Consider the following 228,853-nt stretch of genomic DNA (forward strand, 5'->3'; position numbering starts at 1 on the left):
CGGGTCCGAGCCGGTGAGCGTGAAGCGTTCGCCGAGATCTTCGATCAACATGCGCGTGTGGTGTACGCCCACGCCGTCCGGACCACGGGCGATTGGGCCGCGGCTGAAGACGTGATGTCACTCACCTTCCTCGAAGCCTGGCGGCTACGCCACAAGCTCCGCGGTGAGGTCGTCAGCGTACGGCCCTGGTTGCTGGGCATCGCCACCAACGTGCTGCGCAACTCCGCACGAGCGGCACGCCGGCACAGCAAGGCGATGTCGCGTCTGTCGCCCGCGGACATCCACCCCGATTTCGCGGACGAAGTGGTCGGACAACTCACGGATACGCAACGCCTGGCGGCGGCAGCCAAAGCGCTGAGCCGGCTCAAGCGAAGTGAGCGCGAAGTGTTCGCGCTGGTCGTGTGGTCAGGGCTGAGTTATTCGGCGGCGGCCGATGCGCTCGGAGTACCGACAGGAACGATCCGCTCCAGGCTCTCGCGTGCCCGGAACAAGCTGCGCCAGATGGTCGAAGCGGAGTTGCGTTCCGGCATGGACACGGCGGAACCGGAACCCGTCAGCGGACAGCCCCTGAAGGGCACAGCACCTGAAGCCCCTTCATACCGGAGGAAGACGCGATGAATTCTGAACAATCCGAAATGGTCGAGCGAGCCGACGCGGAAGCCGTATTGCCGCCCGCTCCGTACCCGGTTCCGACGCCTGCCGCCTTTCACTTGCACAAGCAGAACCTGCTCCTGGAGATCGACCGCCGGAGCAGCCCGAGTGCTCCCCGGCCAACCCGCACCCGGCGGCGTGTCGTGATTGCCCTTGCCTCCGCGGCAGTCGCATGCGCCGCCTTCGCCGCGGTCGTACTGCCCAACATCGGTACTGCCCCGGCGCCGGAAGCGCTGCCTGCATCAACGGCATCGGTTCAGCTCCTGGAGCGGGCGGCTCTTGTCGCTGTAGCGAATCCCGCTGCGCCGCCACGAGCCACGCAATTCACGTACGTGAAAGTGACCGGGCACACCACCGCTCTGTCCGAGAACGAAGACGGAACGATGGAACGGTTGCCACAGGACGAAAGCTACGAACAGTGGACATCCGTGGACGGTAGTGCTCGCACCATGCAGCGCAAGGACGGCAGCGGCGAAAATCTCCTGGACGCCCCGGGGCGAGGCAACCTCAATTTGCCCACCTACCAGTTTTTGGCGCGGCTTCCCACCGAACCGGGCGCCCTGCTCAAACTCATCTACCAGGACGCGAACCTGAATCACGGACCGAGCTCGGACTCCACCACCGGGCCGGACCAGGAGGCTTTCGTCATCATCGGCGATCTGCTCCGGGCTTCGATTGCCCCGCCGGAGGTCAGCGCGGCCCTTTACCGTGCAGCCGCTCGCATTCCCGGTGTCATCACGGTCCCGAATTCGGTGGACGCCGTCGGCCGTCACGGTGTCGCAGTCGCTCGCGTGCACAACGGTGAACGAATTGAGTGGATCTTCGACAAGAAGACCATGCGCCTGCTTGGTGAACGCACGGTGCTGCTCGAAGACAACGCCTGGGGCAAGGCCGGTACGGCGGTGACTTCGACGGCCATCACGGGCAGCGGTATCGCTGACGAGGCGGGTCAGTTGCCCACCGGCTCCATCCAGGACAGCAGCTCGGACACGTGATCCGTGCGCGTCACGCAGGCAGAGTTCCGACGAAATGAAATACCCCATATGAACGTCATGTCCCTTGGGGGCGCAAGACCTCCTTACTTGCCAATTGTTGGCTGATTCACGGATGAGTGATGACGCCGAATGTGACCCTCCCGTTGACTGACGACTGATCGCAGTCATCTCGTCACACTGGAGAGTCGTCATGGGTATCGCACGTGTCGCAGTCACCCTCACGGCGGCGGCCTGCGCCGTCGTCGTAGGTATGACAACAGCGGTCGCCTCTCCCGCTTCGGCACCGGAGCCTGAGGTCGGCATCCTCACTCCCGAGGCCGAGGCGGAAGTGAACGCGCGGCTCGAACAGAGCAAGCCCGTCATCGCCCTTTACAAGGGCAGACAGATCAACCTGGCCGACGGCTGGCAAGGCGCCCAGGCCTGCACCGAAGTCCCCAGTGGCAAGGTCTACTGCTACGACAGCACCGAGGAAGCGGATGCGGCGCTTCCCACAATCGACCCGTCAGCGGCCGCCCGGAAGCTCCCCGGCGCCGCATTTGGTCCTACGGCTTTCAGTGACTGCTCCTCGCCCTACTTCTGCCTGTTCGAAAGCGGGAACGGAGCCGGCCGCAGACTTCAGTGGTCTGCCGACGGCACGAAGCAGTTGGCTGACTGGGACTTCAGGGACAAGGCCAGTTCCGCATGCGTCGTCCGTCCCCTCGGTGGCGCGCTGGTCTACGACGCCCGGACCGGCCTGCCCGACCCGTACATGGCTCTGGGGAACCTTGCCTGTTACAACTTCATCGATGTCGGCTATCCGACCGGTGGGAGCTGGAACGACAAGGCCGACTACGTAGAACTGTAACCAGCTCGGCTGCAAGGGCCCTGCCCGAAGCCGGGCAGGGCCCTTGCGCGCCGTGACTGCCGGATTCAACGGCATAAACGTCCGGATTCCCGATCCACACGCGAGGAGGCAAAAAAATTGAGACGGATCAACAGACTCAGATCTGCCCGCGTCGCGCTCAGTTGCGCAATCGCCGCCGCCTTATCCATCGGCGCGGCAACACAGTCATATTCCGTTTCGCAGCAACCGACGCCATCACCTGGCGCTGCCGAGGGGTGGTCCGATACCCCCGCATCCCCGGTGGTGGCGGACGAGGCCGGCCACAAGGACCGTGTTCCGGTCGAGCGGCGCGGCAAGGTTCTCGGCGCCGGTTACGCCCGGTCGTCCGATACCGCGTGGACCACCATCGGTGACGCCACCGGCTTCCATCTGCTGATCGCCGACGAGGCGGACGGCTACCGCTGGAAGACCGCCGCGTCCCTTGCCGAACCCGCGTTCTCCGACACCGATACCTGGATCGGCAACGCGTGCGTCACCGCCTCCGGTGACCGCGCACTCGTCGCCTACGCGCCGCGCACGTTCACCAACAAGCCCGACCTGATGGCCCGGGGCGCGTTCACGGCCACGGTCGATCTGACCACGGGTACCGTGACCAAGCTGCCGTACCAGGCGAGCCTCGCCTACTTCTCACCCGGCTGCGGCGACGGCGAGCAGGCTGTTCTGTCGCAGTTCACCGACGAAAGGACGTCGGACAGGAACGAGACGCGGCTGATCGGTATCGATACCCGTACCGGCGACACGTCCATGTCGGTCACGGTGAAGGGGCAGATCACCTCCGCGGTCCCGACCCGCGACGGCATCGTCGCCGCACAGGGCAACGCGATCGTGCGGATCGGCGAAGGCGGGACATCCAGGCTGATCACGCGTACGGAGAACACCCCCTTCAACCTGTCCGTGACGAAGGACGGCGGGCTCGCCTTCCTGGACCGCCGGAACGACGGCAAGGCAGCCAAGGGCGAGAGCACCGCTGCCGAGGCCGCGTCCGCCGGTCAGACATCCAGGGTCAAGTATCTGAGTGGCGGGCAGGCCAGGGGACAGGCCACGAAGGCCCGGACGGTCGCCGAGGGCAGTTTGACCGGCATGGACCTCGCCCGCGCCGCCGACGGGACGGCGATCATCACCGGCTCGGCGAAGAACCTCGGAGATCTGCCCGAGGACGTACGGAACCCGGGCGGGATCACCAAGGACTCCACCGCGTCCACCACGGGCCGTGCCTTCGTGAATGCCGCGTGGGCCGACGGCAAGGACACCCGGATACGTGAGTCCGAGTACGACACCGCGCGTACGGTCCGCGTCGAGCTGCACCACCTGCCCACCGGTAGTGACCCGGTGTTCGAGGCCAGTCCGGCGGCGTCCCCGGTCAGCCCCGACCCGGCCGATGGGCTGGACCGCTCCCCGGCCCTCGGCGCCACCCCCGCCGGAGGCGGTAGCGGTACGGGCAGTGGCAGGGCGACGCGGCTGGACATCTCCGAGCCGGAGTCGCAGCGCACCTGCGCGGTGGAGCGGGGCAACCCGCAGAAGCAGGCGTTCCAGCCGAAGCCGCGGCAGATCGAGTGGGCCGTCAACAGGGCCATCGAAGGCACGCTGGACGGCCATGTCTCCCGGCCCGCCAACTGGAAGAACATGGGTATGGGCGCCTACCGGCCCCAGTCCCTGGTCGGCGGCCTCACACCTCTCGCCGGAGGCGGGCGTATCCCGGCACAGATATTCCTCGGCATCACCGCCCAGGAGTCCAACATGTGGCAGGCCACCCGCTTCGCCGCACCAGGCACCACCGCCAACAGCCTCATCGGCAACTACTACGGGCTGAAGCACGATGAGCACGGTCAGGTGGACGATCCGTGGGCCATCAACTGGCAGGCCGCAGACTGCGGTTACGGTATTACGCAGGTCACCGACGGAATGCGGCTGCCCGGCAAACCGTACGAGGACGGGGAGGTCCGGCCGTCCAAGCCGCGCGCTTACCAGGAAGCCGTCGCGTTGGACTACACCGCGAACGTCGCCGCCGGCGTGAACATCCTCGCCGAGAAGTGGAACACGACTCGCGCCGAGGGTCTCACCGTCAACAACGGTGACCCGAAGGGCCTTGAGAACTGGTTCTTCGCCCTGTGGGCCTACAACTCCGGCTACTACCCCCAGGCCGACGCCGGGCAGAACGACGGCAAGTGGGGCGTGGGCTGGGCCAACAACCCCGCCAACCCGACGTACAGGCCCAACCGCACCCCGTTCCTGGAGAACGCCGTGGGCGGTGACGACTACTCCCATGCCGCCACGCCGCAGTACTGGCCGTACCCGGAGAAGGTCATCGGCTGGGCCGCGCGCCCGCTGGAGGCCCTTGAGGCACCGGGCACGCTCGTCCACGGTTACCGGCCCGCGTGGTGGACCCAACCCGTCTACCGCACCACCGCCAAGCCGCCGGTCGGCCTGTTCTGCGACAACTCCAACGAGTGCGATCCGTCGAAGATCAAGGAAGGCTCGTCGAACGACTCCCCTCAGCAGGGGCCGTGCCAGCGTACGGACTGGAAGTGCTGGTGGAACGGCAAGGTCGAGTGGAAGCAGTGCCAGTTCGATCAGTGCGGATTCGAGCTGTTCCGCTTCAACAACACCTATCCGGAAGAGGCGGACGGCACTTCTCACCCGCCGCGATGCAACTCGGGGCTCCCGATCGGCACGCCGATCGTCGACAACGTGAACACGGGTCAGCCGCTCGCGGGCACCGACTTCCGGCGGTGCACGGACACCGCGCAGTCATCCGGTTCGTTCAGGTTCGACTTCGCTTCGGCTTCGGCGAAGATGGACACCCATCAGCTCGGCGTGGGATACGGAAACCACGTCTGGTTCTCCACCACACGCAAGGCAGCCTCCGCCGAAGCGGCCAGACTGAAGGTCACCGGTACATGGACCGCGCCCAGTTCCGTGCAGGGCTGGACCCGGGTCCTGGTCCATATGCCGAACGTCGCCGCACGGTCCCAGCAGGCGAAGTACACGGTCTCGGGCACCAACTCCTCTTCTCCGCACCGTGTCGCCCCTCAGCGCATCCGCAGCAACGAGTGGCGGTCGCTCGGCGTCTTCAACTTCACCGGAACCCCGTCGGTGGCCCTGTCCAACATCACCGAAGAGGGTGTGGGGGTGGATATCGCCTGGGATGCCGTCGCCTTCCAGAGGCTCGCGTCCAAGCCGACTCAGGTGGTTGCCATGGGGGACTCCTTCGCCTCCGGTGAAGGAGCTGACACCGCGGACGGCAAGGACTACTTCCGCGAGACGGACTACACCGAAGACATCGGTTCGGACGAGGTGACCAACAAGTGCCACCGTTCCAAGCAGGCCTGGATCCGGCAGGCGACCCTGCCCGGGAAATCTCTGTCGATCGGTGAGATCTCCGACGGCTACGGCGACGTCGATCTGAGCTTCATCGCCTGCTCGGGTGCTCGCACCTACAACATCTGGTCGGGCGGACTGAACCAGCAGAACTCACTGCCACAGATCGACCTCGGTTACCTCGACACGAACACGGATCTCGTCACCATCGCCATCGGCGGTAATGATTCCCTGTTCACCGACGTCATTCAGGAATGTATCTTCAAAGCAGGACTGAAACTGTGCCAGGACGCCGAGTTCGAGAAGTCGGATCCGGACACGGGAGCCAAGACCGGTGAAATGAGCGGACCGCTCAAGGACTTCATGCCGGGATGGATCACCGAGCAGACCAAGCCCCGGATCACGAAGGTCCTCAATCAGATCAAGAACCGTGCGCCGAACGCCAGGATTGTTCTTGTCGGCTACCCCAAACTCCTCACCGGGCTCGGCAGTTGCATTCCGGGTATCGGAAGTGAAGAAGCACCCTGGCTGAACGACGAGATCGCCCCGCACCTGACCAGGGAGATGGCCGCCGCTGCCGCTGCGGCCGGCGCCGAGTTCGTTGACCCCGGACCGGACTTCATGGGCAAGGCGATCTGTGGTGACCCCGAGTCGATCCATGGCATCGTCAGCACCGGTCGCTCCGAGGCGGACAACTCGCCCCCGCAGCCGTCGATGAAGTCATTCCACCCGAAGATCAGCGGTGCCCGGCTCTACGCCAATGCGCTCGAACGTACTCTGAACTGACTTCGTGCGCACCAACGAGTGATCACCGTCTGGAGGAGGCCGGTGAGCCCCATCGGAACGTATTGGGGCACACCGGCCTTTAGAGGCAAAGGTTCTGTCTGTGAATTATGTGAGACACGCCAAAGGCGGCCTCAGTGTTGTCGTCGCCACTGCCGTCTGCCACTCCCTTATGAGCAACGGCTACGGGTGGGCACGCGAGGCCGAAACCGACAGCGGGGGCACCATGTTCTCCGGGGCCTTCGAATTCCTTCTTGTCACGGCCGCTTCCTGGGTTCTCATGCCGCTCCTGCTGTGGGCCGGTATGCGTCTGCTGCGGGAAACCGGCAACCTTGTCCTCATCCTTGTCGGCGGGGCCGCCTGGCTCATGGTCTCCGGGTACTTCATCGACGACATCGACCGCGCGGGCGGCCACATGCCGATCCCCGCGCTCGTCGCATACGTTCTCCTGGGCACGGCATTGGCCGGTGCCGGAACGACACCGACCGAGGGTGCGGGGCGGTCCACCTGAGACCGTGTCCTACGTGGTGAGGCGGACGTTGACCGGGCGGCGGTCTCCAGGGCCGTAGCGGTTCGAGGGGGCTCAGATGCGCTGGACGTAGGGGGCTCGCCATGTGGGGGAGGGGTCTGTGCCGGGTTCTGTCCAGTATTCACGGCCGCTGGTGATCCGCTCGTTGTGAACGGTCCAGAAGGAGGCGACTCGGTGGATGCCCATCGTGTCGTGAGGGACCTCGACCTCCGAGACGACTTCGTTTCCGGACGACACGATGCGCAGGACGTTGATCGACCAACCCTCCGGGTACTCCGCGTTGATGCGCAGGTAGTTCTCGCGGCCCAGGATGCGTTCACCGCTGACCGGCCACTCCACGACCACGTCGTCCGCCAGCAGCTCGCCGACCCCTGCCCAGTCACGGTCCTGCATGCGGTCCCAGAGCAGCCGAACAGTTTTCGAAGGTTCCATGACCACATCCTGCACCGCACCACTGACAGTGATTCGTCCTCGGCTGCGGTCGCGACGAGCCTGACGGTCCGAGCGGCCGGGTCTCCGAAGCCGTCAGCCCGCGGGTGTCGCTGGGCGTGGGGTGCCTGTGACGTGGGTCGTGGGCTCCGGGGGCAGAGTGCCGTGCAGTAGGTAGTCGGTTACCCACGCGTCCACCGACGCGTTGCCGCCCAGCGCGTAGATTTCGTGGGCGCCGGAGTCGACCACCCGGATCAGGCGGTGGCCCAGCCGTTCGGCCATGACTCGGGCGCCCTCGTGGTGGTCCAGGGGGTCGCCGTCCGCCTGGACGATGATGCCTGTCGGGTATCCGCCCGGCTGTACGCGGGTGGTCGGCTCGGGCGGGGTGAACGTACGGAACGTACCCACCCACGGCTGCGCCCGCATCACCCCGAGGCCGTACGGGCAGCGCTCCCGGAAGTCGCGCATCGCCGCGTAGTACTGGCGGGGGTCGGACGGCCAGTCCGTCTCGCTGGTGACCGCTTCGAGCACCGCCTCGCGCCGGGTGCCGGCCGGGGTGCCGGGGCGCCACTCCGCCTGGCCGGCGAGCAGTTCGCCCGCCTTCGCCGTGTCGCCGGCCCGCGCGGCGCGCAGCAGTTCGCCGACCAGGCCGCCGAGCGTGGCCCAGCGCGAACGGTCGGCGGCGAGCGAGCCCATGAGCATGTCGAACGAGGTACGCAGGGCCCGGCCGCCGTCCAGCGCGGCGAGTGCCGACGCGGTCGCCTCGACCGTGGCGACGACCGCGCCGGGGCCCGTACCGAGACCGAAGGCCGAGGGCCGTTCGCCGGCCCATCCCGCCCACGCGTCCACGTTCTCCCGGCTCGCCTCCGCCTGCGACATGAACTGCTCGCGCCAGTCCCAGTCCGGGTGGACGCACGAGTCCAGGACACTGCGGTCCAGCCGGTCGGCGAACATCGTGCCGTACACCGCGCCCAGCAGCGTCCCGTACGCCCAGCCGACGAAGCTCAGCCGCTCCTCGCCGAGCACGGCCCTGATCAGATCCATGTCGCGCGCGTTGTTCCTGGTGGAGATGTACGGGCGCAGCTCGCCGCCCGCGCGCCGGCAGCCCTCCTCGCGCTCCCGCATGTCCGCGGCGAGCGCGTCGAACACCGAGTCCGGCGGACGCGAGTCGAACGGTACGGTCACCGGGCTGTCCTCGCCCTCCAGCCGGGTGGAGGCGCCCGTTCCGCGCGGGTCGAAGCCGATGAGGTCGTACGACTCGCCCAGCGGAGTCGCGGCGGCGAGCCGGGCGGGCAGTCCGCGGCCGATGCCGTGGTCGCCGCCGGGGCCGCCGTTCAGCGACAGCAGAATGCCCCGGCGGGCCGGACCGGGACCGGTGGCCCGGATACGGCTCAGGGCCAGGGTGATGCGGGGTCCTTCGGGCCGGGCGTAGTCGAGCGGCGCCTCGATCTCGGCGTACTCCAGCCGTCCGTGCAACCGTGCGTCCAGCGGACTGTCCAGCCGTCCGTCCAGCGGTCCGTGCGGGACCTCCGGGGACTGTGCCGGGGTCCACCGGGGGCGCTGTGCGAGGTACGCGGGCGCCGGGTTCGCGGTATCCATCCCACTCGTCATGGCCGTACCTTGCCGACGGCACCTTGAGGGGGGCTGGAGCGGTGTGCCTGTACGCGCCGTGCGCGGGGTGAAGCCGACCGTCGCCCGGGGCCTGGTGAGACCTGGCAGCGCGGCGAACAAAAATCGGTTGCCTGTTGGTGATGGTCGTGATTCCAATGACCGCATCGTTCCAGGGGAGACGCCACCGATGAACACGCCAACGCCAACGTCGCCGCCGCTGGCACCGTCGTCCGTCCGCCTGGGCGTTCTCGTTCCGCTGACGCGGCCCGGCTGGGTCGAGGCGGGCCGGCACCTGCTCGCGGGACTCGACCTGGCCGTTCGCGAGGTCAATGACGCCGGCGGGATCGGCGGCAGACCACTGGAGCTGGTGGTACGGGACACCGCGGCCGATCCGGCGCGGGCCGCGGCGGCCGTGGAGGAACTGGCCGGCCTGGGCGTGGCCGCCGTGGCGGGCGAGTACCACAGTGTCGTCGCCCGCGCCGCCGCCGCCCGCGCCGCCGCCCTTGGGGTGCCGTTGCTGTGCTCGTCGGCGGTGCTCGACGGGCTCACCGAGGAGCCGACGGAGTGGGTCGCGCGCCTGGCCCCGGCTCAGTCCCACGGCTGGCGGATCTACGCGGACTTCCTCCTCGGCGCGGGTCGGCGTCGGATCGCCGTCGTGACTCAGCCGAGTGTCTACTGGGCGTCCGGGACCCGCGTTCTGCGGGACCATCTCGTTCCCCGCGGCGGGACCGTCGTCGAACTCGACTCGAACGCGTTCACGCCGGAGGCGCTGTGCGACGCGCTGGTCGAACGCGGCGCGACGGCGCTCCTCCTGCTGGTCGGCTCTCCGGAGCCGGCGGTGCCGATCGTCAGGGCCGTCCGGGGCGACCGGCGGCTCGCGGAGATCCTGATCGGCGCGCCGGCCGGACAACCGGAGTTCGCCGGATGGGCCGCGGCGCTGGGCGACGACGGCGCCGGGATCCCGTTCCTCCGCTACTTGCCCGAGCGCCTCGGTCCGCTCGGCGAACGCGTCGGGAAGCAGCTTCGCGAGCGGCTGGGCGAGGCGCCCTCCTTCGTCGCCTACGAGGGCTGGGACACCGTCGCCGTCCTCGCCGAGGTGCTGCGTTCGCGTGGTACGGACCGGGCGGCCATCGCCGCGTCATGGCCGCGCGTGGCGGTCGAGGGCACCCGCGGGCCGATCCGGTTCTCCCGCACGCCGGGCATCAGCGTCTGGCAATGGGCCTGGCCACCGATCCACGTCGCCGACCGGGACCCGACGGAACCCGACCGCTTCCGGATCCTGCACGCGGGCTGAGAGAGCGGGGCATCCGGTGGATGCGGCGGCCGCGGTCGTACGGGTCAAGGGCGGGCTCGACGACAGTGTCAGGCTTCAGACGCCGACCTCATACGTTCAAACGCGGTCGGGGTCGTCCGCCGGCCAAGGAACTCCTTGATCTTCCGGGCGCACTCGGCCGGGCTCGAACTGGCCGTATCGCACTCGATGTCATAGACGCCATGGGCGTGGACGCGGTCGAACTGGCGGGCGGCCAAGCCCGTCGGACGATCACCGCGCGCCTGCTCCCGGCGTTCCAACTCCGGCAAGGGGCAATGTACTCCGACGAGGACGACATCCTGAGGGGCGAACAGAGCCAGGCAGTCCTGGAGGCGCCACGGCTCGCTCAGGACATGGTCCACGACGACGGTGTTGCCTGCCGCGGCCATGCCCGCGATCGCACGGTGAAATCCCATCCAGGTGCGCTTGAGCATGGCATTGAGCTGTTCCGGGGGCATCTCGGGTCCCGAGCGCATGGCGTGGAACGCGTCCACGGGCATGTGAAAGCACGGTTCGTCGAGGACTCCGACCAGTTCCCTGGCGATGCTCGACTTGCCCGAACTCGACGTGCCGTTCAGAAAGATGACCAGTCCGCCGGTTTCCTGCTCGGCTGCCGGTGAACCCGGTCGTTCGGGCTTGACGGGTTTCCACAGGGCCTCCCGGCCCGGGGGTGGTTCCCAGGCCAGGGCGCGGAGATCCAGCAGGCCCGGTCCCACGCCGTCCGTCAACGCCGGGGTCTCCAGGCAGTCCGCCATTTCTTCCAGATACGTCGTCAGTGACTCGTACCGCGGTGTGCGGTCCCTGTACCGGTCCCAGTGGCCGATCCGGCCGGTCTCGGCGTCCAGGAAGAGGCCCGAGCTGTGATCGGTGGCGCCGAAGGAGCAGATGGGGATCCAGGCGGGCCGCCAGAACGGGTATTCCGTGTCGCCGTCGGCGCGTTGGATATCCGTCATCATCTCGTACACGGAGACCAGCGACTCGAAGTTCATCAGCGCCCAGTCGCCGAGCATGAACGAGGCCCACGGCACGTCGTGCACGCCGGCGTGCCGCCCCCACAAAGCCCTCAGTCCCGGCGGTATCCGTACACCGATCCTGTCCTGTACCGCGGCGATCTCCGTCACGAGAGCGCCCGGGCGCAGCGCGGCCGACGTCCCGGGCGCGTACCGGTCGAGCCATGTCTCTATTCGCTGCCACGCGTCGGTGACCTGCCGTGCTTCAATCGCCGCCTGCTGCGCCTCCATCAGGCGATGCACCGTCGTGTCATCCATGACGGTCAACCTACCGATCCGCTCGGACAGCTCCGACGGGTCCGACGGGTCCGACGGGTCCGACGGGTCCGACGGGTCCGACGCGTGTTCGTCGCGGGTGTTCGTCGCGGGTGTCCAGGTGCGCTGCACCCGTGCTCAAGGTGCGTCGGGCAGTGTGGCCGCCCGACCGCGAAAACCCTTGTTCCGGGGGGACGTTCATGACCGACGACCGGGTACTCGTGCTCGGAGGCACCGGGTTTGTGGGGCGGGAGGTGTGCGCTGCCTTCGCGGCGGCGGGGCGTCGGGTGATCGCCGCGTCGAGGAATCCCGTACCGTCGCCCGCGCCGGGCAACCACCCCGGTGTCCGGGCCCTGCGGCTCGACCTCGGCGCCGTACCGGCCGCCCGCCTCGCCGGACTCCTGGACAGCGAGAAGCCCGGCACCGTCGTCAACTGCGTGGGCAGCATCTGGGGGCGTACCGCGCAGGACATGGTGCCGTCGATCGTCGCGCCCACCGAGCGGCTCCTCGAAGCGCTGGCGCTCGCCGCCGTACGCCCGAGGCTGGTCCATCTCGGGTCCGTACTCGAATACGGGCCGGTCGCGCCCGGGACGACCGCGCGCGGTCCGGCCAGGCCCGACACCCCGTACGGCCAGGCGAAACTCGCCGCCACCGAGGCGGTGCTCGCGGCGCACGCGGCGGGCACCGTCGACGCGCTCGTCCTGCGGATCGCCAATGTGGCGGGGCCCGGGACACCGGACATCAGCCTGCTCGGACAGGTGGCCGCGCGCCTCGCCACCTGGGACGGCGGGCCCGAGCCGGTCGTGGTCGAGCTGTCGCCGCTGCGCGCGCACCGCGACTACGTGGACGTACGGGACGTGGCCGACGCGGTCGTCGCGGCGGCCGGTACGTCACTGACGGGGCGGTGCGTCGACATCGGCCGGGGCGAGGCCGTGCCGGTGCGCGAGTTGGTCGGTCTTCTCGTGGCGGTCAGCGGGGTGCCGGTCCGGCTGGTCGAGACCGTACGGGACGAGCCGCGCGGCGGGGGCCCGGCGTCGGCGGACTGGATGCGGGTGGACAACGGACCGGCTGGGGAACTGCTCGGCTGGCGGCCCCGCAGATCGCTGGAGGACGCGGTACGGGCGTACTGGGAGCAGTACCCACGCGCCCGCGCCACAGCGATCTGAGCCCGACGACCGGCGCACGGTGGACTGGCGGTCCGCTGCGGACGGGCGGTCCGCTGTCGGCGGCCGGCCGTCGGTGGCTGGTCGTCCGCGCGTGCCCCCACCCGTACCGCCCGCACCCCCGCCGCTCACACCCCCCTCAGCACCCCACGCAGCACCTCGATCACCCGGTCCTGCACCGTGCGCGGGAGTGCCGGGTACATCGGGAGTGAGAAGATCTCGCCGGCCAGTCGCTCGGTGACCGGCAGCGAGCCCGTCGGTACGCCGAGGTGGCGGAAGCCGCTCATGGTGTGGACGGGCCACGGGTAGCTGATGTTGAAGTGGAAGCCGTGCGGCCGCAGCGCTTCCAGTACGGCGTCGCGGCGCGGATGGCGCACCACGTACACGTAGTGGACATGCTCGTTGCCCGGATTCGTGCGCGGCAGCGTCAGCTCCGCCAGATCGCCGAGGCCTTCCTCGTAACGCGCGGCCACGGCACGGCGGCCCTCGATGTACGTGTCGAGACGCGTGAGCTTGCGCCGCAGGATCTCGGCCTGCACTTCGTCGAGCCGGCTGTTGTGGCCGGGTGTCTCCACGACGTAGTAGCGCTCCTCCATGCCGTAGTACCGCAGGCGCCGCAGCCGACGCTCCACCTGGGCGTCGTCCGTGACGACCGCGCCTCCGTCGCCGTACGCGCCGAGGACCTTCGTCGGGTAGAAGGAGAAGGCGGCGGCGTCCGACATCGTGCCCGCCGTCCGCCCGCCCTGCCGGGCGCCGTGCGCCTGGGCGCAGTCCTCCAGTACGGCGAGGCCGTGGCGCTCGGCGAGGGCCGTCAGCGGGGCCATGTCGACGCACTGCCCGTACAGGTGGACGGGGAGCAGGGCCTTCGTACGGGGGGTGATGGCGGCCTCGACCTGGCTGACGTCCATGAGGTAGTCGTCCTCGTGGACATCGACGAACACCGGCTTCGCACCGGTCCCGTCGATGGCCACGACCGTGGGCGCCGCGGTGTTCGACACCGTGATGACCTCGTCGCCGGGCCCGATCCCCAGGGCCTGGAGACCGAGCTTGACCGCGTTGGTCCCGTTGTCGACGCCGACGCAGTGCGCCAGGCCGTGGTACGCGGCGAACTCCTCCTCGAACCCCCGGACGCTCTTGCCGAGCACGAGCTGCCCGGAGCCGAAGACCGTCTCGACCGCGTCCAGGAGATCGGCGCGCTCGTTCTCGTACTCCGGAAGGTAGTCCCACACGTAAGTGGTCATAGGGCGGTCGGCCTCCGCGGTAGTCGTCGTCGGGCGCACCACTGTCGGACACACCGTTGGACCGCCGCTCGACCCTCGCTGGAACGCCCCGTTTCGGTCCTCGGCCCAGAAGTGCTTGCCGGGGCCCAGAAGTGCTTGCCGGGACTCAAAGGTGCTTGCCGGGGGGCTCAGAGGTGCTTGCCGGTCTCGACGGCGCCGAGGGTCAGGGTCGGGGCGGCCTCCAGGATCTCGCCGACGCGCTCCGACTGGGCTTCCAGGTCGACCAGTTGACGCTTCGTCAGTTCCTGGAACGCCTCGACCGTGATGGCGACCCTGCGTCCGGAGCGCTTCTGGTGCCACACCCCGGACACCACCCCGCCGATGGTGACCACCTGCACGGTGCCGGCCTGCCCGCGGGTCAGGGCCCGTTCGGCGGCCTGCCCGGGGTAGACCCGCGCCCGCGGGTGGCTGCCCACCGCGTAGGCGTCGAAGTACGGCAGGAGCCGCAGCGCGTCCGGGTCGGCGCCGTCCGCACCGGCCTCCTCGTCCGCCAGCTCGAAGAGGGTCGTAGCCGCGCTCTCCCCGCTCTCCCCCTGCCCCACCGGCCGCAACTCGTCGCGCAGCGAGGCGAACAGCGCGCTCGCCCAGGGGCGCGGCGCGCTCAGCCACTGCGCGAAGTGCTGCGCGTTCGCCGGGCCGTAGGCGCGCAGATAGCGGCGCAGGACCTCGGCCTGGGCCGCTTCCGCGGCCATGGGGGTGAAACCGGGCAGCCACCGGTCCGGACTGGTGTACGTGACCTTCCGCCCCCGGTTCGGGCCGAAGCACAGCGCCCCCCGGTGCCCCGCGGTGTGCAGCGCCTGCCGCCAGCGCGGCCACATCCCGTCGAAGCCCGGGACGACCGGGTCGGCCGCCCAGTCCCCGAGCCGTGCGATCACCGCGTCGCTCAGCTCATCGACCGTGGGCGGCTCGCCCTCGCGCAGTACGTTCGCGACGGCGTCCACCACGGCATCGGTCTGCGCCTCGTCCATGCGGGCCGCCACGGGCATCCCGCCCGGAGGCATCGGCACGGCGGCCAGCGCGCCGGTCCACAGCGGGAGTTCGTGGGACGGCAGCAGATGCACCGTGCCGCGCGGCCCGAACGTCTTCACCAGGGTGCGGTCCTCCCACAGCGCCCGCCGTACGTCGGCACGGGTCGTCCCGGCCGTCCGTAACCCGATCGACAGCTCGGCCGCCGACATCACCTGCGCGTGCGCCCCGCACATCGCGCCCGCGACCGCCGGAATCCCCCCGGCGGCGGCCGGAACGTCCAGGCTGTGCCTGGCCAGACGCCGGGCGCGGACGCGCTGCCACGCCTCGTCCGGGACATCGGGCTGCTGCTCGGTGACGGCCATGTGCGGGGGTCCTCCTGGAAGGGCGTACGAGTGCCGCGACCGGCGCGACGTCGCCGGGAGGGCACGGGGTCGCCGGGGGCACGGGGTCGTGGGGCCAGCCTGCCATGCCCCGGGCGAGCCGCTCTCGACCCCGGGTCGACCGGCCCGTACGACCGTGTCCCGTACGGCAAGTCGCCGTGCCCCGCTCACCGTTCGAGGTGGTCCCATGTACGGCGCAGAAGCGGCCGCGATCTACGACCAGACGCACCGGGCCAGGGGAAAGGACTTCCTGGCGGAGGCGGAGACCGTACTCGACCGTGTCAGGACCAGGTCGAAGGCCTCCGGCTCGCTGCTCGACGTGGCCTGTGGCACCGGAGCCCATCTGGAGGTCTTCGGGCGGCACTTCGCCCGGGTGGAGGGCATCGACGTGTCCGAGCCGATGCTGGCCGTGGCCCGCGAGCGGCTGCCCGGGGTGCCCGTGTCCGTCGCCGACATGCGGAAGTTCGACCTCGGCAGGACCTATGACGTGATCACGTGCCTGTTCGCCTCGGTCGGCTATCTCGGCTCGGAGGCCGAACTGACGGCCGCCCTGCGGTGCTTCCACCGCCATCTCGCCCCCGGCGGTGCCGTGGCCGTCGAACCCTGGTGGTTCCCGGAGACGTTCCTGCCCGGCCATGTCGCCGCGGATGTGGTGGAGGTGCGGGGACGTACGGTCGCGCGGGTGTCGCACACCGTGCGGGACGGCGACGCGTCGCGGATGGAGGTGCACTATGTCGTGGCGGAACGGGCGGAAGGCGTCAGGTACTTCACCGAGACCCACCGCGCCACGCTGTTCTCGCGGGAGCAGTACGAGGGCGCGTTCCGCGAGGCGGGCTTCGCCGTCGAGTACGTGCCCGGCATCCAGAACGGCCGGGGACTGTTCCTCGCCGTCGCCGCCTGACACCGTCGGCCTGACACCCCCGCCCGACATCGCCCGCCCGGCTCGACGCGGGCCCGGCGGAAGTACACGACAGAAGCGCACGACAGAAGCGCACGGCGGAGGCGCACGGCTGCGGCATACGGCAGAGGCACACGTCAGAGGCCGGCCGCCCGCGGAATCCCGCGTGGCGGCCGGCCTCCGCGCACGTCCCGTACGCCGGACTCAGCCATCGAGCCCAGCCATCGGACTCAGCCGCTGGGCTCAGCCGTCGGCCTCAGCTACCCGGCCCTGCCATGGCGCTCCAGATGCGCGAGCATCTCGTCGGCGGCCCGGGCCGCTCCCCCCGCGTCCCGCACATGCTTGCGCATCCGCCCGACACCGTCCCGTACCTCCTGGTCCCCGTCCACCGCCGTCACGGTGTCCCGGATCAGCGAGGCCGTCACCTCGTCCCGGGACAGCACGGCCCCGAGATTCAGCGAGGTGATCTGATGGGCGAGCTGGTCGGTCTCACCCACCTGCGGGACGACCACCATCGGCACTCCCGCGTACAACGACTGCATGACCGTGCCCCAGCCGCCGTGGCAGACGAACACCTTGGTGTGCGCCAGCACCCCTTGTAGCGGCAGCCAGTCGTGCACCTCGACATGGCCGGGCAGCGGGCCGAGCGCCGCCCGGTCCACCCCCGGTCCCGTGATCAGCACGGTGTGCCAGGGCATTCCGGCGAACGCCTCGACACAGGTCCGGAAGAACTCCGGCTGCGCGTTGAAGCTCGTACCGAGCGAGATCAGCACAACCGGACGGCCGCTCGCCGGCGGCTCCCAGCGGGCCCGGAGGTCCCGCTCCCGCAGACACGGCCCGACGAACGCGAACCGCTCGTCGAACGTCTCCTGCTGGTACTGGAACTCCCGGGGTACGGACACCACACCGAGCGTCGCGGGATCGTCCACCAGCTCGTCGAACGACACATCGCCCACTCCGTGCAGCGCCCCGAACTCCCGCAGCTCCCGCTCGATCCGGTCGTACGCCTCCGCGCCGACCGCCTCCCGGGGAATGCTCCGGTTCGTCGGGGACACCGAGTAGAACTTCACGCCCGGCCGTCCCCACTTGCGGGTCAGGATCCCGCCGAGGAACTGTACGGAGATGTCGTACGCGAGGAGATCGGGCAGGTCGTCGCCGAAGTACGACTCGACGACCGGTGCCGTCGCGACGCCCTCACGGACATTGCCCAGCAGCACCCGCGCCAGCCAGTCCTCGGCGCCCGCCGGCACGATCTTCTGCGGGTCGATCGAGGAGGTGTACGGCAGGACCGTCGCCCCGGTGGAGGCGATCAGCTCCGCGTACTCGGCGGTCGCCGCGTAGGTGACCCGGTGCCCCCTGCGGACCAGTTCCTCCACCACACCGAGGGTGGGCGTGAGGTGACCGGTCGCCGGGATGTTGAAGAAGGCGATGTGCCGGCTCACGAGAACTTCACGACGAGGTTGCCGGTGTACTTGCCCGCGAGGAGATCGATGAGCGCCTGCGGAGCGGCTTCGAGACCGCCTTCCACCACGGACTGGGGCAGCACGAACCGCTCCTCCTTCAGCCACGTCGCGAAGTTCGAGTTCCACGCCCAGATCTGCTCGGGCGTGTGGTACGTCGCGAAGGGGCGGATGGAGATCTGCTTGACGATCGACGTCATGATGTCCAGCCGCGGGAACGCGCCGATGGAATCGCCGACCTGACCCGACAGCGCGCCGCACAGCGCGAACCGCGCGCCCGCCGAGGCGGCCTGGACCGCGGCCTCGAACTGCTCGCCGCCCACCGTGTCGAAGAAGACGTCGATGCCGTCCGGGGCCAGCTCGCGCAGCCGGTCGAGCACCGGTCCGTCGTGGTAGTCGAACGCCGCGTCGTAACCCAGCTCGTTCACCAGGTACTCCACCTTGGCCTTGCTGCCCGCCGCGCCGATGACCCGCTTGGCGCCACGGCACTTGGCGATCTGCCCGGCCAGCGAACCGACACCGCCGGCCGCGCCCGAGACGAACACCGTGTCGCCCTCGCCGACCTCCACGATGTCGACCATGCCGTGATAGGCGGTCGGCCCCTGGGTCAGGTAGTAGAGGGGGCTGGGGAAGGCGTCCGGGTCCAGCTTGAAGTAGTCACCGGCCGGGCCGGTGGAGTACTCCTTGAAGCCGTCCATGCCTTCGACGATGTCGCCGGGAGCCAGATCGGGGCTGTTGGACGCGACCACGACGCCGACGGCCGCACCCCACATCGGGGCGCCGATCTGGTAGCCCGGCATCGGCAGGCTCGGTTCCGGCTTCATCAGGTCCTGCATCACCGCGGCCAGTTGCAGGTACTGGTAGCGGACAAGGACCTCGCCCTCTCCGGGCTCGGCCACCGCGGCCTCGGCCAGCTCGAAGTTCGCGAGAGTCAGCGCGCCGTCCGGGTGAGCGGCCAGACGCACTTCCTTGGCCTTCGCGGGAATCTCTTCGGTGGTCATGGTGCCTTCCTGGTCGCGAACAACTATCCGAAGGACATCGTTCCGGGGTGTGCTCGAATCCCGCTTGAATCCGCGCGGCATGTCGCACACCGCGCGCCGGCCCCGCACCGGCCCCGTGTCGCCCCCCCCAGCGCCGGCCTCTCCAGCGCCTCTCAAGACGCGCTCATGCCACCCGCAGAACTCTCGGCACCACAGAGGGTGACAGCGGAAGAGAGCGGGACGATGAGCGAACGGGGTTTCCAGCTCTACGACACGACCCTGCGCGACGGAAGCCAGCAGGAAGGCATGGTGCTGACGGTCGACGACAAACTCGCCGTCGCCCGCCACCTGGACTCCCTCGGGGTCGGTTTCATCGAGGGCGGCTGGCCCGGAGCCATACCGAGGGACACCGAGTTCTTCCGGCGCGCCCGGACCGAACTCGACCTCAGGCACGCCGTGCTGACGGCTTTCGGCGCCACCCGCAGACCCGGTGCGCTGGTCTCGGCCGACCCGCAGGTGCGGGCGCTGACGGAGGCCGGTACGGCGGTGGTGACCCTGGTCGCCAAGAGCCACACCGGGCAGGTGACCCGGGCCCTGCGCACCACGCTCGCCGAGAATCTCGCGATGATCGGCAGCACCGTACGCCACCTCGTGCACGGCGGCCGCCGGGTGTTCGTCGACGCCGAGCACTATTTCGACGGCTTCCGTCTCAATCGCGCGTACGCCCTGGAAGTGGTGCTGACCGCGGCCGAGGCAGGTGCCGAGACGGTCGTACTGTGCGACACCAACGGCGGGTGCCTGCCCGACGAGATCGCGGCCGTCGTCGCCGACACCGTCGCCGCCACCGGAGCCGCGATCGGCATCCACTGCCACGACGACACCGGCTGCGCCGTCGCGAGCACCCTGGCCGCGGTCGACGCGGGCGCCACCCATGTGCAGGGGACCGCGCACGGTTACGGCGAACGGTGCGGCAATGCCGACCTGTTCACCGTCCTCGCGAACCTCGTTCTCAAACGGGGCCGTGACGTGATCGACCCCGCCCTGCTCGGCGGGCTCGCCGGGACCGGCCGCGCCATCACCGAGCTGACCGGCGTACCGCCCGACCCCGCCGCCCCCTACGTGGGCGCGGCCGCGTTCTCCCACAAGGCCGGTCTGCACGCCTCCGCGCTCCGGGTCGACCCCGGGCTGTACCAGCACATCGCGCCGGAACGGGTGGGCAACGGCATGCGCACCCTCGTCTCCGACATGGGCGGGCGCTCCTCCATCGAGCTGAAGGCCCGCGAACTGGGCTACACCGTCACCGCGGGTTCCGAGGAAGCGGCGCGCGCCGCGGCCCGGGTCAAGGACCTGGAGAGCCGCGGCTACAGCTTCGAGAGCGCCGACGCCTCGTTCGAGCTGCTGCTGCGCGAGGAACTGGCGGGCGCGCCGGCCGGGCCGCCGTTCGACGTCACCACCTGGCAGGTGTCCGTGGCCCGGGGACGCGACGGCGAGATGCGTACCGAAGCCGCCGTGGAACTGAGTGTCGACGGAACCGCCGTCACCGCGACCGGGCACGGCGACGGCCCCGTCGACGCCCTGGACCGGGCCCTGCACACGGCCCTCGACCCAGCCTTCCCGCAGCTCGCGAAGGCGGAGCTGACCGAACAGCGGGTACGGGTCCTCAGCGGCGGGACCGGCGGCGACGCCGCCCGGGTCCTGATCCGGTTCAGCGACGGCGCCCGCCACTGGAGCACCGTCGGAGTGGGCGAGAACACGGTCGCCGCCGGCTGGCGGGCCCTGGTCGACGCCGTCCACTACGCCCTGCTCGACGGCGCGCGGCCGGACCGCGCCGCCGTTCCCCTGGCAACGGCCCGCACGAGCTAGAACACCGGGAGTGGCTGTGCGTGTGGAAGACATCTGGATACGGGGCACGTCCGTACGGCTGCCCGCCCTGACACCGGTCGCCGACGCGGTCGCGTCCGGGGCCTGCCCGCCCCGGGTGGCCGCCGCGACCGGGCTGGAGTCCGTGGCGTACTCGCCCGGCGAGTCCGCGGCGGAGATGGCGGCCGGCGCCGCGCGGGCCGTTCTGGAGCGGGCCGGTTCCGGGCCCGAGGACATCGATCTGCTCCTGCACGCCGACACCTACCACCAGGGCCAGGACCTGTGGCCCGTCGCCTCGTACATCCAGCGGGAGGCGGTCGGCAACGGCTGCCCGGCGATCGAGATCCGGCAGATGTCCAACGGCGGTCTCGCCGCCATGGATCTCGCCACCGCCTATCTCACCGCGGGCCACGGCCGCGCCGACGCCCTGCTCACCACCGCCGACCGGTTCTGCGAGCCCGGCATCGACCGGTGGCGTACCGACCCCGGCACCCCCTACGCGGACGGGGCGACCGCCCTGGTGCTGTCCCGGCGCGGCGGCTTCGCCCGGCTCAGGTCCCTCGCCCTGTACGCCGATCCGGAGCTCGAACCGCTGCACCGGGGCGACGACCCCTTCACCCCCGCACCCTTCACCCACCGCATCCCCGTCGACTTCGAGGAGGCCAAGCGCGCCTTCATCGGGCGCGCGGGCATCTCGTACGCGATCACCCGGGCCCACAACGGCCAGCGGACCGCGGTCAAGGAAGCGCTGGCCGACGCCGGGATGGAGCTGGCGGACGCGCGCTGGGTGATCCTGCCGCACTTCGGACGCCGGCGGCTGGAGTCGATCTACTACAAGCCGTTCGACATCGATCCGGCCCGCACCACCTGGGAGTGGAGCCGCACCGTGGGTCACCTGGGCGCGGGCGACCAGTTCGCGAGCCTCGACCATCTCGTGGTGTCCGGCCGGGCCCGCCCCGGCGACCGGATCGTGCTCGTCAGCGTGGGGGCCGGTTATAGCTGGGGATGCGCCGTCGTGGAGATCACCGGGCGCCCCGGCTGGGCCGCCTGATCATGTTCCACCCGCGCTCAAGTGGCCTTCAGGCACGTCCGTGCAAGCTGGGTCAGCCGTTCACCCAGGTCCAGACCGGCCGGACAGGGCCCAGCCGCAATGAAAGGGAAGGTACGCCGTGGCGCACGTAACAGCGGACATGCCGGCGACCCATGCGACGGAGCACTCGATCACCGTCGCGGCGCCTCCGGCGGTCGTGTACGGCCTGATCGCGGATGTCGCCGGCTGGCCCGCGGTCTTCGGACCGACCGTCCATGTGGATGTCCTGGAGGAGGCGGACCCGGAGCGCGGCGGCGAGCAACTGCTCCGTATCTGGGCCACGGCCAACGGGCGGGTACGCGCCTGGACCTCGCGCCGCGTCCTCGACCCCGCCGCCCGCACCGTCCTCTTCCGGCAGACCGTGCCCGCCGCGCCCGTCGCCTCGATGGGCGGCGAGTGGCGTGTCGAGTCCACCGGGGACGGTACGAGCCGGGTGGTCCTGCTGCACGACTACCGCGCGGTCGACGACGACCCGGCCGCGGAGGAGCTGATCGCGCGCGCCGTCGACCGCAACAGCCACGCCGAGCTGGCCGCCCTGAAGGAAGCCGCGGAACAGGGGGAGCTGCGGGACGAGCTCCACTTCGTGTTCAGCGACTCCGAGACCGTCGCGGGCGACGCGGGCGACGTGTACGCGTTCCTGGACCGCGCCGACCTGTGGCCGCAGCGGCTGCCGCACGTGTCCCGGCTCGATCTCACCGAGGACGAACCCGGCGTCCAGCACATGGACATGGACACCCGGAGCCCCGACGGCTCGGTGCACAACACCACGTCGATACGGGTGTGCTTCGCGGACCGCGGGCTGATCGTCTACAAGCAGCTCAAGGTGCCGGTCGCGATGAGCGGTCACACCGGGCGCTGGGAGATCGAACCGCTCGGCGACGGCACCGTCCGGGTGACGTCCTGGCACACCGTCACACTCGACCCCGAAGGGGTGCGTACGGCCCTCGGCGCGGAGGCCACCCCGGCCGAAGCGCGTGCGCTGGTGCGCAAGGCCCTGGGCACCAACAGCTCTACCACTTTGCGCCATGCCAGGCGCTTCGCGGAGGAAGCGCGTGCGCGAGCGTGATCCCGACCAACCTGTGACCGTTGTGAACCGGTTCCAGGTCAAGGGTGACATCGCGGAATTCGAGGGGGAATTCCGCGATCACTTTCAGTTTCTGCGCAGACAGGAGGACTTCGACTTCTCGGTGACCGTAGGGCTCGTCGACGACCCCCGGGTGTATGTGCGTCTGGGGTACTGGCGGACCCTGCGGGGCTTTCTCGACGTCGTACGGCACGACTCCTTCGTGGAGCATGTCCGCCGGATCGGCCCGAAGGTGGTCACCGAGGCGGACCAGGCGGTCAGCGTACGGCGCGATCTGCGCGAGGCGGCCGCGGCCGGTTCGTCCAGTGTCGTCCTCCTCAACGCCGAGGCGTACGGCGACGGCGCCGAGCTGGAGAGGCGGTTCGCGGAGCTGAGCGCCCGGTGCGACGAGGCGGACGGCTTCGGTGGCAGCGAGCTGCTCCGCTCGGCGGTACGGCCCTTCGCCTATACCGGCCTGCTGTGGTGGCGCGACGCGGGCGACTGCGACCGCGCCGAGGCCACGGACGGCTACCGCGCGGCGCTGGACGCCCACCGGGAAGTCGCGTGGGTGACGACGGAACGAAGCCGCCATGTGTCGTTCGAGCGCGCTATCTGCTGAACGGGCCCGGAGTACCGGTGACACGCCCCGGGCGCCGGTGAAAGAGCGCACGGTCCACCGGATCGGCGGCGCGTTCGGCCCCACCACCGTCTTCGTGGTCCGGGCGAACGCGCGCGTGAACGCGTCGGCCCCGAGGCGGCGGGGCCGCTGACGGCCGGGGCCGCGGTGTGACGGCCGTACGGACCACGGACCACAGATCGGCGGACCACGGCTTACGGACTACGGACTCGCCGGACCACGGCTTACGGACTACGGACTCGCCGGACTGCGGCTTACGGACCACGGACTCGCCGGACCGCGGACTCGCGGCCCCCGACCGGGCCCCGCCCGTCCCCCCCGACGGCGGTTCAGGGAATCCAGCCGGCCTCCTCGGCGATCCGCACCGCGTCGATACGGTTGCGCGCGCCGAGCTTGCTGACGATCGCCGTGAGGTAGTTGCGTACGGTCCCCTTGGACAGATAGAGGAGTCCGGCTATCTCGGCGGTGTCGGCGCCCCGCGCGGCGAGCCGCAGGACCTCCAGCTCCCTGGGGGCGAGCGGATTGTCCGCCGAGTCCCAGGCGGCGAGGGCGAGATGAGGGTCGACGACCCGCTGGCCCGCCGCCACCGCCCGTACGGCCTGGGCGAGTTGGTCGGGCGGTGAGTCCTTCAGCAGAAAGCCGGCGACATGCGCGCTCAGCGCCCGGCGCAGGGTGCCGGGGCGGCCCAGATTGGTGAGGATGAGCGTGTGGCAGCCGGGCAGTTGCCCGTGCAGATCGGCGGCGGCCGTCAGCCCGTCGATGCCCGGGAGGTCGATGTCGATGATCGCCACATCGGGCCTGGTCTCCAGCGCGGTCTTCACGATCACATCGCCCCGGTCGACGGAGGCGACGACTTTCAGATCCGGTTCCAGTTCCAGCAGGGCGACCAGAGCTCCGCGGATCATATGCAGGTCTTCGGCAAGCAGAATCCTCACGGACAGCATCGTTCCCCCGTCGGTCGATGTCGTCATGAACGGCGGCAAGGCCGTTGGCACGGTCACATCAGGCGGCACGGTTCCGGCTGCGGCGCGCATTGGGTCCGGTCCGTGGTGTCAAGCGCGCTCGGCGGCTGAGCCGGTGTGCTGGCCTCGAGGTGGAAGAGGCCGTCCTCCCGCAGTCCGGCGGTGAGTTGGCCGCCGATCGCGGAGATTCGCTCACGAAGATTGCTCAGCCCACTGCCCGCAGGGACCCCCGGACCCCTGTCGTTCTGCTGCGCACCGTCATTCACCAGAACCAACAGGACCGATTCAGCATTGCTCGTCGCGCTAATCGTACAAGTCTGGACCTTGCTGTGGCGCAAGATGTTGGTGACACCTTCTCTGAGAGCTGTGGCCAGCACCGTCTCGGTGACCGGGTGCAGCCGGCCGCAGTCGATGTCCACCTCGGCGTGGATGTCGGCGGCGGCCAGGATCGACGCCGCCGACGCGGCCTCGTCCCGCAGTGACATCTCGCGGTAGCCGCTGGACACCAGGCGTACGTCCGCCAGCGCCTGGCGCGCGACCTGGAGCAGTTCGCGTGTCTCGCGCTGGGCCTGCTCGGGGCGTACGGGAATGAGCCGGTGGACCAGCTCCCCCTTGAGCGTGACGGCCGACAGGCTGTAGCCGAGCAGGTCGTGCAGATCCCTGGCGAACCGCAGCCGCTCCTGGCCGACCGCCATCCTGGCCAGTTCCTCGCGGGTGTCGTGCACTTCGTGGACGAGGTCGGTCAGCCTGCTCAGCCCGTAGATGACCAGTCCCGACAGCATGCCGGCGATGAAGAAGTAGCCCACCTCCACCCCCGGTACGCCGATGGCATAGGCGTAGACGGGGATGCTCGTCACCACGGCCCCGTACAGCGGCCAGGCGATCCGGCCCGGCAGGCTCAGCAGGACGGTCGCGGCCAGCGGGCCCTCCATGCTGCCCCAGGAGATGCCGAACCAGAACAGCGGCAGATAGGTGAGAACCACCTGTAAGCCGAGTGTGGACAGCTTGCGGACCATGCTCCAGGAACGCGCCCGGGGAGCGGACACGACGAACTGCACACCGAACACCAGGAGAACGAGACCGATGCAGATGACCAGCCGGGTGGTGCTGGAGCCGCCCGCTCTCAGGACGTTGAGGATGGTGACGCTGGCGTAGCAGCCGAGGGCGACTCCGGTGATGGTCCGGGCCAGCCGGGGGGCGGGCACTTCCGTCGCGTGTCGCGGCAGGCTCCTCGGGACACTCGCGCCCCGTTCTTCGCTCATCAGTGCATCCACCCGGGCCTTCGGAACGGTTGGCTATGGCCACTCCTCAACCGGACTGTGGCAGAACCGCATACTAATGGCCAACGGACCGTAAGGGGAACAGACTATACGAACAGGGGCAATGGGTTGATCTCGTCATATTTCATGGGATGACTGCGCCAGCCGAGGCTGACGGGTACGTCGAAGAGCCGCCCCGGCGCGTACCGGGCCCAGAAGTGCCGCAGCCCCGGGACAAGCACCTTCACCACGGGGAGTTCCAGGTCGGGCCGTGTCTGGTTGAGGACCATCAGCTCCATGCCATGGTGTCGTACCGCCGCCTCCGCTGCCACCACGTCCGCGCCCATGTCGGACCGCGATACGTAGCTGTAACGGCCGGGCCCGCGGGGCGACTCGGCCGGATCGGGCGTGAGATACGTCAATTGGTCCACCGTCGCCTCATGCCACCAGAGGTCCACCTCCGAGGCGAAGGAGGGCCGTTGAGGTGCGGAGGACCCGAAGTACCCCTCGGGCGGCAGCAGTTGACTCATTTCCGTTACGGCCCGGCGCAGCGCCAGCCTCGGGTCGAAGTGCGCCCCGAAACCGAACGAGATGCCCTGCGCGGGGCCGCTCGTACGGCGGGACACGGCGGCCATGACCGGGATGCCGAAGTCGGCGGTGAGGTCGAGCACCCACAGCTCGCGGCCCGCCCGCGCGTACGCCGTCCGGGCCCGGGCCAGCCACGGTTCGTCGAACGAGTCGAGGTCGACGGCCGGTCTGCGCAGCCGGTTGTACCACCACAGGGCCACCGCGTCGCGCTCCACCAGCTCCAGGAACCCGTGGACCACCGCGTCCTCGACGCTGCCGCCGGCCGCGTTGCCGTTGGAGTCGGCCCACGGCGCGCTCTCGGTGCCGTCCGGTGCCGGGCCGAAGTACAGCAAGGAGGTGGGCAGCAGGCGGTGCCGGCCCGCGGTCAGCGACCACACCGGGGTCCACTCCGTCGGGACGTCCGGCCGGAATCGCGGCGGCACGAGCTGCGTCCCCTGGCGCGACGCGTTCCACCCCTCGCGCTCCTGGAACTGTCTCTCCGCGTAGAGCTGACAGGCGTTGGGGTGCAGCGCCGTGTCACCGAGCCCGGTCAGGGAGTCCCGTACGACCGGCTCGTCCCCCTGCCGCGTGCCGCAGTAGCGCTCCACCGCCTCGCACAGCGCCCCGGCCTCGGCCTCCTCGGCCGTGATCCCCTTGCCTCCGCTGTAGTTGCGCAGTCCGTTGAGCGAGGTGCTGCGCAGCGCCAGATTCCGGCCGGACACATAGTGGTTGAGGCCTTCGGGCGTGCCCGGGGCCGGACGCACCTCCGCCACGACCCCGGAGACCGGATCGATCAGCCGGCCGTAACGGGCGAGTACGGCGCCGGGGGACAGGGCCCGGTGCGTACCGCCGTTCTCGCTCCCCGCGGGCCTGGACTCCGGTACGTACGGTTCGCGCACCAGCGCTCCGACGAGCCCGGGATCCCCGCAGGCCGGACACTGCGGTCTGCGGGCCACCGGGTGGTGACGGGCCGACAGCGTACGGGTGTCCAGCGCGCACACCGCCTCCTGGCCCGGGTAGCGCACCCCGGCCAGCCACTTCTGGGTTTCCAGTACGGCGGTGTGCACGCCCAGCAGCCGCCCGGCCGCCAGTGACGCCTCGGGCAGCGGCACCGGACCCGTCAGCCCCAGCGCGTGCCGGACCGGCGACTGCGACGAGCGGTGCCCGCGCAGCCGGTGCGCCAGACAGTGCCAGCAGGGCCCGTCGGCCGCGCCGAACACCGGCCCCACCCACACCGCCGTGCCACTGGTGCGGGCGGGCAGCCAGCGCAGGCCGGCCGCCCGGTGACGCGCGTCGACACCGGCCAGCGCGGGGTCGAGATAGTCGTCGCAGAACACCACCGTGAACACCGCCGGCCGGCCCGGTCCCGCGAGGGTCAGCCCGTCGGCCAGGCACTGCGACCGGACCGCCTCACCGTCCGTCCTGCCGAGCGCGACCACCTCCACCGGGGCCGAACCCAGCGCGGTCTGGACCCCGGGGCCGCCCACGCCGGCCAGCTCCCAGTACGCGTCCGCGGCCGTGTCGGACCCGGGACCGTGATACCCGACCAGATCGGCCCTGGCCAGTTCCGCGATCATCCGGCCCGCCTCGCCGGCGGGCAGCGCGGCGGGCACCTCCGCCAGCACCGCGGGCAGCGTACGGGTGCCGTCCAGGAGCGGCGCGAGCGCCTCGACCCGGGGGCCGCGCAGCACGGTGGTGCCGCGCTCCGACAGGAGATAGACGGCCTCGCCGGCCACCGTCTCCACCCTGAGATGCCGCTTGAACCCCACCGGCAGTCCGGTCGGGGCCGGTTCGGGCACCGTCACCGAGCGGGGGCCGAGTGATGGGTGAAGTTGGAGAAGCAGCCCCAGGTGACGGAGGAGCCCGCGCGGTCCAGGTCCTCCCTGGCGATCGCGTCGGGCCGCCCGGCCCGGCCTTCGGTGCGGTGGTCCGGGCGCTCGTCGGTGCGGCCGCCCGGGAAATGTACGGGCCAGGTGGCCGGGAGGCCGAACTCGGCGAGCACGGAGAGCGGGTGCTTCGAGTAGCGCTGCGCCAGTTCGGGCTCCAGTCCCGCCCGTGCGGTGAGCAGGGCGAAGCGCTGCTCCGCAGTGCTCGCGCCCGGCCCGGCGGTGTTGTTCCCGGCGGTGTTCTCGGTGATGTCCCTGACAGTCGATCCGTTCATTGATTCCCCCTGGAGACACTCGTACGTACTCGCGTCCGACGTCCGTGGTCTGGATTCTGCGGGGCGACTCTCCTGACGGCACAGTGCACACTTCATCAACGGGGTGTGACATTTTCACGCCCGCCCTCATGACCGGTTCACTGGGGCGGGAACGCGTCGGATGCGAGGCTCGACGGACGCGCTGGACCGACCAGCTCAAGCCGGATCGACGGAGAACGTGTGAAAGGTAGAGCGAATGATGGAGATCACGGTGCTCGGCCCCCTCACCGCCCGGGAACGCGGCATCTCGGTGGTGCCCACGGCGGCCAAGCCGCGTCAGATCCTCGCTCTCCTCGCCCTTCAGGCCGACCGGGTGGTGACCGTGCCGACGCTGATGGAGGAGATCTGGGGAGAGCGGATCCCCCGCAGCGCGGCCACCACGTTACAGACGTACATCCTCCAGTTGCGCCGCAAGATCGCCGCGACGCTCGGTGACGAACCGCTCCAGCAGGCCAAGGACGTCCTCGTCACCCGGCACGGCGGCTATATGCTCCAGGTCCAGCCGGGCCGGGTCGATGTCCAGGAGTTCGACAGGCTCACCGCCTCCGGACGCGCGGCGGACGCGGCGGGCAACCACAGCGCGGCCTCCGAACTCCTCGGCGAGGCGCTGCGCATCTGGCGTGGCCCCGCGCTGGTGGACGTCCCCGTCGGCAGCGTGCTCGAGCTGGAAGTCCTGCGGGCCGAGGAGAACAGGATGGCGGCGCTGGAGCGGCGCATCGGCGCCGATCTCCAGCTCGGCCGGCACACCGAGATCGTGCCTGAACTGCAGGTGCTGGCCGCCAAGCACCCCATGCACGAGAACTTCTGCGCGCAGTTGATGACGGCCCTGCACCGCTCGGGCAGCGCCTGGCGCGCGCTGGAGGCGTACCAGCGTCTGCGCACCACCCTGATCGGCGAGCTGGGGCTCGAACCGTCTCCCCGACTGCGGCGGCTGCACCACCGGATACTGACCGCCGACCCGGAGCTGGATCTCGAAGCGACCGCGATCGGCTGAGGCCGTCGGCCGGCACATACCTCGGTCGGCCGGAACAGCGGCCGGCCGATACCGCGGTCGGCCGGGACAGCGGTTGGTTGGGACAGCGGTCGGCTGGGATCCGTACGCGCACAGTCCGCCGCCCATGCGCAACAGAGGACCGGCCGGCGCCCGTGACACAGGGGCGCCGGCCGGTCCTCTTCGTGTGCGCGGCCGGTGCCGGTACGGGCCGCCCCGCCCGGCGCGGCGCCCGTCACCACAGGTCCACGCTCGCGCGAGTGGCGGTCAAGGGCACGGACGTTCCATGACGTGACCGGGAACGGCGGCTCGTCACGAGCAGCCGGCCGGCCGGTCACGTCGGCCGGGACGGGGAGGAACGACCCTGATCCGCCCCGGCCGCCGGACCCGTTCAGCAGCGGCACCGACGTCCAGCAGCGACACGGACGAGTTCAGCAGCGACACGGACGAAGGGATCGACAGTGACCCCCGCAGTTCCATCCGGCCGACGCGTATCACCGTGCCCGGCCCCGTCGAAGGTCAGGTAGGCCATGCGCAGAGTCGTCATCACGGGACTGGGAGCCGTGGCCCCCGGCGGGGTCGGGGTCAAGGAGTACTGGGACCTGCTCACGGCGGGCCGTACCGCCACCCGCACGATCACCTTCTACGACGCTTCGCCCTTCCGCTCCCGTGTCGCGGCCGAATGCGACTTCGACCCGGTCGCCGCGGGCCTGACACAGCAGGAGATCCGCCGGCTCGACCGGGCCGCCCAGTTCGCGGTCGTCTCCACCCGTGAGGCGATGGCCGACAGCGGACTCGACTTCGCCGCCCTCGACCCCGGCCGCACCGGCACCTCGCTGGGCAGCGCGGTCGGCTGCACCACCAGCCTGGAACGCGAGTACGCGGTCGTCAGCGACGGCGGCGCCAAGTGGAACGTCGACCACGAGTACGCCATCCCCGAGCTGTACCGGCACTTCGTGCCCAGCTCCATGGCGGCCGAGGTCGGCCGGGCCGCGGGCGCGGAAGGCCCGGCCGCCGTCGTCTCCACCGGCTGCACCTCCGGACTCGACTCGCTCGGCCACGCCGTGGACCTGATCCGCGAGGGCACCGCCGATGTCATGATCGCGGGCGCCACCGAAGCCCCGATCTCGCCCATCACCTCGGCCTGCTTCGACGCCATCCACGCCACCACCCCGCGCAACGACACCCCGGAGAGCGCCTGCCGGCCCTTCGACCGGACCCGTAACGGACTGGTCCTCGGCGAGGGCGCGGCCGTGCTCGTACTGGAGGAGTTGGAGAGCGCCCGACGCCGCGGGGCGCACATCTACGCGGAGATCGCGGGCTTCGCGTCCCGCTGCAACGCATACCACATGACCGGGCTCAAGCCCGAGGGCGTGGAGATGGCCGCGGCCATCGACGCCGCTCTCGACGAGGCCCGGCTCGCCCCCGACACCATCGGCTACATCAACGCCCATGGCTCGGGCACCAAGATGAACGACCGCCATGAGACGGGCGCCTTCAAGCGCAGCCTCGGCGACCACGCGTACCGCACGCCGATCAGCTCCATCAAGTCCATGGTCGGCCACTCGCTCGGCGCGATCGGCTCCCTGGAGATCGCGGCCTGTGCCCTGGCGATGGAGCACGGGGTGCTGCCGCCCACCGCCAATCTGCGTGATCCCGACCCCGAACTCGACCTCGACTACATCCCGTTGACCGCCCGTGAGAAGCGGGCCGACGTGGTCCTCAGCGTGGGCAGCGGTTTCGGGGGTTTCCAGAGCGCCATGGTCCTGGCCCGACCCGAGAGGAACACCGTATGAGCACGGCCGCCGTGGTGACCGGACTGGGTGTCACCGCGCCCAACGGTCTGGGGACCGAGGACTTCTGGAAGGCCACCCTGGCCGGTGAGTCCGGGATCGGCCCCGTCACCCGCTTCGACGCCACGCAGTACCCGTCGCGGATCGCCGGGGAGGTGCCGGGCTTTGTCGCCGAGGACCATATCTCCAGCCGGCTGATGCCCCAGACCGACCATATGACCAGGCTGGCGCTGACCGCCGCGGGCTGGGCGCTCCAGGACGCCGGGATCGACCCCGCCGAGCACGCCGAGTACGGCATCGGCGTGGTCACCTCCGCGTCCGGCGGCGCCGTCGAGTTCGGGCAGCGGGAGCTGGAGAACCTCTGGAGCAAGGGGAAGGAGTACGTCAGCGCGTACCAGTCCTTCGCCTGGTTCTACGCGGTCAACACCGGCCAGATCTCGATCCGGCACAAGCTGCGCGGCCCCAGCAACGTCCTGCTCACCGAGCAGGCGGGCGGCATCGACGCGCTCGGCCAGGCCCGCCGTTGCGTCCGCAAGGGCACGCCCGTCATGGTCTCCGGCGGCGTCGACGCGGCCATCTGCCCCTGGGGCTGGGTCCCGCAGATCGCCTCCGGTCTCATGAGCACCGTCAACGATCCCGAGCGCGCCTATCTGCCGTTCGCCGCGGACGCGAGCGGCTACGTACCGGGCGAGGGCGGTGCCATCCTCGTCGTGGAGGACGCGGCAGCGGCCCGTGGCCGGGGCGCCGCCCGGATCTACGGCGAGATCGCCGGATACGCGGCGACCCTCGACCCGGCCCCCGGCGGTGCCCGCCCGCCCGCGCTGGGCAGGGCGGTTGCGAACGCCGTCGCCGACGCCGGGCTGGTCCCGGCCGACATCGACGTCGTCTTCGCCGACGCGTCCGGGGTGCCCGCGCTGGACCGCGCCGAGGCAGCGGCACTGGCCGAGGTCTTCGGCCCGGGCGCCGTGCCGGTCACCGCGCCCAAGGCCGGTACGGGACGCCTGCTGGCGGGCGGCGCGGCCCTGGACACGGCGACGGCCCTGCTGTCGCTGCGCGACGGAGTCATCCCGCCCACCGCGCATGTCACCGCGGCCGACCCGGAGCACGGGATCGACCTGGTCACCGGCGACGCCCGGGAGGCGCCGCTGCGGAACGCGCTGGTCGTGGCACGCGGCCACGGCGGGTTCAACGCGGCACTGGTCGTACGGCGCGCGGCCTGACGGCGCGCGGCCTGACGGCGCGCGGCCTGACGGCGCGCGGCCTGACGGCGCGCGGCCGTAAGAGCCCGGCGTCCGTCGTCGGGCGGGGCGCCGGGGCGTTCGCCTTACCGGCCGGGCGTCCGTCGTACGGCACGGCTCGGCATCCGCGTCCGCGTCCGTACCGGCCGGCTCCGCACTCGTACCACCGGCCCGCGCATCCGCACCCGTACCGCCGGCCCGCGCATCCGCACTCGTACTCGCACCACCGGCACACCATCCGGTCCCACCGACGCTCCACCGAGAGGACAGCACCGATCATGACCACGCAGACCACCGTCACGCTGGCCGACCTGACCCGCATGCTCCGTGAGAGCGCGGGCGAGGAGGAGGGGGTCGATCTGGACGGCGACGTCCTCGACACCTCCTTCATAGACCTCGGTTACGACTCCCTCGCACTGCTCCAGGTCATAGGCCTGATACAGCGCGAGTACGGCATCACCATCCCGGACGACGCCGTGGCCGACGCCGAGACCCCCGGCGCGCTCCTCGCCCTCGTCAACGCCTCCGGCGCCACGACGGACTGAGCCAGGCCGCCCGCGGCCGTCCCGTCTTCCGCCCCGTCCCGCCGGGCGGGGCGGCCGTGACCCCAACCCCTGACCGGGCCATGCCGCATGGAGAGCGGCCCACGAGGAGGGAACCATGTCGCTCACAGGACACAGCGCGGTGGTCCACCGGCTGGTCGTCGCCGCTCCGGACCCCGGCACGCCCGACTCCCCGCCGGCCGCGCTGTCCACCGCCGTCTCGGCCGTGCTGGACGCCTTCGGCCGTACCGGGCGGCTGCCCGTACGAACTGTGGTCTACGTCGGCGCCCCGGCCGACGCCCACGCACTCCCCGCCGGGCACGAGTCGCTCCCGGTCCGCACCACGCCCACCGAAGGACGCGCCCTGCGCCTCGCCCACCGCGAACTCCTCGACGGCACCGCCGATCTCGCGCTCGTCGCGGGCTTCGGCAGCCCGGGCCCCGGCAAGGTCACGGTGTACGCCGTCAAACGCGCGGCCGAGGCGGTCGCCGACGGCGACGCGGTACACGGCGTACTGCACCTCACCGACAGCGCCACCGGCACCGGCAGCGACTACACCGCCACCAGCGAAACCGGCACCGGCGACCGTGGTACCCACGGCCGCACCCCCCGCGATCACGACACGCCCCCGGCGATCCACCCCCTGTGCCACGGCCGCGACACCGCCGACCCCGCCCGGCACCGCCTGCTGCTCTGGTCGGGCCGTGACGAGGACGACGAGGCCCGGGTCCGCGCCGAGCTGCTCCCGCTGCTCGGCGACGAACACGCCGAGGCGTTCCCGTACCTCCCCACCCCACGCCCCGGCACCGGCCCCGGTCCCGTACGCGCGGCAGCCGTCACCGACGCCCGGCAGGCGGCGGCCGACGTCGCGTCGGCGAAGGCGGTGACCGCCCGTGCCCCGCGCCCGGTGGCGCTGCTCTTCCCCGGCCAGGGCTCCCAGCACGCCGCCATGGCAGCCGGTCTCTACCGGCGCGAACCGGTGTTCACCGCGGCCGTCGACGCGGCCCTGTCCCACATGGGCCCGGACGCGCCGCGGATCCGGGAGGACTGGCTCGCCACCGGCACACCGCGCGTCGGGATCGACGACGTACGCCGGGCGCAGCCGCTGCTGTTCGCGGTGGACTACGCGCTCGGCCGTATGGTCCTCGGCTGGGGCGTACGTCCGGTGGCGCTGCTCGGCCACAGCGCGGGCGAACTCGTCGCCGCGACCCTCGCCGGCGTCATGTCGCTGGCCGACGCGGCCGGGATGGTGATGGCCCGCGTACGGGAAGCGGTCAGGATCCCGCCGGGCGGCATGCTCGCGGTGGGGGCGAGCGCGGCCCGCGTACGCCCGTACCTCGACCACGAGGTCGCGCTCGCCGCTGTGAACGCCAACCAGCAGGTGATGCTGGCCGGTTCGGCGCCCGCGCTGGCCGAGGCCGAGGCGAGGCTCCGGGCGGACGGCATCACCGTGGTGACCGTGCCCGCCACCAGCCCGTTCCACTCACCGGCCATGGCACCCGCCTCCGACGCCCTGGAGAAGGAGTACGGCGCGGTCCCGTTCCGCGAGCCGGCGCTGCCCCTCTACTCCGGCTACACCGGCACCCTGATGAGCCCCGAGGACGCGCGGAGCCCCCGCTTCTGGGCCCGGCAGGTCACGGACACCGTCCACTTCCTGCCCGCCCTGGACGAACTGCTCGCCGCCGAGGACGTGGTGCTGGTCGAGGCAGGCCCGCGCCAGACCCTGACCGCCTTCGCCCGTCGCCACCGCGCGGTCCGCCTCCGCGCGAGCGCTGCTCTGCCCCTGCTCCCGGCCAAGCCCGGCTCGGAGGAGACGGACCGCCGCTCGGTACTGAACGCGGCGGCCGGCCTCTGGACGGAGGGCCACGACCTGAACGCGCGGGCGCTGTCCCGTCTGTGGACCTGGACCGACACCACCGGCGAACACATAGAGTAAAAATATTTCGGGACAGTCACAGAATTAAGTACGTGAATAGCCGTATATGTGTTGAGTATGTCGCGACCCTTCTGCTACTGAGAGTCAGCTACGGTGGCGTCTGCCGCGTCGGCCGGGGCCGACGCATTCCGGCCTTTCAGCTATCCAGAAGGAGTGAGGGTGAAGGCTCGCTTTGGCGTGAGTCGGGCAAAGGCGCTTGCGGTCGCAGCGCTGGCCGCGATCGTCGCCTCGACCGTCCCAGGATCGGCGTCCGCGGTCCCGGACGGAAACCTGTCGCGCTCAGAACACTGGGGCGTGATCACTCGCAACACGATCGGCTCTCCCGTCGCCGCTTTGAGATACGGCCCGTACGGCTCGTTCGGCGTGACGGGCCCCTCCTCCAGACCGCCCTACGGACAGGGCAGCCTGGGGATCGAGGTGGCGGACGACTCCACCTCGCTGAACCCGCCGAGTGAGAAGGCCGACTTCGGCAACGAGGTCGACTTCTTCGGCGATTCCGTGCTGGCCCTGAAGCAGGTCGGGTTCCGGGTCTTCCAGACCAACGAGAACGTCGGCTACGGCGGAGCCGAGAACATGCCGAACATCAGGTTCGAGATCGACCCGAACCTGAGCGCGCTCCCGGCCGACAACTACTCCACGATGGTGTGGGTGCCGGACGCTGCCCCGGTGACGAACCGCTGGAGCCCGTTCATCGACGCCACCACGACCGGCTACTGGTACCTCACGGGCAACGAGACCTCGTGCACCCAGGCCGCCGAGTGCAGCTTCCAGGAGCTCAAGGCCTCGCTCGACGACGGCGGCGCGAAGCCGACCATCTACACCGCCTCGATCGGCAAGGGCCGCGACTACATGTGGATCGGCGCCGTCGACGGTCTCCGCATCAACCGCGAGATCTACGACTTCGAGCCCAACGGCGTCAGAACGCGCAGAGCCTGACGCGGCCACGGGCCGACGTAGAAGCTGGTCAGTAGGGGTGTCGCACCGGGTGCGACACCCCTACCGCGTTTCCGGCGCCGCCGCCCCGAGACCGGCCCCGAGCTTGTCCCCGGGCGAGTTGTCACGGCGTGGGAGCAGCAGCGGGGTGGCCAGAAGGAGGACTCCGGCGATCGCGATCGCGGTGCGCGGGCCGGTGACGGCGGCCAGCAGCCCCCACAGTGCGGTCAGGGCGGCGATCGCGGCGCTGCTGCTGATCGACCAGGCGGACAGGGTACGGGCGACCCGGCCGGGGTCGGTGTGGTCGAGCCGGTAGGTGGCCAGCACCGGGTTGAACAGGCCGCAGCAGGTCACCAGCCCGAGTTGGACGGCGATGACGAGGACGATCCCGGGGAGGCCGGGCTGCACGAATGCCAGTCCGAGAGGCCAGCACGCACGCAGCGCCCCGGCGGTGCGCATCACCTTGTGGCGTCCGAATCGCGCCGCGAGCGGGTGCGCGAGGCGTGAGCCGACGAGACCGCCGACGCATGGGGCCGCGAACACCAGACCGTACTGCCAGGGTGCGAACCCGAGGCCGTCCAGCAGGAGTACGGCGAGCAGCGGCTCGGAGGCCATGATCAGGCCGTTGACCGTGATCGCGTTGAAGAACAGCGGTCGCAGCGTCGGGTCGGCGAGGATGTGGCGCCAGCCTTCGAGCAGATCGGCTGCCCGCAGCCGTGGCGCACCGGCGGTCCGGGCCGGGGGCGGTTCCGTACCGCCGATGGCGCGGATGCCCAGCGCCGAGAGCAGATGGCTGGCCGCGTTGGCCACCACGGTCGTCACCGGGCCGAACAGCCCGATCGCGGCCCCGCCGAGCGGTGGTCCGACCATGGTCGAGGTCCATGTCGTGGCCTCGAACCGGCCGTTCGCGACGAGCAGGTCCCGCGGCGGGACGAGCGCTTTCAGATACGCGCCGCCGGCCGCCTTGAAGGCGATGTCGGCCGAGGCCACCACAACGGAGACGACCAGGAGTTGGGCGAAGCCGAGCAGGCCGAGCGCGAACGCGGCGGGGACGCTCATCAGCGCCGCGAACCGGATCAGGTCCGTCGCGATCATGACCGGCCGCTTACGGCGGAACTCCACCCAGGGACCGAGCGGCACCGCGACCAGGGCTCCCACGGCCCGCCCGGTGGCGGCCAGCGCCGCGACCTGGGCCGGTCCGCAGTGCAGCACGAGCACCGCGATCAGCGGAAACGCGCCGAACCCGAGCGAGGTGCCGTACGCGCTGACCGCGAACGCCGCCCACAGCCATCCGAACGGCCGCCCCAGTGCCCGCCTGCCCGTCGTCCCCAAGACGCCCCTCCCCGATCCGCACAGCCACCGCACGCTGACCACCGGCATCAAAGCGAGTCCGGGACGGCGGGATCAAACGGCCGGGTCGGGGAGGGGGCCGGGGCTGTTCCGGGGATACGGTGCGTTTGTGGAGCTTGGTTCCGGGGAAGCCCGAGCGCGGTTCGGGGCGGGGGCGGTGGCTCGGCTGGGGACCGCTGATGCCCGTGGGGTGCCGCATGTGGTGCCGGTGACGTTCGCGGTGAGCGGGGACATGGTGTTCTTCGCGGTCGATCACAAGCCCAAGAGGACCTGGGATCTCCGGCGGCTGAGGAATGTACGGGAGAACCCGCGGGTGTCCGTGCTGGTGGATCACTACGCCGACGACTGGTCGGAGCTGTGGTGGGCCCGGGCCGACGGGCGGGCGGAGGTGTGGGAGGCGGGGGCCGGGCGGGGCGCGGCCGTCGAGCTGCTGCGCGGGAAGTACGAGCAGTACCGGGACCGGCCGCCCGAGGGGCCCGTTGTCGCCATTCAGGTGGAGCGCTGGAGCGGGTGGGCGTTCACCGGGTGACCCGGGGACTTCCGAACACGCCCTGGTGCGCCGGGGGTTACGGCCGGGACCGGAGGTGTTACGGCCGGGATGTGAGGCGGGCGGCCGAGGCGATGGTGGCGCGGGCCTCCTGTTCGGTGAGACCGGTGCGTACGGCTGCGTCGACGAGGGCCTCGACGAGCGCCTCGCCGAAGCCGTGTTCGTACGCACGGCAGGCGGCCCAGAACAGCCGGGTGTTGCGCTGGCCCGCGTGTGCCGCCCGTACGAATTGCACCAGGCCGTCGCCTCGCGCGGGCCGGTCCTGGTGGGGGTGGGGGCGTGCCGGGGGAGGTGTGAGCAGGCGCAGGAGTGCCCGGGGGCAGGGCGCGGGTGCGAGGCGCTCCGTACCGGGGGCGAGCCGGTACGCGCCGCGGGCCGTGACCGAACCGGGGCCGACCAGATAGCCGCCCGCGCCGCGGACGTCGATACCGGGGGCGAGCCGGCCCGCGGAGTTGGGCACGACGACGTGCGCGGGGCCGGTCAGCCAGATGTGCCGGCCACCGCTGGGCGTCAGGACGATCACGGTCTCCGGCAGGGTGAACAGATGCTGGAGGGCGAGCTGCTGGAGCGCGGCGAGCGAATCCGGCGGGGACGCCTGAACCGGCCCCGGCCCGGCCCCGGACGCCGGTCCGCCCCCTCCTGTCGGCGTGACGTCCAGGTCGATCCCGATGAGCTGGTGCGGTGGCCGGCCGCAGGCGATGCCGTAGCCGGTCGCCCATGGCGCGGCGGCGAAGAGGGCGCGTACGCCGGCGGGGTCGGTGGTGGCGTCGTACACCCCGTGGCCCGGAAGCCCGCATTCGCCGCGGCAGTGGGCCCGCCGGGGCTCGTCCCGGTGGGGTGAGCGCAGCGCCGGGAGCTTGGTGGGGGACAGGGGGATGACAGGGAGCCCGCGTTCGGCGGCGGACAGCGCGTGAGCGAGGGCCAGCGTGGTGGTGTGCCGGGCGGTGATGGCCATGCTTCTATGTTCGTACAGACGTTCGAAGAAAGAAAGGGGAAACCGCCCCCGGGTGGGCGGGCAGGGCTGTGGAGAAACGATTCCTCCCGTGCCTGCCAGCGGCTTCGCCCACCATCGGCTCCCCGTGAGGACAGGGATTTGTCGACACCTTGAGGGGTGAATCATCGATTTCGGGGTGCATAGGGGTTTATCGACTTGTCATCACGCTTGCGAGGGAATCGGCACCTCCGGTCTGGTTCGCGGGGGATTCGGTGGGCAATCTGAGGTCGCGACGTCGACACAACGACCGGGGCGGTCGGCCAACTGCCTTGGACACACCCGTACTTCTCGTTCCTGGAGGAATGACATGGCAAGCTTCCGTACCGCTCGTGCCTTCGCCGCTCTTGCCGCGCTGCCCCTCGCCGCAGCGCTGTTCACCGGCGTGGCCCAGGCCGACGACGACGCGTTCTCCGACTGGAACGCGAGCGTCGCCACACTGGTCGGCGGTGTGGGCGGTCACAACTTCGGCAACTCGACGACCACGCAGCAGGTGGCGACCGGTGCCGGCGCGTCCAACCAGAACAACACGGCAAACGTGATCGGTGCGGGCCTCACGACCATCGACCAGTCCAACGAGAACATCGCGGTGAACTTCGGCCACCGTTGGTGACACACGGCCCGACGGGGGGCGTGACCGAGGGGTGAACGACGGTCTGCGCGGCGGCACTTCGGTGCCGTCGCGCAGACCGCTTTCCGGCGGGGCGCCGTGCCGCGCCGCGCCGTCGCCGCCGCGCGCCGCGCTGTCGCCGCCGGTCGTACGCCGGGCCCGGCCCGCCGCCGTACGCGCGCCGCGTGTCCGGGGCGACCCTGACGGGAGCCCGGCCCTCCTCCACCTTCAGGAGGTGGGGCCGGCACCACCCCTACACCCTGAGGGGGACATCTCTTCGGGACCTTGGGCCGATCCCCCGAGGTGGGGCTCACTCCTAGCGTGGAGCCATGACCACGCCTGTCTGCACGAGCGCCTCCATCGCCGCCAAGCCGGCCGTGCACGCGCCGTACACACATCTCGCGCCGTCCGCCCAGCGCACCGCGCCGTCGGCACCGCATGCCGCGCCGTCCGTGTCTCATTCGTCTTCATCGCACTCCGTCTGCACGACATACGCGTCGTTCTCGTCGTACGTACGGGCGCGGGGGCCCGTACTGCTGCGCACGGCCCGTTCCCTCACCTCCAATCCGTCCGACGCGGAGGACCTGCTCCAGACGGCCCTCACCAAGACCTATGTCGCCTGGGACCGGATCGAGGACCACCGCGCGCTGGACGGCTATGTCCGCCGCGCCCTGCTCAACACCCGTACCTCGCAGTGGCGCAAGCGCAAGGTCGACGAGTTCGCCTGCGACGAACTGCCCGAGCCCGTGGACCTGCCGGAGCCGGACCCCGCCGAGCGGCAGGTGCTGCACGACGCGATGTGGCGCGCGGTGATGAAGCTGCCCGACCGCCAGCGGGCGATGGTGGTCCTGCGGTACTACGAGGATCTCAGCGAGGCCCAGACCGCCGAGGTGCTCGGGGTCTCCGTCGGCACGGTCAAGAGCGCGGTGTCCCGGGCGCTCGGCAAACTCCGCGAGGACCCGGACCTGTCCCCGGTCCGCTGACGGCTGCTCACGACCGTACGGCCACGGCCACGACTACGGCTTTCGGGCCTCGGACACGGTCGGTTCTACTCCCGGGTAGTGACATACCGCACGGTACGTGCGCAGAATCTGCGCAACCCATCCGCCGCGTAGCGCAAGCGCCCACCGGGAGGACGCAGTGCTGAGCACCATGCAGGACGTACCACTGACAGTGACCCGCATCCTGCACCACGGGATGACCATCCACGGATCGTCACAGGTCACGACCTGGACCGGCGGAAGCGAGCCGGAGCGCCGCAGCTTCGCCGAGGTCGGCGCCCGCGCGACACGGCTCGCCGGTGCGCTGCGCGATGAACTCGGCGTCGGCGCCGACGAACGCGTCGCGACCCTCATGTGGAACAACGCCGACCATCTGGAGGCGTATCTCGCCGTCCCCTCCATGGGCGCGATCCTCCACACCCTCAATCTCCGGCTCCCGGCCGAACAGCTCATCTGGATCGTCAACCACGCCGCCGACCGCGTGGTCATCGCGAATGGCTCCCTCCTGCCGCTGCTCGCCCCGCTCCTCCCGCATCTCCCGACCGTCGAGCACGTCGTCGTCTCCGGTCCCGGGGACCGTGCGCCGCTCGACGCGGTGACCGGTCAGGGCCGGGTGCGGGTGCATGAGTACGAGGAACTCATCGCCGGACGTCCCGCCACGTTCGACTGGCCCGAGCTGGACGAACGCGCCGGCGCGGCCATGTGCTACACCTCCGGCACCACCGGCGACCCCAAGGGTGTCGTCTACTCCCACCGCTCCATCTATCTGCACTCCATGCAGGCCAACATGGGCGAGTCGATGGGGCTGACGGACAGGGACACGACGCTGATCGTCGTACCCCAGTTCCATGTGAACGCCTGGGGGCTGCCCCACGCCACCTTTATGGTCGGCGTGAACATGCTGATGCCCGACCGCTTCCTCCAGCCCGCCCCGCTCGCCGAGATGATCGAGACCGAGCGGCCCACCCACGCCGCCGCCGTGCCCACCCTCTGGCAGGGGCTGCTCGCCGAGGTCACCGAGCGCCCGCGCGATCTGACCTCGATGGCCCGTGTCACCATCGGCGGCTCCGCCTGTCCGCCGGCGCTGATGGCGGCGTACGACAAGCTCGGCGTACGGCTCTGTCATGCCTGGGGCATGACGGAGACCTCGCCGCTCGGTACGACGTCCAACCCGCCGTCCGGGCTCACGGCCGACGAGGAGTGGCCGTACCGCATCACCCAGGGCCGGTTCCCGGCCGGTGTCGAGGCGCGGCTCGCCGGGCCCGGTGGCGACTTCCTGCCATGGGACGGTGAGTCGGCCGGTGAGCTGGAGGTACGCGGGCCATGGATCGCGGGTGCCTACTACGGCGGCGCGGGGGCCGAACCCTTCAGGCCCGAGGACAGGTTCAGCCCCGACGGCTGGCTGCGGACGGGCGATGTCGGGGTCATCAGCCCCGACGGCTATCTCACCCTCACCGACCGCGCCAAGGACGTCATCAAGTCCGGCGGGGAGTGGATCTCCAGCGTGGCGCTGGAGAACGCGCTGATGGCACACCCGGAGGTGGCCGAGGCGGCCGTCGTGGCCGTACCGGACGAGAAATGGGGTGAACGGCCGCTCGCGACGGTCGTGCTGAAGGACGGTGCCGCGCCGGACTACGCGGCGCTGAAGGAGTTCCTCGCCGGGAGCATCGCGAAGTGGCAGCTTCCGGAGCGGTGGGCGGTGGTGCGGGCCGTGCCCAAGACGAGTGTCGGGAAGTTCGACAAGAAGGTCATCCGCAAGCAGTACGCGGAGGGGGAGCTGGAGGTCACCTTGGTGTGACGGCGTGGGCGTGACGGCGTCGGCGTGACGAGGGGCCGGAGCGATGGGCCGGGGCGATGGGCCGGGGCGCCTGCGAAGGCGCGCCCGGCCTCCCTGCCCGTACGAGTGGGTCCTGTCCGCCGGGGGCCTGATTCGTCCCGGTCTTCAGTCCGTCCCCGGTTCTCAGTTCGTCCCGGTCTTCAGTCCGTCCCGGTCGTCAGTTTGTCCCGATCTTCGCGAGCAGCTCGACGATCCGGGACTGGACCTCGGTGCTGGTCGACCGCTCCGCGAGGAACAGTACGGTCTCCCCCGACACGAGCCGCGGCAGCTCCGCGCGGTCGATGCCCGCCGAGGTGTAGATGACCAGGGGCGTCCGGTTCAACTGGCCGTTCGCGCGCAGCCAGTCGAGGATTCCCGCGCGCCGCCGCCGTACCTGCATGAGATCCATGACGACCAGGTTCGGCCGCATCTGGGACGCGAGGGCGACGGCCTCGTCGTCGGTGGCCGCGCGGCCGACCTGCATGCCGCGGCGCTCCAGCGTGGCCGTCAGGGCGAACGCGATCTCCTCGTGCTCCTCGATCAGCAGGACGCGGGACGGGTGCTGTTCGCTGTCGCGCGGCGCCAGCGCCTTGAGGAGTACGGCGGGGTCGGCACCGTACGCCGCCTCGCGGGTGGCCTGGCCCAGACCCGCCGTCACCAGTACGGGGACCTCGGCGGCGACCGCGGCCTGGCGGAGCGACTGGAGGGCGGTACGGGTGATGGGGCCGGTCAGCGGGTCGACGAACAGGGCCGCGGGGAACGCGGCGATCTGGGCGTCGACCTCCTCGCGGGAGTGCACGACCACCGGACGGTAGCCGCGGTCGCTGAGCGCCTGCTGGGTGGCGACGTCCGGCGCGGGCCAGACGAGCAGACGGCGGGGGTTGTCGAGCGGCTCCGGCGGGAGTTCGTCGTCGACGGGGCGGGGCTGCGGGCGGTTGGCCACCTCGACGGCGCCGCCGGGGCCGTCCAGCGGTTCGGGGCCCTCGGCGCCCTCGTCGGGCGCGCCGATCGCGTACGAACGGCCCTCGGGGTGGACGGAGTGCATCCGCGAACCGCCCTGCGAGCCGCCGGGCTGGGCGGGACCGGGCTGGGCCGGGCGGCCGCCCTGGGGCGCCGGCTGCGCGGGGCCCTGAGGGTGCTGCGGCTGATGGGCCTGCGGGGGCGGCGGGGACTGGGGGTGCGGCCCGGTGCCCGCCTCGGCCCTGGCGGTCGCCTCGGCGCGCTCGTCGCTGTCGGTCGGCGGGGTGCCGAGCTTGCGGCGGCGGCCGGGGGCCGTCGCGGGGAGCTGGCCGGGGTTCTGCCCCTGGGGCTGCGGGGGTTGGTGCGCCTGCTGGGGCTGGAGGGGCTGCTGCGGCTGGGACGCCTGGGGGGCCTGCGGCTGCTGAGGCTGCTGGGCCTGGGGCTGCGGTGGGATGAGCTGCTGTGCGAAGGGGACGCCCTGGCCGAGGGTGCGCACGCTGAAGGCGCGCCCCTGGGTGGAGTCCGGCGAGAGCGGTGCCTCTTCGGGGAGCGGCTGGGCGGGCGGCAGTGGCTGATGCGCGCCACGCCGGGGGTCGGTGACGGCGGACTCGCCCGGAGCGACGGGCACGGGCGGGACAGGTGGGACTCCGGGGACGCCAGGTGCGCCTGGGGCGGGCGGTGCCGCGGGGGTGCTGCCCGTATCACCGCTGGTACGTCCGTCCGCGCCCGCGCCGCCGGTGCGTGGGTCGTCCGGCCAGCCGGGAGGGCCGGACATCATGCCGAAGCCCGAAGTGGTGGGCATGCCCTGGCCGTTGGACATCGGGCTGTCGGGGGCCGGGGCACCGGGCACCGGGCCCGCGCCCGATGTGGGTCCTCCCCAGCCGCTCGGGTCGACGGGCATGGCGCCGGTGCCGCTGCTCGTACGGCCGTCCGCGCTCCCGGCGGCCCCGGGCCACTCGGGCGGTGCGGCCGGCATGTCACCCGTACCGCCCGTACCACCCGTACCGGCACGGCGGCGCCCCGAGGGCAGCGGGTGGGCCTGCGGCGGGGTGTGGTCGGCGTCCGGTTCGGTACGTACGGCGTCGTGGCGGCCCGGAAGCGAGGCGTCCGGGGCGGTCGGCCGGCTCGGCGCGGCGGCCGGTGCCTGGGCCTGAGCCGGGGCGCGGTCGGCGGCGGCGGGCGGGAGGGCGAACGCGCTGCGCGCTCCGTCCGCTTCGGCCGTCGGCGCGGACCCGGCATGCCGTTCCTGCGCGGGAGCCAGCGCCCGCCGGGCACGGCGCCCGGGGGCCTGCGCCCCGGCGGGAACCGGCTGTCCGGGCAATGACTGACCTGGTGGCTGCTGCCCCGGTAGCTGCTGTCCGGGGACCGGCTGCGCGGGCGGCAGCGGCGTGGGAGCCGGAACGGACGCGGGTGGAGGCGTCGGCGTCGGCGCGGAAGGCTGGTTCGGCACGGGGCCGGGCACCGGGGCCGGCATCGGCGCCGGGATCTGCGGTGCGACCGGCGCAGGCGACGGCGGTACGACCGGTGCCGCGGCCGCCCCGGGCCCGGCCGCCAGAGGCGCGGGCACCACGGAAGGCTGCTGGGGTACGGGTGCTGCTGATGCCGGTGCTGGTACTGGTGCGGCGGGCAGCGCCGGAAGCGCCCGCTGTCCGCCGTGCCGCGCCCGGCGTCCCGTACCGGCCGCCGCGTCCACCGGCACACCCTGCGGCGGTACGGCCTGACCGAGCGCCGCCCGCCCGGTCGGACGCGCGCCCTCGGCGGCCGTCACGACCGACCCTTCGGACGGCGCGGCGGCGGGCAGAGCGACGGCGGAACCGGTCCCCGGCGCCCCGCCCCCGGTCTCCTCCGCGGGACTCGGCCGCCCGCGCCGGCGCCCCGTACCACCGCCGGTACCGCCACCGCCCCCGGTCGTGTCCTGCGCCGCGGCCGGCTCGCGCGACCCCTCGGTACCGGGAACGCCCGACGCGCCGGATCCGCCCGACGTACCGGATTCCGCCAAGGCCGCGCCCGTCTCGGCCGACCGTGCCCGGCGCCGTCCCGTGGGCTCCCCGGCGACCTCCTCGCCCGGCCCGTCCAGGAACGCGTCCGTCGACGCCCGCCGCGCGCGCCGCCTGCCGCCGCCCGACGTGCCGGGACCCTGCTGCGCGGGCAGCGCGGGCTGGGCCTCCGCCGGTGCCGGGGCGGGCGGCGGCACCGTACCCGCGCCCTCGCCCAGCGGCAGCTCCAGCACATAGGCGCTGCCGCCCAGTCCCGGCATCTCGTGCGTCTGCAACACGCCACCGTGTGCTCGTACGATTCCTCGCACGATCGGCTCATGCACCGGATCGCCGCCCGCGAAAGGCCCGCGTACCTCGATCCGTACGACATCGCCGCGCTGCGCCGCGGCCACCACGATCGTCGAGTCGACATATCCGCCGCCCGGCACCAGCCGCGCCCGGCCGGTCGAGTCGACCCCGGCCACATCCGCGACCAGGTGCGCCAGCGCCGTCGCCAGCCGCGCCCCGTCCACCTCGGCCTCGATCGGCGGGGCGTGCACCGCGAACTGCGCCCGCCCCGGCCCGATCAGCTCGATCGCGCCCTCCACCCCGGCCGCGACCACCGCGTCGAGCAGGGCGTTCGTCTTGGTGAGCTGTTCCGTGCCGGCGTCCAGCCGCTGATAGCCGAGGACGTTGTCGACAAGCGTCGTCATCCGGGCATATCCGGCGGCGAGATGGTGCAGGATCTGGTTCGCCTCGGGCCAGAGCTGCCCGGCGGGGTCCGCGGCGAGCGTGCCCAGCTCGCCGCGCAGCTCCTCCAGCGGGCCGCGCAGGGATTCGCCGAGGACGGCGGTGAGCTGGGAGTGCCGGCCGGCCAGCTCCCCGTACCGCTCCGTCAGCTCCTCGATCTCGGCCGCGTACCGGTCGCTGCGGTCCGCCAGCTCGGCCGCGTGGCGTTCGGCCGCCTCCGCCAGCTCGGCGGTGAGCCGGTCGCGCGTACCGGTCAGCTCGCCGGTGAGGCGTTCGGTCGTCGCGGTCAGCTCGGCGGTGTGGCGCTCGGCGGCCTCCGCCAGCTCCGCGGTGTGCCGGTCGGTGAGGTCGTTGTACGGGCGGCGGTCGGTGAAGGTCATCACGGCGCCGACGAGCTGGTCGCCGTCCCGTACCGGCGCGGTCGTCAGATCGACCGGCACCTGCTTGCCGTTCTTCGCCCACAGCACCTGCCCGCGCACCCGGTGCTTGCGGCCCGACCTGAGCGTGTCGGCGAGCGGCGAGTCCTCGTACGGGAACGGCTCGCCGTCCGCACGCGAGTGCAGGATCAGCGGGTGGAGCTGATGCCCGCCGAGGTCGCTGGCGCGGAAGCCCAGGATCTGCGCGGCGGCGGGGTTGACGAGGACGACCCGGCCCTCGGTGTCCGTACCGACCACGCCCTCGGACGCGGCCCGCAGGATCATCTCGGTCTGGCGCTGCGAGCGTGCCAGCTCGGCCTCGGTGTCGACGGTGCCGGACAGATCCCGTACGACCAGCATCAGCAGCTCGTCGCCGGTGTAGCTGTGGGAGTCGTTGTACGCGTCCCTGCCGTCCTCCAGGCTCGCGCTGGTGACCTCGGCCGGGAACTCGCCGCCGTCCGTGCGCCGCGCGATCATGCGCGTCGGTTTCGTACGGCCGCGCGCGTCGGCGGTGTCGGGGCGGCGCATCGAGCCGGGGATCAGCTTGGAGTCGAACTGGGGCAGCAGATCGAGCAGCCCGCGGCCGACGAGCGCGGTGCCGGGGGTCTCGAACATCTCCAGCGCGATGGTGTTGGCGTTGACGACCGTGCCATTGGCGTTGACGAGCACCAAGCCGTCGGGGAGTGCGTCGAGTATCGCCGCGAGGCGAGCAGCGCCTCGGGATGGCCTGCTGCTCACGACGACGCTTCCTCCCTGGCCCACAGCACCTTGCGGACGGCCGCACCCATCTTGCCTCCCGGGTCCCGGCATGTCACTGGAGGGAGTCTAAGGGCTGGGGAGGTGACCGCGGCGGCGGATGAGCCGGAGCCCTCATGAGGGTTCTGTGCGAATGACCCCGGAATGGGCTCGGGACTCTCGGGATCTCTCGGGATTTTCCTTACGGGGCGTGTCCGGGACGGGGTCCGGGGCGGCTGTACGGCGCGTGACAGGGCGGCTGTACGGGGCATGTCGCGGGGCGGCGTGTCGGGGCCGCCCGGCTGTTCGACGGCGTGCCCTACAGCCCGGCCTTGGGGAGGACGGGCTCCAGGGTGCGCCAGCGGGCGATCTCGCAGCCGTTCTTCCGGCTGAAGGCCGCGTCGACGCGGTGGCCGCGCCAGGTGCCGGTGATACGAGCGGTCGCGTCGCCGCCGTGCTGCATGGTGCACATGGCGCCGGCGGCCACCGGCGCGAACGGGTCCTGCCCGGCACCGGCCAGCTCGGCGAGCCGGTCACAGGCGGCCCGCGCCCGCGGATGAGTCCCGCCGGCCGGCCCGCAGGTGAGCTTGTACGTACCGTCCTCACCCGCGACCCCGGTGTGCGCGACGCCGACGGTCAACTCGGCGGGCCCGTCCAGCTTGGCCGGCCCGTCGGTGGCGGCCACATCGGTGGCGGCCTCCAGGGGCGGCAGCGGAACGGGGGCGTCCGTCGACGGTACGGAGGCCGGTACGGGGGCGTTCGCCGACAGGGCGCGGGCCGGGATGGAGACGTTTGCCGACAGGGCGGAGGCCGGGGCGGAGGCGTTCGTCGGCAGGGCGCGGGCCGGGGCGGAGGAGGGCCCGGCGAGAGCGGCGGGCGCGAGGGCACCGAGCATGGCGGCGGCCGCGGCGAGGGAGACGGCGGCGGTGAGGACGGGGCGACGGGACATGGAGGCTCCTGGCGGGGTACGGGCGCGGGCCGCACGGGACACGGGCCGCGGGCCCGGACTACGGATGACGGCCGACGGCCGAGTGCCGAACGGCCGACGGATCCGGGGAACGGCTCCCCGGCATCCCTGACATCTCTAACGCGCGCCGAGCCCCGGCGTTGCGCACCCGGAAGGGCTTTGCTCTCCGCCCCACCTGCCTAGTACCGTGAGGAGCGATTGGTGACACCGCACCTGGCTGTGTCATCATCTGCACACCACTCGCGCACGCGCGGGTGATGCTGGAGGCGTCGCCTAGTCCGGTCTATGGCGCCGCACTGCTAATGCGGTTTGGGCCTTAAAGCCCATCGAGGGTTCAAATCCCTCCGCCTCCGCGCAGAGATCACCGAAGCCCCGCCACCCCGGCCGGGGCTTCGGCCGTTTCCGGCCCGATTCCATTGGTTTCCGCAGGTCAGGGCGGGTGCGGGGAATGGATTTCACCTGACGCCGCAGGTCATGTACTGTTGTTCTCGCAGCGCGGCCCGGCCCCAAAAGCCCGGAACGCCAAGCACTCGTAGCTTAACGGATAGAGCATCTGACTACGGATCAGAAGGTTGCAGGTTCGAATCCTGCCGAGTGCACAGCAGACCAGAGGCCCTGTGGAGAGATCCACAGGGCCTCTGGCTTTTCGCTTTGAACCCATGCGCTGCGCGCAGAGCGCACCCAGCCTGGGGGACAGGGCCGCTCCACGCGCAGCGCGTACCTACCAGGGCTTACGTTTCGGCGGCGTCAGTCGGAGTCGTCGAAGTCGTCGTCATCGTCCGACGCCGTGACGGCGGCGATGGTCGCGGTGCGGGCTTCGGGCAGTGTCATGCCCACGGTGAGGGCTCCGGCGATCTTGGCCCACCGTGCCCCGACGACGGCTTTCTCGTCGGGAGCCTGCTGAGGTGGCGCAGTCTTCTTTCCGGGGAATCCGAATTTCGCCTTTCTGGGCGGAGATTGCGCCCGGATGGCATAGATGAGGTTCTCCCGTGCGGTCGTCTCGTCTGCGGCGGAGATGTTCGCGTACGTGATGGCGGAAAGCACCGCAGGAACGGTACAGGGCTCGACCATGACCGGCAGAAGCTCCGCGCGGGCCATTGCCGATGTCCATTCCGTCGTGCACCACTTCGATGTGAAGTAGGCGGGGGAGTAGACAGGCATGACCCAACGCGCGCGGGACAACTGCTCGTTGATCCAGACGACGAAGTTTCCACCCGGAAGCGAGTCCCATTCCTGGAGAGCGCAGGTCCGGCCGGCGGCCTCTATGACCTCACCGATCCAGGTGGCCCAGGCGACGTCCTTCTCCGTGTAGGAGACGAAAATGTCATCCACTCTACGGCTCCTGGAAGACGCCGCGGAAGACGAGTTCCTGGCTGGCCATGTCGTAGTAGCCGTGGTCGTCGTGGTGGAAAAACTTCCGGGCCCAACTGGCGAGTACGTCCACGACCGCGGTATTGACTTCGTGCTTCACGACGTACTGCGCGAAATGCTCGGGCCTCGTCAGCCCCTTCTTGGCCAGATACCTGCCCTCCGCCAGAGTGAGTCCGTACCTGAGGCAGATCTTGGCGATCCTTTCCGCCCGGTCGTAGGCGTCCGCCCCGTGTTCATCGAGGATGTAGTTCCCCGCGGCGGAGCCGTCGGCGTGGGCCAGGCTGAACTGCATGATCGTGCCGTCCTGACGCACGAGGGCGTCCCCGGCCGCGATGCCTAAGCGGACGCCCCTGCCGTCAGCAAGGTAGGCGTCGACGAACAGATTGTTCGAGTTGTGATGCATGATTCCTCCCCCTGTCGCCCTCGTTCTTGCCAGGAGCCTTGATCCATAATCCCGGCACTCGGTCGTATTCCGGACGTACGCGGGAGGGACGAATAGCGATCTTGGGATACCGAGGACAGGCGCCGTCGGTCACAACTACCATCCGCCGCAAGCACCTCTACCGGGGGAGGAAGTGCCATGACGCAGTGGGTGTTCGCCGACTTGGGGGCAAACGCCGACCGGTGGACATGGGTTGGTGGCCTTGACACTCCTGTAGGAGGCGGGCGATGACTCCGGATTCTGATCCGGACCGCCGGGCGGAGGTCCTTGAGCTCTACAAGCTCGCCGTGGAAATGGCCGACCGGGTCTCCGCGCGTCGCGGAACCGCCAACGGCTTTTTCCTTTCCGTCCAGACCGCATTCGTTGCCCTGGTCGCCATAGGATTCCCAGAACTCGCGGACTCCCCCTGGTGGGCACCGCTCGCCATGGCTCTGGCCGGCATCACGCTGTCAGCCACGTGGTGGTTGCAGCTCCGCAGCTACCGGGATGTCAACGCCGCCAAGTTCAGAAGCATCAACAAAATGGAAGAGCACCTCCCCGTCAAGATCTTCGCCGATGAGTGGGAGGCCCTGACGACCGATCCGGTCACCGGGCGGCGCAATCACTACGCCCAGCTCGGTGCGTCCGAACGGATTGTGCCTCTGGTGTTCGCGGCCGTGCACGTACTTCTCTTCGCGGGCACGCTGAGCGTGTGATCCGCCGGGACCCTGTCGGCCTGGCTCAGCCTCGATCCCAGGTCCAGGACCGGTGGCGGGCGGCACAACTGTCGGGGCGGTCCAGTGGTCACACAGACGTCCGCTGCCCCTTCACGTGAGGTCCGACTCATGAGGTCCCGGCACACGCTCGTCGCCGTCGCCGCAATCCCGGCGGCCCTGCTGATCGGCACCACCGGCTGCACCACCGACTCACCGACGCCGGTAACGCCCGTGACGCCCTCTCCTTCGCGCGACTGCGCCCCGGACACGAAGTTGGGCGTGGACTTCGTGGACTACAAACGGTTCATCCGCGCGGACAACCGCTGGCACGACTTCTCGTTCAAGGTCTGGAACCCCTCGGAGACGGTCGCTCTGGAAGGCGTCACCGTTCGCCTCCACAAGGAGGCGTCGTCGTATCCGCGCTTCATCCACGTCCAGCGGCAGGATCCGGCATCCGGGGAATGGAGGGATCTCGCCTTCAGCAACGACAAAGACGCCGACTTGAGTTCGTACAGTCCCCACGGCTCGTTCGACCTGGATCCCGGCGAGACCCTGACCTTTCATGTCCGGCTGGCCGTCGACAAGTCCTTCCCCGACCTGAGCACATCGGAGTCGGACGGACACGGCAGTTATGGCGTCGACACCGAACGCCCCGGCGACGCGGGCGCGTGCTTCAGGAAGGGCATCGGTGAGGCTTTCGACATCGAGGAAGACGATGGATCCAACCGTGAAGTCGCCGGCGACCTGAGCGGCAAACTGCCGCCGTGGGAAAAGGGCAGTTCTTACACCCCACCTCCCACCGGTTCTTCCTCCGACCTCCCTCTGATCGTCCTGGCGGGCGGTGCGGTCGTCGCCGTCGGAGCGGGCTCGGCGTATCTCGTACGGCGCCGACGACGGCCAAATTGACCACCCCCGCGCTTACCTTGACAACTTCTGACCGGAGCGGCGGGCGCGGTCAGTTCGCTGGTAGGTGGTAGTTCAGGACGTACGCGTCGGCAGCCATGACCGTGTCACAGACCTCCACTGGCCGCGCCTCTGTGTCGTATGCGGTGCGGATCAGATGGATCACGGGCACGCCAGAGGCGAGCTGGAGCATCTTGATCTCCTGTGGCGAGGGCATTCGGGCACGGATCTCCTCGTCGAAGTGGTCCAGTTGGTGGCCGAGTTCTTCGAGCCGGGCATAGATACCGCCGGGGCCCGGGTTGGGCTGGGCGATCGGGGTGTCACGGGCCAGGTCGAGCGGTAGGTACGACACGGCGAATTCGACGGGGCGACCGTCCAGCAGATAACGGCGACGCCGGGCCAGTACCCGTCGCGGGGCACCCAGCCGGGCGGAGATGTCCGGGCTCGGGCGCTCCTCCCTGACCTCCAGGTTGTCCACCTCTGGGCGACTGTCGGCGGCGTCGGCCTCGACGATGAAGGCGGACTTGCCCTTTTCTCGATGGCGCCGGGCGAACCTGTCTTGCGTACCCCTTACGACCACCACTTCGCGCACTGTGCGAAAGCCCAGCGGGGCAGTTTGGCGATGAGGTGGTTCTGGTGGCTCCAGGGGAGACCGGCGAAGGCCGAGCCCATCGACACAGCGGCCATCACGCTGGTGAGCGTGACTGCCAGCGCCGCGCTGTCCCCGCTCTCTTCCACGTAGCCGCCGAGCACCACTGACCTGACCGCGATCCGGTCCCCGGCGTTTGCTCCCGGCCAGGTCATTCTTGCCTTCGTGTTGACCAGTCGGCCGTCGCGCGAGACGAAGGTGCCGGAACAGACCCTGCTTTCGCTGCCCTTGTTGCTCTTTTCCATGTGGCATTCATGTGCTGTCAGCACGCCGGGTTCCCCCGCCCACTCCAGCGCAGAGGCGCTCAACATGCCCAGCACCACGGTTGCCGTCGAGAAGAACAACGCCGCGCACCACCACCAGAGTCGGCGCATGGGCCCTCTGGGGGTACTGCCTGCCGCGAGACGCAACCGCCGTATGACCTGCTCCCTCCCTGCGGGAGAGACGTCCTCGGCTCCCTGGGATTCGGCCGGCGCGCGGTACGCGTTCCCGCGGGTGGCCGCTGCCTTGCGGCGCTGCGCTCTGCGCGCCCGTACGGCTTTGCTCCTGAACTTCGCCATGTCCGCCCCCCCCCCGAAGCGGATGATGGCAGGCGACGCGCCGGTGGGCATTGCTGGATTCCGGCAGAGTTCCGACCGGGTAGGCCGTCGGGGAGGGGGGTCGTCTGTGCAGCGGAAGGGGAATCCCTGGGTGGACAGGCATGAGAGCGCTCGCGTGCGGGGGTTTTTGGGGCGGGTTGGGGTGTCTGGGCTGGTTGATGTGCATACGCACTTCATGCCCGAGCGGGTGCTGGCGAAGGTGTGGGCCTATTTCGATGCTGTCGGGCCGCTCACCGGGATGGAGTGGCCCATCAGTTATCGGCACGAGGAGGACGAACGCGTTGCGCTGCTGCGGGAGTTCGGGGTGCGGGCGTTCACCTCGATGCTTTATCCGCACAAGCCGGGCATGGCGCGGTGGCTGAATGGGTGGGCCGCCGAGTTCGCGGCTCGCACGCCCGACTGTCTGTCGACCGCGACGTTCTTTCCCGAGGACGGCGTCGAGGCGTACGTACGGGAGGCCGTCGAAGGCGGGGCGCGGGTGTTCAAAGCGCATCTGCAGGTGGGGGCGTACGACCCGAACGACGAGCGGCTCGACCGGGTCTGGGGGCTGCTCGCCGAGGCCCGGGTGCCGGTGGTCGTGCACTGCGGCTCCGGGCCCGTGCCCGGCAAGCACACCGGGCCCGGACCGGTCGGCCGGCTGCTTGCGCGCCACCCGCGGCTGCCGCTGGTCGTGGCGCATCTCGGGATGCCGGAGTACACCGACTTCCTGGATCTGGCCGAGCGGTACGAGGAGGTCAGGCTGGACACGACCATGGCGTTCACCGACTTCAGCGAGCGCTTCGCGCCCTTTCCCCGGGTGGCGCGGGGGCGGCTCGCCGACCTGGGGGACCGGATCCTGCTGGGAAGCGACTTCCCGAACATTCCGTACCCGTACCTCCACCAACTTGAGGCCCTGGAACGGCTGGAGCTGGGCAACGACTGGCTGCGCGCGGTCTGTTACGAGAACGGAGCCCGGCTCTTCGCGCTGGAGGTTGGGTGAGGGGCCCGCTGGGTGACGCGGGTTGCCGGGTGAGGGCGGGCTGAGGGGCCAGGACCCAGGACGCGGTTCGGGCCCGGCCCGCGGTGGTGGTTCTGGTCTGGGCCCCGAGCCCGGCCCCGGGTGCCTTCGGAACGTTTCTCAGGGAATTCACAGGGTCCGGCAAGAGCGCTCTCAGAGGCCCTCCGCAGGGTTGAGCAGCATGACCATCACCTCGCCCCGTGGGCGCACCGAAATGCTCAGGCCGGACGGCGCTCCCGTCCGCGTTCTGGTTGTCGACGACGAGACCTCGCTCACCGAGCTGCTGTCCATGGCGCTGCGTTACGAAGGGTGGGAGGTGCGCAGCGCGGGTGACGGATCCGGCGCGGTGCGGTCCGCCCGGGAGTTCCGGCCCGACGCGGTGGTGCTCGATGTGATGCTGCCCGATATGGACGGGCTGGCCGTGCTGGGGCGGCTACGGCGCGAACTGCCGCAGGTGCCTGTGCTCTTCCTCACCGCGAAGGACGCCGTGGAGGACCGGATCGCCGGGCTGACCGCGGGCGGCGACGACTATGTCACCAAGCCGTTCAGCCTGGAGGAGGTCGTGGCCCGGCTGCGCGGACTGATACGGCGGTCCGGCGCGGCGGCCGTCCGCAGTGAGTCGCTGCTGGTCGTCGGCGATCTGACCCTGGACGAGGACAGCCACGACGTCAGCCGTGGCGGGGAGTCCATCCATCTCACCGCGACCGAGTTCGAGCTGCTGCGCTATCTGATGCGCAATCCGCGCCGGGTGCTGAGCAAGGCGCAGATCCTGGACCGGGTCTGGTCGTACGACTTCGGTGGCCAGGCCAATGTCGTCGAGCTGTACATCTCCTATCTGCGCCGGAAGATCGACGCCGGACGCCCGCCGATGATCCACACCCGGCGGGGGGCGGGTTATCTGATCAAGCCCGGCGAGCCGGGTGACGCACCACGATGACGACGAGGAAAGGGGCAAGAGAGAAGGGGACGGGGAAGCAGGGGCTGCGGAGAGGGAGCAGAAGGGGGGCGCCCCGGCGACGGTGGTCCCTGCGCACCCGGCTCGTGGTCTCGGCGGTTGCACTGATCGCGGTGGTGGCGGCGGTCATCGGGGCGGTGACGACCATCGCGTTCCGCTCGTACCTGTACGACCAACTGGACGGGCAGGTACGAGCGATCGCCACCCGGGCCGCCGGGCCCCCGAAAGCGGCGCCGCTCGACGAGCGGCCGGCCAGTGAGGACCCGGCCGGCGAGGACCCGGTCGACAAGGGGGCGCTGAACGAAAAGCCGGGTGCCCCGGACGTGCCGGACCTGCCCGGCGTCGAACCCCCCGGCGGCAAGGACCCGCTGCGGATCGTGACCGGCGGCGGCGCGCCGATCGGGACCGTCGGCGCGGAGGTGACCGGCAGCGGTGCCATCGGCCGGGCCGTCGTCAGCATTCAGCAGGACTCCGAGGAATCCTGGCGTCCGATCGCCGATCAGCCGCTCACCCGCGCCGAGACCGCTGTCCTCGCCACCGTCCCGCGCGACGGTGGCCCGCACACCGTCACCCTGTCCGGCCGTGGCGACTACCGGATCGAGTACATCACCGGCAGCAACGGCCGCTTCCTGGTCGGCGTCCCGCTCACCGAGGTGCAGAACACCCTTAACACCCTGGTGCTGGTGGAGATCTGTGTCACCGTGGCGGGACTGTTCGCCGCGGGGATCGCGGGCGGCGCCCTGGCCGGGGTCGCGCTGCGGCCGCTGCGGCGGGTCGCCACGACCGCCACCCGCGTCTCCGAACTGCCGCTGCACAGCGGGGAGGTGGCGCCGCTCGAACGCGTTCCGGACGCCGAGGCCGACCCTCGTACCGAGGTCGGACAGGTCGGCGCCGCGCTCAACCGGATGCTGGGGCATGTCGGTTCGGCGCTCGCCGCCCGGCAGGAGAGCGAGATGCGCGTACGGCAGTTCGTCGCCGACGCGGGCCATGAGCTGCGGACACCGCTGGCCTCGATCCGCGGGTACGCCGAACTCACCCGGCGCGGTCGCGAGGAGACCGGCCCCGACACCCGGCACGCTCTCGGCCGGATCGAGTCCGAGGCGGAACGGATGACCGGCCTGGTGGAGGACCTCCTTCTGCTGGCACGGCTCGACGCCGGACGCCCGCTCTCGTATGAGAGCACCGATCTCGCCGGACTTGTGGTGGACGCGGTGAGCGATGCCCGGGCCGCGGGCCAGGACCATCACTGGCACCTTGAACTGCCGGAACCGGACGGGCTTCCCGCCACCGTGCACGGCGACGGCGCCCGGCTTCAGCAGGTGCTCGTCAATCTGCTCGCCAACGCCCGTACGCACACACCTCCCGGTACGACGGTCACCGCACGCGTCCGCAGATGCGACCAGGCACCCGGAGGGGACCGCGTGCCCGCAGGCGTCCCCACGGGCGTTCGCGCGCCCAAGAACGACGCTCAGTTCCCGGCCCCCCTACCCCCCACCCCCTTCCCCCGCTCCTCCGTCGTTCTCGAAGTCCAGGACGACGGGCCTGGAATTCCGCCCGCGCTCCTTCCGCATGTCTTCGAACGCTTTGCCCGCGGCGATGCCTCGCGCTCCCGCGCGGCTGGCTCCACGGGGCTCGGCCTCGCGATCGTCCAGGCGGTGGTCACCGCGCACGGCGGCACCGTGGGCGTACGGAGCGTCCCCGGCCGGACCGTCTTCGCCGTACACCTTCCGGCCCTCTCCACCTCGTGCCCGACCCAGTGCCCGATCCCGTGCCTGACCTCATGTTCCGCCTCGTGCTCCACTCCGTGCCGACCTTCCGCGCAGGGCGGGCCCCGGCGATCCCGTACTGACTCACAGGCAGGTCACAGCCTCACCACACTGGCGTGACAGCCCGCCCGTCGAGTGTCGACGGCATGCGAACCGACCCCCCATGGAGCACGCTCCCCGCCCGGGAACATGTCCCGGTCGAGGTGACCGATGCTCCGGTGCTCGATGTGACGATTCCGGTCTACAACGAGGAGCAGGACCTCGAACCCTGTGTGAGACGCCTGCACGCCCATCTCGTCCGCACTTTCCCCTACAGCTTCCGCATCACCGTGGCCGACAACGCCAGCACCGACCGCACCCCGGAAGTGGCGGGGCGGCTCGACGAGACGATCCCCGAGGTACGGGCATACCGCCTGGAGCAGAAGGGCCGCGGCCGGGCGCTCCGTACCGTCTGGTCGCACTCCGACGCGCCCGTCCTGGCCTATATGGACGTGGACCTGTCGACCGACCTCAACGCGCTGCTCCCGCTGGTCGCGCCGCTGATCTCCGGGCACTCCGATCTGGCGATCGGGTCGCGGCTGGCCCGCTCCTCCCGCGTCGTGCGCGGTCCCAAGCGCGAGTTTGTCTCGCGGGCGTACAACCTCATCCTCAAGTCCTCTCTCTCCGCGCGTTTCAGCGACGCGCAGTGTGGTTTCAAGGCCATACGGCGTGAGGTCGCCGAACGGCTGCTGCCGATGGTCGAGGACACCGGATGGTTCTTCGACACGGAGATGCTGGTGCTCGCCGAACGCGCAGGACTGCGGATCCACGAGGTGCCCGTGGATTGGGTGGACGACCCCGACAGCCGTGTGCACATCGTCAGCACGGCGATCGAGGATCTCAAAGGGGTCTGGCGTGTGGGGCGGGCATTGGCGGTGGGGGCGCTGCCTTTGGACCGGCTGGCTCGGCCCTTCGGGGATGACCCGAGGGATCGCCGGATCAGGGGAGTTCCTGGCGGTCTCGCCAGGCAACTTGTCGGCTTCTGTTTCGTGGGCGCCCTGTCCACGCTCTTCTATCTTCTGCTCTACTCGCTCTTCCGCACCATGGCCTGTCCACAACTCGCCAATGGGGCTGCGCTGCTGGTCTCCGCGATCGCCAACACGGCGGCCAACCGGAGGCTCACCTTCGGGGTACGGGGCCGGGAGCGCGCCCTGCGCCATCAGGCCCAGGGCCTGGTCGTCTTCGTGATCGGACTCACGCTGACCAGCGGCTCGCTGGCGGCTCTGGACGCGGCCTCCGGTACCCCCGCGCACTCCACGGAGCTGGCCGTGCTGGTCGCCGCGAACCTTGCCGCGACGGTGCTCCGCTTCCTCCTGCTGCGTGCCTGGGTCTTCCCGGACCGCCGCACGGACCAGCCCTGCGGCACGGACCAGACCTGTGCCCCGGACCGGCCTTTCGGCCCGGACCACGCCGACTCCGCAGACCGGCCCTCCGGCACGGACCAGCCCGCCTCCCCGAACCCGCCGACCGCCCCGCACCGGCCGACCGCCCCGCACCAGCCCTCCCCTACCGACGACCAGGAAGCGGACGCCCGATGACCGTGATCCTTCAGCCCGACGGGCTTCCGACGGCCGGCGTGGACGGGCGTCATCATCGCCGCACCGGGCGTGCCGCCCGGTTCTGGCGGGGCAGGCTCGAAGACGCCCCGTGGGTGCGCCCCGCCCTGTTCGCCCTCCTCCTGGTGACCGTACTGCTCCAGCTCTGGAACCTGAGCGCCTCCGGTTACGCCAACTCCTTCTACTCCGCCGCCGTCCAGGCCGGCAGCGAGAGCTGGAAGGCCTTCTTCTTCGGCTCCTCCGACGCCGCGAACTCCATCACCGTCGACAAGCCCCCGGCCGCGCTCTGGCCGATGGCCCTGTCCGTACGGCTCTTCGGGCTGGGGTCCTGGCAGATCCTGGTCCCCGAGGTGCTGATGGGCGCCGGGACGGTGGCGGTGCTGTACGCGGCGGTACGCCGCCGTTTCGGCGCCACCGCCGGGCTGACCGCGGGCGTGGTGCTGGCTCTGACGCCCGTCGCCGCGCTGATGTTCCGCTTCAACAACCCGGACGCCCTGCTCGCCCTCCTGATGACCGTCACCGTGTACTGCGTGCTGCGGGCGCTGGAGGCCGGGCGTACGAAGTGGCTGGTGTGGGCCGGGATCGCGGTCGGCTTCGCCTTCCTGACGAAGACCCTCCAGGCTTTTCTGATCCTGCCGTCGCTCGCCCTGGTGTACGGGGTGTGCGCGCCCGTGTCCGTACGGCGCAGACTCGGCCAGCTCGCGCTCGCCGGGCTCGCCGTGGTGGTCTCCGGGGGCTGGTGGGTCGCGATCGTGGAGCTGTGGCCGGCGGCCTCACGGCCGTACATCGGCGGGTCGCAGACCAACTCCTTCCTTGAGCTGACCTTCGGCTACAACGGCCTCGGCCGGCTCAACGGCGACGAGGCCGGAAGCGTCGGCGGCGGTCCAGGCGGCGGTTCAGGTGGGGGTCCGGGCGGCGGTCTTGGCGGTGTTCCTGGTGGCATGGGCGGGGGCCGGTGGGGCGAGTCCGGGATCGGCCGGATGTTCAACGAGAGTGTCGGCGGCCAGATCTCCTGGCTGCTGCCAGCCGCGCTGTTCCTGCTGGCCGTGGGTCTGGTGGTGACCCGGCGGAGCACGCGTACGGACACGGCGCGCTCGGCGTTCCTGGTGTGGGGCGGGTCGCTGCTGATGACCGTCGGGGTCTTCAGCTTCATGGCGGGGATCTTCCACGAGTACTACACGGTCGCGCTGGCTCCGTACATCGCGGCCCTGGTGGGGATGGGGGCCACGGTCCTGTGGGAGGAACGTTCCCGGCTCCCGGCCTCCGCGGCGCTCGGGCTGACGACGGCGGGGACGGCGCTCTGGTCGTACGTGCTGCTCGGCCGGACCCCGGACTATCTGCCGTGGCTGCGCTGGGCCGTGCTGATCGGCGGTCTGGCGGCGGCGGTGGGGCTGGTCTGTACGGTACGGCTCGGGCGGCGCGTCGCGCTGGCGGCGGCCGGGGCCGGGGCGGCGGCCGCACTGGCAGGGCCGCTGGCGTACACCCTGTCCACGGTGAACACGCCGCACGTGGGCTCGATCGTCACGGCGGGGCCCGCGTCGGCGCGCGGCGGATTCGGTGGCGGAGGGCCCGGCGGTGGCGGCGGAACGCGCCCACCGGGCCAGGGCGGAGGCACAGGCCAGGCACCCGGTCAGGGGCAGGCACCGGGCCAGGGGCAGGTACCGGGCCAGGGGCAGGTACCCGGTCAGGGCCAGCCCCCGGCCGTCGGTGGCGGACAGGCCTGGCCCACCCAGCAGAACGGTCAGCCCCCGACCGGCCAGGGGAACGGCCGCTGGAACGCCATGCCCGAAGGGTTCCCGGGTGCCGGCGGCGGTCGCGGTGGCATGGGTGGTCTCCTCAACGGCCCGAGCGTCAGCTCCGAGGTCGGGTCGGCCCTGACGCGGAACGCCTCCGACTACACCTGGATCGCCGCCGCCATCGGTTCCCAGAACGCCGCCGGCTATCAACTCGCCACCGAGAAGCCGGTCATGGCGATCGGCGGCTTCAACGGCAGCGACCCGTCCCCGACCCTCGCCCAGTTCAAGCAGTACGTCACCGACGGAAGGATCCACTACTTCCTCTCGGGCGGCGGACCGGGCGGCGAAGGCGCAGGCGGCGGTGGAGGCTTCGGCGGCGGGGGCCCCGGCGGCGGCAACTCCGCCATCACCACCTGGGTCGAGGCCACCTTCAAGAAGGTCACCGTGGATGGTACGACGCTCTACGACCTGACCCAGAGGGCCTCCTGACGCGTCGGGGCGCGCCTGACCCATCGGGCCTCGACTCACCAGGTCAAGAGGGTTCTTGTGCGGTGTACGGCGACCTGCGACCAGTCCCGTACACCGCACCAGGACGTCCGCTCCTCCGCGACCGGCGCTTCGTGCCGCATGAGCGGGTCACTCGTTCTGCTGACGCGGCGCCATCCGTCAGTTCGTGCCGGGGTACGTCCTGTTGGACGCGCGTTCTGCGTACGGGCAGGCGGAACGGGCGCGGATTTCCGAGGCGTTCGCCTCCGGTCGGGGAACGAGTCGGCTCGCCGGCGGGGTGGCCGTACCGGCGGGCGGACTGCCGGCCGCGTTGCTGCTGCGCGGGGCCGAGCGGGCAGACTCTCACCCGGGGGCGGCATAGCATCGGTTGAGGCCGGACCTCCGGACCCCGACCGCGGACCCCGACTCCGGACCCCGGCTTCCGGTTCCCGGCGGCGGGCCGCCCGTCGCCCGGCCACCGGAGCCGGTGACGGCCGGCGCCGGGCAGGCGACGCGGGTGGGTAAAACGCGGGCAGGCAACAGGAGTCCGGTCACCGTCCGGCCGGAGGGAACCGAGGAGGCTCACCCATGGCGCCGGAAGCCGATCGGGCCAAGCGGCCGACCCGTACCAGCGTGTGGCTGGAGGGCAAGCCGGCCGGCCGGGGCCGCAAAGGGGACCGCACGGACCGGTCCGCCGACCGGTCCGCCGACCGGTCCGCCGAGCGTTCAGCCGACCGGTCCGTCGAGCGGTCCGCGCACCGGTCCGCCGGGGGGAAGGCCGAAGGGACAACCGAGGGGACAGCCGAGCGGGCAGCCGACGAGGACTTCCGTCGGCCCGTCGGCCAGTCCGCCCGGTCCGTCCGGTCCGCCGGGTCCTCCGATCAGCACGGCGGGCTTGACCGCGACCGCATCACCACCGTCTCCGTACGGCTGCTCGACGCGGAGGGCGCGGCCAAGTTCTCCATGCGCCGTCTGGCCGCCGAGCTGGGTGTGACCGCCATGTCCCTGTACTGGTACGTGGACACCAAGGACGATCTGCTCGAACTCGCCCTGGACCGCGTCTTCGGCGAGGTCCGCGTACCGGATCTCACGGACGAGGCCGCCGACTGGCGCGACCAGCTCCGCGAACTGACCGCCAGCTACCGGACCGTACTCGTCCACCACCCCTGGGTCTCACCGCTCATCGGCAAGTACCTGAACATCGGCCCGCATTCGATGGCCTTCTCCGCCGCCGTCCGGGCGGTCGTCCGTCGTACGGGGCTGGCGACGCACGGGCAGATGGGCGCGATCTCCGCGGTCTTCCAGTTCGTGTACGGATTCGGCACGATCGAGGGCCATTTCGTACAGCGCTGCGCCGACGCGGGTGTGAGCCAGGACGAGTACTACCAGCAGGCGATCGGGGCTGTCGGCGAACAGCCGCGGTTCAAGGCGTCGTTCGGGAACGCGGACGAGATCATGGCGGCGCGCGGCGGCGAGACGGTGGTGGAGATGCGCCAGCGGGACTTCACGTTCGCGGTCGAACTGCTCATCGCGGGCATCGAGGCGATGCGCGCCCGCGGCTGAGCGGTACGTCGACGAAGGCCGGCCGCCCCAGGCCCGCTGCCGCGCAGGCCCGCCGTCGGGCTACTGCGGTGCCAGTCGCGCCGGGAAGCCGCCCGTCGCGAGCGGACCCCAGCGTTCCGGCGTGACGCGGATGATGGACTTCCCCTGCTTCACCATCGCCTCGCGGTACTCGGCCCAGTCGGGGTGCTCGCCCGCGATGTTCCGGTAGTACTCCACCAGCGGCTCGACCGACTCGGGCGAGTCGAGCACCTCGGCGGTGCCGTCGATCTGCACCCAGGGCCCGTCCCACTCGTCCGACAGGATGATCAGGCTCACCCGCTCGTCCCGCTTGGCGTTGCGCGTCTTGGCGCGCTCGGGGTACGTGGAGACGACGATACGGCCGGAGTCGTCGACCCCGCAGGTGAGCGGGGAGCCCTGGGGACGGCCGTCGGAGCGGGTGGTGAGCAGGATCGCGCGGTGCCGGGGGCGGACGAATTCCAGCAGCTCGTCGCGGTTCACGGGGGTGTTCGTTGCGATGTTGGGTGCCATGGTCCGCAGCCTACGACGTACCGCCGCCCGCCCCGGAGCGCACACCCCGGCCCGGAGCGCGCACACCCCCGGCCCGGCCCACAGCCCAGTCCCCGCCCCCGGCCCACACCCCGCGCCCCTGCCGCTCACACGGCCGGCAGGCTCTCCCCCCGTACCGCCTGGATGTCCAGCTCCACCCGTAGCGTCGTCCCGATCGCCGCGACGCCCGCCCGTACCACCTGGTTGTAGTTCATGGCGAAGTCCTCGCGGCTCAGTTCGGTGGTCGCGTGGAAGGCCGCCCGCTCGCCGCCCCACGGGTCGGGGCCCGTGCCCAGATAGCTGAGGTGCAGATCCACCTCGCGGACGACACCGTGCAGCGAGAGCCGCCCGTGCACCGTCCAGCGGTCGGGGCCGGCCGGGGTCAGTCCCGTACTGCTGTAGGTGATCTCGGGGAAGCGCTCGACGTCCAGGAAGTCGGGCGACTTGAGGTGCTTGTCGCGCAACGCGTTCCCGGTGTCGATGCTCGCCGCGGCGATGACCGCCTCCACCCGCGACTCCTCGTACCCGCCCGCCGCGTCGCCGGCGATCTCGATCCGGCCGCCGAACTCCTTGAACCGCCCGTGCACGCTGGAGATCCCGAGGTGCTGTGCCACCGCGCCGACCGACGAGTGCGCCGGGTCCAGGCTCCAGGCACCCGGCGGCGGCAGCTCGGCGCCGCCCTGCCGGGCCAGTACGACCGTACCGACCTCGGCACGCCCGCTCCGTGTCACCAGCGCGGTGGAGGCGACGGGCGCGTAACCGACGGCCGTCACGATGACGGTGTACGGACCCGGCGCCAGCGCCACGTCGGACCGGACGCTGCCGTCCTCCTCGGCGCCGGTACGCAGCACCTGGGCGCCGGTCATATCGGTCATGGTCACGACCGCGTGCTGGACGGCCCAGCCGTCCCGCGTCCGTACCTGTCCGCGAAGCCCCATCGCGCTTACCTCTCTGCTGTTGCCGCTGTCTGTGCTGACTCTGCTGAGCGGGCTTCCGCCCGGTCTGTTCCGCCCGGTGTTTCTGCTCGCTGGCACTGTCAACGAGCCGTGCTCGTACTGTCAACGGCCAACCGGGCCCCGGTGGTTGCGGGCATACGGACCGTCCCCGCCCGCCGCCCCCCACCGGGGCCCTCCGCACTGGGCCGGCCCGGCGCCTCCGCTGGGCCCTGTCCGCCCGGACAGGGCCCGGAACGCCGCGCCGCCCAGGGGTCCCGCGCGCCGCCCGCCGTATCCCGTACGACGGACGGCGCCCGTGCGCCCGGCCTGCTCGCCCAGCCCGCGAACTCTGCCCGCGAACTCTGCCCGCGCGCCCGGCCTACTCGCCGGGGTGGGCGAGTTCGATGTCGTAGCCGTCGAACCCGCGCCCGGTCACGGTCAGCGCGCCGGCCACCGGCGGGTAGCCGGTCGCGATGACCGTGTACTCGCCCGCGTCCAGGTCGGCGAAGGCGTACGCCCCGTCGTCCCCGGTCGTCGCGGTGGCGACGACATTCCCCGCCGCGTCGACCAGCGTCACCCGGGCGTCGGGCGCGGGCCGCCGGTCGGCACCGGCCCTGACCGTGCCCTGGACGGTGGCGCCGGACTGGAGGAGCGCCTCGATACGGGTCACACCCTGGCCGCCGATCTCCACGGGCAGGGCCAGCGGCCGGAAGCCGGTGGCGTTCACCGCGAGGGTCACCGAGCCGGGCACCAGCTCGCCGAACACGAACTCGCCCTGCTCCGTGGACTTTCCGGTGGCCAGCACATCGCCGCGCACATCGGTGACGATCACCATCGCGCCCTCGACCGGCAGCCCGCCGTCCGCGGCCCGTACGGACCCGGCGAGGCCGCTCGTACCGGAGAGCAGGATGTCGTACGCCAGCGGCTCGTCGCGGACGACGACCGTGGACGCCTGCGGCTGGAAGCCGTCGGCGGAGGCGATCAGGACGTACGAGCCGGGGCCCGGGGCGTCCAGGGCATAGCCGCCGTCGGGCTGGGCGACCGAGCGGGCGAGCTGGCGTCCGCCCAGGGAGATCAGGGTGACGGCCGCGCCGGGCACCGCGGCGGCCTCGGCACCGCGCACCACGCCCCGTACGGCGGTCCCGTACACCGACGCGGACACGGCCTCCGCGGGCGCGCCGGCCTGCGCGGGTATCACGGCGGTCGCGGCGGCTGCGGGCGCACCCACGGCCACCGGAGCCTCAGCAGCCACCGGAGCCTCGACCGCCACGGGAGCACCGGCAGTCACCGCAGCCTCGACCGCCCCCGGCGTCCCCGGCGCCTCAGCCGCCGCGGAAGCCGCGGCCGCCTCGCCGCCCGACCGTGTCTTCAGCGCGACCTCCTTGATGAACAGCGTCAGCAGCAGGGCGACCAGCGCCGCTGGTGCCGAGTACAGGAAGACATCGCCGACACCGTGTCCGTACGCCGCCTCCATGACGCTCCGCAGCGGGCCGGGCAGCGTGTCCAGATTCGGGATGGAGCCGCCGCCCGTACCGCCGTGGCCGAGCGCCGCGCCCTGCGGGCCGAGGTCGGCCAGACCGTCCTTGACGTAGTGGGTGACCCGGTTGCCGAGCACCGCGCCCAGCGCCGAGACACCGACCGCGCCGCCCAGTGAGCGGAAGAAGGTGACGACGGAACTGGCGGCGCCGAGGTCCTGCGGGTCGACCTGGTTCTGCGTGCAGAGGACCAGGTTCTGCATCATCATGCCGACGCCGAGGCCCATCAGCGCCATGTAGACGGCCATGTGCCAGTACGGGGTGTCGACCCGGATCGTGCCCAGCAGGCCGAGCCCCGCGGTCACCAGCACGCCACCGCTGACCAGCCAGGCCTTCCAGCGGCCCGTCTTGGTGATGATCTGGCCCGAGACGGTGGACGAGATGAACAGACCGCCGATCATCGGGATGGTCATCACCCCGGACATCGTCGGTGACTTGTCGCGCGCGAGCTGGAAGTACTGGCTGAAGAAGACCGTGCCCGCGAACATCGCGATACCGACGAAGAGCGAGGCCAGCGAGGCCAGCGTGATCGTACGGTTGCGGAAGAGGCGCAGCGGGACGATCGGCTCGCTCGCCTTCGTCTCGATGAGGACGAAGAGCAGGCCGAGCGCGACCGAGCCGCCGACCATGGCGTAGGTCTGCCAGGAGATCCAGTCGTACTTGTTGCCTGCGAAGGTGACCCAGACCAGCAGCAGCGAGACGGCCGCGCTGATGAAGAAGGCACCGGCCCAGTCGACCTTGACCTGGCGCTTGACGACCGGGAGCTTCAGGGTCTTCTGGAGCACGATCAGCGCGATGACGGCGAAGGGCACGCCGACGTAGAAGCACCAGCGCCAGCCCATCCACGGGGTGTCGGTGATGACACCGCCGAGGAGCGGGCCGCCGACGGTGGCGACGGCGAAGGTGGCGCCGAGGTAGCCGCTGTAGCGGCCCCGCTCGCGAGGCGCGATCATCGCGGCCATCACGATCTGGGCGAGGGCGGAGAGTCCGCCGACCCCGACGCCCTGGACCACCCGGCAGGCGATCAGGGTCGCGGTGTTCTGCGAGAGACCGGCCACGACCGAGCCCGCGACATAGATGACCAGGGCTATCTGGACCAGGAGCTTCTTGCTGAAGAGGTCGGAGAGCTTGCCCCAGAGCGGGGTGGTCGCCGTCATCGCCAGCAGCGACGCGGTCACCACCCAGGTGTAGGCGCTCTGTCCGCCGCCGAGGTCGGAGATGATCTCGGGGAGGGCGTTGGAGACGATCGTCGACGAGAGGATCGCGACGAACATGCCCAGAAGCAGCCCGGAGAGGGCTTCCATGATCTGACGGTGTGTCATCGGGGCGCCGGGTGCGACGGGCGCGGCGGCGGGGCCGCCTCCATGCTTGGCGTGGCCGCCCCGCACACCCGCTGGTGTGGTCGTAGCCATTGGATTCCTTGCCTTACGTCGTTACGTCTCTTGCCGTACGGCCGTGTCGTGCCGTACGGGCGCTTCCTGCCGCATGCCCGCGTGCTGCCGGGCCGGGGGTGGGGGTGTCAGGGCGTACGAGCCTTCGAGACGCCGGTCCCTGCGGTCGTCGAAGCAGCGGCGCAGCCGGTCCAGCAGCGCGCTGAGCTGCCCGACCTCCTCGTCGGTCCAGTCGTCGAGCGTGCGGGCGAACATCTCGGTCGTCCGCCGGGCCAGCTCGTCGAGCAGGTCCTGTCCCGCGGGGGTCAGCCGCAGGATGCGCGAGCGCTTGTCGTCGGGGTCCGGGGACCGTTCGATCCAGCCGCGCTCCGCGGCGTGGGCGACATGTCTGCTGGTCACCGACATGTCGACGGAGAGCAGCTCCGAGAGGCGGCTCATCCGCATCTCGCCATGCCGGTCGAGCATGGTCAGTACGGTGGCGGAGCCGCCCGGGCAGTCGGCCGGCAGGATGCGTTCCAGGCCACGCTTGACGGCGCCGACGGCGCTGAGCTGCCGGGCCAGTTCCGCGTACTGACTCTGAGCGGCCATGGGACCCTCCCGATACCTTGTTGCTTGGGGCAACCATGAAACCATAGAAGTCATTGGTTGCTACAGGCAAGCGAAATCGGGTGGAGTGGGGGTAAAGGAACCGGAAAGGCTTCGCATGGTCCGGGTCAACGTCCTGCGTGGCGGCAGGTCGGGCGGGTGGCGGCGGACCTGGGGACGGGCCCGGGGTTGGGCGGGGACCCGGCGTTCGCTAGGGTCCTGGCGTATGGCACACAACCCCCATGCCCCACAGGGCCCCGAGGGCACTCCCGACCCCGCGGGCAGCACTCAGATGTTCCGTGCGTTCGTCGACGACGGCGAGCCGCAGCGCAGGCAGGCGCCGCAGCAGCAGGGCGGGCCGAAGACCGGAGTGATCGTCGGCGTTGTCGCGGTGGTCGTGGTCCTGGCCGTCGTGGCCTGGCTGGCCTTCGGCTGACCGTACCGGCCGGCCGTACGCGCTGACGCCGGACCCCGGCCGTACGTGCTCACGCCGGTCGTACCGGCTGTTCTCGACCCTACGTACTTACGTACGGTACGGCCGCGGCCGTACCGTCCACCGGACCGGAACCCCGCCCGCGAGCTTCACCCGGAGCCTTCTCCGGAGCGTCGTCCGGCATGCCGGACGAAGGGCGGGGTCCCCGAATCTCAATCCGAGATGAGCCCTTCGCGCAACTGCGCGAGTGTGCGGGTCAGCAGACGCGAGACATGCATCTGCGAGATGCCGACCTCTTCGCCGATCTGCGACTGCGTCATGTTCGCGAAGAACCGGAGCATGATGATCTGCCGCTCGCGGGGCGGGAGTTTGGCGAGCAGCGGCTTGAGCGACTCGCGGTACTCCACGCCTTCCAGCGCCATGTCCTCGTACCCGAGCCGGTCCGCGAGCGAGCCCTCGCCGCCGTCGTCCTCGGGCGAGGGCGAGTCCAGCGAGGACGCCGTGTACGCGTTGCCGACGGCGAGGCCGTCGACGACATCCTCCTCCGACACCCCCAGCACGGCGGCGAGTTCGGGCACGGTCGGCGAGCGGTCCAGCTTCTGCGCCAGCTCGTCACTGGCCTTGGTCAGCGCGAGCCGCAGCTCCTGGAGCCGGCGCGGCACCCGCACCGACCAGGAGGTGTCCCTGAAGAAGCGTTTGATCTCACCGACGACCGTCGGCATCGCGAACGTCGGGAATTCCACGCCCCGTTCGCAGTCGAACCGGTCGATCGCCTTGATCAGGCCGATCGTGCCGACCTGGACGATGTCCTCCATCGGCTCGTTGCGGCTGCGGAACCGCGCCGCCGCGTACCGCACCAGCGGCAGGTTCAGCTCGATGAGGGTGTCGCGTACATAGGTGCGCTCCGGGCTGTCCTGGTCGAGTACGGCGAGCCGCAGGAACAGGGAGCGGGACAGAGTGCGGGTGTCGATGGCTTCCGGCTGGGACACACGCGGCTGTGCCACCTGATCGAGAGCATCGGGCACGGGAGCGCTCTTCGTGAGCGTGAGCACCTTCGAGCTGCCCTGTTCTACGGACATGCCACCCCCTTGAGGTCGCGGACGGTCGCGTCGGCCGCTCCCGTCGGAGGAACGCAGCCTCCACCTGAATACCGGCGGTGCGACTGCGGCAAACGCGGTTCCAGCAGAATGTCACATGTCGGCAACACGCTGTAGTGACTTGTCGACAAGTATGGGGCGGATCCGCCCGGGAAAGAGGGGGTTTGCAGCTTTTGGTGCGAGGAGAAGAAGCTGAGCGGGTCTACCCGCGCGGGTTATGCCTCGATCCGATTTGCGGACCGCAGCCGGGCAAAGCTCCTGGCCAGCAGCCGAGACACATGCATCTGGGAGACGCCCAGCTCCTGGCTGATCTGGGACTGCGTCAGATTGTTGTAGTAGCGCAGCATCAGGATTCGCTGTTCGCGCTCGGGAAGCTGGACGAGGAGATGGCGGACCAGGTCGCGGTGTTCGACCCCGGCGAGCGCGGGGTCCTCGTACCCGAGCCGGTCCAGCAGTCCCGGCAGTCCGTCGCCCTCCTGGGCGGCCTCCAGCGAGGTCGCGTGGTACGAACGCCCGGCCTCGATACAGGCCAGCACCTCGTCCTCGGAGATCTTCAGCCGCTCGGCGATCTCGGCGGTGGTCGGGGAGCGGCCATGAGCCGTCGTCAGGTCCTCGGTCGCGCCGGTCACCTGGACCCACAGCTCATGGAGCCGGCGCGGCACGTGCACGGTCCGTACGTTGTCGCGGAAGTACCGTTTGATCTCGCCGACGACGGTCGGCATCGCGAAGGTCGGGAACTGCACCCCGCGGTCCGGGTCGAACCGGTCGATCGCGTTGATCAGCCCGATCGTGCCGACCTGGACGACATCCTCCATCGGCTCGTTGCGGCTGCGGAAGCGGGCGGCGGCATAGCGGACGAGGGGCAGATTGGCCTCGATGAGCGCCCCGCGCACCCGGGTGTGTTCCTCGCTGCCCGGCTCCAGTTCCTTGAGCTGGGCGAAGAGCACCTGTGTCAGGGCCCTGGTGTCGGCTCCCCGGCTCTGCGCCGCGGGGCGTGGCTCGGTCTCGGTCTGGGGCGGCACTTGAGGCGCAGTACTGGCCGTCACGGTCACGCCACCCCTTTGCGGTCGACTGCGTCAACTCATCCGGCAAAAGCGGTCATAGCATCACAAGACATGTCCACTGTGTGCAAGCACCGGATAAAACCGTGTTGACGGTAAGTTGGGGCAATAAACCCAAAAACCCCACACCTCAAGGGTGCGGGGTACGGGGCCGTCAGGGGCGGCCGACTCGGGGCCGGCTCAGAACTCGTAGTCGGCGATCACCCAGGTGGCGAATTCCCGCCACTGACTGGCAGCCGCCTGATGGGCCGGGTGGTCCACGTAGCGCCGGAGCGCATCCCGGTCGGAGACCGCCGAGTTGATGGCGAAGTCATGGGCGATCGGCCGGTCGCTGATGTTCCAGCCGCACTCCCAGAACTCCAGCTCGGGGATCTGCGTACCGAGCTGCTCGAAGGCCTGCGCACCGGCGATCACCCGCGGCTCGTCGCGCGAGACACCCTCGTTGAGCTTGAAGAGGACCAGGTGGCGGATCAAGATCACTCCTTGGGGGACGGCTAATTGATGAGTTCGGTCATGAACTGGCCAACACCCTGGGCAGCGCTCGAAATGCCTTCGAACCCCACCTGGACGAGATCGGCGGCCCGGGCCGGGGATGTGATGATCGTGTACAGCACGAATACGGCCAGCGCGTAGAGCACGATCCTTCTCGCTTGCCCCATGGGCCGCTTCCTCCCCTGCAGTGCCCAGTGCGATCGCGCGAGAGTCTAACCGTATGAACGCCCGCCCCCACCGGCCGGACCCGTACCTACACGGAAAGGGCCCCGGCGCACTCGCACCGGGGCCCTTTCGGAAGAGCGGTAGCGGAGGGATTTGAACCCTCGGTGAGTTTCCCCACACTCGCTTTCGAGGCGAGCTCCTTCGGCCGCTCGGACACGCTACCGAGAGAGAGCTTAGCCCACAGAGGGCCAAGGTTCGAAATCGGTATCGCGGTACGGGGATCGGAGCCGCCGGAGACGGGGCGGGGCGGCCGACGCGGGGGTCTGGCGGTGGGGTCAGCGGTTGCGGAAGAAGGCGGTCAGCAGGGCGGAGCACTCGTCGGCGAGCACTCCCTGGATCACTTCGGGGCGGTGATTGAGGCGTCTGTCCCGTACGACGTCCCAGAGCGAGCCGGCCGCGCCGGCCTTCTCGTCGCGCGCGCCGAACACCACCCGGTCCACCCGGGCCAGCACGAGCGCGCCCGCGCACATCGTGCAGGGCTCCAGGGTCACCACCAGCGTGCAGCCGGTCAGCCGCCAGGAACCGACCTTCCCGGCCGCCCTGCGGATCGCCAGGATCTCCGCATGGCCGGTCGGGTCGCCGGTCGCCTCGCGTTCGTTGTGGCCGGCGCCGAGCACCGTACCGTTCGGGGACAGCACCACAGCGCCGACCGGCACATCACCGGAGCGGGCCGCCCGTGCCGCCTCGTCCAGGGCGAGGCGCATGGACGCCCGCCACGGATCGCGTACGGGATCGCTCACCGGGTCCGGGGAGCCGGACACCGGTCCTGACACCGGGCCGTACCCGGTCACTAGCGGACGGTCTCCAGCACTTCGGCGGCTCCCAGAGCCTCCGCGATCTCGGCCATCGCGTCCGAATCCAGCGCCAGCAGATCCGCCTCGGACAGGCCGAGGTCGCTCAGAATCTCACGGTCGCCGACGGCACCCGCCGGCACGGTCTCCCCGTCGGTCACGGGGCTGTCGTCGTTGTCGTCGTACTCGTCGTCCTTGTCGTTGGCGTTGTCGTCATCCTGCGCTTCCGGCTCGCCGTCCTCCGTACCGTCGAGGTCCAGCGCGTCCAGGTCGTCGGCGGGGTCGTCGTCATCCCTGCCGAGCAGTTCATCAATGAGGATCTCCCCGTACGAGGAGCGTGCGGCCGCGGCCGCGTCGGAGACATAGATACGAGGGTCTTCCTCGCCCTCCACACGGACGATGCCGAACCACGCATCCTCCTGTTCGATGAAGACGAGCACCGTGTCCTCGTCCACCGAGGCTTCGCGGGCCAAGTCGGTGAGATCCGACAGGGTCTCCACATCGTCGAGCTCTGTATCGCTCGCTTCCCACCCGTCTTCGGTGCGCGCGAGCAGTGCGGCGAAGTACACCGTGACTCTCCCACTGGTCAGAGGTGTGACGATCCGGCGGTGCGCTGCTCTGCCCCGCCTACTCGGAATCGTGGCAGAAACGAGAGCTTAGCGAGAGGTCTTCCACCGTTGCGTCGTCAGCCCATTTTATTAGGACCCTGTTGGGCCCCCTGCACGCGGCCCGCACATCGGCGCGCACGCCACCCGCCCGGACCGGCGTGGCTCCTCCCTGCCTACCAGCGAAAGGTGCGCATCCGCATCTGCTGGCGCATCCGCGCGGCGCGGGCCGTGCGGGGCTTGACGCGCTCACGCAGGGCCTTGGCCTCGTTCAGCTCGCGCAGGAACTGGGCGCGGCGCCGCCGCCGCTCGCTCTCGTACGTTTCGGGGCCGGAGGGGTCCGGCTCCCCGGGCTGGTCCGGCCCTCCGCGCTGCTCCGGCTCTTCGGCCGGCTCCGTGTCCGTCGGCTGCTTCTGTTCCCGCTGTTCCTGCCTCTGCTGTTCCCCGTCCGGCATCGACGCCTCCCCGCCCCAGACCGTGGTTCCACCCGTTGCCTCTTCCCTCGTGAGCGGGGGTTGATGCCCGAGCCTTGGTGGCAGCGCGTAGGGCCTTGGCCCCCGGTTACTGTGTCGCCATGCGGATTCATGTCGTCGACCACCCGCTGGTGGCGCACAAACTCACCACGCTGCGCGACCGGCGCACCGATTCCCCGACCTTCCGGCGGCTCGCCGACGAGCTGGTGACCCTGCTCGCGTACGAGGCCACCCGGGACGTACGGACCGAGCAGGTCGACATCGAGACCCCGGTGACGGGCACCACGGGGGTACGGCTCTCCCACCCGCGTCCGCTGGTCGTCCCGATCCTGCGGGCCGGGCTCGGCATGCTGGACGGGATGGTACGGCTGCTGCCGACCGCCGAGGTGGGCTTCCTCGGGATGATCCGCGACGAGGAGACCCTCCAGGCGTCCACCTACGCGAGCCGGATGCCCGAGGATCTCTCGGGCCGCCAGGTGTATGTCCTGGACCCCATGCTGGCGACCGGCGGCACGCTGGTGGCGGCGATCCGTGAGCTGATCAAGCGGGGCGCGGACGATGTGACGGCCGTGGTGCTGCTCGCGGCGCCGGAGGGCGTCGAGGTGATGGAGCGGGAGCTGGCGGGCACGCCGGTGACGGTCGTGGCCGCGGCGGTCGACCAGCGGCTGAACGACCAGGGCTACATCGTGCCGGGGCTGGGCGACGCGGGCGACCGGATGTACGGGACGGCCGGCCTGTAGGGCGTGTCCGCAAAGTATCGCCGTTCGCCCACAGGGCGGCGCGGGCGGGCGAGACTTCGCGGACAGGGCCTGGTGCCGTGACGGGAGGCGTGCCGGCACGGGCGGGGGATCAGGTCACTCCTCCTGCGGTTCCGCCGCGGACTCGTCCTGTGGTTCGGCCGCTGGCTCTCCTTGCGGTTCCGCGGCAGGCTCGCCCTGTGGTTCCGCGGCCTGCTGGCCCTGTGGTTCGGCGGCGGGTTCGCCGGCCGGCTTCGGGGGCGTCTTGGGAGCGGTGTCCTCGCAGCCCGGCTCGGTCTTCGCGCTGGCCAGGACCGCCAGTTCCTGGTCGGCGGCCTTCACGTCGTTCAGCGCGGTGAAGCCCGTACCGATGAACAGATCGACGTCCGGGGTCTTCCGGGCGTCGGCCTGCGGCGTGGCGCCCTTCAGATGGGTGGCCAGTACGGTGAGCGCGTCGTTCGAGACGGTCGGGGAGCCCAGCAGTATCCCGGCGCCCGTGATCTTCTTGTCGTACTTGGCCGGGGCGTTGCCCACCTTGCCGATGCGGAATCCGCGCTTCTTCAGTTCGTCGGCGGTCGTCTTGGCCAGACCGCCGCGCGGTGTCGCGTTGTACACGTTGACCGTGATCTGACCGGGCTTGGGAAGCGCGAGGGCCGACGCGGAGGTGTCGGGTTCGCAGCCCGCCTTCCGGCCGGCGGCGTGTTTCTTGGCGTTGCCCGAGAAGACATCGATGAGCTGCGTGGTCCCCCAGCCTGCCAGGCCGAGGGCGACGAGGGCGGAGGTACCCGCGAGCAGCAGCCTGCGACGGCGCCGGGGGCGGCGCATCCGGGGGTACTTGTCACCCGTGATGCGGTACTTACCGCCCAGGCCAGGGGGAGTGAGCATGCTCATGAGCGCAGCGTAGTGCGCGCCCATGGCCAGGTCCTATTAAACGATCAATGGGTTGGGCTGTCCGGAGCCGGAAAGGCCCCGAAAGGCCCAGTCCACACCCGATCGGACCCGCGTCAGCCGAGGTCCAGCTCCAGCACACGCGCGTGCAGCACCTGGCGCTGCTGGAGCGCGGCGCGGACGGCGCGGTGCAGCCCGTCCTCCAGATAGAGATCGCCCTGCCACTTCACGACATGCGCGAACAGGTCTCCGTAAAAGGTGGAGTCCTCGGCGAGCAGCGTCTCCAGGTCCAGTTGGCCCTTGGTGGTCACGAGCTGATCGAGGCGGACCGGGCGCGGCGCGACATCCGCCCACTGCCGGGTGCTTTCCCGGCCGTGGTCGGGATACGGCCGCCCGTTACCGATGCGCTTGAAGATCACACGGAAAGCCTACCGGGCGACCGGCTCCGGGCGCAGCCATGGCGCAGGGTGACAAAGGTGGCATTCCGTATCGGAGCGGGAGCGAAATGTGGGCGGAGGGCCGCTGCCGGGCCGTGGACCGGGTGCGGCGGCCGGTTGTGGCGTGCTGTGGACACCGGTGCTCCGGTGTCCACAGCACGCGCTTCAATGGCCGATCAGTCGCCGGTCAGCGGCCGGTCACGCGATGGGGGTGTGGCCGCGGGCCGGCAGCGGGCCGCCGACCGTGAAGCGGGCCGGGGCGGGCTGCTTCTGGGCGGGGGCGGAGACGGAGCGCAGGTCGTGGGCGTAGGTGCCGACGGCGTTGGCGATGACTCCGATGTTGGTGGCGAAGGCCTTCATATTGATGTTGGAGAGGTTGTCGCACGCCGAGTGGTAGCACTTGTCGAACGCGACGCCGGCCTCACCGCCGTACTTCCTGGCCTGGGCCTCGGTCTTGACGCCCTCGGCGCCGGTGAAGGTGCCGCCCGACGGGATGCCCGCCTCGATGAAGGGGCCGTAGTCCGAGCGGCCGTCGAAGTCGGTGCCCTCGTGGGGCACGCCCCGGCGGTCGAGGAAGTCGGTGATGCCCTTCTCGATCTGCGCGGAGCCCTCGGGGCCGGCGCCCGCGCCGGTGCCGTCCGAGTTGTCGCCGTCGTAGACGAACTGGGCGGCGTTCGGCGAGCCGATCATGTCGAAGTTGAGGTAGAGCGCGATGTCCGCGCGCTGCTCCGGGGTGCGGCGGGTGACATACGACTCGGCGCCCAGCAGTCCGAGTTCCTCGGCCGACCACCAGGCGAAGCGGACCTTGTTCGCGGGCTTGTCGTGCGTCTCGGCGAGTTCGAGGGCCACTTCGAGCAGTCCCGCGGAGCCCGAGCCGTTGTCGTTGATGCCGGGGCCCTCGGCGACCGAGTCGAGGTGGGCGCCGAGCATGACCGTACGGTCCGGGTCGCCGCCCTTGGTCTCGGCGATCACATTGCGGGTGGTGCGCTGCTCCTGGAACTGGCGCAGCTCCAGGGAGACCGTGACGGTGCCGTTCGCGGCCTCCGCGGCGAGCGCCCTGCCCTCGGCCTGGGTGATGCCGCCGGTGGGGATCACCGCCGCTTCGGGGCCGCCGAGCGTGCCGTTGAGCGAGCCCTCGGTGTTGTTGTAGATGACGGCGGCGACCGCGCCCGCGGCGCCGGCCTCGCGCTGCTTGGTCGCGAAGTCGCAGCCGCCGCGCTGGATCAGCGCGATCCTGCCGGTGAAGGCCCCGGCGGCGTAGTCGGCGGGCTCGCAGCCGGTGGTGGCGTCGACCGGGACGGCGGCGACGGCCGCCGTGGTGCCGCCCTCCGGGGTGGACTTGGTGAACGACATCGCCACTATCCCGATGTCACGGGGCGCGGGAGAGGTGACCGAGAGCTTCTCGGCGAGTGTCTCGATGTAGGGGAAGTCGAAGGTGTCGTACGAGACGCGGTACCCGGCCTTCTTGAGCTTGTCGTACACATAGGCGGCCGAGGCGTCGTGGCCGGGGGTGCCGGCGGCTCTGTTGCCGTCGGACGCGTCCGCGATCTCCTGGAACGCTCTGAGGTGCTTGAAGGCGTCCTTGGCGGATGCCTCGCGCACCAGCTTCCGGGAGAGTTTCGCCGCTTCCCTGGCCGGGTCGTGCCCCCGCGCGGCGGCGGGGGAGGCGGAGAGCAGCAGGGGCGCGGCGAGTGCGGTGGCGGCTGCGAGCGCCAGGATTCCGCGGGGAGTTGCGTTCACAAGGGTCCTTCCGGCACGAACGGATGTGAGCAGGTGTCAGAAAATTAGCGACCGGCGTGACGGCTGTGAACTGTTATGTCGCAGTTCACATCAACTTTCGGCGGGCGGGCGGGTCGGCGGGCCCGCGTCCGGGCCCGGGTGCACCGCTCAGGGCTTTCCCGGGGGCCTGGCGCTCTTCGCCGCCTTCGCCGCGCGCTTCGCCTCCTGCTTGAACGCCCTGACCTTGGCGAGCGACTCGGGCCCTGTGATGTCCGCGACCGAGCGGTACGACCCCTCGTCCCCGTACGCGCCCGCCGCCTCGCGCCAGCCCTCCGGCCGTACGCCGAACCGCTTGCCCAGCAGGGCCAGGAAGATCTGGGCCTTCTGCGCGCCGAAGCCGGGCAGCGCGTTCAGCCGGGCGAGTACCTCGCGGCCGGTGGCGACATCCCGCCAGATCGCCTCGGCGTCACCGTCGTAGTGCTCGACCAGGTACTGGCAGAGCTGCTGGACGCGCCGGGCCATGGAGCCCGGGTAGCGGTGCACCGCGGGCTTCTCCGAGAGCAGTGCCACAAAGGCCTCGGGGTCGTACGAGGCGATCTCGCCCGCGTCGAGATCGTCGCGGCCCATCCGTACGGCGATGGTGTACGGGCCGCTGAACGCCCATTCCATCGGGACCTGCTGGTCCAGCAGCATGCCGGTCAGCGCGGCCAGCGGGCTGCGGCCGAGGAGTTCGTCGGCCTCGGGCTGTTGTGCGAGCCGGATCCTGGTGCTCATTCCCCGATGATCACCCGGGCCCCGCCATGACGCACGCACACCACGCACCTCCCGTCTGCTCATATGACTAATTACTGGTGCGGATGGCGCAACCGGCGCCGGGGTACGTCTGAGCCGACCGGGTGAGACGGACAGGGGGGCGGTAGACGTGGTGTCGGCATTCCCTGACTGGTTCATTCCGGTCGGGGACATATTCCGGAACCTTCGGGAAAGGCCGCTCATCCGTGACACAGCCCTTTGAACTGCCGGATTTCTATATGGCCTATCCGGCCCGGCTCAATCCCCACCTGGAGGAGGCCAGGGAGCACTCCAGGAAATGGGCCGGGGACATGGGAATGCTGGAGGGGTCGGGGATCTGGGACGAGCACGACCTCGATTCCCACGACTACGCCCTGCTCTGCTCGTACACCCACCCGGACTGCGACGGTCCCGCGCTTTCTCTGGTGACCGACTGGTATGTGTGGGTGTTCTTCTTCGACGACCATTTCCTGGAGGTCTACAAACGCCCCCAGGACCGCGAGGGCGGCAAGGCGTATCTGGAGCGGCTGGCCGCCTTCATGCCGATGGATCTCGCCACCGGATTCCCGGAGCCCACGAATCCGGTCGAGGCGGGGCTGGCGGATCTCTGGGCCCGTACGGTCCCGGCCATGTCGATGGGCTGGCGCGCGCGGTTCGCGGAGAGCACCGAGAATCTGCTCAACGAGTCCGACTGGGAGCTCGCGAACATCAACGCCGAGCGGATCGCGAACCCCGTCGAGTACATCGAGATGCGCCGCAAGGTCGGCGGAGCGCCCTGGTCGGCGGGGCTCATCGAGTACGCGGCGGGTGCCGAGATCCCTGCGGAGATCGCCGGGTCCCGGCCGCTGCGGGTCCTCAAGGACACGTTCTCGGACGCTGTGCATCTGCGCAACGACCTCTTCTCGTACCAGCGGGAGATCGAGGAGGAGGGCGAGCTGAGCAACGGGGTGCTCGTGCTGGAGACCTTCCTCGGCTGTACGACCCAGGAGGCGGCCGATGCCGTCAACGAACTGCTGACGTCGCGGATCCAGCAGTTCGAGCACACCGCGCTGACCGAACTGGGGCCGCTCTTCGCGGAGAAGGGGCTCGCGCCGCGGCTCTGCGCGGACACGCTGGCCTATGTGAAGGGGCTTCAGGACTGGCAGTCGGGCGGCCATGAGTGGCACATGCGGTCCAGCCGCTACATGAACGGCGCGGGTGCGGACGGGGGCCCGGGTGCGGGCGCCGGCGCGGGGCCGCAGGCGACGCCGGCCGGTGGTGTTCCGGGGTTCTCCATGACTCCGGTCGGTCTCGGGACGGTCGCGGCGGACATCGCGAAGGCGACCGGCAGGGGCGCCGCGGTCCGGGCGCGCAAGCACAGCCATGTCCCGTTCCAGCGGGTCGGGCCTTCCGTGCTGCCCGAGTTCCGGATGCCGTTCGAGGCCGCTCTGAGCCCGCATCTCAACCGCTCGCGGGAGCACACCGTCGAGTGGGCGCACCGGATGGGCATCCTGGCGCCGCAGCCGGGGGTGCCGGGCTCCGGTGTCTGGAACGAGGAGCGGCTCCGGCGTATCGATCTGCCGCTCTGCGCCGCGGGTATCCATCCCGACGCCACCCCCGAGGGGCTCGATCTGACCTCGGACTGGCTGACCTGGGGGACGTACGGCGACGACTACTACCCGGTGGTGTACGGCAGCCGGCGCGATCTGGCGGGCGCGAAGGCCTGCAACGAACGGCTGTTGACGTTCATGCCGGTCGATACGGACGGGACGCCGGTGCCGGCCACCGGGCTGGAACGCGGGCTGGCCGATCTGTGGGCCCGTACGGCGGGATCGCTGGACCGGGACGGGCGGCGCGTCTTCCGGCAGGCCGTCGAGGACATGATCGCGAGCTGGCTCTGGGAGCTGGCCAACCAGGCGCAGAACCGTATCCCCGACCCCGTCGACTATCTGGAGATGCGGCGGCACACCTTCGGCTCGCACATGACGATGAGTCTGTCCCGGCTGAGCCGCGGGCGGGTGGTGCCGCCGGAGATCTACCGGAGCGGCCCGGTGAGGGCCATGGAGAACGCGGCGCAGGACTACGCGTGTCTGATGAACGATGTGTTCTCGTACCAGAAGGAGATCGAGTTCGAGGGCGAGATCCACAATGGCGTTCTGGTTGTGCAGAACTTCTTCGGCTGCGACTATCCGGCGGCTCTTGCCGTCGTCGGTGATTTGATGAACTCGCGCATGAGCCAGTTCCAGCATGTCGTCGCCCATGAACTGCCGGTGCTGTGCGACGACTTCGGACTCGGCGACGAAGCGCGGCGGGCGCTCGGCGGATATGTGAGGGAGCTGGAGAACTGGCTCTCGGGCATTCTGGTGTGGCACCGGGGATGCCGGCGGTACAAGGAGTCCGAACTGCTCCAGGACCGTGCGGAAATCGCCCGCTGGACCCTGCCCGTACCGAATGGAATCGGCACCTCGGCCGCGCGGATTTCGCCGCCGGGCTGGCAATCTGTGCGACCCGTCCCCCATATGGTGCAGTAACTCGCTTGTGCGCCAGGGCGTTTGGCATCCGGTCAATGTGAGTTTTCACCGGATGGGGGCCGTGGGTGGCGAGCGGATACGCACTGTACGGGCGCGCGGGAAAGCGGGCGCCGCGTGCCCCGGGGGCCCGGGGCGCCCGCGAGGTGCGGACGGCGGTGCTGGAGGGCGTCGCCGGGTGGGTGCCCGGGGAACCGGTGCCCAATGAGGCGCTGCCCGCGGCCTGGGGGGTGGACGACGCGTGGGTGCGCTCGCGCACCGGCATCGCGAGCCGCCACCGCGCGGGCCGGGGGGTGTCGACGGGGGACCTGGCGTACGAGGCGGCGCGGCGGCTGATCGACGGGGCCGGGCCGGGGGCGTCGGCCGGGGCCGGGTCCCGGGGCGCTGCGGGCGGTGGGGCGTCGGCCGACGCCGGGTCCGGGGCCGGCGCCCGGTCCGGCGCGGGTGACGGGCCGGGGGCGGATCACGGTTCCGGTGCCCGGGGCGCTGCGGCGGCCCAGGGCGCTGTGGGCGGCGGGCCGTCGGCCGGGGTCGGCTCCCGGGGCGCCGCGGGCGGTGGGCCATCGGCCGGGTCCGACGCCGGGTCCGACGCCGGGTCCCGGGCTCGTGGTGGGGCCGGGGCGCGGTCGGGGGCCGGGTCCGGGGGTGGCGCCTGGGGCGGGGGTGCGGTGGATGCCGTGGTGCTGGCCACGGCCACCCCGGATCACCCCTGCCCCGCCACCGCCCCCGCGCTCGCCGCCCGGCTCGGCCTGGGCCCGGTGCCCGCCTTCGACATCGGCGCGGTGTGCAGCGGCTTCGTCTACGGTCTCGCGGTCTGCCAGGGCCTGGTGGTGTCCGGACTGTACGACCGCGTGCTGCTGGTCGGCGCCGATGTGTACTCGACATGGCTGGACCCGCGCGACCGCTCGTCGGGCGTGGTGTTCGGCGACGGCGCGGGAGCCGCGCTCATCGGCGCGGGCACGGCCGGGTCCCCGGGCGAACTGCTTGCCTTCGACCTGGGCAGCGACGGCACCGGATACGACCTGATCAGCGTGGCCGCGGGCGGGTCGCGGTCCCGGGCCGCCGGGCGCCCGCCGGGCGAGGGCGACCCGTACTTCCGGATGCGCGGCCGGGCGGTCTACCAGCACGCGGTCGAGCGGATGACCGCCTCGTGCCGCTCCCTGCTCGGCGAGGTGGGCTGGGACCCGGCCGAGGTCGACCACTTCGTACCCCACCAGGCCAACGCCCGGATCCTGCGTGCCGTCGCCGAGCGGGTCGGCATCGGCGCGGACCGCTGCGTCACCCATCTCGACCGGGTCGGGAACACGGGCGCGGCCTCCATCCCGCTGGCCCTGGCGGACGCACAGGACCGGGGGCGGTTCCGGATGGGCGACCGCGTCCTGCTCACGGCCTTCGGCGGCGGTCTGACCTGGGGTACGGCGGCGCTCCGCTGGCCGGGCGCACGACGCCAGGACGCGCCGCGGCCGGGCACTTCACGGGCCGCGGCCCACGACGGAAGGAACGGATCATGACAGTGCGAGCGGTGCGGGAGTCCGGCCCGGGGCCGGGCCGGGGCGGTGGCGCGGTCGCGGTGACCGGGCTGGGCGTGGTGACCCCGGCCGGCGGTGACGAGCGGGCGTTCTGGGCGGGGCTGTGCGCCGGGCGGTCGGTCGCCGGGCGGCGGGAGGAACTGGCCGGAATGCCGGTCGACTTCGCCTGCGCGGTCGACGGCCTCGACGTGGACGCGGCGGTGGGCGGGCGCTCGGTCTGGCGGATGGCCCGGTTTGTGAAGCTGGCGCTGATCGCCGCCCGGCAGGCGGTGGCGGACGCCGGGCTCGACCCGGCGGCCTGGGACGGCGGCCGGGTGGGCGTGGTGCTCGGGGTGGGCGTCGGCGGAGTCTCCGTACTGGCCGACGGGGCGCTGAAGCTGCGGGAGCACGGCCCCGGTTCGGTCTCCCCGCTGCTCGTACCGATGATGATCCCGAACGCGGCGGCCGGCGAGGTCGCGATCGCGCTCAAGGCCCAGGGGCCCAGTCTGGCGCCGGTGACCGCCTGTGCCTCGGGCGCCACCGCGATCGCGCTCGGGCGCGATCTGCTGGCCGGCGGGCAGTGCGACGTGGTGGTGGCCGGGGGCGCCGAGTCCGTACTGACACCGCTGGTGGTGACGGCCTTCGCGCGGATGGGCGCGCTGTCGACGCGTACGGACGATCCGGGCGGGGCGTCACGCCCGTTCGCCGCGGACCGGGACGGGTTCGTCCTCGGTGAGGGCGCCGCCATGGTCGTACTGGAGCGGGAGGACGGGGCGCGGGCCCGGGGCCGGAAGGCGCGCGCGCTGCTGGTGGGCGCCGGTTCCAGTACGGACGCGTACCACCCCACGGCGCCGGAGCCGCACGGCCGGGGCGCGCAGGCGGCGGTGGAGGCGGCGCTGCGGGACGCGGGCTGGAGCCCGTACGACGTGCAGCACGTCAACGCGCACGGCACCTCCACACCGCTCAACGACGCCATGGAGGCGACCCTGATCGAGCGGGTCTACGCCCACCGGCCACCGGTCACCGCGCCGAAGGGGGTGGTGGGGCACACGCTGGGCGCGGCCGGGGCGATCGAGGCGGTGGCGACCGTACTGACCCTGGAACACGGCGTGATTCCGCCGGTCGCCAATCTGGACGCGCCCGCCGTTGAGTTCGACCTCGACTGTGTGACGAAGGAGCCACGGCGGCAGCGGGCCGAGACCGCGGTCAGCCACTCCTTCGGGTTCGGCGGGCACAACGTGGCGCTGGCGTTCCGTCGCGCGTGAGGGCGGGGACCGCGCGCCAGGGGGGCCTTTCGAATGAATGTTTTGAGGTCCGCGGTGGGGAAGAGTCGTTTCTTCGCCACTCCTTGATCGTTCTTTTCGCGTGAGCGTACTGATCGACCATGACGGTGTGGAATCCACGGGATCCGTGGACCTCGCGGACCCGGCGGACCGGGCGGACTCGATGGATTCGATGAACTCGACGGACTCACCGGACACCACGGCGGCGCTGCTGACGCGGGTGCTGTTCGGTGCGGAATTCGCGCGCGTGCACGCGCCATGGCGACGGCTCGTCGCGGCGGAACCGTTCCGCCGCCCGGTGGATGCCACCGCCGGGGAGCGGGTCGCACTGGCGTACGCGCGGCTGCGTACGGTCAATCACTCGCTCGACAGCCCGCTGGCGCTGGCGGCGGATCCGCGCCGGCTGGTGGCGCTGTACGAATGGCTGGGCCCGGTCGACTCGTGTCTCACGACAGTGGCGGGCGTTCACTACAACCTGTTCCTGGGGAGCCTGCTCGACCACGGTTTCGCGGGCGGTACGTTCACGGGCGGTACGTTCACGGGCGATACGGAGGGGCAGTCGGGGCAGGCGGACGAACCGGCGCGGGACCCGCGGGAACTGGCGGACTTCCTGGGGCTCCGCAGAGTGGGCACCTTCCTCTGTACGGAGGTGGCGCACGGCAATGACGCGGCGGCCCTGGAGACGACGGCGACGTACGACCGCGCCAGGGACGGCTTCGTCCTGCACACCCCGCACGCCGGGGCGCAGAAGTTCATGCCCAACACCAGCCCGGTCGGCGGCCCCAAGTCGGGCGTGGTGGCGGCGCGGCTGCTGGTGGACGGCACGGACCACGGGGTCTTTCTGTTCCTGGTCCCGCTGACCGACGGCGAGCGGGCGCTGCCGGGGGTACGGGTGCGCAGGCTGCCCGCGGTGTTCGGCAGCCCGGTCGACCACTCGCTGACCTCGTTCGACCGGGTCTTCGTGGCGCGGAACGCGCTGCTGGGCGGGGCTCAGGGGCGGCTCGGCGCGGACGGCGCGTTCAGCAGCGAGCAGAGCAACCGCCGCCGTCGCTTTCTGACGTCGATCGGCCGGGTCACCACGGGCAAGCTCTCGATGAGCGCGGGCGCGCTGGGCGGGGCGCGGGTCGCGCTGGCACTGGCCGTACGGTACGGCGGGCACCGGCTGATCTCGGGCGCCAGGGCGGTCGACCGGGTGCCGGTCTTCGCTCACCGTACGCATCACGGCCCGCTGGTCGGGGCCCTGGCCACGGTGTTCGCGATGAGCCTGCTGCACCGCGCGGCCCTCGACGCGTGGCTCACGCACACCGAGGAGACCAAGGGCGAGGCGGAGCGGACGGTGGCCGTCGCCAAGGGCTGGATCACCTGGCAGGCGCGCGGGGTGATCCTGGAGGCCCGCGAACGGTGCGGGGCACAGGGGCTGTTGGAGAGCAACGGGCTCGCGGAGCTGATGGCCGGCGCGGAGGGCGCGATCACGGCGGAGGGCGACAATCTCGCGATCTACGCGAAGGCGGCGGCGGAGATGCTGTTCTCGGCCGGGGCACCGGAGAGGGAGAGCTTCCGGCGGGAGGCTTGCCAGGACGGCTGGACGCGGGGCGGCTGCGGGCGCGGCGGCTTCGGCGATGGGGGTACGGGCGGCTTCGGGCGCGGCGGTTGCGGCGACGACGGGGGTACGGGCGGCTCGGCGCGGGACGGTGCCGTGCGGGCGGGCTCCGCGTCCGGCGCCGGGCAGGAAGGTTTGGCTTGGGCCGGCGCCGGCTCGGGCTCCAACTCGGAAGCCGGCTCCGGCTCCGGCTCGGGGGCTGGCTCCGGCTCCGGCTGCTGCGACGACGGTGGCGCGGGCGACGGGGCCCCGGCCGTACAGGGCGACGAGTCGCTGGCCGTACGGGAGTTGTCCGACACGCGCTTCCTCGGCTCGCTCCTCGCCGATGTCGAGGACCTCTGGCTGGCTCGTGCCCGGCGCCGGATGAGCCGGGCCGCTCCGCACGCCGACTCGCTCGCGCGCTGGAACGCCGCCTCCGGTGCCGCGCTGCGGGCCGTCGAGGCCCATGCGTACCGCCGCGCGGCCGAGGCGTTCACGGCGGCGGTGGACGGTCTCGAATCCGGTACCGAGGCCCGTGAACTGCTGTGTTCCCTGCACCAGTTGTTCGCCCTGCGCTGGATCGACCGGAACAGCGGCGATCTGCTGGCCGCCGGCCGGCTGGCCGCCCGCCACACCGAAGGGCTCGTGGAGGCCGTCGAGCGGCTCGTGGCCGAACTGGCCGGCCACGCCCCCACCCTCGTCGACGCCTTCGCCCTGCCCGAGGAGATGCTCGCGGACTGGCCCATCTCCGGCGCCGGTTACGTGGACGCCTACGACGACACGAAGGCCGCCTGGCACTCCGTACCCGCTTGAAACCACCGGCCCCACCGGTCCCTCGAACCGACCACCCCATCCACCACCGACACAAGGACATGCCATGAGCGAGATCCACCCGCGGATCACCGAGGTACTGACCGGGACCTTCAAGGTGCCCGCAGCCGAGATCCTTCCCGAGGCCACCATGGACAGCCTGGAGATGGACTCTCTCGCCGTCGCCGAGTTCGCCGTGATCATCAAGGAGACGCTGGGCATCGACACCGACTCCGACGCCCTCCTCAAGGGCGCCACCCTGGCCGAGATCACCGCGTTCCTCGACGACGCGGCAACGGCCGTGGGCGTCGGCCGATGAGCGGATCCGCCGTCCGGCCGGTGCGCGCACCCGCCGTCGCCGTCACCGGACTTGGCATGATCACCCCGGCCGGGAACGACACCGGGTCCACCTGGGACGGGGTGTGCGCGGGCGTCTCGTACGCCCGTACCCTCCCCGAACTGCACGGCTGCGCCGTCGACTTCGCGTGTACGGTCGACGGCATCGACCTGTCCGCGGCGGTCGGCGGGCGTACGGCGTTCCGGATGGGCCGATACGTCAAACTCGCCCTGATCGCGGCGCGCGAGGCGGTCGCCGACGCCGGGCTCGACCCGGCGGCCTGGGACGGGACCCGGGTCGCGGTCGTGGTCGGGACCAGCAGCGGGGGCTCCGCGAGCGTGGCGGAGCAGGCCGTGGCGCTCGACCGGCGCGGCCCCGAGGCCACTTCGCCGTCCGGGGTCCTGCTGACGATCCCCAATATGCCCGCGGCCGAGATCGCCGTGTCGATGGGCGCCACCGGGCCCAGCATGGCGCCGTGCACGGCCTGCTCCTCGGGGGTCACGGCGCTCTCCGTGGCGCGTGACCTGCTGGCGGCGGGGCAGTGCGACATCGCGGTGGCGGGCGCCACCGAGGCGATGATCTGCCCGCTCGCCATGACCGGGTTCGCGCGCTCCGGGGTGGCCGCCACGGCGGGGCCCGGTGTCGATCCCGCCGTACTGTGCCGGCCCTTCGCCGCGGACCGGGCCGGGCTGGTCATGGGCGAGGGCGCGGCGATCATGGTGCTGGAGCGGGAGAAGGACGCGCGGGCGCGCGGCGCGGTGCCCCGCGCGCTGGTCGCGGGCGCCGGTGCCACCACCGACGCCCATCACCCCACGAGCCCGCACCCCTCGGGCGCGGTCGCCCAGCGCGCGGTCGAGGCGGCGCTGCGGGACGCGGGATGGCAGGCCGGTGACGTCGGGCATGTGAACGCGCACGGCACCTCGACCCCGCTCAATGACGCGACCGAGGCCGCGCTGATCAGCCGGGTGTTCCCGCACCGGCCCTCGGTCACGGCTCCCAAGGGCGTGCTGGGGCACTGTATGGGCGCGGCCGGCGCGATCGAGGCGGGGCTGACCGTACTGACCCTTCAGCACGGGGTGGTACCGCCGATCGCGAATCTGGACGCGCCGGCCGCCGAGTTCGACATCGACTGTGTGACCAAGCAGCCGCTGCGGCGGCGGATCGACCGGGCCGTGAGCCACTCCTTCGGCTTCGGCGGGCACAACGCGGTCCTGGCGCTGGAACGCGCCTGACCGCGGGCGCGGGGCCCGGGAGGCGCGGGAGTCACGCGGCCCGGCCGACCGCCCCGGGATGCGCCCGGGTGTGTTTCCGGCCCCCCTGCCCCCGCTGCTGTTGCAGTCTCCGTCTTCGTACGGACTTCTCGCCGGACCCCTTGCCGTACGGACCGCCGTACGGAATCGCCGTGCGGCCGTACCGCCGTACGGAACGCCGTCCCCCGACACCGGTTCCGACCCGGGACCTGACCAACCGGGGGACGGTCCCCCGACCCCTTCTGGAGGCCCGCCCATGCGCGGAAACCTGCCGTTCCATGGACAGACCGCCGTTGTCACCGGCGCCGCGCGCGGTGTGGGCGAGCATCTCGCCCACGCGCTGTCCGAACGTGGCGCGAGACTGGCGCTCGTCGGTCTGGAGGAGGCCGAACTCGCCCGTGTCGCCGCGTCGTTGACCGGCACGGCGGAGGCGGCGTACTGGCATACGGACGTCACCGACGCCAAGGCCATGATCCGTACGGCACGGCACGTGGAGGAGCGTTTCGGCACCGTCGATGTCGTTGTCGCCAACGCCGGGGTCGCGGCGGCGGGCCTCTTCCGGCACTGCTCGCCCGATGTGTGGCGGCGGGTGATCGAGGTCAATCTCATCGGCGGCGCAAACACCGCGCACGCCTTTCTCCCCGCGCTGCTGAACTCCCGCGGCTACTACCTTCAGATCGCTTCGCTGGCGGCCCTCGCCCCCGCGCCGATGATGACCGCCTACTGCGCGTCAAAGGCCGGGGTCGAGGCCTTCGCGCACACCCTCAGGGCCGAGGTCGCGCACCATGGCGTACGGATCGGTGTGGGCTATCTGAGCTGGACCGACACCGATATGGTCCGGGGCGGCGAGCAGGTGGCCGCGCTGCGTGAGCTGCGCGCCCGGCTGCCCTGGCCGGCCGGACGTACGTACCCCCTGGGCCCGGCGGTGGACCGGCTCGCGGCCGGGGTCGAGCGGCGGGCGCGCCAGGTGTACGGGCAGCCGTGGCTGCGGGCGGCGCAGTTCGTACGGGGAGCGCTCCCGGCGTTCGTGGCCCGGCACGGGCGGCAGCACATGCCGGAGCTGGAGCCGCAGGCCGCGGGGACGCCGGTGACGCTGCTGGGCGCGGGAGGCGCGGCGGACCGGGCCGGGCGGCCGCTTGCGTCGTGAGCCGGGTGCCGTCGGTGTCGTCGGTGCTGTCGGTGTCGTCGGTCCCGTGCGGCTCGTGAGGCGTGGCCCGGCTTCTGAGGTGCGCTCCGGTGCGCCTGCTCCTGCTCCTGAGGTGCGCTCCCGCTTCTGTGAGGTGCGCTCCGGCTCCTGAGGCGTGCTCCGGCTTCTACGAGCCTTGAGGCTTCGGCCCCGGCTCTCGTTCGGCAGATGTCACACTCCGGAAATATGATGATTTGTGGTTTGTGCAGGAGCGCGGACCACAGGCCCCTGATCCGTAGCGAGGCGGTGCATGACCCGGCGTCGTCCCCCGCGCTCGACGAGCGCCGACGACCTGCTGACCACACTTGGGCGGCTGACCGCCCAGGCGAGGGAAGGGGCAGAGCTCCAGCATGCCCGGGTGGAGCTGGCCGAGGCGCTTCAGCGCGACATGCTGCCCGCGCGGCTCCCCGCCGTACCGGGCCTGCGGACCGCGGCGAGATACGCGCCGTCGCAGGACGGCCTCGACATCGGGGGCGACTGGTACGACGGTTTCGCGCTCTCCGACGGTTCGCTCGGGTTCTCCGTGGGCGATGTGCAGGGCCATGATGTCGAAGCCGCCGCGTTCATGGGGCAGGTACGGATAGGGCTGCGGGCGGTCGCCGCCACCGCGCACGACCCGGGCGAGGTGCTGAGCCTGGCCAATGACCTGCTGCTGTCGGTGGACTCCGGACTCTTCGCGACCTGTACGTTCCTGCGCTTCGACCCGGTCCGGTGGGAGATCCAGAGCGCCCGCGCCGGGCATGTCGCCTCCGTATGGGGGACCGTCGACGGCTGGTCCGGGTGCGCCGAGGACGAGGGCGGGCTGCCGCTGGGGATCTCGCCGGGCGAGAAGTACCCGGTGACCCGCCGTCCGCTGCTGAGTGCGGGAGCGTTCGTCCTGCTCACGGATGGTGTGGTCGAAGGGCCTTCCTTCCCGATCGAGGAGGGGATGGCGCGGGTGGCCAGGGCGGTCGAGGCGGGGGTCTCGGCCGATCCGGGGGATCTGGCGGCGGAGGTGATGAAGGTCGCCGAGCTGACCGGCCACACGGACGACGCCGCCGTACTCGTACTGCGGCACGACGGGCCGCCGGGGGCGCAGTCGGACGGGGCCGCCGCGTCGCCCGCAGCCCGGCCGGGGGGCCGGCCGTCGGGGTCACCGCGCGTGAGCAGGCCGCATGTGGTGGCGTCGGGGGTGCACGAGGACGGGGCGGGGTGAGGGGGCCGGGTGAGGGGGGCAGCGGGAGAGGGGCGGGGGTGTGGGCGGCGGGGTGACCCAGGGTGACGAGTCTGCTCGTCAGTGCGTGTCACGGCCGGGTGGTGCCGGGGGCGTTGTCTCATGGCCGGGTGGCGCGTAGCGAGGAGAACCGACGACTGCCCCCGGCCGTTATGGCCGTACTCCGGATTCTCGGCGTGGCCGTCGCCTATTACGCGGCCGGGCAGCTTGGCCTTCTCAAGCAGCTCCGGATCGAGGGCGCGACCGTCACTCCCCTGTGGCCCTCCACCGGTGTCGCCCTGACCGCCCTGCTTCTCCTCGGCCCCGGCGTCTGGCCGGGGATCACCCTGGGCACCCTGGGCAGCATCCTGACCCTCGCCCCGTTCGTGCCCGCCGACCTCGGGATCCTGGTGGGGAACACCCTTGCTCCGGTCTGCGCCTATCTGCTGCTCCGGCGGGTCGGTTTCCGTATCGAACTGGACCGGCTGCGGGACGGGATCGCCCTTGTCTTCCTGGGCGCGCTCGCCGGGATGCTGATCAGCGCGACGGTGGGTACGGCGTCCTTCATCCTGAGCGGCAGGCTGGCGCCGGGGGGATTCTGGGCCATCTGGTCGGCGTGGTGGGCGGGCGACGCGATGGGGGTGCTGGTGGTCACGCCGTTCCTGCTGATCCTCCGCAGATTCCGGCTGCGTGTGGACACCCGGCGCTGGCCCGAGGCGACGGCCCTGGTGATCACCGCGGCCGTGATCACGCCGGTGGCCACCATGAGTTCGCTGACCCTGCTCTTCCTGGTCTTCCCGGTGCTGATCTGGGCCGCGCTGCGATTCGAACTGCCGGGGAGCGCACCGTACGTCCTGTTCGTCTCCGTCCTGGCGATCTCGGAGGCGACCGACCGTGTCGGCGGGTTCGCGCACCACAATCTCATCCAGCGGATGGTCAGCCTCCAGGCGCTCAACGGATCCGCGGCGCTGACCTCGCTGCTGCTGGCGGCGATCGTCACCGAGCAGAAGAACGTACGGCTGCGGATCGAGAAGGCCTGCGACGAACTGGCCCAGGTGGTGGAGCGCCTGGCGCCGGGGGAGACGCTGACGCGGTGGCGACGGGAGGAAGGACGGAAGAAGGGGCCGCGGAGGTCGAAGGGCGGCTGACCGCGGTGGGCGCGGGTGGGCGCGGTCGTATCGGCGCGGGGCGGGTGCCGGCCGAGTGGGCGGGGCCAGGTATCGGCCGGGCCGGGCGGGTGTCGGCCGGGTGGCAGCGGGTGTCGGCCGGCTGGGCGGGGTCGTTGCCAGCGGGTGCCGGCCGGGCGGGGGCTCAGATCTGGGCGAGGCCGCCGTCGACGAAGAGTTCGGCCCCGGTGGTGAAGGAGCTTCGGTCGGAGGCCAGGAAGAGTGCCATGTCGGCGACCTCTTCGGGCCGGCCCATCCGGCCGAGCGGGATCCTGGCCGCGTACCCGTCCTTGAGGCGTTGGCGGAGCCGGGGGCTGGGTCCTGCCAGGCCGTCGATGCCGGGGGTGTCGACCGGGCCGGGGCTGATGGCGTTGACGCGGATGTTCCGCCCGGCCAATTCGGCCGCCCATGAGCGGGCGAGACTGCGGATCGCGGCCTTGGTGGCGCTGTAGACGCTCATCGCCTCGATGCCGAGGGAGGCGTTGGTGGAGGACAGGACGATGACGGAGGCGCCGTCGGGGAGGAGCGGGAGCGCTTTCTGGGCGGTGAAGACGAGGCCTTTGACATTGATGCCGAAGGTACGGTCGTACTGCTCCTCGGTGATGTCGCCGAGCCGGGCGAAGGTGCCGCCGCCGGCGTTGGCGACGAGGATGTCCAGCCGTCCGCTCTGCGCTTCGACCGTCGCGAAGAGGCGGTCGAGATCGTCGAGGTCCGAGACATCGCCCTGTATGCCGATGGCCTGCCCGCCGCCGGTCTGTTCAGCGGCAGCCTGTCGGCTGTCCGGTCGGCTGTCCACCTGTTGGCTGTCCGGTCGGCCGTCTGCCTGTCGGCCGTCCGCCTGTCTGGCGATGGCTTCCACCGCCTCGTCCAGCTCGGCCTTGCGGCGGCCGGTGACGTACACCGTCGCACCCTCGGCGGCGAACCGGCGGGCGACGGCGAGACCGATACCGGCCGACCCGCCGGTCACGAGGGCGACCTTGCCCGCCAGCTCTCCGCCGCGCTCTCCGTGTGCCATGTGATCCCCATTCCATGGACGAAACGACTCCGCTGGACGAAACGGCTCCGCGCGAATTCGTTCCCGGGCAGCGCCGGACTATCCGCGGTCGGCGGTCGCCCTGGCCGGACGGGGCTCAGGACGGCGATCGGCGGCCCGAAGATGCCTGATGGACGAGGGAGAAGGGCGCCGGTACGGTGACGACGTCTGTGACGTCCGTTCGGAGACGTCAGAAGCGGAAGGAGGTGGCGTGTTGCAGTCGCGGCAGGATGATCTCACCCGGCGTCGGCACGTCGATCTCGTACGCGTTTCCAGTGCCCTCTGTCGGCCGGGCGTCCGCGTCTGACCAGTGCCGCCACCGGCACCGGATCCCGAGGCGAATCTCTCTTCCCCGAAATGCCGGGTACCTCTGTGCGCCGCCCGCTGGGCCGCCGGGTCCCGGTTCCGTACGTACATCAGCCGAGCCGTTCATCTCTTGAGCCGTTCATCATGTGAGCCGTTCTTCCGGTGTGCCCGGGTCGTGAAAGGGCCGGGCGGCCGGGTCCCTTCCCCCTCTGGAGGCCGTACCGTGACCGCCGCACCCGCTCGTAACGCCTCCTCCTCCCCAGGCTCCGCCCCCGGCCCCGCCGCCGTCCGTACGGTCGCCGACGACGCGGAGGCGCTCGCCCTGGCCCGGGAACTGGCCGACGAGTTCCGGGCGGGCGCCGCCGAGCGGGACCGCGAGCGGCGGCTGCCGCGCGCCGAACTCGAACGCCTCTCGGCCAGCGGTCTCCTCGGCGTCACCGTGCCGCGCGAACACGGCGGCGCGGATGTCTCCGCCCGCACCCTCGCCGAGATCTTCCGGCTGCTGGCGGGCGCGGACGCGAGCCTGGCCCAGATCCCGCAGAGCCATTTCGTCTACATCAATGTGCTGCGGCGGCAGGGCACTCCGGAGCAGCGGGAGTTCTTCTTCGGGGAGGTGCTGGCGGGGCGGCGGTTCGGCAACGCGCAGTCGGAGGCGGGCACCAAGCATGTCCAGGACATCCGTACGCGGCTGACGCCCGTACGCGAGGCACCACTCCCCGACGACGCGGTTCCCGACGGCGCGGCTCCTGCCGACCCGGTTCCCGATGGCGCGGTCCCTGCTGACACGGTTCCGGACGACGCGGTCCCTGCCGGCGCCGTCGCTTCGTACCTGCTCAACGGCCAGAAGCACTACTCCACCGGCGCCCTGTTCGCCGACTGGATCCCGGTCCTGGCGCGCGCCGAGGACGACGCCCTGCATGTCGCGTACATACCGCGCGACGCCCCGGGGGTGACCGTCCTCGACGACTGGGACGGCATGGGGCAGCGCACCACCGCGAGCGGAACGGTCCGGCTGGTGGATGTGGCGGTCCCGGCGGACCGGGTCGTACCGCACCATCTGACCTTCCAGGGGCCGCAGTTGCACGGAGCCGTCGCGCAGCTTCTGCATGCCGCGATCGACGCGGGCATCGCGGCGGCGGCGCTGGCGGAGGCGGCCGAATTCGTGCGTACGAAGAGCCGGCCGTGGTTCGAGAGCGGTTACGAGACGGCCGCCGAGGACCCGTTGCTGATCCAGCGGTTCGGTGAACTCGCCCTCCAGGTACGGGCGGGCGAGGCGCTGCTCGCCGCCGCCGCGGACGCGGTGGACGCGGCGTCCGCCGATCTCACGGACGACAGCGCGGCCGAGGCGTCGATCGCGGTCGCCGCGGCGAAGGTACGGGCGGCGGAGGCGGCGGTCGAGACGAGCAGCGCGCTGTTCGAGGTGGCGGGTACGCGCTCGGCGCTCGACAGCCTGAATCTGAACCGGTATTGGCGCGACGCCCGGACGCATACGCTGCACGATCCGGTCCGCTGGAAGGTGCAGCACATCGGGCGGTACGTGCTGAGCGGTACGCGGCCGCCCCGGCACGGCCTGCTCTGACGCGGCGCGCGGGGACGTCGTCCCGTACGGTCCCGGCCGGCCCGGGCTCCCCGCCTCCCGCCTCGTTCCGCACCCCCGTCCCCGTACCCCCGTACCCCCGTATCCCTTCCCGTCCCCGTACCCGTAGCCCTCCCCCGTCCCGCTCCCCTCGTCCGGTCACCCACCATCGGAGACACCCGTGAACCTCACCTTCCACTGGTTCCTGCCCACCTACGGGGACAGCCGTCATGTCGTCGGCGGCGGCCACGGTCTCCCGGCCGGTGCGGCCGGCGGACAGCGGCCCGCGACCCTCGGCTATCTCACCCAAATCGCCCGCGCGGCCGAGCAGTTGGGGTTCGAGGGCGCGCTCACCCCCACCGGCGCGTGGTGCGAGGACGCCTGGCTCACCACCGCGATGCTGGCGCGCGAGACCGAACGCCTGAAGTTCCTGGTCGCGTTCCGGCCGGGCATCCTCTCGCCGACCCTGGCGGCGCAGATGGCCGCCACCTTCCAGCGCCACGCGCCGGGGCGGCTGCTGCTCAATGTGGTGACCGGCGGCGAGAGCCATGAGCAGCGCGCGTACGGCGACTTCCTGGACAAGGACGCGCGGTACGCCCGTACCGGCGAGTTCCTGGAGGTCGTCCGAGCCCTGTGGCGCGGCGAGTCGGTGACGCTGAAGGGCGAGCACATCCAGATCGAGGACGCCAAGCTGGCGCGGGTGCCCGATCCGGTGCCGCCCGTCTACTTCGGCGGCTCGTCGCCGGCGGCCGGCGAAGTCGCGGCCCGGCACAGTGATGTCTATCTGACCTGGGGCGAACCGCCCGCGCAGGTCGCCGAGAAGATCGCCTGGATCCGTGAACTGGCGGCGCGGGCGGGCCGTTCCGTACGGTTCGGCATCCGTCTGCATGTCATCACACGTGACACGTCCGCGCAGGCGTGGGCGGAGGCGCAGCGGCTGCTGGACGGTTTCTCCGAGGAGGCGGTACGGGCCGTCCAGGCCGGATTGGCGCGGAGCGAGTCCGAGGGGCAGCGCCGGATGCTCGGTCTGCACGGCGGCAGCACCGCGAATCTGGAGGTCTCGCCGAATCTGTGGGCGGGCATCGGGCTGGTGCGCGGCGGGGCGGGGACGGCTCTGGTCGGCAGCCATGCGGAGGTGGCGGAGCGGATCGCCGAGTATCACCGGCTGGGGATCGACGAGTTCATCATGTCCGGGCATCCGCATGTCGAGGAGGCGTACTGGTTCGGCGAGGGCGTCCTTCCCCTGCTGGCGGACCAGGGGCTGTGGCGGCACCCGACGGCGGAGGCGGGGGAGCGGTCGGCGACGGCGGAGGTGCCGTTCGTGGGGCGGTGAGGTTCGTGGGGCGGTAACGGCGGTAAGGGGAACGGGGGGTTGCGCCCGGCTGCTCCGGCCCAGGTCATTCAGCCGTGCGCCCACCCCCCCGTATTGGTTGACCTTTCATTGACCTGACATCTGTCGACGCTCGGCGTGTCAACGAGGGCCGGAGAGGCTGAGCGGTGCATGTCAATCGGACCGTGAGCCCCACGCCACGGTCGATCAGGAGGACGCACGCAGTGAAGAAGAACTCGCGCATCCGTAAGATCTCAGTCATCCTCGGCAGTGCCATGGCGATGGTTGTCGCCTTCCCCGGCCTGGCGCTCGCCGATCCCCCCAAGGCCCTGCCCGCCAACGCGGATGGTCTGGAGCAGACGTTCCAGCCGGCCTATGACTACGACACCGACGGCTGCTACCCGACCCCGGCGATCGGCCCCGACGGGACCGTCAATCCCGGCCTCAACCCCTCGGGCGCCCTCAACGGCTCATGCCGTGACTCCTCGGACCTCGACAACACCAACGGGTACGCGCGGTACAAGTGCAACAACGGCTGGTGCGCGATCATTTACGGCCTCTACTTCGAGAAGGACCAGGCCGTCGCCGGCAGCGGGCTCGGCGGCCACCGCCACGACTGGGAGCACGTCGTGGTGTGGGTCCAGAACAACGAGGCCAAGTACGTCTCCACCTCCGCCCACGGCAACTTCAACATCTACAACCGTGACCAGATCCGCTGGGACGGTACGCACCCCAAGATCGTCTACCACAAGGACGGTGTGAGCACGCACGCCTTCCGTCCCGCGAACAACAACGACGAGCCGCCGGAGAACCACTACCGCGGGTGGCAGTTCCCGCGGCTGGTCGGCTGGAACGGTTACCCGGCGGGTCTCCGCGACAAGCTGAGCCAGGCCAACTTCGGCAGCGCCGTCTTCGGCCTGAAGGACGGGAACTTCAACTACCACCTGGAGCGGGCCAAGCCGGCCGGCATCCCGTTCGACCCGAACGCCTGAGCCTGACGATCGGCGCGGCCGGCGCGCCGGGGCCGGGGGTGGAGCAGCCATGGGGCCGCTCCATCTCCTGGCCCGTGGGCGGCTGTTGTGGTGGTGCGCGCGGGGGTACGGCGGAGGGTGCTTTACGGGTGGGCCATACGGGTACGGCGCGGCGCGGACCATACGGTATGGCGCGGGCCTTACGCCGTACGGCGCGGGCTTATGGCGAGGGCGGTGTCGCGATCAGGTGCCGGATGTCCTGTGCGGTCCAGTGGCCGGCCGCGCCGGGGCATTCCGCCAGATACGCGGCGACGGTGGCCGCGTCCCAGGCGCCCGCTTCGAGGAGACCCCGGGCGAGGAGGGCGAGGTACGCGGCGGACGGGCTGTTCAGCCCGGCGTCCGCGACCGGCCGGGGCGCGGTGAAGGTGAGCACGGGCACCCCGTCGAGCGTGCCGGGGCAGACCAGCGTTTCGTACCGTCCCTCGCCCAGCGCCGCCCGGCCGCTGCTCAGCACCTCGGTGAGGTCCAGCTCGTTCCCCGGCCGCCGGTACATCTCCTGTGCCGCGATGTCCGAGAACTGCTGAGCCGTTACGAGATGCGCCCTGGCGAGTACGTTCCCGTCGGCGTCCGGATCGTAGAACGCGCGCCCGCCGGTCCAGACGGCCGACTCGGTGGCGAAGTACAGGACACCGCGCAGCTCCACCGGTACGGACCGCTCCGGAGGCCGCCGGTCCCGGCACCCGGGGTAGACACGGGCACCGCCGGGATGGCGCCCGCCGGTGATGTAGTACGCGAGGCGGCCGAGGTTCGTGTTCGAACCGTACGAGGCGTACCAGACCTGCCGCGGCGACGGGCCTTCCGTATGTCTGGCCGTACGGGTCTTCTCCATCGTGCGAGGACTGATCACGGGTCCCTCTTCGCGTCGAATCATCACATCGAGTGAACTCCCTGCCAAACATATGTCTTTTCGGCCCGCGACTGCGATTGTGACGCCATGAATGTGGGGGAACGCTGGGAGTGGACGCAGGCGCGCTACCGGGACGGAATGTTCAGTCATGGGATAGCCAGCGAGCGGCAGCGGCTCGGCTTGCTGGAATCCCTCCTGGACCCGCATACCCGTGCGCGTTTCGAGGCACTTGGGCTGAAGCCGGGCCATCAGGTTCTCGAAGTCGGCGGTGGCGGGGGCTCGGTGGCCCGCTGGCTGGCCGAACAGGGCGCAGAAGTGACCGTAACGGACCTGGACACCACATTCCTCGACGAGCTGGCGGATCAGGGCATACGGGTGCTGCGGCACGATATGTACACCGAGGAATTTCCGCCCGGATCATTCGACTTCATTCATGCCCGCTATGTGCTGATCCATCTGCCCGATCCGGACAAAGCGGTTGCCCGGCTGGCCGAATGGCTCAAGCCGGGCGGTGTGCTATTGGTCGAGGAACCGGCGTCCTTCCCGGTGATGGACTCCCCGCACCCGGCCTATCGCACCATCATGCGCGCTTTCCGTACTCACCTTGAGCAATCGGTGGGTTCGGACACCTCTTGGGCCCGCACACTCCCCGTACCCCTGGAGAAAGCGGGCCTCACCGATATCGGTTTGGACGCCCGGCTCCATGTCGTCAGGGGCGGCGACGAAGAGGCGCAGTGGTGGCGCCTGAACCTGGAGCAGTCCCGCGAGGCGATGGTGGCCGCGGGCCTCGCGACCGGCCCCGATTTCGACGCCGCATACCGTGAACTGGCATCCCCCGATTTCTACGACCTGTCCCTGGCGGTCTGTACGGCATGGGGCCGCGGGGCGGTGTGACGCGGTACGGCCCGGGCGCACCGGGCGCGGCGCCCGGTGCGGCAGCGCAGTTCGGCACCGGCACCGGCACCGGTCGGGCGGCTCGGACCGCGGTGCTCAGGCCGCCGCCTCACCGACCAGATGGTCACCGGGAATGCCCGCCTTGTCCGGCCCGTAGTACTCCCTGATCCCGAGGTCCCAGGTCTCCCTGGCGATGCGGTCCGAATCCGTAGGCTCGAACGCGTCGAAGAGCGCATGGATATTCGGCAGCCGGAACCCGATGGCGGTCATCAGCGCGACAAAAACGGGCCGCCGGACAAACCCGTCCCCCTCCAGATCCCCCAGCCGGGAAAGCGCCTCGGCGAATTCCCCGATGGCCCCGTCGAACCGCTCCGGAGAAAGAACGCAGGCGGTGTACTCCTCAAAGCTGACCCGGCCGTCCCGATCGGCGTCCAGCTCCTCGACCAGGGTCCCCCAATACCTCCGGAACGCGTCCAGCATCGCCCGCTTCGCCCCATCACCGGCACTGGGCACCGACCGGATGACCCGCTCGGCCATCAGCTCGAAGTCATCGGCCTCCAGATATCCATTGCCGTCGACATCGAACAGCCCGAACACAACCCGAACCCGCTCAACCGCTTCCGCACGCACAATGAACCCCCTTCTCGCAGCAGTGCTTTCCACTATGCGAAGGCCCCACCCGCCACGTCCCCCAAACCAATGCGAGTCAACCGAACGAGTGAACGGGTCGTCTTGAAACCCGCCAGCGCCGTCTTCGACGGCGGGGCGGGTCCCGCCGTGCCCTCGGCTCTTCGCTAGCCCGGCGGCGGCGCGGTCAGCTCACTGGCCCGGCGGAAGACGGTGTCGAGCATGGGCTCGGTCAGACGGCCGGTGGCGGTGTTCTGGCGGCTGGGGTGGTAGCAGCCGAGCTGGATCCGTCCGTCGGGGCGGCGGAATTCGGCGCCGTGCCGGAAGGCGGGGCGCGGCCTGATGCCGGCCTGGAGGCAGGCGGCGTTCCAGGCGAAGGCGCCGAGGGCGAGGATGACGGTGACGTCCTTGAGGGCGTCGAGTTCCGCGGTCACGTACGGGAGGCAGTTGTCCCGTTCGGCCGAGGTGGGCCGGTTCTCCGGCGGCGCGCAGCGCACCGCGGACGCGATCCAGACACCGGTCAGGCGCAGGCCGTCGCCGCGGTGGAGGGAGACGGGGCGGTTGGCGTAGCCGGTCCGGTACATCGCGCGGATGAGCCAGTCGCCGGACGCGTCGCCGGTGAAGCTGCGCCCCGTACGGTTTCCGCCGTGCGCGGCCGGGGCCAGCCCCAGCACATAGAGCCGGGCGGCCGGGTCCCCGAACCCCGGCAGGGGCCGGGCCCAGTACTCCTCGCCCGCGAACCGGGCCGGTGCCTGCCGCGCCGCCTCCTGCCGCCACGCCACCAGCCGGGGACACCGCACACAGGCCACCACCTGCCGCTCCGTACGCCCCAGCGCTGCCTCCGACCCCACCACGCGCCCGCCTTCTTCCCGTCTCGTACCCCCACCCTCCTACCGCCCCCGGCACACCGCGAGCCGGACCGGTGCCGGGACCGGTCTCCGGCCCGGACTCCATGTACCGGTCACGTGCCGAGCAGGTGTGCGGCCGCAGCGGCAGTTCGGGGCGGAAGCCCGACGGCAAGGGCCCCGGCCGGTGAACCGGTCGGGGCCCTCATGAGCCGTACGTACGTCCGGCCCGTACGTTCGTCGTGATCAGACGAGGTCGAACCGGTCGAGGTTCGCGACCTTGGTCCATGCCGCGACGAAGTCGCTCACGAACTTCTCCTTCGCGTCATCGCTCGCGTAGACCTCCGCGAGCGCGCGCAGCTCCGAGTTCGAGCCGAAGACGAGGTCGGCGCGGGTCGCCGTCCACTTGGCCTCGCCGGTGGCGGCGTCGCTGCCCTCGAACGTGTTCGCGTCCTCGGACGTCGCCTTCCACGTCGTGCCCAGGTCGAGCAGGTTGACGAAGAAGTCGTTGGTCAGCGTGCCGGGGGTGTCGGTGAGGACGCCCAGCTTCGAGCCGTCGTGGTTCGCACCCAGTACGCGCAGGCCGCCGACCAGGACGGTCAGCTCGGGGGCGCTCAGGGTCAGCAGATTCGCCCGGTCGATCAGCAGGTACTCGGCCGGCAGCCGGTTGCCCTTGCCGGTGTAGTTGCGGAAGCCGTCGGCGGACGGTTCGAGCGCGGCGAACGACTCCGCGTCGGTGTGCTCGTCCGTGGCGTCGACGCGGCCCGCGGCGAAGGGTACCTCGATGTCGTGGCCCGCGTCCTTGGCGGCCTTCTCGACCGCGGCGGCACCGCCGAGCACGATCAGGTCGGCCAGCGAGACCTGCTTGGCGCCCGCGCCGGAGTTGAACTCCTGCTGGATGCCCTCAAGGGCGCGCAGCACGGTCGCCAGCTCGCTGGGGTTGTTGACCTCCCAGCCGAGCTGCGGCTCCAGGCGGATACGGGCGCCGTTCGCGCCACCGCGCTTGTCGCTGGCGCGGAACGTCGAGGCCGACGCCCACGCGGTGCTGACCAACTGGCTGACGCTCAGGCCGGATTCGAGGATCTTCGCCTTGAGGGCGGTGATGTCCTCGGCGCCGACCGTCTCGTACTCCGCCTCGGGCAGCGGGTCCTGCCACAGCAGGGTCTCCGCCGGCACCTCGGGGCCGAGCAGCAGCGACTTGGGGCCCATGTCGCGGTGCGTCAGCTTGTACCAGGCCCGGGCGAACGCGTCCGCGAACTCCTCGGGGTTCTGGTGGAAGCGGCGGGAGATCTGCTCGTACACCGGGTCGAAGCGCAGCGCCAGGTCGGTGGTGAGCATGGACGGCGCGATCTTCTTCGAGTCGTCGTGCGCGTGCGGGACGGTGCCCTCACCGGCGCCGTCCTTCGGCTTCCACTGGTTGGCGCCGGCCGGGCTCTTGGTCAGCTCCCACTCGTAGCCGAAGAGGTTGTTGAAGAAGCCGTTGCCCCACTGGGTGGGCGTGCTGGTCCAGGTCACCTCAAGGCCGGAGGTGATGGCGTCCGCGCCCTTGCCCGTACCGAAGCTGTTCTGCCAGCCGAAGCCCTGCGCCTCGATCGGGGCGGCCTCGGGGTCGGGGCCGACGTTGTCCGCCGGGCCCGCGCCGTGCGTCTTGCCGAAGGTGTGGCCGCCCGCGATGAGGGCCACCGTCTCCTCGTCGTTCATCGCCATCCGGCGGAACGTCTCGCGGATGTCGCGGGCCGCGGCGAGCGGGTCGGGGGTGCCGTTCGGGCCTTCCGGGTTGACGTAGATGAGGCCCATCTGGACCGCGCCGAGGGGGTTCTCCAGCTCGCGGTCACCGGTGTAGCGCTCGTCGCCCAGCCAGGTGGACTCGGGACCCCAGTAGACGTCCTCCTCGGGCTCCCAGACGTCCTCGCGGCCGCCGGCGAAGCCGAAGGTGTCGAAGCCCATCGACTCCAGAGCGACGTTGCCGGCGAGGATCATGAGGTCGGCCCACGAGAGGCTCTGGCCGTACTTCTTCTTGACCGGCCAGAGCAGACGGCGGGCCTTGTCGAGGTTCCCGTTGTCCGGCCAGCTGTTGAGGGGTGCGAAGCGCTGCTGGCCGGCTCCGGCGCCGCCGCGGCCGTCGCTGATCCGGTAGGTGCCCGCGCTGTGCCACGCCATCCGGATGATGAACGGGCCGTAGTGGCCGAAGTCGGCCGGCCACCAGTCCTGCGAGGTCGTCAGCACCTCCGCGATGTCCTGCTTCACGGCCGGCAGGTCGAGGGAGCCGAACGCCGCGGCGTAGTCGAACTCCTCGCCGAGGGGGTTGGCCACGGCCGGGTTCTTGGCGAGGATTTTGAGGTTGAGCCGCTCCGGCCACCACTGGCGGTTTCCGCCGCCCTGAGTCGGGTGCGGGGCGCGCCCGTGCGCGACCGGGCAGCCACCCTCGCTCTCCGTCTTCGCGTCTACGACTATCGCGTCGTGGTTCTCAGAATCGTGGTTCTCAGACATGGGAATCCTTCCGGACCAGGCGGATCTCGGTGCTCAGGAACTGCGGGCGCTGGAACAGCCGGGGCACGTCCGTCGAACCGGGCCGGGCCGGCCGTACTGCCGTACTGGCCGCACGGGTGCCGTACTGGCGCCGTACCGGCCGTACAGGAGTCTTCCTGTCCGAGTCTTCCCTGTCCCTTGGCTGTCGCCGGAACCGATCCTACGATGGACGGAGTCCAAGTCAAGAAGCGCACTAAAAGTATATTCGCTTAGAATTCGGACGTACGCTGATAACTCCGGGTATCCCGCAAACCTCAATAGGTGAACCGATATGAGTGACCTGCTGGAGCGACTGCGCGAGCGTGGCTGGCGGATGACCGCCCAGCGGCGTGTCGTCGCGCAGGTCCTCGACGGCGACCACGTACATCTCACGGCCGACGAGGTGCACGCCCTCGCGGCGGAGCGGCTGCCCGAGATCTCCCGGGCGACCGTCTACAACACCCTGGGTGAACTGGTCTCGCTCGGCGAGGTCCTGGAGGTCTCCACCGAGGGCCGTGCCAAGCGCTACGACCCCAACGCGCACCACCCGCATCAGCACTTGGTGTGCTCCGACTGCGGCACCATCCGCGATGTCCACCCGACCGGGAACCCGCTGGCCGACCTTCCGGCGGAGGAACGGTTCGGCTTTACGGTGTCCGAGGTCGAGGTCACGTACCGCGGGCTGTGTCCGTCCTGCGGCTGAGTTCCGCGGACCCCCCGAAGGCCGGTCGCATGGTCAGGCTGGTCGCATGGTCAGGACGATCGCGTGGGCAGGCCGGTCGCGTGGTCGCATATTCGTACTGACGTACTACGGGTGAATGTGCGGAGATCCCGGTGTGCCCGCGACGCGGCACAGGCACCCTGCTGAGGGGCGATCCGAGAGGCGCCCGCGGTGGGGACTGTGTGGTGGGGACTGCGTTGTGACGGCCGGGGGCACATGTGACGGTTGAACGAGCCATGGGCGCTTCCGCCTCGTTTCCGGCCTGGTCGCCGGCCGAGGACGGTACGGATACGCGTCGCCCGGCCGCCGAGGACCGTCCAGCGGGCGTGCCGCGCCATGTCGCGTGCGTGATGGACGGGAACGGCCGGTGGGCCGCACGGCGGTCGTTGCCGCGTACGTCGGGCCACCGGGCCGCCGAGGCCACGGTGATCGACGTCATCGAGGCGGCGCGGACGGCCGGGGTCGAGTGGCTGAGCCTGTACGCGTTCTCCACCGAGAACTGGCAACGCCCGGGCAACGAGGTCGAGTTCCTGATGCGGCTGGTGCGCCGTGTCGTACGGAAACACGCCCCGCTGCTGTACGCGCGGGGCATCCGCTGCCGGTTCCTCGGCGTGGCGGACCCGAGGATCCCCCCGGCGCTGGCCCGGGACTTCGCCGACCTGATGACGCTGACCAGCACGAACCGGGGCATGACGCTGACCGTGGCGTTCGATCACGGCGGACGCAGGGACATCGTCGAGGCGGCACGGTCCCTGATCCGCAGCGGGGTGCCGGCCGATGCCGTCGACGAGCGGCACTTCGCCGCTCATCTGCCCTTTCCGGACACACCCGATGTGGATCTCGTCATCCGGACCTCCGGCGAACAGCGCATCTCCAACTTCATGCTCTGGCAGGTCGCCTACGCCGAGTGGATCTTCCCGCCGGTGCTGTGGCCCGACTTCCGCGCGCCGCACTTCCTGGAGTGCCTGCACACCTATCAGCAACGGAGCCGCCGCTTCGGCGGCGTGACGCCGAAGGCGAACGGAGAACCTCACCAGTGACCGACACGGGCAGCAGCCACTCCAGCCACTCCAGTCACTTCAGCCCCACCGCCTCCGGCCCCACCGGCTCCAGTGCCGCCGGCTCCAGTGCCGCCGATGGCGCCGCCACCGTACAGCCGGCGCTCCTGTTCGGCCCGGGCTCGCAGTTCCACCGGTTGTTCAACGACCCGCGCTGGGCCCTGGGCATCGTCCGGGCCACGGTGCTGGAAGCCGCCCACCCCCAGGTCGGCGCGGCCCTCACCGACAACTCGACATTTGTGGCACACCCCTGGCGACGGCTGCGCAATACGCTCGTGAGCCTCCAGCGCATGTTCGGCGCCGACGACCACGTACGGCAACGGGAGGCGGCGCGGCTCAACCGCCTGCACGAGCGCCTGAGCGGCACCGACGCACAGAACCGGCCCTACGACGCGATGGACCCCCAGGTCCGCGCCTGGGTGGTCGCGACGCTGTTCGAGAGCGCCGTCACCATGTACCGACTGAGCGGACAGCCGCTCAAGCAGAGCGCCATGGAGCAGTTGTACGCCGAATTCCAGGCCTTCCTGGCGGCGTTGGGGGTGGCGGACGGCCATCTGCCGCCCACCCTCAAGGAGTTCTGGCAGTACTACGACCACACGGTCGAGACGGAGCTGGAGAACACGGAGGCGCTGCGCATCATCCTCTACAAGCTCTTCGACCATCTCCCGGCGCCGCCCCTGCTGAGCGGGCTGCCCACCGTGTGGGCGGCCGGCCGCGCGCTGGCCGGCCCGGTCATCGGCACGGTCACCGTCGCGTCCCTCCCGGAACCCTTCCGCCGCCGGGCGGGTCTGCCCGAAGTCCCCGGCGCCCAGACGCTGATGCAGAGCGCGTACGTGGCCGCGGGGCTGGCGCGCCACCTGCCCGAAGGCTGGATCGAGACAGAGGCGCTCACCGACCTGCTGTACCTGTCGCCCGACAGCGACGACCCCCGGGCCGCGACGCTCGCGGCACTGCACGGCCGGATGAAGCGGGCCGGCGCCCTGTTCAGGCTGGTCACGCCCTTTCCCGTACAGCCTGAACCCGCCGCTGAACCCGCCGCGGCACCCGAACGGCAGCGGAGCGCCGAGGAGTTCTTCGACGCGGTACTGGACCAGACCGGGGACGGCCACCTGGACTGGCCCGATCTCGCGGCCATGGCACGGGAGTTGTCCACCCGCCTGGATCTGGACGAACCGGAGGAGACCCGGCTCTACAACGCGTACGCCGAGTGGTGGAAGGAACTTCAGTCCGCCCTCGACACCGACGGCGACGGCCGCGTGAGCAAAGAGGAGTACGCCGCCGCGGTCCCCTCCCTCGCCGGGCCCGCGCTGATCCGGGTCGCCGAAGTCCTTTTCGACGCCACCGACAAGAACGGCGACCGGCACATCGACGCGGACGAATACCGGACCCTGTTCCGCACCGCCTTCCACCGCACCCTGACCGGCACGGACGAGACGTACTCCCGCAGCGCGTTCGTGAAGGACTTCCTGTCCTTCATGTCGGGCCGCCGGCACTCGACCGCGTACGACCCCCTGCTCGCCCAGGCGTAAGCACAAGAACCCCTACGGACTCGGCGCGGTGGTTCCGCCGGGATCTGACGGGAAATAATCCGACAGATGCGTGACCACAGTGATTCCGAATCCATATCCATCGAATTCGAAACGACGCCGCGCAGGTCCGGGAAGCAGTGGACGAGCACCATGCTGCGCGACTTGGCGGACTGGTCGGCCCGCAGACCGGTGACATTGCCCGAGGGGACGCGTCCGGTCCCGCATTCGTCCGACGTACGGATGGTTGTCTGGGCGTTCGCCGGGACCGACCTGGTCACCGGGCTCGTCGTCGACGCGATGCTTCCGGCGGCCGGTCGCGCGGTCCATCTCGTCTGGGTGGTGCTGAGCCTCGTGCTCTCGCTGGGCTTCTGCGCGATGACGGCACGCGCGCCTCATCTGCTCGACAGCGCGGTTCTGCGGCTGCGGACAGGACCGTTCCGTGAGGTCACGATTCCGGTCGGGGCGCTCGGATCCGTACGCGTGGCGCACGGTTCCACGCGCGGGTACGGATTACGCGGCGTCCCGGATGAGGACGGCGCGGTGGCGTGCACGGTCGGCGGCGCGACCAACCTCGTCATCGAACTCGGAGAGCCATTGCCGATACGACTGCGGAACGGCGAATCGGTGCCGGCCGGGCGGGTCTATGCGGCCGCCGACAACCCGGCCGAAGCGGCCCGTCTGATCAACCGCGCGATCGCCGGAGGCGCGCGACCGTGACCGTGACCGCGAGCACGAGCACGAGCACGACCTGACCGTGACCGGCACGACCGCGGGCGCCCCCGTGCGTACTCCGGGGTGCGGGTCGCGCCGACCGGCGCGGTTGCGGCGGTCGCGTGCGGGCCGAAGCATGGGGAGCGGGGAAACGGCGTCCGCGGAGGGGATATGAGATCTCGTGTGCCACCGGCTCGCAGCCGCCGGACCGGTTCCGTGCGGCCGTCATGACCGGCGACGGCCGGCCGCCCCGCTGTCTGGTCACCGGTGCCACCGGATACATCGGCGGCAGGCTGGTGCCGGAGCTGCTGGCGGCCGGGTACGCGGTGCGCTGCCTGGCCCGCTCCCCGGACAAGCTGCGTGATCACCCGTGGGCCGGGCAGGCGGAGGTCGTGCGCGGGGACGCGACGGACGAGGTGTCCGTGCGCGCGGCGATGGAGGGCGTGGATGTCGCGTACTACCTGGTGCACGCGCTGGGTACCGGGCGCGGGTTCGAGGAGACGGACCGGCGTGCGGCCACGGTCTTCGGCGAGCAGGCGCGGGCCGCGGGCGTGCGCCGGATCGTCTATCTCGGCGGTCTGACACCTTCGGGGGTGCCCGAGCGCGCGCTGTCGCCCCATCTCCGCTCGCGCGCCGAAGTGGGACGGATCCTGCTCGGCTCGGGGGTGCCGACCGCGGTGCTGCGCGCGGCCGTGATCATCGGGTCGGGTTCGGCCTCGTTCGAGATGCTGCGCTACCTCACCGAACGGCTGCCCGTGATGGTGACCCCGAGCTGGGTCCGTACCCGTACGCAGCCGATCGCCGTCCGCGACGTACTCCGTCTGCTCGTGGGGTGCGCCCGGCTCCCGTACGGCGTGAGCCGCGCCTTCGACATCGGCGGACCGGACGTCGTCACCTACGAGGACATGATGCGGAGGTACGCCGCGGCGGCTCATCTCTCGCGGCGGGTGATTCTCCCCGTTCCGCTGCTCACTCCCCGGTTGTCCAGCCTGTGGGTCGGTCTGGTCACTCCGGTGCCGGGGGCGATCGCACGGCCGCTGGTCGAGTCGCTGAGGCACACGGTGGTCTGTACGGAACGGGACATCGCGCGCTACCTGCCGGAGCCGCCGGAGGGACCCGTGGATCTGGACCGCGCGATCCGGCTGGCCCTCCAGCGCGTCCGGGGCGCGGACGTGGCCACCCGCTGGTCCTCGGCGTCCACGCCGCGTGCCCCGAGCGATCCGCTGCCGACGGATCCCGACTGGGCGGGCGGCAGCCTCTACACGGATCACCGCGAGCGTACGGTCGGGGCGTCGCCGGAGGCCCTCTGGCGGGTTGTCGAGGGCATCGGCGGTGAGAACGGCTGGTACTCCTCGCCGCTGGCCTGGTCCCTGAGGGGATGGCTGGACACGCTGGCGGGCGGAGTCGGCCTGCGCAGGGGCCGCCGGGACGCGACCCGGCTGAGGACCGGCGACAGCCTGGACTTCTGGCGTGTGGAGGAGATCGAGCCCGGGCGGCTGCTCCGGCTCAGAGCCGAGATGCGGCTGCCGGGCCTGGCCTGGCTGGAGATGACCGTGCGGCGGGACGGGCAGGGGCGGACGGTGTACGGGCAGCGTGCCCTGTTCCATCCGCACGGCCTTGTGGGACACGCGTACTGGTGGGGTGTCGCTCCGTTCCACGCGGCGGTATTCGGAGGTATGGCCCGTAATATCGCCGCCGCTGCCGAATCCGCTGGTGGCGAGTCGGGCGGTGGCGAGTCGGCCGCCGGGACGGATTCCGCGGCTGCCGGGTCTACCAGGGCCGGTGGGCGCTGATGGACGTCGGTTGATGGGCGCCGGTTGACGGACGCTGATGGACGTCGGCTGATGGGCGCCGGTTGACGGATGCTGTGGTCGTCGGCTGATGGACGCTGAAGGAGGCCAGCCGTGCGTGTCTCGGTCGCCTTGTTCACCCAGGACCTGCGGGTGCACGACAACCCGGTCCTGCGGGCCGCCCTGCGCGAAGCGGAACGCGTGGTGCCGCTCTTCGTCGTCGACGCCGGCATCCGCCGGACGGGTTTCGCCGTGCCCAACCGGGCGGCCTTCCTCGCCGACAGCCTGGCCGACCTCGACGCGGCGCTGCGCGCCCGGGGCGGCCGTCTGGTGGTGCGTACCGGTGACGTGGTCGAGGAGACGTGCCGGGTGGTGACGGAGACCGGGGCCGGAACGGTCCATGTCGCGGGCGGGGCGAGCCGTTACGCGACACGGCGCGAGGACCGGCTGCGCGCGGCGCTGACGGGTGACCGGTGCGGCCTGCGGATCCATGACGCCTCGGTGACGACCGTACCGCCGGGGGCACTGGTGCCCGGGGGCAAGGACCACTTCGCGGTTTTCACACCGTACTTCCGCAGATGGGAGGGCTTCTCGGTACGCGGCGTCCTTCCGGCTCCGGCCAGGGTGCCGGTGGCCGACGTGCGCTCGGCCGCGCTGCCGGACGCGGAGTCCCTCGCGCCGGGTTCCGTGTCGCCGGGGCTCCCCGCCGGCGGGGAGCCCGAGGGCCGCCGAAGACTGCGGTCGTGGCTGGCCGGTCCGCTGGAGCGGTACGCGGACCTGCACGACGACCTCGCCGCCGACGCGACCTCCAGGCTCTCCCCCTATCTGCACTTCGGCTGTCTGTCCCCGGTCGAACTGCTGGAGCGGGCCCGTGAGCACGGCGGTCCCGGGGCGCACGCCTTCGTCCGCCAGCTCGCATGGCGGGACTTCCACCACCAGGTCCTGGCCGCCCGCCCCGACGCGGCCCACCACGACTACCGCCCCCGGCACGACCGCTGGCGCCGGAACGCCGAGGAGACCGGGGCCTGGCGGGAGGGGCGTACGGGTTATCCGGTCGTCGACGCGGCCATGCGGCAGCTACGGCACGAGGGGTGGATGCCGGGGCGGGCCCGTCTGCTGGCGGCGAGCTTTCTCACCAAGACGCTGTACGTGGACTGGCGGGTGGGGGCGGAGCACTTCCTGGGGCTGCTGGTGGACGGCGATGTCGCGAACAACCAGCTCAACTGGCAATGGGCCGCCGGCACGGGCACCGACACCCGGCCGAACCGGATCCTCAACCCCCTCGTCCAGGCTCGGCGGTTCGACCCCGGCGGCGAGTACGTACGCCACTGGCTTCCCGAACTCCGGGATCTCGACGCCGCGTCGATCCACCGCCTGGCCCGCCCCGGCGAGGCCGCCCGTACCGGCCGCCGCACGGGCACGGACTACCCGGCCCCGATCGTGGACTTGGCGGAGGCCGCGGACCGCTTCAAGCGGCTGCGGAACGGCGACTGACCCCTTCAGGGGCACCCTCGCGGCTCAGCGGCTGGGTTGGCGGGGTTCGTCGATGACCGGGTTCTCCAGGGTGCCGATCTTTTCGATCTCGATGCGAACGGTGTCGCCGGCCTTGAGGTACATGCCGGGCCGGTGCCACGCGATGCCGCTCGGGGTGCCTGTGGCCAGTACGTCGCCGACCTCAAGAGTGAACGCGCTGGAGAGGTAGGCGACCTGCTCGTACAGGTTGAAGAGCATGTCCGCCGTATGTCCGTCCTGGCGCAGGTCGCCGCTGACGTACGTACGCAACCGCAGATCGAGCGGGTCACCGATCTCATCAGGGGTGACGATCCACGGACCGATCGGGCCGTGTGTGTCGAACGACTTGCTGACCACCATGCCTGGCTCAAGGGTCTGCCAGTCGCGCACGCTGACGTCGTCGATGATGGTGAATCCCGCGACGACGTCCAGCACCGCCTTCTTCTCGTTCGGGACGTCCTTGCAGCGCTTGCCGATCACCAGACCGAGTTCGCCCTCGTAGTCGACCTCGTCCGGGGCGATCGCCGGGATCCAGATCGGATCGCCGGGGCCGATGACGCAGGTCTGCTGTTTGTTGAACCATGCCTGGCGGGTCGGCCGGTCCATATGGGTCTCTTCAAGGTGCGCGGCATAGTTGTAGCCGATGGCGAGGAACTTGGGCGGCCTGGGGACCGGAGCGCACAGCTTCACCTGCGAAAGGGGCAGCCTCGGGGCCGAGTTGGCGGCGGCCGACACCTGTCTCGGGTCGCGCGTCAGCAGTTCGATCATCGTGTCCAACGTCGGATCGGCCGCGGTCAGGTCCACCACCGCGTCGCCGTCGACAAAACCGACATGCTGTCCGGCGCCGGCGCCGGCGCCGACGTCGAATGTCGCGAGTTTCATCGCTGCACCTCCTCAGCGTTGCCATGCGACCGGCTTCCGCCGATCGAGGGCATACCACTTTCAAGTACGCCTTGGATGCTGATCTCCGGCAACTCGGAAAACCGGGTCTGGGACGAGCCGCTGTTCTCCCGCACCTTCGCGGGGTCCGGTCGCACGCCCACAAAGGGGGACGTGCGTGACACGGTGGCCGACGCCGTGCAGCGGGAGCCGCAGTCCGGAACCGCTGCGTGATCATCGGACATGAAGGCGATTTAGTCCCGCGACGTTCACACCCCGGACATGAGCGACGGCCTGCGCGGATGCCGTCCGGTGCGATCGTGTGCCGTGGGTCGCCGAGCGCGCTCGAAAGCGCGCGGACGCGCGTGATCCGGGTGGGTCCGGTACCCCGTCCGACGATGCTCGAGCAACGGCGAGGAACCGATGAACCCGAGCGACACCGGCCGGCCCGAACAGGCCGCCGCCGAAGGCGACACCGACACCGCGGCCGAGGTCAAGCCGCTGCTCGACGCTCCGCAGACGCCCGCGGCTGCGGTGGCGATGTGGATCTTCGTCGTCGGCCCGGTGATCTGCCTGCTCGTCGTGGTGCCGCTGGTGTGGGGATGGGGCTTGTCGGCGCTGGACGTCGGCATGGCCGTGGTCGCCTACCTCGTGTCCATAGCCGGCCTCACGGTCGGCTATCACCGCCTCTTCACGCACCGTTCGTTCAAGGCGAAGCGAGGCCTGCGCATCGCCCTGGCCGTCGCGGGCTCGCTGGGGGTCGAGGGCTCGCCGGTCCAATGGGTGGCGAACCACCGCCGCCACCACGCCTTCGCCGACCGCGAGGGTGACCCGCACTCGCCGTGGCGCTTCGGAACGGACACGCGCGCGCTGCTCAAGGGGCTTCTCCACGCGCACGTCGGGTGGATGCTGAAGCGTGAACTGAGCAACCGGGCCAGGTTCGCGCCCGACATCGCCGCCGATCCCGATCTGCGGCTGATCGGTCGGCTCTTCGGGCCGCTGACCGCCGTCTCGCTCCTGGCCCCGGCGCTGGTCGGCGGGCTCGTCACCGGCACCTGGACCGGCGCGCTGACCGGGTTCTTCTGGGCCGGCGTGATGCGGATGGCGCTGCTGCACCATGTCACCTGGTCGGTGAATTCGGTCTGCCACGTCGCGGGTCGGCGTCCGTTCGCCAGCCGGGACAAGGCCACCAACTTCTGGCCGCTCGCGCTGATCTCCTTCGGCGAGAGCTGGCACAACTCGCATCACGCCGACCCCACGGGCGCGCGCCACGGCGTGCTGCCGGGCCAGATCGACCCGGCGGCCCGTCTGATCTGGATATTTGAGAAGCTGGGCTGGGTCCACGACGTCCGCTGGCCGAGCGCGGACCGCCTCAACGCCCGACTGCTCCCCGAACCGTCCGGCCCGCATAAGTCCGCAGCCTTGTGAACCAGTCGCCCCAGTTGAGAGCAAACGTGTACTGCTGATGTGATTGGCCGTGCACACTTGGTGCGGGGCGTGAAGTCCGCCCGTATGGCGGTCTCAACCATAGGAGTCGGCTTGGTACCCCGTACGGGAACAGGCCGTTGTGCCGCGCTGCTGCTGACTGTTGCACTAGGGGCGGGAGTGCTCATCGGACGCGACTCCCTTCTTCTGGACGCCGCGCTCAACCGCGGCTGTGAGAACACCGAGAACCGGGTCAAAGAGTTGGAGTCGCACGACATCCTCGACTCCCGGCCCGAAGGAACCGTCGTACCTCAGGGCTTCGAGGATCTTGAGTCCGGCTGCTGGGCGGACAGCGGCGACGCCTGGGTATACGCCGACCGGACCTACGTATTCCCTGGTGACAAGGCCGAAGTGACCCAGTACTACCGGGCGGCGGCGGAGCGCGACGGCTGGGAGCTGTCTCAGACCTCCGCGAAGGCGTCCAAAGCAGAGAGCCCCGCGGATCTGTGCTTCACGCTCGGCAAGGGGGACAGCACGACGACGCTGGACGTCTACTTCCTGACCGAGGAAACCCTCGACGCGGAAGAGCGCAAGGCCGGGCCCGAATTCAACTCTGGATCCGGCTACCGTGTGGCCATCAACTCCCCGGCAGACGGTTCCACGACCGGATGCTCGGACTGAAGCCGGCCCGCTGTGCGGAAGGCGCCAGGGTCGGGGATCTGGCTTGCGTGCCTGCCCGAACTGCTGCCGCAGCCGCTCAGGTACGGGCCGTAGCCACCGTTCGGCAGGTACGGCCCGCTGAACTTCCGCTCCGTGTCCGTCAGTTGCCCAGTTGCGCTCGCGTTACGCCCCGACACGGATGTCGGCGTAGTCCAGCGTGATGAAGGGGTCGGCGCGCAGGCCCCGTCCCTCGGGGGCGGGGACGAAGACGCGGCGGCGGGTGGGGAAGACCAGTCCCGAGAACTCCTGGTGGCCGTCGATCATGTGCACCGCCGGAATGCCGCCCGTCACGCGCGGCGCGTAGTCCATGCGGCGCTGAAGGCCCTGCTCGTCGTAGTAGAAGGTCTGGTTCCTGGTGTGGACCGTGATGTCGTCCGGGAAGGTGACACCGAGGCGTCGCCACCCGCCGCTGAGGCCGGGCCGGAGGTCCAGGGCCGGCTGCTCCGGTGGCAGGTCCCGGACCTGCACGCCCGGCAGGGTCAGCAGGTAGGGCGCGGTGAGGTAGTTCCAGGTGGCGTAGCCGATGAAATACAGGGCGTGCAGCGTGTCCCACGGGGTGTCCGTCCTGAACCCGTCGAATGAGGCGAGGGGATCGCGGCGCTCCCGTACCGTACGTCCGTCCTCGTCGACGACCGACACCTGCTCAGGGGTGAAGATGCCCCGCAGTCCGGGCTCGGTGTAGTCGCGGAGGACGGTACGTTGCGTGCCGAAGTCGACCGTGACCTCATGGCTGCCGAGGACGCCGGGCACCTGGTGCAACGACCACATGGGTCCGCCGATGAGCATCCCCGCCGTTACTGATGTGACCTTGCGCCAGCGTTCCTCGCCACCGTGTGCTTCCAGTACGAGATCCAGAAGATGTGTCATTGTCGCGTCCTTCCCTTGGTCCCCTGCCTTGGTCCCCTGCCTTGGTCCCCTGCCTTGGTCCCCTGCCTTGCGCCTCATGCCTCATACCTGTGTGAACTGCGGGTAGAGGGCTTCGACACCGAGCGAGAGTCCTGCCTTGATCTGCCGGGTGAGGGCGTCGGCGACCACTTCCAGTCGGCCCTTCTCGACACCTTCGAGGGCGATCCTGGCGATGTCGGCCGGGTCGGCCTTCTCGACGCCGTCGAGGCCGGCGATCATGTCGGTGTCCATGTAGCCGACGTGCAGCGCGGTCACCTGGGTCTTCTGGTCGGCCAGCTCCACGCGCAGGGAGTTGGTGACGGACCACTCGGCGGCCTTGGCCGCGCAGTATGCCGCCTGGTGCGGAACCGAAGCCCAGGACAGTACGGACAGGACGTTGAGGATCGCCCCGCCCCCGTTGCGGGCCAGGGCCGGCACGAAGGCGCGGGTCACGTCGAGGGTGCCGAGCACGTGGGTGTCGTACTCAAGGCGGTAGGTGTCGAGGTCGCCCTCCAGGACGCTGGTGGGCGTGAGGATTCCGGCGTTGTTGATCAGCAGGGTGACGTCCTGCGCCCGCTCGGCGGCGGCGCGGACCGAGGCGTGGTCGGTGATGTCGAGCTGGACAGGGACGGCGCCTTCGGCGGTGACGGTACGGGGATCGCGGGCCGCCGCGTACACCTTGCTCGCACCGGCTTCGAGAAGGGCGCGGACGAACTCGGCGCCAAGGCCGCGGTTGCCGCCGGTCACGAAAGCGACGGAGCCGTTGAGAGTCATGAGCTGGGCTTCTTCCTGTCCGGGGGACGGAGGGGGAATGCCGCGGGACGCAGCCGGGCCGTGCCGGGCGAACGCCCCGAGCACAGCGAGAAACCGATCGGTTTCCTTCTTTCGTCCCACTGTAAACCGATCGGTTTCCGTTGTCGAACGCGGGGTAACCTCGATGCCATGACCATCGACAAGGCCGCATCCGACGTGGTGCCCGAGACCTCGGAGGCAACCGCAACCGCAACCGCCGTCGCCTCAAGCGCCTCACAGCGGGAACGGCTCCTGAACGCCGCGGTCGACCTCTTCTACCGCCACGGCGTCGGCGTGGGCGCCAACGCGCTGTGCAAGAGCGCCGGGATCTCCAAGAAGTCGATGTACCAGCTCTTCGACAGCAAGGACGCCCTGCTCGTGGCCGCACTGGAGCGCCGCGTACTCGCCGACGCGGCCTTCCTGCTGCCCCCGCCCGATTTCGGCCCGAGCCCTCGCGCCCGACTGCTCCATGTCTTCCGGCAACTGGAGAAGTTCGCCCAGTCACCGGACTACATGGGGTGCGCGTTCCTCGCGCCGCAGGTGGAACTGAAGGACTCCGCCCACCCCGCCAGCCTCGTGGCGGCCCGCGTCAAGCGGCAGCACCTGGAGGGCTTCTTCCGTACCGAGGCGGAGCGCGGAAACGCCACCGACCCCGACTTCCTCACCCGCCAACTCGCCGTCCTCTACGACGGAGCGAGCACCCGCGCCGGCATCGGCGCGGACGACCTCCGGGGCCTGGCGGTCACCACCGCCGAGACCCTCATCGAAGCCGCGGGCGTCACGGACTGACCTTGCTCCGGTGGCTCATGGACAACTGCTAGGATCCGGTCGCTTGTTCGGGGGTGGGGGCCCTCCGTGGGGAGGGGAATCAAATGACTCGTCATATTTTCGTGCGTGGCTCCCTTGCCACCATCACCGGGCTGGCGCTCTCCATGTCCGCCGTGCCACTGGTGGCGCCCGCGCACGCGGAGACCGCAACCGAGATCATCGTTCCGGCCACCGTGCGCACGACCCCGCGCACCGCGTATCCGCAGAGCGCGGGGGCCTCTGGCTTCCTGGAGTACCGTTCCACCGACGAGGGCCATGGCCTCTGGTGGACCGGTTACGACGGCAGCCGGAAGCCGGTGCCGGGAGGCGATCGCCTCGGGCCGCGCACCCGGGGTGAATACGGCACCGGTTCGGACGTCGTCGCCCTTCCGTCCCAGAACGGTGGCGGGCAGGTCCTGCTCCGGGACATGGGAACCGGTATGACCGAGACCGTGGCGATTCCGGCGGGCCAGAGCTATCTGCAGACGTACGGACGCACGGTCCTGACCGGCACTTCGACGGGTGGGGAGCGGACTGGGCTGTTCCTGCTGCGCGACGAGAACGGCAGCACGGTGCAGAAGCCCGTCACCGGATTCCCGGACGGGACGGTCTTTCCCTCTCACCCCACGGGTTCCGCCTCCGGCATTCTCGTCAACTTCTACGGCCCGGAGCGGGTCCTCCGGTACGCCTGGGTGGATACGGAGACCGGCGCCGCCACGCTCCTGTCTCCGCAGGTGGCGAACACGGACGTCGTGGTGGGCCCCGATTATCTGGTCAGCCGGTACACCACGTCCCGGGTGCGGGTGTACGCCGAGGGTGCCTACGACGCCCCCACGCACGAGGTCCTGTTCCCCTACAACTCCGCGAACAAGATCCTCGGCGTCGTCGGTGACGCTGTCGTCGTGGCGCGGCGCGGCGGCTCCTCCGTCTGGAGTGTGTCCGCGCTCCCCTTCGACGGCTCCGCCGAACTGCCCCTGGCCGAGCGGGCGGACCCCGAAGCCGTCGTCACGCCCGACGGCGGCCTGGTCCTCGCCGGCGGAAAGTCCTCGCTGGACTACGGCATCGCCAAGGTCGAGGCGGGGCCCGACGGTCTGCCCCGGACGCACCGGATCGCGGACCTCCCGGCCGTGCCGATGGGGATCGAGTCGCTCGATCTCAGCGGCGGTGAACTGATGACGTACGAGTCCGGCGACGGGGCGACGCACCTGTACAGCCGCTCGCTGACCGTGAACGGGACCCTGACGGCGGGTACGCGCACGGACCGGGGGCCGACCCCGAGGTGCGGGACCATGAACGGGGATTACGGGTCCTGCCCCTGGCTCGTGGGTACCGGTGACGGGCGGGCGGTCTCCCACAACGCGGCCGGAGAGATCCACGTCCTGGACCGGGGCCGACAGACCCCCGGCACCAGGCTCGCCTCCGGCCTCCGCGACACCCATGGTCTCGTGGACGTCCAGGGCCGGTACGCGGCCTGGTGGGGACCCCTGTCCGCGGGAGACGGCCTGACAGTGGCGGATCTGGACACGCGGAAAACCGTGCTCACCCGCGCGGGCGCGGCCGGTGCGGCCCCCACCGCCCTGTGGGGGGAAACGCTCTGGACGTGGTCCGCCGGCGGCGGTGTGACGGCCACGGAGGTGCGTTCGGGCACCACGATCACGTCGTTTCGGCTGGCCGCCGGCTGCGGTGCGGGGGGATCTCCAGGCGGTGGGGCGCTGGGTGTACTGGTCCGGCTGGTGCGCCAGTTCCCAGGGGAGCGAGCCGAGAGCCTACGTGTACGACACCCGCAGGAAGACGCTCATCGCCGCTCCGGCCGGCGGAGACCAGCGCCTGGGTGACGGTTTCCTGGTCACCCGTGACGCCAAGGCCGGGGCGCTGACCCTCACGGATGTCAGAAGCGGCTCCGCGGTGAGCCGGTCCCTGGCCGCCCGGACCGGAAAGTGGGACGTCGATCCGTACACCGGCCTGGTCGGTTACGTCGACCCCGCCTCCCAGGACATCCACGTCGTACGGAGCGGCATCCCCGCCACGGACATCGCGGTCCTCGGAGCGAAGACGGAACCTTCGGTCAGCGCGCTGAGCTCGACCTCCCTGTGGGACGGCACATGGTGGCTGTCAAAACCGGCCGCGTCGTGGACGTTGGCGCTCAAGAACAAGGCGACCGGTGCCACCGTGCGCACCCTGTCCGGCGGTGCCGCGCACGACGCGGTCCACGCGTCCTGGAACGGCAGGACGTCGACGGGCGCGTATGTGCCGAACGGCACGTACACCTGGACACTGACGGCGGCCCCGGCGGACAGGCAGGGCACGTCGGCAACGGCGTCCGGCTCGCTGAAGCTGACCGGTGGCGCCTCCGTGAGGCGCGACCACGTCGGGTCCGACGGTATCGGCGACCTGCTCACGCTCACCCCTTCGGGCGCGCTCACCTTCCACCAGGGCGACGGCGCCGGGAAGTTCCCGGCGAGGACGACGGCCTCGGGCTGGTCGGCCTCGATCAGCGCGGTGCCGTTCGGGGACCTGAACGGTGACCGCTGCAACGACGTGCTCGTACGGCTGAGCAGCGGTGCGCTGCGGGCGTACCGGCCGGGGTGCGGGAAGGCCCTGACGACATCAACGCCGTACACCACGCTGGCACCGTCCGGCTGGAACCAGTACAACGTGCTGACCTCACCGGGCGACCTCACCGGTGACGGCCGGGCGGATCTGATCGTCCGTCAGACGTCCACCAGCGACATCTATCTGTACAAGGCCACGAGCAGCGGAAAGTTCGCGCCACGGGTGAAGATCTTCTCCAAGTGGTCCGGCTACAAGAAGATCATTGGTGTCGGCGACCTCAACGGTGACGGGTACGGGGACCTGCTGGCGCAGGACACGTCGAACGAGCTGTGGCGGTACGCGGGCACGGCGACCGGCGGCTTCAGGGCGCGGGCGAAGGTGGCCGACAACTGGGGTGCCCCCTACAACGTCGTGGTGGGCGCCGGCGACCTCACCGGGGACGGGAAGGCGGACATCGTCTCCCGCGACACCGCCGGAAAGCTGTGGCGCAACAACGGCGACGGCAAGGGCTCGATCGGCCCCCGAGTTGAGATCGCCACTGGCTGGCAGGTCTACAAGGCTCTGTACTGACTGACGGGCCGACACCGGGGGGTGCACAACACCGAGGGCGCCCGGAACTGGGGGGTGCCGGGGACCTTGCGGTTCCGGGCGCCCCCTCCGGCGTACGTACCGGAACCGCAACCACCCTCCGGAAACCCGCCGTTGCTCATCCCCTGCGCCAGGCGCCGAGCAGTTCCTCGGGGCCGTACGCCGCTTGGAGCCCGGAACAGCTCGTCCCGTTGCGGGAGACCGCCACGAGCGGTACCGGCTCGTCGGTGATGGCCGCCCGGTGCTTCTGCAGCGCCGCCAGGTCGTGGCTGTCGAATGTGGAACGCTCCAGCCACTTGATCGAGCCGAGGAACAGCAACCGCTTGGCCACCGGCTGCCGGTCGGCGCCCACGAGGTCGATCTCGACGTCGTTGCTGCGGGTCCAGTACCCGCCGATCGCGGGGGCGGCGGGCAGCGGGCCGTCCGGCAGGAGACGGGCGAGGGATTCCCGGACCAGGGGCTCGATCGCGCGGCCCCGCCAACTCGTCCACCGCTCCTTGATCCGGTTCAAGGTGAGATCTCCCCGCCTGCGCTCGATCTCCGCCATGTGCGGATTCAGAAACGCCAGCCAGAACCGCAGGTAGGGGTCGGCCACCCGGTAGCGGCGTTCTTTCGACGGCCGGAGTGAGAGTGGCAGTTCGGCGGCCACCACCCGTTTCTCGGTCAGGACATCCGTGGCCCGGGTGAGAGTGGTGTGGGCGATACCGCCGGCGGCGCGCGCGATATTGGTGAATGTCCGCTCCCCGCTTCCGATCGCCCGCAGAACCTCCCTGCTCATCGCCTGAGGTGGAAACTCCGCGGCGAGTGAGCGTTCGGCGGAGACCAGCAGCGCCGAGATCGGGTTCTCCAGCGCCTCGTGGAGGAACCCCCAGACGTCCGCCCCGGGCCGCCACTCCTCGCAGATCAGCGGGAGACCGCCGGTGATCAGGGCGGCGTCGAACGCGGCCGCCGGAGAGAGTCCGAGCATCTCGCCGATGTCGGCCGGGGTCAGCGGCCCCACGACCATTTCCCGGCCGCGCTGGTGGAAGGGGCGGTCGTAGCTGTTCAGCGCTTCCATCATCGACAGGTCGGATCCGACGAGGAGGAGGAGTACGGGCTTGCGGCTGAGCAGGCGGTCCCATGCGCGCTGAAGCATGCCCTCGAAGGCGTCGATGCGGTCCATGAGGTACGGCACCTCATCGATGACGACCACGCTCGGACTGTCGTCGGGCAGGATCTCCGCCAGCAGTCTGAAGGCGGCGTTCCACTGCGCGGGGGTCTCCTCCGAGAAGAGTCCCCGCTCCGGAAGCGTGGATCTGGCGACGGCGTCGAGCAGCTCCGCCAGTTCGTCCTCCGCCGTGCCGCCCGCCGCGGTGAAGAAGAGATACGGCGTCCCGGTGCGCCGGAGGAACTCCTCGACCAGGCTGGACTTGCCGACCCGCCGCCGTCCCCGCATGAGGATGCACTGGCCTGGTTTCGCGGATCCGGCGGCATCGCCCACCGCTCGGAAGGCGTTGCGGAGCACGTCCAGCTCGTGGCCTCGCCCGATGAAACGACGCATGGGACACCCCCGTAAATGATAGTAGCGATAGAGATAGTATCCTCATCGCTACTATCACAGGACGCTAGGCGCTCTCCGGGTGCCGAACGGCGAAACTGTCCAGGACGCGCGCCAGCGCCCGGTCGAAGACGGCGTCCAGATCGATCGGCCCCGAGTCCTCCGCGAACGCCGCCGCCAGTCGTGGATAGCGGCCGGAGGTGATCTCGCGCCCCATGTAGGCGATGCGTACGGCGTGCTCCTGCTCCGCGGACCAGGGCAGGGACCTGGTGCGCTCGGCGGTCTGCAGCTCATTGGCGACATAGGTGGTCACGACGCCGTTGACCATCGCCACCAGCTCCATCTTCTCGCCGTAGGGCGCGTCGAGAGGATCCAGGCAGGTCAGGCTGTATTCGAGGTACCGCATCGCGTTCGGGCTGAATCCGTAGACCGCCGACATCAGCCGCGCCATCCAGGGGTGCGCGCGCATGATCGCGCGGGCCCGGTGCGCGAGGGCGGTCAGGTCGGCCCGCCAGTCCCCGGACGGCTTCTCGGGCAGGTCGTACTCACCGGCGACCCGGTCGGCCATCAGCTCGTACAGATCCTCCTTGCGCGGCACGTAGTTGTAGAGCGACATCGTGCCGCATCCCAGTTCGGCGGCGACATGACGCATGGTCACGGCGTCGATGCCGCCCGCGTCGGCGACGCGGACGGCCGCCGCCGCGATGTCGGCGCGGCTGAACGCCGGCTTGGGGCCGCGTCCTGACCGCTCCGGGCGTGCCCAGATCACTTGGGGTTCAGCAGGTCGCCCCGCCATTGATCATCACCTCGTCCACCATCTTAGTTACGTACAACGTACGCAGTGAGGTACCGTGGGCTGCATGACAACTACGTACGACGTACTTAGTGAAGGTCTGGAGAAGCGGTTCGGCTCCGGCCGTGTGCATGCCCTGCGCGGGCTGGATCTCGCAGTCGCCCAGGGCACCGTCTGCGGAGTGCTCGGACCGAACGGCGCGGGCAAGACCACCGCCGTACGGATCCTGACCACCCTCACCACGCCCGACGCCGGCACCGCCCTGGTGGCCGGACACGATGTGACCCGCGATCCGGGCGCGGTGCGCCGGTCGATCGGTGTCACGGGTCAGGACGCCTCGGTGGACGGCGAGTTGACCGGCCGTGAGAACCTCCGGCTCTTCGCCCGACTGCTCCGTATCAGAGGCGCCGCGGGGCGGGCCCGCGCCGATGAGCTGCTGGAGCGCTTCGAGCTGACGGACGCCGCCGACCGCGCGGTACGGACCTACTCGGGCGGGATGCGGCGGCGCCTGGATCTGGCCGCCGGTCTGCTGACCCGTCCCCGGGTGCTCTTTCTCGACGAGCCGACCACCGGACTCGATCCGCACAGCAGGAACCAGATCTGGGACGCCGTACGGGAACTCGCCGGCCGGGGCACGACCGTTCTGCTGACCACGCAGTATCTGGAGGAGGCCGACCGGCTGGCCGACGACATCGTGCTGATCGACCGGGGCCGTGCCGCCCACCGGGGCAGTCCGGCCGGGCTGAAGTCGCTGATCGGCTCGTACGCGGAGGTGGTGCTCGCCGGGGAGACGACGGGGCGGGCCGCCGAGGAGGCGCTCGCCATGGCCGCGGGCGTGCTCGACCGGCTGACCGGCTCGGAGCCGGTGCTCGACCGGGAACGCCGTACGGCGGGAGCCGCGACGACGGACCCCGCGCTGACCCTGCCCCGGCTCGTGAGGGAACTGGACGCGGCGGGTGTGCCGGTGGCCGACGCGAGCCTGCGCGCGCCGACGCTCGACGAGGTCTTCCTACGACTGACCGGCCGCGCCACGGACCGCGGCGCGGACACCCGCCGCCACCACGGAGAGGAGCACGCGGCATGAGCGCCGTCGGGTACGGGACGGGGACTGTCCTCTACGAGACGGGGACCGTCCTCGGACGTCATCTCCAGCGGATCAGGCACGCGCCGGGCGTGGTGATCCTCACCCAGACCATGCCGATCAACATGCTGCTCTTCTTCGGCTATGTCTTCGGCAGCGCGCTGGCGACGCCCGGCGAGCAGTACCGCGCCTTTCTGGTGCCGGGACTGCTCGCCTCGACGGCCGCGGGCGGCATCATGACCGGGATGTTCCAGGCCGCACAGGACGTACAGCGCGGAGTCATGGACCGGTTCAGGACGATGCCGATGAGCAGGGTCGCCGTACCGCTCGGACAGACCGCCGCGGATGTGCTCACCACGGCCGTCGGGATGGTGCCCCTGATTCTGGTGGGGCTCGCGGTGGGCTGGCGGATCGACGGCTCGGTGCCCGGCGCGTGCGGCGCCTTCGGGCTGCTGCTGCTTTTCCGCTTCGCGGCCAACTGGCTCGGCACCTGTCTCGGACTGCTCATCCGGAACGAGGAGGCGGCCGGTCAACTGGGCGCCGCGACCTTCGTCCTGCCGCTGCTCTCCAACGCGTACATCCCCACAGCCGGGTTGCCGGACTGGCTGCGCACGGTCGCCGAGTGGAACCCGATCAGCGCGCTCGCCACGGCCGTCCGCGTTCTCTGCGACGACACGGCACGGCCGACGAACGCCGCCTGGCCGGTAACGCACCCGGTGCCTGGCACGCTGCTCTGGTCGCTGCTGCTACTCCTCCTGTTCGCCCCACTCGCCGTGCGCCGGTACGCCAACAGCCGGGAGTGAGCGACGGGCGCGCGTACCAATAGGCGAGCAGGCGCGGGCAAGGGTGAACGGGCGCCGAGGGTTCCACACGGGTTCGATGTCGGCGCGTGCGACAAGATGGAGCCTCCGATCGGTGGAGGGGGCGTTGGGGTGAGCTATGAACTGCAGGCAGTCATCGCCAAAGACGAGGTGCTCCGTTGCGCCTCAAGGGACTTTCCTGCCGCTCGGGTTGTCTCTCTCGGCCACGGCATGTCGCTGATGCCGATGACGGACCAGCTCTTCGATGCCTCAACGGATGGCACACAGAGCCCTTTGGGCTTCTGGCGACTTCCGGGAGGGTTCGACAGGCGGCTCGCGGACTGGTCAGCCGCGGGACCGGTGGCCTACGTGGAAGCCGAGTACTTCGGCGGTGTAGGCGACCAACGCGCTGCCGTCTGGGCCGACGGGGCTGTCGTACTGGGACCGGTCCATGTGCCGGAGGGTCAGCCCTTCGGATCTGCCGGCAGCCCGATCTCGCAGGCCCTGCGGATGCTGGGTGTGGTGGCAGACGCGGCCACGGACGAGTTCGCAGCCGTAGGGCTGGACCGCCACCGACACGGCGAGGACTGGATTGAACAATCTCGGCATGCCTGAGAGTTCATCTCAATTGGCAGACTTGCTCATTGGTGCAGGTGGGACAGGAGCCCTTCATTCACGGGGTAGGGACGTTCACGGGGCAGGAGTTGCCGTGCGGCGTCCAAATCTCCGTTCCGTACATGCGTGTGGATCATGTGGGCGAGCGGCGTGACGTCAGTGATGGAGACGGTCCACTCATCGGCGTACAGACGTGCGGCTTCGCCGGAGAGTCCTAGCTGGAGTGACCGGTGGGCAAGCGGCTCAAGGTGCAGGTCACGTTCGGGGTCCCATTGCACCCGGGCCGGAGCCCGCTTCAATCGGCGCTTCCATGCGGCGCGGTCGGCGTGGAGTCCACGCTCGTAGTGGGACAGGCAGGCGTGTGACAGCGCCCACTCGAAGCCTTGGCGGGAGATTTCGACGGCGAGGACGGTCTCCTGGCCTTCTTTGGTGGCCCATCCGCAGCGGTACATCATCCACAGGAACGACGGCTTGATCCACGTCATCCGGTCCCGCTGCCACACTGCCGGGAAGCGCCCCTCACGGGCGGCCGGTACGGCAATCTCCGGGGCGTACGCCTGGTAGACAGTGACCGTGGAGTCCGAGTGCAGGGCTCGAATCTGGTGTTTGGGTTCTGCCACGGGGACCAGGGTGGGCGCACTGTTGTGCGCGCGCCATCGAATTACCGCAGCGCGAGGCCGCCGAGCCTCCGACCACCGGATGTTCCCACCGATGCGAAGGCTGTGGTCAAACGGTCCGTAGCCATGCGGGCGAAGGTCCGTGCGCCGTTGCTGTGGGCGTTCATGCCGATGGGCCGGTGCGGATCGCACCGGCCCATCGGGGGTTTCGGGTGTCAGTGGTGCCTGGCGCGGCGCTTACGGCTGGCGAGGACGACTGTCGCACCCGCGCCGAGCAGCAGGGCGACGAGGGCGAGGATCTCTCCCAGGTCGGACATGCCGGTGTTGGCGAGTGAACCCGGTGGCCGGCCGGCCGGTGCCGGGGTGTTGGGCGCCGGGCCCGTCGGCGGCACCGATGTCGGTGTCGGCGTCGGAGTCGGTGTCGGAGACGCGGATTCGGTCGGCGTGGGTGTCGGCGATGGCTCCTGCGGGACGTACACACCGGCGTCGATCGTGTGATCGACCCCTCCCGACGTGGCCGGTGCGGTGACCGGGGCGTATCCATTGCACAGTTGGCCGGTGGTCGGCGGGGTCACATTGGAGTCGTGCACCCGGTCGTCACCGACCTGTGGCAGGGTGAACCGCAGGTCGGTGGCGGCCGGTTGGCCCGGCACCTCGCTGGTGTCCGCGGTGCACACATCGAACTGCACGGTGTACTTGGCGCCCGGTGTCAGCTCGTAGTCCGCGCCGACACCACCGAAGTAGTACTCACCGGCGGCATCGGTCGTGGTCGTGGCGACCTTCTTGCCATCGGCGTCCAGCAGGTTGATCGTCGCGCCCGGCAGCAGCACATGCCCGGCGTCCTGGATGCCGTTGTGGTCGCCGTCGAACCACACCACGTTGCCGATCTGGATCGGCGCGTTCGCCGCGGCGTACGCGATGTCGCCGAGGCCGCCGGCCTTGCCGAACCCGTTCTCGTTCGGACCGATGAACTGGTAGGCGTTGGCGGCCGGGTCGTTGCCGGGGCCGAGGCCGGTGGCGATGTCGTAGTAGCCGGTGCCGTTGGTGATGACCTGGCCGGTCGGGTCCATCTGCGTGCTGACGACCCACTGCTGCTGCGGGATGTAGGCGACCGATCCCAGCGCGGACTCCTGGTGCGGCCCGGGCTGGGTCGAGGAGCCCCCGTTCGGGAAGAAGTCACCCGGGAAGTACTCGACGACGCTGCTGGGCTGGACCCCGTCGATCGCCGGGTCCGTGGCGTGGTCGGGGCAGTTCCCGGTGCCCTCCCACTCGTACCCGCCGGTGGGCGTGGCGCAGGCCATGCTGATGTCGCCGCCGGACATGCCGTTCTGCGGGGTGTCGTTGCCCGGCCGCGGGTCCAGCCCGCCCCAGCTCACGACGTCCATGAACCTGTCGCGGAAGCCGAGGACCATCGAGCCGTCGCGGGCGAAGGCCATACTGGCCAGTGCCGGCTGCGGATCGATCATCGGGCCGTTCACGTTGAAGGTGTCCCAGTCCTCCAGGTCGGTGTTCCACGGGTTCCAGTGGTTGACCTGGTCTCGGCCGGAGTTGCTGGTGAGCACGCTCCCGCGCTCGGCGGTCAGCGGCTGGGACAGCACAGTGGTGAACCGCTCGCCGTCATAGGTGGTGACGACGGCCTTCAGGTCCGCGCGCTGCTGTGTGCTCTCCGCGCTGCACACACCGCCCACGTACAGGGTGTTGTTGTGGGTGGCCAGGCTGAACGGACGCCAGTCCTCGGCCGACGCGCAGCCCGGGTCGGGGATCGGGACCGTCGTCTCGGGCGCCGATGCCGTGGACCCGGTCGCGTCGAAACCGACCAGGCTGCGGGTGCGCAGGTTCACCGCGTACAGCGTCGAGCCGTCTTCCGACAGGGCCAGGCCGCCGATGCTCTCCTTGCCCGGTACGTCGACGAACCCGGCGTCCTTGATCAGGTTGCCGGTGTCGTGCGGCGTCTCCGTGGCGTCCGGCACCTTCGCGAACAGCTTCGGGGCGCCCCCGCCGTCGGCCGGCACGGTGTAGATCGCGTCACCGCCGTCCGGCCCGTACGCGGTGTACCGCCGGGCGAACGCCGACTGGAACAGTTGCTCGCGGTACTTGTCGTAGGCCAGCCCGAAGGTCGTGCCCACCTGGTCCTGGGTGTTGAGCACCTCCGGGCACGCCTGCTGGTCGGGACAGTTGCCGCGGGCGTCCGTCCCGAACGCCACCAGTGCCCGGGTGTCCGTCCCGCCGGCACCGCTCTGGATCGGTACGAAGTGGCGGGAATCGGGCAGTGCGTAGTCGGCCGGGTTCCAGACCCCGGTGATCACCGAGTCGTCCTTGCCGTCCGAGACGTCCACGAACGTGGTGAAGCTGTCGAAGTGGTTCGGCGCGGTCGAGGCGGGCGCCGCCCGCAGATAGTCGCTGTACGGTGCCGGGACACTGACATCGACGCGGTACCGGCCGCCCGTCAGCTCGCCCGACGGCGGCACGACGACCTTTCCGGTGGCATCCGTGACACCGGTGACGTGATGGCCGGAGGGGTCGGCGACATCGACCTTCATCCCCCGCTGCGGCACGTCCATGGTCGAGTTGATCACGCCGGTACCGAAGAAGTCCCGCAGCACCTCGACGGTCAGGGTGCCGTCAGAGGCCGAAGCGCCGGCCTGCCCGGCGCTGGTCAAGACGGCGCCGGTGCCGCCCCCCACCAGTAACAGGCCGGACAGCCCGATCCGTACCAGTCCACGTAATGGCATGGCACTCCTTTACGTCGTCCTACGCTATCGCCAACGCGGCAAAAGCAAAGGTGAGCCTACAAGTTGACGGAACGTCATGTCTCGTGAACGGAGAGTTTGAGGGTGCCTCCGCGCAGACCTGTTACGCTCGCGCCGCGTGCGGAGTATCAGAACGCGGAGCGTCGACATCAAGCGGCAGGGCCTCCTGGGGCGCGAGGCAGACCGGCGCCGCCGGTGGCCAAGGTTACGCTGGGTGGCAGCCGCCGCCCTCGGCATCACGGCTGCCGCGACCACCGCCTTCGTCCTTCTCGGCAACGGCGACGGCCCCACCGCCCCGCGGACGTTGACCTCGGACGAGGCGAACCGGCTGGCGGTCACCCGGTTCCTCAACTACCAGGCGGGTGGCCGGGCGGTGACGATCAACGTACCGAACGCCACCGGCGGGCTGGTCATCACCGGATCCATCGACTACCGCACGCATACCGGTTACGGGGTGGTGCGCGGGACCGGGCGGGACACGTCCAGCGACGGGCTGATCCAGTGGACGGACACCACCGTCCTGGTCCATCCCATGACAGACCCTCCGGCAGCCGCACCGGCGTTGCCGCCCGCGTCGGGTTGGTACAGCCGTCCGCTGCGGACAACCGGCATGACCCTGGACAGCTCGCTGGCCATCGCGCTCGGCCTCGGCAGCGACCGGCCGGACAACGCCACACTGCTGCCGCAGAGCGGCGCCGCATGGGTCGGGCAGGACCGTGTGCGCGGCCATCAGACGGACATCATGAACGGGCCGGACGCGAGTAGCAGGGCTGGTGCCGAGGCCGGTGCAACGGCTGGTGCCGGGGTCGACGCCAAGGCGGATGCCAAGGCCGGTACGTCACAGAGCGTGCGCTACTGGATCGGCTCGGACGGCACCATGTACCGGGTTCAGGCCGATATCGCCTCCGAGCCGCAGCCGGTGGTCTTTGACTTCGACACCCAGAAGTACGTCCCCGTCCAGCCGGTCCCCGGCGTCAAATCGGCGCCGGACACGGCCTAAGAGGGTGTCTTGCCGCCGCTCACGAGGTTTGCACCCGCGCACCGGCGGCGAGCAGCGACAGCGACGGCAGCGCGATGCCCGCGATGGTTGGTAGTGCCGGAACGTCCGGTACGACGGTGGCGCCGGTGGTGGTGGCACGAGGGAACTCCGGCTGCCGGCCGGGCGCGGCCACGTCGGTGAACGGGATGCCCGCAGGCGCCGTCGGATTCGCCCAACTGCCTGATGGTGTGGGGGACTTGGCGGGAACCGGGCAGGACGCGGTGTTCGCGAGCCCTGCCGGTACGGTCGTCCGAAGCGCGTTCCCCCGCAGGCAGTTGCCCCGGCCTTGGGTGGCGGTGGGGAACGTCCAGCCGACGTCGACGCCGTTGGCGGTGAAGGTGTTGTCCGTGATCCGGTTGCGGTCCGCCGTCAGGTCGGCGGTCGCGGTGATCACGAGCCCGGCGTTGGTGTTGCCGCTGATCCGGTTGCGGATGAACTGGTTGTCGCTGCCGCCGTCGACGCCGATGCCGATGCCCCAGCCGCCGTCGGCCTGTTCGGGCGTCTGCGTCTGCTGGTTGTCCGCGATCAGGTTGCCGGCGACGACGGCGTCGCGCTGCGGGAGCAGTTTCTCCTGGTGGTCGGAGTTGGTGGTCAGTCCGACGCGGTTGCCGACCAGACGGTTGCCGACCACGTACATGTCGCCGCCGGCGTTGGTGCCTTCGTAACCGACCGCGTTGAGTTCGGAGACGTTGTTCCGCACCACGATCCGACACGGCTTGCACTGGCCGACATAGATCCCCGAGTCCGCCGCGCCCGATGTGTAGGAGTGCTCGATGACACCGTTCTGCGCGGAGAACGCGTAGATGCCGTACAGGCCGTTGCGGGTCGCGGTCACATGCGAGACCAGGAACGACTTCAGAAAGCTGACGGGTTCGTTGCCGGTGTCGTAGCCGCCGCTCCCCGGCAGCCCGGCGACCGCCGCCGCCGAACCGGTGACCAGTACCCCGTTCTGCGTGTTCTTCTGCACGGTCAGGTTCTGCACGGCCACCCCGGGCGCTGCGACGACCACCCCGTTCGGCTGCCGTAACTGCCCGTCGATGACCACTCCGGCCCGGGACTCGCCCCGCAGTGTGATGCGGGGCGTGTCGATCTTCACCGACTCGTGGTACACACCCGGAGCCACCAGTACCAGGTCACCGGGCCGGGCCAGGGACACCGCATCCGAGATCGTCGGGGCGTCGCCGGGCACACGGATCGTCACCCGAGCACCCTCCGGCCGCCGGCCCTTGTCCGATCCGTCCTCGTCGCCACCACCGCCACCGCTGCCGCAGCCGGCCACCAGTGTCAGTGCGCCCAATACCGCCGCCATCACGCGAAGAGCTGGAAGAGCTGATCGAGACATGATCCCAGTCTGGCATGGCGGTGAATTCCCCGCCGGGACAAGGAGATTGAGCGGCCGGAACGAGGAGGTTGAATGAGCGGCTGGTACGAGGAGGTTGGCTGAGCGGCCGGAAGGAGGAGGTTGGCTGAGCGGCTGGTACGAGGAGGTTGGCTGAGCGACCGGGACGAGGAGCTTGGTTGAGCGGCTGGAACAAGGAGGTTGAGCGGCGGACGCGAGGCGGGTGTGGCACTCTGCACACCATGCCCCGCGCCGATCGCCACCCGTCACGCCGCGCGTTCCTCGATGTCACCGGCGCCACGGTGGCCGCCGGTCTCATCGCCGGGTGCTCATGGGACTCCGCCGAGCCGGGTCGGCCCGGCTCCGCCGAGCCAGGTCGGCCCGCCCCTTCCGCGGCGACCGCGGAAGGGCCGGTTCCGGCGACGGGCCGGCATCAGGCGGGAATTACGCTTCCCCAGTCGGCCCAGCGCAACCTGCTGGCCGTGGTGGCCGACCTCGGCACCGCGGTGGCGCCCGGCCCGTTACTGGCCGAACTCGGCGAGACCATCCGTACCCTCACCGCCGGGTCCGACCCGCGGCTGCTGGGCCTGTCCCCGGGGGACCTGACCGTGACCGTCGGCGTGGGTCCGCGGCTGGTACGGACGGCCGGTGCCTCACTGCCCGGCGCGGACGACCTGCCGCGGTTCTCCCGCGAGCGGATCGCGTCGCGGGCACGCGGCGGTGATCTGCTGATACAGATCTGCGCCGGCGACGCGCTGCTCGTACCGGTCGTCGCCGCCGCGCTCCTGGACCAGGTCGGCGACCGCGTCCGCGAACGGTGGCGGCAGTCCGGACGCCGCGGTACGAACGTGCCGGTCGCCGAGGGCCGTACCGCACCGCGCAACCTGCTCGGTTTCATCGACGGCATCGTGGGCCCGCACACGACCGCCGAGCAGGAACGTGACCTGTGGCTGGCCGGGCCCCCCGCGGTCGCCGGCGGCACCCTGGCCGTACTGCGGCGCATGGAACTCGACCTGACGCGGTTCGCCGCCCTGTCCGTCGCCGAGCAGGAGGCGGTCTTCGGGCGGCGCCGGTCCAGCGGCGTACCCCTCTCCGGCGGCACCGTCGCCTCGGGCCCGGAACTGGGCGCCAAGACGCCCGACGGCCGCTATCTCGTCCCCGTGGACGCCCACGTACGGAGGGCGAACCCCACCGTGGTCGGCGTCGGCCACATGCTCCGCCGTTCGTACAGCACCGACGAGCCCGCCCCCGGCCTGCTCTTCATCAGCTTCCAGAACGACCTGCGGACCTTCACGGCCACGCTCACCCGCATGGACACCTCCGACGCGCTGCTGCCCTTCACCACCACGACCGCCAGCGCGACCTTCCTGATCCTCCCGGGCTTCGACCGACAACACCCGCTCGGTTCGACTCTGTTCGGCTGATTGGGGCCGAGTCTGCCTGCCCGGGGCGCTTTGCGCGTTACAGCCCGGCCACTTGGACCAGTGACGCCCGGTCGCTCTCGTCCAGATGCAGACCGGCCAGCAACTCGTCGTCGGCCAGCAGGCGTTGGACCCAAGCCGCGTCGGCGACGAATGCCGCTCGGCACAGGGCCCGTTCAGGGTGGTCGTCCTCAGGGCCGCCGACCGCCAGGTCCCATGCGTTGGCGGGGTTGGTCGGTGCGGACAGGGCGGCGGCCACGAGTACGAGCCCGAACAACTCGTCCCGGCGTGGGACCGAAGGATCGGCGGTCAGTCGCAGCAGGTACGGGACGACCGCCGGCATCGTGGCACTGATGGACATTGGTCCCGACATGACAAGCCAGTCCAGTGCTCGCTCGGCCATCTCGGCCGCGTCGGGATCGAGCAACCCGCGCAGGATGACCGGGACATCGACCGGGCAGTCAGAAATGGACAACCACTCCACGTCCTCGCACCCTTCCAGTGCCGGATGCGGCGAAGCCTCTCGGCTCAGGTGCGGGTAGGCCGCCGTCAGAGCTGCTGCCGCGGCCACTGCTGCGGCCACACGATCCACCTTGCACACCAGCGTCCACCCCATCCGTCCGCCGGCGCCGTACTGGCGAACGTCGACCGCATCGACGCCACGAGTCTATCCGCGCTTCACCTTCACGCCCTTGAGTACCCGGCTGGCCCGTGCCCACCAGCGCATTTGCGTTCCTGGCAGAGGAGTTGAGCCGGGGCCCGAGGGTGGACAGCAGATGTTCGCTGGAACGGCGTCAGCCCGGACGCGGAAGCGCCCGGGCCACCGTTTGCCCTGGTGAGTGAGCGTCACCGCGACGCGCCGGTGGGGCGGCCCGGCTATGGCGCCACAACGGGGGTCAGTGCGCGTCGTAGCCCCTCACCTGTTCGTACTGGCCACCTCTTTGTACTGGTCACCTCTTCGTGCCGGCCACCTCTTCGTGCTGGAGCCGGACACGACCGACCGTCACCGGCGCGGACTCGACCGTGCTCGACGTCCCGTTGGCCCATGTGCCGGTCACACGAACGCTCACCCTGTCGCCGAGGTACTTCCCCGTGAGGTGGAACCGCGACTTGGTCGCGCCCGCCACCGGCTTGCCGTTCACGAGCCACTGGTAGCTGAACTTCGCATCCGGGACCCACTTGCCCGGGTCGGCGGTCACGTACCCGCCGACCTTCGGCGAGCCCTTGATGACCGGTGTGCCCGTCACCTTCAACCGGTAGTGGTAGAAGGTGACGTTGCTGGGACCGTTCGGGTCCGGCTGCTCCCGGTTGAGGATGTTGAGGGTCAGACCGTCCCGTGTCTCCAGGAACGACAGGCCTTCGACCTCCTGGTCGTAAGGAACCTTGAGGTTGAAGAGGACCTGGACCTCGCCGGTCGTCAGATTGGCGCGGGAGATGTTCTTCCCCGCGTCGTTCGAGGCGAAGTACATCCAGCCGTCATGGATCTTGCCGCCCTGGGCCTGGTCGATCGTCTGCGACAGCGGGATGTACTTCTTGAACGTCCAGTCGCGCAGGTTGTAGACGGCGATCTCCGCTGCGTTGTCATAGGCCATGCCGTAGGCGAGGCCTTTGCGCGCGTCGACGGCCACCCAGCTTGCGATGTCCTGCACGCCGTGCGGCGGGTTGAGGGCGGCGGCGTGGCCGGTGAAGCTCAGACGGGCGGCGTCGTAGACGGCGAACACAGGCGTGTCGTACCTGCTGCCGGTAACCGAATCGCGCGTGCTGGTGTCGAGCGAGATGTAGAGCTTGCCGTTGGCGTAGTCGATGTCGCCGATGTGGTTCAGGCCTTTGTAGGCGAGCGGCGAGGGGTTGGCCAATTCGGCCGGGATGGCCGGCGAGCTCTTGAAGATCGTGTTGTACCGCATGTCGGTGATCTCCAGCCCGTTGCTGCTGGAGAAGTACCAGTGGGTGCCGTCAGTGGTGACGCCCTGGCCGCGCGAGCTCTCGGCCGCGCCGGTGAACACGTCCTTGCCGATGAACTCCCACGTCTCGACCTCGCGCGCGGGCGCCGCCGCCAGGGGTGCTGCCGCCACCGGTCCGGCCGCCACCGGTACCGCCACCGCGGCCGCGCCGACCAGGGCGAGTCCGCCGATGAAATTCCTTCTGGTGAAACTTCCCATGATGACTCCATCTGATCTACCGACGGACGAGCTGCCCGCTGTGCCGGACTAAGTCGTACGAGGGCGAGTTTGCGCCACCACGGCGGCAGTGTGACCGCGTGCTTAACCTCGATTCATCAACGGCCATAGGCGCACGGTCGGGTCGGTGGTCCGGCCTGTTTGTCCCAGGCCGGTTCATCGGACCGTGGCCTCCGCCAAGCTGCGGAGGCCACGGCCCGAGGTCGCTCACTCCGCCAGAGTCAGGTGTTCGCCCGGCTCGATCCCTACTGTGCGGGCCACCGCACGGCAGAACTCCTCAGGCGGGCAGTACCGGTGCTCCGTGATGTAGTGGATCACCAGGTTGGGGGCCGCGTAGAACATGCCGTCCGCGCCCCGCACCCGGATTTCCGCTGATCCGAGCCACACCTCGGTGTCGAGGGCGGGGCCGCCGAGGATGACAGGCCGGTCGGTGCCACAGAACTCGCACTCGTGGATGCCGCGCATTTGATAGTCGTAGCCGACGCTGAGGGCCCTCAAGGCATCCACCACGCGCTCGTCCACGAGTCCCTTGCGGTAGTCGTGCTCCGGCGCCAACCAGCCGACGTTGAGCATCTCCTGGTCCGACTCGTCGTAGGAGTACCGCGACAGGTCGGGGTAGTGAGTCATTTCCTTGCTCCTCAACGCCGTGCCATGGTGCTGCTGAACAGGTTGCCGTCCGCGTCGTGTATCCGGTGGTGCGGGTCAGCCTGTCGGGACGGGGTCGGGAAGGGAACGCCCCGAGACCCGGGGTCGATCAGCAGCCGGTCAACGGCGGAACTGAGACCACGAACGTCGTAGGGCCCCACCGCACTTGGTGGGGCCCTACGACGTATTGCCCGGTGAGGCAATGGCGGAGGATACGAGATTCGAACTCGGGACCCCCCAACACGCTTTCCAACTGCTCACGAGGCTTTAAAAGAGGAAGCGGAGACGTTCTGACCTGGAATGCAGTAATTGTTGAGGGCTGGTTCGGACGGGGTGAATGAGACCCAAACTGAGGCCACCGCGACCCCGCCGCCGAGTCTGCCTAGTCGCCACTGCCGCTTCTGACCAGCACCGCTTCAGCTTTGCGCGCCTCCGAGTAGGCGCCACCAAGACCGATCAGCAGCTGCCGCTGCCCTCCCCCGGGTCACTCGTCCCGGAGACGGATCGCCATCACGGTCCCGTCGGCGCGGATGGACACTGCGTTCCACTGCTCCGATGTGCTGCGGTCCGGCCACTGCCCGCGTAGGGCGTGTACCTCGCGTCGGTATTCGTTGACGCGCCCATGGTGGAGGTGCATGTACAGATTCCCCTGGAGCCCGGAGAACGCCTCTACCCGGGTGCCATTGAGGCGGTAGATGTGGTCGGTGCCGACGAAGTCGATGCCGTGGACGCGGTGCTCTGCATCGCGCAGTCTGGCCGTGTTGGTGTGGGCGTCGTGCTGGAAGTGGCGTCGCCCTTGTTCCTTGGTCAGGTACTGGGCGGTGGGCTTGCCACCTCCGGTGAAGGCCATGAGCGTGGCTGCTTCCGTCCGTGCCAGCACGACGCTGAACCAGGCGAAGGAGTCGGGCAGCACCTGGAACCCGGGGACGGTCGTCTCCCCGCGGTCCGTGGGCCGCGCGACGTCGGCCATACGGTTTTCCTGCTTCAGTACGAGGTCCAGGTCGGCTCCCGATGTCTCTCCGGGTGGGCGGAGAAGGGTCGTGCCTGGCGCCTCCAGAATGTGCACGGCAAGGCTTTCCGCAGTGGGGATCTCGGTGCCGATGAGCAGGTACGGGACTGTGCCGTAGGGCCCGATGTGCACGGACTCCACGTGGGCGCTGGCCGTACCGAGCTGCTTCTGTACCTGATGAACGCTGCTGTGGGTGCCTTTCGAGGAGAGGAGCAGGACCTTGGACGGCTGCCCTGGTTGCCAGGCTTCGACGAAAAAGTGGGGCCGTCGCTGTAGCGGCTCCGGGCGAGCGCCGGTACCGGAGCCGCGTAGGGTCCAGCCGGCCTTCAGAGCGACGTCCGCCGGGATCACGGAGACCGAGTGGTCGGGGTACCGGGACCTGACGATGTGCTCGGCCAGCAGCGAGGCGAAGCCGGTGCCGATTTCTCCGGACTGGGTGGCCTTGTAGAAGCGCAGGAGATCGCGTCCCTCGGAAGACAGTTGCAGATAACGGCCCCGGTTGGCTTCCAATGCCTGGCTGTAGCGCAGGCTGCCCCAGTGCTCGGCGAGTCCTCGCCCCGCACCCTGGCGGGTGGAAGCGGCTCCAAGGCCGATGGAGTGGATGACCTGCCAGGGTGTGAGTGTCAGTGATTGCGGCGCCGTCCGGAGGGCTCGGTAATCGGTGCGTCGGCGCAGTGGACCCCGCCCGTCCTCCATCTCCATCCGTTTCTTGTCCTCCTCCGCCGCAGCCTTGGTGACCTGAGCGGCGAGTTCGGTGGACGAGCGGACCTGAACGTGGGAGGTGGTGCTCAGCTCTTGGAGGATTTCGGCGATGGCTTTGGATGCGTCCTCATTCACCAGGAACCCTTCCGTCGATGTGGTGTGGCGTGAGCCGGAGGACGGTAGGACGGGGCGGGGGAGCGCAAACAAGTACGCACGAGAGGGCGCAGGCCGGGATTCGGCCAGACCCGACGGCCCTGTCGGCGACGATTGGGGGAGGACCGCTACCTGCCGCGCAACCACGTCTCAAGAGCGCCGAAGTCCGCGGCGGTGAGGCCGTGACGATGGTCAATGCGGTGCAGGAAGGTTCGGGCGGGGTAGTGAACCTCGGCCCAGGTGCGGTCGGCGTTGGTGATCTCGTCGTCGAGCCAGGCAAAGGGGCGCCCGGCAGCCCAGCCGAGAAGAGTACGAGTCTTCCAGTGCAGGCCGGACGGGTCGGGCTCCTCGGAGGGCTCCGGCCACGTGACCACGGGGAGCTGCGGCAGACCCAGGAGCGGCGCGAGGCACTCGTTGGCCTCGGACTCCCACGTGGTGGCCCACACCAGATCGCACGGAAGAGCCAGCAACTTGGACCCGAGGGCGGGATCGACCCTGGCCAGCAGCGGATTCGCGCCGGCCTCCTGCGGCACGTACGTCGGATAACCGTCCGGGTACTGCTCTCGTGTCGCTCCGAAGGGGATCAGCGGTCCGTCCACGTCAAGGAAGAGGATGGGCCGCGGCAGGGAAACGATCACATCTGTACCGTACGGGCAGAAAGGCCGCCCCGGAAGCGGACCGACGGCGGCCCGCCCGGACATGGTCCCGCGGGTGCAACCCAACGTACTGCCCGGTGAGAGCAATGGCGGAGGATACGAGATTCGAACCCGTGAGGGGTTGCCCCCAAGACGCTTTCCAACTGTTCGTCTGGGGAGCCAGCCGGGTTCGTTACTGTCCTGACCCGGTCAGAAGCGGTTCCAAGGCGTGCCTCCGGACTCTGCGAAAGCGGTGACCGTGGACCTTAAGTCGTCCACCACCAAGTACCGAGACCCGATCTTCACCAAGACCTGAACGTCCAGCACCAAGTACACGACAAAGATCGTCGTGGTCGGCACCAGTGGCCGTTCGGCCTTCACGACAGACGGCATCGTCTACCTCAAGTGACGTGTACCAAGTAGCGAGCAAGAAGTACTGAGTGACACATGGCATCCCGGTCGGCGCCGTTCGCCGGCCGGGATGCTTGCTTTCTCCGCGTCCGGTGAAACATTTCCGCCGGGCCACCGCGTCAGTGGAGTGAAGGCGGGTCGGCAGCCGGGTGCCAAGGGGAATCGGGGGATTTGGGGGACCATGAGGCTCACGGGGTGGATAGGGCGTACGGGCGGTCAGTGGGCACGGACCTCCCGGGCCGATGACTTCAGGGAGTTCGCGGTCGGCCGTACCAACCAGCTCTTCCGATCCGCCTCCCTGCTGACCGGCGGCGACATCCACCTCGCCGAGGACCTGGTCCAGGAGACGCTCAGCCGGATGTACGCGTTGTGGGGGCGCGTCGACCGGATCGACAACCCTGCCGGGTACGCGCAGACCGTCCTCGTCCGCACCTTCCTCACGTATCGGCGGCGCCGCTCGGCGACCGAACGGCCTCTCGGGGAATTCCCCGAGCCGGCCCCGGTCCCCGGCGACGACCCCGACCTGCGGATCGCGCTGCTCGACGCGCTCGGGCGGCTGTCGGCCAAGGACCGCGCGGTGGTGGTGCTGCGGTACTGGGAGGACCGCAGCGTCGAGGAGACCGCCGACGCCATGCATGTCAGCTCCGCTGCCGTACGCACCAGATCGGTGCGGGCGCTCGCGAAGCTACGGGAGCAACTGGGCGGCAGATTCACCGAGTTCGCCGACCGCTGAGCGCCCGCCCACGGGGCCCAGCTCTGATTCTGTCCGGTACACAAGCAAGGAGTGGGGTCAACCATGCCCTCGGAAAAGACATACGAAGAGCCCATCGATGACGAATTCGGTGAGGCGCTGCGCCGCACCGGCGAGACGTTCACACCCCGGGACCGGGCCGCCCTGGTGGACGCCGGGCTGAGCCGGGGCCGTCGCCGGGTGGCCCGGCGACGCCTCGTGGCGGTGACGGGCAGTACGTTCGCGCTGGCCGCCATGGGGATCGGCGGCGCGTACGGCGGCTGGCTGCTGGGCGGGGGACAGGGAGGCGTACAGGGCGGCGAGATGTCCGTGGCCGCGTCGGCCTCCACGCCCACCGGCCCGGCGCCGAGCACCGAAGCGGACCTCATCGCGATTCTCACCGGGCTGCTTCCCGACGGAGAGCTGAAGAATCCGACGACGAACAAGTCCGACACCGTGGCCTTCAGCAGCGTGCGCGCGGTGTTCGACGACGGAAAGGGCGACGCCGCGATCTCGATCGGCCTCAGCCGCGCCGACGGCGCCGAGGCCGAACAGCAGGTGAACTGCCCCGACAAGGTCCTCATCGGGTTCGACTCCTGCGCCGAGACCGAACTGGCCGACGGCTCCCGGCTCATGGTCTTCCAGGGGTACGAGTACCCGGACCGCCGTGTGGACACCAAGCTCTGGCGAGCCGTCCTGGCCACCGCCGACGGGTTCATGGTCGACGCGAGTGAGTACAACGCTCCGGCCGAGAAGGACGCCGAGCTCTCTCGTATCGATCCGCCGCTGAACCCCGCGCAGTTGAAGGCACTGGTCACCTCGCACGAGTGGCGCCCGGCACTGAACGAACTGCCCACGCGCCCGCCCGCTCCGCCGGCCACCGGAGGCGGTTCCGAGACCTCGGCCGAAGCGGAACTGAACGTCCGTGACACGCTGGTCTCGCTGCTCCCCGCCGGAGTGGAGGTGGCCGGCGAGGGTGGCCAGGAGGGGTTCGTGTATCTGGTGCTGGACGACGGCAAGGGCCTGAGCTACGTCCAGGTCAATGTGCAGTCCGGTATGTCGGACGACGCGGACGTTCTGTTCCCCGATGCGACCACCCTGCCCGACGGCACGCTGCTCCAGACCTCGAAGAAGGCGGGAGAGAAGGGGATCGACGGCATCAAGATGTGGACCGCCGACACCCTGAGGCCCGACGGGCTGCGCGTCGTCATCTCCGCCTTCAACGCGGCCGACCAGGTCACCCCGGCCACCCGCGAGAACCCCGCGCTCACCATGAAGCAGCTCACGGCGATCGCGACCAGCCCGAAGTGGCTGACCCACCCGTAGTCCGTAACTCCGTGGCCCGCTACTCCGTGGCCTGCGGCGCCGTGTCCCGGGCCGCCGCGGGCCACGCGGTGGTCACTTCGCGCCGGAGTACCGCTTCACCGTCGCCGTCGTGACCGGTAACCCCGCACCGACGTTTTCCCGTGGCGATCCGCCCGGCCGGTTCCCCGGCCGCGCGGATCGCCACGGCCACTTCCTCGGCCTTCTTCTCCGGGCAGTGCACGATCACCTCGTCGCGCCGGAAGAAGACAGCTCCGCCCGCATCCCGGCGGCGCCGCGACCGTCCTCATGCTGCTCGGTGCCCCGGACCGCGTCATGACCAGATCACGGGCTGGGAGCCGGGCACCTCCGCACGGATGCGCGCGCGGTACCTGCACGTACCCGACGCCATGCTGAGCGATCTGGGGACCGCAGGAGAACGGCCCTGTGGACAAAGATCAGGGCAACGGCACCTGATGGATAAAACTGAGGGGCCCGACCGGCAACCGGTCGGGCCCCTCATGTCGCCTGTTGAGACGGGTGCGGAGGATACGAGATTCGAACTCGTGAGGAGTTGCCCCCAACACGCTTTCCTACTCTGCATGGCCGAATTTATCCCGGCTCGTGCGCGTCCACTCGCCAGGTCACAGACGGGCCTGCCGGGAAGATGAACGACTGCGTGTGGCTGTGAACGAGACTACGGATGAGACTGACCCCACGGCCCCCGCAAGTCTCGTAGCAGCGCCTACCGCTTCTTGCGGATCTTGCGCTTCTTCGTCTTGGCTTCCTTCTCCTTGCGTTGCGCGACCCGTAGGCCGACCAGGGGCCTTGGTGTTTCGCGCAACGAGACGTGCCAATCACTGCGAGGTTCCGACAAGCTGTGCCAGCTTTGGTGCGCGCACCACACCTGGATTGAGATGCCACTCCATACCCCCTACCGAGAGGCCAGTAACTGCATACCCATGGAGGCTTCTAACACAGCGCTTGCGTGAGGGAGGCGTCTACGCAACGCACGGAAGCACGCTCCGGGCAGCTACCGGAGACGAGTTGGCAGCTTCAAGCGCCACGCTCAAAGCGGGAAGCTGCCGGGGCTCGCCTCGGACTGCTTTCGAGGCCGCGCTGCGGGAGCCTGCCACGCGGTGCGGACCTGAACTTACGCTTGGAACACCCTCCATCTGTTCCCTCCGGCCAACACGTGGCGCACCTCGTGCCTTATGGGGTGCGACTCACCGGCTACGGATCTGCTCAGCAGAGAGTGACTCCACTATTGCCAGTAGCTCTTGCCCCCACGCACCATCCCTTATGTGTGGGGAGCCACCCAATCGGAGCGATGCCTCCAAGATCTCAGGCTCTACACTTTGAGCCCTCCGGGTTCCGCAGTACCCGCATAGGGCCACACTGAGGAAGGCCAGGAAATCACGCCCCCGAAAATACGGTGTGGAGCCACGCGGGCAAGTTGGCACCTTTTCTAAAGCTAGCTGCCCTGAGGCATATTGCAATAACGTTTTCTGGCCCGGCGAACCTTCTGACGTATCACTGAGAGCCGCACAATACCCTTGCAGTTTGAACTCTAGCGTCCGTTTGTCGATCTTGGTTCGCAGGTCCACCCCATCAAAGGCGAGTCCCCAGGAGTTCTCGACATTTGCCCGACGGAGGCGCGTCATAGGTTCCACCAGGCGGTACAGGTGATCAACGATGTTGACGATACCTCCTTTTATCTCAATTTTGTCAGTGCTTCCAAGTTCAGCGATTAGTGAAGCGGCTACGCCAGACACCGAAAGCATGGATTCGAGATCGGCATTCCCGTAGGCGTGTATCGCTATCCCTTCCCCTTCGAACTCGTGCACTTTATCGTCAAAATCGCGGTCAACTACACATGTGAAATAATCCTGTTGCCAGTTGTGGAGTATTCGGGCTTCCTCAAGTGCCGTGTCGCGGCTACCCGCTGAAAAGTAGCTAGCCTTCGCGCCGAAGGATCTTGCGAGAAGTCGTTCGTCTGAGGGGCCTTCGACAATAACGACAGGACGCTTGTCTACCTGACGGTTCAAACGAATGCGGTCGGCGAGTCTATCGAATTCCTTGAGCGATCCACCTTTCATGCCTCCACCTCTGAATCGATGCCGTCGAATGCGGGCTCGTCCTCTTCGGCTTCACTTTCCGTTTCCGATACTTCGGGCACTGCGATTTCTTTCACGATGTCCCACCTGCCCCGAATGATGGAGGTGGAGTGAGTCGCCAAGATGATCTGGAGGTCGGAAATATGGGCCACTTCTTCAATGTCATCCAAAAATGCATGCTTCCACGCTGCGTGCATTGAGATTTCTGGTTCGTCGATCAGTACAAGTGCGCCGGCGTGGGTGGAGAACAGTAGAAGCGTGAATACTGCAAGCAAGTGTTGTTCGCCTGACGAAAGCGCCCTCATCGGGAGAGGTTTATTATCATAAGTGGACCTAAAGCGCAGATTCCCGCGCGCGGTCAGGTCCAGCGACTTGCCGGTAAACTTTGATTCTACAATCGAACGAAGTAGCTTAAGCTTCGCGTGAATTGGCAAGAATGGCTGAAGCTTCCGTTCCCAATCATCCAAGAAGACGTCAAGGATTCTTCTCGTAGTTGGCGTAGTTCGTTGGTCAGGAAATGTCACGTCTACAGCGATGACGCTGATCCCGCTTGCGTGCAGTTCAGCGTGCTGATCTGCGATTCTCTGGTATCGCTCTTTTAGTTCCTTCTCTTTGACGCTAGTGTGGGCAGCTTGGAGCATCCTCGCGGCAAAGCTCTGATCCGCATCTAGGGACTCATTCAGGGACCTTCGCCGCGCCTCAGTAACTTGCGCTGCTACCTGGGCGCTGTATTGTTGAACTCTCGTTTGAGAGTGGCGGGTCACGCCTCTGGCGTAATTACTGGACTGCACACCTGCGTTATCCAGACGTTTGGTGTCAATGAAGATCGAGCTAGCTTCTTCATAGTATGACTCTAGCCAAGTGCCACGAATTTTCTTGATCCCCGCTTGGCGATCTGGTGTGTTATACCGGTGCTTCGCCATATCTGCCGGAATAACGCGACCGCTTCGCGTGTCGTACCACTCGCCACTAGGGATTTGCACAACCCAATTTGGGACCTCGGGGCCGTCTCCTTCGTCAGGCTCATGTTCCAAAAGCAAAGATTTATAAGCGCGGTTTGGCGGGACTCTGCCAAGGAACTTAAAAGCGTGATAGCCCTCCGCTGACTCCTGTCGAACTACACGCAATACCCTTTTATCTTCGAATGAGATCTTTACTTCTTCGAACTTGACGGAAGACAGTTCCTCCAGGTCCAAAACAGCAAGAGCGTGTAGTATTTTGAGTAGATGGGTCTTGCCGCTTCCATTTGGCCCCGTAATAATCGTAATTGGTGACTCGCCGGAAAAATCAACAGAGTGGTCCAGATAGCCGAATAGGCCCTTGACTTCAAAGCGCACCAACTTTTGCATTCGAACTCCCGGTTTCCATGACGTCTGGACTGGCGATTCTACTGTTGGCGAGGTCTCGTAGGAGAGAGAATGAAAAAATGGTCTCGCCGTAGGTCCCGCCCTGCTGATTTTGCCCGCCGACAGCACAGTGCTGGCATTTAGTGTGATGCGTCAGAAATGACGAGTCGAAGTCTGTAGGCTGTTTTCGTGGTGTCTCGGGGTCCTCGTGCTGTTGAAGTCGTACTGTCTGCCGAGGAGTGGTCGGAGTTGGCGCGCTGGGCGGGTGGCGCAGTGTCGGCCCGTGTGGCGGAGAGGGCCCGGATCATTCTGGCCTGTGCGGGGGGAGCGTCAAATTCCGGTGTAGCGGCCGACTTCGGGGTGTCCACGGAAACGGTGCGCAAGTGGCGCTCGCGGTTCGTGGCCCGGCGGATGGCGGGCCTGGTGGACGAGCCGCGGCCGGGCCGGCGCAAGCCGGAGCTGGTGCTTTCCGAGGCCGAGTGTGCGGAGCTGACGCGCTGGGCGCGGCGGGCGAAGACCGCGCAGTTTCTGGCCCTGCGGGCGAGGATCGTGCTTCGGCGCGCGGAAGGCGGGACGAATAAGGAGATCGCCGCCGAACTCGGTGTGTCGCAGGGAACGGTGAATCGCTGGCGGTCGAGGTTCATCCGGCTGCGGCTGGACGGGCTGACCGACGAGCCGCGTCCCGGCAGACCGTCCTCGATCCTGCTGGACCAGGTCGAGGACGTGCACACGGCCACGCTGGAGTCTGCCCCGGGCAAGGACACCCACTGGTCGCGGGCCTCGATGGCGAAGCACTCCGGGCTGTCGAGGTCCACTATCGGGCGGATCTGGAAGAAGTTCGACCTCAAGCCCCATCTCCAGGACGCCTTCAAGCTTTCCACCGACCCACGGTTCATCGTGAAGGTCGTCGACGTCGTCGGCCTGTACCATCACCCGCCCGAGAAAGCAGTGGTGCTGTGCGTGGACGAGAAGAGCCAGATCCAGGCGCTGGACCGGTCCCAGCCGGTGCTGCCGATGATGCCGGGCATGCCCGAGCGGCGCAACCACGACTACTACCGGCACGGCATCACCACCCTGTTCGCCGCCTTCAACATCGCCGACGGCACCGTCATATCGGAACTGCACCGCCGTCACCGGGCCATCGAGTTCAAGAAGTTCCTGGTCACGATCGACAAGGCCGTGCCCGCCGGCCTCGACGTCCACCTGGTCTGTGACAATTACGCCACCCACAACACCGCCGAGATCAAGACGTGGCTCGGAAAACACCCACGCCTCCACGTCCACTTCACCCCCACCGGCTCCTCCTGGATGAACCAGGTCGAGCGGTGGTTCGGCCTGCTGACGGACAAGCTCATCCGCCGCGGGGTGCACACATCCGTCAAGGCCCTGGAGCAAGACATCAGGGCCTGGATCGAGGGATGGAACAAGAACCCCAGGCCTTTCACCTGGACCAAGACCGCCGACGAGATCCTCAACTCCCTCGCCGACTACCTCACCAATATCAACCCGCCGACCACCAAAACCTGAAAAAGGCTTAGTCTCGTCATTTCTGGCGCATCACACTACTGAACTTGATTGCGTGATGTCGGCCTGTGCATGGTCAGGCCGGTGCCAGTGAGGCAGCCGTCGATGAGGTGTGATCGGTATTGGGTCTGCTTGAGGCTGCGCTTCACGGCGGTGGCGAGCTGGTCGAGGTTCGCGGCGGCGAGGTTGCCAATGGTCCGTTTCACCAGTGACCAGATGCCTTCTTGGAGGTTGAGGTCCGGTGCGTAGGAGGGGAAGTGGAAGACGGTCAGCCAGTCCTCGTTCGACGCGATGAACTCCTGCATCTGCGGCATGAGATGCGCTCTCGCGGCCTGAGGGGTAGTCACGGCGAAGTCCCGGCAGCCCAACGGCGCATCATCGATCCACTTCGGCAAGGACGGCTACTGGCACGGCTACGTCACCGTTGGAGTCAAGGACAACGGCAAGCCCGACCGCCGCCACGTCATGCGCAAGACCCGCGCCGACGCCACCAAGGCTGTCCGCGAGCTGGAGCGGAAGCGTGACTCCGGCAGCGTGCCGAAGGCAGGCCAGACCTGGACAGTCGAGTCCTGGCTGACCCACTGGGTCGAGAACATCGCGGCGCTGCACGTCTCCGAGAACACCATCGACGGCTACCGCGTCGCCGTCTACCACCACCTCATACCCGGCCTCGGCGCGCACCGCCTGGCGAAGCTTGAGCCCGAGCACCTGGAACGCTTCTACAAGAAGATGCAGGACAACGGCAGTTCGGCCGGCACCGCGCACCAGGTCCACCGCACCGTTCGCGCCGCCCTCAACGAGGCCAAGCGCCGTCACCACCTCACCGACAACCCGGCCACGATCGCCAAAGCGCCTCGCTTGGAGGAGGAAGAGGTGGTGCCGTACACGGTCGAGGAGGTTCAGATTCTCCTCGAAGTGGCCAACCGGCAGCGGAACTCGGCACGCTGGGTCATCGCTCTGGCCCTCGGACTGCGTCAGGGTGAGGTGCTCGGGCTCAAGTGGACGGATGTCGACTTCGACCTTGGGGTCCTGGTCGTCCACCGGGGGCGGTTGCGACCCCGGTACCAGCACGGCTGCGGGGACCGCTGCGGGCGCAAGCCCGGCTACTGCCCGCAGAAGATCAACATCCGCCGCGAGACCAAGGACACCAAGTCCCGCGCCGGACGGCGGCCCATCGGCGTCCCCGACGAGCTGATGAAGCTCCTCTCGAAGCACCGGGAGGAACAGGACCGTGAACGCCGCCTCGCCCGCGACCTGTGGGTGGAGAAGGGCTACGTCTTCACTTCGCCGGCCGGTGAACCGCTCAACCCGAACACGGACCACCACAAGTGGAAGGAACTCCTGGGGGCTGCCGGTCTGCGGGACGGGCGCCTGCATGATGCCCGCCACACCGCCGGCACCATCCTGCTGATCCTGGGGGTTCCCGACACCGTCGTGGACGCGATCATGGGCTGGGAGCCCGGCCAGTCGGCCCGGATGCGCCGCCGGTACCAGCACCTGACCGACCGCGTCCTCAAGGACACGGCCGACAAAGTCGGCGGCCTGTTGTGGTCCTCTGACGCTGAATAACTTGGCGCTTCAGAGCCGGGCTCGCTGAATATTTTATTCGGTGAGCCCGGCTTATTCCTGAAGTGAAATCCTGGAGGGCGAGTGCCCGTCGGCAGCCCGAAGGGCATGCTTGAGCCGTTTGGTAGCCGGCCGACAATCGTTGCGTCGGCAAATTCGCTTGCATGTCAATACCCCCTCGAGTCGGAGACCGTGTTCCTTGCTTCACTTTCCTGCCCCGAGTTCGACGGGTGTTCGTATCGCCGGTGACCGGTACCAGTGGCTGGTCGCGTGGCAGGGTTGTGTCATGGCGCTGCGTGACGCGGCGCTGCGCGTGCCGAACCCCGTGGTGGCGGTCGGTGTTGAGGCGGACGGCGTGGGGAACGTGGATGACGTCGTCTTGTACCGCAGAGAGCCACCGCACACCTATATGCAGGTCAAGTACGCCGTGGACAGTTCCTCGCCCGTCAACGAGGAGTATTTGCTCAGGCCAAGCGGCCAGGGGGGCCCGTCGATCCTGCGCAAAGTGGCGCAGGCATGGCAGCAACTCACCGGGGACGGCACTCCCGTCGATCTTGCGCTGTTGAGCAACCGGTCCCCGGACACCGGGGATCCGCTGATCTCGCAGCGGGATTCCCGCACCCAGTTGCTCGTGCCGAAGGGGGCGCAGCAGGGACCGCGATCCAAGAGGGGACAGGCACGCAACCGTTGGGCCGCCGGTATCGGGCTGAGCGAGGAGAGGCTGCTGGATCTGTTGAAGGTGTTGCGTTTCGACCTGGCACGGGATGTGGTGCATCTTCATGAGCACCTTCAGATGATGATGTTCGCGGCCGGGCTGCGGTTCAACGAGGAGGCCATGCACGCTGGTGCGGACTGGGTTGCGCGCCAAGTCGCTGATGGGCAGCGCAGGCTGTCTCTGGCAGATGTCAGGGAGGCGATTCGGTCTCTGCGTCTGGAGGTTGGCTCGTCCCGAGCAGTGCTTTCCGTCGCCACTTTGAAACAAGACCCGATGGCAGAGGACGCTGATTACGCGGTGGATTGGGCGGACCGTTTCGAGGGCGCCTCGCCCTACGTCAAGCGGCGTCCGCTGGCCCCGGCGACGTGGGCGCAGTTGCAGGCGGACATCGATGCGGCACCGTTTCGGATGCCGCCGGGCGCAACCTCCATAGCCGTCACCGGCAGTCTGCGTCTCGCGGCCGCGTTTGCGGTCGGCGCGACCTTCCGCATGGTGACCGGAGTCGACCTGGCCGTGGCTCAGCGCGGACAGGTTTGGTCCTCCACTGCCCAGTACAGCGCTGTGCTGACCCCGGACGTCGAAGAGCACGCTCTCGGACTCGGATCCGACCTCGCCGTGGCCATCGCGGTCGCCATCGACCCTACCGAGGACGTACTCGACTTCCTGCGGGAGCAGCGGGCGCCCGTCTCCCGGCTGCTGGTGCTGCGCCCGCCCGGCGGCGCGAAGGACAACTCCATCCCGGATACGGCCGCGGCCAGCGCTCTGGCAGTCGGCATCCGGGATCTGCTGCGTCGTGCCTGCCGCGCGCACCCCGCGATCCACCTTTTCCAGGCCGGCCCGATGGGCTTGGCTCTGCTGCTGGGCAACCGGTGGAACCGCCTGCGACCCACCACGGTGTACGAGGACGTCAACGGGCAGCAGGTGTATGAAAAGGCATTCGTCGTAGACGCGTAGAAACCCCGGCCGCCAGTCCCGCGGTTTCGCTGCCCGGGGGTGAAGCGTCCCCCAGCGCGCCCGATGCGGTCGTGGGGGACGGGCGTGACGGCGTCACGAACCGACAGGCACCCCCCCGCAGCGACGGCCAGACGAGTTCCAGTCCGAAGGGCATTGTCAGTGGGTGCCCGTAGCGTGAGAACGAGCAGCCATCGAAGGTCCGTTTCTGGCCGCGCGCCCCGCAGGGGCTCGCACCTGGGGCGTGCACCGGGCTGAACGGCGAGTCAGGGGAGGCACACTGCATGGGGATCAACGAGGGGTTCGACGCGCTACAGAAGGCCGTCGACGAGGATATTGAGAAGACGCGCCTGGCCCGCGGGCGCCGGGACCTGTTCAAGGAGGCGCTGCTGACAGAGCCCGACGTTCTCGAGACGTTCGGATCGGGCTCCTTGAGCCGCAGCACTCAGCTCAAGCCCATCCACGACGTCGACATCGTGGTCGTCTACGACCCGGACGAGCACCCCGATTGGGGGAGCAGCGGGCCGAGCGCGGAGGAGGCCCTCGAGCACATCCGCTCTCAGGTCAACCGGCTGCTGAGCCAGAGCAAAGGCACCCACGCCACCGTGGTCAGACACACCCTGCTGCGTAACCACGCCGTCAAGTGCTTCCTTGACGACCGCGACGACCCGGAGGCTTTCACTGTCGACGTCATGGCCGCGTTGCGGCAGCCCGACGACTCACTGCTCATCCCCGAGCAGCTCAGTGCCCGGTGGGTTCCCGCCAACCCCGAGTACCTGATCAACATAGTGGCCGAACGCCAGCGGGCCTGGTCGTACTTCCGGCCCCTGGTCAGGCTGCTCAAGCAGTGGCGGCTCGACGCACCGGTCGAGGGACGCGTCAAGTCCCTCGTCATGGAGGTCCTCGCCCTGCAGTGCCTGCCCACGTCCGGCAACCGCTCCCAGGGGCTGAAGACGTTCTTCACTGCTGCCGCGGTCCGAGTCAACGAGGGTGTGTGGGACCCGGCCGGTCTGTGCGGCGAGATCCAGCCCGACCTGGACCGCCAGGGCCTGTCGGATGCGTTCGCCGAGGCTGCGGACCTGGCGGACCAGGCTTGCGCGGCGGCGGCCGAAGGCGACACCGACGAGGCGCTGCGCCTGTGGCAGAAGATCTTCGGCGAGGACTTCCCGGCCCCGGCTGCGGCACCGAAGAAGACCAACTCGCTGATCGGCGCGCCCGCGCTCATCACTGCCCGCCCCATCAAGGACGCGCCCCAGGGATGACGACCGCACCTGCTGGCGGCACCCGCACTCCCATCAGCTGGTGGGAGTGCGAACCACGCCGACTGCGCCGAGACCACGAGGAGATCCCTACCCGCTTTCCCCACCTCGTGTTCAGCGCCGAGGGAGCGGGAGGGTGGCAGGGAACGCTGCCCCGCTGGCCGTTCGACCGGCCCGAGCCCGCCTGCCTCACCGGCTGGATCGGCGAGAGCGGTCTCCAACTGCGCCTGGAATACAGCCAGGCATACCCCATGCTGGCTCCCCGGATCTTCCCCCTCGACCCGCTGCCTGAACCGTTGGAGTGGACCCAGCACCGCTGGCACGTCAACGGCGACGCCAGCTTGTGCCTCCTGCGCGACGACATATGGACGGGCCGTGAGTCCGCGGTCGACCTGTTGCTTAAGGCTGCTGGCTGGCGAATCGAGTACGCGTTGATGAAGCACCAGGTGATCGAGCACATGACCGGCAGCGGAATCGTCACTGACCACAGCCTCGACCACCTTCTGGCCCAGCTCCCAGAACCCGAGGCCACCGACGGGCACGGTGAGCCGGACACCGCCGGGCAGGACGGTCCCGCGTGCTGATCCTCATCCCGCACGCCGCCGCGGCCAGACTCCGCACCGCAGGCTCATCAGGGCGACTGTCGTTGCGCATCAGCCCGCCTGACGACCTTGCCGTCGTGAGCGGCATCTCCGAAGGAGCATCAGGAGCCATCATCTCGGTGGATCCTCCCGCACCCCGGAGCCGACTGCTTGCGAGCTGCGACTCCCGTCCCACCGGCTACTGGTACCGGGCCACCGATGAACTCCACGCGCTCTGGTACCACCTGCGCGTACGGCGCGGCACCTCTTTGACGCTTGACGCGTTTAAGGACGCCGTGCCCAGCGGTTTCAAGGCGCCGGGCGCCGGCGCCTATGTGGCCATCACCCACGCCCCTGGCGTGAAGGACGCGTTTCCCGAGAGCGGTCTGCCCGACCTCCTCGCCTGGCACGTCACCCGCGCAGGCATCCAACCGCTCGAGGCGTCAGTCGAGCCCGAAGCGACCGGCATCCCGCAGCTGGAAGGGCACTGGCCCGTCGAAGAACTCCGCAGCGCACGCGTCATGTTGATCGGGGCGGGGAGTATCGGCTCGGCCACCGCACATGCGCTGGCCGGATACGGCGTCGGTCACCTCACCCTCGTCGATCCCGATCGCCTCCAATGGCACAACCTCGTCCGGCACACCAGCTCCCGCAAACACATCGGCCGTGCCAAGGTCACCGCCCTGGCCGAGGAACTCGCCTCACTGCGCCCCGACACCTCGGTCACACCTCTTGCCCTGGACGCCATCGAGCACGCTGATCAGATCCGTGCCCGCCTCATGGACACCGACCTCGCCATCTGCGCGGCTGACGGAGTGGCCGCTCGCCGCGTCACCGGTCACCTGGCCCGCCGAGCGGGCCTCACCGCCGTCCTTGCTTGCGTCCTGGAGGACGGAGCCCTCGGCGAGATTCTCCGGCTGCGCCCGTGGCCCCAGCATGGCTGCCTGACCTGCCGTCGCCACAGCCTCACCGAAGCCGGCAGCCTTAACCCCGAGCCAGCCCTAGACGCCGGATATGGCACCGGCACCCGGCACCGGCCGATGACCGCCGTCGGCCCCGATCTCCACCTCGTCGCCCACCTCGCAGCGAAGACCGCCATTGCCACCCTGCTCGAACATGCCGGCCACCCCGCTCAGCGCCTGCCCGGAGAACACGCCCTGCTCGGACTGCGCCGCCAACCCGCCTGGGCACCGCCCTTCGACCTCGATCGCACCGCCGAGCTTCGCTGGCTTCCCGCCACCCCGCCCAGATCCGGCTGCCCCACCTGCGAACTGCCATGACCCCGCAGCCCGTGACCGTCGTACACCTCACTGTCCCGGCCGCCCGCGTGATCACCACCGAACTGCGAATGGCCGACCACACCAACGAGACCGGGGGCATTCTGCTTGGACATCACACCCACGACGCCGTCACGGTCCACCACGCCGGAACGCCCGGCCCCGCCGCTGTCCGCACCCCCACGTACTTCCTGCGCGATCTCGCGCACGCCCAGACGCTCGCCGACAAGGCTTTCGCGACCGACCGCAGCGTCTGGGTCGGCGAATGGCACACCCATCCCACCAGCCGCCCGGCCCCCAGCGCACGTGACACGGCCACCTACCGTCAGCTCCTGGGCGATACCGAGCTTGGCTTCCACAGCATTGTCGCGCTGATCTTCGCGTATCAGGAAGGGCGTTGGACGGGGACTGCCTGGACCTTCCATAGCCAGCGCGTCACCCCCGTGGAACTCACCGTCAGCCGCACGGGCAGGCCGATGTGACCGCCGCCACAATTCTTCCTAGCCCGACGCGCTGGTACGAGCAAGCAGCTGTACGACGAAGGCTATTGGTGCGGTTTCGGCACGACCCGGCACCGGCCAGCCGATGACCACCCGCGAATGGCTCAACCGCCCGCGCCGAAAGCCACCGCGATCGTCGCGGTCCGCACCTGCGCGATCCGTCCCATTTTCTCCTGGGGCGGTTCCGGCTCCTGGGCCAGAGCCGCGACGAATCTACCGAGTCCTGTAGCCAGCGAGGCCAGGGCGGAACTGCAACTAAAACTGCAACTACGAACGTCGATGGCCCCCGCTGCGGGCAGCGGGGGCCATCGACGTATTGCCCGGTGAGAGCAATGGCGGAGGATACGAGATTCGAACTCGTGAGGGGTTGCCCCCAACACGCTTTCCAAGCGTGCGCCCTAGGCCACTAGGCGAATCCTCCGCCGCAAACAATACAAGACGCTGGGGCGTGCTCGCGAACTCGTTGTGGGGGGTGGGGATCGGGTAGGGTGGGCGCAGCCCCTCACGTGGCGCTATCTGACTGAACTCCCCCAGGGCCGGAAGGCAGCAAGGGTAGGTCGGCTCTGGCGGGTGCGTGGGGGGCGCTTGCGTTGGGGTGGTGGTACGGGCGCGTTGTCGGAGGGGGCCGATATCGTCGTAGGTGTGTCGTCCCTTGCGCTGTACCGCCGCTATCGACCCGAGTCCTTCGCCGAGGTCATCGGGCAGGAGCATGTCACCGACCCGCTGCAGCAGGCGCTGCGGAACAACCGGGTCAACCATGCGTACCTGTTCAGCGGGCCTCGTGGCTGTGGGAAGACGACCAGTGCGCGCATCCTCGCCCGTTGTCTGAACTGCGCGGAGGGGCCCACGCCGACGCCGTGCGGGGAGTGCCAGTCCTGCCGGGACCTCGCGAGGAACGGGCCGGGGTCGATCGATGTCATCGAGATCGACGCCGCGTCGCACGGTGGCGTGGACGATGCCCGTGATCTGCGCGAGAAGGCGTTCTTCGGTCCGGCGAGCAGTCGTTACAAGATCTACATCATCGACGAGGCGCACATGGTCACCTCAGCGGGGTTCAACGCCCTGCTGAAGGTGGTCGAGGAGCCGCCGGAGCATCTCAAGTTCATCTTCGCGACCACCGAGCCCGAGAAGGTCATCGGGACGATCCGGTCGCGTACGCACCACTATCCGTTCCGGCTCGTGCCGCCCGGGACGCTGCGCGACTATCTCGGCGAGGTGTGCGGCAAGGAGCGGATCCCCGTCGAGGACGGGGTGCTGCCCCTGGTCGTACGGGCCGGTGCCGGGTCCGTCCGTGACTCGATGTCCGTCATGGACCAGTTGCTCGCGGGCGCCGCCGAGGACGGGGTTACGTACGCGATGGCGACGGCCCTGCTCGGTTATACGGACGGGTCGCTGCTCGATTCGGTGGTGGACGCGTTCGCGGCGGGCGACGGGGCCGCGGCGTTCGAGGTCGTGGACCGGGTGATCGAGGGTGGCAACGACCCGCGGCGCTTTGTCGCCGACCTGCTGGAGCGGCTGCGTGACCTGGTCATCCTGGCCGCCGTGCCGGACGCCGGGGAGAAGGGGCTGATCGACGCGCCCGCCGATGTCGTCGAGCGGATGACCGCACAGGCGTCGGTGTTCGGGGCGGCGGAGCTGAGCCGGGCGGCCGATTTGGTCAATACCGGGTTGACGGAGATGCGTGGAGCGACCTCGCCCCGGCTTCAGTTGGAGCTGATCTGCGCGCGGGTGCTGCTGCCCGCGGCCTTCGACGACGAGCGTTCGGTGCAGGCACGGCTCGACCGGCTGGAGCGGGGTGCGGCGGCGGCCGCCACGGTGCAGGGCGCGGCGTTCTCGGGGGGCGGGCCGGGGCCGGCGATGGGGTACGTACCGGGGCCCGAGGCGCACACTCCCGTACTGCCGCCGCACGCTCCCGTACCGCCTGCGACGCCTGCCGGACCGGCCGTACCGCCCAGCGCCCCCGCGGCTCCGCCGCCTGCCGCCGCGCCCCCGGCCGCGCCGCCGTCGTCCGTACCGGAAGCCGCGGAGCCGCAGCGGCCCGGCGCGTGGCCGTCCGCCGCAGCGCCCGATGCCGGGCGTCGTCCGGGTGGCTGGCCCACCGCGTCGGCGCCTGGCCAGGGCGCCCCACCTGCCCGTACGCCCCAGGCCCCCGCCCCGGCCGCCGCGTCCGCACCCCAGCCGCCCGCCGCCGGGGGCCCCGGCCCGGGGATGGCCCAGGGTGCCGGCCAGGTGCGCAGCATGTGGCCGGACATCCTGGAGGCCGTCAAGAACCGCCGGCGCTTCACCTGGATCCTGCTCAGTCAGAACGCGCAGGTGGCGGGGTTCGACGGTACGACGCTCCAGCTCGGCTTCATCAACGCGGGCGCGCGCGACAACTTCACGAGCAGCGGCAGCGAGGACGTGCTCAGGCAGGCGCTCGCCGAGCAGTTCAATGTGCAGTGGAAGATCGAAGCGATCATCGACCCGTCGGGCGGTGCCCAGCCGCCGTCCGGAGGGGCCGGTGGAGGCGGCGGCGGTTACGGCGGCCCCGGCAGCAGCGGCGGTTACGGCGGTAACCCCGGCAACAGCGGGGGTTACGGAGGCGGCGGCCCCGGCGGCGGCGGAAACCCGGCAAGCAGTGGTGGGTACGGAGGCCGTCCCCCGGCAGCGAACTCCGCACCGGCAGCCCCGACCGCGTCGGCGGCCCACCGCCCGGCCCCGCCCGCCGCGCCCTCGTCATCGGCCGCGTCGGCGAACCGTACGTCCGCGGCACCGTCCACCGGTCCCGGGCAAGCACAGGCCCAGCCGCAGGGTGCCGCTCCGGACCGGTCCCAGCGGCCGGGTTCCGGCGGCCCCGGCAGCAGACCGGCCTCCGGGCCACCTCCCGTAGCCCCGGAGGACGACATTCCGGAGGAGGACGATCCGGATCTCGTCGACTCGGCGCTCTCCGGCCATGACCTGATCGTGCGCGAGCTGGGAGCGACCGTCGTGGAGGAGTACACGAATGAGTAGCGAGGCGGAGACAGCGGCGGGCGGCGACCGCGGCGAGACGGACACACCCGCGAGGCGGCAGCAGCAACGCGAAAACAAGCAGCAACGCGAAGAGAGCGCCGGGCGGAGATGGGACACGGTGGCGAGGCGGACAGTGGCGGGCGGAGACGGCCCGCAAGCGGAATCGACCGTTCCCCCGGCTAGGCTGCCTCCCGTGAAGGTCCTTGTCATCGGCGGCGGCGCCCGCGAACACGCCCTGTGCCGCTCTCTCTCCCTCGACCCCCAGGTCACCGCTCTGCACTGCGCGCCCGGCAACGCCGGTATCGCCGAGGTCGCCGAACTGCACCCGGTGGACATGCTGGACGGCGCGGCGGTGGCCCGCCTCGCCGCCGAGGTCGGGGCCGGTCTGGTCGTCGTCGGACCCGAGGCGCCGCTGGTGGCGGGGGTCGCCGATGCCGTACGGGCAGCGGGCATCCCCTGCTTCGGACCGTCGAAGGAGGCGGCCGAGCTGGAGGGTTCCAAGGCCTTCGCCAAGGATGTGATGGCCGCGGCGAACGTACCCACGGCCCGCAGCTACGTCTGCACCACGCCCGGGCAGATCGACGACGCGCTCGACGCCTTCGGCACGCCGTATGTCGTCAAGGACGACGGGCTCGCCGCCGGCAAGGGCGTCGTCGTGACCTCGGACCTCGCGGTGGCACGCGCGCACGCGCTCGCCTGCGAGCGGGTCGTGATCGAGGAGTTCCTCGACGGGCCCGAGGTCTCGCTCTTCGCGATCACCGACGGCCGTACGGTCCTTCCGCTCCAGCCGGCCCAGGACTTCAAGCGCGCGCTCGACAACGACGAAGGCCCCAACACGGGCGGCATGGGCGCGTACTCCCCGCTTCCCTGGGCCGACCCCAAGCTGGTGGACGAGGTCCTGGAGACCGTCCTCCAGCCCACCGTCGACGAACTGCGGCGGCGCGGCACGCCCTTCTCCGGGCTGCTGTACGCGGGTCTCGCGATCACCGGCCGGGGGGTGCGGGTGATCGAGTTCAACGCGCGCTTCGGCGACCCGGAGACACAGGTCGTGCTGGCCAGGCTGCGGACCCCGCTGGCCGCGGTGCTGCTGGCGGCGGCCGAGGGGACGCTCGCCGATCTGCCGCCGCTGACCTGGCGGGACGACGCGGCGGTCACGGTGGTCGTGGCCTCGCACAACTACCCGGACACGCCGCGCACCGGCGACCCGATCGACGGCCTCGACGAGATCGCGGCCCACGACGCGCCCCACGCGTACGTCCTGCACGCCGGAACCCGGCGGGACGACGGCGGTACGGTCGTGAGCGCGGGCGGCCGTGTGCTGTCGGTGACGGCGACGGGCGAGGATCTGACGCAGGCCCGCGAACGGGCGTACGCCGCGCTGCACCGCATCACGCTGCCCGGTTCCCAGCACCGTACGGACATCGCGCGCGACGCCGCGAAGGCGTAAACGAACGAACACGACCGGCGCGGCGCCGCGAAGGCGTAGGCCCGCGCGGCGCCGCGAGCCCGAAGGGGCAAGCGAGCCCCCGGAACCGCAAGCGAGCACGAAGGCCTGAGCGAGCACTCCGATCCGCAAGCAAGCATCCAGAACCGCAAGCCCCCGCAGGCCCCGGCACCCGGCCCCGCACCTCCAGCCCGGTCGCTCGGCCCCCCGGCCATCGACCGCCGTCAACCCCGCCGGGCATCCTGCCGGCAACCCGCGCCGGCAACCCCGTCCGCCACTTCCCCTCCACCAGGCGCCCGCCGCCCGGTGGAGCGGGACTGTCGTCCGTACGGGTGGACAAGGCGCGCTCGGCCCCTGAAATAAGGGCCCGTGGGCCGCTCGTCAGCAGCTTTGACCAGAGCCATTCCATCGAGTGACGAATGGGCCATCCGGATGACGGGTCGCCGGGGTCCAACTATGGTGCGGCGCAGGCGTTCCGGCACTTGGCCCATCGACATTGCGTTGTCAGTGGCGGGTGCCACAGTGGGGGAGTGAGCAAAGCCGTCACAGGGGCAGAGGGGGTGAAGTCCGACCATGTCCGGTTCCCGATCCGGTTCGCATACCGGTCTCAGTACCAGTTCCGGCATCGGCGACGAGCTTGGTGCTCAGGGCGCCCGCGTCCGGGCTCTCGCCGTGCTGCGGGTGCGCAGCAGGGCGCTGGCCGTCGCGCTGCTGCCCGCCGCCGTCGCCGTTGTGCTGCTGGCGGGCGGGGCCACGGGCCATCTGCGCGGGGGGAGCTGGGACGCGGCCCGCTGGGCCGTGACGGCCTTCGCGGCGGTCGTGCTCCTGCTCGGCGCCGGAGTCGCGGCCGTGATCGCCTGGGCCAGACCCGCCCTCAGCCCCACCGTCGCGGTCACCGAAGCGGCTGCCCCCGATCTCTACCGGCTGGTGCGTGATCTCGCGGAGCGGCTCGAAGTGCCCGCCCCCTCCGCCATAGCGCTCACCCCGGACTGCGACAGTTGGCTGGAGGACCGTACGCATCCGGCGCATCTGCCGGCCCTCCCCGGAGCGGGCCGTCGTCGTCGTACGCCCGCCGCGCCCGTACTGGTGATCGGGTCGCCCTTCCTGTGGTGGATGCGGGTCGCCGAGCTGCGCGCCGTGCTCGCGCCGGTCGTCGCGGGTACGGGTCCATCGGCGCATCCGGACATAGCCGCCGCGCGCAGGTTCGTGCGGGGACTCGACGCGGCGGTCGCGGTGGCGGCGCGCCCCCGGGGACCGCGCCCGGGGCGGAAGGCGATCCCAGGGCTGCCGGGGCGGGGAGTGATACGGAGAGCGACGTTCGGCCTGGTCGGGCGGATCGCCAAGCTGCTGCTGCGCGGCTGCGCCGAGCATGCCGCCCAGATGGAGCGGGGGGTCGCGGCGGCTGCCTCGGAGCGCGCGCAGGGGGTGGACTACGGGCTGCGGATCGTCGCGCAGGAGCAGGTGGGACTCGCGTACGCGGGGTGGGACCGGCTGCTGACCAGGGTCGCCCTGCCCGCCTGGCGCATGGGCCGGTGGCCCTCCCGGCTGGACGCGGGCGTGGTGTCCGCCCTCACGGAGCTGTCCCGCCGCGACCGGCTGGCGGAGGGGTTCGCCTCCCGGCTCGGCGAGCGCCCCGCCTGCGACCTGCTCGAAGAACCGGGCGCGGTCGACGAGGCGGCGTCCCTCCTCGCCGCCCGCCTCTTCCACGGCGGCCCGGCCGAGGCGGGGCCCGACTGGTCGCCGGTGGACTGGCAGCAGTATCCGGAAGAGGTCGTGGACCGTAAATGGCGTACGGAAGCGGCCCGGCTGCACCGCGTGCTGGACGGTATGGGAGTAAGGCGCTCGGCGGACCCCGACTCCTCCGCGATGGCGCCGGGCCCCACCCTCGCCCGGGTCATGGACCACCTGTCCGCCCCGAGCGGTGAAGGCGCCCATGGCATGGAGAGCGCCATGGGCAGAGGCGGCGAGGAGGGTGCCGAGGCGGTCGAGGCGGTCGAAGCGGTTGAGGAGGGCGTGGAGTACGAACGCGCCCGGTCCGCCGACGCACGTGCCGCCCGAGCCGCCCACGACCGCGCAGCCCAGGCAGCCCAGGCCGGCGACGCCCTGGCCGCCGGAATCAGCGCGGAGCTGGCCCGCGAGGAGGCGGCGGCCCCGCCCGTCCCGATCGAGACCGGAGGCGATGCCCTGACCTCCTGGGGCACCGATCCGCTCCCGCTCTTCCCGCTCCAGCCGCCCCGTACGAGCAGGGAGCTGCTGGCCGACCATGTGACGGCGATGGTCTGCTGCTCGGCCGTCGACACGGCGGGCGCCTCCCCCGGCCTGGACTGGCTGGACGGCCCGGCCCTTCTGGTCGACGGGAAACGGCGCGCGGATCTGGTCGGGCGCGTTCTCAGCCTGGTCGAGGGAGGCGACGCGGAGCCGCTCCGTTCCTGGCTGGCCTCGCTCGGCGTACGGCCGGAGAAGCCCGTACGCCTCGTCTGACGCCAGACTTCATCCGATGGCACCGGCCCCCGACGCACCGGCCCCACGGGCACGACCCACCGGCCGGGAGCGCAAGGCGGCCTGATGCACGACCCACCGGACCGGGGCCCAGGGCGGGCGCCCGCAGACATCACCGCCCCGACCACCCAATTTCGCCCCGTAATTCGAACTCGGCTCACCGATTCATCCGGACGCGAAAGAATCCCCCATATCACACCCCACATCCGGATTAGGCCGTTCCGTTAACGTCAATTAGCGACGAACGGTGACGGGCCGCGTGCGTTATGTGATGTGCTGGAGCCTGGCGCTTGTATCAAAAACGGCCGTACCACCCGATGTGGCTCGGCGGCTCGGAGGAGGGGGCGCGATGGGGGCGGACCAGATCCGACGATGGGAATCGGGCGCTCTCGCCCATGCGGTGAGCGACCCGTTCGGCCAGGGCCCGCTGCCCTGGCTGCGCGGCAGTGAGAACTATTTCGACGACACCGGCCAGCTCGTCCCCTGGTACGCGGACCCGACCCTGGGCCGTGGCCGCAGCGGAGGCCCCCGTACCGCCGACGACGTACGCCGCCAGATCAAGGGCTTCGCCTCCACCGGCGCGGTCGCCCCCGGCGAGGCGATCGACTTCCATGTCACGGTCGACCCGCCCCAGCAGTTCTCCGTCGACATCTACCGGATCGGGCACTACGGCGGCGACGGCGCCCGCAAGATCATCACCAGCCCCCGGCTCTCCGGCATCGTCCAGCCGCCGCCGCTGACCGCCGACCGTACGGTCTCCTGCCACCACTGGTGGCTGTCCTGGCGGCTCCAGATCCCGTCGTACTGGGCCCTCGGCGCCTATGTCGCCGTCCTCACGACGGCCGACGGCTACCGCTCCCACATCCCCTTCACCGTCCGCGACAGCCACCCGGCCGATCTGCTCCTCCTGCTCCCCGACATCACCTGGCAGGCGTACAACCTCTACCCCGAGGACGGCCACACCGGTGCCAGCCTCTACCACGCCTGGGACGAACAGGGCCTGCTCCTCGGCGAGCAGGACGCCGCCACGACGGTCTCCTTCGACCGCCCCTACGCGGGCGCGGGCCTGCCCCTCCATGTGGGCCACGCGTACGACTTCATCCGCTGGGCCGAGCGGTACGGATACGACCTCGCCTACGCCGACACCCGCGATCTGCACGCCGGCCGGGTCGACCCCACCCGGTACCGCGGCCTGGTGTTCCCCGGCCATGACGAGTACTGGTCGATCCCCATGCGCCGCACCGTCGAGCTGGCACGCGAGCAGGGCACCTCGCTGGTCTTCCTCTCCGCCAACACCCTGTACTGGCAGGTGGAGCTGGGCCCGTCCGCCTCCGGCGTCCCGGACCGGCTGCTCACCTGCCGCAAGCGCCGGGGCCCGGGCCGCCCCGCGCTCTGGCGCGAGGTGGACCGGCCGGAGCAGCAGCTTCTCGGTATCCAGTACGCGGGCCGGATCCCCGAGCCGCACCCCATGGTCGTACGGAACGCCGATCACTGGCTCTGGGAGGCCACCGGCGCGGGCGAGGGCGACGAGATCGACGGGCTGGTCGCGGGCGAGGCGGATCGGTACTTCCCGCGCACCGCACTCCCCGACCACCAGGACCGCATCCTGCTCGCGCACTCCCCGTACCGCGACAGCGAGAACGCCCGGCGCCACCAGGAGACCTCGCTCTACCGCGCCCCGTCCGGCGCGCTGGTCTTCGCCTCGGGGACCTTCGCCTGGTCCCCGGCGCTGGACCGGCCTGGCCATGTCGACACCCGTATCCAGCGCGCGACCGCCAACCTCCTGGACCGCATCTGCAAACGCGACTGACCCTCCTGGGACATGAGCTGGGGCACGACCCGGAACACGAGCCCCCTCAAGCCCGAGACGAATCCCGACCGGCGCCCGGTACCAATCCCGACCGGGCCCTTCGACCAGCGCCCGGTACCCCCCGCGAGCTGGGCCTTCCGGCATACGGGAGAATCAAGGCGATCTCCCGAACCGGCCTGGACCGGAGAGTCGGACAGAACCACGGGGAGGAACCGTGTCCGGATTCGTCGAAAAGCCCGAGCCCCTTCAGGTGCCGGGTCTGGTGCACATCCACACCGGCAAGGTGCGCGATCTGTACCGGAGCGAGGCGGGCGACCTCGTGATGGTCGCCAGCGACCGCATCTCCGCCTACGACTGGGTGCTGCCCACCGAGATCCCCGACAAGGGCCGGGTCCTCACCCAGCTCTCGCTCTGGTGGTTCGACCGGCTCAGCGATCTCGTACCCAACCATGTGATCTCCGCCGATGTCCCCGCCGGCGCCCCCGCCGACTGGGCCGGCCGCACCCTCATCTGCACGCCCCTGCGCATGGTCCCGGTGGAGTGCGTCGCCCGTGGCTATCTCACCGGCTCGGGTCTCGTGGAGTACAACGAGTCCCGTACGGTCTGCGGAGTCGCCCTCCCCGAGGGCCTGTCCGACGGCTCCGAGCTGCCCGGCCCGATCTTCACGCCCGCCACCAAGGCGGCCGTCGGCGACCACGACGAAAACGTCACGTACGAGGAGGTCGCCCGCCAGGTCGGCGCGGAGACCGCCGCGCTACTGCGCCGGACGACCCTCGACGTGTACAGCCGGGCCCGCGATCTCGCCCGCCTGCGCGGGATCATTCTCGCGGACACCAAGTTCGAATTCGGCTTCGACGGTGACCGGCTGGTGCTCGCGGACGAGGTGCTGACCCCTGACTCCTCACGTTTCTGGTCGGTGGACTCCTGGGAGCCGGGGCACCCGCAGCCCGCGTACGACAAGCAGTTCGTACGCGACTGGCTGACCTCGCCGGCCTCCGGCTGGGACCGCAGGAGCGAGCAGCCGCCGCCCGCGCTGCCGCAGGAAATCGTCGAGGCGACCCGGGCGAAGTACCTGGAGGTGTACGAACTCCTCACCGGCACTCCGTGGCGGTAGGCGCCGCGTACCGGTAGCGATACCGGTACGCACCGGCACGCACCGGTATGAGCCGACACCAGCCGATGCGGGCACGCCGACACCAGCCGACACGAAAAGGCCCCCGGTCACCTGGACCGGGGGCCTCTTCGTATCTCTCCTGAGCGGACGACCAGGTTCGAACTGGCGACCTCAACCTTGGCAAGGTTGCGCTCTACCAACTGAGCTACGTCCGCGTGCGCCGTAACGCGAGTGCCACTATACCCCAGCGAACCGCTCAGTCCTTCCGGTGTGGCCGGTCAGTCCTTCCGGGCCGCGCCGTCCGAGATCAACAGGGTGGACATCATGCCCTTGTCCTCGTGATTGAGAATGTGGCAGTGCAGCACCGTCTTTCCGGTGTAGTCCAGGAAGGCGGCCCGCACCACGATGTTCCCGCGAGCCGGCACGTCCACGGTTTCCTGGTATCCGTAGAACGGCACGGGCTTCCCGTTCGTACTCATCAACTGGAAGTCGTTCGTGTGCAGATGGAACGAGTGGACCTCGTCGCTGTTGTTCTGAACCGTCCACTCCTGCACGGTGTTCAGCTTCGCCTGGAAATCAATGCGATCCGGGTCGAACTGCTTGCCGTTGATGTAGAACTCCGTACCCGCCTCGTTCTCCGTGTACGTGATGGTCTTGCGGGCCGCGATCTTGGCATCGGCCAGATCGATCGCCGGAGCGAAGGTCGCCGGCAGTTTCTCCCGGGGCACCGGCTCGCCGCGCGAGACGACCGTGGCGAGCGTCGCCTCCGGGAACTGGTTGCCCGCCGGGCCGGTGTTGTACGGGAGCGTCTTCAGCTCGGTCGTACTGCCGGCCGGGCCGCCCTCCACCAGTACGTCGAAGCGCGCGGCGGCCGGGATGATGATCGAGTCGACTGAGTAGATCTTGGTGACCGGGTTCCCGTCCCGCGCGATCACCCGGAACTTATGGCCGGGCAGCGCCACCTTGTAGAAGATGTTGGCGCCGATATTGGCGAGCCGCCAGAGCTGGGTCTCACCGGGCCGGATCCGGATGACGGGATTGAGCTGGCCGTTGACCACCCGGGTCGTGGGCGCGCCGATGCTGAGATCCTCGGTCTTGATCTGGTCGCCCTGGAGCTGGAAGTCCTTGAGCGCGATGGTGCGTTCGGTGATGTTCCGCAGCGGCTTCGGCAGATACTGCTTCAGCCCTTCGACGACGATGATGCCGGACATGCCGCCGGCGGTCTGCGGGGCGGTGATCGGGTGCGCGTGCGGGTGGTACCAGTACGTTCCTGTCGCCAGGTTGGGCGGGAACTGGTAGGCGTACTGGTATGTCTCGCCCGGTTTGATCATGACGAAGACATTGTCGGAGTGGCCGCTCGGTGAGACATGCAGGCCGTGGACATGCACATTCGTCATCTGGTCGATCTTGTTCACCAGTGACACGTCCATGCGGTCGCCGGGCCTGATGCGCAGGGTCGGCGGCATGTACTGCCCGTTGTACGTCAGGGCCCAGAGTTGGCGGCCGGCGAGTTCGACCTTCTTGCGCTCGACCACGATGCGGGTGCGCAGGAATCCGTTCTTGCTCACCACCTGTGCCGGTTCCCGCAGCGGATCGCCCGGCGGGACCGGGGGTGGCGCCGAGGCGGCGGGCGAGGGTCCCGGCGACTGCGCCTGGGGTCCGCCCGATCCTCCCGGATCACTTCCGCAGCCCGCCAGCAGGGCGAGGAGGGCGAGAAGTGCCCCGGCCAGGATCCTGGTTCGCATCACGTTCTCCGGTCTGAGGTCGCGGTCTGCCGGGGCCCGGGGATTACGTGATTTCGCGGATGCCCGCATTGTGTGTGTTCATCCAGGCTCGCCCTGGCCCATCCCGGCCCGTGGTGGTATTCGCCGATCATTCTGGCGTGAGACATTCACCACTGAGGTCACCGACCCGCTGGTCAATCGAATCCGCGATACGGCGTCCACGACGGCGCATACAGAAACGCCCGGCTGGTAAACCCAGCCGGGCGTCTATCTGGATCAAGTGACCCAGATCAATCAATTTCACTGGAGCGGACGACGAGATTCGAACTCGCGACCCTCACCTTGGCAAGGTGATGCTCTACCAACTGAGCCACGTCCGCACGCCCACCACCCTACCTGATCCACTGAGGTGAACCGGAGAGCGATGCAGAGCGGGTGACAGGAATTGCACACTGCGCCTCCCCCTTGGAAAGGGGGCGTTCTGCTACTGAACTACACCCGCACGCTCTGCGAGGCGCTTGCCTTTCGGCCTTGCCCCTCGGCGTGGTCCAAACTCTAGCCGATCAAAGGGGGTGCTGTGCAACTCGGTGCGCCACCGCGTCGCCCGGCCGGCACCGCGGGCCCGCCCCCGGAGCCCGGCCGCCTTCCGCCCGGTCGCTGCTTCTCAACTCGCTTCGCGGAACGCCTCGTACACCCGCTTGGGGATACGGCCGCGCGCCGGCACCTCCATCCTGTGCGACTGGGCCCAGGCGCGGACGGCCGCCGGATCGGGTGCGAGGGCGGTGTGCCGATAGGTCGTCAGGGATTTGCCGTTCTTGCTGGCGTTTGTCTGCTTTCGACCCGCCGCCATGAACGGCGCCAGGGCCTTGCGCAGTTTCTTTGCATTGGCGGGATTGAGGTCGATCTCGTACATCTTCCCGTCCAGGCCGAACGTGACCGTTTCCGACGCTTCTCCGCCGTCGATGTCGTCGGAGAGTGTGACCACTACGCGCTGAGCCACGGATATCGGTCCTTTCCTGCGGTACCGCCCTGCCCGGGCCGTCTGGGAAACACGGCTGACGTGCGGCGATGCCGGCCTTCCGGCTGTTAACTGGGGACTTCGGGGCCAATGCTGCTTTCCGCTGTATTCCTTTGTACAGCGGTGGGCGGCGCATTGTGAAGCCCAGCCAATTGCATCAGCGTGTCCCATGCAATAGGGGGCCGCGATTTGGCCTGGATTTTCCCCGGCGTTGCCCGGTGTCCGAAGTCGGGCCATGATCTGCGAACGGGTCTGTCTACCCGCGTAGATTTTCCGGCCCGGTACGCTGAGGGAAGCGCGGGGGGTCTGGGGGATTCCCCGGGATCCGGGGCATTCGCCCGGAGAACACAGCAGCAGAACCAGCCGCACCACACCACCGGGAGTGCCAGTGGCACGCGTCGTAGTCGACGTCATGCTCAAGCCGGAGATCCTCGACCCGCAGGGACAGGCAGTGCAGCGCGCACTGCCGCGTCTGGGTTTCGACGGGATCGCCGATGTCCGCCAGGGAAAGCGCTTCGAGCTGGAGGTGGCGGAGCCGGTCGACGCCGCCGCTCTCGCCCGTATCCATGAGATGGCCGAGACTTTCCTCGCCAACACCGTCATCGAGGACTTCATCGTCAAGGTGGAGGAGGCGTGACGTCCCGTATCGGAGTCGTCACCTTCCCCGGCACCCTGGACGACCGGGACAGTCTGCGCGCCGCCCGGATCGCCGGGGCCGAGCCCGTACCGCTCTGGCACCGTGACAAGGACCTCAAGCAGGTCGACGCGGTGGTCCTGGCCGGCGGTTTCAGTTACGGCGACTATCTGCGGGCCGGAGCCATCTCCCGGTTCTCGCCGGTGATGGAAACGATCATCGAGCAGGCGAAGGCCGGGCTGCCGGTCCTCGGGATCTGCAACGGCTTCCAGATCCTCACCGAGTCCCATCTGCTTCCCGGGGCGATGCTGCGCAACAACCATCTGCACTTCATCTGCCGCGACCAGAAACTGCGGGTGGAGAACGCGGAGACCGCCTGGACCGCGGACTATTCGGCGGGCCAGGAAATCTCCGTACCCCTCAAGAACATCGACGGCCGGTACGTCGCCGACGAGCGCACGCTCGACGAGCTGGAGGCCGAGGGCCGGGTCGCCTTCCGCTATCTGGACGGCAACCCCAACGGCTCGCTCCGGGACATCGCGGGCATCACCAACGCCGCGGGCAATGTCGTCGGGCTGATGCCGCACCCCGAGCACGCCGTGGAGCCGCTGATCGGTACGGGCCGTACCGACGGCCTGGGATTCTTCACCTCGATCCTGAAGAAGCTGGTAAGCGCCTGATGACGATCAAGATCCTCGATACCGGAACAGCCGAGGGAGCGAGTGAGCGCCCCGGCCGGCCGTATCCGAAGCACAGCGCGCGAAGGAGCGACCGAGCGTGACCCTCGACACCGTCAAGCACGCAGGCGGCACGCCCGAGGCCGAGCAGCCCTGGAAGGACCTCGGCCTCAAGGAGGACGAGTACGCGCGGATCCGCGAGATCCTGGGGCGCCGGCCCACCGGCGCCGAGCTGGCCATGTACTCCGTCATGTGGTCCGAGCACTGCTCGTACAAGAGCAGCAAGGTCCATCTGCGGCAGTTCGGCGAGAAGGCCCCGGCCAGCGACGCGATGCTCGTCGGCATCGGCGAGAACGCGGGCGTCGTGGACGTCGGCCAGGGGTACGCGGTCACCTTCAAGGTCGAGTCGCACAACCACCCCTCGTACATCGAGCCCTACCAGGGCGCGGCCACCGGCGTCGGCGGCATCGTGCGCGACATCCTCGCCATGGGCGCCCGGCCGGTCGCGGTCGTGGACCCGCTGCGCTTCGGCGCCGCGGACCACCCCGACACCAAGCGGGTACTGCCCGGGGTGGTCGCGGGCATCGGCGGGTACGGCAACTGCCTGGGCCTGCCGAACATCGGCGGCGAGGTCGTCTTCGACGCCTGCTACCAGGGCAACCCGCTGGTCAACGCCGGCTGCATCGGTGTGATGAGGCACGAGGACATCCACCTCGCGAAGGCCTCGGGCCCCGGCAACAAGGTGATCCTGTACGGCGCGCGCACCGGCGGCGACGGCATCGGCGGGGTGTCCGTCCTGGCCAGCGAGACCTTCGAGAGCACCGGTCCGGCCAAGCGCCCGGCCGTGCAGGTCGGCGACCCCTTCCAGGAGAAGCTCCTCATCGAGTGCACCCTGGAGATCTTCAGCGAGAAGCTCGTCGCCGGGATCCAGGACCTCGGCGGCGCCGGTCTCTCGTGCGCGACGAGCGAGCTGGCGTCGGCCGGCTCCGACGGTATGCGGGTCGAGCTGGACACCGTACCGCTGCGGGACGCGACCCTCTCGCCCGAGGAGATCCTCATGAGCGAGTCGCAGGAACGCATGTGCGCGGTGGTCGAGCCGGACAAGGTCGCCCGGTTCATGGAGATCTGCGAGAAGTGGAATGTCATCGCCACCGTCATCGGCGAGGTGACCGAGGGCGACCGGCTGGAGATCTTTTGGCACGGCGAGCAGATCGTGGACGTACCCCCGCGGTCCGTCGCCCACGACGGGCCCGTCTACCACCGGCCGTACGCCAGGCCCGAGTGGCAGGACGCGCTCCAGGCCGACGACGCGGGCAAGCTGCCGCGCCCGGCCACCGCGGCCGAGCTGCGGGAACAGGTGCTGAGGCTGGTCGCGTCGCCGAACCAGGCGTCGAAGGCGTGGATCACCGACCAGTACGACCGTTTCGTCCAGGGCAACACCGTGCTCGCGCAGCCCGAGGACGCCGGGATGGTCCGGATCGACGAGGAGTCGAATCTGGGCGTGGCCATGGCGACCGACGGCAACGGGCGGTACGCGAAGCTCGACCCGTACGCGGGCGCGCAGCTCGCGCTGGCGGAGGCGTACCGCAATGTCGCGGCCTCCGGCGCCAAGCCGCTGGCGGTCTCCGACTGTCTGAACTTCGGTTCGCCCGAGGACCCGGGCGTGATGTGGCAGTTCGCGGAGGCGACCCGTGGGCTGGCGGACGGCTGTCTGCGGCTGGGCACGCCGGTGACCGGCGGCAATGTCTCGCTCTACAACCAGACCGGTGAGACGGCCATCCACCCGACGCCGGTCGTGGCGGTGCTCGGGGTGATCGACGATGTCAGCCGGCGGACGCCGATCGCGTTCAAGGAGGAGGGGCAGCTTCTGTACCTTCTCGGTGACACGCGCGAGGAGTTCGGCGGTTCTGCCTGGTCGCAGGTGGTGCACAACCATCTCGGCGGACTGCCGCCGGCGGTGGACCTGGACCGGGAGAAGCTGCTCGGCGAGATCCTGATCTCGGCGTCGCGCGACGGCATGATCGACGCGGCGCACGATCTGAGCGACGGCGGTCTGATCCAGGCGGTCACGGAGTCGTGCCTGCGCGGCGGCAACGGCGCCCGGCTGGTCGTACCGGACGGGCTCGACGCGTTCACCTTCCTGTTCAGCGAGTCGGCGGGCCGCGCGGTGGTGGCCGTACCGCGCAGCGAGGAGCTGCGCTTCACGGACATGTGCGGTGCGCGGGGGCTGCCGGTGACGCGGATCGGTGTGGTGGACGGGCAGGAGATCGAGGTCCAGGGGGAGTTCGGGATCCCACTGGCGGAGCTTCGGACGGCGCATGAGGCGACGATCCCGGGGCTGCTGGCCTGAGGTTTTCCTCTTCCCGGCTGATTTTCGGCCGATTCCGGATTGCGGCCGACTCCGACTGAGCCCCCGTCCGGTGACCATCTGGTCATCGGACGGGGGCTTCGGCGTGGCCGGCCGCACGCGGAACTCCGTCGGCGTGCGGAGGGGCACACGGCCCGGCGGCAGCGGGCTGCTCCGGGGCGTCTTACCGGTCCTGCTGGCGGCAGCCGAATTCTCTGACTAAGGTCAGGGAATGGATGCGGCGCAGATCGAGCAGGTGCGGCGGTTCAACCGGACCGTCACCGAACGCGTGGGCGTGCTGCACGACCACTACCTGGGCCGCGACCGGCCCGTCGGTGAAGCGCGGCTGCTCTGGGAGATCGGTGAACAGGGGCAGGACGTACGGCGGTTGCGCGAGCGCCTCGGGCTCGACTCCGGATATCTCAGCCGTTTGCTGCGCGCTCTGGAGACCAGCGGTCTGGTGACGGTCGAACCGCACCCCGGGGACAGACGGGTGCGTACGGTACGGCTCACCGACGCGGGCCGAGCGGAACGCGCTGTGCTCGACCGGCGCAGCGACGAGTTGGCCGGCTCACTGCTGGAGCCGCTCAACACGGCCCAGCGCACCCGGCTGGTCGCGGCCATGGCCGAGGTCGACCGCTTGCTGACCGCGGCGACGGTCACACTCGACACCGTCGCGCCGGACCACCCCGATGCCGAACACTGCCTGCGGTCCTACTTCACCGAACTCCAGGGGCGTTTCAGCACAGGCTTCGACCCGGCCCGCAGCCTGCTGCCCGACGCGTCCGAACTCCGCCCACCCCACGGCCTGTTCCTGGTGGCCCGGCTGCATGGCGACCCCATCGGCTGCGCGGGCCTGAAGCTCCCGCCCGGGGCCCCGGCCGAAATCAAACGCATGTGGGTGGCCCCCCGAGCCCGCAGGCTGGGCCTGGGCCGCCGATTCCTGGCCGAGTTGGAGAGAGAAGCCGCCCGGCACGGCCACGAAGTGCTGCGCCTCGACACCAACAAAGTGCTCAACGCGGCGATCAGCCTGTACCACTCAGCGGGCTTCCAAGAGGTCCCGGCCTTCAACAACGAGCCCTACGCCCACCACTGGTTCGAAAAACACATCCGCGAGGGGCACTAGCCTCAGCCCCATGCCACCGGCCAAGAAGCGCGCCCGTACCTATGACCCCAACAAGATCCGGGCTGCCGTGCTCACGCAGTTCGAGCAGGTCCACGCGGCCGTCAGTGGCCTCACACCCGGACAACTCGCCCTGCCCACCTCCCTCGGCGACTGGACCGTGCGGGAGCTGGCCGTCCATCTCGCGCTTGCCATCGAGGCTGTGAGCCGGTCCATCGAGCAGTCCAGCACTTCAGGCCCCCCGCCCACCCCCCTGGTCACCCTGCAAGCCTGGCCTTTCGCCACGGCCGCTTTCGCCGGAGACGTCGACCAGGGCGTCAAGGCGCTCGCCGCCTCCGCTCCCCCTCGACGAACTGTTCGAGCGCACCGCGCAGCGCGTCTCCGCTCTTCTCCCCGACGCCCCGGACGATCTGCTGCTCGCGACCCGGCTCGGCACCATGCGGCTCGGCGACTTCCTGGTCACCCGGACCATCGAACTCGTCGTCCACACCGACGACCTCAACCGGGCCGTCGCCGGGCTCGGCATCCCGTACGACCGGCAGGCGCTCGCCGCCTGCACCCGGATGCTTGCCGACGCCCTCGCCGTGAAGGCGCCCGGCGCGTCGACGGAGGTGCGGATCCCGCCGTACGCCGTGGTCCAGTGCGTGGAGGGTCCCCGGCACACCCGTGGCACCCCGCCCAATGTCGTGGAGACCGACCCCCTGACCTGGGTACGGCTGGCCACCGGCCGTACGACCTGGTGCGAGGCGATCGAGGGGGCGCTCGTCAGCGCGAGCGGCGAGCGCGCGGATCTGGGTGATCTGCTGCCGCTCATGGGGTGACGCCGGCGTAGACCCGTGGGGGCGACGGAACCGTACGAGACGGCTCCCCGTCCCACGGGTATGCAGAAGCAGAGGATCACCAACGTCACTGCGGTCACCGCATTCACTACCGTCGCTCTGTTCACTCTGGCCGCCTGCGGCACCGAATCCGGCAGCGGCTCCTCAAGCGGCTCCGGCTCCGGTTCCAGTTCCGGCGCCGGATCCGGTTCCGTACAGACCGACCTCCCGCTCACCGGCGTCCACTGGAGCGTCGACAGCCTCACCGTCGGCGGCAAGAAGACCGCGGCGCCCGCCGGGGCCAGCGTGGAGATCGACACCAAGGGCCGGGCCAGCGCCCGTACCGGCTGCAACACCATCGGCGCGGATGTCACCATCGACGGCGACACGATCACCGTGGGGAAGCAGCAGTCGACCCTCATCGGGTGTTCCGAAGAACTCAATGCCTTCGAGAAGGCATTGAGCGGCGCCTTCTCAGGCACCCTGAAAGCCCAGGTCAAGGAGGAGCGCCTCACTCTCACCACCCCCGAGGGCGACGCGATCACCCTCACCTCCGAGCCGCCCGCGCCCCTCGCGGGTACGCGGTGGACCGTCAACGCGCTCACTCAAGGTGCCGTGGCGAGCTCGCTCCCGCAGGGCACCGAAGGCAAGGCGCACTTCACGTTCGGTAAGGACGGCACCGTCGAGGGCAGCTTCGGCTGCAACACCTTCCGCGGCACAGCGAAGATCACCGGAACGGGATCCGGCACCACCGCCGAAACCATCACCTTCGGCCGGCTCTCCTCCACCCGCAAGCTCTGCCCCGGGCCCGAAATGACCCTGGAACGCCAGATTCAGAAGGTGCTGGAGGGCGAGGTCACATATGAGCTGCGCCACCGTGCCCTGACCGTCAAGAAGCCCGATGCCCCGGCCAATGGCACAGGCCTGGCCGCCGTGGCAGCCGCTACTGGCAAGTAGTCGGGCGTTTTCGGACGTTTTCCGACGGGCGATCGCGGAGCCGGCCCGCATCCCCCAGCCATCCCCAATTCGGACCAGTGGTCGATCTCGCCTACACTCGGTGGCGTGCCTCGTGGTGATGGACGACTCAGCCACGACCTGCTCCCCGGAGAGAAGGGCCCCCAGGACGCTTGTGGCGTCTTCGGAGTCTGGGCCCCGGGCGAAGAGGTCGCCAAGCTCACCTATTTCGGACTGTATGCCCTGCAGCACCGCGGACAGGAGTCCGCGGGCATCGCAGTGAGCAATGGTTCCCAGATCCTCGTTTTCAAGGACATGGGCCTGGTCTCCCAGGTCTTCGACGAGACCTCGCTCAGCTCCCTCCAGGGGCATATCGCGGTGGGCCACGCCCGTTACTCCACCACCGGAGCCTCGGTGTGGGAGAACGCCCAGCCAACTTTCCGGGCCACCGCCCATGGCTCGATCGCGCTCGGTCACAACGGCAATCTGGTCAATACCGCCCAGCTCGCCGAGATGGTCGCCGATCTGCCCAAGGAGAACGGGCGGTCGACGCGTGTCGCCGCCACCAACGACACCGACCTGGTCACGGCCCTGCTGGCGACCCAGACGGATGACGACGGCAAGCCCCTCACGGTCGAGGACGCAGCCGCCCGGGTCCTTCCGGATGTCCGCGGCGCCTTCTCGTTCGTCTTCATGGACGAGCACACCCTCTACGCGGCCCGTGACCCGCAGGGCATCCGCCCGCTGGTCCTCGGCCGTCTTGAGCGCGGCTGGGTGGTCGCCTCCGAGGGTGCCGCCCTCGACATCTGCGGCGCGGCGTTCGTCCGTGAGATCGAGCCGGGCGAGCTGATCGCCATCGACGAGAACGGTCTCCGTACCCAGCGATTCGCGGAAGCGAAGCCCAAGGGCTGTGTTTTCGAGTACGTCTATCTGGCCCGTCCCGATACGGACATCGCCGGGCGGAACGTCTATCTGTCCCGGGTGGAAATGGGCCGGAAACTGGCCAAGGAAGCACCCGTCGAGGCCGATCTCGTCATAGCGACTCCCGAGTCGGGCACCCCCGCGGCCATCGGCTACGCGGAGGCGAGCGGCATTCCGTACGGCTCGGGTCTCGTCAAGAACGCCTATGTCGGCCGGACCTTCATCCAGCCGTCCCAGACCATCCGGCAGCTCGGTATCCGGCTCAAGCTGAATCCGCTGCGGGAGGTCATCCGCGGCAAGCGGCTGGTCGTCGTCGACGACTCGATCGTCCGCGGCAACACCCAGCGCGCCCTGGTCAAGATGCTCCGCGAGGCGGGCGCCGCCGAGGTCCACATCCGGATCTCTTCCCCGCCGGTGAAGTGGCCCTGCTTCTTCGGCATCGACTTCCCGACCCGCGCGGAACTGATAGCGAACGGGATGAAGGTCGAGGAGATCGGCGTCTCCATCGGTGCCGACTCGCTCGCGTACATCTCGCTCGACGGGATGATCGAGGCGACCACGATCGCCAAGCCGAATCTCTGCCGCGCCTGCTTCGACGGCGAGTACCCGATGGACCTTCCCGATCCCGAGCTGCTCGGCAAGCGGCTCCTGGAGAGCGAGCTGTCGGCGGGACCGGCCACCACCGCGGCCACGGACGCGCTGCGCCGCCCGTAACCCCGCCGCACCGCCATCACGCCGACGATCCGGCGGCGATCCCCGTACCCACCTGAGCCCGTACGCCCGCCCGTAAACCTTTGCCGACCGAACGACGATCAAGCCGACCGACCGCCGACAGGACGACAGGAAAGTACCCAGCCATGTCCGAGACGTCCGAGACGACCACCGGTGCCAGTTATGCCGCCGCGGGCGTCGACATCGAAGCCGGTGACCGCGCGGTCGAGCTGATGAAGGAGTGGGTCAGGAAGACCCGGCGCCCCGAGGTCCTCGGCGGCCTCGGCGGCTTCGCCGGCCTCTTCGACGCCTCCGCCCTCAAGCGCTACGAACGTCCTCTCCTCGCCTCCGCCACCGACGGTGTCGGTACGAAGGTCGACCTCGCGCGCCGGATGGGCGTGTACGACACGATCGGCCACGACCTGGTCGGCATGGTTGTCGACGACCTGGTCGTCTGCGGCGCCGAGCCGCTCTTCATGACCGACTACATCTGTGTCGGCAAGGTCCACCCCGAGCGGGTCGCCGCCATCGTCAAGGGCATCGCCGAAGGCTGTGTGCTGGCCGGCTGCGCGCTGGTCGGCGGCGAGACCGCCGAGCACCCCGGACTGCTCGGCGAGGACGACTTCGATGTCGCCGGAGCCGGTACGGGCGTGGTCGAGGCGGACCGGTTGCTCGGCGCGGATCGTATCCGTACGGGTGACACGGTGATCGCCATGGCATCCTCCGGTCTTCACTCGAACGGGTACTCACTGGTCCGTCATGTGCTCTTCGACCGGGCCGGCTGGGCGCTGGACCGGCAGATCGAGGAGTTTGGCAGGACCCTGGGCGAGGAACTGCTGGAGCCCACCAAGATCTACTCGCTGGACTGTCTGGCGCTCACCAGGACGACCGACGTGCACGCGTTCAGTCACATCACCGGTGGCGGTCTGGCCGCCAATCTCGCCCGGGTGATCCCGGACGGGCTGCACGCCGCGGTGGACCGTTCGACCTGGACGCCGGGACCGGTCTTCGACCTGGTCGGGAACGCCGGCCGGGTGGAGCGCCTGGAACTGGAGAAGACGCTGAACATGGGGGTCGGCATGATCGCCGTCGTCCCGGCGGAGTCGGCCGACGCCGCGCTCACCACGCTGGCCGACCGCGGGGTGGACGCCTGGATCGCCGGCGAGATCACGGAGCGCGGCGAGCACACCACGGGCGCGGCACTGACCGGCGACTACCGGAGCTGACCTGGACAGTTACCGACCGACTCGGCGACGGGTGACCGAACCGTGCTCAGCGGTGGCGGACAGCCGCGACGTGATGGCGAAGGGCCACGGCACGCTTACGGACAGCCACGGTCATGGGCAGCACAGAACCCGGTCCAGGACCAAGGCCCCGGACCGGGCCACTGAGGTACTGCTCTGGGTATACGGACGTCAAGCGCCGCGGCGCTGCGCCGAGGGCCCGGACTCGTCGTCCTCGTCCTCGTCGTCGTTGTACAGATCCGCGTACTGTGCGTACGGGTCGTCTTCCTCGTCGTCGTCCTCGAACGGCTCGCCGTTCGGCGGCTGACTCGAGGTCGACGCGCCCAGCTCGTTGGCCAGACGCGACAGGTCAGTCCCGCCGCTGTTGTACTTCAGCTGGCGGGCGACCTTCGTCTGCTTGGCCTTGGCCCGGCCGCGCCCCATGGCTCGACCCCCTCGGTGACGGGGCTCGACGGCCCCAGAGTCTTGACACGCGTTCATGAATCAGAACGAGCTCTCCGCGGAGAGACCCGTCCGTAGGGCTTCAACGGTACCTGCTTCCGCGGCCATACGGTACGCCGCCCGCATGACGCGCCTCGGCGCGGGACCAGCGAGGCGCCCCGTCCTCCCTGGTCAGCCCCGATTTTAACCTCTTCTGGAGGGGCGACCCGCCGACCGGCGTGAGTCTCGTCTCCCGGGCTGCCCGCCGCCCCTCCCGAGAGGTCAGCGGCGGCGTGCCTCCGCCATCCGGTGCTCGGCGATCCGGTCGGCCGCGGCAGCCGGCGGAATACCATCTTCCTTTGCACGTGCGAAGATCGAAAGCGTCGTGTCGAAGATCTTCGCGGCCTTGGCCCGGCACCGCTCGAAGTCAAAGCCGTGCAGCTCGTCGGCGACCTGGATCACGCCGCCGGCGTTCACCACATAGTCCGGCGCGTACAGGATCCCGCGGTCGGCGAGGTCCTTCTCGACACCCGGGTGGGCGAGCTGGTTGTTGGCGGCCCCGCACACCACGGACGCGGTGAGCACGGGGACCGAGCCGTCGTTCAGGGCGCCGCCGAGCGCGCAGGGGGCGTAGATGTCCAGCCCCTCGGTACGGATCAGCGCCTCGGTGTCGGCGACCGCGGCGACCTGCGGATGCCGGTCGATGATCCGCCGTACGGACTCCTCCCGTACATCCGTGATCACGACCTGCGCGCCCTCCTCCATGAGGTGCTCGACCAGGTGGTGCCCGACCTTTCCGACCCCCGCGATCCCGACCGTACGGTCGCGCAGCGACGGGTCGCCCCAGCGGTGCTGGGCGCTGGCCCGCATGCCCTGGAAGACGCCGAACGCGGTCAGCACCGACGAGTCGCCCGCACCGCCGTGCTCGGGGGAGCGGCCCGTCGTCCACTCACAGGTCCGCGCCACGACATCCATGTCCTCGACGTAGGTGCCGACATCGCAGGCCGTGACGTACCGGCCGCCCAGCGACGCAACGAACCGGCCATATGCGAGCAGCAGTTCCTCGCTCTTGATCTGCTCCGGATCGCCGATGATCACGGCCTTGCCGCCGCCGTGGTCGAGACCGGCCAGCGCGTTCTTGTACGACATGCCGCGGGAGAGGTTCAGCGCGTCGGCGACGGCCTCGTCCTCGGACGCGTACGGATAGAAGCGGGTGCCGCCGAGGGCCGGGCCCAGGGCGGTGGAGTGGATGGCGATGACGGCCTTGAGGCCGCTGGCACGGTCCTGGCAGAGCACGACTTGCTCATGGCCCCCCTGCTCCGAGCGGAAGAGGGTGTGCAGGACGCCGTCGGTCAGATCGGTCACGGTGGTGACTCCCAAGTACGAAGCGGCGGTGGGAAGTCCCTCCTGTGGGTGGGGAGGGACCGGCTGGGCACCAAGAGGGTAAGTCCTGCGGGGGCGCAGTTCAGCCGCAGTGCCCAGGATCACCCCCTGGAGGAGTACAGGCGTGGGACGATGCGCGGCATGCCTGCGGTGTCTTCCGTCCTCGTTCCGTACGCGTCCTACCTGCGGGTCTATGAGCCGCTGGCGGCCTTTCCCGAGCCCGAGAGGGACCATTGGACGCGCTACGCCAGACGGGACCGTACACCCACCGCTCAGGACGAACTCCGGCGCTCCCTGGCCGACTTGCTGCCCACCCCGCCGGTCGCCGTGCCGGTGCACGAGAGCGGGGACGCGTTCGTGGCCGTGGTGGACGGGGTGGTGTGCGTCTGCCCGTGGCGCACCCGGCTGCGCGGCTGGCTGGCGCTGGAGGAGCTGACGGAGTCGCTGCCGACGCCGCTGCTGGACGCGGTGCTGCCGCCGGTGGTGCGCGGGCAGGCCGTTGCGGACTACGAGCGGTGGCGGGACCGGAATCCGGACGCGCGGCCGTGGATCAGGACGGCGGTCTGGCAGGTGCCGGTGGGCTGGTTCGCGCTTTTCTCGGACGACGAGCGGGAGTACGAGGCAGGGGGCCCGAGCGGTCTGGGAGCGCCGGTGCTGCGGTACCGGACGCCCATGGTGCAGGCGCGCCGGCGTGTGGCCCGGGCGCTGAAGACCCTGCGGGACACGGTGGACGACGGGCCGCTGATCAGCGGGCTGGTGGATGTGGGGCGATGGCTGGAAGAGTTCCATCCGCGGTCGCTGGTCGAACTGGACTACGGCGGACTGGTGCACGCCCTGCCCGGGGAGCAGCTCGCCGGGGACCGCTCGGCCGCCGATGTGGCGGCGGGGATCGCCGCGCTGCGGAACGGGGACGGCGAGGGCGCGGGGGTGGCGTACGGTCGGCTCACGGAGCGCTGGAGAGCGGTACGGGAGCGGTTGTTCGCGAACTGACCGGGCGCTCTGCCCGTTTCGGGCACGCGTGGCAGGAACGGGCAGCCGAACGGGCGGGGATCGGACTCGGATCGGGCTTGAGCGGCGCTTGGGTCCAGGCCCTGGGCACAGGTTCCGATCCGGAACATTGCCATTAAGCGTGACGGACCGCACTAACGGGGCTCTTGCGCCCATCACCCCCCCTCGTGTCAAAATAGGACAAGGAGTCCGGGGAGGGCTCCTTCCGCCCAAGTGTGGGCGGATTGCTCAGCATTGCATGTTCTACGGGGGGTCCGGTGACTCCTGATCGCTCTGTGACTGATCGTATCTGTGACGTGACTGTCCGCTATGGCATGGTCCATCGGCTTCCGCCGCTGATGAACACCTCAGAGGGCAATTCCATCGGTTTGGCCGACGTGGCTGGACGGATGGTGTAGTTGTAGTGCCGAGGACAAGCCGTTCGTCCTATAACCGACTCGGCCCGCGTCCGCCATTTCGGGCAACGCGGGTCAAGGTGCAGAATTTAGAGGAAAGAACCGAGATGGTTCGGTTCTCCCGAGGAGGCCGCTCATGACCGCTCGCACCCCTGATGCCGAGCCGCTGCTGACCCCGGCTGAGGTTGCCACGATGTTCCGCGTGGACCCGAAGACGGTCACTCGCTGGGCAAAAGCCGGCAAGCTCACGTCCATCCGCACGCTCGGTGGGCATCGCCGGTATCGCGAGGCAGAGGTCCGCGCACTGCTTGCGGGTATTCCGCAGCAGCGCAGCGAGGCCTGACGCCCTTTTTTTGAAGGCTCAGCAAGGCAAAGCTAGGCGCAACACAGCGAAACCAGGCACAACAGGGCACAAATTGCAGGGTACTGCCGGGTCCCCCATATCCGGTCGTCCCGACCCATAGCTCCATACGACGGGCACCTGCCCCAACAGGTCCCATGCCCTCGCAACACGGGTAAGTCGTCGATCGCGCTGGACTCCGCCGGGTCCAGCGCGATCTTTTTTGTGTGCCGGAAGGGGCCCCGGAGGCGGGGGTTCCGCCCCGTTCGGGCGCTGTGTGAACGGTGGGGCGGGAGTTTCCGGAGGGATTCCACGGTAAGTGCAATTGCACATATTAAATTGGTGGATTGTAGGCAGGGTGTAAGCACTGCCCTTCGTGAAAATTGTTCCGTGATGCCCGTCACACCGCATACCCCTTGCTCGGGGCGCTCGTCTCACCTGGCGGATCGGCGCGCGCTCCCGTGTCAGGGCGTCGACGGGGCCAGATCGTCAGGTAACTCGTCGTCGAGAAAACCGCCGACGAACCCGTCGAACCCGTCGTCGCCCGCCAGGGACTCCATGGCGAGCCGCTGGAGACGATGGCAGATCGGGCAGTAGCCCGTACGGTGCGGACGGCCTGAGGCGGCCGCCAGATGGGCGCGCAGCAGCGCGCTGGTCCTGTGTCTTGCTGTCGATGACATCCCGCACACCACCCCCGGTGCGGGCCCCGGGCTGGGACGAACAAGGGGCCCTGATGACTGGGTACCCCCGGCTGATGACCCCGTCAAGACACGGAGGGCGGGGCCCCGTGGATTTGGGTGCGCCATTACCGCGCCCATACCGCCGCGTCGCCGGCGCTTGCCCCAACCGATGAAGTCGGCAGAGCGCCGGATGCGGGGCAATGGCGGGTGGCGTTCGCGCGGCACGCGAGAAGGCCCGCACCGGATCGGTACGGGCCTTTCACTACTGCGGTCCTGACGGGATTTGAACCCGCGGCCTCCACCTTGACAGGGTGGCGAGCACTCCAAACTGCTCCACAGGACCAGGTTGCGCGGCCTTGTTTCCTCGGCTGCGGAACGAGACTCTACAGCAGCTCGGAGGGTGCGGTCGAACTGACGGATCGCGACAACCCCGTCACCGGCGCCGTCACGGCGCCACCGCGTCGATCGCCTTCATGATGCGCTTGTCCGAGACCGGCTGCGCCGTACCCAGCGCGTGCGCGAAATAGCTCACCCGCAGCTCCTCGATCAGCCAGCGGATGTCCAGGACCTGCTGCGGCACCGGCCGCCCCTTGGGGAGCTGTTCGAGCAGCCAGGCGTACTCGTCCTGCATCTCATGGACCTTCTCCATGCGTGTGGTGTCCCGCTGGACGGCCGTCGGCATCTGCTGGAGCCTGCGGTCCGCCGCGACGAGATACCGCATCAGGTCCGGCAGTCTGCGCAGTCCGGTACGGGTCACGAAACCGGCCGGTACGAGCGCCGTGAGCTGGTCCCTGACGTCCTGGACGTTGTTGATCAGGGTCGGGCTGGTCGTGCCCTTCAGACGGCGCTCACAGGCCTGCCAGGCGGCGAGTATCTGCTGGACCTGGCCGATGGTCCGTACGGTCGCGTCGACCAGATCGGCGCGCACCTTGTCGTACAGCTTCCGGAACGATTCCTCGTCCCACACGGGTCCGCCGTGGTCCGCGATCAGCTTGTCCGCCGCGGCCATGGCGCAGTCGTCGAACAGCGCCTGGACCGAGCCGTGCGGATTGCGGGACAGCGCGAGCTTCTGCTGGTTGGTGAGCCGGTCCGAGGCGAACTTCGCCGGGTTCACCGGGATGTTGAGCAGGATCAGCCGGCGCGTGCCCGCCCACATCGCCTGCCGCTGCTCCGCCTCCGTGTCGAAGAGCCGTACGGCCACCGTCGCGCCCTGGTCGACCAGCGCCGGGTACGCCTTGACGGGCTGGCCGGCCCGACGGGTCTCGAAGATCCGGGTGAGCGTGCCGATCGTCCAGTCCGTCAGTCCCGTACGTTCGATCGCCTCCCCGCCCGAGCGCACCGCGGTGGCCGCGGCGGCCTGGGAGAGGGCCTGGCGGGCCTTGGGCCGCAGCCGGAGCCGCAGCGCCTCCAGATCCTTGTCCTCGGCGATCTTGCGGCGCCGCTCGTCGACGATCCGGAAGGTGATCTTCAGATGGTCGGGCACCCGCGACAGATCGAAGTCGTCGCCGGAGACCGGCACCCCCACCATCCGCTGGAGTTCCCGGGCGAGCGTCACCGGAAGCGGCTCCTGGAGCGGTACGGCGCGCTCCAGGAACGCCTTCGCGTAGTTCGGCGCGGGCACGTAGTGGCGGCGGACCGGCTTGGGCAGGGAGCGGATCAGCTCCATGACCACCTCCTCGCGCAGGCCCGGGATCTGCCAGTCGAAGCCCTCCGAGGTGACCTGGTTGAGCACCTGGAGCGGTACGTGGACGGTCACCCCGTCCGCGTCGGCACCCGGCTCGAACTGGTACGTCACCCGGAATGTGAGCGGACCCTGCCGCCAGGTGTCCGGATAGTCGTCCTTGGTGACCGAGCCCGCCTTCTCGTTGATCAGCATCGATCGTTCGAAGTCGAGCAGCTCGGGCTCGTCGCGGCGCTTCTTCTTCCACCAGGAGTCGAAGTGCGCGCCGGAGACCACGTCCTCGGGCACCCGCCGGTCGTAGAAGTCGTAGAGCGTCTCGTCGTCCACGAGGATGTCGCGGCGGCGCGCGCGGTGCTCCAGCTCCTCGACCTCGCCGAGAAGTTTGCGATTGTCATGGAAGAACTGGTGATGGGTGCGCCAGTCGCCCTCGACCAGGGCATGGCGGATGAACAGCTCCCGCGAGGCCTCCGCGTCGATTCGGCCGAAATTCACCTTGCGCTGGGCCACGATCGGTACGCCGTACAGCGTCACCTTCTCGTACGCCATCACCGCCGCCGCGTCCTTCTCCCAGTGCGGCTCGCTGTATGTGCGCTTGAGCAAATGGCCGGCGAGGGGTTCGATCCACTCCGGCTCGATCTTCGCGTTGACGCGCGCCCAGAGCCGGGAGGTCTCCACCAGTTCGGCGGACATGATGAAGCGCGGCGGCTTCTTGAAGAGCGAGGAGCCGGGGAAGACCGCGAACTTGGCGCTGCGGGCGCCGAGATACTCGTTCTTCGCTGTGTTTCTCCCGCCCTCCCCCCAGCGTCTTTCACGTCCTTCATCCCGATGTGGGACAGCAGCCCCGCCAGCAGCGAGACATGGACGGCCTGGTCGGCGGCGTCCTCCTCATTGAGATGGATGCCCATCTGCCGGGCGACCGTACGGAGCTGGGAGTAGATGTCCTGCCACTCCCGGATCCGCAGGAAGTTCAGATACTCCGACTTGCACATCCGGCGGAAGGCGGACGAGGAGAGCGTCTTCTGCTGCTCCCTGATGTACCGCCAGAGATTGAGGTACGCCAGGAAGTCCGACGTCTCGTCCTTGAAGCGGGCGTGCTGCTGGTCGGCCTGCGTCTGCTTCTCGGCGGGGCGCTCGCGCGGGTCCTGGATGGAGAGCGCGGCCGCGATGACCATGACTTCCCGTACACAGCCGTTGCGGTCGGCCTCGATGACCATCCGGGCGAGACGCGGGTCGACGGGGAGCTGGGAGAGCTTGCGGCCGAGCGGGGTGAGCCTCTTCTTCGGGTCCTTCTGCGCGCTCTGAGCGGCGTCGAACGCACCCAGTTCCTGGAGAAGCTGCACGCCGTCGCGGATGTTGCGGTGGTCCGGCGGATCGATGAACGGGAACTTCTCGATGTCGCCGAGGCCGGCCGCGGTCATCTGGAGGATGACGGAGGCCAGATTCGTACGGAGGATCTCGGCGTCGGTGAACTCCGGGCGGGACTCGAAGTCGTCCTCGGAGTAGAGCCGTACGCAGATGCCGTCGGACGTACGGCCGCAGCGGCCCTTCCGCTGGTTGGCGCTGGCCTGCGAGACCCGCTCGATCGGCAGGCGCTGGACCTTGGTGCGGTGGCTGTAGCGGGAGATACGGGCGGTGCCCGGGTCGATCACGTACTTGATGCCGGGCACGGTCAGCGAGGTCTCGGCCACGTTCGTCGCCAGCACGATCCGGTGGGTCACCCCGGCGGAGGGGCGCTGGAAGACCCGGTGCTGCTCGGCGTGGGAGAGCCGCGCGTACAGGGGGAGGACCTCCGTACCGCGCAGCTTGCGTTTCTCCAGGGCGTCGGCCGTGTCGCGGATCTCGCGCTCGCCGGAGAGGAAGACCAGGATGTCGCCGGGGCCCGCCGACCGGAGTTCGTCGACGGCCTCGGAGATCGCGGTGATCTGGTCGCGGTCGCCCTCCTCGCCGTCCTCCTCCAGCAGCGGGCGGTAGCGGACCTCGACCGGGTACGTACGGCCGGAGACCTCCACGATCGGCGCGTCGCCGAAGTGGCGGGAGAAGCGCTCGGGGTCGATGGTCGCCGAGGTGATGACGACCTTGAGGTCGGGGCGTCTGGGCAGGAGCTGCGCGAGATAGCCCAGCAGGAAGTCGATGTTGAGGCTGCGCTCATGGGCCTCGTCGATGATGATCGTGTCGTACGCGCGCAGCTCGCGGTCCGTCTGGATCTCGGCGAGCAGGATGCCGTCGGTCATCAGCTTGACGAAGGTGGCGTCCTGGTCGACCTGGTCCGTGAACCGGACCTTCCAGCCGACCGCCTCGCCCAGCGGAGTGCGCAGCTCCTCGGCGACCCGCTCGGCGACCGTGCGGGCGGCGATCCTGCGCGGCTGGGTGTGTCCGATCATGCCCCGGACGCCCCGGCCCAGCTCCAGACAGATCTTGGGGATCTGGGTCGTCTTGCCCGACCCGGTCTCGCCCGCGACGATCACGACCTGGTGGTCGCGTATCGCTTCCAGGATCGTGTCCTTCTTCTGGCTGACGGGGAGCTGCTCGGGGTACGCGACCGCGGGCACGCGCGCCGCGCGCAGCCGCATCCGCTCGGCGGCCTTCCCGGCCTCGCCGGCGATTTCGTCCAGCACGGCCTGCCGTGCCTCGGGCTTACGGATGCGCCGGGTGCCTTCGAGACGGCGGCCGAGCCGCTGCGCGTCGCGCAGCGAGACGTCGGCCAGCAGGGTCTGGAGGTCGGCGAAGGAAGTAGACATACCTGGCCAAGGATCTCACCCGCGGCTCGGGAGTGGCGAACCCATTTCGCCGGGGATGCGGGGCGGGAGCGGGCGGGGGTGCGGGTTCGCGGTGGGCGGGGGTGCGCGGTGCTGCGTCGGGGGTACGGGGGCGGCGGGTCGGGCGGTCATATCGCCGGATTTGCTGCGGTCTGCATCTACGGTACGAAGGACATACCGCCATACCGCACCGGTCGAGCTTTCCGTACCGCGGGTATAGGGATGGACTCAGTGCCGGTCCGTACCTTTCATCCCTTCTGCCCCCTGTGTTACGGAGAGTCGCCCGCTCATGTCTGACACCCCGTCCCCCGCGCCGAAGCCTTCGCCCTCCGCGTCTCCGTCGCCTTCCTCGCCGCATGCGCCGTCGCCTTCCCCCGCCCCGTCGCCTGAGCCGGAGTCCTCCGGGGCGGAGTCCTCCGAGCCCGGGTCCTCCGGACCGTCCAAGCCGTCGACTTCGCCCGAGCCCGGGCCGCCGCTGGCTTCGGCTTCGGCCAAGCCTGCCGTGTCTGCCGGGCCCAAGCCTTACCCGTCGTCTACGGCGAAGCCGCCCTCGCCCGCGCCTGCGCCGAAGCCGTCCGCGCCGAAGCCGTCCGCGTCGGCGTCGCCGGCCTCGCCGAAGGCCTCCCCGGCTGCTTCGCCGAAGCCGCCGCCTGCGCCCGCGTCCGCGCCCCCGTCCGCGCCCGCGCCGAAGCCCGGGCCGTCGCTTACGAAGTCCCCGCCGTCGCTCATCAAACCGGGGCCGGGGCCGTCGCTCATCAAGTCGGGGCCGTCCCTCTCGAAGTCTCCGTCGCCCGCCCCTCCGGCCCCCGCGGCCCTCCCCCTCCGGCTCCCGCCGTTCCCGCTCCGGCCCCACCAGCCCCTCCTGCCCCTCCAGCCCCTCCCGCCCCCGTCCCCGCCTCTCCGCCCGCGCCCTCCGGGTGGCCGCGGCCCTCCCGGCAGGCCGTCGCCGTCGGCGGGGGAGTGGTGGCCGCCGCCTTGCTGCTCGGGGTCGTCTCGTACACCGCCACCAAGCCCGAATCCCCCTCCCACACCTCGTCCGAGCCCAGAACGGTCGCCGAGGTCTCCTCCGATCCGCGCCCCGGCGTCTATCCCGAACTGGTGAAACTCGCCCGCCGCGACGCCGCGGACCGGCTCGCCGTGGGCCGCCCGGACGCGCCCGTCGTCATGGTCGAGTACGCCGACTTCAAGTGCGGCTATTGCGGGAAGTTCGCCCGCGACAGCGAACCCGCGCTCGTCAAGAAGTACGTCGGCGACGGCACCCTCCGTATCGAATGGCGCAACTTCCCCATCTTCGGCAACGAGTCCGAGGCCGCCGCCCGCGCCTCCTGGGCCGCCGGACGGCAGGGCCGCTTCTGGCAGTTCCACGCCGCCGCGTACGCACAGGGGTCGAAGGAGAAGGGTTTCAGCGCCGACCGGCTCGACGATCTCGCCCGTACGGCAGGGGTGAAGGACCTCAACCGGTTCCGGGACGACCGCGAGAGCGACGCCGCCGAGGCCGCCGTACGGAAGGACCAGGCGGAGGCGTACGGTCTCGGCGCCACCTCCACCCCGTCGTTCCTCGTCAACGGCCGCCCCATCGCGGGCGCGCAGCCGACGGAGACCTTCACCCGCGTGATCGAGGCGGCGAAGAAGGACGCGGAGAAGAACGGCCCGGTGCGGCCCGTGACGAGCGACCCCGCCAAGTCCGGGCCGCCGGAGACCGGGGCCGCCACCGCCGGGCCCACGACCTCCGCGTCCGCGAATACGTCCGCGAATACGTCCTCGAACGAGTCCACGGGCGCCGAGCCATCCGGGAGCGCCACCGAGAAGAAGGACAGTGAGGGCAGCGAAGACGGCAAGGGCGACAACAGCAACAACAGCAACAACAGCAACAGCGGCGACAACGGCGCCGAGGGCGACCGGTGACAACGGGCATCGGCTATCCGGTCGCGCTGCTCGGCGGCCTGCTCGCCCTGCTCAGCCCGTGCAGCGCCCTGCTCCTGCCCGCCTTCTTCGCGTACTCCATCGACTCCGCGGGCCGCCTGCTCGCCCGTACCGGCATCTTCTACGCGGGGCTCGCCACCACCCTCGTCCCGCTGGGCGCCGCGGGCTCCTTCGCCGGGCGGCTCTTCTACGGCCACCGTGATCTGCTGGTCGCCCTCGGCGGCTGGCTGATCATCGCGCTCGGACTGGCCCAGATCCTCGGCCACGGCTTCGTCTGGCGCCGTATCACCGAGCTGTCGGGCCGGATCCGGCCCACGACCGTGCTGTCCGTGTACGCGCTGGGCCTGGTCTACGGGCTCGCGGGCTTCTGCGCGGGCCCGATCCTCGGCAGTGTGCTGACGGTGGCGGCGCTGGGCGGCAGTCCGCTGTACGGGGGGCTGCTGCTGGCGGTGTACGCGCTGGGCATGGCCGTACCGCTGTTCGTGCTCGCGCTGCTCTGGGAACGGTTCGGCCTCGGCGGGCGCTCCTGGCTGCGCGGCCGTGCCTTCCGCGCCGGCCGCTTCGAACTGCACACGACTACGCTGCTCTCGGGGCTCTTCTTCATCACCCTCGGCACGGTCTTCCTGGTCTTCGACGGGACGACCGCGCTGCCCGGGCTGCTCTCGGTCGACCAGTCCTTCGAGGCCGAGCGCTGGGCACGCGGGGTCGGCGCGGCCGTACCGGACTGGGCGCTGCTGGCCGCGGTGGTACTGGTGGCGGCGGCGGTCCCGCTGGTACGCCGTGTCCGCGCCCGGGGCGAGAGCGAGCCGGCCGGTACCCGTATCCGTGGCGGTACACGTACTCGTACCCGTAGTGCGCGTGCTCGTACGGAAGAGCCCGAGGCGGGCGTACCGGCCGGGCAGGCCGCGTCGGCCGGCACAGGCACCGCCGAAACGGGCACATGAGAAAGCCCCCTGCCGAGAACCTCGGGAGGGGGCTTTCTGCCCTTACGGGCCTGGTGGCTGGGGCCGGGATCGAACCGGCGACCTATCGCTTTTCAGGCGATCGCTCGTACCAACTGAGCTACCCAGCCACGCAACCTGACGGCTGCAAGCGGTCCTGACGGGATTTGAACCCGCGGCCTCCACCTTGACAGGGTGGCGAGCACTCCAAACTGCTCCACAGGACCAAGCTCTGTCGCGTGCACAAGTCTCGCACACGGAATCGCATGCCCCCAACGGGATTCCGGCACACTCTCCGTGACATCCGATCCGCGGTGAGCCCTGTCGGCCTGGTGATTCCCAGTGACCGTCCGGACACATTCCGCTCGGCTGATGTCGCTGAATCAGCGTAGCAGACCCCACGTCATACCCCGCACGCGTGACCTGCAACCTCGCCTCCGGGTGCCCTTCTTCACGGTTGTGCGGCGCCGGGGGGGCCTTTTCGTCCAGCGCGTCGCCCGCCCCGAAGGAAAGTGTATACAGTTGGATAAGGGGTAAAACCGGCAAATGACCTTTCCGTACAAGCCGACGGATCACCCTCTCGCACGGCTGCGCCTACCCGGCCGCGGGCTGCTGGCGATTCCGCTCGCGCTGATCGTCGTGATCACCGCCGCGTGTCTCTACACGCCCGCGCACACTCATCTCGTACCGCTGCTGATTGTCGCGCCCGCCCTCGCCGCCTCCTTCGCCCGGCCGCGGGTGACCGCCCTGGTCGGGGCGCTGGCGGTGGCGGCCATGGGGCTGGTCATCGCGGTCCATGGCTGGCAGGCCACGAACAACCCCATGATCCAGTTCCTCTCGGTGAGCATCCTCTCGGCGCTGGTGGTCCTGTACTGCCACGTATGGCGGCGGCGCGACCGGGAGCTGAACCGGGTGCGGTCGGTGGCCGAGGTGGCGCAGCGGGTTCTGCTCCGGCCGCCGCCCCGCCGGATCGGACCACTGCGTATCGCCTGGATGTACATGACGGCCGAGGACGAGACCCAGATCGGGGGTGATCTGTTCGCGGTCGCCCGCGGTGCCCATGCGGGCAGCCGGGTGATCATCGGCGATGTACGGGGCAAGGGGCTGGCCTCCATCGGTGAGGCGTCGGTGGTGCTGGGCGCGTTCCGCGAGGGCGCTCACCGGTGCGCGACCCTGCCCGAGCTGGTGGCGGCTCTCGAAGAGAGCGTCAGCCGGAACATGGAGCAGGTCGCGGACACCGTGCACGACGCCGGCGAGCACTTCACCACCGCGCTCGTGCTCGACATACCGGACCGCGGCCCGGATGCCGAGATGATCAACTGCGGCCATCCGCCACCCCTGTTGGTGCACGGCCACGAGGTCACGGTCCTGCACGCCGACAGCCCGGCGCCGCCGCTGGGGGTGAGCGAACCGTCCGCTCTGAGCCATCGCACCGACCCGTTCAGCTTTGAGACCGGCGACGCGCTGCTGCTCTACACGGACGGTGTCATCGAGGCGCGCTCGCCGGGCGGGGCCTTCTACCCGCTCGCCGAACGGCTCGCCTCCTTCACCGACTCCGGCCCGGAGGCCCTGCTGCGCCATATCCAGCGCGATCTGCTGGCGCATACGGGCAGGCCGCCCGCGGACGACACGGCGCTGCTGATCATCGAACGCGCACCGGCCCCGCGCTATCTGCACGCGCCCCGGATCACGGCGTGTCCGCGCAAGAACCACCGGCGGCTGAACGCGGGGGGTCCGACGACGTCGGCGGCGGCGCCTGCCGGGAGTCCGACGACGCCGACTGGGCCGCCGACGGCTTCGGGCGCTGAGGCGAGGCCGCGCCGCTGAGGGCTTCGAGCCGAGGGCTTCGTGGCTTCGTGGCGACGGCTTCGTGGTGACGGCTTCGTGTTGAGGCTTCGCGCTGAGGTGAGGCTCGCGCACCGGCCTCGTACTTCCGGCCGGCTCTGTAACGTCCCCTCGGGAATTCCGCGGAATTCGCTCGGGAGTCCGGTGACAGCGCCAGGAACATTGTCACGGTGGCGTCTCGGAACAGTACGGGTCGAACAGGGCCCGGACCAGGTCCGTAGCTCCTGATGAGAACGCTCCGGAGTCGCCGGAGCGGCAGCACCATCACCTTCGGGGGTTACTCCATGTTCCGTACACGGTTCCGTACACGCGCCACCGCGGTCGCCTCGCTCGCGGTCGCGGGAGTCCTGCTGCTCTCCGCCTGCAACGGGGATGACACCGCGGCCGGTTCGGCTGCGCCCGCCGGCGGATCCGCGGCGCCCGCCGACGCGAACGGCCCGGCCTTCAAGTCCGGTACCGCGCAGCAGAACAACGCGGACCTGAACGCGGGCGACCTGGCCGCCGACGCCGCGCCCGCGAAGGCGGCCGCCGAGAGGAAGCCGGTGGTCCGCAAGTGGGTGCAGTTGTCCGCGGGCAAGGCCGGGGAACTGGACCCCGTGGTGATCAACGGTGCGGGCTTCACCCTCTACCGGTTCGACAAGGACACCGCGGACCCCTCGGTGTCCAACTGCTCCGGTGAGTGCGCCACGACCTGGCCGCCGTACCTCGTCGCCCCGGGCGGCCGGGTCTTCATCGACGGGGTGGACAAGTCGGCGATCGGCTTCATCAAGCGCGACGGCGCGTTCCAGGTGACGATCGGCGGCTGGCCGGTCTACCTCTTCAGCAAGGACACCAATCCCGGGGACACCAACGGCCAGGGCGTGGGCGGCACGTGGTTCGGCGTCACACCGGACGGCCAGAAGGCGGGCCGGAACGGTGGCGGTACGGACGGGAGCGAATCGGGTACGTACAGCGGCGCGGGCGTGTACGGCGGTACGAGCAGCCGGGACGCGAGCCCTGTTGTCTTCTTCGGGCGTCCGGCCACCGGCGGGCCCGCTGACGGCGAGGAGGACCGGGCCACCGGAATGGCCGAATCTCCGGATTTCTCCGGATGACCGGCTCCGCCGGGATCTGGGACGGCCCGGGCCGCACCGGCAAGTCGATGACGGTTGAGGGCGGCTTCCCCGACCTGGCAGCCATCGGCTTCCCCGCGGTGAAGTCCATCCGCTGCTCCAACTGACCCGGATCCCGGGGCGGACGGCCTTTTCGAGGGCCGCCCGCCCCGGGCGGGGCTGTGCCTGCCAGGCCCTGTCCGCCGGACAAGGTCACCGCGGAGGCCCGTGTCGGCGACCGGCGCCCGGCCCACCGACCCGCCGCCTACCGACTCGAGGCCTACTGACCGGCGCCCACTGAAACGCCTCCGGCCCCCGCTGATCTCAGCAGGGGCCGGAAAAGTATGCGTACCCATAACGTGCGGTGTTCGTACGTGCCCCCAACGGGATTCGAACCCGTGCTACCGCCTTGAAAGGGCGGCGTCCTGGGCCACTAGACGATGAGGGCTAAGGGCTCGCCTGGCGCTTTCCAGCGCGTCGGGGACGCGTCAGCAGCATATGGGATGGCGGAGCGATCGCCAAAACGGGTTTACCTGGCCGGTACGGGGAGGCTCCTCGGGGTCGGGGAGGGGACGGGCGAGACGGCGGCGGGCGAGGCGCCGGGCCCCGGTCGCGCGGCGAATCCCGGGCCGCCCGGGGAACCCGTACTGGTGCCCGTACCTCTGCTCGTACTCGTACCCATGCCCGTACTCGTACCCGTACCCGTACCCGTACCGTCGGGCCGGCTTCCGGACGTACCCGTACCGCCGCCCATGTGGCTCTCCGACGGGCGCGGGCCATGCGACGAGCCCGAAGGACCCGACAAGCCCGAGTCGTCCGAGGAGTCCGGCGCGCCCGCGACCTCGCCCGGTGTCAGCGACGGGTTCGGTGACGGGCTCGCCCCCGGGGTGCCCGCCTCCTGCGGCAGATGGCGGCTGACCTCGGCCGTCGTCAGCCCCAGACCGCCCAGCGTGATCTCGTCCCACGCCTGGAGCCGCTTGGTCGTCCGGTCCAGATAGAGGACGGACGCGCGTACCTTCTCGGGCTCCTCGTTCTGTACGGCCCGCAGCCCGCCGCCGCCCGTCGAGCCCTCGACCTTCAGCCGCGTACCGTGCGCCATCACCTCGGTTTCGCGGTGGTGGACATGACCGGACAGGGCGAGCGGCACCAGGCCGTCGGTCTCCCGGGCCGCCACCGGATTGTGCGCGACCGCGATATGTACGGGGGTGCCGGCCGCCTGCTGGTCGCGCAGGGCCGAGGCGAACTGGATGCCCGCCATCCGCTCCGCCGGATCACCGCCCGCCTCCGTCGAACGGTCGGGCGTGAACTGGGGATCGCCCATCCCCGCCACCCGCAGCCCGGCGACGGTCACGGCCCGCCCCTTGTCCAGGACCCGTACGTTCTTCATGCGCCGGAGGTAATCCTGAGTGACGTCCGAATCGTGATTGCCGCGCACCCAGACATAGGGGGCGCCGAGGTCGCTGATCGGGTCGAGGAAGGTGTTCTCGGCGGAGGCGCCGTGATCCATGGTGTCGCCCGAGTCGATGATCACGTCGATTCCGTACTGCTCCACGAGCGAGCCGATGATGTGCCAGGACGCCGGGTTCAGATGGATGTCGGAGACATGCAGGACGCGCAGGGTCGCCGGGTCGGGCTGGTACGTGGGCAGGGTCGAGGTCGCGTCGTACAGCTTGGTCACATTGGTGACCAGCCGCGCCAGCTCCTTCTGGTACACGTCGAAATCGGTCACGATCGAGCGGGCGTTGCCGACGACCTGGGGCGCGGAGGAGAGCAGTCCGGAGAATTTGGGCTCCAGCACCGACTTGGGGTTCCAGGTGGCGTACGCGCCGACGCCCGAGGCGGCCAGCAGCGCGAGCGCGAGCCCGCCGGCGGCGAGGGCGCGGCGGGGGCGGCGGTAGACGGCGAGGCCGAGGGCGGTCGCGCCGGAGACGACGGCGACACAGGACCGTACGGCCAGTTCGGAGGTGCCGTCGGCGACATCGTGGGTGACCTCGGCCTGGAGCCCCGAGAGGCGTTCCGGGTGCTCGACGAGGGCGGTGGAGCGTACGGGGTCGAGCTGGTCAACGTCCACATCGAGACGGATGGGCGCGGTGTGTGTCTTCAGCTCCAGCGCGCCCAGCGGCGAGACGTTGATCTTGGTCCCGCCGGTCAGGGACGGCCGGAGGGTCATCCGGGTGTCCATGGGGCCGACGGGCGTCCGTACGCTCCCGACGACCAGCAGACCGAGCCAGGCGCCGAGCATGACGACGGCGATCAGGCCGAGGGCCCGGGAGTACGGGTGCGGGGAGTGGACCAGCGCGCTGGTCGGGCCCTCTCGGCGGGAATGGAGATGGCCCAGAATACGGGTGCGTGTGGCACGGAACGGGATACGCGGTACATCACGGGCCATTGGGTCCGTATGCCCGGAGGGGCGGGCGGCCATGCCTTGGCTACGCCATCACGCGTAGTGGCGTGGCCCTCCGGGGGACTGTTTCGCGGGTGAGGTGTGGGGCGTGAGGTGCGGGGTGTGAGGTGCGGGGTTGAGTTGCGGGGTTGAGGTGCGGGGTGCGGGGTCAGCCCCAGCCCAGTTCGTGCAGGCGCTCGTCGCCGATGCCGAAGTGATGGGCGATCTCATGGACGACGGTCACGGAGACTTCGTGGACCACGTCCTCCGGGCTCTCGCAGTAGCGCAGGGTCGGGCCCATGTAGATCGAGATGCGGTCGGGCAGGACTCCCGCGTACCACTCGCCCCGGTCGGTGAGCGGCGTTCCCTCGTACAGGCCCAGGAGTTCGGGGTCGGACGGGTCGGGCTCGTCCTCGACGAAGACGGCCACGTTGTCCATGACCCGGGTCAGCTCCGGGGGGATCTGGTCGAGGGCCTGGCCGACCAGTTCTTCGAACATCTCGCGTGTCATCTCCAGCACATGGCCATTCTCCGTGATGACGCCCGTTCCGGTGAGGTCGCTCACAAGGACCGCACAGACGGGACGGGCGGCGGGGGTGTCCGGGGGGTGCCGAGGTGGGCCGGGGGGCTCCGGGGACTGAGCGCTTCTTTCCCCTTTCGGGTGATACGGCGGATACGGCGCCTATGGCCGGGGCGGGTTGGGCAGCGTGCGGGAGGGCGAAACGCCCGTAGGGCCGTACGTCAGAACAATCCGTGCGCCGGACCGATCCATACGTCGTACCGATCCGTGCATCTGAACGATCCGTGCGTCAGAACAAAGAGGGGTTCCATTCCATGCGTCTTCGTCACACCCTGGCCGCCGCCGCGGGCGCTCTCGCGCTGCTCGTCTCCGTGCCCGGTTCCGCATCGGCCGCCGAGGGCGAGTTCGGCTATCTCTTCACGGGGATGGACGGGCGGCCCACGAAGGGGATGCTGGTGGACCCGCCGAGCGGGCAGTGCGTCACGCTGCCGGAGGCGGCCGGGGAGTACGTACCGCCGGCGCACTCGCCCCGTAACGGCACGTCGTCCTGGGCCACGGTCTTCAAGGACGCCGACTGCGAGGGGGATTACTACACGCTGCGGCCGGGCGGGTCGGCGAGCAGCCGCCTCAAGCTGCGGTCGGTGGTGTTCTCCTGAGCGTGCGCCCGGTTCTGCGGGCGCCCCGGTTCAGCGGGCTCCGGGGCTGTGGGGCGGATACGGCATGAATGGGCCACTGGCCGGGCGTGAATGTGCCGCTGGCGTGTCCCCGGCGGGGCAAAGGGAGTTGGGCAGTGAAACCCTCCTCGCCCTCGGTGGGGAGCCCGCTCCCCTGCCCCGGAGGTGCCGCCCGTGCGCCAGTTGTCCGCCTTGTCCGCCCCAGGCCGTTTCGCCGTCTGGATCGTCACCTCACTGGCGGTCGCGGCGTCCGCGGGCTGCATGAGCGTGGGTGACGACGAGGGAAAGCCGGCGCCGTCGCGCTCCGCGGACCGCCGGGGTTCCGCCGCCGAGCCCGACGGGGGTACGGGCGCGGGCCCCGGCGCGCCCCGCGCCTGGCAGGGGCGTACGAGCGAGGGCGGCGCGGGGGGCGCCGCCGGGGGCGAGAAGGGTACGGGTCCGGGCGCGTCGCCGAGCGCCAGTTCCGCGACGAAGCCCTCGCCCGAGCCGTCGAAGGGGGCGCGGCCCCGGCCCGGGGAGCCGACCCCGCCGCCCGGGCACGAGCCCGTACCGTCCAAGGAACCCACCCGCCCGGTGCCGTCCCCCACGCCGCCGGTGCCCCAGAGCCCGGACCCGGTCCCGGAGCCCGAACCGGAGCCGTCGAAGCCGCCGGAGTCGCCGACCGGATCGCCGGTGGGGGACATGCGTACGAGCCTGATGTCCGCGCGGGAGATGGCGGGGGAGGGAGAGGGGCCCGGGCCGGGCTCCGGATCCGGACCCGGGGACGGGAACGGTATGCGGAAGGAGTCGGCGGCATCACCGCAGATGGGGCCGGTGTGACCGGACCCGCGGTGGAAGCGGTTTGCCTTGGAGGGGGAGGGTGCGTATGGTAGTAGATCGTTTGATCATTGCCTGGCGCCGACACAGAAGAGCGCCATGTGGCGCGTACTCTCCCTTGCCGTGGCTGACCGCATCGAGGCGGTCGATTTGCGAATCACGGGGTTTGGGCGCGTGCCGAGACTCCGGAAGGTTTCGCATTTCGCATGTCCATTTCCAGTACTGACCACGCCGTCATGCCCGAGAACGAGTCCACCGATTCCACCGGGCCGGTGGAGACCGTCGAGGGCCTGGAGGCCGCTGCGGCCGCTGAGGCTGTGGCCGCTGAGACGGCGCCGTCCATGCCGGCCGGGGCCGATGAGGCTGCCGGGGCTGACGACGTATCAGAAGCTCCTGAGGCTCCTGTGACCCCCGTTGCGCCCGCGGCTTCCGTGGCGCCTGCGGCTGCTGCGGCTCCTGCGGCTCCTGTGAACGAGGACACACCTGGGGCCTCCGACGACTCCGAGACCTCCGTCACACCGGGGCTGACCTTCGGCGACCTGGGCCTGCCCGAGGGCATCGTCCGCAAGCTCACGCAGAACGGTGTCACAGCACCCTTCCCGATCCAGGCCGCGACCATCCCGGACGCGCTGGCCGGCAAGGACATCCTGGGCCGTGGCCGTACCGGTTCCGGCAAGACCCTCTCCTTCGGGCTGCCGCTGCTCGCCACGCTGGCCGGCGGCCACACCGAGAAGAAGAAGCCGCGCGGCATCATCCTCACCCCGACCCGTGAGCTGGCCATGCAGGTCGCGGACGCGCTCCAGCCGTACGGCGATGTGCTCGGCCTGAAGATGAAGGTCGTCTGCGGCGGTACGTCGATGGGCAACCAGATCTACGCCCTGGAGCGCGGCGTCGACATCCTCGTCGCCACCCCCGGGCGGCTGCGCGACATCATCAACCGCGGCGCCTGCTCCCTGGACAAGGTGCAGATCGCGATCCTCGACGAGGCCGACCAGATGTCCGACCTGGGCTTCCTGCCCGAGGTCACGGAACTGCTCGACCTGGTGCCCGTGGGCGGTCAGCGGATGCTCTTCTCCGCCACCATGGAGAACGAGATCAGCACGCTGGTCAAGCGCTATCTGACCAACCCGGTCAGCCATGAGGTCGACAGCGCCCAGGGCAATGTCACGACCATGACGCACCACGTCCTCGTGGTGAAGCCGAAGGACAAGGCCCCGGTGACGGCGGCGATCGCGGCGCGCAAGGGCCGCACGATCATCTTCGTACGGACACAGCTCGGCGCGGACCGGATCGCGGAGCAGTTGCGGGAGTCGGGCGTGAAGGCCGACGCGCTGCACGGCGGTATGACGCAGGGCGCGCGGACCCGGACGCTGGCGGACTTCAAGGACGGCTACGTCAACGCGCTGGTCGCCACCGATGTCGCCGCCCGCGGTATCCATGTGGACGGCATCGATCTCGTACTGAACGTGGACCCGGCCGGCGACCACAAGGACTATCTGCACCGCTCGGGGCGTACGGCGCGGGCCGGCAAGTCCGGAGTCGTCGTCTCGCTGGCGCTGCCGCACCAGCGGCGGCAGATCTTCCGGCTGATGGAGGACGCGGGCGTGGACGCGTCGCGCCACATGGTCGGGGGAGCGGGCGCGTTCGACCCGGAGGTCGCCGAGATCACCGGGGCGCGGTCGCTCACGGAGGTCCAGGCCGACTCCGCGAACAACGCGGCGAAGCAGGCCGAGCGCGAGGTCTCCGAACTGACCAAGCAGCTTGAGCGCGTACAGCGCCGGGCCGTCGAACTCCGCGAGGAGGCCGACCGGCTGGTCGCCCGTGCGGCGCGTGAGCGGGGCGAGGACCCGGAGGCGGCGGTGGCCGAGGTGGCCGCCGAGGCCGAACGCGCGCTGGAGGAAGCGGCGGCTGCCGCGGCTGCCGCCGCCGTACCGGCACAGCGCGAGGAGCGCAGGGACGGCCGGGACGAGCGCGGCAACTTCGGCCGCCGCGACGACCGGGGCGAGCGCAGCGGCCGGGGCGGGGCGCGGGGGTACACGCCGCGTGACGGCGGGAGCGGCGAGCGGGGCGGCTTCCAGCGCAGGGACGACCGCGGTGGTGACCGGGGCGGCGACCGCGGTGGCTTCCAGCGGCGTGAGGAGCGCGGTGGTGACCGTGGTGGTTTCCAGCGCCGTGACGACCGCCGGGACGACCGGGGCGACCGTGGCGACCGGGGCGGGTTCCAGCGCAGGGACGACCGCGGTTCCGACCGCGGTGGCTTCCAGCGCCGGGACGACCGGGGCGCCGAGCGGGGCGGCTTCAGCCGCGACCGTAACGACCGCCGTGACGACCGTGGCGGCGAGCGCCGTGACGACCGGGGCGGGCGTTCCTTCGAGCGCGACGACCGTGGTGGCCGTCCGATCGAGCGCCGCGACCACCGGGCGCCCAGCGACCGCCCGTTCAACCGTGACCGCCGCGACGACCGCCCGGCCGGCGGTGGCTTCCGCTCCAGCGGCCCCAGCGCCCACGACCGCCCGTCCACCCGCCGCGACGACCACCGTGGCGGCTCCACCGGCACCGGCACCGGCTCCTTCGGCCGCCGCGACGACAAGCCGCGCTGGAAGCGCAACGGCTGACCGTCGGCGTCACCGCGCTGGAAGCGCATCGGCTGGCCGACGGCGTCACCCGATCTGATGCCCCACCAGGGCCCGTGGCCCACCCCCAAGGTGAACCACGGGCCCTCCGGCATCCCCCACTCCCCGTCCCCTTCCCCACCCCCCGACACCCCCCACCCCGATACCCGATCGGCGCACGCCCCCCGGCGGGCTATGCTCGTGGGTGTCGCACCGAGGGCCGTTAGCTCAATTGGCAGAGCAGCGGACTTTTAATCCGTTGGTTGTGGGTTCGAGTCCCACACGGCCTACCCCGCAGCCCCAGGTCAGAGGCGTTCCTCGATCTGGGGCCGACTCTTGTTCGAGTTCATTTCGGGTGTCTGCCCCATCGATGCTCATACGCACTTCCTCGTCGTCGGGTGCCAGGAAGGGCCGACGCTTCGCCAGGTGTGCGCGCGAACTTGCGGGTTCAGGACGTACGGAGGCGCCCCGCCTCCCGGAGAGAGCGGGCGCCTGTACGTACAGGTCAGCGGGGGAGGGCGAGTGCGCCGTCGCCGCGCTGGCCGCGCCGGTGAGGATGCCGACGGTGTGCCATGGCCACCGATTGCGTTCGGGGCTGCGGAGCCTGGTCTCGATGCGGTCGACCCCCGACGCTGTCGATGACGCGCGCGGGTCGTCTGCGGCGGTTCTGGGTATGGCTGCCGCGGGGGGTGGGGGAGATGGCGGCGTTCCGGCCGGATTGGAAGCGACACGCTTTCTGGGCCGTGGGATACGGCCTGGTGGGGTACCTCTGGAGCTGGCTGTTCTACTTGCTCAGCTTTTCTGGGGACAGGAGCACCTGGCCTTTTTCGGTCCTGGAATGTGTTGTGGCGATGGTATTGATCTTCGTGGGCTACCTGTGCCGTGACGCGTGGGCATGGGTGAGGGAGCGTCGTCGGTCCGAGCCCGAGTAGGTGGCTGGCTGTACGGCGAAGGCCCGGCGCGGTGGAGCATTTCCGTACCACGGATTTGGGGCAGTGGACCCGCTTTCAGGCAGTGGACTCTCCCCCTGCACCGGGCGGACTGAGGGTCGATCACGGGCCGGGGGCTGTCCTCTCGTACCTCCGCCTGCTGCTCGATCGAGGTAATAATCGTACTAATTGGGGTGATTGATGGGGGAAGGTGGCATGCCTTTCGTGGTCGCGGTATCTCCGTGACACGTCGAGCAAGGAGCCTCCTTATGCGTCGTACTCTCGCGTCCCTGGCCGCGGTCGGGCTGGGGCTGTTCATACAGGTCGGGGTTGCCGGGAATGCCTCGGCCGCCCCAGCCCCCGCTCCTGCGGGGCCCGGGGACTTCGTGCTGGCTTTCCAGTGCACCGGTGGCGGAGGGACGGTGGTGTATCCCATCGGGTCCGTCAGGTGTGAGGGCGGAAGGTTCGCCGGGTCCTACGTGCTTCAGTAGCAGCCGTCTTCAGTAGTGCCGTCTTCAGTAGCAGCCGTGCCTCTGTGCGGCGGCAGCCGTCCCTCCGTCCGGCCCGCGCGCGGCCGGGCGGAGGGACGCGTCACTGGTCAGGAGCGTGGCTGGTCAGGGCCGCGTGGCTGGTCCGGGGTTCTTTCGGGGGCCGGGTGGCTGCGGGACGATCTGCGGGTGGTGCGTGCTCAGCACCCTCCCATCCGCCGAGATCTCGGAGGCCCACGTGACGGTGATAGTCGGACTGGTGCACAAGAAGCGTGTCTATCTGGGTGGCGACTCCGCCGGGGTCGCCGGATATCAGATCACCGTCCGCCGCGATCCCAAGGTGTTCACCAACGGGCCGTACGTCATGGGTTTCACCACCAGTTTCCGGATGGGACAGTTGCTCCGGCACGCGTTCAAGGTGCCGCGGCCCAAGGGGGATCTGGAACGGTTCATGGTCACTACGTTCGTCAACGCGCTGCGGACCTGCCTCAAGGACGGCGGCTGGGCGCGCAAGGAGTCCGAGCAGGAGCAGGCGGGGACGTTTCTGGTGGGGGTACGGGGACGGCTCTTCGCGATAGACAGCGACTATCAGGTCGCCGAGTCGGCCGACGGATACGCCGCGGTCGGCGGCGGTGACGAGTTCGCCCTCGGCGCGCTGCACGCCACCGCCGACCTGTCCATGAAGCCGCGCGCCCGGCTCGCCGCCGCGCTGGCCGCCGCCGATCATCACAGTGCCGGGGTGTGCGCTCCGTACATCTACGCCGCCACCCCCCGCCCGTCGTGAACGGCTCCTCAAGCCCGTCCGGCTCCTCAAGCGCCTCCGGCCCCGCAACCCCGCCCGCGTCCGGTACCGCGCAACTCGTCCGTCGCCTCGGGCTGTTCGACGCCGTGACCATCGGGCTCGGCGCGATGATCGGCGCCGGGATCTTCGCCGCCCTCGCCCCCGCCGCCGCGGCGGCCGGCTCCTGGCTGACCGCCGGTCTGGCCATCGCCGCCGTCGTCGCCTACTGCAACGCCACCTCCTCCGCGCGGCTGGCCGCCCGCTATCCCGCCTCCGGTGGAACGTATGTCTACGGGCGCGAGCGGCTCGGCGACTTCTGGGGCTATCTGGCCGGATGGGCCTTCGTGATCGGCAAGACCGCCTCCTGTGCCGCGATGGCGCTGACCGTCGGCGCGTACGCCTGGCCCGGGCAGGCGCACGCCGTCGCGGTCGCCGCCGTGGTGGCGCTGACCGCGGTGAACTGCGTCGGCGTACAGAAGTCCGCCTGGCTCACCCGGGTGATCGTCGCCGTCGTACTGGCCGTGCTCGCCGCGGTGGTCGTCGCCTGTCTGACCGGTGACACCTCCGGGGGCGCGGGCCCCGCCTTCGGTACGGGGGTGGGCGCGGGCGGTGTGCTCCAGGCGGCCGGGCTGCTGTTCTTCGCCTTCGCCGGGTACGCGCGGATCGCCACGCTCGGCGAGGAGGTCCGCGACCCCGCCCGTACGATCCCCCGCGCGATTCCCCTCGCCCTCGGCGTCACCCTGATCGTCTATGCCGCCGTCGCGTTCGCCGTGCTGTCCGTACTGGACACCGGGCGGCTGGCCGGTGCCGCGGCGCCGCTCGCCGAGGCGGTACGCGCGGCCGGGGTGCCCGGTCTTGTGCCGGTGGTACGAGCGGGCGCGGCGGTCGCCGCCGTCGGCTCGCTGCTCGCGCTCATCCTCGGGGTGTCCCGTACGACCCTGGCGATGGCCCGCGACCGGCACCTGCCCCATGCCCTGGCCGCCGTACACCCGCGCTTCAAGGTGCCGCACCGGGCCGAGATCGCCGTCGGCGCGGTCGTCGCGGTGGCCGCCGCGACCGTGGATGTACGGGGCGCGATCGGCTTCTCCTCGTTCGGCGTCCTGGTCTACTACGCCGTCGCGAACGCCGCCGCCCTCACCCTCACCGCCGCGGAGCGCCGCCCGCCACGCGCCGTCCCCGTACTGGGGCTGGCCGGCTGTCTGCTGCTCGCGTTCGCGCTGCCCGTGTCCTCGGTCGTGTCGGGGGCGGCGGTGCTGGCGGTCGGCGCGGCGGTGTACGGGGTACGGAGACGGGCCGGGAAGGCGGCTTGAGCGCCGCGCGCCGGGCGGGCCCCGGCGCGGCAGGCCCGCCCCGGACCGCCCCGGGACCACCGCCCCGGGTCCGCTCCGGACCCGGACTCCGGACCCGGAGTGCGATGTGACGCGAAAGGAGATCCCCAGGGGCTGCGGAGCGGGCGCGAAGGTCGCACTCTTGGCCCTATGAGTGATGCACCGATCGTCGTCCACCGGGCGTCGGGGACAGGCGGGCGGCGGGTCACGGTCCGCGGGCGGATCATGGGACTCGCCCACTCCGACGACCACCTCATCGAATTCCTGCGCCTGGCCGGTCTGCCCGACGCCTGGGAACTGCTCGACGACCCGTCCTGGGTGGAGTGGCAGGGTGGTCCGGCGCACGAGTACGACGCGGCGTGAAGCGTACGACGCGGCTTGAAACATACGGCGGACGTACGGCGTGAAGCGTGGGGCAGACGTACGGCGTGACACGCAGGGCGGACGCACGCCGTGACACGTACGACGGGCCGCGCGTCCACGCGCACGGACAGCCCGGCCGGGGACACAGCCGGAGACAAGGCCGGGGACACAGCCGGGGGCATGACCGGGGACACAGCCGGGATCCGGCGAACCCTCGCCCGGTCCGGAGCGATCGTCCTCAGTCCGGCGCGATCGTCGCCGCGATCGACGTGAGCTGCGTCAGGCTGTCGATGCGCCAGTCCGCCGCCTCCACCACCTCCGGGTCGTCCGCCCACAGATAGCCCCAGGGCCCCCGCCGCAGATGCGCGGTGCGCAGGCCCGCGCGCCGGGCGGGGAACACGTCGTACGCCGGGTGGTCGCCCACGTACACCGTTCTGCCGGCCTCCGCCCGCCCCACCTCGATCACATGCTCGAAGAACTCCGGATCGGGCTTGGCGACCCCCACTCGGCGGAGGTGGCCACGAGATCGACCGGGAGATCGAGGCGGCGCAGCAGATCGCCGGACTTGACGGTCTGGTTGCCCGCGAGGACCACCCGGATGCCGAGCGCCTGGAGACCGGCCAGCGCGGGCCGTACATCCGGGTAGAGATCGGACTCGTCGAGATGCTCGCCGCGGCCGGCGGCCTCTCTGGCACGGTTGGCGGCGCCGATGTCCATACCGGGCTTGATGAGGCGGAGGGCGTCGGCGTCGCCCTTGTTCTGTACGGTCGCGGCGCCGACGAGCGCGGAGACGGTGTGCCGGGGGACACCCAGCCAGTCGGCCCACGAGGCCCAGTAGCGGTCGTCGCGTACGAGGGTCTCGCCGACGTCGAACACGATGGTTTCGATCACCGGTCCACGCTAAAGGGACACGCTCTGCCGATTGTCAGTGGCTGGCCGTAGCCTGTCTCCTATGTTCGCTTCCTCGTCCGGTTCGCCTTCGAGTACCGCCCCTTTGGCTCCTTCGTCTCCTTCAGCTCCTTCTTCGTCCTCCTCGGCCGAGGCGTCCGCTTCGATCGATGTTCCGGTTGATGCCTCGGCCGGCGCTTCGGCGGATGCCGCGCCCGCCTCGGCGCCCGCGGAGGGTTCGGTGCGCTCCGCCGCCGTTGTGAATACGGAGATCCGCGCCCTGTGGGGCCGGGCCGGCGGCGCGCTGTCGCCCGCGGAGCAGGAGCGCTACCAGCGGCTTCTGGTGGAGTGGGCCGCGGCGGTACGGGCCGATGTGGTCGAGGCGGCCTAACCCCTCCACGGAGGCCGGCCGGCCGTCCCCGGACAGGTAATGGTGATGATCTTGATCCGGATGGCGTAAGATTGTGTTTACCGACGCGGGGTGGAGCAGCTCGGTAGCTCGCTGGGCTCATAACCCAGAGGTCGCAGGTTCAAATCCTGTCCCCGCTACTGAAGAGAGCTGAAGGCCCGGATTCCAAGTGGATCCGGGCCTTCGCCGTGTGCTGCCCGGCGGGCATGTGCTGCTCCACGGCCGGGTGCTGCCCGGCGGCCATGCGCTGCCCGACGGCCGCCCTGTGCCACTCCTCACAGGGGCCGCTCCCCACAAGGCTTGACCTTTACGTTGCGTCAACTTCTACCGTCGATGTCATGGAGTGGTCGATCCAGGAGATCGCGAAAATGGCCGGGACCACCAGCCGCACCCTCAGGCACTACGGCGACCTGGGGCTGCTGACGCCCAGCCGGACCGGCAGCAACGGCTACCGCTACTACGACCAGGACGCCCTGGTCAGTCTTCAGCGGATTCTGCTCCTCCGGGAGCTGGGCCTCGGTCTGCCCGCGATCGCCCGTGTCCTCGACGGCCAGCAGGACACCGCCGCCGCCCTGCGCGCCCACCTCGGGCTGCTGGAGCGGGAGCGCGAGCGCATCGAGCGGCTGATCGGCTCGGTGCGGACCACTCTCCACAAGACCGTGACAGGAGAGGAACTCATGGCCGAGGAAGTGCTCGACGGCTTCGATCACACCCGGTACGAGCAGGAGGTCACCGAGCGATGGGGCCGGGAGGCGTACGAGAAGGGTGACCGCTGGTGGCGCTCGCTGAGCGAACAGGAGCAGAAGGAGTTCCAGGACCGGCACGAGACCATCGCCCGCGACTGGGGACGGGCCAAGGAGGCGGGACTCGCCCCCGACAGCGACGAGGCGCAGGACATCGCCCGGCGTCACTGCGCATGGCTCTCGGTGACGGTCGAGGCCACCAAGTCGTATGTCATCGGCGTCTCGTCCATGTATGTGGATGACGAACGTTTCACAGCCGCATATGACAAGTACCGTAAAGGGACAGCAGTGCTCGTACGAGACGCCATGAAGGTGTACGCCGAGCGCCACCTGACCGACTGACTGAACGACCGGCCGATTCACGGACCGGCCGGCCGAACGAACGACCGGCCGGATCCCCGACTGGCCGTCTGACCTGCTGGGAAGGCGGGCCGGTCCGACCGGCTCCCTAGCCCACTCGGCCGACGGCGAGTCGCCCCCGGACGTGGCAGCGGACAGCCTGGGTGGGGCGCGGTACCGTCCGTAGCCCTAGGCAGGTGACCACTGGTGGGGAAGCTGAGGAAGCTCACGGAGCCGCTGAGCAACGGGGGCCGGCGCGCCGACGACATCGCCGGTCCCGTGTCGGGCGACGGGATGCCGATTCCCAGCAGCCGGGTCCGTACCGGGCGGCGGCTGGTCCGTTTTCTCCCGGTGCTCGTGATCGTGGTCGGCGTGGTCTTCGACTTCGTGACCCCGACACGGGTCACGGCCGGCCCGCTCTACGCTGCCGCCCCGCTGGTCGCCGCCCCGTTCTACCCGATGATCGGCACGCTGCTGGTCGCCATCGCCTCGCTCCTCGCCGAAGTGGCGGTGCATCTCTACGCCAGCTCGCTCATGTCGCTGGAGTCCCTCAGTGAAGTGCTGACCGTGCTGGTCGTCTCGCTCCTCGCGCTGTACATCAGCGGGGTGCTGCGCCGCAGCGGTCAGCGGCTCGCCTCCGCCCGCATCATCGCCGAGACCGCCCAGCGGGCGGTGCTGCCGAGACCCGCGGAGCGGATCGGGGGCTCCGTATCGCCGCGCGGTACGAGGCGGCGCAGGAGGGCGCGTTCATCGGCGGCGACCTCTTCGCCGTACAGGACACGCCGTACGGAGTACGTCTGGTGGTCGGGGACGTACGGGGGAAGGGGCTTGAGGCGGTCGAAGCGGTGGCGGTGGTCATCGGGTCGTTCCGGGAGGCCGCCGAGCAGGAGCCGTCGCTGGAGGGGGTCGCGCAGAGACTGGAGCGCGCTCTCAAACGCGACGGGTCGCGGCGGGGCGGTCTTGACGCCTTCGAAGGGTTCACCACGGCCGTAATCGCGGAGATCCCGCACGACGGGGGAGTGGTACGGCTCGTCAACCGGGGCCACCCCGATCCGCTGCTGATGTGCGAGGACGGAGCCGTGTGCATGCTGGAGACACGGGACCCGGCGCTGCCGCTCGGGATGAGCGATCTGGGTGCCTGGCCGGACCGGGCGGAGCAGGCCACCTATCCGATGGGGGCGACGCTGCTCTTCTACACCGACGGGCTCACCGAGGCACGCGACGCGCACGGGGTCTTCTACCTGCCGCGCGAGCGGCTCGACGGGCGGATCTTCCAGGGGCCCGACGAACTGCTCCAGGCGCTGATCGACGACGTACGGCGGCACACGGGCGGCACCGGGAGCCAGGACGACATGGCGCTGCTGGCGGTCAGCCGGCCGACGGAGGGGCAGCCGGAGCGGCGCAGGACCATACCGCTGGTTCCATGACCGGGCCCGTGGTTCCGTGACCGGGCCCGCGACGGCCGGCCGGGACCGGTTCCGTGACAGCCGCCGGCTCCGCGACGGTCGGCCGGGACCGGCTCCGTGACAGTCGGCGGCTTCGTGATGTCGGCCCGTTCCGTGATGCGCGTCGGCTCCGTGATGGCCGTCGCGACTGTATGTGATCGGCGCGTGCCACTCCGCATAACATTTGACAGACCGTCAGGTATGCGAGATGCACTGAAAGGCAGTCAGCTCGCCCGATTGCGTATGCATGTGCCCTGGTGTGTCCGATGCGAAGTTGTTAATGATCACCCGGAACGGCTTGGAATAAGGGCCCGGTCTCTATTAACGTTCGATAACGCAGCGCGGTCGTCCCAGCCGTCGCAAGAGATGGCACCGTGCGCACGCGCCGAATCCCGCAAGGGAACCGGGGAACCACCAATTGGGGTGAATCGGGAGTTCTTTGCTGCTCCGCGCAGCTCAGAGCACCCGTAGGAGACCTTCCTGCTCCGAACCCGTCAGCTAACCCGGTAGGCGAGAAGGAAGGAAAGGAGTGCGCCTCAGTGGCGTCCAATCAGCCTGCCCCCACCGCCCCCTTCGAAACCACCCCGTTCGGTGACGAGCCGGAGCGGGCCTGGGGGAGTGGAACCCGACCGAGGAATCCATACGCCCGGTACGCGGCAGGCACCGCGTCGGCAAGCAGCGCAACGGCTTCGCCCGTAGCTCCACGGTCCTCGGCGTCGGGGTCATAGCCGCCGTCGGCGCGGGCGGCATGGCCACCGCGCAGGACAAGCCCCCGGTCTCCATATCCCTGCCGGACGCCATCACGGACAACCTCCCCGACGCCGGCTCCCTGCCGGGCATGGGGTCGCTGGCGGGGAACGACGACACCGAGCCCGATCCGCTGGCCAGCGCGCCCCTCACCACCGCCGGGATGACGACGGCGGACGCCGAGCAGGGTGCCACCGACGCCGGCGAGGCCCTGCGGGCCCGGATCCTCCAGCAGGCCGAGCAGCAGCAGAACGAGGCCGACGCCGCCGAGAAGGCGGCCGCGGAGCGCGCGGCGGCCGAGCAGGCCGCGGCGCTGGCGAAGAAGCAGCAGACCGAGGCCGAGAAGAAGGCCGAAGAGGCACGGAAGAAGGCCGAGGCGGAAGCCAAGGCCAAGGCGGAGGCGGAGCGCCTCGCGAAGCTGGCCGCCAGCTTCACCCTGCCGACCTCCTCGTACACGATCACCTCCACCTTCGGCCAGTCCGGCTCCATGTGGTCCTCCGGCTACCACACCGGCCTGGACTTCGCCGCCCCGACGGGCACGCCCATCAAGGCCGTGCACAGCGGCACGATCACCTCGGCCGGCTGGTCGGGCTCGTACGGCTACCGCACGATCCTGCAACTGGACGACGGTACGGAGCTGTGGTTCTGCCACCAGTCCTCGATGACCGTCACCGCCGGACAGAAGGTCACCACCGGCGAGACCATCGGGCGGGTCGGCGCGACCGGCAATGTGACCGGGCCGCATCTGCACCTCGAAGTGCACACCGCGGACGGCACGGGCATCGACCCGATGAGCTGGCTGGCCGACAAGGGCCTGACTCCCTGACGCTTGCTCCTCCCTCCGGCACGGGTTTCCTCCGTGCCGGGGTTCAGTACTGGCGGTACGGGTTGAAGCCGTCGTAGTCGATGTACGGCGGCGGCACCCGTACCCGTCCGGTGGCCCGCGCGGCGAAGGTCAGCGCGGGCCCTGCCGTACCCCCACGGGCCCACAGCCGGTCCAGCAGCTCACGCTCGCGCCCCGCGAAGTCCGGTCCCGCCGTGCCGCGGCGGGCGCGGTGGCGCAGGAACGCCAGGGTCGTCGCGGACGCCTCGTACTCCACCACCGCCCTGGCCGCCTGCGGTCCGAACGTACGGTGTGCGAAATCGCGCGCCACGGTGCGCGCCCGCATCGAGGACAGCGCCTGGGGTGCGGCCGACGGCAGCCAGCCGGCCTCGGCGTACGCGAGCAGCTCGGCCGCGACCGTCCGCAGCCCGCGCTGTCTGCTCCAGATCGCCAGCCAGGTCACCAGACCGAAGACCGGGACCATGAACAGCCCGTACACCGCGTAGAAGCCGTACGGACCGAAGAGCGACGACGAGCCGTTCCACAGCGCGTGCGTGCCCATCGCCAGCGCCAGTCCGAGCAGCGGCAGGACGAACCTGCGTATTCGCCGGCGGCGCGGGGCCATCGCCGCCAGCCCGAAGCCGATGCCCGTGAGCACGGTGAAGAGCGGGTGCGCGAACGGCGACAGCACCACCCGTACGAAGAAGGTCGCGGCCGTGACGGAGGCCAGGCCCGCGCTGCCCATGCTCCGGTCCTCGCCGAAGGCGCTGCCGAGATACAGGATGTTCTCGGTGAAGGCGAAGCCGGTGGCGGTGAAGCCCGCGAACACGACCCCGTCGACCAGCCCGGTGAACTCCCTCCTGCGGAACAGGAACAGCAGCAGGACCGCCGCGGCCTTGGTGCTCTCCTCCACGACCGGGGCTATCACCGTCGCGCCGAGGGACTGCGCGCCGGCCGGGTCCGCGGTGGCGGTCGCTATCCACTGGGTCGCGAAGGTGTTGGCGATGATCGCGACGAGCGCGGCCGCGAAGGCGCCCCAGGCGAAGGAGAACAGCAGATTCCGCCAGGGGGCGGGATCGACCCCGTCCAGCCAGCGGAACGCCGCCATCAGCAGCGGTACGGGCAGGACGCCGAGCCCGAGGCCGACCAGAAAGCCGTCCGTGCCGGTCTGGTCCCGCACCAGCGCCAGGATCACCAGGCCGCAGAGCGCGAGCACCGTGATCACGGCCGCCGCGCGCACCGCCCGGCGGCGCCAGAACGCGCGACGCGGCCGAAAGCGCCCGGACGCGGGCGCGGGACCGGCGGCCTCCGGTCCTTCGAGCCGCTGCGAGGGCTCGTGGACAGGAATCGCCGGACCCGGTTCGAGGCGCTGCTGCGAGGCTTCCGACACCCGATGACAGTAGCGAGCGGCACCGACAACCACGATGGTGCCTGTGCGGCTACCGGCGGTTACGCGGGGTCGGGGGCGCGTACGGGCGAGACTGCCACGGCCTCGGCAACCGCCGTTACGCGGGCTGCGCCGGCTCTGCGGGCGGCAGTTCCCGTACGCGGCGGAACAGCAGGTCGTGGACCGTGTGGCCCTTGTCGAGGCCCTGGCCCTCGAACCGGGTCAGCGGCCGGAAGGCCGGCCGTGGCGCGTATCCGCCGTCCCGCTGGGTGTTCTCGAAGCCGGGGTGGGCCGTCAGCTCCGCGAGCATCTGCTCGGCGTACGGTTCCCAGTCGGTCGCGCAGTGCAGTACCGCCCCCGGCTTCAGCCGCCCCGCGGCCAGGGTGAGGAACTCCGGCTGGATCAGCCGCCGCTTGTGGTGCCGCTTCTTGGGCCAGGGGTCCGGGAAGTAGATCCGCAGCCCGTCCAGGGACTCCGGCGCCAGCATCTCCCTGAGCAGGATGATCGCGTCGCCGTTGGCCACCCGGACATTGGTCAGTCCGTTCTCCTCCGCGAGCCGGAGGAGATTGCCCTGGCCGGGGGTGTGCACATCGACCGCGAGGATCCCGGTGCCCGGGTCGTCGGCGGCCATCCGCGCGGTCGCCTCGCCCATCCCGAAGCCGATCTCCAGGACGACCGGCAGCCCGTCGAACAGCTCGCGCGGATCGAGGACCCGCTGTCCGTCGATGTCCAGGCCCCAGGCGGCCCACAGCCGGCGCAGCGCGTCGGCCTGGCCCGGGGTCACCCGGCTGCGGCGCGGCTGGAAGCTGCGGATACGGCGCTCGAAGTGGGAGCCCGCGGGGTCGGCGGCGGGCCCGGTACCGCCGGGGAACATCCGGCTCATCATGCGCTCCCCGGCCCGGCCGGCCGCGCCGGGGCCGTGCCCGGACTCCGGCGCGGCCCGCCCGGCGCGCCCAGCCGTCTCGGCGGTCTCAGCCATCTCAGTCATCCCGGTCTTCTCACGCGTGGCCACAACGCACCGATTCTACGGAGCGCCCACGGGAACGCCCGCCGCGCCCGTTCACGCCCCGCCCGTCTGCCAGTGTCCCTCGCCGAAGCACCGCCCGGGGCCGAACTTCGCGGCCGGCCGAGCCCGCCCGTACACGCGAGCCCGCCCGTACACGCCTGTTCATCGACGCGCTCGGTCTGCCGCCGCAGGCGCTCGGTCCGGCGCCGGACGTGCCGGTCGACGGCCACGACCGGGCCGTTGACGTGTTCGCCGGGTACCACGGATGCCTGCCAGCGAGTAGGAAGCCCCGTTCGCCCGCCAGGGGCGGCAGCGCACGAACGAGGCCGGGCGGGGGCTCACACGGCGCGCGCCGGGGTTCGCTCCCTCATCCTCCAGGGCGTGCTCCCAATGGCCGCCGAAGAGGGCCGTGCACCCATTCCGAACGGCTGGACCTGTCCAGGGTTGTTCCGGTCGGATTGGGCGTCTGCGCCTGCCTGTTGGGGCTAGGCTCGTTCTATGGCTGAACCTTTCGTCAGCGGTGACGTTCTTCACCGCGCTTGCGGTATCTGCCCTTCTCGCCGTTTCCCTGTTGGAGGTTTCGACGTATGGGCACGGCCGACGAAAGATTGCCCATTCGATCCGGAAGACGGGCACCGGTACGCAGCGGACGGAACCCCGGTTTGCGTACACCCGGAAAAGGTCGGGTTGCCGGTCGGCGCCTACAAGAGCGAAAATGCCCCACTGGCCATTGAATTGCACTTGCCGACCGACCCGTCCGAGTTGGTCGCCTACCTTCACGATGTGTTGTACGGGGCCGCTCCGGTGCTGCTGGATGACCTGATTTCGCAGGCATCGGAACAGATCGGTACTCGATTTTCCGATGTGGACGCGGTTTCTGTCCTGCGCCGGGCGTTGAGCTAGGCCGTGACCAATTCACCGAAATCGATCACGTGGGCCCGGCCCATGTTCAGGAAGCCCGCCTCCGTGTACTTCCCCCGGAGGATGTCGAGTCGACGCGTGGCTTCCTCGTGGTCGATCCAGTACCGGCCGGGCGGTTCTCCCCAAGCAGCTTGGTACGCCTGGTGGGTGTAGTCATTCGTCCGCCAATCCGTATGTTCCTGGTTGGTCTGGTGGATTATCTGAATGCCGACGCGTTCCGTGATGCGCGCCAACAGTTGCGGTTGCGCGATCATCGCGTGCGTCATCTCGTCCACCGGAATGGCGATCGGAATTTCAGCCGCGTTCTCGTCGCCGGTCATTTCGAACACGGCAGCCTTGAGGCACAGCGCCCGCATACCTTCCGCGAACAGCGGGGCCGCGTCGGTCTCCTGGTTGTACCGGCTGATAATCGGCGTCCCGCTGTAGCACGTCCAGTCCTCGTCATACTTGAGACTGGCCACGACAAAGGCGGAGAACTCCTCGTCCGCCTCCAACGCAGACAGCATCTCTTTCGCTCGTTCCGCCACCGTCTCAGCGGCGGGAAGGGCCGGGATTCCCTTGCTCACTCCTGCACTCTCCTTTTCGGCTGCGTGCACTAGGTCCTGTCCGGCGGGTCTTCGTGGATCAGCCTGGGGCGGCTGGTGGAGGGGGTCCCTCCCGTGCCGTTCAGGCTACGGGGGAGCATCGCAAGGCGGAGGATCGTCCTCGTACTGGACGTACTTGGACGACTCCGACAACGCAGAGAGGTGCCGTGCCAGGCGTTCCGGGCCCGCGAAGATCCGCCGGACAGGGCCTAGCGGCCCGTTCGGTGGCTGTTCGTCCAACTCGCCCGTCCGGTCCGGCAGATCGATCGGCCGTGCGCTGTGTCCCACGCTAGGGGCGCCGGAACGCCGGTCCACAGCCGATTGCACGCGATTGCGGGCCGATTACACGAGAGAGTCACGCGCCTTGGCCAGCAGCGCACGGGCCTTGTCGCCGTAGACGGCCATGTCGGCCAGGGTGGCGAACGTGTCGGCGTAGGCCGCGACCTCGCTGGGCTGCGTGAGCGTGAGGTAGCCGGACACAAGCTCTACGTTCACTTGCGCCTTGTCGAAGATCCAAAAACCCTCCACCGGCATCCGCTCACGGCCGAGTCGAGTCGGCACTACCCCAACGCTCACGTTGGACAGCACGTTGACTGTCAGCAGGTGGTCAAGCTGCTCTGCTTGCGTCTCAGCGGTGCCGAGCCCGTTGCTCAAAGTGGACTCCTCAACCAGGAACGCAAAGCGTCGCTGTCCCTCGTACAGCACTTGCTGACGCTCCATGCGGGCGGCCACAGCGTCGGCCACGTCATCGACCGGAACCCGTCTCTGCTGAACAGCGCGCAACACGTCCTCGGTGTAGCCGAACGTTTGGAGCAGGCCAGGGAAGAGACCCGGCGAGTAGGCTCGAAACCAGCGGGTTCGTTCGTACAGCGGCAAGCGCGCTTCCTGTGCCCGCCGCAGCCCCGCGCCCTCCATCCGGCGCCAGGACACCCACATGCCCTCTACGGTCCGCAGAGAAGCGATCAGGTCGTCCGTCTGGTTTTCCGCGCCGCACGCTCGGCACCACGCGCGGATGTCGTCGGCACTGGGCTGTGTCTTCGCTGTCGAGATCCGGGAGACCTTGGACGGATGCCAGCCGCACAACGCGGCGAGATCCTTGCCCTCAAGCCCGGCGTCCTTGACCAACTCCCTTAAGCGGTCGGCAAGGAGCTGCCGGGCTTGCTGGACGCTGGATGATCCTGATATGTCCGCCATGATGTACTAGGCCGGCTTGTACTCCTCGTGCGGCGTAGCTCGGTTCCACACCAACTCAAAGGCGTGTGTCACTAGTTGGACGACTTCCGGCTCCGTCCGCCATTCCCGGTCCACGACTTCCCCGACCCCGGAGAAGTGCGTGAACAACACCGCCTCGCTGTCGAACATCCACAGGTCAGTACCGGGCAGCGGAATGTCAGCGGCCTTCCGCCGGGGTAGCCAGCGCACCAACTCGCCGGCCGCAACATTCGGAAACGTGACGTCGTACTCGTACCGGATGTAGTCCGTGACCGGCTCCGAGACGATCCGGGCACGTCGCATGACCACGCCCCGCGCCCTTGTCTCCGTCACCACATCCAGGAACGGCCGCCACCACTCGGACCGATCAGCGGCAGGATCCAGCCGCCTCCCGTTCTGCCACGCGATGAACTCGGCGTCACTGGGCTGGTAGGCGTCGCGCATCTCCAGGTGAATGGCGGAGTGGCGGGCCTTCGCCAGTCCCTCAAGTACAGGGTTCGTCATCGTCCCTACTCGCTGTCGTGAGGCGGCAGGTACTGCCGCATGACCTTGGGCAGACGGATGATCACCTCGTGGTCCGGAACCTCCGTGCTGTGCCCGGGGATCGAACCAGTCTTCTGGCACGCCCTCACCTCTTCCTCAGCGGCCCGGTACGACTGGATCAACAGATCGCCGCTGTCTTCATCCAGCCAAATCGTGGGCGAGTCGGTGTCTGGCGTGTTCGGGATGATCCCAAGGAAGCGCAGTTTCATGTCTACCCTTTCCCGCGGTCGATCGAATTGCAGCCGATTGCAAGGCACTCACCCGTGAGGCCGGCGCGTCAAGACCCTGGCAGAATCTGATGGTGCATCAGGTATCGAGTTCATCCCGGGGGGCGCAGAAAACCCCCGACTGCGGTGGCGGGGCGCTGCCCGATCCCGTGCGACTGCCTGTCGAGCTGGGCCGCGCCATCGAGGACTTCCATGTGTCCGTGCGCTGTGGTACTGCGAAGAGCAGGGGCACGTCATCGCTGGCGCTCGTTTCAGCGTTTGTCGAAGAGTCCGGCTCGCGCCTCGGTCCGTTTCAGGTAGGCGGCGTGTTCGGCTGCCAGGTCTACGAGCGTGAATTCCTGGAGTTCCATGACGAGTTGGCCTGCGAGTACCCAGGGGATGCGCCAGCTTTCGAAGGCGATCCCGCCCGCGTCGCACATCACCGGGAACAGTCCGCCCGGCTGGTACACGACACCGTGCACCCCCGCTACCGCGAATGTCTTGACCCGCAGAGCGACGTGGCGTTTGCGTAAGTGGGGGCAGGTTCCGGCCGAGGTGACGGCGCAGGGGACGCAGAGCGGTGGGTGGGTGGTGACGTAGCCGGGTTTGTGGAGGTCCGGGTAGTCGGCGTCCTCGCCGACCAGCCAGAGTGTGCCGTCGTCGGTACGGTCGGACGGCCCGCCGCAGATCTGGCAGAGCTGTTTGCGCATGGCCCGGCGCTGGCGCAGGAAGTGGACGTTGCCGAACTCCGGGCGTCCTCTCCCCGGGCTGAGTCCCACGCGTTTCCAGAGGACGCCGAGGTCGTCGCGTTCGTACGGTCCTTCGTCGGCGTACGCGATGCCCCCGCCGCGGACGATCAGCGTGCCCTGGGGCCGGTGTTCGGAGGACCAGCAGGCGATGTACGGGACGACCGGGGGTTTCCCTGTTGGCGTGGTCATGGGCAGTCCCTCTCACTGGGCCGCACGACCGGCACGGACAGGGACGCCCAGACCACTTTCCCGGGCCCGGCCCGGTCGGCCACGCCCCACTCGTCCGCCAGTGCGTCGACCAGGAGCAGCCCCCGCCCGTCCGATGCCTCCGGGCCGGCCGGCCGAGGCTGGGGGCGGTCCGGCGAGCCGTCGTGGACCTCGATGCGCAGTGCCCCGGAGCTGCGGAAGTAGCGCGTTTCGATGACCTGTTCCGGTGTCACTTTGGCGTGCAGGCCGGCATTGCTGAGGAGTTCGGAGAGGATCAGGACGGCCGAGTCCTCCAGTTCCGACAGGCCCCAGTCCTCCAGGGCCTTGCGCAGTTCGAGCCGTGCGAGCGCGACGCATCGCGGGTCTCGGCTCCACCGCAGCACAACGCGGCTGCCCGTTGGGTTCGTTGGGTTCGGCGTGGGTTTCCCGTACATGTCACACGGCCTCCATCTGCCCTTTTCACTCTCAGTCAACTCGGCTGCGCTGCTGCGGAACTTGCGAGGAGTGCGCTTGCAGGGCAAGGCTGACTCCTCTCCGTAGCGAAACGACTACCGGGGGCACTCAGAGTGGCGTAGAGTCGAGAAGCCTTCAAGTAATCCGAAGCGAAGGAAGGCTTGGGTAACCCATGGTCAATCGCAAGGAGTTGAACCCCGAGAGCAGCCCGCGAGCGGCGTTTGGGGCCCGTGTGCGTAAATTGCGGGAGGAACGTGGCTGGAACCAGGAGGACTTAGCCGGGCGTGTTTCATGTTCCAGCCAGCATATTTCGGCCCTGGAAACTGCCCGCAAACCGCCGACCCTCCCGCTCTCGCGCAAGCTCGATCTCGCCTTTGGGATTGTCGGCACTGCCGCCTCGTTCGAGCGCGAGTGGGGCGAGATGCGGCACGGTTCGCTGCTCGAAGGCTTCCCCGAGTACGTCGGACTTGAGGGCCGAGCGGTAGAGATCAGGGTGTTCGAGGTCGGGATCATTCCGGGGCTTCTTCAGACCCCGGAGTACGCACAGGTGCTGGCGGACAGCGCCGTACATCGGGGTGCCATCACGCGCGAACAGGCAGATGAGCGAGTTTCGTTCCTGGCCGAGCGGCAGTCCGCGCTGGTACGGCCCCGTCCTCCGATGGTGCTGGTGGTCATGGATGAGAGCTGCATCCGCAGGCCGGTGGGCGGACCCGGGGTCATGGGGGCTCAGCTTGATCGGTTGATTGAGTTCGCCGCGCTCCCCAACACCGCGCTGCATATCGCCCCGTACGCGATCGGGGAGCACAGGACGTTTGACCGATCGGTCAACCTGCTCACCCTGTCCGATTGCTCCGTCGTCGCGTATATGGAGTCTCAGACCCAGGGACACCTGGACCGGGAACTCGTATTCGTCCGGGGCATGTTGACGGCCTACCATCAACTACAGGCCGTATCGCTGTCGCAAGCGGCATCAGTGGACATGATCAATGAGGTACGAAAGGGCACCCCGTGACAACCACGACCACGACCGAACTCCGTTGGGTCAAGTCCTCCTACAGCAACAACGGCGGCACCTGCGTTGAGTGGGCCCCCGCGTACGCGTCGGCTACCGGCGTGGTTCCTGTCCGTGACTCCAAGGACCCGAGTGGTCCGGTTCTGAACCTTCCTGCCGATGCGTTCGCTTCGTTCGTGGCGGGCGTCAAGGCGGGCGAGTTCGGCCGTATCTTCGGCGCGTGATCTGCGCGCCTCCGCGCTGAGCCCCGCCCTTCCTTCCGTTCGGATCGGCGGGGCTCTTCGCTGAGTGGATTGAGGAGTTCGCCCGATGGAGCTGAAGCGCTACACGCACGCGGACGGGCCGGATGTGCGCTCGTTGTTGCTGGACATCCATGACGAGGCGTACGCCGACGATCCCGACCCGTTCCACTCGCGTGAGCGTTTCTCCTACTTCGTCGACCTCTGGTCCTCGCGGGAGGACTGGCGGTGCGTTTCCGGCTGGGAGGAGAGTGGCCCGGTTGGTTATGCGTACGGCTCGGTGTTCAAGCCGGGCGGCTGGTGGAAGGGGCACCGGCGCCCCTCCGGCCTCAGGGGCTCCGTGTTTGCCCTGTCCGAACTCATGGTGACTCCCCAATGGCGCGGTACGGGACGTGCGCGGCGGATCCACGACGCGTTGCTCGGGTCAGTGCCGGCCGACATGGTCACGCTCCTGGTGGACGCCGGACGCCCAAGAGTCCAGGCTCTGTACGAGCGTTGGAACTACAGCAAAGCAGGCGAGGCAAAACCCTCGGACGACTCCCCGCTGTATGCCGTGATGGTCCGGAAGCTGTGAGCGGGCCGCACCGCTGGTGCGTTCGCTTCGTTTTGAGGGGGTAAGGGTGTGGCGACGCTAGCGGTGACCGGGCACATGGACCTGACCGAGGCGAGCGTGCCGCTCGTACGGGCTGCGCTGCGTGAGGTGCTGGCGCGGTATCGCGGTGACCTGACCGGGGTGTCGTGCATCGCGGCCGGGGCGGACAGTCTGTTCGCACAGGAGGTCATTGCGCTCGGGGGGCGGCTGGTCGTGGTGATCCCCTCGCGCGATTACCGGGAGACGCCCGCTATGTGATGCGTGTTCCCCGCGCACGCGGGGCTGTTCCCATGGGGCGCGTCCGGTACCGCAAGACCTGCGAGTGCTCCCCGCGCGCGGGGTTGCCCCCCCCGCCCCCCCGCCCACGCCCCCCGCCCACGCCCGACCCGCGCGCCTCACACCCCGTCCAGCATCCCCAGCGCCCGCCTCGCTACCTCCCTGCCGATCGGCAGTGACGCCGTCGCCGCCGGTGATGGCGCGTTGAGGACATGGACCGTGCGCGGACGCTCCTGGATCAGGAAGTCGTCCGCCAGCGTTCCGTCCCGTAGCACCGCCTGGGCGCGTACCCCGGACGCCGCCGGGCGCAGGTCCGTCGACGTGACCGCGGGGAGCAGTCTCCGTACGGCCGTCGCGAAGGCCCGCTTGGACAGCGAGCGGTGCAGCTCGCCCGCTCCGTACCGCCAGTGCTTGCGTGCCGTACGCCACGCGCCCGGCCAGCCCAGGGTGCCGGCCACCTCCGCGGGGCGTACGGCCTTCCAGGTGTAGCCCTCGCGGGCCAGCGCCGGGACCGCGTTCGGCCCGACGTGGACTGTTCCGTCGATGCCCCGGGTCAGATGCACCCCCAGGAACGGGAACGCCGGGTCCGGTACCGGATAGACCAGACCCCGTACCAGCCCCGGCCTGGCCAGCTCGTAGTACTCGCCCCGGAACGGCACGATCCGCATCCCCGGTTCGTCGCCCGCCAGCCGCGCCACCTGGTCGCACTGGAGCCCCGCGCAGTTCACCAGGACCCGCGACCTGACGATGTCCCCGGCCGCCGTGCGGACCGCGACCCCCCAGGGGCGCCGGTCGACCGCCGTGACCTCCGCCCCGTACCGCACCGACGCGCCCGACGCGCCCGCGGACTCGGCGAGCTGCTCCGCGACCGCGAGGAAGTCGCAGACCCCGGTCGTGCCGACCTGGATCGCCGCGAGGCCGCGCACATGAGGCTCGTACTCCGTGATCTGCGCGGGGCCCAGCTCCCGTACCGGAATGCCGTTCTCCCGGCCGCGCTGGACCAGGGCGTGCAGCCGGGGCAGCTCGTCCCGCCCGGTCGCCACGATCAGCTTCCCGGTGACCTCGTGCGCGATGCCGTACTCGGCGCAGAACTTGACCAGCTCGGCGGAGCCGCGCACCGCGTAGCGCGCCTTGAGCGATCCCGGGCGGTAGTAGACCCCGCTGTGGATCACTCCGCTGTTGTGGCCGGTCTGGTGCCGCCCGGGGCCCGGCTCCTTCTCCAGCACCACCACACGGGTGCCCGGCGCGGCGCGCGTGATCGCGTACGCCGTCGACAGGCCGACGATCCCGCCGCCGATCACCAGCACATCGCAGTCGAATCCCACGCGTCCGCTCATAGCGCGCGCCACCTCCCACCCCGATAGTGCACTGGCCCGCGGGCGACCTGCTTAAACCACGGATCCGTGAAGATCCACAGCACCCGCGGCAGGACCGTCGACCGCACCCGCCACCACACCGTCCACAGGGCCTGCGGCAGGGCCCGGGACAGCACCGGCTCTACGCGGGCGCCACCAGCAGGGGGCGCGCGCGCTCCCGCAGCTCGGCGACCCTGGGCTCGTCCCCGTACGGCTCCAGCCGGTGCAGCAGATCCCGTACGTACTCGGTGGTACGCGCCGAGGAGATACGGCCCGCCACCTCCACCGCCCGTACGCCGGCCGCGCATGCCGCGTCCAGGTTGCCCGACTCCAGTTCGGCGACCGCGCTGACGACCAGGCGCAGGCCGTGCGAGCGTACGAACTCCTCCGTCGGCCGGGAGAGCGCCTGCTCCGTGAAACGCCGTACCTGGCGTGGTGCCTTCAGGTCCCGGTAGCACTCGGCCGCGTCGGCGGCGAACCTGTCGTACGAGTAGAAGCCCAGCCAGGACGGATCGGCGTCGCCCTCGCGCGAGCGCTCCAGCCAGCCCTCCGCCGCCTTGAGCGCCGCCCCCGCCGCCGCCGCGTCGCCCGCCTTCGCGTGCGCGCGCGCCTCCACCAGCCGGAAGAAGCTCATCGTACGGGCGGTGGCCAGGCCGCGATTGCGCTCCAGCGCCGCCTGGGCCAGATCCACGCCCTCGTCCGCGAACCCGCGATAGGTCGCCTGGAGGGACATGGAGGCCAGCACATATCCGCCCAGGGGCACATCGGCGGCGGCGCGCGCCAGCCGCAGCGCCTGGATGTAGTAGCGCTGCGCGGCCTCCTGCTGCCCGGTGTCAAAGGCCATCCAGCCGGCCAGCCGGGTCAGTTCGGCGGTGGCCCCGAAGAGCCCGCGCCCCACCTCGTCGCTGTACGCGCCGAGGAGCAGGGGCGCCGCGTCGACCCGCAGGCACTCCGGCACCATCGACGAACGCCAGTCCCCGCCGCCGTACTTGGAGTCCCAGCGCCGGGCGTCGGACGCCGCCTCCCGCAGCTTGGCCACATCGCTGTGGCCCACCCGCAGCGGCGAGACCTCGGCGGACGCGTCGGCCGCCGGGCCGCTCGTACCGTTCGTGCCGTGCGCTCCCTGCGCCGCCTCCGCGACCGCCGGATCCCGGGCGACCGAGGGGTCGGCGGGTGTTATCAGCCACCTGGAGGCCGGTGTCGCGTACGCGCTGACGGCGAACGATCCGGCCAGGGACTGCCAGATGCCCCCGCTGCCGGCGCGCCGGCCCGCCAGGTCCAGCCGGTACAGCTCCGTCGCCGCGCGCACCGCCTCGCCCACGTCGCGCGGGAAGGCGAGCCCGACCTCGGGGGCCGGATCCGCGTCCGCGAGGCCGATCTCATGAAGGGGGACAGGGCGTCCCAGCTTGGCTCCGATGGCGGCCGCGATGAGATGGGGCGCCGCACCCTGCGGGACCATCCCCTTGGACACCCATCGCGCCACGGAGGTCTTGTCATAGCGAAGTGTCAGGCCGCGTTGCGCCCCGAGGTCGTTGACCCGACGGGCGAGACCGGCGTTGCTGATTCCCGCGAGGGCGAGAACGGTGCCGAGCTTTTCGTTCGGCCCGCGTAGCTCCCTGGACATGCGTCACCCCTCGACACACAGACGGCCGCCGCGTCGCGGCATAGGCGCGCGGCATTCGTAAACCCAGCGTAGTTCGCCACATCCCGACCGTTAAGGGGCGGACTTCCGTATGGCGGGATTGTTGTCCGTGGCATGTCTTGAGCGTAAGTCCCCCGGCGGTGGCTCGTGCTCCGGGTGTGTGGCCGTGCGCCCGGCCGTGCGCTCTTGGCCCCGGAACGGCGGGACCGCTTCCATGAGACCTGCGTGGGTCGGCCCACTGCGTACTGGAACCAGTGGGCTGGGGGATCCCGCCGCCCCAATCCCCGCGGGCGGTGGATCAGTCCGGGAGGCGGGAAACGCCTCCCGGACTGAGCGTGTGCCGGTGCTGAAGTGCCGTACCGGGCCCGGAGTTTGGCTGAATCACGTCTGTCGGCGTACCACTGGCGAACAGTCGGTGAAGCACCGGTTCTGCGCCAAACGGCTCATGCCAGGGGCGCGTTCGCTTTCCCACGCGTGCTTCCGTAGGCCCTCCTGTGCGCTGTTGTCGTGGCAGCATGTTCCCGAACGGGTTTGGTTGACGGGTTTGGTTTCGGGCCGCTCGGAGCGGGTTCCCGATCCTGCTCCGGGGGCTCTTGGGCCCGCTCGACTTGTCCACGGGCTGTGGAGGCGGCGATGCGCTGGTTGGTGGGATGGAGCAGTATCGCCGCGCGCTTCGGCACGGGAGGGCCGGTACGGAGGACGAGTCCGGTTCCGTCGAACGGATCCACGGGCTCCGGTGGGTCTTTCGGGTCCTCCGTGGCGGCTGATTCTGTCGGTACGGGCGGGGCCGCCGGGTCCGCGGGGGCGGTGGGCGAGGACCACGAGGGCCGCAGCGTCCACCCCGTCGGTTCCCAACTGCTGTGGGGCGACCCGGATCCGCTGTGGGCCGTGGGCGACTGGCGGCCCGACGAGGTCCGTGTTGTCACCGTCGATCCCTTCACCAGGCTTGCCGTGCTGGGCTGTTGCGGGGCCAGCGACGAGGAACTGCGGGTCGGGCTGTTCGCGGCCCGTGGCGGCGCGCTGCGCCATCTCACCGCCTGGTCCGGCAGTTACACGGCGGTCGCCCAGATCGGGCGCCGGATCACCGTCGTCGGCGACCTGGCCGGGGCCAGGCCGGTCTTCTACACGCCCTGGGCGGGCGGCACCGCGTACGCCACCGCCGCCCTGCCGCTCGCCGACCTCATAGAGGCGCAGCTCGACATCGGGCACCTCGCCGCGCTCCTCGCCTGCCCGGAGACGCCGGAGGCGCTGCGCGACTCCACTCCGTACGTGGGGGTCAAGCGCATCCCGCCCGGGCACGCGCTGGTGCTGCGTGAGGGGTCGCGCGAGATCACCGGGTACGAAACGGTCTCCTCTCTCGCCGTCGCCGGACCCCAGCGGGACGCCGAGCGCGCGGTGGAGGGCGTACGGGACGCCCTCGTCGACGCCGTACGGGCACGGCTCATGGCCCCGCGCCACGCGCCCGAGACCCTGCCGCCCGACCCGGGGCCCGTCCCCGGCATGGGGCCCGCGGACCGGCGCGCCGCACGCGGGGGCGGGCCGGTCCCCGGCATCGGCGCCGATCTCTCCGGCGGCAGCGCGTCCGGCACCCTCGCGCTGCTCGCCGCCGGACTGCCGGGCGCGCCCGGCACGGTCCTCGGGCACGGCACCGGAGCCGGGGAGCGGCTGCTCGCCGTCACCTTCAACGATCTGGCGACCGGCAGCCGTGACGAGGCCGAGCTGGAACGGGCGCGGACCATCGCCGCCAACCCCCGGCTGCACCACGTCGTCGTCGCGGCGGGCGAGGAGGCCCTGCCGTACGCCGAGCTGGAGGGACCGCTCACGGACGAGCCGGGCCCTTCGCTGGTCACCGCCGAGCGGCACCGGCGGCGGCTGGCGGCTGGCAGTGCCGACCACTTCGTCGGGGCGGGCGCACGCGAGGTGCTGGACGCGCATCCGGCGCGGCTCGCGGATCTGCTGCTGGACCGGCGCCGGCGCCATCTGCTGCATCCGGTGACCGCGCTCGCCAGGGCCGAGGGTCCTTCGCCGGCCTCGCTGTTCGTGCCGCTGACCGTGTACCGGGCGGCGCGCCGACTGGCCCGTACGCCGTACCGCACCGGTCTCGAAGAGGCCGCGGCCCGGCTTCCCGAGGCCAACAGGGCGCTGCTGTCCGCCGCCGCGAACGGGCCGCTGGGCGCCTCGCTGGCCGCCCTGACCTGGTCCCGGCCCGGACCGGCCGCGCGCTGGCTGACCGGGGAGGCGCTCGCGGAGGTATCGGTTCGTCTGACGGCCGCGGCGACCCGGCCGACGTCCGTGCAGCGGCCCGGCGAAGCGCGGGCCCGCGCGGCGCTGGCCCGGCACGCGGCGGACCACCGGGTCCTGGAGCAGGCCGCGGAGATCCGCAGCCAGCGGCTGCACGCGCCGTATCTCGACAACCAGGTGGTACGGGCCTGCCGCGAGCTGCCCGAGGCGCTGCGCGTCCAGCCGGGCGCCCGCGCGGAGGTCCTCCGTACCGTCCTCGCCGGGGCCGGTATCCACGATCTGCCGGAGGGCTGGGGGGCGACCTCCCGGGCCAGCTCGGGCGCGGCGACCCGGGCGGGGCTGCGGACGGCGGTGGGCGAGCTGATCAACCTCTTCGACGCGCCGTTGCTGGCGGACGCGGGCCTGATCGAGGCCCGGGTCGTACGCAAGGCGCTCCGCGCGGCGGCGGAGGGCGAGCCCGTACCACTGGACGGCCTCGCCGACCTGGTCTCCACGGAACTGTGGCTACGCCGCCTGCTGTCCCGCCGAGGCACCTGCTGGACCGGCACGGCGGCGCCACGGCAGAGGGCGGTGGCGGGCGGGGTGACCGCGAGGCCGACGCTGAGGCCGTAGCGGCGGCCGGCGGGGCGGCAGGCCTGACGGGGTTGAGGGGGGCGTGCGGCTGGTCTGGCGCTCGCCAGCCCGTGGGGGGCAATTCAGCCCGTCCGGCGTTTGAGGACCGTACCTGGCCGGTCTGGCGCTACCCGGCCTGCGGGTGCCAGCCGATCAGGTGCTCCCCGGCGGCTCAGGTGCTCCCCGGGCCGTGGGGCAATTCAGCCCGTCCGGCGTTTGAGGACCGTACCCGGCCCGTCCAGCGCTACCCGGCCAGCGGGCACCCCCAGCCCGTCCGGCGTTTGAGGACAGACGCGCGGCCGGGCGGACCCGGCAAAGACAGCCCGTCCGGCGCTTGAGGACGAACCGGCAGCCGGGCGGATCCGGCGAGGCCAAGCGCCCAGGGCCACGCCACCGCGGATCCGGCGAGGCCAAGCGCCCAGGGCCACGCCGCGACCGCGTTGTCACACCCGGCGTCCACAATGGCTCCGTGCGGTATCTCATCCTGGGCACCACCGAGGCGCGCGACGACCACGGCGGCGGTCCGGCGCTCGGCGGCGCCCGAGTCCGGGCCCTGCTGTGCGCGCTCGCGCTGCGGCCGGGGCGGGCCGTCGCCGTCACGGAGCTGGTGGACGACGTATGGGGCGACGAGCCCCCGCACGACGCCCCCGCCGCGCTCCAGGCGCTCGTCGGACGGCTCCGGCGAGCCCTCGGCAAGGAGGCGATCGATTCGGTGCCCGGCGGAGGATACCGGCTGGCCGCCGTACGCGACGATGTCGATCTGTACGTCTTCGAGCGCCTCGCCCGCGAAGGCGCCGCCCGGCTCGACGCGGGCGACCCCGTGGCCGCCGCCCGCACCCTCCGCGAGGCGCTCGCGCTCTGGCGCGGACCCGCCCTCGCCGATCTGCCCGGCCATGGCCGTGAGTACGCCGTACGGCCGGAGGCCCAGCGGCTGGCCGCGCACAAGCACCGTATCGAGGCCGATCTGCGGCGGGGCGCCACGGACACGCTCGTACCGGAGCTGATGGAACTGGTCGCGGCCCATCCGTACGACGAACCCTTCCGCGCCCAGTTCATCCGGGCCCTGTGGGCGGAGGGCCGCCGGGCCGACGCTCTCGCCGCGTACGAGGACACCCGCCGCGCACTCGCCGACGGGCTCGGCGCCGACCCCGGGCCCGAACTGGCCGCGCTGCACAAGAGAATGCGGGCCGGCGACGGGCCGCCGGTCGGCGGGAACCTCTCCACCGGTACGAGCCCGCCGCCCGGTACGAGTCCCCTCACCAGCACCAGCACCAGCACCAGCACCAGCACGCGCCCCGGCATTCGCCCCGACACCGGCATCGGCACGGGCATCGGCATGGGCATCAGCCGCGACACGGGCATCGGCACCCGTACCGACACCGGCACCCCCACCGGCGCGGAAGCCGGTCGCCCCGGCGCCGAGCCACGCGGCAATCTGCGCCCCCGGCTGACCTCCTTCGTCGGCCGCGAGCCCGAACTCGAAGCCATCCGCGCCGACTTGAGCCACTTCCGCCTTGTCACGCTCACCGGCCCCGGCGGCTCCGGCAAGACCCGCCTTGCCGAGGAGTCCGCGCCCTCCGGCGCCTGGCTGGTCGAACTCGCCCCGCTGGAAGCCCCGTCGGCCGTCCCGGGCGCCGTTGTGAGCGCGCTCGGTCTGCGCGAGACCCAGCTCACCACCCACGAGGTCAGGCCCGTCCAGGACGACCCGACCGCCCGTCTCGTCGAGCACCTCGCGCGCCGCGACACGCTGCTGATCCTCGACAACTGTGAGCATGTGATCGGTGCTGCCGCCGCTCTCGCCGAGACCCTGCTCACCCGCTGCCCCGGTCTGCGGATCCTCGCCACCAGCCGGGAGCCGCTGGGGGTGTGGGGTGAGGTGGTGCGTCCGGTGGAGCCGTTGCCGCCGGATCCGGCGTTCCGGTTGTTCGCGGAGCGGGGGCGCGCGGTGCGGCCGGGGTTTGAGGCGGGTGAGGATGCGGGTGCGGTGGGGGAGATCTGCCGTCGGCTGGATGGTCTGCCGTTGGCGATCGAGCTGGCGGCGGCGCGGTTGCGGATGTTGTCGCCGCGGCAGATCGCGGACCGGCTGGACGATCGTTTCCGGTTGTTGACGAGTGGGAGCCGGACGGTGCTGCCGCGTCAGCAGACCCTGCGCGCGGTCGTCGACTGGTCCTGGGACCTGCTGGACGAGCGGGAGCGTACGGTGCTGCGCCAGGTGTCCGTCTTCGCGGGCGGCTGGGACCTGACGGCGGCCGAGGGCATATGCGCGGGCGCCCCGCACACCCCCGGCCCGCACACCCCCGGCCCGCTCGCTCCCGGCGCCGCTGATGTTCCTGGCGTTTCCGGCGCCGCTGATGTGCCCGGCGTTCCAGGCGCCCCCGATGTCCCTGACGTTCCCGACGTGCTGGGCGCGCTCGTGGACAAGTCCCTCGTCGTCGCCGCGCCCGCCCCCGGCGGTGGGATGCGGTACCGACTGCTGGAGACCATCCACGAGTACGCCGCCGAACGCGCCGCCGAGGCACCGGCCGTCAGGGCCGCCGCCGAGCGCGCGCACATCGCGTACTTCACCGGCCTCGCCGAGCAGGCCGATCCGCTGCTCCGCTCCGGGGAGCAACTCCCCTGGATCCGCCGCCTGGAGACCGAACTCGACAACATCCGCGCGGCCCTCCACCGCTCCGTCGCCGCGCGCGACGAGGAGTCGGCGCTGCGGCTGGTCCTCGCCATGAGCTGGTTCTGGTGGCTGCGCAACTACCGTGCCGAGGGCCTGTCCTGGACGGAACACGCCCTGGCGCTCGGGCCGGACAAGACGGACCCCGCCGACCCGTCGTACTGGCCCCGGATGCAGAGCCAGGTGATGTGGCTCTTCTACACCAGCGAGAGCGGCCAGACCGAGCAGGTCCGTACGGACCCGCTCTTCCGCAGCCGGATCCGCCGCATGCTGGAGGTCTTCGGCCGGCCCGGACCGCAGTCCGCCCGCCTCCCCGGACTGCTCTGGTGCATGCTCGCCTACTTCAGCGAGGAGACCGTCGACATCCGCGCCGCCATGGACGACGCCATCGCCAACTGCCGGGTGCACGGAGGCGACTGGGAGGTCGGCGTGATGGTGATGGGGCGTGCGCACATGTCCGTCGATCTCTCCGGGGGCATGACGGCTGTCGACGAGGACCTGGCCGAGCTGCGCGAGCTGACCCGTCGCGTCGGCGACCGCTGGATGCTCGCCCAGATCGCGAGCGCCACCGGCGAGGCCCGGATGGCGCGCGGGCGGTACGAGGAGGCGCGCGACGCGTACGAGGAAGCGCTGCGGTTCGCCCGCGAGGTCGGCGCGCACGCCGAGGCGCCGTTCCTGCTCGCCCGCCTCGCCGAGCTGGCGTACCGCGCCGGTGACTCCGACGCCGCCGAGAAGGGCCTGGACGCCGCGTCCGCCGACGCCGAGCGCTACGACGTCCAGGACACCCGCGCCTTCGTCCCCTTCATGCGCGCGGTCCTGGCCCTGGACCGCGGCGAGTACGAGCAGGCCAGAGTGCTGCTGGACACGGCGCGCGCCGCCGGGGAGTACGGCACGCCGCCGCCGCACTTCATCGTCGGCATCGACGCGCTGGACGCGCGGATCGCCATGCACGAGGAGAAGGGCCCGGTGGCGGCGGCGCGTTCCCTGGCGGCCGTGCTCCGGTCGGCGAAGGAGAGCCGCCTGTCGGATCTCTTCGTCGCCCAGATCGCCGAGATGGCGGTGCCGGTCCTGGTGCTCGCGGGCGAACCGGGACTCGCCGTACGGCTCCTGTCCGCGGCGGGCACCTGGCGGTCCGGCAGCGTCCGTTCCGTACCGGAGCGCGCCGAGGCGGAACGTACCGAGGCGCACGCCCGCGCGGTCCTGGGGGCGCGGGGGTACGAGGCGGAGCGCGGCGCGGGCCTGTCGCTCACGCTGGAGCAGGCGGCGGCCCTGCTGGACCTGCCGGACGGGCCGGGCCTGCCGGACGGGCCGGCTGAGCAGAGTGCCGACGACGATCGCGGAACGGTCTAGCGATGCCTTGCCCTGAATCGCCGGACGGGCTGGCTGTGTCTTGTCCTCAAGCGCCGGACGGGTTGGCTGTGCGGTGCTATCGGCAACTGATCCGGGACTGGGCCCAGTCGGCGAGTGCCACCCGGTCGAACGGGCGGTGCGGTTCGACCACCAGCCGGATCGTCTCCTGTCCCTCGATCCCCACCCGCATCGGTACGGCCGCGTCCCCGCCGCGCAGCACCGGCGAGCGCCAGAGCCGCCCCCCGTCCCCGTACAGCGAGAAGCGCACGGCGCCGAGGCCGTGCGTCAGATCGTCCACGCCGACCATGGCCGCGTAGGTGACACAGCTCCGGTTGAGGTCGATGGTGACCGACGACGCCGCGTGCACGGTCACGCCGTCTCCGTACCGCGTGCCGCCCACGGCCATCCTGGAGCGCTGCCACAGCCAACTGCTGCCGACGAGCCGCACCTCCGGCCCGGTGCCGTCACCCAGGACGTCGTACGGGAGCCGGTTGAGCTGGTAGTCCACAGGCGGTGGCGGTGGCGGCGTCGGGCTGGGCGTGGGCGCCGGTACGGGCGGGGGCACCGGCGGTACGGGAGGCCTGGGCTTCGTGGGCGTCGGCCGGGGCGCGGGCGTGGGCTTCGGCGGTGTTTTCGGGCTCGGGCTCGGGCTCGCGCTGGGCTTCGGGGACGGGGTCGATTTCGGGGTGGGGGACGGCGTGGGCTTCGGCGGAGACGGCCTGGGCTCCGGCGCGGGCGGTTCGGGCGAGGGCGGCGAAGGAACCGGCTTCTGCGGTACGACGGGCTGCGCGACCGGAGGCTTCGCCTTGGGCGCCCGCTCCGGCGCCGAGTCGTTGACCAGCGCGTACACCAGGCCGGCCGCCGCCGCGACGGCCACCAGACCCGCGATCCCCGCCTTCACCGGCGCGCCCAGCCCCTCGGACGCGGCAGCCCCTCCCGCCGCCCCACCCCCGGCACCACCGGAAGCCGTACCGGCCGCACCACCGGAAGCCGCGCCCGCCGCCCCCGCCGTACCGCCCGAGGCTGTCGCGCCGCCGCCGGTGGCCGCCGCCGCGGCACCCGCCCCCGCCGCGCCCGCGGCTCCGCCCGCCACGATTCCGGCGGCCTTGAGCGAATAGCCCGCGGCGAACCAGCCGATCACCGCGACCGGCAGCACCTGCGCCGGGATCTTGTCATTGATGTGCGCCAACTCGCCCACCGCGAGACGGCACTTGGCGCACTCCTCCAGATGCTTGCGCAGCCCGCGCTCCGCCCGGGTCCGCAGCCCACCGCGGGCATACGCCCCGAGCCGGTCCGCGTACCGTGCGCAGTCGCCGCCCGAGGTGTTCGCCGTATTCACATGGGCCTGCAAATAGGCCTGCTTGAGCCCCTCGCGCGCCCGATGGGCCAGGACCGCCGTGGCATTGGCGCTCAACCCGAAGAGCGGCGCGACCTCGCTCGGCGACTCCTCCTCGACCGCGGTGTGCCAGAGCACCGCCTGCCAGCGCTCGGGCAGACTGCGGAAGGCCCGCATCGCCATGGAGTGCTCGGCCTCGCGCATCGCCAGAACATCCGCGCCCAGATCCAGCGCGTCCCTGTCGGAGACCTCGGAGGAACGCGCGGCCTGCGCCGCGAACACCGCGAAGTCCTCGACCAGTTGCTCCCGCTTCGCGGACTTCGTCCAGGAGGCGGCCACCCGTCGTACGGTCGTGAGCAGATACGCCCGCACCGCCTGCTCCGGCCCGGCTCCGCCCCGTACCGCCTGGAGGGTACGGGCGAACACCTCGGCCGTGAGATCGTCCGCGGTGTGCGCGTCGCGGCAGCACGTACGGGCATAACGGCGCACCGCGTCCGAGTGCCTGCGGAACAGCTCCTCGTACGCGCTGTCGTCGCCGTCCCGCATCCGCTGGATCAGATCGGCGTCCGAGGGAGGCCCCCCGGGCGCTGAGGGGTCGATGACGGACGGCTCGGCCGACGCGGTCGACGCGGCCGGCACCGCCGAGGACACGCCGCCGGGCTCGCGCTGCTGGGGCACGCTGCTCTCCGCCTCGACCGGTCCAGCACCGGCACCGGCCGGCGAACCCGTCGAGGGATGAGGCATCAGACCGCCGGGAAACCCGGCCGGCCGCCCGGACCCGCCGGGCCCGCTCTGCTCAGGGACACTCGGGACACCGGGGATGCCCGGGCCACCTGGCACCCCCGGCGCCCCCGAAGCGCGCCCGCCAGGACCGCCGGGCCCGGCCGCGTTGCCGGGCCCGCCCGGGCCCGGGGCGTCTATGGGGCCGCCCTGGTTCGGCACCTGCGGAGGGACCGTCCCGCCGGGTTCCGTACCGCCGTCGGCACCACCGCCTCCGAGCGGCTCGTCCCGTCCGTCACCGCTCATCGCGGAAGCCCCCGTACGCGCGGCCCTCTGAACGCACCCTTTGACCCGAACACCGGGACAGAGTGCCACAGAGCGCCCCGGCGCCCGGACCTTCGAGCCCGGCAACCACTCATCCGGGGACGTTTCCCGGACACCGGCGTTAACGTTCACCCGTTCGGGGAAGGCTCAACCCCTCCCGGCGCTATGCCAGTTCGAGCGGAACGCCCGCCAACTCCCGGGCCGCGAGCGGCAACTGCCAAGCCGCGACGGTCACGCCGCAAGGCCGCAAACCGCCCGCACCCCGGTCAGCCCGCCCGCACCCCGGCCGGGCCGACGCCCTTCACGAAGGAGCCCGTCACGAAGAGCGCCGTCCCGAAGAAACCCGTCACAAAGAACGCCGTCCCGACGAACGCCCCCGATGAACGCCGTCCCGATGAACGCCCCCGATGAAGGCCGTCCCGATGAACGCCCCTTATGAAGGCCGCGACCGCAGCCCCTCCAGCAGGATGTCCAGCAGCCGCGCCGAAGCCGCCGCCTGCTGCGCCGCGTCCGGCAGTGAGGGCGCCGCCGTGGCTATCACCAGCAGCACATCCGCCACCGACACATCCCCGCGCAGCTCGCCCGCGGCCCGTGCCCGCTCCACCAACTGCCCGACGACCTCCAGCAGCTCCACGGCCCCCGGATCGTCCAGCTCCTCCGCCGACGGCCGCTGCCCGACCACCCGCAGATCGGGCTGCCGCTGCTGCGGCACCCGCGCCTCACCCTGACCGCCGGGACCCATGGCCGCGTCCTCGACGTCCACCCCGACCCGCAGCACATGCGGCGGCAGCAGCCGTCCCGCGCCCGACGCCACCGAGGTGCGCAGGAAACGCGAGAGCGCCGACCAGGGCTCCTCCTCCTGCCCCAGCGCCGTCCGCGCCTGGTCCGTCAGCCTGGCGGTCTCCTCCTCGGCTATTCGCCGGACCAGCACGTCCTTGCTGGGAAACCGCCGGTAGACCGTGCCGACCCCGACCCGGGCCCGGCGCGCCACGTCCTCCATCGGCGCCCCGTATCCCAGCTCGCCGAACACCTCGCGCGCCGCGCGCAGTACATGCTCCAGATTGCGCTGTGCGTCCACCCTTAACGGCGCCGAGCGACCCGCCCCGCCCGTACCGGCCCGTCCGCCGCCATCCGTGACGACAGCGGTCTGCCAATGCGAATCCTGAATGTGCATAACCGTTCCCCCGGTAATGATGTCTCCCCCCGGAGACCCCCGCCTCGACTTGGCCGTGTGTGCCGGCCCAGTCACGGACCGGACACTCCGACGAGGTACGAACATAGTTGAGCCCGGGTCAATTCAGAAGAGGGTAGTTCCGCACGGAGCGCCCCCCGATCGGAGCAAGGACCGGAACGTGCCTGATTCACCCCCGGCCCGCCACCCCCTGCGCCCCCGCTGACCTGCGCCCCTCCGTCAATACCTGCGCTTTTGCCCGGCCGGGCCCGGCGAAGGCCTCCGGTCACACAATCTGTCGCGGCTGTGGACAAACACGGGGCCCCGGTGCGTCATGGGATGGTGAAGGCAGAGATCTCCCCCGGGGACGACCCCCGCACCCACGCCCGGTGCGCGCATCCTGATCGTCGGCGGTGGCTATGTCGGGATGTACACCGCGCTGCGCCTCCAGCGGAAGCTGAGAAGCGGCGAGGCCGAGGTCATTGTGGTATCGCCCGACCCTTATATGACGTATCAGCCGTTCCTGCCCGAAGCGGCAGCCGGGAACATCTCGCCCCGCCATGTCGTCGTTCCCCTCCGCCGCGTGCTGGAGAAGTGCACGATCATCATCGGCGAAGCCACCGCCATCGACCACTCCAGACGCACGGCCACCCTCAAGACCCTCGCGTCCGAGGAAGAGGAGGGCGACGGCACCGTCGAGATCACCTACGACGAACTCGTCCTCGCCCCCGGCTCCGTCTCCCGTACCCTCCCGGTCCCCGGTCTCGCCGAGCACGGCATCGGCTTCAAGACCGTCGAGGAGGCCATCGGCCTGCGCAACCATGTCATCGAGCAGATGGACATCGCCTCCTCCACCCGTGACCCCGCGATCCGCAGCGCCGCCCTCACCTTCGTCTTCGTCGGCGGCGGCTACGCGGGCGTCGAGGCGCTCGCCGAACTGGAGGACATGGCCCGCTACGCCTCGCGGTACTACCACAACATCAAGGCCGACGACCTGAAGTGGATCCTCGTCGAGGCCACCGACCGCATCCTGCCCGAGGTCGGCGACGAGATGGGCCGCTACGCCGTCCGCGAACTGCGCGCCCGCAATATCGACGTCCGGCTCGAAACGCGACTCGACTCCTGCGAGGACCGCGTCGCCGTCCTCAGCGACGGCGCCCGGTTCCGTACCCGTACGGTCGTCTGGACCGCCGGCGTCAAGCCGCACCCGGTCCTCGCCGCCAGCGGTCTGCCGCTCAACGGACGCGGCCGGCTGAAGTGCGCCGCCACGCTCGCCGTCGAGGGCACCGGGCACGCCTGGGGCGCCGGCGACGCCGCGGCCGTACCCGATCTGACAGCGGACAAAGCAGGCGCCCTGTGTGCCCCGAACGCCCAGCACGCCGTCCGCCAAGCCGGAGTTCTCGCGGCGAACATCGTCGCTTCCCTGCGCGACGAGCCCCTCCAGGACTACCGTCACGCGTACGCGGGTTCGGTCGCGTCCCTCGGCCTCCACAAGGGCGTGGCGCATGTGTACGGCCGTAAGCTCAAAGGCTATCCCGCATGGCTGATGCACCGTGTGTACCACCTCAGCCGCGTCCCCACCTTCAACAGGAAGGCCCGCGTTCTCGCGGAATGGACCCTATCCGGGCTCTTCAAGCGCGAGATCGTCTCGCTCGGCTCGCTGGAACACCCGCGCGCGGAGTTCGAACTCGCCGCGGGCGGCGAACGGCCCAAGGACACGTGATGGCAGCCATATCACCGTCCCCACGGCGGTACGGAACTCCCGCGCACCGCTGACACCGGCCGACCGCCGTGGACCGCGGTCGCCCGGGGGAGGCGTCAACGACCCGAGTACGACCCGGACACGGCCGGTGCCCCCGTCAGTGTGCTCGACCAGACCGGACGTGTGACCATAGGTGGGTTCACATCTGCACAGAGTGATCCGGCCCGCTCGGCGCAACCGGCCCCGACGACCAGCCCGGCCCGACCAGCCCGGCCAAGACGACCGCACGACGACACCATGAGGCCTGAGAATCCGTGAACTTCACGCGTTGGAGCGCCCGGCTCCCCGGTACACAGCGCCGCGCCGCCGCGCGGACGGACCGCGGTTCCGTGCCCGCGGCCCGTGCTGAGTACGAACAGCCGCCCGACCCGGTGACGGACCTTCCCGCCCTCGACGACCTCTCCGCGGCCGAGATCCTCGGCGGACTCCCCGCCCTGGTCGCCCTGCTGTACGGCCCCGAACACCGGCTGGCCTATGTGAACGACGCGTACACCACCGCCTTCGGCGCCCGCCCGCCCGGCGTCACCGCCGCCGAGAGCTGCCCCGAACTCGCCGAGCTGGGGCTGCTCCCGCTGCTGGACCAGGTGCTGCGCAGCGGCAAGCCCCGTACGGTCAAGTCCCGCAAGGTGCAGGTCGCCGGAGAGGGCTCGTACACCGTCACCTGCACCCCCGTCGACTGCCGTGGCACCGGCGGCGTCCTCGTCTTCGCCGCCGATGTCACCGACCACGCCGAGGCGGCCGACCGGCTGCGCACCAGCGAGCGCCGGCACCGCAAGACCGCCGTCACCCTCCAGCGCTCGCTCCTCCCGCAGAAGCTGGAGCAGCCGGACGACCTCCGGGTCGCCGCCACCTACCAGCCCGGCGGCGCGGACGCGGCGGTCGGCGGCGACTGGTACGACGTGATCACCCTCGGCGCCGGGCGCACGGCCCTGGTCATCGGCGATGTGATGGGCCGCGGGGTGCGCGCGGCAGCCGTCATGGGCCAGCTCCGTACCGCCGTCCGCGCCTATGCCCGGCTCGATCTGCCGCCGCACGAAGTGCTCCAGCTCCTCGACGGACTCGCCGCCGAGATCGACGCCAGCCAGATCGCCACCTGCGTCTATGCCGTCCACGACCCCAACGAGGGCCGGCTCGTGTACGCGTCCGCCGGCCATCTCCCGATCCTGGTGCGCGCCGAGGACGGTACGGTACGGCGCGCCGAGGACCCGAAAGGACCGCCCCTCGGCACCGGCGGCTGGCTCCACAGCTCGGGCACGGTCCCGCTCCCGCCCGGCTCCACCGCCGTTCTCTACACCGACGGCCTGGTCGAGCGCAGGGGCGAGGACATCGACGAAGGCGTCGCCGCTCTGGAGCGCGCCCTCGCCGGCGCGCAGGGCTCGCCGCAGGTCGTCTGCGACCGGCTGATCCGCTCCCTCGGGGTGACCGCCGAGCACGACGACGACGTGGCGGTGCTCGTCCTCCAGCACCCCTCCCGTACGGGCCCGGACGCGGAGCTGTTCCACAACGCGGCGCTCGATCTGCTGGGCGGAGTCGAAGCCGCCCCGCGCGCCCGCGCGTTCGCCACCGGGGTCCTCGCCTCCTGGCGCTTCCCGGTCGAACTGCGCGATCTGGGCGTGCTCGCCACCAGCGAACTGGTCGCGAACTCCCTCCAGCACGGCACCCCGCCCATGCGCCTCAGACTCCGGCGCACCGACCGCCGGCTGATCATCGAGGTGACGGACGGCGACGAGCATCTGCCGCGCCGCCGCAGAGCGGAACCGGCGGACGAGGCGGGCCGCGGTATCTCCATCATCGCGACCATCGCCTCGTCGTGGGGCTCACGCCGTACCCCGGGCGGCGGCAAGGCGGTCTGGTGCGAGTTCGCCCTGCCGCACTGAGCCCCGGGGCTGATCGAGCGTCAGCGGGCCGGAGCCGGCTCGGGAGCCGTCTCCGGGGTGTGCCGTGCGACCAGACGCGAGGCCGGCGCGAGCGACGGCTGATCCTGTACGGGCGTGAGCCGCCGGCCAAGACGCAGCGCCAGCACCGTGATGCCCAGCGAGAACAGCACGAACGTCACGATGTACGGGCCGGGCAGCGCGGCCCCCATCGGCCCGCCGACAGCCGGGCCGAGCGCCAGCGCGAGCTGCTTGACCAGCGCGAACGCCGAGTTGTACTGCCCGACCGCGGACACCGGCGCCAGATCGGCCACCAGCGGCGCCACGGTCGGCGACAGCATCGCCTCGCCGAGCCCGAACAGCGCGTACGTGGAGATGAACGCGGCCGTCGCCATGGTGGCGCTGCCGTGTCCGAGCCCCGCGTACCCCGCCATGAGCCACGCGACCGTCCAGATCAGCCCGACCGCCGCGATCACCCGGCTGCGCCTGCGCCGCTCGACCAGCCGCAGGACGACGAACTGCGCGACCACGATCACCGCGGTGTTGGCGGCCAGCGCGACCCCGAGCGTGGCCGGGTCGATCCCGGCGGCCTCGGTGCCATAGGCGGCGAGCCCCGATTCGAACTGCCCGTAGCAGGCGAAGAACAGCACGAACCCGAGCACGCAGAGCTGCACCATGGCCCGGTGCCGCAGCATGGCCCGCAGCCCGCCGGTGTTCTTGGCGCCGCTCTCGGCGCTGTCTTTCGCGGAGGCGGCGGAGGCAGCGGAGGCACTGGTCGAGGCGGCGCCGACGACAGAGGCGGGCCGGGGCAGCCGGACGGTGGCGGCCGTCCCCGCCAGTACGAGGAACATCAGCGCCTCGACGGAGAACAGCAGCGTGAACGAGCCCGCCCGGTCCTCGTCGACGATCTGCCCGCCGATCAGCCCGCCGACCCCGAGCCCCAGGTTCGCGAGGAAGAACTGCGTCGCGAACGCCCGCGTCCGTGTCGACGGCGTCGAGCACCAGACGATCATCGTGGCCAGCGCCGGCTGCATCACGGCTGTACCGGCGCCCAGCAGTACAGCGGCCAGTACAGCCGTCGGGACATTGCCCGCCAGCCCCATGACCAGCGCCCCCGACGACGCCAGCACCGCACCGCTGATCAGTACGGGCAGCGGCCCGCGCCGGTCGATGACCCGCCCGGTGAACGGCAGCACGACCAGCGCGGCCATGGCGAAGACGGCCAGCACGGCACCCGCCGTACTCGCGCCCAGGCCTCGCACCTGGGCGACATACACATAGAGATACGGAACCGTGAACCCGAGACCGAACGCGCTCAGCGCGTTCCCTGCCTGGATCCGGCGCATCGCAGCGCCCATCGCCCTGGTCACACTCACCTGCCTCAACAGATCGATCAAAGATCGAAGACGGAAAGAAGCTGAAGCCTGAAGACTTCGAAGCTAAAGTTAGGACTTCAACAATACACATCGAAGGACTTCAACGCCAATGGACGCCCGTGGCATACTGCCCCGATGCCCGACACCCCCGAGAAGCCCGGCCCGCCGGACCCCCAGGAACCGAGCCTCGACGAGCAAATCGCGGCCTACCAGCGCGAGTTCCGCGATCTGGACCCCCAGGTCGAACAGGTCGTCTCGGCGCTGGGCCGGCTGAACCGCCGTATGA

At 70.3% G+C, this 228,853-nt stretch carries 180 protein-coding genes, 13 tRNA genes, 1 other RNA gene, 13 pseudogenes and 1 riboswitch (2 of these 208 cut by a window edge); of the genes and pseudogenes, 119 read left to right on the top strand and 88 right to left on the bottom strand.

Annotation, left to right across the window (positions count from 1 at the left end; all coding sequences use genetic code 11):
• The 5 genes from KQY30_RS18335 to KQY30_RS18355 all read left to right on the top strand — a co-directional run.
• Positions 1-618, top strand: partial view of an RNA polymerase sigma factor gene (locus KQY30_RS18335; RefSeq protein ID WP_217311141.1) — the 3' portion only. The gene continues 27 nt to the left of window position 1, outside the view; 618 of the gene's 645 nt are visible here — the last part of the coding sequence; its start codon lies beyond the left edge, outside the window; the stop codon is at positions 616-618.
• On the top strand, positions 615-1,646 hold the full coding sequence (locus tag KQY30_RS18340; RefSeq protein ID WP_217307767.1) for a CU044_5270 family protein: 1,032 nt from the start codon (positions 615-617) through the stop codon (positions 1,644-1,646). The genes KQY30_RS18335 and KQY30_RS18340 overlap by 4 nt, the downstream gene beginning before the upstream one ends.
• Before the next feature lie 190 nt (positions 1,647-1,836).
• The gene (locus KQY30_RS18345) at positions 1,837-2,490 is read left to right on the top strand and encodes a peptidase inhibitor family I36 protein (protein WP_217307768.1); all 654 of its coding nucleotides are present in this window, start codon (positions 1,837-1,839) and stop codon (positions 2,488-2,490) included.
• A 282-nt stretch (positions 2,491-2,772) separates the two neighbouring features.
• Positions 2,773-6,633 carry a GDSL-type esterase/lipase family protein gene (locus KQY30_RS18350; protein ID WP_254407199.1) on the top strand — a complete coding sequence of 1,287 codons (3,861 nt, stop codon included), beginning with the start codon at positions 2,773-2,775 and terminating at the stop codon, positions 6,631-6,633.
• A gap of 100 nt (positions 6,634-6,733) precedes the next feature.
• Positions 6,734-7,141: a hypothetical protein gene (locus tag KQY30_RS18355; RefSeq protein WP_254407200.1), complete on the top strand. Its 408-nt coding sequence runs from the start codon at positions 6,734-6,736 to the stop codon at positions 7,139-7,141.
• 72 nt (positions 7,142-7,213) lie between these two features.
• Here KQY30_RS18355 and KQY30_RS18360 read toward each other — a convergent pair whose 3' ends face one another.
• On the bottom strand, positions 7,214-7,591 hold the full coding sequence (locus KQY30_RS18360; protein ID WP_217307770.1) for a nuclear transport factor 2 family protein: 378 nt from the start codon (positions 7,589-7,591) through the stop codon (positions 7,214-7,216).
• Positions 7,592-7,684: 93 nt separating this feature from the next.
• Complete coding sequence (locus KQY30_RS18365) at positions 7,685-9,199, bottom strand: alpha/beta hydrolase (RefSeq protein WP_217307771.1); 1,515 nt, start codon at positions 9,197-9,199, stop codon at positions 7,685-7,687.
• 187 nt (positions 9,200-9,386) lie between these two features.
• Here KQY30_RS18365 and KQY30_RS18370 point away from each other — a divergent pair, with 187 nt between their 5' ends.
• Positions 9,387-10,493, top strand: a complete 1,107-nt coding sequence (locus KQY30_RS18370) for an ABC transporter substrate-binding protein (protein ID WP_217307772.1) — start codon at positions 9,387-9,389, stop codon at positions 10,491-10,493.
• A gap of 68 nt (positions 10,494-10,561) precedes the next feature.
• Here KQY30_RS18370 and KQY30_RS18375 read toward each other — a convergent pair whose 3' ends face one another.
• Entirely contained in the window at positions 10,562-11,164 is a 603-nt protein-coding gene (locus KQY30_RS18375) for a chloramphenicol phosphotransferase CPT family protein (protein WP_254407620.1), read from the bottom strand.
• Between the two features lie 114 nt (positions 11,165-11,278).
• Positions 11,279-11,779, bottom strand: a pseudogene (locus tag KQY30_RS37465) (SMI1/KNR4 family protein); the annotation flags it as partial.
• A gap of 197 nt (positions 11,780-11,976) precedes the next feature.
• On the opposite strand from KQY30_RS37465, the gene KQY30_RS18380 reads away from it, so the two are divergent.
• Positions 11,977-12,942, top strand: coding sequence for an NAD(P)-dependent oxidoreductase (locus KQY30_RS18380; protein WP_217307773.1), 966 nt, complete (start codon positions 11,977-11,979; stop codon positions 12,940-12,942).
• Between the two features lie 125 nt (positions 12,943-13,067).
• On the opposite strand, the gene KQY30_RS18385 is transcribed toward KQY30_RS18380, so the two are convergent.
• Both KQY30_RS18385 and KQY30_RS18390 read right to left on the bottom strand, forming a co-directional pair.
• A complete protein-coding gene (locus tag KQY30_RS18385; RefSeq protein WP_217307774.1) occupies positions 13,068-14,180 on the bottom strand; it encodes a DegT/DnrJ/EryC1/StrS aminotransferase family protein in 1,113 nt (370 codons plus the stop codon).
• 167 nt (positions 14,181-14,347) lie between these two features.
• Positions 14,348-15,550: a winged helix DNA-binding domain-containing protein gene (locus KQY30_RS18390; RefSeq protein ID WP_217307775.1), complete on the bottom strand. Its 1,203-nt coding sequence runs from the start codon at positions 15,548-15,550 to the stop codon at positions 14,348-14,350.
• A gap of 205 nt (positions 15,551-15,755) precedes the next feature.
• On the opposite strand from KQY30_RS18390, the gene KQY30_RS18395 reads away from it, so the two are divergent.
• Complete coding sequence (locus tag KQY30_RS18395) at positions 15,756-16,469, top strand: trans-aconitate 2-methyltransferase (RefSeq protein ID WP_217307776.1); 714 nt, start codon at positions 15,756-15,758, stop codon at positions 16,467-16,469.
• A 257-nt stretch (positions 16,470-16,726) separates the two neighbouring features.
• On the opposite strand, the gene KQY30_RS18400 is transcribed toward KQY30_RS18395, so the two are convergent.
• A complete protein-coding gene (locus tag KQY30_RS18400; RefSeq protein WP_217307777.1) occupies positions 16,727-17,908 on the bottom strand; it encodes a macrolide family glycosyltransferase in 1,182 nt (393 codons plus the stop codon).
• On the bottom strand, positions 17,905-18,927 hold the full coding sequence (locus KQY30_RS18405) for an NADP-dependent oxidoreductase (RefSeq protein ID WP_217307778.1): 1,023 nt from the start codon (positions 18,925-18,927) through the stop codon (positions 17,905-17,907). The genes KQY30_RS18400 and KQY30_RS18405 overlap by 4 nt, the downstream gene beginning before the upstream one ends.
• A gap of 222 nt (positions 18,928-19,149) precedes the next feature.
• Between KQY30_RS18405 and cimA the strand changes: the two genes are divergently transcribed.
• The 4 genes from cimA to KQY30_RS18425 all read left to right on the top strand — a co-directional run bounded on the left by cimA (position 19,150) and on the right by KQY30_RS18425 (position 23,538).
• Positions 19,150-20,769, top strand: a complete 1,620-nt coding sequence (gene cimA, locus KQY30_RS18410; protein WP_217307779.1) for a citramalate synthase — start codon at positions 19,150-19,152, stop codon at positions 20,767-20,769.
• Positions 20,770-20,785: 16 nt separating this feature from the next.
• Entirely contained in the window at positions 20,786-21,817 is a 1,032-nt protein-coding gene (locus tag KQY30_RS18415; RefSeq protein WP_217307780.1) for a ketoacyl-ACP synthase III family protein, read from the top strand.
• 139 nt (positions 21,818-21,956) lie between these two features.
• A complete protein-coding gene (locus KQY30_RS18420; RefSeq protein ID WP_217311144.1) occupies positions 21,957-22,922 on the top strand; it encodes an aromatase/cyclase in 966 nt (321 codons plus the stop codon).
• Entirely contained in the window at positions 22,909-23,538 is a 630-nt protein-coding gene (locus tag KQY30_RS18425; protein ID WP_217307781.1) for a hypothetical protein, read from the top strand. Before KQY30_RS18420 ends, KQY30_RS18425 begins: the two co-directional genes overlap by 14 nt.
• Positions 23,539-23,885: 347 nt before the next feature.
• Here KQY30_RS18425 and KQY30_RS18430 read toward each other — a convergent pair whose 3' ends face one another.
• From KQY30_RS18430 to KQY30_RS36530, 4 genes are all read right to left on the bottom strand, one after another.
• Positions 23,886-24,500 carry a DNA-binding response regulator gene (locus KQY30_RS18430; protein WP_217311145.1) on the bottom strand — a complete coding sequence of 205 codons (615 nt, stop codon included), beginning with the start codon at positions 24,498-24,500 and terminating at the stop codon, positions 23,886-23,888.
• 53 nt (positions 24,501-24,553) lie between these two features.
• A complete protein-coding gene (locus KQY30_RS18435) occupies positions 24,554-25,780 on the bottom strand; it encodes a sensor histidine kinase (protein ID WP_217307782.1) in 1,227 nt (408 codons plus the stop codon).
• Between the two features lie 104 nt (positions 25,781-25,884).
• Positions 25,885-28,149 (bottom strand): TOMM precursor leader peptide-binding protein, encoded by a 2,265-nt coding sequence (locus KQY30_RS18440; protein WP_254407201.1) that lies wholly within the window; start codon positions 28,147-28,149, stop codon positions 25,885-25,887.
• The gene (locus KQY30_RS36530; protein ID WP_254407202.1) at positions 28,146-28,505 is read right to left on the bottom strand and encodes a hypothetical protein; all 360 of its coding nucleotides are present in this window, start codon (positions 28,503-28,505) and stop codon (positions 28,146-28,148) included. Before KQY30_RS36530 ends, KQY30_RS18440 begins: the two co-directional genes overlap by 4 nt.
• Before the next feature lie 238 nt (positions 28,506-28,743).
• On the opposite strand from KQY30_RS36530, the gene KQY30_RS18445 reads away from it, so the two are divergent.
• From KQY30_RS18445 to KQY30_RS18470, 6 genes are all read left to right on the top strand, one after another.
• Entirely contained in the window at positions 28,744-29,538 is a 795-nt protein-coding gene (locus KQY30_RS18445) for an AfsR/SARP family transcriptional regulator (RefSeq protein ID WP_217311146.1), read from the top strand.
• 527 nt (positions 29,539-30,065) lie between these two features.
• Positions 30,066-31,331, top strand: coding sequence for a beta-ketoacyl synthase (locus KQY30_RS18450; RefSeq protein WP_217307784.1), 1,266 nt, complete (start codon positions 30,066-30,068; stop codon positions 31,329-31,331).
• Positions 31,328-32,548, top strand: coding sequence for a ketosynthase chain-length factor (locus KQY30_RS18455; RefSeq protein WP_217307785.1), 1,221 nt, complete (start codon positions 31,328-31,330; stop codon positions 32,546-32,548). Before KQY30_RS18450 ends, KQY30_RS18455 begins: the two co-directional genes overlap by 4 nt.
• Positions 32,549-32,844: 296 nt before the next feature.
• Positions 32,845-33,111, top strand: coding sequence for an acyl carrier protein (locus KQY30_RS18460; protein WP_217307786.1), 267 nt, complete (start codon positions 32,845-32,847; stop codon positions 33,109-33,111).
• 115 nt (positions 33,112-33,226) lie between these two features.
• Positions 33,227-35,044, top strand: coding sequence for an acyltransferase domain-containing protein (locus tag KQY30_RS36535; RefSeq protein ID WP_254407203.1), 1,818 nt, complete (start codon positions 33,227-33,229; stop codon positions 35,042-35,044).
• A gap of 294 nt (positions 35,045-35,338) precedes the next feature.
• Positions 35,339-35,980, top strand: a complete 642-nt coding sequence (locus KQY30_RS18470; RefSeq protein WP_254407204.1) for a hypothetical protein — start codon at positions 35,339-35,341, stop codon at positions 35,978-35,980.
• Between the two features lie 60 nt (positions 35,981-36,040).
• On the opposite strand, the gene KQY30_RS18475 is transcribed toward KQY30_RS18470, so the two are convergent.
• A complete protein-coding gene (locus tag KQY30_RS18475) occupies positions 36,041-37,309 on the bottom strand; it encodes an MFS transporter (protein WP_254407205.1) in 1,269 nt (422 codons plus the stop codon).
• Positions 37,310-37,436: 127 nt separating this feature from the next.
• Between KQY30_RS18475 and KQY30_RS18480 the strand changes: the two genes are divergently transcribed.
• Complete coding sequence (locus tag KQY30_RS18480) at positions 37,437-37,856, top strand: TIGR03668 family PPOX class F420-dependent oxidoreductase (RefSeq protein WP_217307789.1); 420 nt, start codon at positions 37,437-37,439, stop codon at positions 37,854-37,856.
• Between the two features lie 58 nt (positions 37,857-37,914).
• Here KQY30_RS18480 and KQY30_RS18485 read toward each other — a convergent pair whose 3' ends face one another.
• The gene (locus tag KQY30_RS18485) at positions 37,915-38,829 is read right to left on the bottom strand and encodes a bifunctional DNA primase/polymerase (RefSeq protein WP_217307790.1); all 915 of its coding nucleotides are present in this window, start codon (positions 38,827-38,829) and stop codon (positions 37,915-37,917) included.
• A 346-nt stretch (positions 38,830-39,175) separates the two neighbouring features.
• Between KQY30_RS18485 and KQY30_RS18490 the strand changes: the two genes are divergently transcribed.
• The 3 genes from KQY30_RS18490 to KQY30_RS18500 all read left to right on the top strand — a co-directional run bounded on the left by KQY30_RS18490 (position 39,176) and on the right by KQY30_RS18500 (position 42,274).
• Positions 39,176-39,478: a hypothetical protein gene (locus KQY30_RS18490; protein WP_217307791.1), complete on the top strand. Its 303-nt coding sequence runs from the start codon at positions 39,176-39,178 to the stop codon at positions 39,476-39,478.
• Between the two features lie 326 nt (positions 39,479-39,804).
• Entirely contained in the window at positions 39,805-40,458 is a 654-nt protein-coding gene (locus KQY30_RS18495; RefSeq protein ID WP_217307792.1) for a SigE family RNA polymerase sigma factor, read from the top strand.
• 157 nt (positions 40,459-40,615) lie between these two features.
• Positions 40,616-42,274 (top strand): long-chain fatty acid--CoA ligase, encoded by a 1,659-nt coding sequence (locus KQY30_RS18500; RefSeq protein ID WP_217307793.1) that lies wholly within the window; start codon positions 40,616-40,618, stop codon positions 42,272-42,274.
• 196 nt (positions 42,275-42,470) lie between these two features.
• Here the strand turns inward: KQY30_RS18500 and KQY30_RS18505 are convergent, their stop codons facing one another.
• Positions 42,471-47,132: a PAS domain-containing protein gene (locus tag KQY30_RS18505; RefSeq protein WP_217307794.1), complete on the bottom strand. Its 4,662-nt coding sequence runs from the start codon at positions 47,130-47,132 to the stop codon at positions 42,471-42,473.
• Positions 47,133-47,448: 316 nt separating this feature from the next.
• Positions 47,449-48,078: an SSI family serine proteinase inhibitor gene (locus tag KQY30_RS18510; protein WP_217307795.1), complete on the bottom strand. Its 630-nt coding sequence runs from the start codon at positions 48,076-48,078 to the stop codon at positions 47,449-47,451.
• Between the two features lie 280 nt (positions 48,079-48,358).
• Here KQY30_RS18510 and KQY30_RS18515 point away from each other — a divergent pair.
• Together KQY30_RS18515 and KQY30_RS18520 are read left to right on the top strand one after the other, a co-directional pair.
• Positions 48,359-48,449 (top strand) — tRNA-Ser (locus tag KQY30_RS18515).
• 173 nt (positions 48,450-48,622) lie between these two features.
• Positions 48,623-48,695: transfer RNA gene (locus KQY30_RS18520), tRNA-Arg, on the top strand.
• A 148-nt stretch (positions 48,696-48,843) separates the two neighbouring features.
• Here KQY30_RS18520 and KQY30_RS18525 read toward each other — a convergent pair.
• Both KQY30_RS18525 and KQY30_RS18530 read right to left on the bottom strand, forming a co-directional pair.
• On the bottom strand, positions 48,844-49,428 hold the full coding sequence (locus tag KQY30_RS18525) for a toll/interleukin-1 receptor domain-containing protein (RefSeq protein ID WP_217307796.1): 585 nt from the start codon (positions 49,426-49,428) through the stop codon (positions 48,844-48,846).
• A 1-nt stretch (position 49,429) separates the two neighbouring features.
• Positions 49,430-49,870, bottom strand: a complete 441-nt coding sequence (locus tag KQY30_RS18530) for a hypothetical protein (protein WP_217307797.1) — start codon at positions 49,868-49,870, stop codon at positions 49,430-49,432.
• A 266-nt stretch (positions 49,871-50,136) separates the two neighbouring features.
• Between KQY30_RS18530 and KQY30_RS18535 the strand changes: the two genes are divergently transcribed.
• Together KQY30_RS18535 and KQY30_RS18540 are read left to right on the top strand one after the other, a co-directional pair.
• Entirely contained in the window at positions 50,137-50,604 is a 468-nt protein-coding gene (locus tag KQY30_RS18535; protein WP_217307798.1) for a hypothetical protein, read from the top strand.
• A gap of 129 nt (positions 50,605-50,733) precedes the next feature.
• Positions 50,734-51,510 (top strand): hypothetical protein, encoded by a 777-nt coding sequence (locus KQY30_RS18540; RefSeq protein ID WP_217307799.1) that lies wholly within the window; start codon positions 50,734-50,736, stop codon positions 51,508-51,510.
• Positions 51,511-51,559: 49 nt separating this feature from the next.
• Here KQY30_RS18540 and KQY30_RS18545 read toward each other — a convergent pair.
• A pseudogene (locus KQY30_RS18545) lies at positions 51,560-52,066 on the bottom strand (GntR family transcriptional regulator); the annotation flags it as partial.
• Between the two features lie 11 nt (positions 52,067-52,077).
• Positions 52,078-52,401, bottom strand: coding sequence for a hypothetical protein (locus tag KQY30_RS18550; RefSeq protein ID WP_217307800.1), 324 nt, complete (start codon positions 52,399-52,401; stop codon positions 52,078-52,080).
• A 313-nt stretch (positions 52,402-52,714) separates the two neighbouring features.
• Here KQY30_RS18550 and KQY30_RS18555 point away from each other — a divergent pair, with 313 nt between their 5' ends.
• From KQY30_RS18555 to KQY30_RS18580, 7 genes and pseudogenes are all read left to right on the top strand, one after another.
• A complete protein-coding gene (locus KQY30_RS18555; RefSeq protein ID WP_217307801.1) occupies positions 52,715-53,734 on the top strand; it encodes an amidohydrolase family protein in 1,020 nt (339 codons plus the stop codon).
• Between the two features lie 199 nt (positions 53,735-53,933).
• Positions 53,934-54,689 carry a response regulator transcription factor gene (locus KQY30_RS18560; RefSeq protein ID WP_302185323.1) on the top strand — a complete coding sequence of 252 codons (756 nt, stop codon included), beginning with the start codon at positions 53,934-53,936 and terminating at the stop codon, positions 54,687-54,689.
• Entirely contained in the window at positions 54,686-56,593 is a 1,908-nt protein-coding gene (locus tag KQY30_RS18565; RefSeq protein WP_254407206.1) for a HAMP domain-containing sensor histidine kinase, read from the top strand. The genes KQY30_RS18560 and KQY30_RS18565 overlap by 4 nt, the downstream gene beginning before the upstream one ends.
• Before the next feature lie 26 nt (positions 56,594-56,619).
• On the top strand, positions 56,620-58,050 hold the full coding sequence (locus KQY30_RS18570) for a bifunctional glycosyltransferase family 2/GtrA family protein (protein WP_217307802.1): 1,431 nt from the start codon (positions 56,620-56,622) through the stop codon (positions 58,048-58,050).
• Complete coding sequence (locus KQY30_RS18575) at positions 58,047-60,293, top strand: glycosyltransferase family 39 protein (RefSeq protein ID WP_217307803.1); 2,247 nt, start codon at positions 58,047-58,049, stop codon at positions 60,291-60,293. Before KQY30_RS18570 ends, KQY30_RS18575 begins: the two co-directional genes overlap by 4 nt.
• Before the next feature lie 214 nt (positions 60,294-60,507).
• Positions 60,508-60,672: pseudogene (locus KQY30_RS36540) on the top strand (MFS transporter); the annotation flags it as partial.
• A gap of 251 nt (positions 60,673-60,923) precedes the next feature.
• Positions 60,924-61,853, top strand: a complete 930-nt coding sequence (locus tag KQY30_RS18580; protein WP_254407621.1) for a TetR/AcrR family transcriptional regulator — start codon at positions 60,924-60,926, stop codon at positions 61,851-61,853.
• A 60-nt stretch (positions 61,854-61,913) separates the two neighbouring features.
• Here KQY30_RS18580 and KQY30_RS18585 read toward each other — a convergent pair whose 3' ends face one another.
• From KQY30_RS18585 to KQY30_RS18600, 4 genes are all read right to left on the bottom strand, one after another.
• The gene (locus KQY30_RS18585) at positions 61,914-62,381 is read right to left on the bottom strand and encodes a PPOX class F420-dependent oxidoreductase (protein WP_217307805.1); all 468 of its coding nucleotides are present in this window, start codon (positions 62,379-62,381) and stop codon (positions 61,914-61,916) included.
• Positions 62,382-62,506: 125 nt separating this feature from the next.
• Positions 62,507-63,337: a YceI family protein gene (locus tag KQY30_RS18590; RefSeq protein ID WP_217307806.1), complete on the bottom strand. Its 831-nt coding sequence runs from the start codon at positions 63,335-63,337 to the stop codon at positions 62,507-62,509.
• Between the two features lie 376 nt (positions 63,338-63,713).
• Positions 63,714-66,281, bottom strand: coding sequence for an MFS transporter (locus KQY30_RS18595; RefSeq protein WP_217307807.1), 2,568 nt, complete (start codon positions 66,279-66,281; stop codon positions 63,714-63,716).
• A 21-nt stretch (positions 66,282-66,302) separates the two neighbouring features.
• Positions 66,303-66,848 carry a MarR family winged helix-turn-helix transcriptional regulator gene (locus tag KQY30_RS18600; protein WP_217307808.1) on the bottom strand — a complete coding sequence of 182 codons (546 nt, stop codon included), beginning with the start codon at positions 66,846-66,848 and terminating at the stop codon, positions 66,303-66,305.
• Between the two features lie 223 nt (positions 66,849-67,071).
• On the opposite strand from KQY30_RS18600, the gene KQY30_RS18605 reads away from it, so the two are divergent.
• On the top strand, positions 67,072-67,281 hold the full coding sequence (locus tag KQY30_RS18605; RefSeq protein ID WP_217307809.1) for a hypothetical protein: 210 nt from the start codon (positions 67,072-67,074) through the stop codon (positions 67,279-67,281).
• A gap of 209 nt (positions 67,282-67,490) precedes the next feature.
• Here the strand turns inward: KQY30_RS18605 and KQY30_RS18610 are convergent, their stop codons facing one another.
• From KQY30_RS18610 to KQY30_RS18645, 8 genes are all read right to left on the bottom strand, one after another.
• Positions 67,491-68,357 carry an RNA polymerase sigma factor SigF gene (locus KQY30_RS18610; RefSeq protein WP_217307810.1) on the bottom strand — a complete coding sequence of 289 codons (867 nt, stop codon included), beginning with the start codon at positions 68,355-68,357 and terminating at the stop codon, positions 67,491-67,493.
• Between the two features lie 233 nt (positions 68,358-68,590).
• Positions 68,591-69,421 carry an RNA polymerase sigma factor SigF gene (locus KQY30_RS18615; protein ID WP_079023682.1) on the bottom strand — a complete coding sequence of 277 codons (831 nt, stop codon included), beginning with the start codon at positions 69,419-69,421 and terminating at the stop codon, positions 68,591-68,593.
• 195 nt (positions 69,422-69,616) lie between these two features.
• Positions 69,617-69,910, bottom strand: coding sequence for a Dabb family protein (locus KQY30_RS18620; RefSeq protein WP_217307811.1), 294 nt, complete (start codon positions 69,908-69,910; stop codon positions 69,617-69,619).
• Between the two features lie 20 nt (positions 69,911-69,930).
• On the bottom strand, positions 69,931-70,095 hold the full coding sequence (locus tag KQY30_RS18625) for a hypothetical protein (protein ID WP_198533919.1): 165 nt from the start codon (positions 70,093-70,095) through the stop codon (positions 69,931-69,933).
• Between the two features lie 136 nt (positions 70,096-70,231).
• Positions 70,232-70,316 (bottom strand) — tRNA-Ser (locus tag KQY30_RS18630).
• 112 nt (positions 70,317-70,428) lie between these two features.
• Positions 70,429-70,944 (bottom strand): tRNA adenosine(34) deaminase TadA, encoded by a 516-nt coding sequence (gene tadA, locus KQY30_RS18635; RefSeq protein WP_254407207.1) that lies wholly within the window; start codon positions 70,942-70,944, stop codon positions 70,429-70,431.
• Entirely contained in the window at positions 70,944-71,513 is a 570-nt protein-coding gene (locus KQY30_RS18640) for a hypothetical protein (protein ID WP_217307812.1), read from the bottom strand. Before KQY30_RS18640 ends, tadA begins: the two co-directional genes overlap by 1 nt.
• A 212-nt stretch (positions 71,514-71,725) precedes the next feature.
• The gene (locus KQY30_RS18645) at positions 71,726-72,004 is read right to left on the bottom strand and encodes a hypothetical protein (RefSeq protein WP_217307813.1); all 279 of its coding nucleotides are present in this window, start codon (positions 72,002-72,004) and stop codon (positions 71,726-71,728) included.
• A 119-nt stretch (positions 72,005-72,123) separates the two neighbouring features.
• Here KQY30_RS18645 and upp point away from each other — a divergent pair, with 119 nt between their 5' ends.
• Complete coding sequence (upp, locus tag KQY30_RS18650; RefSeq protein WP_217307814.1) at positions 72,124-72,762, top strand: uracil phosphoribosyltransferase; 639 nt, start codon at positions 72,124-72,126, stop codon at positions 72,760-72,762.
• A gap of 342 nt (positions 72,763-73,104) precedes the next feature.
• Here the strand turns inward: upp and KQY30_RS18655 are convergent.
• The 4 genes and pseudogenes from KQY30_RS18655 to KQY30_RS18670 all read right to left on the bottom strand — a co-directional run.
• A pseudogene (locus KQY30_RS18655) lies at positions 73,105-73,650 on the bottom strand (LytR C-terminal domain-containing protein); the annotation flags it as partial.
• Positions 73,651-73,763: 113 nt separating this feature from the next.
• Positions 73,764-74,066: a type II toxin-antitoxin system VapB family antitoxin gene (locus tag KQY30_RS18660; protein WP_023540426.1), complete on the bottom strand. Its 303-nt coding sequence runs from the start codon at positions 74,064-74,066 to the stop codon at positions 73,764-73,766.
• Between the two features lie 216 nt (positions 74,067-74,282).
• Positions 74,283-75,824, bottom strand: coding sequence for a M28 family metallopeptidase (locus KQY30_RS18665; protein ID WP_254407208.1), 1,542 nt, complete (start codon positions 75,822-75,824; stop codon positions 74,283-74,285).
• A 147-nt stretch (positions 75,825-75,971) separates the two neighbouring features.
• Positions 75,972-76,577: an HhH-GPD-type base excision DNA repair protein gene (locus tag KQY30_RS18670; RefSeq protein WP_217307815.1), complete on the bottom strand. Its 606-nt coding sequence runs from the start codon at positions 76,575-76,577 to the stop codon at positions 75,972-75,974.
• 224 nt (positions 76,578-76,801) lie between these two features.
• Between KQY30_RS18670 and KQY30_RS18675 the strand changes: the two genes are divergently transcribed.
• The 9 genes and pseudogenes from KQY30_RS18675 to KQY30_RS18725 all read left to right on the top strand — a co-directional run bounded on the left by KQY30_RS18675 (position 76,802) and on the right by KQY30_RS18725 (position 89,395).
• Positions 76,802-79,105, top strand: coding sequence for a family 2 encapsulin nanocompartment cargo protein terpene cyclase (locus tag KQY30_RS18675; RefSeq protein WP_217307816.1), 2,304 nt, complete (start codon positions 76,802-76,804; stop codon positions 79,103-79,105).
• A 665-nt stretch (positions 79,106-79,770) separates the two neighbouring features.
• Positions 79,771-80,613 (top strand): annotated as a pseudogene (locus tag KQY30_RS18685) (beta-ketoacyl-ACP synthase 3); the annotation flags it as partial.
• Entirely contained in the window at positions 80,610-81,875 is a 1,266-nt protein-coding gene (locus KQY30_RS18690) for a beta-ketoacyl synthase (RefSeq protein ID WP_217307817.1), read from the top strand. The pseudogene KQY30_RS18685 and the gene KQY30_RS18690, both read left to right, overlap by 4 nt.
• 190 nt (positions 81,876-82,065) lie before the next feature.
• Positions 82,066-84,285, top strand: a complete 2,220-nt coding sequence (locus KQY30_RS36545; RefSeq protein ID WP_254407622.1) for an acyl-CoA dehydrogenase — start codon at positions 82,066-82,068, stop codon at positions 84,283-84,285.
• Positions 84,286-84,349: 64 nt separating this feature from the next.
• Entirely contained in the window at positions 84,350-84,601 is a 252-nt protein-coding gene (locus tag KQY30_RS18705; protein ID WP_046497285.1) for an acyl carrier protein, read from the top strand.
• A gap of 20 nt (positions 84,602-84,621) precedes the next feature.
• A complete protein-coding gene (locus KQY30_RS18710) occupies positions 84,622-85,851 on the top strand; it encodes a beta-ketoacyl synthase (RefSeq protein WP_217311154.1) in 1,230 nt (409 codons plus the stop codon).
• A gap of 274 nt (positions 85,852-86,125) precedes the next feature.
• Entirely contained in the window at positions 86,126-87,016 is an 891-nt protein-coding gene (locus KQY30_RS18715; RefSeq protein WP_217307818.1) for an SDR family oxidoreductase, read from the top strand.
• A 289-nt stretch (positions 87,017-87,305) separates the two neighbouring features.
• Positions 87,306-88,250 carry a PP2C family protein-serine/threonine phosphatase gene (locus KQY30_RS18720; RefSeq protein ID WP_217307819.1) on the top strand — a complete coding sequence of 315 codons (945 nt, stop codon included), beginning with the start codon at positions 87,306-87,308 and terminating at the stop codon, positions 88,248-88,250.
• A gap of 128 nt (positions 88,251-88,378) precedes the next feature.
• Positions 88,379-89,395 (top strand): MASE1 domain-containing protein, encoded by a 1,017-nt coding sequence (locus tag KQY30_RS18725; RefSeq protein ID WP_217307820.1) that lies wholly within the window; start codon positions 88,379-88,381, stop codon positions 89,393-89,395.
• Between the two features lie 163 nt (positions 89,396-89,558).
• Here the strand turns inward: KQY30_RS18725 and KQY30_RS18730 are convergent, their stop codons facing one another.
• Positions 89,559-90,428, bottom strand: coding sequence for an SDR family NAD(P)-dependent oxidoreductase (locus tag KQY30_RS18730; protein WP_217307821.1), 870 nt, complete (start codon positions 90,426-90,428; stop codon positions 89,559-89,561).
• A 148-nt stretch (positions 90,429-90,576) separates the two neighbouring features.
• On the opposite strand from KQY30_RS18730, the gene KQY30_RS37470 reads away from it, so the two are divergent.
• The 4 genes from KQY30_RS37470 to KQY30_RS18750 all read left to right on the top strand — a co-directional run bounded on the left by KQY30_RS37470 (position 90,577) and on the right by KQY30_RS18750 (position 94,650).
• On the top strand, positions 90,577-90,753 hold the full coding sequence (locus KQY30_RS37470; protein ID WP_367997430.1) for a putative leader peptide: 177 nt from the start codon (positions 90,577-90,579) through the stop codon (positions 90,751-90,753).
• A 321-nt stretch (positions 90,754-91,074) separates the two neighbouring features.
• Complete coding sequence (locus tag KQY30_RS36550) at positions 91,075-92,331, top strand: acyl-CoA dehydrogenase family protein (RefSeq protein WP_254407623.1); 1,257 nt, start codon at positions 91,075-91,077, stop codon at positions 92,329-92,331.
• A gap of 178 nt (positions 92,332-92,509) precedes the next feature.
• Entirely contained in the window at positions 92,510-93,661 is a 1,152-nt protein-coding gene (locus tag KQY30_RS18745; protein WP_217307822.1) for an LLM class flavin-dependent oxidoreductase, read from the top strand.
• A 221-nt stretch (positions 93,662-93,882) separates the two neighbouring features.
• Complete coding sequence (locus KQY30_RS18750; protein WP_217307823.1) at positions 93,883-94,650, top strand: NPP1 family protein; 768 nt, start codon at positions 93,883-93,885, stop codon at positions 94,648-94,650.
• A 199-nt stretch (positions 94,651-94,849) separates the two neighbouring features.
• Here KQY30_RS18750 and KQY30_RS18755 read toward each other — a convergent pair whose 3' ends face one another.
• The gene (locus tag KQY30_RS18755) at positions 94,850-95,518 is read right to left on the bottom strand and encodes a histone deacetylase (RefSeq protein WP_217311155.1); all 669 of its coding nucleotides are present in this window, start codon (positions 95,516-95,518) and stop codon (positions 94,850-94,852) included.
• A 105-nt stretch (positions 95,519-95,623) separates the two neighbouring features.
• On the opposite strand from KQY30_RS18755, the gene KQY30_RS18760 reads away from it, so the two are divergent.
• On the top strand, positions 95,624-96,430 hold the full coding sequence (locus KQY30_RS18760; RefSeq protein WP_217307824.1) for a class I SAM-dependent methyltransferase: 807 nt from the start codon (positions 95,624-95,626) through the stop codon (positions 96,428-96,430).
• A 96-nt stretch (positions 96,431-96,526) separates the two neighbouring features.
• On the opposite strand, the gene KQY30_RS18765 is transcribed toward KQY30_RS18760, so the two are convergent.
• From KQY30_RS18765 to katG, 3 genes are all read right to left on the bottom strand, one after another.
• Positions 96,527-97,060 (bottom strand): EF-hand domain-containing protein, encoded by a 534-nt coding sequence (locus tag KQY30_RS18765; protein WP_217307825.1) that lies wholly within the window; start codon positions 97,058-97,060, stop codon positions 96,527-96,529.
• A 164-nt stretch (positions 97,061-97,224) separates the two neighbouring features.
• A complete protein-coding gene (locus KQY30_RS18770) occupies positions 97,225-97,911 on the bottom strand; it encodes a uracil-DNA glycosylase (RefSeq protein WP_254407209.1) in 687 nt (228 codons plus the stop codon).
• Positions 97,912-98,148: 237 nt separating this feature from the next.
• Positions 98,149-100,392, bottom strand: a complete 2,244-nt coding sequence (gene katG, locus KQY30_RS18775; protein ID WP_217307826.1) for a catalase/peroxidase HPI — start codon at positions 100,390-100,392, stop codon at positions 98,149-98,151.
• A gap of 310 nt (positions 100,393-100,702) precedes the next feature.
• Between katG and KQY30_RS18780 the strand changes: the two genes are divergently transcribed.
• The 6 genes from KQY30_RS18780 (at position 100,703) to KQY30_RS18805 (ending at position 107,713) form a co-directional block, all read left to right on the top strand.
• The gene (locus KQY30_RS18780; RefSeq protein ID WP_217307827.1) at positions 100,703-101,113 is read left to right on the top strand and encodes a Fur family transcriptional regulator; all 411 of its coding nucleotides are present in this window, start codon (positions 100,703-100,705) and stop codon (positions 101,111-101,113) included.
• A 254-nt stretch (positions 101,114-101,367) separates the two neighbouring features.
• Positions 101,368-102,171 (top strand): polyprenyl diphosphate synthase, encoded by an 804-nt coding sequence (gene uppS / locus KQY30_RS18785; protein ID WP_302185324.1) that lies wholly within the window; start codon positions 101,368-101,370, stop codon positions 102,169-102,171.
• Positions 102,172-102,296: 125 nt separating this feature from the next.
• Entirely contained in the window at positions 102,297-103,718 is a 1,422-nt protein-coding gene (locus KQY30_RS18790; protein ID WP_217311158.1) for an EF-hand domain-containing protein, read from the top strand.
• A 66-nt stretch (positions 103,719-103,784) separates the two neighbouring features.
• Positions 103,785-104,435, top strand: a complete 651-nt coding sequence (locus KQY30_RS18795) for a hypothetical protein (RefSeq protein ID WP_217307828.1) — start codon at positions 103,785-103,787, stop codon at positions 104,433-104,435.
• A 221-nt stretch (positions 104,436-104,656) separates the two neighbouring features.
• Positions 104,657-106,222 carry an SDR family oxidoreductase gene (locus KQY30_RS18800; protein WP_217307829.1) on the top strand — a complete coding sequence of 522 codons (1,566 nt, stop codon included), beginning with the start codon at positions 104,657-104,659 and terminating at the stop codon, positions 106,220-106,222.
• A gap of 111 nt (positions 106,223-106,333) precedes the next feature.
• Positions 106,334-107,713, top strand: coding sequence for a deoxyribodipyrimidine photo-lyase (locus KQY30_RS18805; RefSeq protein ID WP_217307830.1), 1,380 nt, complete (start codon positions 106,334-106,336; stop codon positions 107,711-107,713).
• 24 nt (positions 107,714-107,737) lie between these two features.
• Here KQY30_RS18805 and KQY30_RS18810 read toward each other — a convergent pair whose 3' ends face one another.
• Positions 107,738-108,613: a fumarylacetoacetate hydrolase family protein gene (locus KQY30_RS18810; protein WP_217307831.1), complete on the bottom strand. Its 876-nt coding sequence runs from the start codon at positions 108,611-108,613 to the stop codon at positions 107,738-107,740.
• A gap of 75 nt (positions 108,614-108,688) precedes the next feature.
• On the opposite strand from KQY30_RS18810, the gene KQY30_RS18815 reads away from it, so the two are divergent.
• From KQY30_RS18815 to KQY30_RS18825, 3 genes are all read left to right on the top strand, one after another.
• Complete coding sequence (locus tag KQY30_RS18815; RefSeq protein WP_217311540.1) at positions 108,689-108,844, top strand: hypothetical protein; 156 nt, start codon at positions 108,689-108,691, stop codon at positions 108,842-108,844.
• 189 nt (positions 108,845-109,033) lie between these two features.
• Positions 109,034-110,038 carry a fatty acid desaturase gene (locus KQY30_RS18820; RefSeq protein ID WP_217307832.1) on the top strand — a complete coding sequence of 335 codons (1,005 nt, stop codon included), beginning with the start codon at positions 109,034-109,036 and terminating at the stop codon, positions 110,036-110,038.
• 177 nt (positions 110,039-110,215) lie between these two features.
• Positions 110,216-110,716, top strand: coding sequence for a hypothetical protein (locus tag KQY30_RS18825; RefSeq protein WP_217307833.1), 501 nt, complete (start codon positions 110,216-110,218; stop codon positions 110,714-110,716).
• A 162-nt stretch (positions 110,717-110,878) separates the two neighbouring features.
• Here KQY30_RS18825 and KQY30_RS18830 read toward each other — a convergent pair whose 3' ends face one another.
• Together KQY30_RS18830 and KQY30_RS18835 are read right to left on the bottom strand one after the other, a co-directional pair.
• Positions 110,879-111,622, bottom strand: coding sequence for a hypothetical protein (locus KQY30_RS18830; RefSeq protein ID WP_217307834.1), 744 nt, complete (start codon positions 111,620-111,622; stop codon positions 110,879-110,881).
• An 81-nt stretch (positions 111,623-111,703) separates the two neighbouring features.
• On the bottom strand, positions 111,704-112,414 hold the full coding sequence (locus tag KQY30_RS18835; RefSeq protein ID WP_217307835.1) for an SDR family oxidoreductase: 711 nt from the start codon (positions 112,412-112,414) through the stop codon (positions 111,704-111,706).
• A gap of 168 nt (positions 112,415-112,582) precedes the next feature.
• Here KQY30_RS18835 and KQY30_RS18840 point away from each other — a divergent pair, with 168 nt between their 5' ends.
• The 3 genes from KQY30_RS18840 to KQY30_RS18850 all read left to right on the top strand — a co-directional run bounded on the left by KQY30_RS18840 (position 112,583) and on the right by KQY30_RS18850 (position 116,362).
• A complete protein-coding gene (locus KQY30_RS18840; protein ID WP_217307836.1) occupies positions 112,583-113,221 on the top strand; it encodes a TetR/AcrR family transcriptional regulator in 639 nt (212 codons plus the stop codon).
• 83 nt (positions 113,222-113,304) lie between these two features.
• A complete protein-coding gene (locus KQY30_RS18845; protein ID WP_217307837.1) occupies positions 113,305-115,074 on the top strand; it encodes a hypothetical protein in 1,770 nt (589 codons plus the stop codon).
• Entirely contained in the window at positions 115,010-116,362 is a 1,353-nt protein-coding gene (locus KQY30_RS18850; RefSeq protein ID WP_217307838.1) for an FG-GAP-like repeat-containing protein, read from the top strand. The genes KQY30_RS18845 and KQY30_RS18850 overlap by 65 nt, the downstream gene beginning before the upstream one ends.
• Positions 116,363-116,498: 136 nt before the next feature.
• On the opposite strand, the gene KQY30_RS18855 is transcribed toward KQY30_RS18850, so the two are convergent.
• Both KQY30_RS18855 and KQY30_RS18860 read right to left on the bottom strand, forming a co-directional pair.
• Positions 116,499-117,920 carry a DUF234 domain-containing protein gene (locus KQY30_RS18855; RefSeq protein WP_217307839.1) on the bottom strand — a complete coding sequence of 474 codons (1,422 nt, stop codon included), beginning with the start codon at positions 117,918-117,920 and terminating at the stop codon, positions 116,499-116,501.
• A gap of 64 nt (positions 117,921-117,984) precedes the next feature.
• The gene (locus KQY30_RS18860) at positions 117,985-118,713 is read right to left on the bottom strand and encodes a TetR/AcrR family transcriptional regulator (protein ID WP_217307840.1); all 729 of its coding nucleotides are present in this window, start codon (positions 118,711-118,713) and stop codon (positions 117,985-117,987) included.
• A gap of 64 nt (positions 118,714-118,777) precedes the next feature.
• On the opposite strand from KQY30_RS18860, the gene KQY30_RS18865 reads away from it, so the two are divergent.
• From KQY30_RS18865 to KQY30_RS18875, 3 genes are all read left to right on the top strand, one after another.
• On the top strand, positions 118,778-119,794 hold the full coding sequence (locus KQY30_RS18865; protein WP_217307841.1) for an ATP-binding cassette domain-containing protein: 1,017 nt from the start codon (positions 118,778-118,780) through the stop codon (positions 119,792-119,794).
• Complete coding sequence (locus KQY30_RS18870) at positions 119,791-120,594, top strand: ABC transporter permease (RefSeq protein ID WP_217307842.1); 804 nt, start codon at positions 119,791-119,793, stop codon at positions 120,592-120,594. The genes KQY30_RS18865 and KQY30_RS18870 overlap by 4 nt, the downstream gene beginning before the upstream one ends.
• Positions 120,595-120,723: 129 nt before the next feature.
• Positions 120,724-121,206, top strand: coding sequence for a hypothetical protein (locus tag KQY30_RS18875; RefSeq protein WP_217307843.1), 483 nt, complete (start codon positions 120,724-120,726; stop codon positions 121,204-121,206).
• A 26-nt stretch (positions 121,207-121,232) separates the two neighbouring features.
• Here the strand turns inward: KQY30_RS18875 and KQY30_RS18880 are convergent, their stop codons facing one another.
• On the bottom strand, positions 121,233-121,826 hold the full coding sequence (locus tag KQY30_RS18880; RefSeq protein WP_217307844.1) for a DUF4291 domain-containing protein: 594 nt from the start codon (positions 121,824-121,826) through the stop codon (positions 121,233-121,235).
• Positions 121,827-122,038: 212 nt separating this feature from the next.
• Positions 122,039-124,555 carry an SdrD B-like domain-containing protein gene (locus KQY30_RS18885; protein ID WP_217307845.1) on the bottom strand — a complete coding sequence of 839 codons (2,517 nt, stop codon included), beginning with the start codon at positions 124,553-124,555 and terminating at the stop codon, positions 122,039-122,041.
• Between the two features lie 253 nt (positions 124,556-124,808).
• Between KQY30_RS18885 and KQY30_RS18890 the strand changes: the two genes are divergently transcribed.
• The gene (locus KQY30_RS18890) at positions 124,809-125,573 is read left to right on the top strand and encodes a hypothetical protein (RefSeq protein ID WP_217311159.1); all 765 of its coding nucleotides are present in this window, start codon (positions 124,809-124,811) and stop codon (positions 125,571-125,573) included.
• Positions 125,574-125,592: 19 nt separating this feature from the next.
• On the opposite strand, the gene KQY30_RS18895 is transcribed toward KQY30_RS18890, so the two are convergent.
• On the bottom strand, positions 125,593-126,954 hold the full coding sequence (locus KQY30_RS18895) for a right-handed parallel beta-helix repeat-containing protein (protein ID WP_217307846.1): 1,362 nt from the start codon (positions 126,952-126,954) through the stop codon (positions 125,593-125,595).
• 239 nt (positions 126,955-127,193) lie between these two features.
• Between KQY30_RS18895 and KQY30_RS18900 the strand changes: the two genes are divergently transcribed.
• The gene (locus KQY30_RS18900) at positions 127,194-128,375 is read left to right on the top strand and encodes a Dyp-type peroxidase (RefSeq protein WP_217307847.1); all 1,182 of its coding nucleotides are present in this window, start codon (positions 127,194-127,196) and stop codon (positions 128,373-128,375) included.
• Positions 128,376-128,412: 37 nt separating this feature from the next.
• Here the strand turns inward: KQY30_RS18900 and KQY30_RS18905 are convergent, their stop codons facing one another.
• The 5 genes from KQY30_RS18905 to KQY30_RS18925 all read right to left on the bottom strand — a co-directional run bounded on the left by KQY30_RS18905 (position 128,413) and on the right by KQY30_RS18925 (position 133,693).
• Positions 128,413-128,847: a hypothetical protein gene (locus KQY30_RS18905; protein ID WP_254407210.1), complete on the bottom strand. Its 435-nt coding sequence runs from the start codon at positions 128,845-128,847 to the stop codon at positions 128,413-128,415.
• Between the two features lie 475 nt (positions 128,848-129,322).
• Positions 129,323-130,531 carry a hypothetical protein gene (locus tag KQY30_RS18910; protein WP_217307848.1) on the bottom strand — a complete coding sequence of 403 codons (1,209 nt, stop codon included), beginning with the start codon at positions 130,529-130,531 and terminating at the stop codon, positions 129,323-129,325.
• A gap of 225 nt (positions 130,532-130,756) precedes the next feature.
• A complete protein-coding gene (locus tag KQY30_RS18915; RefSeq protein WP_217307849.1) occupies positions 130,757-131,176 on the bottom strand; it encodes a hypothetical protein in 420 nt (139 codons plus the stop codon).
• A gap of 502 nt (positions 131,177-131,678) precedes the next feature.
• On the bottom strand, positions 131,679-133,040 hold the full coding sequence (locus KQY30_RS18920; protein ID WP_217307850.1) for a hypothetical protein: 1,362 nt from the start codon (positions 133,038-133,040) through the stop codon (positions 131,679-131,681).
• A gap of 146 nt (positions 133,041-133,186) precedes the next feature.
• Entirely contained in the window at positions 133,187-133,693 is a 507-nt protein-coding gene (locus KQY30_RS18925; protein WP_254407625.1) for an HAD domain-containing protein, read from the bottom strand.
• Between the two features lie 592 nt (positions 133,694-134,285).
• Between KQY30_RS18925 and KQY30_RS18930 the strand changes: the two genes are divergently transcribed.
• The 3 genes and pseudogenes from KQY30_RS18930 to KQY30_RS36555 form a co-directional block, all read left to right on the top strand.
• Positions 134,286-134,837 (top strand): SigE family RNA polymerase sigma factor, encoded by a 552-nt coding sequence (locus KQY30_RS18930; RefSeq protein WP_217307852.1) that lies wholly within the window; start codon positions 134,286-134,288, stop codon positions 134,835-134,837.
• 63 nt (positions 134,838-134,900) lie between these two features.
• Positions 134,901-136,160 carry a hypothetical protein gene (locus KQY30_RS18935; RefSeq protein ID WP_217307853.1) on the top strand — a complete coding sequence of 420 codons (1,260 nt, stop codon included), beginning with the start codon at positions 134,901-134,903 and terminating at the stop codon, positions 136,158-136,160.
• A 270-nt stretch (positions 136,161-136,430) separates the two neighbouring features.
• Positions 136,431-136,613 (top strand): annotated as a pseudogene (locus KQY30_RS36555) (site-specific integrase); the annotation flags it as partial.
• 749 nt (positions 136,614-137,362) lie between these two features.
• On the opposite strand, the gene KQY30_RS18940 reads toward KQY30_RS36555, so the two are convergent.
• Complete coding sequence (locus KQY30_RS18940; protein WP_217307854.1) at positions 137,363-138,235, bottom strand: hypothetical protein; 873 nt, start codon at positions 138,233-138,235, stop codon at positions 137,363-137,365.
• Positions 138,232-139,602 (bottom strand): AAA family ATPase, encoded by a 1,371-nt coding sequence (locus KQY30_RS18945; protein ID WP_217307855.1) that lies wholly within the window; start codon positions 139,600-139,602, stop codon positions 138,232-138,234. The genes KQY30_RS18940 and KQY30_RS18945 overlap by 4 nt, the downstream gene beginning before the upstream one ends.
• Before the next feature lie 186 nt (positions 139,603-139,788).
• Between KQY30_RS18945 and KQY30_RS18950 the strand changes: the two genes are divergently transcribed.
• Complete coding sequence (locus KQY30_RS18950) at positions 139,789-141,126, top strand: IS630 family transposase (RefSeq protein WP_217307856.1); 1,338 nt, start codon at positions 139,789-139,791, stop codon at positions 141,124-141,126.
• Positions 141,127-141,161: 35 nt separating this feature from the next.
• Here KQY30_RS18950 and KQY30_RS18955 read toward each other — a convergent pair whose 3' ends face one another.
• The gene (locus KQY30_RS18955) at positions 141,162-141,470 is read right to left on the bottom strand and encodes a transposase (RefSeq protein ID WP_302185366.1); all 309 of its coding nucleotides are present in this window, start codon (positions 141,468-141,470) and stop codon (positions 141,162-141,164) included.
• Between the two features lie 118 nt (positions 141,471-141,588).
• Here KQY30_RS18955 and KQY30_RS18960 point away from each other — a divergent pair, with 118 nt between their 5' ends.
• The 6 genes from KQY30_RS18960 to KQY30_RS18985 all read left to right on the top strand — a co-directional run bounded on the left by KQY30_RS18960 (position 141,589) and on the right by KQY30_RS18985 (position 147,954).
• Positions 141,589-142,692, top strand: a complete 1,104-nt coding sequence (locus KQY30_RS18960; RefSeq protein WP_254407212.1) for a site-specific integrase — start codon at positions 141,589-141,591, stop codon at positions 142,690-142,692.
• A 283-nt stretch (positions 142,693-142,975) separates the two neighbouring features.
• On the top strand, positions 142,976-144,358 hold the full coding sequence (locus tag KQY30_RS18965; protein WP_254407213.1) for an SAVED domain-containing protein: 1,383 nt from the start codon (positions 142,976-142,978) through the stop codon (positions 144,356-144,358).
• A gap of 281 nt (positions 144,359-144,639) precedes the next feature.
• Positions 144,640-145,617: a hypothetical protein gene (locus KQY30_RS18970; RefSeq protein ID WP_217307858.1), complete on the top strand. Its 978-nt coding sequence runs from the start codon at positions 144,640-144,642 to the stop codon at positions 145,615-145,617.
• Positions 145,614-146,198: a hypothetical protein gene (locus KQY30_RS18975; protein ID WP_217307859.1), complete on the top strand. Its 585-nt coding sequence runs from the start codon at positions 145,614-145,616 to the stop codon at positions 146,196-146,198. Before KQY30_RS18970 ends, KQY30_RS18975 begins: the two co-directional genes overlap by 4 nt.
• Entirely contained in the window at positions 146,192-147,475 is a 1,284-nt protein-coding gene (locus KQY30_RS18980) for a ThiF family adenylyltransferase (protein WP_254407214.1), read from the top strand. Before KQY30_RS18975 ends, KQY30_RS18980 begins: the two co-directional genes overlap by 7 nt.
• Positions 147,476-147,522: 47 nt before the next feature.
• The gene (locus KQY30_RS18985; protein ID WP_254407215.1) at positions 147,523-147,954 is read left to right on the top strand and encodes a Mov34/MPN/PAD-1 family protein; all 432 of its coding nucleotides are present in this window, start codon (positions 147,523-147,525) and stop codon (positions 147,952-147,954) included.
• A 351-nt stretch (positions 147,955-148,305) separates the two neighbouring features.
• On the opposite strand, the gene KQY30_RS18990 is transcribed toward KQY30_RS18985, so the two are convergent.
• Positions 148,306-148,393 (bottom strand) — tRNA-Ser (locus KQY30_RS18990).
• A gap of 72 nt (positions 148,394-148,465) precedes the next feature.
• Between KQY30_RS18990 and ffs the strand changes: the two genes are divergently transcribed.
• The 6 genes from ffs (at position 148,466) to KQY30_RS19020 (ending at position 157,830) form a co-directional block, all read left to right on the top strand.
• An RNA gene (ffs, locus tag KQY30_RS18995) (signal recognition particle sRNA small type) lies at positions 148,466-148,564 on the top strand.
• A gap of 50 nt (positions 148,565-148,614) precedes the next feature.
• Positions 148,615-150,963, top strand: coding sequence for a DNA polymerase III subunit gamma and tau (locus KQY30_RS19000; protein ID WP_217307861.1), 2,349 nt, complete (start codon positions 148,615-148,617; stop codon positions 150,961-150,963).
• Positions 150,964-151,156: 193 nt separating this feature from the next.
• A complete protein-coding gene (purD, locus tag KQY30_RS19005; RefSeq protein ID WP_217307862.1) occupies positions 151,157-152,410 on the top strand; it encodes a phosphoribosylamine--glycine ligase in 1,254 nt (417 codons plus the stop codon).
• 570 nt (positions 152,411-152,980) lie between these two features.
• Entirely contained in the window at positions 152,981-154,888 is a 1,908-nt protein-coding gene (locus KQY30_RS19010) for a hypothetical protein (RefSeq protein ID WP_217307863.1), read from the top strand.
• 367 nt (positions 154,889-155,255) lie between these two features.
• Positions 155,256-156,716, top strand: a complete 1,461-nt coding sequence (locus tag KQY30_RS19015; RefSeq protein ID WP_217307864.1) for a N,N-dimethylformamidase beta subunit family domain-containing protein — start codon at positions 155,256-155,258, stop codon at positions 156,714-156,716.
• Between the two features lie 214 nt (positions 156,717-156,930).
• Complete coding sequence (locus KQY30_RS19020; RefSeq protein WP_217307865.1) at positions 156,931-157,830, top strand: phosphoribosylaminoimidazolesuccinocarboxamide synthase; 900 nt, start codon at positions 156,931-156,933, stop codon at positions 157,828-157,830.
• A gap of 142 nt (positions 157,831-157,972) precedes the next feature.
• Here the strand turns inward: KQY30_RS19020 and KQY30_RS19025 are convergent.
• The 5 genes from KQY30_RS19025 to KQY30_RS19045 form a co-directional block, all read right to left on the bottom strand.
• A tRNA-Gly gene (locus KQY30_RS19025) sits at positions 157,973-158,045 on the bottom strand.
• Between the two features lie 63 nt (positions 158,046-158,108).
• A complete protein-coding gene (locus tag KQY30_RS19030) occupies positions 158,109-159,575 on the bottom strand; it encodes a multicopper oxidase family protein (RefSeq protein WP_217307866.1) in 1,467 nt (488 codons plus the stop codon).
• A gap of 283 nt (positions 159,576-159,858) precedes the next feature.
• Positions 159,859-159,934 (bottom strand) — tRNA-Gly (locus KQY30_RS19035).
• 50 nt (positions 159,935-159,984) lie between these two features.
• Positions 159,985-160,056, bottom strand: a tRNA-Gly gene (locus KQY30_RS19040).
• Between the two features lie 162 nt (positions 160,057-160,218).
• Entirely contained in the window at positions 160,219-160,554 is a 336-nt protein-coding gene (locus KQY30_RS19045) for an Lsr2 family protein (protein WP_079023629.1), read from the bottom strand.
• 406 nt (positions 160,555-160,960) lie between these two features.
• On the opposite strand from KQY30_RS19045, the gene purS reads away from it, so the two are divergent.
• From purS to purM, 8 genes and pseudogenes are all read left to right on the top strand, one after another.
• Positions 160,961-161,209, top strand: coding sequence for a phosphoribosylformylglycinamidine synthase subunit PurS (gene purS, locus KQY30_RS19050; protein ID WP_046506082.1), 249 nt, complete (start codon positions 160,961-160,963; stop codon positions 161,207-161,209).
• Complete coding sequence (purQ, locus tag KQY30_RS19055) at positions 161,206-161,886, top strand: phosphoribosylformylglycinamidine synthase subunit PurQ (RefSeq protein ID WP_217307867.1); 681 nt, start codon at positions 161,206-161,208, stop codon at positions 161,884-161,886. Before purS ends, purQ begins: the two co-directional genes overlap by 4 nt.
• A 97-nt stretch (positions 161,887-161,983) precedes the next feature.
• Complete coding sequence (purL, locus tag KQY30_RS19060; protein WP_217307868.1) at positions 161,984-164,233, top strand: phosphoribosylformylglycinamidine synthase subunit PurL; 2,250 nt, start codon at positions 161,984-161,986, stop codon at positions 164,231-164,233.
• A gap of 229 nt (positions 164,234-164,462) precedes the next feature.
• Entirely contained in the window at positions 164,463-165,356 is an 894-nt protein-coding gene (locus tag KQY30_RS19065) for a helix-turn-helix domain-containing GNAT family N-acetyltransferase (protein ID WP_217307869.1), read from the top strand.
• A gap of 10 nt (positions 165,357-165,366) precedes the next feature.
• Positions 165,367-166,174 (top strand): annotated as a pseudogene (locus tag KQY30_RS19070) (sterol carrier family protein).
• A gap of 60 nt (positions 166,175-166,234) precedes the next feature.
• A complete protein-coding gene (locus KQY30_RS19075) occupies positions 166,235-167,128 on the top strand; it encodes an META domain-containing protein (protein WP_217307870.1) in 894 nt (297 codons plus the stop codon).
• Positions 167,129-167,233: 105 nt separating this feature from the next.
• Complete coding sequence (gene purF, locus KQY30_RS19080; RefSeq protein WP_217307871.1) at positions 167,234-168,760, top strand: amidophosphoribosyltransferase; 1,527 nt, start codon at positions 167,234-167,236, stop codon at positions 168,758-168,760.
• Positions 168,761-168,903: 143 nt separating this feature from the next.
• Positions 168,904-169,983: a phosphoribosylformylglycinamidine cyclo-ligase gene (gene purM / locus KQY30_RS19085; RefSeq protein ID WP_217307872.1), complete on the top strand. Its 1,080-nt coding sequence runs from the start codon at positions 168,904-168,906 to the stop codon at positions 169,981-169,983.
• Positions 169,984-170,172: 189 nt separating this feature from the next.
• Here purM and KQY30_RS19090 read toward each other — a convergent pair whose 3' ends face one another.
• On the bottom strand, positions 170,173-170,424 hold the full coding sequence (locus KQY30_RS19090) for a DUF3073 domain-containing protein (RefSeq protein WP_046508206.1): 252 nt from the start codon (positions 170,422-170,424) through the stop codon (positions 170,173-170,175).
• 279 nt (positions 170,425-170,703) lie between these two features.
• The gene (locus KQY30_RS19095; protein ID WP_217307873.1) at positions 170,704-171,786 is read right to left on the bottom strand and encodes a Glu/Leu/Phe/Val dehydrogenase dimerization domain-containing protein; all 1,083 of its coding nucleotides are present in this window, start codon (positions 171,784-171,786) and stop codon (positions 170,704-170,706) included.
• A gap of 159 nt (positions 171,787-171,945) precedes the next feature.
• Here KQY30_RS19095 and KQY30_RS19100 point away from each other — a divergent pair, with 159 nt between their 5' ends.
• Entirely contained in the window at positions 171,946-172,794 is an 849-nt protein-coding gene (locus KQY30_RS19100) for a hypothetical protein (protein WP_217307874.1), read from the top strand.
• A 549-nt stretch (positions 172,795-173,343) separates the two neighbouring features.
• On the top strand, positions 173,344-173,550 hold the full coding sequence (gene bldC, locus KQY30_RS19105; RefSeq protein WP_003949541.1) for a developmental transcriptional regulator BldC: 207 nt from the start codon (positions 173,344-173,346) through the stop codon (positions 173,548-173,550).
• A gap of 461 nt (positions 173,551-174,011) precedes the next feature.
• Here the strand turns inward: bldC and KQY30_RS19110 are convergent, their stop codons facing one another.
• From KQY30_RS19110 to KQY30_RS19125, 4 genes and pseudogenes are all read right to left on the bottom strand, one after another.
• A complete protein-coding gene (locus KQY30_RS19110) occupies positions 174,012-174,227 on the bottom strand; it encodes a DUF6274 family protein (RefSeq protein ID WP_217307875.1) in 216 nt (71 codons plus the stop codon).
• Between the two features lie 268 nt (positions 174,228-174,495).
• Positions 174,496-174,570: transfer RNA gene (locus tag KQY30_RS19115), tRNA-Asp, on the bottom strand.
• 102 nt (positions 174,571-174,672) lie between these two features.
• A pseudogene (gene hrpA, locus KQY30_RS19120) lies at positions 174,673-178,646 on the bottom strand (ATP-dependent RNA helicase HrpA).
• Between the two features lie 540 nt (positions 178,647-179,186).
• On the bottom strand, positions 179,187-179,420 hold the full coding sequence (locus KQY30_RS19125; RefSeq protein WP_217307876.1) for a hypothetical protein: 234 nt from the start codon (positions 179,418-179,420) through the stop codon (positions 179,187-179,189).
• A 204-nt stretch (positions 179,421-179,624) separates the two neighbouring features.
• Between KQY30_RS19125 and KQY30_RS19130 the strand changes: the two are divergent.
• Both KQY30_RS19130 and KQY30_RS19135 read left to right on the top strand, forming a co-directional pair.
• Positions 179,625-180,302: pseudogene (locus KQY30_RS19130) on the top strand (DsbA family protein); the annotation flags it as partial.
• A gap of 263 nt (positions 180,303-180,565) precedes the next feature.
• Entirely contained in the window at positions 180,566-181,531 is a 966-nt protein-coding gene (locus tag KQY30_RS19135) for a cytochrome c biogenesis CcdA family protein (protein WP_217307878.1), read from the top strand.
• Between the two features lie 51 nt (positions 181,532-181,582).
• On the opposite strand, the gene KQY30_RS19140 is transcribed toward KQY30_RS19135, so the two are convergent.
• A tRNA-Phe gene (locus tag KQY30_RS19140) sits at positions 181,583-181,659 on the bottom strand.
• A gap of 21 nt (positions 181,660-181,680) precedes the next feature.
• Positions 181,681-181,755, bottom strand: a tRNA-Asp gene (locus tag KQY30_RS19145).
• A 319-nt stretch (positions 181,756-182,074) separates the two neighbouring features.
• Here KQY30_RS19145 and KQY30_RS19150 point away from each other — a divergent pair.
• The 3 genes from KQY30_RS19150 (at position 182,075) to KQY30_RS37135 (ending at position 184,592) form a co-directional block, all read left to right on the top strand.
• Entirely contained in the window at positions 182,075-183,355 is a 1,281-nt protein-coding gene (locus KQY30_RS19150; RefSeq protein WP_217307879.1) for a PP2C family protein-serine/threonine phosphatase, read from the top strand.
• Positions 183,356-183,657: 302 nt separating this feature from the next.
• Positions 183,658-184,467 (top strand): hypothetical protein, encoded by an 810-nt coding sequence (locus tag KQY30_RS19155; RefSeq protein WP_217307880.1) that lies wholly within the window; start codon positions 183,658-183,660, stop codon positions 184,465-184,467.
• Positions 184,464-184,592, top strand: coding sequence for a hypothetical protein (locus KQY30_RS37135; protein WP_302185325.1), 129 nt, complete (start codon positions 184,464-184,466; stop codon positions 184,590-184,592). Before KQY30_RS19155 ends, KQY30_RS37135 begins: the two co-directional genes overlap by 4 nt.
• Positions 184,593-184,839: 247 nt before the next feature.
• On the opposite strand, the gene KQY30_RS19160 is transcribed toward KQY30_RS37135, so the two are convergent.
• The 3 genes from KQY30_RS19160 to KQY30_RS19170 all read right to left on the bottom strand — a co-directional run bounded on the left by KQY30_RS19160 (position 184,840) and on the right by KQY30_RS19170 (position 187,367).
• Positions 184,840-184,912 (bottom strand) — tRNA-Glu (locus tag KQY30_RS19160).
• An 81-nt stretch (positions 184,913-184,993) separates the two neighbouring features.
• Complete coding sequence (locus KQY30_RS19165) at positions 184,994-186,853, bottom strand: metallophosphoesterase (RefSeq protein WP_254407216.1); 1,860 nt, start codon at positions 186,851-186,853, stop codon at positions 184,994-184,996.
• Positions 186,854-187,016: 163 nt separating this feature from the next.
• The gene (locus KQY30_RS19170; protein ID WP_217311163.1) at positions 187,017-187,367 is read right to left on the bottom strand and encodes a metallopeptidase family protein; all 351 of its coding nucleotides are present in this window, start codon (positions 187,365-187,367) and stop codon (positions 187,017-187,019) included.
• A 314-nt stretch (positions 187,368-187,681) separates the two neighbouring features.
• On the opposite strand from KQY30_RS19170, the gene KQY30_RS19175 reads away from it, so the two are divergent.
• The 7 genes from KQY30_RS19175 to KQY30_RS19205 all read left to right on the top strand — a co-directional run bounded on the left by KQY30_RS19175 (position 187,682) and on the right by KQY30_RS19205 (position 195,358).
• The gene (locus KQY30_RS19175; RefSeq protein WP_217307881.1) at positions 187,682-188,023 is read left to right on the top strand and encodes a hypothetical protein; all 342 of its coding nucleotides are present in this window, start codon (positions 187,682-187,684) and stop codon (positions 188,021-188,023) included.
• Positions 188,024-188,215: 192 nt separating this feature from the next.
• Entirely contained in the window at positions 188,216-188,860 is a 645-nt protein-coding gene (locus KQY30_RS19180; RefSeq protein WP_217307882.1) for a hypothetical protein, read from the top strand.
• Between the two features lie 338 nt (positions 188,861-189,198).
• Positions 189,199-191,472, top strand: a complete 2,274-nt coding sequence (locus KQY30_RS19185; RefSeq protein WP_254407626.1) for a DEAD/DEAH box helicase — start codon at positions 189,199-189,201, stop codon at positions 191,470-191,472.
• A 214-nt stretch (positions 191,473-191,686) separates the two neighbouring features.
• A tRNA-Lys gene (locus KQY30_RS19190) sits at positions 191,687-191,759 on the top strand.
• Positions 191,760-193,124: 1,365 nt separating this feature from the next.
• Positions 193,125-193,670, top strand: a complete 546-nt coding sequence (locus KQY30_RS19195; RefSeq protein WP_217307884.1) for a hypothetical protein — start codon at positions 193,125-193,127, stop codon at positions 193,668-193,670.
• A 92-nt stretch (positions 193,671-193,762) separates the two neighbouring features.
• On the top strand, positions 193,763-194,977 hold the full coding sequence (locus KQY30_RS19200) for an APC family permease (protein WP_302185367.1): 1,215 nt from the start codon (positions 193,763-193,765) through the stop codon (positions 194,975-194,977).
• A gap of 168 nt (positions 194,978-195,145) precedes the next feature.
• The gene (locus KQY30_RS19205; RefSeq protein WP_217307886.1) at positions 195,146-195,358 is read left to right on the top strand and encodes a hypothetical protein; all 213 of its coding nucleotides are present in this window, start codon (positions 195,146-195,148) and stop codon (positions 195,356-195,358) included.
• A 238-nt stretch (positions 195,359-195,596) separates the two neighbouring features.
• On the opposite strand, the pseudogene KQY30_RS19210 reads toward KQY30_RS19205, so the two are convergent.
• A pseudogene (locus tag KQY30_RS19210) lies at positions 195,597-196,246 on the bottom strand (HAD family hydrolase).
• Positions 196,247-196,487: 241 nt separating this feature from the next.
• On the opposite strand from KQY30_RS19210, the gene KQY30_RS19215 reads away from it, so the two are divergent.
• The 5 genes and pseudogenes from KQY30_RS19215 (at position 196,488) to KQY30_RS19235 (ending at position 200,755) form a co-directional block, all read left to right on the top strand.
• A complete protein-coding gene (locus tag KQY30_RS19215; protein WP_217307887.1) occupies positions 196,488-196,637 on the top strand; it encodes a hypothetical protein in 150 nt (49 codons plus the stop codon).
• Between the two features lie 84 nt (positions 196,638-196,721).
• Positions 196,722-196,795 (top strand) — tRNA-Met (locus KQY30_RS19220).
• 198 nt (positions 196,796-196,993) lie between these two features.
• Positions 196,994-197,740, top strand: a complete 747-nt coding sequence (locus tag KQY30_RS19225) for a TipAS antibiotic-recognition domain-containing protein (RefSeq protein WP_217307888.1) — start codon at positions 196,994-196,996, stop codon at positions 197,738-197,740.
• A 291-nt stretch (positions 197,741-198,031) separates the two neighbouring features.
• A pseudogene (locus tag KQY30_RS19230) lies at positions 198,032-199,164 on the top strand (PP2C family protein-serine/threonine phosphatase).
• A 391-nt stretch (positions 199,165-199,555) separates the two neighbouring features.
• Positions 199,556-199,710, top strand: a riboswitch (cyclic di-AMP (ydaO/yuaA leader).
• Between the two features lie 11 nt (positions 199,711-199,721).
• Positions 199,722-200,755 (top strand): annotated as a pseudogene (locus KQY30_RS19235) (M23 family metallopeptidase).
• Between the two features lie 43 nt (positions 200,756-200,798).
• Here KQY30_RS19235 and KQY30_RS19240 read toward each other — a convergent pair.
• Together KQY30_RS19240 and trmB are read right to left on the bottom strand one after the other, a co-directional pair.
• Positions 200,799-202,142 carry a PrsW family intramembrane metalloprotease gene (locus KQY30_RS19240; RefSeq protein WP_217307889.1) on the bottom strand — a complete coding sequence of 448 codons (1,344 nt, stop codon included), beginning with the start codon at positions 202,140-202,142 and terminating at the stop codon, positions 200,799-200,801.
• Positions 202,143-202,257: 115 nt separating this feature from the next.
• Positions 202,258-203,025, bottom strand: coding sequence for a tRNA (guanosine(46)-N7)-methyltransferase TrmB (gene trmB / locus KQY30_RS19245; protein WP_254407628.1), 768 nt, complete (start codon positions 203,023-203,025; stop codon positions 202,258-202,260).
• A 618-nt stretch (positions 203,026-203,643) separates the two neighbouring features.
• Here trmB and KQY30_RS19250 point away from each other — a divergent pair.
• Positions 203,644-204,048, top strand: coding sequence for a hypothetical protein (locus KQY30_RS19250; RefSeq protein WP_217307891.1), 405 nt, complete (start codon positions 203,644-203,646; stop codon positions 204,046-204,048).
• Here the strand turns inward: KQY30_RS19250 and KQY30_RS19255 are convergent.
• From KQY30_RS19255 to KQY30_RS19280, 6 genes are all read right to left on the bottom strand, one after another.
• Positions 204,045-204,632 carry a hypothetical protein gene (locus tag KQY30_RS19255; protein ID WP_254407217.1) on the bottom strand — a complete coding sequence of 196 codons (588 nt, stop codon included), beginning with the start codon at positions 204,630-204,632 and terminating at the stop codon, positions 204,045-204,047. The two genes, KQY30_RS19250 and KQY30_RS19255, sit on opposite strands and share 4 nt — an antisense overlap.
• A gap of 360 nt (positions 204,633-204,992) precedes the next feature.
• On the bottom strand, positions 204,993-205,844 hold the full coding sequence (locus tag KQY30_RS19260) for a helix-turn-helix transcriptional regulator (protein WP_217307892.1): 852 nt from the start codon (positions 205,842-205,844) through the stop codon (positions 204,993-204,995).
• Positions 205,845-205,850: 6 nt separating this feature from the next.
• The gene (locus KQY30_RS19265; protein WP_217307893.1) at positions 205,851-206,366 is read right to left on the bottom strand and encodes a DUF6879 family protein; all 516 of its coding nucleotides are present in this window, start codon (positions 206,364-206,366) and stop codon (positions 205,851-205,853) included.
• Between the two features lie 5 nt (positions 206,367-206,371).
• The gene (locus KQY30_RS19270) at positions 206,372-206,614 is read right to left on the bottom strand and encodes a hypothetical protein (protein ID WP_217307894.1); all 243 of its coding nucleotides are present in this window, start codon (positions 206,612-206,614) and stop codon (positions 206,372-206,374) included.
• A gap of 269 nt (positions 206,615-206,883) precedes the next feature.
• The gene (locus KQY30_RS19275) at positions 206,884-207,549 is read right to left on the bottom strand and encodes a hypothetical protein (RefSeq protein WP_217307895.1); all 666 of its coding nucleotides are present in this window, start codon (positions 207,547-207,549) and stop codon (positions 206,884-206,886) included.
• Positions 207,546-208,001: an ATP-binding protein gene (locus tag KQY30_RS19280; RefSeq protein WP_217307896.1), complete on the bottom strand. Its 456-nt coding sequence runs from the start codon at positions 207,999-208,001 to the stop codon at positions 207,546-207,548. Before KQY30_RS19280 ends, KQY30_RS19275 begins: the two co-directional genes overlap by 4 nt.
• A gap of 191 nt (positions 208,002-208,192) precedes the next feature.
• On the opposite strand from KQY30_RS19280, the gene KQY30_RS19285 reads away from it, so the two are divergent.
• The 4 genes and pseudogenes from KQY30_RS19285 to KQY30_RS19300 form a co-directional block, all read left to right on the top strand.
• Complete coding sequence (locus KQY30_RS19285; RefSeq protein WP_217307897.1) at positions 208,193-209,032, top strand: helix-turn-helix transcriptional regulator; 840 nt, start codon at positions 208,193-208,195, stop codon at positions 209,030-209,032.
• Entirely contained in the window at positions 209,029-209,256 is a 228-nt protein-coding gene (locus KQY30_RS19290) for a DUF397 domain-containing protein (protein WP_217307898.1), read from the top strand. The genes KQY30_RS19285 and KQY30_RS19290 overlap by 4 nt, the downstream gene beginning before the upstream one ends.
• An 85-nt stretch (positions 209,257-209,341) precedes the next feature.
• Complete coding sequence (locus KQY30_RS19295) at positions 209,342-209,845, top strand: GNAT family N-acetyltransferase (protein WP_217307899.1); 504 nt, start codon at positions 209,342-209,344, stop codon at positions 209,843-209,845.
• 48 nt (positions 209,846-209,893) lie between these two features.
• Positions 209,894-210,106: pseudogene (locus KQY30_RS19300) on the top strand (hypothetical protein); the annotation flags it as partial.
• Between the two features lie 152 nt (positions 210,107-210,258).
• Here KQY30_RS19300 and lhgO read toward each other — a convergent pair.
• Positions 210,259-211,476, bottom strand: coding sequence for an L-2-hydroxyglutarate oxidase (gene lhgO, locus KQY30_RS19305; protein WP_217307900.1), 1,218 nt, complete (start codon positions 211,474-211,476; stop codon positions 210,259-210,261).
• 160 nt (positions 211,477-211,636) lie between these two features.
• A complete protein-coding gene (locus KQY30_RS19310) occupies positions 211,637-213,118 on the bottom strand; it encodes an MFS transporter (RefSeq protein WP_217307901.1) in 1,482 nt (493 codons plus the stop codon).
• Positions 213,119-213,769: 651 nt separating this feature from the next.
• Here KQY30_RS19310 and KQY30_RS19315 point away from each other — a divergent pair.
• Both KQY30_RS19315 and KQY30_RS19320 read left to right on the top strand, forming a co-directional pair.
• The gene (locus tag KQY30_RS19315) at positions 213,770-215,989 is read left to right on the top strand and encodes an asparagine synthase-related protein (RefSeq protein WP_217307902.1); all 2,220 of its coding nucleotides are present in this window, start codon (positions 213,770-213,772) and stop codon (positions 215,987-215,989) included.
• Positions 215,990-216,458: 469 nt separating this feature from the next.
• On the top strand, positions 216,459-220,004 hold the full coding sequence (locus KQY30_RS19320; protein WP_217307903.1) for a BTAD domain-containing putative transcriptional regulator: 3,546 nt from the start codon (positions 216,459-216,461) through the stop codon (positions 220,002-220,004).
• A 76-nt stretch (positions 220,005-220,080) separates the two neighbouring features.
• On the opposite strand, the gene KQY30_RS19325 is transcribed toward KQY30_RS19320, so the two are convergent.
• Both KQY30_RS19325 and KQY30_RS19330 read right to left on the bottom strand, forming a co-directional pair.
• Complete coding sequence (locus tag KQY30_RS19325; protein WP_217307904.1) at positions 220,081-222,366, bottom strand: sigma-70 family RNA polymerase sigma factor; 2,286 nt, start codon at positions 222,364-222,366, stop codon at positions 220,081-220,083.
• Positions 222,367-222,817: 451 nt separating this feature from the next.
• Positions 222,818-223,558, bottom strand: a complete 741-nt coding sequence (locus KQY30_RS19330) for a TetR/AcrR family transcriptional regulator (RefSeq protein WP_217307905.1) — start codon at positions 223,556-223,558, stop codon at positions 222,818-222,820.
• A 424-nt stretch (positions 223,559-223,982) separates the two neighbouring features.
• Here KQY30_RS19330 and KQY30_RS19335 point away from each other — a divergent pair, with 424 nt between their 5' ends.
• Both KQY30_RS19335 and KQY30_RS19340 read left to right on the top strand, forming a co-directional pair.
• Positions 223,983-225,278, top strand: a complete 1,296-nt coding sequence (locus KQY30_RS19335) for an NAD(P)/FAD-dependent oxidoreductase (protein ID WP_254407218.1) — start codon at positions 223,983-223,985, stop codon at positions 225,276-225,278.
• 293 nt (positions 225,279-225,571) lie between these two features.
• Positions 225,572-227,194, top strand: coding sequence for a SpoIIE family protein phosphatase (locus KQY30_RS19340; protein WP_217307906.1), 1,623 nt, complete (start codon positions 225,572-225,574; stop codon positions 227,192-227,194).
• A 20-nt stretch (positions 227,195-227,214) separates the two neighbouring features.
• On the opposite strand, the gene KQY30_RS19345 is transcribed toward KQY30_RS19340, so the two are convergent.
• Entirely contained in the window at positions 227,215-228,549 is a 1,335-nt protein-coding gene (locus KQY30_RS19345; protein WP_217311166.1) for an MFS transporter, read from the bottom strand.
• 153 nt (positions 228,550-228,702) lie between these two features.
• Between KQY30_RS19345 and KQY30_RS19350 the strand changes: the two genes are divergently transcribed.
• Positions 228,703-228,853, top strand: the 5' end (the start) of a protein-coding gene (locus tag KQY30_RS19350; RefSeq protein ID WP_217307907.1) for a MarR family winged helix-turn-helix transcriptional regulator. It continues 416 nt past the right edge of the window; 151 of the gene's 567 nt are visible here — the first part of the coding sequence; the start codon lies at positions 228,703-228,705; the stop codon falls past the right edge of the window.

Origin of the sequence: Streptomyces sp. GMY02 (assembly GCF_019056675.1) — a bacterium.
Lineage (GTDB): Bacteria > Actinomycetota > Actinomycetes > Streptomycetales > Streptomycetaceae > Streptomyces > Streptomyces odonnellii.

Coding starts and splice junctions, on each gene's coding strand:
- KQY30_RS18610 (WP_217307810.1), bottom strand. CDS start 68,357: ATGTCCGTAGAACAGGGCAGCTCGAAGGTGCTCACGCTCACGAAGAGC.
- KQY30_RS18510 (WP_217307795.1), bottom strand. CDS start 48,078: ATGTCCCGTCGCCCCGTCCTCACCGCCGCCGTCTCCCTCGCCGCGGCC.
- KQY30_RS18755 (WP_217311155.1), bottom strand. CDS start 95,518: ATGGAGAAGACCCGTACGGCCAGACATACGGAAGGCCCGTCGCCGCGG.
- KQY30_RS19315 (WP_217307902.1), top strand. CDS start 213,770: ATGCGCTGGTTGGTGGGATGGAGCAGTATCGCCGCGCGCTTCGGCACG.
- KQY30_RS19225 (WP_217307888.1), top strand. CDS start 196,994: ATGGAGTGGTCGATCCAGGAGATCGCGAAAATGGCCGGGACCACCAGC.
- KQY30_RS18935 (WP_217307853.1), top strand. CDS start 134,901: ATGCCCTCGGAAAAGACATACGAAGAGCCCATCGATGACGAATTCGGT.
- KQY30_RS18715 (WP_217307818.1), top strand. CDS start 86,126: ATGCGCGGAAACCTGCCGTTCCATGGACAGACCGCCGTTGTCACCGGC.
- KQY30_RS19280 (WP_217307896.1), bottom strand. CDS start 208,001: ATGTACGGGAAACCCACGCCGAACCCAACGAACCCAACGGGCAGCCGC.
- KQY30_RS18550 (WP_217307800.1), bottom strand. CDS start 52,401: ATGGAAAAGAGCAACAAGGGCAGCGAAAGCAGGGTCTGTTCCGGCACC.
- KQY30_RS18485 (WP_217307790.1), bottom strand. CDS start 38,829: ATGGCCATCACCGCCCGGCACACCACCACGCTGGCCCTCGCTCACGCG.
- KQY30_RS19165 (WP_254407216.1), bottom strand. CDS start 186,853: ATGGCCCGTGATGTACCGCGTATCCCGTTCCGTGCCACACGCACCCGT.
- KQY30_RS18395 (WP_217307776.1), top strand. CDS start 15,756: ATGTACGGCGCAGAAGCGGCCGCGATCTACGACCAGACGCACCGGGCC.
- trmB (WP_254407628.1), bottom strand. CDS start 203,025: ATGATGAGCCGGATGTTCCCCGGCGGTACCGGGCCCGCCGCCGACCCC.
- KQY30_RS18590 (WP_217307806.1), bottom strand. CDS start 63,337: ATGGGGCTTCGCGGACAGGTACGGACGCGGGACGGCTGGGCCGTCCAG.
- KQY30_RS19125 (WP_217307876.1), bottom strand. CDS start 179,420: ATGAGCGACGGCCCCGGCCCCGGTTTGATGAGCGACGGCGGGGACTTC.
- KQY30_RS18820 (WP_217307832.1), top strand. CDS start 109,034: ATGAACCCGAGCGACACCGGCCGGCCCGAACAGGCCGCCGCCGAAGGC.
- KQY30_RS18645 (WP_217307813.1), bottom strand. CDS start 72,004: ATGCCGGACGGGGAACAGCAGAGGCAGGAACAGCGGGAACAGAAGCAG.
- KQY30_RS36545 (WP_254407622.1), top strand. CDS start 82,066: ATGAACTCGACGGACTCACCGGACACCACGGCGGCGCTGCTGACGCGG.
- KQY30_RS19010 (WP_217307863.1), top strand. CDS start 152,981: ATGTCCGGTTCCCGATCCGGTTCGCATACCGGTCTCAGTACCAGTTCC.
- KQY30_RS18370 (WP_217307772.1), top strand. CDS start 9,387: ATGAACACGCCAACGCCAACGTCGCCGCCGCTGGCACCGTCGTCCGTC.
- KQY30_RS18810 (WP_217307831.1), bottom strand. CDS start 108,613: ATGAAACTCGCGACATTCGACGTCGGCGCCGGCGCCGGCGCCGGACAG.
- KQY30_RS18780 (WP_217307827.1), top strand. CDS start 100,703: ATGAGTGACCTGCTGGAGCGACTGCGCGAGCGTGGCTGGCGGATGACC.
- KQY30_RS19030 (WP_217307866.1), bottom strand. CDS start 159,575: ATGCGAACCAGGATCCTGGCCGGGGCACTTCTCGCCCTCCTCGCCCTG.
- KQY30_RS18560 (WP_302185323.1), top strand. CDS start 53,934: ATGACCATCACCTCGCCCCGTGGGCGCACCGAAATGCTCAGGCCGGAC.
- KQY30_RS18450 (WP_217307784.1), top strand. CDS start 30,066: ATGCGCAGAGTCGTCATCACGGGACTGGGAGCCGTGGCCCCCGGCGGG.
- KQY30_RS18815 (WP_217311540.1), top strand. CDS start 108,689: ATGCTGATCTCCGGCAACTCGGAAAACCGGGTCTGGGACGAGCCGCTG.
- KQY30_RS19260 (WP_217307892.1), bottom strand. CDS start 205,844: ATGGCGGACATATCAGGATCATCCAGCGTCCAGCAAGCCCGGCAGCTC.
- KQY30_RS18385 (WP_217307774.1), bottom strand. CDS start 14,180: ATGACCACTTACGTGTGGGACTACCTTCCGGAGTACGAGAACGAGCGC.
- KQY30_RS19270 (WP_217307894.1), bottom strand. CDS start 206,614: ATGAAACTGCGCTTCCTTGGGATCATCCCGAACACGCCAGACACCGAC.
- KQY30_RS18435 (WP_217307782.1), bottom strand. CDS start 25,780: ATGAGCGAAGAACGGGGCGCGAGTGTCCCGAGGAGCCTGCCGCGACAC.
- KQY30_RS18830 (WP_217307834.1), bottom strand. CDS start 111,622: ATGACACATCTTCTGGATCTCGTACTGGAAGCACACGGTGGCGAGGAA.
- KQY30_RS36535 (WP_254407203.1), top strand. CDS start 33,227: ATGTCGCTCACAGGACACAGCGCGGTGGTCCACCGGCTGGTCGTCGCC.
- KQY30_RS18600 (WP_217307808.1), bottom strand. CDS start 66,848: ATGGCCGCTCAGAGTCAGTACGCGGAACTGGCCCGGCAGCTCAGCGCC.
- KQY30_RS18975 (WP_217307859.1), top strand. CDS start 145,614: ATGACGACCGCACCTGCTGGCGGCACCCGCACTCCCATCAGCTGGTGG.
- KQY30_RS18605 (WP_217307809.1), top strand. CDS start 67,072: ATGGCACACAACCCCCATGCCCCACAGGGCCCCGAGGGCACTCCCGAC.
- KQY30_RS18455 (WP_217307785.1), top strand. CDS start 31,328: ATGAGCACGGCCGCCGTGGTGACCGGACTGGGTGTCACCGCGCCCAAC.
- KQY30_RS18795 (WP_217307828.1), top strand. CDS start 103,785: ATGCGTGACCACAGTGATTCCGAATCCATATCCATCGAATTCGAAACG.
- KQY30_RS19285 (WP_217307897.1), top strand. CDS start 208,193: ATGGTCAATCGCAAGGAGTTGAACCCCGAGAGCAGCCCGCGAGCGGCG.
- KQY30_RS18365 (WP_217307771.1), bottom strand. CDS start 9,199: ATGACGAGTGGGATGGATACCGCGAACCCGGCGCCCGCGTACCTCGCA.
- KQY30_RS19310 (WP_217307901.1), bottom strand. CDS start 213,118: ATGTCCAGGGAGCTACGCGGGCCGAACGAAAAGCTCGGCACCGTTCTC.
- KQY30_RS18445 (WP_217311146.1), top strand. CDS start 28,744: ATGGAGATCACGGTGCTCGGCCCCCTCACCGCCCGGGAACGCGGCATC.
- KQY30_RS18585 (WP_217307805.1), bottom strand. CDS start 62,381: ATGGCACCCAACATCGCAACGAACACCCCCGTGAACCGCGACGAGCTG.
- KQY30_RS19345 (WP_217311166.1), bottom strand. CDS start 228,549: ATGGGCGCTGCGATGCGCCGGATCCAGGCAGGGAACGCGCTGAGCGCG.
- uppS (WP_302185324.1), top strand. CDS start 101,368: ATGGGCGCTTCCGCCTCGTTTCCGGCCTGGTCGCCGGCCGAGGACGGT.
- KQY30_RS18900 (WP_217307847.1), top strand. CDS start 127,194: ATGCCCCGCGCCGATCGCCACCCGTCACGCCGCGCGTTCCTCGATGTC.
- KQY30_RS19075 (WP_217307870.1), top strand. CDS start 166,235: ATGCAGAAGCAGAGGATCACCAACGTCACTGCGGTCACCGCATTCACT.
- KQY30_RS18575 (WP_217307803.1), top strand. CDS start 58,047: ATGACCGTGATCCTTCAGCCCGACGGGCTTCCGACGGCCGGCGTGGAC.
- KQY30_RS19015 (WP_217307864.1), top strand. CDS start 155,256: ATGGGGGCGGACCAGATCCGACGATGGGAATCGGGCGCTCTCGCCCAT.
- KQY30_RS18405 (WP_217307778.1), bottom strand. CDS start 18,927: ATGACCACCGAAGAGATTCCCGCGAAGGCCAAGGAAGTGCGTCTGGCC.
- KQY30_RS18845 (WP_217307837.1), top strand. CDS start 113,305: ATGACTCGTCATATTTTCGTGCGTGGCTCCCTTGCCACCATCACCGGG.
- KQY30_RS18970 (WP_217307858.1), top strand. CDS start 144,640: ATGGGGATCAACGAGGGGTTCGACGCGCTACAGAAGGCCGTCGACGAG.
- KQY30_RS18730 (WP_217307821.1), bottom strand. CDS start 90,428: ATGGCACACGGAGAGCGCGGCGGAGAGCTGGCGGGCAAGGTCGCCCTC.
- KQY30_RS19150 (WP_217307879.1), top strand. CDS start 182,075: ATGACCTTTCCGTACAAGCCGACGGATCACCCTCTCGCACGGCTGCGC.
- purM (WP_217307872.1), top strand. CDS start 168,904: ATGTCCGAGACGTCCGAGACGACCACCGGTGCCAGTTATGCCGCCGCG.
- KQY30_RS19205 (WP_217307886.1), top strand. CDS start 195,146: ATGAGTGATGCACCGATCGTCGTCCACCGGGCGTCGGGGACAGGCGGG.
- KQY30_RS18870 (WP_217307842.1), top strand. CDS start 119,791: ATGAGCGCCGTCGGGTACGGGACGGGGACTGTCCTCTACGAGACGGGG.
- KQY30_RS37135 (WP_302185325.1), top strand. CDS start 184,464: ATGACCGGCTCCGCCGGGATCTGGGACGGCCCGGGCCGCACCGGCAAG.
- KQY30_RS19275 (WP_217307895.1), bottom strand. CDS start 207,549: ATGACCACGCCAACAGGGAAACCCCCGGTCGTCCCGTACATCGCCTGC.
- KQY30_RS37470 (WP_367997430.1), top strand. CDS start 90,577: ATGGACGAGGGAGAAGGGCGCCGGTACGGTGACGACGTCTGTGACGTC.
- KQY30_RS18865 (WP_217307841.1), top strand. CDS start 118,778: ATGACAACTACGTACGACGTACTTAGTGAAGGTCTGGAGAAGCGGTTC.
- KQY30_RS19155 (WP_217307880.1), top strand. CDS start 183,658: ATGTTCCGTACACGGTTCCGTACACGCGCCACCGCGGTCGCCTCGCTC.
- KQY30_RS19175 (WP_217307881.1), top strand. CDS start 187,682: ATGCGTCTTCGTCACACCCTGGCCGCCGCCGCGGGCGCTCTCGCGCTG.
- KQY30_RS18390 (WP_217307775.1), bottom strand. CDS start 15,550: ATGGCCGTCACCGAGCAGCAGCCCGATGTCCCGGACGAGGCGTGGCAG.
- KQY30_RS19185 (WP_254407626.1), top strand. CDS start 189,199: ATGCCGGCCGGGGCCGATGAGGCTGCCGGGGCTGACGACGTATCAGAA.
- KQY30_RS18490 (WP_217307791.1), top strand. CDS start 39,176: ATGGCAAGCTTCCGTACCGCTCGTGCCTTCGCCGCTCTTGCCGCGCTG.
- KQY30_RS18530 (WP_217307797.1), bottom strand. CDS start 49,870: ATGCATCACAACTCGAACAATCTGTTCGTCGACGCCTACCTTGCTGAC.
- KQY30_RS18555 (WP_217307801.1), top strand. CDS start 52,715: ATGTCCGCCCCCCCCCCGAAGCGGATGATGGCAGGCGACGCGCCGGTG.
- KQY30_RS36530 (WP_254407202.1), bottom strand. CDS start 28,505: ATGAACGGATCGACTGTCAGGGACATCACCGAGAACACCGCCGGGAAC.
- KQY30_RS18965 (WP_254407213.1), top strand. CDS start 142,976: ATGGCGCTGCGTGACGCGGCGCTGCGCGTGCCGAACCCCGTGGTGGCG.
- KQY30_RS18760 (WP_217307824.1), top strand. CDS start 95,624: ATGAATGTGGGGGAACGCTGGGAGTGGACGCAGGCGCGCTACCGGGAC.
- KQY30_RS18885 (WP_217307845.1), bottom strand. CDS start 124,555: ATGCCATTACGTGGACTGGTACGGATCGGGCTGTCCGGCCTGTTACTG.
- KQY30_RS19250 (WP_217307891.1), top strand. CDS start 203,644: ATGGCTGAACCTTTCGTCAGCGGTGACGTTCTTCACCGCGCTTGCGGT.
- KQY30_RS19110 (WP_217307875.1), bottom strand. CDS start 174,227: ATGTCATCGACAGCAAGACACAGGACCAGCGCGCTGCTGCGCGCCCAT.
- upp (WP_217307814.1), top strand. CDS start 72,124: ATGCGGATTCATGTCGTCGACCACCCGCTGGTGGCGCACAAACTCACC.
- KQY30_RS18570 (WP_217307802.1), top strand. CDS start 56,620: ATGCGAACCGACCCCCCATGGAGCACGCTCCCCGCCCGGGAACATGTC.
- KQY30_RS18540 (WP_217307799.1), top strand. CDS start 50,734: ATGAGGTCCCGGCACACGCTCGTCGCCGTCGCCGCAATCCCGGCGGCC.
- KQY30_RS18595 (WP_217307807.1), bottom strand. CDS start 66,281: ATGGCTACGACCACACCAGCGGGTGTGCGGGGCGGCCACGCCAAGCAT.
- KQY30_RS19330 (WP_217307905.1), bottom strand. CDS start 223,558: ATGCACATTCAGGATTCGCATTGGCAGACCGCTGTCGTCACGGATGGC.
- katG (WP_217307826.1), bottom strand. CDS start 100,392: ATGTCTGAGAACCACGATTCTGAGAACCACGACGCGATAGTCGTAGAC.
- KQY30_RS18960 (WP_254407212.1), top strand. CDS start 141,589: ATGCGCAAGACCCGCGCCGACGCCACCAAGGCTGTCCGCGAGCTGGAG.
- KQY30_RS18940 (WP_217307854.1), bottom strand. CDS start 138,235: ATGAAAGGTGGATCGCTCAAGGAATTCGATAGACTCGCCGACCGCATT.
- KQY30_RS19335 (WP_254407218.1), top strand. CDS start 223,983: ATGTACACCGCGCTGCGCCTCCAGCGGAAGCTGAGAAGCGGCGAGGCC.
- KQY30_RS19295 (WP_217307899.1), top strand. CDS start 209,342: ATGGAGCTGAAGCGCTACACGCACGCGGACGGGCCGGATGTGCGCTCG.
- KQY30_RS19265 (WP_217307893.1), bottom strand. CDS start 206,366: ATGACGAACCCTGTACTTGAGGGACTGGCGAAGGCCCGCCACTCCGCC.
- KQY30_RS18535 (WP_217307798.1), top strand. CDS start 50,137: ATGACTCCGGATTCTGATCCGGACCGCCGGGCGGAGGTCCTTGAGCTC.
- KQY30_RS18915 (WP_217307849.1), bottom strand. CDS start 131,176: ATGACTCACTACCCCGACCTGTCGCGGTACTCCTACGACGAGTCGGAC.
- KQY30_RS18565 (WP_254407206.1), top strand. CDS start 54,686: ATGACGACGAGGAAAGGGGCAAGAGAGAAGGGGACGGGGAAGCAGGGG.
- KQY30_RS18460 (WP_217307786.1), top strand. CDS start 32,845: ATGACCACGCAGACCACCGTCACGCTGGCCGACCTGACCCGCATGCTC.
- KQY30_RS18720 (WP_217307819.1), top strand. CDS start 87,306: ATGACCCGGCGTCGTCCCCCGCGCTCGACGAGCGCCGACGACCTGCTG.
- bldC (WP_003949541.1), top strand. CDS start 173,344: ATGACCGCTCGCACCCCTGATGCCGAGCCGCTGCTGACCCCGGCTGAG.
- KQY30_RS18340 (WP_217307767.1), top strand. CDS start 615: ATGAATTCTGAACAATCCGAAATGGTCGAGCGAGCCGACGCGGAAGCC.
- KQY30_RS18835 (WP_217307835.1), bottom strand. CDS start 112,414: ATGACTCTCAACGGCTCCGTCGCTTTCGTGACCGGCGGCAACCGCGGC.
- KQY30_RS18690 (WP_217307817.1), top strand. CDS start 80,610: ATGACAGTGCGAGCGGTGCGGGAGTCCGGCCCGGGGCCGGGCCGGGGC.
- KQY30_RS18380 (WP_217307773.1), top strand. CDS start 11,977: ATGACCGACGACCGGGTACTCGTGCTCGGAGGCACCGGGTTTGTGGGG.
- KQY30_RS18930 (WP_217307852.1), top strand. CDS start 134,286: ATGAGGCTCACGGGGTGGATAGGGCGTACGGGCGGTCAGTGGGCACGG.
- KQY30_RS19100 (WP_217307874.1), top strand. CDS start 171,946: ATGCCTGCGGTGTCTTCCGTCCTCGTTCCGTACGCGTCCTACCTGCGG.
- KQY30_RS18840 (WP_217307836.1), top strand. CDS start 112,583: ATGACCATCGACAAGGCCGCATCCGACGTGGTGCCCGAGACCTCGGAG.
- KQY30_RS18420 (WP_217311144.1), top strand. CDS start 21,957: ATGCCGGCGACCCATGCGACGGAGCACTCGATCACCGTCGCGGCGCCT.
- KQY30_RS18360 (WP_217307770.1), bottom strand. CDS start 7,591: ATGGAACCTTCGAAAACTGTTCGGCTGCTCTGGGACCGCATGCAGGAC.
- KQY30_RS18910 (WP_217307848.1), bottom strand. CDS start 130,531: ATGGGAAGTTTCACCAGAAGGAATTTCATCGGCGGACTCGCCCTGGTC.
- KQY30_RS18430 (WP_217311145.1), bottom strand. CDS start 24,500: ATGCTGTCCGTGAGGATTCTGCTTGCCGAAGACCTGCATATGATCCGC.
- KQY30_RS18495 (WP_217307792.1), top strand. CDS start 39,805: ATGACCACGCCTGTCTGCACGAGCGCCTCCATCGCCGCCAAGCCGGCC.
- cimA (WP_217307779.1), top strand. CDS start 19,150: ATGAGCGAACGGGGTTTCCAGCTCTACGACACGACCCTGCGCGACGGA.
- KQY30_RS18855 (WP_217307839.1), bottom strand. CDS start 117,920: ATGCGTCGTTTCATCGGGCGAGGCCACGAGCTGGACGTGCTCCGCAAC.
- KQY30_RS19090 (WP_046508206.1), bottom strand. CDS start 170,424: ATGGGGCGCGGCCGGGCCAAGGCCAAGCAGACGAAGGTCGCCCGCCAG.
- KQY30_RS18345 (WP_217307768.1), top strand. CDS start 1,837: ATGGGTATCGCACGTGTCGCAGTCACCCTCACGGCGGCGGCCTGCGCC.
- KQY30_RS18895 (WP_217307846.1), bottom strand. CDS start 126,954: ATGTCTCGATCAGCTCTTCCAGCTCTTCGCGTGATGGCGGCGGTATTG.
- KQY30_RS18800 (WP_217307829.1), top strand. CDS start 104,657: ATGACCGGCGACGGCCGGCCGCCCCGCTGTCTGGTCACCGGTGCCACC.
- KQY30_RS18860 (WP_217307840.1), bottom strand. CDS start 118,713: ATGGCGGGGCGACCTGCTGAACCCCAAGTGATCTGGGCACGCCCGGAG.
- KQY30_RS18945 (WP_217307855.1), bottom strand. CDS start 139,602: ATGCAAAAGTTGGTGCGCTTTGAAGTCAAGGGCCTATTCGGCTATCTG.
- KQY30_RS18670 (WP_217307815.1), bottom strand. CDS start 76,577: ATGAGCACCAGGATCCGGCTCGCACAACAGCCCGAGGCCGACGAACTC.
- KQY30_RS18705 (WP_046497285.1), top strand. CDS start 84,350: ATGAGCGAGATCCACCCGCGGATCACCGAGGTACTGACCGGGACCTTC.
- KQY30_RS19065 (WP_217307869.1), top strand. CDS start 164,463: ATGGATGCGGCGCAGATCGAGCAGGTGCGGCGGTTCAACCGGACCGTC.
- KQY30_RS19325 (WP_217307904.1), bottom strand. CDS start 222,366: ATGAGCGGTGACGGACGGGACGAGCCGCTCGGAGGCGGTGGTGCCGAC.
- lhgO (WP_217307900.1), bottom strand. CDS start 211,476: ATGAGCGGACGCGTGGGATTCGACTGCGATGTGCTGGTGATCGGCGGC.
- KQY30_RS18625 (WP_198533919.1), bottom strand. CDS start 70,095: ATGGGGCAAGCGAGAAGGATCGTGCTCTACGCGCTGGCCGTATTCGTG.